The 187904-nt window shown below is 41.9% G+C and carries 173 protein-coding genes, 13 tRNA genes and 2 other annotated features; of the genes, 164 read left to right on the top strand and 22 right to left on the bottom strand.

Annotation, left to right across the window (positions count from 1 at the left end):
• Window positions 1–3: 3 nt before the first annotated feature.
• The 12 genes from EKM82_RS04520 (at window position 4) to EKM82_RS04465 (ending at window position 1089) form a co-directional block, all read left to right on the top strand.
• Window positions 4–75 (top strand) — tRNA-Gly (locus EKM82_RS04520).
• A 12-nt stretch (window positions 76–87) separates the two neighbouring features.
• Window positions 88–174 (top strand) — tRNA-Leu (locus EKM82_RS04515).
• Window positions 175–187: 13 nt separating this feature from the next.
• A tRNA-Arg gene (locus tag EKM82_RS04510) sits at window positions 188–261 on the top strand.
• 5 nt (window positions 262–266) lie between these two features.
• Window positions 267–340: transfer RNA gene (locus EKM82_RS04505), tRNA-Pro, on the top strand.
• A 52-nt stretch (window positions 341–392) separates the two neighbouring features.
• Window positions 393–466 (top strand) — tRNA-Met (locus tag EKM82_RS04500).
• A gap of 8 nt (window positions 467–474) precedes the next feature.
• A tRNA-Ile gene (locus tag EKM82_RS04495) sits at window positions 475–548 on the top strand.
• 34 nt (window positions 549–582) lie between these two features.
• Window positions 583–656, top strand: a tRNA-Met gene (locus tag EKM82_RS04490).
• Between the two features lie 2 nt (window positions 657–658).
• Window positions 659–732, top strand: a tRNA-Asp gene (locus tag EKM82_RS04485).
• An 11-nt stretch (window positions 733–743) separates the two neighbouring features.
• A tRNA-Phe gene (locus tag EKM82_RS04480) sits at window positions 744–816 on the top strand.
• Between the two features lie 26 nt (window positions 817–842).
• Window positions 843–913, top strand: a tRNA-Gly gene (locus EKM82_RS04475).
• A 10-nt stretch (window positions 914–923) separates the two neighbouring features.
• Window positions 924–997 (top strand) — tRNA-Ile (locus EKM82_RS04470).
• A gap of 4 nt (window positions 998–1001) precedes the next feature.
• A tRNA-Ser gene (locus EKM82_RS04465) sits at window positions 1002–1089 on the top strand.
• 147 nt (window positions 1090–1236) lie between these two features.
• On the opposite strand, the gene EKM82_RS04460 is transcribed toward EKM82_RS04465, so the two are convergent.
• Both EKM82_RS04460 and EKM82_RS04455 read right to left on the bottom strand, forming a co-directional pair.
• A complete protein-coding gene (locus tag EKM82_RS04460) occupies window positions 1237–1803 on the bottom strand; it encodes a hypothetical protein (RefSeq protein ID WP_125767112.1) in 567 nt (188 codons plus the stop codon).
• Between the two features lie 121 nt (window positions 1804–1924).
• A complete protein-coding gene (locus tag EKM82_RS04455) occupies window positions 1925–2818 on the bottom strand; it encodes a LysR family transcriptional regulator (RefSeq protein WP_125767111.1) in 894 nt (297 codons plus the stop codon).
• Window positions 2819–2950: 132 nt separating this feature from the next.
• Between EKM82_RS04455 and EKM82_RS04450 the strand changes: the two genes are divergently transcribed.
• From EKM82_RS04450 to EKM82_RS04410, 9 genes are all read left to right on the top strand, one after another.
• Window positions 2951–3340, top strand: a complete 390-nt coding sequence (locus EKM82_RS04450; protein ID WP_164508105.1) for a hypothetical protein — start codon at window positions 2951–2953, stop codon at window positions 3338–3340.
• Between the two features lie 12 nt (window positions 3341–3352).
• A complete protein-coding gene (locus EKM82_RS04445; RefSeq protein WP_125767109.1) occupies window positions 3353–4096 on the top strand; it encodes an SDR family oxidoreductase in 744 nt (247 codons plus the stop codon).
• Between the two features lie 9 nt (window positions 4097–4105).
• The gene (locus EKM82_RS04440) at window positions 4106–4744 is read left to right on the top strand and encodes an SDR family oxidoreductase (protein WP_125767108.1); all 639 of its coding nucleotides are present in this window, start codon (window positions 4106–4108) and stop codon (window positions 4742–4744) included.
• A 15-nt stretch (window positions 4745–4759) separates the two neighbouring features.
• Window positions 4760–5254, top strand: a complete 495-nt coding sequence (locus EKM82_RS04435) for a YbhB/YbcL family Raf kinase inhibitor-like protein (protein ID WP_125767107.1) — start codon at window positions 4760–4762, stop codon at window positions 5252–5254.
• Between the two features lie 108 nt (window positions 5255–5362).
• The gene (locus EKM82_RS04430; protein WP_125767106.1) at window positions 5363–5716 is read left to right on the top strand and encodes a cyclophilin-like fold protein; all 354 of its coding nucleotides are present in this window, start codon (window positions 5363–5365) and stop codon (window positions 5714–5716) included.
• Between the two features lie 11 nt (window positions 5717–5727).
• Window positions 5728–6483, top strand: a complete 756-nt coding sequence (locus tag EKM82_RS04425; RefSeq protein WP_125767105.1) for an SDR family NAD(P)-dependent oxidoreductase — start codon at window positions 5728–5730, stop codon at window positions 6481–6483.
• A 15-nt stretch (window positions 6484–6498) separates the two neighbouring features.
• The gene (locus tag EKM82_RS04420; protein ID WP_125767104.1) at window positions 6499–7158 is read left to right on the top strand and encodes an NAD(P)H-binding protein; all 660 of its coding nucleotides are present in this window, start codon (window positions 6499–6501) and stop codon (window positions 7156–7158) included.
• A 463-nt stretch (window positions 7159–7621) separates the two neighbouring features.
• Window positions 7622–8779, top strand: a complete 1158-nt coding sequence (locus tag EKM82_RS04415) for a low temperature requirement protein A (protein ID WP_125767103.1) — start codon at window positions 7622–7624, stop codon at window positions 8777–8779.
• A gap of 83 nt (window positions 8780–8862) precedes the next feature.
• Complete coding sequence (locus EKM82_RS04410) at window positions 8863–9462, top strand: GNAT family N-acetyltransferase (protein WP_125767102.1); 600 nt, start codon at window positions 8863–8865, stop codon at window positions 9460–9462.
• Between the two features lie 350 nt (window positions 9463–9812).
• On the opposite strand, the gene EKM82_RS04405 is transcribed toward EKM82_RS04410, so the two are convergent.
• On the bottom strand, window positions 9813–10634 hold the full coding sequence (locus tag EKM82_RS04405; protein WP_125767101.1) for a Cof-type HAD-IIB family hydrolase: 822 nt from the start codon (window positions 10632–10634) through the stop codon (window positions 9813–9815).
• A 207-nt stretch (window positions 10635–10841) separates the two neighbouring features.
• On the opposite strand from EKM82_RS04405, the gene EKM82_RS11325 reads away from it, so the two are divergent.
• From EKM82_RS11325 to zwf, 19 genes are all read left to right on the top strand, one after another.
• Window positions 10842–12848: a BspA family leucine-rich repeat surface protein gene (locus EKM82_RS11325; protein ID WP_164508104.1), complete on the top strand. Its 2007-nt coding sequence runs from the start codon at window positions 10842–10844 to the stop codon at window positions 12846–12848.
• 322 nt (window positions 12849–13170) lie between these two features.
• Window positions 13171–13833 carry a TetR/AcrR family transcriptional regulator gene (locus EKM82_RS04390; protein WP_125767100.1) on the top strand — a complete coding sequence of 221 codons (663 nt, stop codon included), beginning with the start codon at window positions 13171–13173 and terminating at the stop codon, window positions 13831–13833.
• A 6-nt stretch (window positions 13834–13839) separates the two neighbouring features.
• A complete protein-coding gene (locus tag EKM82_RS04385) occupies window positions 13840–14634 on the top strand; it encodes a lysophospholipid acyltransferase family protein (protein ID WP_125767099.1) in 795 nt (264 codons plus the stop codon).
• Window positions 14631–15461, top strand: coding sequence for a glycosyltransferase (locus EKM82_RS04380; protein WP_125767098.1), 831 nt, complete (start codon window positions 14631–14633; stop codon window positions 15459–15461). The genes EKM82_RS04385 and EKM82_RS04380 overlap by 4 nt, the downstream gene beginning before the upstream one ends.
• Window positions 15462–15491: 30 nt before the next feature.
• Window positions 15492–16451 carry a glycosyltransferase family 8 protein gene (locus EKM82_RS04375; protein WP_125767097.1) on the top strand — a complete coding sequence of 320 codons (960 nt, stop codon included), beginning with the start codon at window positions 15492–15494 and terminating at the stop codon, window positions 16449–16451.
• A gap of 47 nt (window positions 16452–16498) precedes the next feature.
• On the top strand, window positions 16499–17314 hold the full coding sequence (locus tag EKM82_RS04370; protein ID WP_225419657.1) for a lysophospholipid acyltransferase family protein: 816 nt from the start codon (window positions 16499–16501) through the stop codon (window positions 17312–17314).
• Window positions 17301–17516 (top strand): hypothetical protein, encoded by a 216-nt coding sequence (locus EKM82_RS11320; RefSeq protein WP_164508103.1) that lies wholly within the window; start codon window positions 17301–17303, stop codon window positions 17514–17516. Before EKM82_RS04370 ends, EKM82_RS11320 begins: the two co-directional genes overlap by 14 nt.
• Before the next feature lie 356 nt (window positions 17517–17872).
• Complete coding sequence (locus tag EKM82_RS11315) at window positions 17873–18127, top strand: hypothetical protein (protein WP_164508102.1); 255 nt, start codon at window positions 17873–17875, stop codon at window positions 18125–18127.
• 320 nt (window positions 18128–18447) lie between these two features.
• Window positions 18448–19248 carry a TIGR00282 family metallophosphoesterase gene (locus EKM82_RS04365; protein WP_125767095.1) on the top strand — a complete coding sequence of 267 codons (801 nt, stop codon included), beginning with the start codon at window positions 18448–18450 and terminating at the stop codon, window positions 19246–19248.
• Window positions 19249–19260: 12 nt separating this feature from the next.
• Complete coding sequence (gene mutS, locus EKM82_RS04360; protein WP_125767094.1) at window positions 19261–21864, top strand: DNA mismatch repair protein MutS; 2604 nt, start codon at window positions 19261–19263, stop codon at window positions 21862–21864.
• Window positions 21865–21876: 12 nt separating this feature from the next.
• Complete coding sequence (gene mutL, locus EKM82_RS04355; RefSeq protein ID WP_164508101.1) at window positions 21877–24027, top strand: DNA mismatch repair endonuclease MutL; 2151 nt, start codon at window positions 21877–21879, stop codon at window positions 24025–24027.
• Window positions 24028–24045: 18 nt separating this feature from the next.
• Window positions 24046–24639, top strand: a complete 594-nt coding sequence (gene ruvA, locus EKM82_RS11310; protein ID WP_164508100.1) for a Holliday junction branch migration protein RuvA — start codon at window positions 24046–24048, stop codon at window positions 24637–24639.
• A gap of 34 nt (window positions 24640–24673) precedes the next feature.
• On the top strand, window positions 24674–25684 hold the full coding sequence (ruvB, locus tag EKM82_RS04350; protein WP_125767093.1) for a Holliday junction branch migration DNA helicase RuvB: 1011 nt from the start codon (window positions 24674–24676) through the stop codon (window positions 25682–25684).
• A gap of 46 nt (window positions 25685–25730) precedes the next feature.
• Complete coding sequence (queA, locus tag EKM82_RS04345; protein ID WP_191988105.1) at window positions 25731–26765, top strand: tRNA preQ1(34) S-adenosylmethionine ribosyltransferase-isomerase QueA; 1035 nt, start codon at window positions 25731–25733, stop codon at window positions 26763–26765.
• 896 nt (window positions 26766–27661) lie between these two features.
• A complete protein-coding gene (gene tgt, locus EKM82_RS04340) occupies window positions 27662–28804 on the top strand; it encodes a tRNA guanosine(34) transglycosylase Tgt (protein WP_125767091.1) in 1143 nt (380 codons plus the stop codon).
• Between the two features lie 123 nt (window positions 28805–28927).
• Window positions 28928–29368: a preprotein translocase subunit YajC gene (yajC, locus tag EKM82_RS04335; protein WP_318531084.1), complete on the top strand. Its 441-nt coding sequence runs from the start codon at window positions 28928–28930 to the stop codon at window positions 29366–29368.
• 392 nt (window positions 29369–29760) lie between these two features.
• Window positions 29761–32373: a bifunctional acetaldehyde-CoA/alcohol dehydrogenase gene (gene adhE / locus EKM82_RS04330; RefSeq protein WP_125767090.1), complete on the top strand. Its 2613-nt coding sequence runs from the start codon at window positions 29761–29763 to the stop codon at window positions 32371–32373.
• A 1217-nt stretch (window positions 32374–33590) separates the two neighbouring features.
• On the top strand, window positions 33591–35897 hold the full coding sequence (locus tag EKM82_RS04325) for a glycoside hydrolase family 31 protein (RefSeq protein WP_125767089.1): 2307 nt from the start codon (window positions 33591–33593) through the stop codon (window positions 35895–35897).
• 475 nt (window positions 35898–36372) lie between these two features.
• Window positions 36373–37830, top strand: coding sequence for a glucose-6-phosphate dehydrogenase (gene zwf / locus EKM82_RS04320; protein ID WP_125767088.1), 1458 nt, complete (start codon window positions 36373–36375; stop codon window positions 37828–37830).
• A 137-nt stretch (window positions 37831–37967) separates the two neighbouring features.
• Here the strand turns inward: zwf and EKM82_RS11305 are convergent, their stop codons facing one another.
• Window positions 37968–38144 carry a hypothetical protein gene (locus EKM82_RS11305; RefSeq protein ID WP_164508099.1) on the bottom strand — a complete coding sequence of 59 codons (177 nt, stop codon included), beginning with the start codon at window positions 38142–38144 and terminating at the stop codon, window positions 37968–37970.
• 543 nt (window positions 38145–38687) lie between these two features.
• Here EKM82_RS11305 and dinB point away from each other — a divergent pair.
• From dinB to ahpF, 6 genes are all read left to right on the top strand, one after another.
• Window positions 38688–39806, top strand: coding sequence for a DNA polymerase IV (gene dinB, locus EKM82_RS04315; protein ID WP_125767087.1), 1119 nt, complete (start codon window positions 38688–38690; stop codon window positions 39804–39806).
• Window positions 39807–40070: 264 nt separating this feature from the next.
• Window positions 40071–41765, top strand: a complete 1695-nt coding sequence (gene argS, locus EKM82_RS04310; RefSeq protein WP_125767086.1) for an arginine--tRNA ligase — start codon at window positions 40071–40073, stop codon at window positions 41763–41765.
• 19 nt (window positions 41766–41784) lie between these two features.
• Window positions 41785–42246 carry an arginine repressor gene (locus tag EKM82_RS04305; protein WP_125767085.1) on the top strand — a complete coding sequence of 154 codons (462 nt, stop codon included), beginning with the start codon at window positions 41785–41787 and terminating at the stop codon, window positions 42244–42246.
• Window positions 42247–42282: 36 nt separating this feature from the next.
• A complete protein-coding gene (locus tag EKM82_RS04300; protein WP_125767084.1) occupies window positions 42283–42780 on the top strand; it encodes a PTS sugar transporter subunit IIA in 498 nt (165 codons plus the stop codon).
• A gap of 229 nt (window positions 42781–43009) precedes the next feature.
• Window positions 43010–43573 carry an alkyl hydroperoxide reductase subunit C gene (ahpC, locus tag EKM82_RS04295; RefSeq protein WP_125767083.1) on the top strand — a complete coding sequence of 188 codons (564 nt, stop codon included), beginning with the start codon at window positions 43010–43012 and terminating at the stop codon, window positions 43571–43573.
• A 12-nt stretch (window positions 43574–43585) separates the two neighbouring features.
• Window positions 43586–45130, top strand: a complete 1545-nt coding sequence (ahpF, locus tag EKM82_RS04290) for an alkyl hydroperoxide reductase subunit F (RefSeq protein WP_125767082.1) — start codon at window positions 43586–43588, stop codon at window positions 45128–45130.
• Between the two features lie 654 nt (window positions 45131–45784).
• On the opposite strand, the gene EKM82_RS04285 is transcribed toward ahpF, so the two are convergent.
• From EKM82_RS04285 to EKM82_RS04275, 3 genes are all read right to left on the bottom strand, one after another.
• Entirely contained in the window at window positions 45785–46684 is a 900-nt protein-coding gene (locus tag EKM82_RS04285; protein ID WP_125767081.1) for a peptidylprolyl isomerase, read from the bottom strand.
• 167 nt (window positions 46685–46851) lie between these two features.
• Complete coding sequence (locus EKM82_RS04280; protein ID WP_125767080.1) at window positions 46852–47208, bottom strand: YtxH domain-containing protein; 357 nt, start codon at window positions 47206–47208, stop codon at window positions 46852–46854.
• A 3-nt stretch (window positions 47209–47211) separates the two neighbouring features.
• Window positions 47212–47643, bottom strand: a complete 432-nt coding sequence (locus EKM82_RS04275) for an HIT family protein (protein ID WP_125767079.1) — start codon at window positions 47641–47643, stop codon at window positions 47212–47214.
• A gap of 203 nt (window positions 47644–47846) precedes the next feature.
• Between EKM82_RS04275 and EKM82_RS04270 the strand changes: the two genes are divergently transcribed.
• The 3 genes from EKM82_RS04270 to trmB are packed head-to-tail and all read left to right on the top strand — an operon-like array spanning window position 47847 to window position 50475.
• Complete coding sequence (locus EKM82_RS04270) at window positions 47847–48581, top strand: ABC transporter ATP-binding protein (protein ID WP_125767078.1); 735 nt, start codon at window positions 47847–47849, stop codon at window positions 48579–48581.
• The gene (locus EKM82_RS04265) at window positions 48574–49812 is read left to right on the top strand and encodes an ABC transporter permease (RefSeq protein WP_164508098.1); all 1239 of its coding nucleotides are present in this window, start codon (window positions 48574–48576) and stop codon (window positions 49810–49812) included. Before EKM82_RS04270 ends, EKM82_RS04265 begins: the two co-directional genes overlap by 8 nt.
• 3 nt (window positions 49813–49815) lie before the next feature.
• Window positions 49816–50475: a tRNA (guanosine(46)-N7)-methyltransferase TrmB gene (gene trmB, locus EKM82_RS04260; protein WP_125767076.1), complete on the top strand. Its 660-nt coding sequence runs from the start codon at window positions 49816–49818 to the stop codon at window positions 50473–50475.
• A 23-nt stretch (window positions 50476–50498) separates the two neighbouring features.
• On the opposite strand, the gene EKM82_RS04255 is transcribed toward trmB, so the two are convergent.
• Window positions 50499–50843, bottom strand: coding sequence for a peptidase (locus tag EKM82_RS04255; RefSeq protein WP_125767075.1), 345 nt, complete (start codon window positions 50841–50843; stop codon window positions 50499–50501).
• Between the two features lie 1125 nt (window positions 50844–51968).
• On the opposite strand from EKM82_RS04255, the gene EKM82_RS04250 reads away from it, so the two are divergent.
• The 21 genes from EKM82_RS04250 (at window position 51969) to EKM82_RS04150 (ending at window position 73900) form a co-directional block, all read left to right on the top strand.
• Window positions 51969–52322 (top strand): nuclear transport factor 2 family protein, encoded by a 354-nt coding sequence (locus EKM82_RS04250; protein WP_164508097.1) that lies wholly within the window; start codon window positions 51969–51971, stop codon window positions 52320–52322.
• 88 nt (window positions 52323–52410) lie between these two features.
• Entirely contained in the window at window positions 52411–52740 is a 330-nt protein-coding gene (locus EKM82_RS04245) for a thioredoxin family protein (RefSeq protein WP_125767073.1), read from the top strand.
• A gap of 257 nt (window positions 52741–52997) precedes the next feature.
• Complete coding sequence (ytpR, locus tag EKM82_RS04240) at window positions 52998–53624, top strand: YtpR family tRNA-binding protein (RefSeq protein ID WP_125767072.1); 627 nt, start codon at window positions 52998–53000, stop codon at window positions 53622–53624.
• A gap of 54 nt (window positions 53625–53678) precedes the next feature.
• Window positions 53679–54989: a UDP-N-acetylmuramate--L-alanine ligase gene (murC, locus tag EKM82_RS04235; RefSeq protein WP_125767071.1), complete on the top strand. Its 1311-nt coding sequence runs from the start codon at window positions 53679–53681 to the stop codon at window positions 54987–54989.
• Window positions 54990–55106: 117 nt separating this feature from the next.
• The gene (gene polA / locus EKM82_RS04230) at window positions 55107–57791 is read left to right on the top strand and encodes a DNA polymerase I (protein WP_125767070.1); all 2685 of its coding nucleotides are present in this window, start codon (window positions 55107–55109) and stop codon (window positions 57789–57791) included.
• A gap of 18 nt (window positions 57792–57809) precedes the next feature.
• Window positions 57810–58691 (top strand): DNA-formamidopyrimidine glycosylase, encoded by an 882-nt coding sequence (mutM, locus tag EKM82_RS04225; RefSeq protein ID WP_125767069.1) that lies wholly within the window; start codon window positions 57810–57812, stop codon window positions 58689–58691.
• Entirely contained in the window at window positions 58651–59340 is a 690-nt protein-coding gene (coaE, locus tag EKM82_RS04220; protein ID WP_125767068.1) for a dephospho-CoA kinase, read from the top strand. Before mutM ends, coaE begins: the two co-directional genes overlap by 41 nt.
• A 206-nt stretch (window positions 59341–59546) precedes the next feature.
• Window positions 59547–60044, top strand: coding sequence for a transcriptional regulator NrdR (gene nrdR / locus EKM82_RS04215; RefSeq protein WP_125767067.1), 498 nt, complete (start codon window positions 59547–59549; stop codon window positions 60042–60044).
• On the top strand, window positions 60016–61452 hold the full coding sequence (locus EKM82_RS04210; protein WP_125767066.1) for a DnaD domain protein: 1437 nt from the start codon (window positions 60016–60018) through the stop codon (window positions 61450–61452). Before nrdR ends, EKM82_RS04210 begins: the two co-directional genes overlap by 29 nt.
• Entirely contained in the window at window positions 61445–62377 is a 933-nt protein-coding gene (gene dnaI, locus EKM82_RS04205; protein WP_164508096.1) for a primosomal protein DnaI, read from the top strand. Before EKM82_RS04210 ends, dnaI begins: the two co-directional genes overlap by 8 nt.
• 1029 nt (window positions 62378–63406) lie before the next feature.
• Entirely contained in the window at window positions 63407–65389 is a 1983-nt protein-coding gene (gene thrS, locus EKM82_RS04200) for a threonine--tRNA ligase (protein ID WP_125767064.1), read from the top strand.
• 199 nt (window positions 65390–65588) lie between these two features.
• Window positions 65589–66104, top strand: coding sequence for a translation initiation factor IF-3 (gene infC / locus EKM82_RS04195; protein ID WP_125767063.1), 516 nt, complete (start codon window positions 65589–65591; stop codon window positions 66102–66104).
• A gap of 42 nt (window positions 66105–66146) precedes the next feature.
• Window positions 66147–66347: a 50S ribosomal protein L35 gene (gene rpmI / locus EKM82_RS04190; RefSeq protein WP_125647945.1), complete on the top strand. Its 201-nt coding sequence runs from the start codon at window positions 66147–66149 to the stop codon at window positions 66345–66347.
• 68 nt (window positions 66348–66415) lie between these two features.
• Window positions 66416–66775 carry a 50S ribosomal protein L20 gene (rplT, locus tag EKM82_RS04185; RefSeq protein WP_125767062.1) on the top strand — a complete coding sequence of 120 codons (360 nt, stop codon included), beginning with the start codon at window positions 66416–66418 and terminating at the stop codon, window positions 66773–66775.
• Between the two features lie 127 nt (window positions 66776–66902).
• Complete coding sequence (locus EKM82_RS04180; RefSeq protein WP_125767061.1) at window positions 66903–67364, top strand: GNAT family N-acetyltransferase; 462 nt, start codon at window positions 66903–66905, stop codon at window positions 67362–67364.
• A gap of 14 nt (window positions 67365–67378) precedes the next feature.
• On the top strand, window positions 67379–68512 hold the full coding sequence (locus EKM82_RS04175; protein WP_125767060.1) for a glycerate kinase family protein: 1134 nt from the start codon (window positions 67379–67381) through the stop codon (window positions 68510–68512).
• Between the two features lie 107 nt (window positions 68513–68619).
• The gene (locus EKM82_RS04170) at window positions 68620–69489 is read left to right on the top strand and encodes a glycosyltransferase (RefSeq protein ID WP_125767059.1); all 870 of its coding nucleotides are present in this window, start codon (window positions 68620–68622) and stop codon (window positions 69487–69489) included.
• A 270-nt stretch (window positions 69490–69759) separates the two neighbouring features.
• Window positions 69760–70623: a PRD domain-containing protein gene (locus EKM82_RS04165; RefSeq protein WP_125767058.1), complete on the top strand. Its 864-nt coding sequence runs from the start codon at window positions 69760–69762 to the stop codon at window positions 70621–70623.
• Window positions 70620–72650, top strand: coding sequence for an N-acetylglucosamine-specific PTS transporter subunit IIBC (gene nagE / locus EKM82_RS04160; RefSeq protein WP_125767057.1), 2031 nt, complete (start codon window positions 70620–70622; stop codon window positions 72648–72650). The genes EKM82_RS04165 and nagE overlap by 4 nt, the downstream gene beginning before the upstream one ends.
• A 245-nt stretch (window positions 72651–72895) precedes the next feature.
• On the top strand, window positions 72896–73234 hold the full coding sequence (locus EKM82_RS04155; RefSeq protein ID WP_125767056.1) for a hypothetical protein: 339 nt from the start codon (window positions 72896–72898) through the stop codon (window positions 73232–73234).
• Between the two features lie 138 nt (window positions 73235–73372).
• A complete protein-coding gene (locus EKM82_RS04150; protein WP_125767055.1) occupies window positions 73373–73900 on the top strand; it encodes a GNAT family N-acetyltransferase in 528 nt (175 codons plus the stop codon).
• 71 nt (window positions 73901–73971) lie between these two features.
• On the opposite strand, the gene EKM82_RS04145 is transcribed toward EKM82_RS04150, so the two are convergent.
• Window positions 73972–75390 (bottom strand): MFS transporter, encoded by a 1419-nt coding sequence (locus EKM82_RS04145; protein WP_125767054.1) that lies wholly within the window; start codon window positions 75388–75390, stop codon window positions 73972–73974.
• Between the two features lie 261 nt (window positions 75391–75651).
• Here EKM82_RS04145 and EKM82_RS04140 point away from each other — a divergent pair, with 261 nt between their 5' ends.
• Window positions 75652–76401: an alpha/beta hydrolase gene (locus EKM82_RS04140; RefSeq protein WP_164508095.1), complete on the top strand. Its 750-nt coding sequence runs from the start codon at window positions 75652–75654 to the stop codon at window positions 76399–76401.
• Between the two features lie 68 nt (window positions 76402–76469).
• Here EKM82_RS04140 and EKM82_RS04135 read toward each other — a convergent pair whose 3' ends face one another.
• A complete protein-coding gene (locus EKM82_RS04135) occupies window positions 76470–77405 on the bottom strand; it encodes an NADP-dependent oxidoreductase (protein WP_125767052.1) in 936 nt (311 codons plus the stop codon).
• A gap of 599 nt (window positions 77406–78004) precedes the next feature.
• On the opposite strand from EKM82_RS04135, the gene EKM82_RS11300 reads away from it, so the two are divergent.
• The 13 genes from EKM82_RS11300 to EKM82_RS04075 all read left to right on the top strand — a co-directional run bounded on the left by EKM82_RS11300 (window position 78005) and on the right by EKM82_RS04075 (window position 89245).
• The gene (locus EKM82_RS11300; RefSeq protein ID WP_164508094.1) at window positions 78005–78166 is read left to right on the top strand and encodes a hypothetical protein; all 162 of its coding nucleotides are present in this window, start codon (window positions 78005–78007) and stop codon (window positions 78164–78166) included.
• A gap of 332 nt (window positions 78167–78498) precedes the next feature.
• On the top strand, window positions 78499–79023 hold the full coding sequence (locus EKM82_RS04130) for a YqeG family HAD IIIA-type phosphatase (RefSeq protein ID WP_125767051.1): 525 nt from the start codon (window positions 78499–78501) through the stop codon (window positions 79021–79023).
• Window positions 79024–80145: a ribosome biogenesis GTPase YqeH gene (gene yqeH, locus EKM82_RS04125; protein WP_125767050.1), complete on the top strand. Its 1122-nt coding sequence runs from the start codon at window positions 79024–79026 to the stop codon at window positions 80143–80145.
• 12 nt (window positions 80146–80157) lie between these two features.
• Window positions 80158–80469: a ribosome assembly RNA-binding protein YhbY gene (gene yhbY / locus EKM82_RS04120; protein WP_125767049.1), complete on the top strand. Its 312-nt coding sequence runs from the start codon at window positions 80158–80160 to the stop codon at window positions 80467–80469.
• Window positions 80466–81098: a nicotinate-nucleotide adenylyltransferase gene (locus tag EKM82_RS04115; RefSeq protein ID WP_125767048.1), complete on the top strand. Its 633-nt coding sequence runs from the start codon at window positions 80466–80468 to the stop codon at window positions 81096–81098. The genes yhbY and EKM82_RS04115 overlap by 4 nt, the downstream gene beginning before the upstream one ends.
• Window positions 81091–81708 (top strand): bis(5'-nucleosyl)-tetraphosphatase (symmetrical) YqeK, encoded by a 618-nt coding sequence (yqeK, locus tag EKM82_RS04110; RefSeq protein WP_125767047.1) that lies wholly within the window; start codon window positions 81091–81093, stop codon window positions 81706–81708. The genes EKM82_RS04115 and yqeK overlap by 8 nt, the downstream gene beginning before the upstream one ends.
• A 2-nt stretch (window positions 81709–81710) precedes the next feature.
• Entirely contained in the window at window positions 81711–82073 is a 363-nt protein-coding gene (gene rsfS, locus EKM82_RS04105; protein WP_125767125.1) for a ribosome silencing factor, read from the top strand.
• Window positions 82074–82562: 489 nt separating this feature from the next.
• Window positions 82563–83312 (top strand): class I SAM-dependent DNA methyltransferase, encoded by a 750-nt coding sequence (locus EKM82_RS04100; protein ID WP_125767046.1) that lies wholly within the window; start codon window positions 82563–82565, stop codon window positions 83310–83312.
• Complete coding sequence (locus EKM82_RS04095) at window positions 83309–84478, top strand: nucleotidyltransferase (protein ID WP_225419656.1); 1170 nt, start codon at window positions 83309–83311, stop codon at window positions 84476–84478. Before EKM82_RS04100 ends, EKM82_RS04095 begins: the two co-directional genes overlap by 4 nt.
• Window positions 84475–85056: a DUF177 domain-containing protein gene (locus EKM82_RS04090; RefSeq protein ID WP_125767045.1), complete on the top strand. Its 582-nt coding sequence runs from the start codon at window positions 84475–84477 to the stop codon at window positions 85054–85056. Before EKM82_RS04095 ends, EKM82_RS04090 begins: the two co-directional genes overlap by 4 nt.
• A 98-nt stretch (window positions 85057–85154) precedes the next feature.
• Window positions 85155–86579: an NADP-dependent phosphogluconate dehydrogenase gene (gndA, locus tag EKM82_RS04085; RefSeq protein ID WP_125767044.1), complete on the top strand. Its 1425-nt coding sequence runs from the start codon at window positions 85155–85157 to the stop codon at window positions 86577–86579.
• 371 nt (window positions 86580–86950) lie between these two features.
• Window positions 86951–87655: a response regulator transcription factor gene (locus tag EKM82_RS04080; protein ID WP_125767043.1), complete on the top strand. Its 705-nt coding sequence runs from the start codon at window positions 86951–86953 to the stop codon at window positions 87653–87655.
• Window positions 87656–87667: 12 nt separating this feature from the next.
• Entirely contained in the window at window positions 87668–89245 is a 1578-nt protein-coding gene (locus EKM82_RS04075) for a HAMP domain-containing sensor histidine kinase (protein WP_125767042.1), read from the top strand.
• Window positions 89246–89434: 189 nt separating this feature from the next.
• Here EKM82_RS04075 and yidC read toward each other — a convergent pair whose 3' ends face one another.
• Window positions 89435–90412, bottom strand: a complete 978-nt coding sequence (yidC, locus tag EKM82_RS04070; protein WP_125767041.1) for a membrane protein insertase YidC — start codon at window positions 90410–90412, stop codon at window positions 89435–89437.
• Window positions 90413–90590: 178 nt separating this feature from the next.
• On the bottom strand, window positions 90591–90869 hold the full coding sequence (locus EKM82_RS04065; protein WP_125767040.1) for an acylphosphatase: 279 nt from the start codon (window positions 90867–90869) through the stop codon (window positions 90591–90593).
• Window positions 90870–91312: 443 nt separating this feature from the next.
• Here EKM82_RS04065 and EKM82_RS04060 point away from each other — a divergent pair, with 443 nt between their 5' ends.
• The 13 genes from EKM82_RS04060 to EKM82_RS04000 all read left to right on the top strand — a co-directional run bounded on the left by EKM82_RS04060 (window position 91313) and on the right by EKM82_RS04000 (window position 104920).
• Window positions 91313–92095: a TrmH family RNA methyltransferase gene (locus tag EKM82_RS04060; protein WP_125767039.1), complete on the top strand. Its 783-nt coding sequence runs from the start codon at window positions 91313–91315 to the stop codon at window positions 92093–92095.
• 102 nt (window positions 92096–92197) lie between these two features.
• The gene (locus EKM82_RS04055) at window positions 92198–92710 is read left to right on the top strand and encodes an HD domain-containing protein (protein WP_125767038.1); all 513 of its coding nucleotides are present in this window, start codon (window positions 92198–92200) and stop codon (window positions 92708–92710) included.
• A 40-nt stretch (window positions 92711–92750) separates the two neighbouring features.
• Window positions 92751–93104, top strand: coding sequence for a winged helix-turn-helix transcriptional regulator (locus EKM82_RS04050; protein WP_125767037.1), 354 nt, complete (start codon window positions 92751–92753; stop codon window positions 93102–93104).
• 1039 nt (window positions 93105–94143) lie between these two features.
• Window positions 94144–94366: a binding site (T-box leader), on the top strand.
• A 50-nt stretch (window positions 94367–94416) separates the two neighbouring features.
• Entirely contained in the window at window positions 94417–95466 is a 1050-nt protein-coding gene (pheS, locus tag EKM82_RS04045; protein ID WP_164508092.1) for a phenylalanine--tRNA ligase subunit alpha, read from the top strand.
• A gap of 2 nt (window positions 95467–95468) precedes the next feature.
• Entirely contained in the window at window positions 95469–97883 is a 2415-nt protein-coding gene (gene pheT / locus EKM82_RS04040; protein WP_125767036.1) for a phenylalanine--tRNA ligase subunit beta, read from the top strand.
• Between the two features lie 50 nt (window positions 97884–97933).
• Window positions 97934–98383 carry a GNAT family N-acetyltransferase gene (locus EKM82_RS04035; RefSeq protein WP_125767035.1) on the top strand — a complete coding sequence of 150 codons (450 nt, stop codon included), beginning with the start codon at window positions 97934–97936 and terminating at the stop codon, window positions 98381–98383.
• A 1118-nt stretch (window positions 98384–99501) separates the two neighbouring features.
• A complete protein-coding gene (mltG, locus tag EKM82_RS04030; protein ID WP_125767122.1) occupies window positions 99502–100599 on the top strand; it encodes an endolytic transglycosylase MltG in 1098 nt (365 codons plus the stop codon).
• Window positions 100600–100616: 17 nt separating this feature from the next.
• Complete coding sequence (gene udk, locus EKM82_RS04025) at window positions 100617–101249, top strand: uridine kinase (protein ID WP_125767034.1); 633 nt, start codon at window positions 100617–100619, stop codon at window positions 101247–101249.
• Between the two features lie 213 nt (window positions 101250–101462).
• Window positions 101463–101936 carry a transcription elongation factor GreA gene (gene greA / locus EKM82_RS04020; RefSeq protein ID WP_125767033.1) on the top strand — a complete coding sequence of 158 codons (474 nt, stop codon included), beginning with the start codon at window positions 101463–101465 and terminating at the stop codon, window positions 101934–101936.
• Window positions 101937–102162: 226 nt separating this feature from the next.
• Window positions 102163–102900, top strand: a complete 738-nt coding sequence (gene liaF, locus EKM82_RS04015) for a cell wall-active antibiotics response protein LiaF (RefSeq protein ID WP_125767032.1) — start codon at window positions 102163–102165, stop codon at window positions 102898–102900.
• A complete protein-coding gene (locus EKM82_RS04010) occupies window positions 102897–103961 on the top strand; it encodes a sensor histidine kinase (protein ID WP_125767031.1) in 1065 nt (354 codons plus the stop codon). Before liaF ends, EKM82_RS04010 begins: the two co-directional genes overlap by 4 nt.
• Window positions 103954–104586, top strand: a complete 633-nt coding sequence (locus EKM82_RS04005; RefSeq protein ID WP_125767030.1) for a response regulator transcription factor — start codon at window positions 103954–103956, stop codon at window positions 104584–104586. Before EKM82_RS04010 ends, EKM82_RS04005 begins: the two co-directional genes overlap by 8 nt.
• Window positions 104587–104617: 31 nt before the next feature.
• Window positions 104618–104920, top strand: coding sequence for a HesB/YadR/YfhF family protein (locus EKM82_RS04000; protein WP_125767029.1), 303 nt, complete (start codon window positions 104618–104620; stop codon window positions 104918–104920).
• 367 nt (window positions 104921–105287) lie between these two features.
• Here EKM82_RS04000 and EKM82_RS03995 read toward each other — a convergent pair whose 3' ends face one another.
• Window positions 105288–107987 (bottom strand): YfhO family protein, encoded by a 2700-nt coding sequence (locus EKM82_RS03995; protein WP_125767028.1) that lies wholly within the window; start codon window positions 107985–107987, stop codon window positions 105288–105290.
• 545 nt (window positions 107988–108532) lie between these two features.
• Between EKM82_RS03995 and EKM82_RS11295 the strand changes: the two genes are divergently transcribed.
• From EKM82_RS11295 to EKM82_RS03960, 8 genes are all read left to right on the top strand, one after another.
• The gene (locus tag EKM82_RS11295) at window positions 108533–108715 is read left to right on the top strand and encodes a hypothetical protein (protein WP_164508091.1); all 183 of its coding nucleotides are present in this window, start codon (window positions 108533–108535) and stop codon (window positions 108713–108715) included.
• Between the two features lie 166 nt (window positions 108716–108881).
• Complete coding sequence (locus EKM82_RS03990) at window positions 108882–110984, top strand: peptidoglycan D,D-transpeptidase FtsI family protein (protein WP_125767027.1); 2103 nt, start codon at window positions 108882–108884, stop codon at window positions 110982–110984.
• A 104-nt stretch (window positions 110985–111088) separates the two neighbouring features.
• Window positions 111089–111238, top strand: a complete 150-nt coding sequence (gene rpmG / locus EKM82_RS03985; protein ID WP_125601090.1) for a 50S ribosomal protein L33 — start codon at window positions 111089–111091, stop codon at window positions 111236–111238.
• Window positions 111239–111457: 219 nt separating this feature from the next.
• Window positions 111458–112000: a 5-formyltetrahydrofolate cyclo-ligase gene (locus EKM82_RS03980; RefSeq protein WP_125767026.1), complete on the top strand. Its 543-nt coding sequence runs from the start codon at window positions 111458–111460 to the stop codon at window positions 111998–112000.
• The gene (locus EKM82_RS03975) at window positions 111997–112680 is read left to right on the top strand and encodes a rhomboid family intramembrane serine protease (protein WP_125767025.1); all 684 of its coding nucleotides are present in this window, start codon (window positions 111997–111999) and stop codon (window positions 112678–112680) included. Before EKM82_RS03980 ends, EKM82_RS03975 begins: the two co-directional genes overlap by 4 nt.
• Window positions 112680–112922 carry a YqgQ family protein gene (locus EKM82_RS03970; protein ID WP_125767024.1) on the top strand — a complete coding sequence of 81 codons (243 nt, stop codon included), beginning with the start codon at window positions 112680–112682 and terminating at the stop codon, window positions 112920–112922. Before EKM82_RS03975 ends, EKM82_RS03970 begins: the two co-directional genes overlap by 1 nt.
• A gap of 5 nt (window positions 112923–112927) precedes the next feature.
• Window positions 112928–113899, top strand: a complete 972-nt coding sequence (locus EKM82_RS03965; RefSeq protein WP_125767023.1) for an ROK family glucokinase — start codon at window positions 112928–112930, stop codon at window positions 113897–113899.
• Between the two features lie 7 nt (window positions 113900–113906).
• Entirely contained in the window at window positions 113907–114326 is a 420-nt protein-coding gene (locus EKM82_RS03960) for a rhodanese-like domain-containing protein (protein WP_125767022.1), read from the top strand.
• 215 nt (window positions 114327–114541) lie between these two features.
• Here the strand turns inward: EKM82_RS03960 and EKM82_RS03955 are convergent, their stop codons facing one another.
• Window positions 114542–114721, bottom strand: a complete 180-nt coding sequence (locus tag EKM82_RS03955) for a DUF3042 family protein (protein ID WP_125767021.1) — start codon at window positions 114719–114721, stop codon at window positions 114542–114544.
• 128 nt (window positions 114722–114849) lie between these two features.
• On the opposite strand from EKM82_RS03955, the gene miaA reads away from it, so the two are divergent.
• Window positions 114850–115800, top strand: a complete 951-nt coding sequence (gene miaA / locus EKM82_RS03950) for a tRNA (adenosine(37)-N6)-dimethylallyltransferase MiaA (RefSeq protein ID WP_125767020.1) — start codon at window positions 114850–114852, stop codon at window positions 115798–115800.
• 180 nt (window positions 115801–115980) lie between these two features.
• Window positions 115981–117321 carry a type I glutamate--ammonia ligase gene (gene glnA, locus EKM82_RS03945; protein WP_125767019.1) on the top strand — a complete coding sequence of 447 codons (1341 nt, stop codon included), beginning with the start codon at window positions 115981–115983 and terminating at the stop codon, window positions 117319–117321.
• Window positions 117322–117334: 13 nt separating this feature from the next.
• On the opposite strand, the gene EKM82_RS11290 is transcribed toward glnA, so the two are convergent.
• The gene (locus EKM82_RS11290; RefSeq protein WP_164508090.1) at window positions 117335–117544 is read right to left on the bottom strand and encodes a hypothetical protein; all 210 of its coding nucleotides are present in this window, start codon (window positions 117542–117544) and stop codon (window positions 117335–117337) included.
• A gap of 661 nt (window positions 117545–118205) precedes the next feature.
• Window positions 118206–120608: a Xaa-Pro dipeptidyl-peptidase gene (locus EKM82_RS03940; RefSeq protein ID WP_125767018.1), complete on the bottom strand. Its 2403-nt coding sequence runs from the start codon at window positions 120606–120608 to the stop codon at window positions 118206–118208.
• A gap of 62 nt (window positions 120609–120670) precedes the next feature.
• Here EKM82_RS03940 and EKM82_RS03935 point away from each other — a divergent pair.
• From EKM82_RS03935 to EKM82_RS03855, 17 genes are all read left to right on the top strand, one after another.
• Window positions 120671–120744 (top strand) — tRNA-Arg (locus EKM82_RS03935).
• A gap of 91 nt (window positions 120745–120835) precedes the next feature.
• Window positions 120836–121693, top strand: a complete 858-nt coding sequence (gene abiGI, locus EKM82_RS03930; RefSeq protein WP_225419655.1) for an abortive phage resistance protein AbiGI — start codon at window positions 120836–120838, stop codon at window positions 121691–121693.
• A gap of 1 nt (window position 121694) precedes the next feature.
• Entirely contained in the window at window positions 121695–122891 is a 1197-nt protein-coding gene (locus EKM82_RS03925; RefSeq protein WP_164508089.1) for an abortive infection system toxin AbiGii family protein, read from the top strand.
• A gap of 89 nt (window positions 122892–122980) precedes the next feature.
• Window positions 122981–123051: a sequence feature (ribosomal protein L21 leader region), on the top strand.
• An 11-nt stretch (window positions 123052–123062) separates the two neighbouring features.
• Window positions 123063–123374: a 50S ribosomal protein L21 gene (rplU, locus tag EKM82_RS03920; protein ID WP_125767016.1), complete on the top strand. Its 312-nt coding sequence runs from the start codon at window positions 123063–123065 to the stop codon at window positions 123372–123374.
• 23 nt (window positions 123375–123397) lie between these two features.
• On the top strand, window positions 123398–123688 hold the full coding sequence (rpmA, locus tag EKM82_RS03915) for a 50S ribosomal protein L27 (RefSeq protein WP_125767015.1): 291 nt from the start codon (window positions 123398–123400) through the stop codon (window positions 123686–123688).
• A gap of 800 nt (window positions 123689–124488) precedes the next feature.
• Window positions 124489–125559 carry a M24 family metallopeptidase gene (locus EKM82_RS03910; RefSeq protein WP_125767120.1) on the top strand — a complete coding sequence of 357 codons (1071 nt, stop codon included), beginning with the start codon at window positions 124489–124491 and terminating at the stop codon, window positions 125557–125559.
• 153 nt (window positions 125560–125712) lie between these two features.
• Entirely contained in the window at window positions 125713–126276 is a 564-nt protein-coding gene (efp, locus tag EKM82_RS03905) for an elongation factor P (protein ID WP_125767014.1), read from the top strand.
• A 13-nt stretch (window positions 126277–126289) separates the two neighbouring features.
• On the top strand, window positions 126290–126754 hold the full coding sequence (locus EKM82_RS03900) for an Asp23/Gls24 family envelope stress response protein (protein WP_125767013.1): 465 nt from the start codon (window positions 126290–126292) through the stop codon (window positions 126752–126754).
• 3 nt (window positions 126755–126757) lie between these two features.
• Complete coding sequence (gene nusB / locus EKM82_RS03895) at window positions 126758–127210, top strand: transcription antitermination factor NusB (protein ID WP_125767012.1); 453 nt, start codon at window positions 126758–126760, stop codon at window positions 127208–127210.
• A gap of 1028 nt (window positions 127211–128238) precedes the next feature.
• Window positions 128239–129090 (top strand): bifunctional methylenetetrahydrofolate dehydrogenase/methenyltetrahydrofolate cyclohydrolase FolD, encoded by an 852-nt coding sequence (gene folD / locus EKM82_RS03890; protein ID WP_125767011.1) that lies wholly within the window; start codon window positions 128239–128241, stop codon window positions 129088–129090.
• Window positions 129083–130435 (top strand): exodeoxyribonuclease VII large subunit, encoded by a 1353-nt coding sequence (gene xseA / locus EKM82_RS03885; protein ID WP_125767010.1) that lies wholly within the window; start codon window positions 129083–129085, stop codon window positions 130433–130435. Before folD ends, xseA begins: the two co-directional genes overlap by 8 nt.
• Window positions 130422–130676 (top strand): exodeoxyribonuclease VII small subunit, encoded by a 255-nt coding sequence (locus tag EKM82_RS03880; RefSeq protein WP_125767009.1) that lies wholly within the window; start codon window positions 130422–130424, stop codon window positions 130674–130676. Before xseA ends, EKM82_RS03880 begins: the two co-directional genes overlap by 14 nt.
• A gap of 113 nt (window positions 130677–130789) precedes the next feature.
• Window positions 130790–131674 carry a polyprenyl synthetase family protein gene (locus EKM82_RS03875; RefSeq protein WP_125767008.1) on the top strand — a complete coding sequence of 295 codons (885 nt, stop codon included), beginning with the start codon at window positions 130790–130792 and terminating at the stop codon, window positions 131672–131674.
• The gene (locus EKM82_RS03870) at window positions 131671–132498 is read left to right on the top strand and encodes a TlyA family RNA methyltransferase (RefSeq protein WP_191988102.1); all 828 of its coding nucleotides are present in this window, start codon (window positions 131671–131673) and stop codon (window positions 132496–132498) included. The genes EKM82_RS03875 and EKM82_RS03870 overlap by 4 nt, the downstream gene beginning before the upstream one ends.
• A gap of 15 nt (window positions 132499–132513) precedes the next feature.
• On the top strand, window positions 132514–132966 hold the full coding sequence (locus EKM82_RS03865) for an arginine repressor (protein WP_125767007.1): 453 nt from the start codon (window positions 132514–132516) through the stop codon (window positions 132964–132966).
• 30 nt (window positions 132967–132996) lie between these two features.
• The gene (gene recN, locus EKM82_RS03860) at window positions 132997–134694 is read left to right on the top strand and encodes a DNA repair protein RecN (protein WP_125767006.1); all 1698 of its coding nucleotides are present in this window, start codon (window positions 132997–132999) and stop codon (window positions 134692–134694) included.
• A 24-nt stretch (window positions 134695–134718) separates the two neighbouring features.
• Window positions 134719–135195, top strand: coding sequence for an NUDIX hydrolase (locus EKM82_RS03855; protein WP_125767005.1), 477 nt, complete (start codon window positions 134719–134721; stop codon window positions 135193–135195).
• Window positions 135196–135300: 105 nt separating this feature from the next.
• Here EKM82_RS03855 and EKM82_RS03850 read toward each other — a convergent pair whose 3' ends face one another.
• On the bottom strand, window positions 135301–135645 hold the full coding sequence (locus EKM82_RS03850; protein WP_125767004.1) for a hypothetical protein: 345 nt from the start codon (window positions 135643–135645) through the stop codon (window positions 135301–135303).
• 533 nt (window positions 135646–136178) lie between these two features.
• Here EKM82_RS03850 and gmk point away from each other — a divergent pair.
• The 10 genes from gmk to EKM82_RS03800 all read left to right on the top strand — a co-directional run bounded on the left by gmk (window position 136179) and on the right by EKM82_RS03800 (window position 147570).
• Window positions 136179–136793 carry a guanylate kinase gene (gene gmk, locus EKM82_RS03845; RefSeq protein WP_125767003.1) on the top strand — a complete coding sequence of 205 codons (615 nt, stop codon included), beginning with the start codon at window positions 136179–136181 and terminating at the stop codon, window positions 136791–136793.
• A 1-nt stretch (window position 136794) separates the two neighbouring features.
• Window positions 136795–137091, top strand: coding sequence for a DNA-directed RNA polymerase subunit omega (gene rpoZ, locus EKM82_RS03840; protein ID WP_125767002.1), 297 nt, complete (start codon window positions 136795–136797; stop codon window positions 137089–137091).
• A 111-nt stretch (window positions 137092–137202) separates the two neighbouring features.
• Window positions 137203–138414 carry a bifunctional phosphopantothenoylcysteine decarboxylase/phosphopantothenate--cysteine ligase CoaBC gene (gene coaBC / locus EKM82_RS03835; RefSeq protein ID WP_125767001.1) on the top strand — a complete coding sequence of 404 codons (1212 nt, stop codon included), beginning with the start codon at window positions 137203–137205 and terminating at the stop codon, window positions 138412–138414.
• A gap of 39 nt (window positions 138415–138453) precedes the next feature.
• A complete protein-coding gene (gene priA, locus EKM82_RS03830) occupies window positions 138454–140856 on the top strand; it encodes a primosomal protein N' (protein WP_125767000.1) in 2403 nt (800 codons plus the stop codon).
• Between the two features lie 26 nt (window positions 140857–140882).
• Window positions 140883–141830, top strand: coding sequence for a methionyl-tRNA formyltransferase (gene fmt / locus EKM82_RS03825; RefSeq protein ID WP_125766999.1), 948 nt, complete (start codon window positions 140883–140885; stop codon window positions 141828–141830).
• Window positions 141830–143173: a 16S rRNA (cytosine(967)-C(5))-methyltransferase RsmB gene (gene rsmB / locus EKM82_RS03820; RefSeq protein ID WP_125766998.1), complete on the top strand. Its 1344-nt coding sequence runs from the start codon at window positions 141830–141832 to the stop codon at window positions 143171–143173. Before fmt ends, rsmB begins: the two co-directional genes overlap by 1 nt.
• Before the next feature lie 17 nt (window positions 143174–143190).
• A complete protein-coding gene (locus tag EKM82_RS03815; RefSeq protein ID WP_125766997.1) occupies window positions 143191–143943 on the top strand; it encodes a Stp1/IreP family PP2C-type Ser/Thr phosphatase in 753 nt (250 codons plus the stop codon).
• Window positions 143943–145967 (top strand): Stk1 family PASTA domain-containing Ser/Thr kinase, encoded by a 2025-nt coding sequence (gene pknB, locus EKM82_RS03810; RefSeq protein WP_125767118.1) that lies wholly within the window; start codon window positions 143943–143945, stop codon window positions 145965–145967. Before EKM82_RS03815 ends, pknB begins: the two co-directional genes overlap by 1 nt.
• Window positions 145968–146005: 38 nt before the next feature.
• On the top strand, window positions 146006–146881 hold the full coding sequence (gene rsgA / locus EKM82_RS03805) for a ribosome small subunit-dependent GTPase A (RefSeq protein WP_125767117.1): 876 nt from the start codon (window positions 146006–146008) through the stop codon (window positions 146879–146881).
• A gap of 38 nt (window positions 146882–146919) precedes the next feature.
• Complete coding sequence (locus EKM82_RS03800; RefSeq protein ID WP_225419653.1) at window positions 146920–147570, top strand: thiamine diphosphokinase; 651 nt, start codon at window positions 146920–146922, stop codon at window positions 147568–147570.
• A gap of 230 nt (window positions 147571–147800) precedes the next feature.
• On the opposite strand, the gene rpmB is transcribed toward EKM82_RS03800, so the two are convergent.
• Window positions 147801–147986 carry a 50S ribosomal protein L28 gene (gene rpmB / locus EKM82_RS03795; protein WP_125649127.1) on the bottom strand — a complete coding sequence of 62 codons (186 nt, stop codon included), beginning with the start codon at window positions 147984–147986 and terminating at the stop codon, window positions 147801–147803.
• Window positions 147987–148292: 306 nt separating this feature from the next.
• Here rpmB and EKM82_RS03790 point away from each other — a divergent pair, with 306 nt between their 5' ends.
• The 17 genes from EKM82_RS03790 to rplS all read left to right on the top strand — a co-directional run bounded on the left by EKM82_RS03790 (window position 148293) and on the right by rplS (window position 166489).
• A complete protein-coding gene (locus tag EKM82_RS03790) occupies window positions 148293–148661 on the top strand; it encodes an Asp23/Gls24 family envelope stress response protein (protein ID WP_125649125.1) in 369 nt (122 codons plus the stop codon).
• Between the two features lie 34 nt (window positions 148662–148695).
• Window positions 148696–150360, top strand: coding sequence for a DAK2 domain-containing protein (locus EKM82_RS03785; RefSeq protein ID WP_125766996.1), 1665 nt, complete (start codon window positions 148696–148698; stop codon window positions 150358–150360).
• Between the two features lie 99 nt (window positions 150361–150459).
• Window positions 150460–152490, top strand: coding sequence for an ATP-dependent DNA helicase RecG (gene recG / locus EKM82_RS03780; protein WP_125766995.1), 2031 nt, complete (start codon window positions 150460–150462; stop codon window positions 152488–152490).
• Between the two features lie 15 nt (window positions 152491–152505).
• On the top strand, window positions 152506–153507 hold the full coding sequence (gene plsX, locus EKM82_RS03775) for a phosphate acyltransferase PlsX (protein WP_125766994.1): 1002 nt from the start codon (window positions 152506–152508) through the stop codon (window positions 153505–153507).
• A 10-nt stretch (window positions 153508–153517) separates the two neighbouring features.
• Entirely contained in the window at window positions 153518–153763 is a 246-nt protein-coding gene (gene acpP, locus EKM82_RS03770) for an acyl carrier protein (protein ID WP_125766993.1), read from the top strand.
• A 173-nt stretch (window positions 153764–153936) separates the two neighbouring features.
• Complete coding sequence (locus EKM82_RS03765) at window positions 153937–155712, top strand: oligopeptide ABC transporter substrate-binding protein (RefSeq protein ID WP_125766992.1); 1776 nt, start codon at window positions 153937–153939, stop codon at window positions 155710–155712.
• A 76-nt stretch (window positions 155713–155788) separates the two neighbouring features.
• Window positions 155789–156496, top strand: a complete 708-nt coding sequence (rnc, locus tag EKM82_RS03760; RefSeq protein ID WP_125766991.1) for a ribonuclease III — start codon at window positions 155789–155791, stop codon at window positions 156494–156496.
• Window positions 156497–156508: 12 nt separating this feature from the next.
• A complete protein-coding gene (smc, locus tag EKM82_RS03755; protein WP_125766990.1) occupies window positions 156509–160075 on the top strand; it encodes a chromosome segregation protein SMC in 3567 nt (1188 codons plus the stop codon).
• A 24-nt stretch (window positions 160076–160099) separates the two neighbouring features.
• Complete coding sequence (gene ftsY, locus EKM82_RS03750) at window positions 160100–161587, top strand: signal recognition particle-docking protein FtsY (protein WP_125766989.1); 1488 nt, start codon at window positions 160100–160102, stop codon at window positions 161585–161587.
• Window positions 161587–161931: a putative DNA-binding protein gene (locus EKM82_RS03745; RefSeq protein WP_125766988.1), complete on the top strand. Its 345-nt coding sequence runs from the start codon at window positions 161587–161589 to the stop codon at window positions 161929–161931. Before ftsY ends, EKM82_RS03745 begins: the two co-directional genes overlap by 1 nt.
• A gap of 16 nt (window positions 161932–161947) precedes the next feature.
• On the top strand, window positions 161948–163387 hold the full coding sequence (gene ffh / locus EKM82_RS03740; RefSeq protein WP_125766987.1) for a signal recognition particle protein: 1440 nt from the start codon (window positions 161948–161950) through the stop codon (window positions 163385–163387).
• A gap of 58 nt (window positions 163388–163445) precedes the next feature.
• A complete protein-coding gene (locus EKM82_RS11285; RefSeq protein ID WP_164508088.1) occupies window positions 163446–163598 on the top strand; it encodes a hypothetical protein in 153 nt (50 codons plus the stop codon).
• 538 nt (window positions 163599–164136) lie between these two features.
• Entirely contained in the window at window positions 164137–164412 is a 276-nt protein-coding gene (gene rpsP, locus EKM82_RS03735) for a 30S ribosomal protein S16 (protein ID WP_125649096.1), read from the top strand.
• Between the two features lie 6 nt (window positions 164413–164418).
• Entirely contained in the window at window positions 164419–164667 is a 249-nt protein-coding gene (locus EKM82_RS03730) for a KH domain-containing protein (protein ID WP_125649093.1), read from the top strand.
• 86 nt (window positions 164668–164753) lie between these two features.
• Window positions 164754–165275 carry a ribosome maturation factor RimM gene (rimM, locus tag EKM82_RS03725; protein ID WP_125766986.1) on the top strand — a complete coding sequence of 174 codons (522 nt, stop codon included), beginning with the start codon at window positions 164754–164756 and terminating at the stop codon, window positions 165273–165275.
• A gap of 18 nt (window positions 165276–165293) precedes the next feature.
• Window positions 165294–166043 carry a tRNA (guanosine(37)-N1)-methyltransferase TrmD gene (gene trmD, locus EKM82_RS03720; protein ID WP_125766985.1) on the top strand — a complete coding sequence of 250 codons (750 nt, stop codon included), beginning with the start codon at window positions 165294–165296 and terminating at the stop codon, window positions 166041–166043.
• Between the two features lie 98 nt (window positions 166044–166141).
• Window positions 166142–166489, top strand: coding sequence for a 50S ribosomal protein L19 (gene rplS / locus EKM82_RS03715; protein WP_125766984.1), 348 nt, complete (start codon window positions 166142–166144; stop codon window positions 166487–166489).
• A 187-nt stretch (window positions 166490–166676) separates the two neighbouring features.
• On the opposite strand, the gene EKM82_RS03710 is transcribed toward rplS, so the two are convergent.
• The gene (locus tag EKM82_RS03710; RefSeq protein ID WP_125766983.1) at window positions 166677–167267 is read right to left on the bottom strand and encodes a TetR/AcrR family transcriptional regulator; all 591 of its coding nucleotides are present in this window, start codon (window positions 167265–167267) and stop codon (window positions 166677–166679) included.
• A 231-nt stretch (window positions 167268–167498) separates the two neighbouring features.
• Between EKM82_RS03710 and EKM82_RS03705 the strand changes: the two genes are divergently transcribed.
• Window positions 167499–168266 carry an SDR family NAD(P)-dependent oxidoreductase gene (locus EKM82_RS03705; protein WP_225419652.1) on the top strand — a complete coding sequence of 256 codons (768 nt, stop codon included), beginning with the start codon at window positions 167499–167501 and terminating at the stop codon, window positions 168264–168266.
• 109 nt (window positions 168267–168375) lie between these two features.
• Here EKM82_RS03705 and EKM82_RS03700 read toward each other — a convergent pair whose 3' ends face one another.
• The gene (locus tag EKM82_RS03700; protein WP_125766982.1) at window positions 168376–168696 is read right to left on the bottom strand and encodes a DMT family transporter; all 321 of its coding nucleotides are present in this window, start codon (window positions 168694–168696) and stop codon (window positions 168376–168378) included.
• A 259-nt stretch (window positions 168697–168955) separates the two neighbouring features.
• Between EKM82_RS03700 and EKM82_RS03695 the strand changes: the two genes are divergently transcribed.
• Together EKM82_RS03695 and EKM82_RS03690 are read left to right on the top strand one after the other, a co-directional pair.
• Window positions 168956–169813: a zinc ribbon domain-containing protein gene (locus EKM82_RS03695; protein ID WP_125766981.1), complete on the top strand. Its 858-nt coding sequence runs from the start codon at window positions 168956–168958 to the stop codon at window positions 169811–169813.
• An 80-nt stretch (window positions 169814–169893) separates the two neighbouring features.
• A complete protein-coding gene (locus EKM82_RS03690) occupies window positions 169894–170883 on the top strand; it encodes an aldo/keto reductase (RefSeq protein ID WP_125766980.1) in 990 nt (329 codons plus the stop codon).
• Between the two features lie 97 nt (window positions 170884–170980).
• On the opposite strand, the gene EKM82_RS03685 is transcribed toward EKM82_RS03690, so the two are convergent.
• Complete coding sequence (locus EKM82_RS03685) at window positions 170981–172198, bottom strand: MFS transporter (protein WP_125766979.1); 1218 nt, start codon at window positions 172196–172198, stop codon at window positions 170981–170983.
• Between the two features lie 336 nt (window positions 172199–172534).
• The gene (locus EKM82_RS03680) at window positions 172535–173407 is read right to left on the bottom strand and encodes a metallophosphoesterase (RefSeq protein ID WP_125766978.1); all 873 of its coding nucleotides are present in this window, start codon (window positions 173405–173407) and stop codon (window positions 172535–172537) included.
• A gap of 338 nt (window positions 173408–173745) precedes the next feature.
• On the opposite strand from EKM82_RS03680, the gene EKM82_RS03675 reads away from it, so the two are divergent.
• The 10 genes from EKM82_RS03675 to EKM82_RS03630 all read left to right on the top strand — a co-directional run bounded on the left by EKM82_RS03675 (window position 173746) and on the right by EKM82_RS03630 (window position 187217).
• Complete coding sequence (locus tag EKM82_RS03675; RefSeq protein ID WP_125766977.1) at window positions 173746–174993, top strand: ABC transporter substrate-binding protein; 1248 nt, start codon at window positions 173746–173748, stop codon at window positions 174991–174993.
• 75 nt (window positions 174994–175068) lie between these two features.
• Window positions 175069–176001, top strand: coding sequence for a carbohydrate ABC transporter permease (locus tag EKM82_RS03670; protein WP_225419651.1), 933 nt, complete (start codon window positions 175069–175071; stop codon window positions 175999–176001).
• Window positions 176001–176825 carry a carbohydrate ABC transporter permease gene (locus tag EKM82_RS03665; protein ID WP_125766976.1) on the top strand — a complete coding sequence of 275 codons (825 nt, stop codon included), beginning with the start codon at window positions 176001–176003 and terminating at the stop codon, window positions 176823–176825. Before EKM82_RS03670 ends, EKM82_RS03665 begins: the two co-directional genes overlap by 1 nt.
• Complete coding sequence (locus tag EKM82_RS03660; RefSeq protein WP_125766975.1) at window positions 176822–177433, top strand: hypothetical protein; 612 nt, start codon at window positions 176822–176824, stop codon at window positions 177431–177433. Before EKM82_RS03665 ends, EKM82_RS03660 begins: the two co-directional genes overlap by 4 nt.
• 4 nt (window positions 177434–177437) lie before the next feature.
• On the top strand, window positions 177438–179009 hold the full coding sequence (locus EKM82_RS03655; protein WP_125766974.1) for a BglG family transcription antiterminator: 1572 nt from the start codon (window positions 177438–177440) through the stop codon (window positions 179007–179009).
• A 296-nt stretch (window positions 179010–179305) separates the two neighbouring features.
• Complete coding sequence (locus EKM82_RS03650; protein ID WP_225419650.1) at window positions 179306–182395, top strand: alpha-mannosidase; 3090 nt, start codon at window positions 179306–179308, stop codon at window positions 182393–182395.
• Window positions 182396–182505: 110 nt separating this feature from the next.
• A complete protein-coding gene (locus EKM82_RS03645; protein ID WP_191988101.1) occupies window positions 182506–183258 on the top strand; it encodes an alpha/beta hydrolase in 753 nt (250 codons plus the stop codon).
• Between the two features lie 196 nt (window positions 183259–183454).
• Window positions 183455–185398: a heavy metal translocating P-type ATPase gene (locus tag EKM82_RS03640; protein WP_125766972.1), complete on the top strand. Its 1944-nt coding sequence runs from the start codon at window positions 183455–183457 to the stop codon at window positions 185396–185398.
• A 355-nt stretch (window positions 185399–185753) separates the two neighbouring features.
• Window positions 185754–186071 carry an ArsR/SmtB family transcription factor gene (locus EKM82_RS03635; RefSeq protein WP_125648755.1) on the top strand — a complete coding sequence of 106 codons (318 nt, stop codon included), beginning with the start codon at window positions 185754–185756 and terminating at the stop codon, window positions 186069–186071.
• A gap of 132 nt (window positions 186072–186203) precedes the next feature.
• Window positions 186204–187217, top strand: a complete 1014-nt coding sequence (locus EKM82_RS03630; RefSeq protein ID WP_125766971.1) for a DUF6574 domain-containing protein — start codon at window positions 186204–186206, stop codon at window positions 187215–187217.
• Window positions 187218–187904: the final 687 nt, after the last annotated feature.

The following is a 187904-nucleotide window of genomic DNA, read 5'->3' as shown; positions in this document are numbered from 1 at the left end:
TTTGCGGAAGTAGTTCAGTGGTAGAACATCACCTTGCCATGGTGGGGGTCGCGAGTTCGAATCTCGTCTTCCGCTTTTCATTATAACGCCGGGGTGGCGGAATTAGGCAGACGCACGGGACTTAAAATCCCGCGGAGAGTGATCTCCGTACCGGTTCGATCCCGGTCCTCGGCATATAATGAAAAATGCACCCATAGCGCAATTGGATAGAGTGTCTGACTACGAATCAGAAGGTTGTAGGTTCGACTCCTACTGGGTGCATTGTTCGGGAAGTAGCTCAGCTTGGTAGAGCACCTGGTTTGGGACCAGGGGGTCGCAGGTTCGAATCCTGTCTTCCCGATTTACAATGTAAGTGTTAATCATTGTAAAGTATTAGTATTTTAAGTTATTATGGCGGTGTAGCTCAGCTGGCTAGAGCGTCCGGTTCATACCCGGGAGGTCGGGGGTTCGATCCCCTTCGCCGCTATTATACTTGGACCTTTAGCTCAGTTGGTTAGAGCAGACGGCTCATAACCGTCCGGTCGTAGGTTCGAGTCCTACAAGGTCCATCATCATTGATGGATTTTGAAAGGTTTTTATTATCGCGGGATGGAGCAGTCTGGTAGCTCGTCGGGCTCATAACCCGAAGGTCACAAGTTCAAATCTTGTTCCCGCAATTGGTTCCATGGTCTAGTTGGTTAGGACGCCTGCCTGTCACGCAGGAGATCACGAGTTCGAGTCTCGTTGGAACCGTTAGCTTAAATGGCTCGGTAGCTCAGTTGGTAGAGCAATGGATTGAAGCTCCATGTGTCGGCGGTTCGATTCCGTCCCGCGCCATGTTTTCTGAAATTCATGTGTATGATGCGGGTGTAGTTTAGTGGTAAAACGACAGCCTTCCAAGCTGTAGTCGCGAGTCCGATTCTCGTCACCCGCTTTCACACAATGGGCCTATAGCTCAGTTGGTTAGAGCGCACGCCTGATAAGCGTGAGGTCGATGGTTCAAGTCCATTTAGGCCCATTTTGGAGAAGTACTCAAGTGGCTGAAGAGGCGCCCCTGCTAAGGGTGTAGGTCGGGTAACTGGCGCGAGAGTTCGAATCTCTCCTTCTCCGTTATGATTTTTACAATGAATAACAAAAATGGTACAAATGCTTACATATCAAGCATTTGTACCATTTTTGTTTTACAGGGATATGCATAGTTTTGACAAAATGTGCAGTCAAAATGCAGTCAACTTTGGACGGTGGGGGATGCGTTTTTTATTGTTCAGGTGTTTTTAGAGAGTCTGCATTACTGTCTTTATTTAGTTTATAAAAAACTGCTTTAAAACTCTTATCATCATAGCCTTTACGTGAAACACTTTTGGCGATTTCCGAATTGATGCCCGAAATAGAGTAGTAAACCAGGTAAATATCAGAACCTCCAGGCTTGACCTTTTTTAGTTCACTGATTGCCTCTTTAAGCATATAATTTGCAGGTATACCTTTGGTTAGCTTAAGGTATGGAGTTCTAATATTCATGATTTCCCTGTTTAACGTTCCTCTATCCTTGTTGTTATTGGAGAATGACGAAACAACGATTTTCTCCTTATTGATTAAGTCGGAAAGTTGTTCCTTTTGCTGTGCAGTGACTTTCACACCAGCATAGGTTGGTGCGGCTTTGTAGGAAATGAATCCAGTGACTGAAAAAAATATAAAAAAGATCATCATGACAATTGGCGTTTTAGCTTTTATTTTAGCCTGATGATTCTTACCCCACTTGATGGCGTAATATACCGCACCACAAAGACCGATGATTCCAATAAGGATTTTCATAAGTATTCCCATAAGATATATTCTCCTAAAAATATTAATCTAATTGCAAAGAGCAACTGTAGCGATAATCTTAAAGTTGTATTCATAGTCAGATTCAATTGGCTCGTACCGTCTTCAGAGGTGCGGGTCTTTTTTATTTGTGTAAAATTTTGGTTAACTGCAGTATGAAATTATCGACGTTGCTGCCAGGTAGCTTAGTTGTTAGAATACCATACGGCACATGGATATTTGTTTTCAAAGGTATTGAAACCAGATTTGGGTGGATTCTCTTCCAAGGAGTAACCGTAATTAGGGGAACGTTTTCCTCAACCGCCTGGTTAAAAGTATTCATATCATAACGTCCGGTGGTTTCGACAACTTTTATTTGGGGGTAGTCTTGAGCAATTATTTTTCGTAACTGATCGTTGGTATCACTGATTCCGGTAGGTACACTCAATAAAGATTGGTTCTTTAAATCAGCAAATGTAATCTCACTCAACTTAGCTAAAGGATTGTCGCTTCTCACGGCGATACCAAAATCATACTGTCCTAGCTGTAATGCCCTAAATGAGTGCTTAAGCGTTGCATTATCAAAAGTACCAACTATTAGGTCGCAAGTTTTACCTAACATTGCATATTCACGATTTTGAGACTGTAAGTCTTCTTGTAACTGCACGATGCGGATTTGGAACTCCGACATCTGTGTGGTTATTTTTTTCCAAATTTCCATAAATGGATCAGCAGGATGCAAGATCGAAGTCCCAACGGTGATGATACTCTGACTGGTTACAGCCGACCTCCTCGTTTCTTCAATCGCTGTGTCCAACATATTTAATATCTGTTGGGCATATGGTAGAAAGGTCTGGCCTTCAACTGTCAGTTTTGTGCCTGTCGCAGTTCGAACGAATAGTTGCAGGTTCAATTCGCTCTCTAAACGATTGATTTGTTTCATAACGGCTGTTCCTGAGATAAATCCCTGTTCGGCCGCCTTAGTGAAGCTTCCATATTCACTGACTCTAATAAAAGTTTGTAGTTGTGTGATATCCATAGTTTGATCTCCTTGTGATCAGTATAAACCATTAGTTAATGCAACATCAACTTTTAGATTCTTCAAATGATTTAAAATCTAGCTATAATAGTATTTGTAATCAAAAAGGAGTGACAACGAAAGGGAATGGGAATGAACAATAAGTTTAACTATTTAATTAGAACAATGTCGTTTGTTGGTATTCTGATACTGATTGGTTTTCGCTACGGCCTCACTGATCAAGCAGTTTCTGTTCAGGGCAGCCAGCAATTAACCGTTAGGCAAATAACTACAAAAGATGTTGTTGGCGTTTGGGTTAATCATCACGACAAAGATATTCACCAAAAAATTACTTGTACCAAAAATCATCAATGGCATGAGAATCAACATGGTGTTAAGAACATTTATTCTGGTTCGTGGCAAATAATTGGTAAAAGAACCATCAAATTAGCACCTTATGGCGAAAAGATTGTCTTCAACAAATATAATCGTCAACAAATGAATGTGGTTAGTTATCATCATATTTTAAATAAGAAAAAATAGGAGGACATCAATATGTCAGTCAAAAATAAAGTAGTTGTTATCACAGGAGCTTCATCAGGAATCGGTGAAGCAACCGCAAAAATGTTAGCTAAGAACGGAGCAGACGTTGTTTTAGGAGCAAGACGTGAATCACGTTTGCAAGAAATTTGTCAGAGCATCAGCGAAAATGGTGGCCAAGCCATATATCGCGTAACTGATGTTACTGACCCAGAAGATTTAGAAGCTTTAGTGGCATTAGCCAAAGATAAATTTGGTGCAATTGATGTTATTTATAACAATGCCGGTATTATGCCAACTTCGCCAATCAGTGCTTTAAAGGTAAAAGAATGGAATGCCATGATCGATGTTAACTTGAAAGGCGTTTTAAACGGAGTCGCTGCCGTTATGCCTGATTTTACAAGTCAAAAACATGGTCAGATCATTACGACTTCATCGGTTGCCGGGTTGAAGAGTTTTATCGGTTCAGGTGTTTACGGGGCTACTAAATTTGCAGTTAGAAATTTAATGGAAGTTATTCGAATGGAAAGTGCCAAAGAACAAACCAATATTAGAACCGCTACTATTTATCCTGCAGCGATCAATACTGAATTGTTGCAACACATTACTGATACAAGTTCTAAGCAGGGAATGGACCAACTATATCAATCTGTTGGGATTACACCAGATGCGATTGCCCGCGTCGTTAATTTCGCAATCGATCAGCCAGAAGATGTCAACATCAATGAATTTACTGTTTATCCAACAAAACAAGGTTAGGAGCGAACAATGTTAAAAGTTATTTTATTAGGTGCTACCAGTAATATTTCGAAGTATTTGCTGCCCATGTTGTTGACTGAAACTAATGCAGAAATAACTCTTTTCGCCAGACATGCCCGACAAAGATTGACCCAGTATCAAGGTAACCCCCGGATCACCGTTGTTGCTGGCGATTGGAATAATTTAAATGATTTACAAGGTGCCATAAAAGGGCAGGATATTGTCTACTTAGCCACAGGTCATTTCATTGATGCTAATAAAAATGTTGTTGCCGCTATGAAACAGGTTCACGTGCAACGTTTGATTGTCGCCGGTGGTTTGGGAATTTATGACGAAGTAGCCGGAAAGTTTGGTCAGTGGAATGCTCGGATGATGGGGGATTATACGGCAATTAAAAAAGCTGCAGCAGTAATTGATGACAGTGGATTGCAGTATACCTTCTTAAGAATGAGTTGGTTATATAACCAAGATAATAATTATCAATATGAAGTAATTCCTCAAGGTCAGCCAATGAAGGGGACTCAAGTGACACGCCAAGCAGTTGCCAAGTTAATTGTCGATATCGTTAAGAATCCTAGTTTATATGTCGCCGAAAGTATCGGCGTGGTGGAACCAAATACGGAGTGGGATAAGCCATCCTTCTATTAGAAAGAGGTTGTTACTATGAGAATCGAAGTACATTTAGAACAAGGGTATTTACCAGATAGATATACGAAATACTCCCAAACAAAACAAAGTGATCAGCCAGTAATATCTTTTCCAATTATCTTGAACGACCTACCTGAAAACACAAAGTATTTAGCAATTTCATTAATTGATTATGATGCTGTGCCAAGAACTGGTTTTCCATTTATTCACTGGCTAGTCGCTGATATTCCGGTAGTTAATGAAATTTCAGAGGATTTTAGTCGTCAATTTAAGGGCCCACAAGGTAGAAATACTTGGAATTCACGGTTCTATGAAGTAAATGATGACGATCTTACCAGTCATTATGCAGGGCCAACGCCACCAGATAAGCCGCACGACTATACATTAACAATTTATGCTTTAAACAAACCAACGAATTTAAAAAATGGTTTTTTCTATAATGAGTTCCGAAAAAAATTACAGCATAAAGTTATTGAGCGAGCAGAAATCGAGTTAACCGCAAGAAATTAAGAACGATGGATATTTTGAATTTAAGTGAAGCCAAAGTGAAAATAACTCATTAACGGTTGATCAAGTGAATTTAAAGTTACCAAGCTATTTCAAAGGAGAATGAAGCAGATGACTAAAGTAAGAATCAGTTTAAATGATCAAGACTTGATCGCGGATTTTAATGACAGTGACACCGCCAAGGACTTGCTGAATAAGTTGCCGATGGCTGTTAAAATGAGAAATCTCTATTCACGAGAGATGACATATCGCTTTAAAGAGGCATTGCCCGCTAAGAAAGCCACAACTAGTGGGTATGAAGTTGGCGATATTGGTTACTGGAAGCCACTACACAGTTTAGTGATTTTTTATAAACAAACTGGAGAAATCATCGATCAACTACAGATTGTTGGTCATCTTGAAAATGAGGTTAGTTTCTTTAATTCAATCGGTGACTCGATCATCGATTTTAAGTTAGAAAATTAGGAGGTAAGCAGATGAATGATTTTGATGGCAAAGTAGTTATAATAACTGGCGCTAGGACTGGTATCGGCTTAAGTGCCGCAACTCTTTTTGCTAAATCTGGCGCCACCGTGGTTTTGGTCGGGCGACATGAGCCTAAAAAGGAAGCTGATAATTTGACCAGACAAGGCTATCAGGCAGTATCCTTTGAAGCCGATGTTTCACAGGAAGCAGATACGAAAGCAATGGTCGATTTTACAGTTAAAAAGTTTGGTCATTTAGACTTTGCTTATAATAACGCCGGGATTCAGAGCCCAGTTACTAAAACGGAGGATTTATCTTTAGCAGAATATGACCAGGTCTTAAATATTAATTTAAAGGGTATCTTCTTATCCATGAAATATGAGTTAAAGCAAATGAGCCGACAAGCAACTAAAGGGGCCATTGTTAATTGCTCATCAATGGGTGGCTTAGTCGGAATTGCTGGCCGTAGTGCTTATCACGCTTCTAAGCATGGTGTTTTAGGATTAACCAAGAGCAGTGCCTTAGAATATGCCCAAGCCGGCATTCGAATCAATGCTGTTTGTCCTGGCATTATCGAAACACCAATGGTGGCGAGAATGGATCAAACAGAGAAGTCTGAGATGGACGGGCTTATTAAAGAGATTCCCATTGGCCGGTTAGCTCATCCAGAGGAGGTCGCGCAGGTAGTTTTATTCCTTTGTAGCGATGCTGCCAGTTATATTATTGGTCAAGCAATTCCAGTCGATGGTGGTTATACAATTCATTAATGATTAGGAGTTAAAATGAAAAGAATATTAATCCTAGGCGCAAATGGTAAAATTGCCCGGTTAGTTGAAAAGCGTTTATTAAATAACAAAAATTATCAACTAACCTTAGTTTTGAGAAATAGGCAAAGGTTAGCCAAGCTAAAATCTGCGAATAATATTGAATTGGTTCAGGGAGACGTCAACGACCGAGCGTTACTTTCAGCCGTTATGAAGGGACAGGATTTTGTTTATGCTAACCTAAGTGGAAATATGGCAGGATTCGCCAAGAATATTGTTGACGTCATGCAAAATAGTCACGTAAAAAATTTGATCTGGATCACGGGATCGGGTTTATATCATGAAACGCCTGACCCCTTTGGTAGTAGGGTCGAGAATTATGTCGGTCATGAATCGAAAGAAAATACCCGCCGCGCAGCAAAACTGATTGAAGCAAGTAACTTAAGTTATACTATTATTCGTGCGGCTTATATGACCAATGATGATGAAATTGATTATGAGCTGACTAAGAAAGGCGAAGTATTTAAGGGGACCATGATCTCCCGGCAAAGTATTGCTGATTTGGTGATCAAAATAATTGACCAACCTGACAAATATTATCAGCAGAGTTTAGGCATCAGCAAACCAGGGACGGATAATATGTTAAACGAAATTAGAAAAATTGAACATGATTTTTAGGTGGCGGCTCAATAAGTTGGTTTAAAAACTTATTGGGACGCTTTTAAATTTGGAAAAAAGCTGTTGGAAAAGGTTGCTTTATAGCCTTTTATCAGATTAGTCTTACTGTTTTGTTGATGAAGATTTCAGACCTAACGACAAACAGCACAGTTATCTCTTTGAATGGTATCAGCAAAATGAATAAGAGTTAATCAATAATTGGCATTATTTATTGATTTGGTTTTGTGCTACGCTAAAACGGAAATATAACTCAATAATCGTTTAATTTGGTCGGTCAGCTATGACTCAGTTAATTATTATTCACTGGGTCTAATTAGCCCCAGCTTAAATGCAGGCAACAATAAAAAAACAGCCGTATTTTGTCATTACTAATTGAAATACAGGATCTCGACTTACCTGAACCAAATTTTAGGTATAATAAATTAAGTAAGTGGGCTTAGATAAGAATTTCAGGAGATGCCAGATGCAGAAAAAACACGATTGGTGGGGGACACCGCGACAAATTACACACGTGATCAGTGATCGGAAAATTTCTTGGTTGGAATTGTTTTCCGACTTGGTTTTTATTATTGCGATTCATTATTTGATCAGTGGCTTGAGTGAGGATATCAGCCGATTAAATATTGGTCGGTTTGTATTGGTATTTTTATTGGTTTTTGATATTTGGAATAATTTTGTGCTTTATTTTGATTTGCATGGCAATAGTTCGGTCAGGAATACCTTTTTGACCATTGTGTTGGTGGCAGAAGTAGCGTTATTAGCGGCAACAATCACGACTTTCTTTGCCGGTAATTATCAGCCATTTATTGGGATGTATTTGTTACTTCAGGTGTTTATGATTTATTTGTGGTGGCGGGTGGTTCATTTTGATCCGGCCCATATGTTGACGATTCGACCCTACTTGATTAGTGCGATGGTTCAATTATTACTGTTAGTCGCAACGTTTTTTATTAAAAATATTGCAGTTCAAACTATTTTAATTGTCATCGTTGTTTTATTAAAATCGGTTATTTTGATTTCGGAACGACATAATTTTGATTTAGAATTTCGTCAACGGAAAATACCCTTTGAAATTAGTGATGCTTTACAGGAGCGCTATGGGACTTTTACGATGATTATTCTTGGAGAGGCTGTCGCGACAATTGTCGAACAGGTAGCAGCTCGGCTCACGCTGACAACGATTTTCCAATTCTTGTTGCTCATGATCAGTGTGGTTAGTATTTTCTGGCTTTATTATGCTTTAATTGATTCCGTTCACGTTAAAGGCAAAAATTATTTGAAACTAGTTTCTTTTCGTGGGGTTCACATTACTTTTCTATTAATGCTCAGTTTGGAAACCTTTTTTGCGGTTAATTTATTTAAACAGGATACTTTATTCGTGCGCTTGGGCTTTGTGACCAGTTTGATTTTAACGATTAGTCTGATTTTTATTTTGAAGGCTTTCTCGACGCTGAGCTGGACTGAAAAGCGTGATTTTTGGTGGGGTGGCAGTCTAATGCTGTTACTCTATGGCTTTACTTTTGTAAATGCAGGCATCTTGGTGTTGGTCAGTGATCTTTATTTAGTAACGTTAATTATCCTTCACGAGCGCGCACTTTTTCTACGAAACCAGCTGATTTAATGACAGCAGGTTGCTCATCTGATAGTGGTGGTCACCAGTGTCCAATGGGCAACAATATTTTAGATAAAGACGAGGCGTAATAAATGAGTAATACACCAAAATTAACGACGCAACGATTAATTTTGCGTCGGTTTACGGAAGCGGATATTCCAGCACTTTTTACAATTTTGCAAGATGAAGCTGTCAATAAATTCTTACCTTGGTTCCCTTTGACGACTGAGGCCGCGGCAAGAACGGTTTATGAACAGCAATATTTGTCGGTTTATCAGCAAGAGCGGGGGTATCAATATGCGATTTGTTTAAAATCAAATAATATACCGATCGGCTACCTTAAAATTGATCTAGATGACAGTTATGATTTGGGTTATGGACTTCGGAAAGAGTTCTGGCACCAAGGAATTGTCACTGAGGCTGGGCAGGCCATAGTCCAACAAGCTAAACTTGATGGACTGCCATATTTGACGGCGACTCACGATGTCAACAATCCTCGCAGCGGGGCCGTGATGCGTAAATTAGGGATGAATTACCAATATTCATATGAAGAACTTTGGCAGCCGAAGAATTTTCTGGTCACGTTTCGCTTATATTTGCTTAATCTTGATGGTCAGACGCAACGGACTTACCAGAAGTATTGGCAGCAATCGACCGTTCATTTTGTCGAGAAGAATTTAGATGGCGACTAAATTCTGAGTACCCTAAAGCGGTAATTGAGCGGTCCTTAATAACACAAAAACAACGAACAATTTAATATTGTTCGTTGTTTTTTATTAAACGGAATCAACGCTCTCTTCAGAACATATTTAGATAATTGATGTTTAGTTTATTAGCTAAATAGATTTACGTCACGGTCTATTTCACGTTAAGGATTATTGGGTGAGGTGTTCTTTGTCAAACTTATTTGATCACTGTTAGCGTCAGAAATAGCAAGCTCAAAGTATTATTCTTTTTTGCTGTAAAACGGGCAGTGAAACAAAGCACCATTAAATATTCACTACGTCATTCATTTCCTAGCTTGAAACCGACTCGTTAGCCGTTAAATCAGTTCTGACATGACGTTCAACACACCCTCGTCATTATTAGATACGGCCAAATTCTGAGCGGCGGCTTTTATTTTCGGGCCGGCATTGGTCATCGCGTAGCCGTGTGGTGTGATTGTTAACATACTTAAATCATTTTCATCGTCACCAAAAGTCATGATTTCATCATTGGCAATTTGATATTTCTCTTGTAGCTGTTGTAAGCCACGGGCCTTATTAACGGATTGTTCGCTAATCAGTTGGGTGTTAAAGCCGGCAGTTTGACTGGCCAGGCCATTAGGTAAGAGTTCCTGCAGCGTTTTAACTTTATCTGTGAAATTAACGTGATCGCCGAAAGTAATCCCAATACTAGTAATTTGATCTTGGAGTCGTTCTGGTGTCACGGTCACCAAACTGGGCACTCGTTTTAAATGGTTGTAGTAGTGATAAGTCAAATCGTAAGCCGCCTGGGAAATTTGTTGATCGACGTAAGCCGATTTGACACCAACCACCAAATGCTCAGCAATATCAGTCGCCGCAAATTGTTGTTGGATTGCTAATAAAGTTTTGCTGACGGCTTCTTTAGGCATGGCTTGAATCAATAAGGGCTGGCCTTGACTGTAGACGACCGCGCCGTTTTGGGTGACAAAGTCCATTTGGTTTTGAAATTCAGCAAATTGATCTTGCAGTCTTTGGTATTGGGATCCACTGGCGGAGACCACGCGAATGCCTTTAGCTCGCAACTTTGTCAAAATGGTGCCAAAGCGCTGATGATTATAAGTATTCTGGTCATTTAAAAAGGTGCCATCCATATCAAAGGCTACTAATTTAATTGTCATATTATGTCCCCAATCTATTCAGTCATCTATCGGTTTGATTACTCATTATCATAACACTTATCAACAATTGATAGTGACGTGATGATAGGTAATTATTTATCAACAATATCGTATAAAAATGCTTGTATATTATTTAATTAGGTCTATAATAAATTTGTTTAAATAAATTATTGGCTGATAAAATTATTCTGGGGAGAATGATTAAATATGAATACGAAAGTACGGTTTAAGATGTATAAAGCCGGCAAACGTTGGATGGTAATGGGGATTGCCACTGCAACGCTAGCTTTAGTTCCGGGTGGTTTGGCTCAGGCAGCTACTAATACAGGCAGCGATGCCAATGCAGTTGTAACTAATCCACAAACAAAGCAAGCCACACCAGTTACTGAGGTAGCCACAACAATTGTAGCGTCAGGTCAACTGGGAACAGCTGCTGACGCAGCAAAGTGGGATCTTAATGACCAAGGGACATTAACAATTCATGCTGGTGTCCTCCATCGCAGTCAACCAGGAGCATTTTATTGGAAGCAATCTGCTTCAAAAATTAAGACGATTGTTTTTGAACCAACCGTGACTGTTGCAGCTGGTGATGGCGATTTGGATAAATACTTTGATGATTTACCAAATTTGACCACGGTTCAAGGCGCAAGCAATTTTGACGTTGCGAACGTCACTAATATGGAGCAATTATTTTGGGATGATACCTCTTTAACCTCGATCGATGTGGCCAATTGGGATGTTAGCCAAGTTACTTCGATGAGACAGATGTTTAAAAATGATGGGGCTTTGACGAGTCTCGATGTGGCCAACTGGAACACGGCTAGTCTGAATAGTTTGGATGGTACTTTTGAAAGTACTGGTATTACAAATTTAGCCGTTGCCAATTGGAATACCAGTCACGTTACGGCCTTGGATAATACCTTTGAAGACATGCCGATTACTCAGATCGATGTTTCTAAATGGGACACCAGCAATGTTGAAGATTTCGGCTATCTGTTTGCTTATGATACTGCTTTAGAACAAGTGGATGTTAGTCATTTTGATACGAGCAAGAGTGCCTATTTCTGGGGGATGTTCCTCGATGATGCCAGTTTAACAAGTCTTGATTTAAGCAATTTTGATACGAGTGCTGGGACCTTAAATGATGATGCTTTAGCTGGTTTATCCAGCCTTGAAAAAATCACGATCGGTCCGAAAGTAGTTAATTTTGCAGCCACTAATTTAGGCGATCCAGCTGCTAATGCCAGTGATCCTAATAATGCTAATACTGGCAAATGGCAAACAGTTGAACCATCTTTAGGTGGGACTGAGGCAGATCCTAAGGGTAGTACCATGACTGGTGCGCAAATTGTTAGTACCCCGGTAACTACTGCAACAACTTACGTGGCCCAAAAGAAAGTGACCGCGACAATTCGTTTTGTTGATAGTCAGGGCAATGAATTATTCCCAGCAACAACCGTTACCGGGGTCGCTGGTGCTCAATTACCAGCAATAACGATTCCTGCCAAAGCAAACTATCATGTTGTTAGTGATGGCACTCAAAATGCAAGTTTTGTCGCCGCGCAAAACAATGTTTATGATGTGGTTTATGGTGATGATGTCGCCACTAGCACTGAAACTAAGCAAGTTAACCGGACAATCAACTATGTAGTCAAAGGTGGCTTGGTCAAGGCACCAGCTGCACGACAACAGACAGTTAACTTTACCCGAACTAAGACGACTGACTTAGTTGACGGTGCAGTTTCCTACAGTGATTGGCAAGCCGACGGGACCTTTGCTGCAGTTACGAGTCCAGTAGTGGCTGGTTATCAAGCTGATCCAGCTGAGATTACCGCAGCTACACCACAAGCAACTGATCAGGACAGTACGTTGACAGTTACTTATCAAGTTGTCGGTGGTCAAACCACGACTACCACACCAACGAATACTGGTAAGACTGAGTCAACCTCAACAACGACTTCAGAGCTAACAACTGGTATTTTATTACCAAAAACGGGTCGCGCACTTAAACCAACCGTTGCTAAAACGGTTCAATCAGCAACAACTGCTAATTCAAGTGAACCTACGACCTTACCAACGCTAAATAACGAGGCGGCTGGAGTGCTCTTGCCTAAGACAAATGAAAAGAAGCAGGGCACCTTCCTGACCATTGCCGGCTTAGCTTTAGTTGGTTTTCTAGCAATTGCCTTAACACCAAAGAAAAAACATATTTAGCTTAAAATTTCAGCCTGATTCGTGTCAACGAAATCAAGTAGCTGATGATAAAAAGTAGGCTGTGACATAAGTCCTTTCTTCAAAAATAAAACGAACATTAGCTGCTGAAACGTGTTCTCAAAAGGCAGCCGGTTCCGCTTAACGACAAAATAACGATCAATTCTGACGAATTGGTCGTTATTTTACGTTAATGCTCACCGGCTAACCGCCTTTTGTTACACTCTGCTTTTTAATGGCGTGATTTTGGGAGAATTGTATTTGCCTAGTCCTTTTGCTAAAATGAGTGAGTGGTTACTCACTAACTATTAAGGAGGAATTATTTTTGACAGAAAAAATTGTGACTGATTTGGAGCACTGGTATGACATCGCCAAAATGCCCTTAAGTCAGCGCAAGGTTTTATCAGCAGCGATTCATTTGTTTGCCCGGGATGGCTTCTCCCGCACCAGTACTAAGATGATTGCTGAAGAAGCTGGCGTTAGTCAGGCAGTTTTATTTAAATATTTCCATAGTAAGGATGAATTGCTCCACCAAATTACGACTCCCATTGCTGAGAATTTGATTCCAAATTATGCCAGCGATTTTCTGCAGCATTTAGATTTGCAACGCTTCGCAACTGATCAGCTGCAACAGACGTTAAATGAAGTTGCTCAGGAACGGTTTCAATTTATGTATCAGAATAAAGAAGTCATTTTGATTCTGTTTTCCGAGTTTTTGGCCGATGCGAAGTTTAAAAAACAAGTTTTACAGGCCTTTCAGCTACAGCAAAACCAATTGATCAAGCGGGTTTGGCAGCGACTGAAACCAGAAAATCAAAGTCATGACTGGCGCTTTTTACGTAACGTAGTGCAATCATTCGTTAGTCAATTGTTGGGTTATTTTATTTTAGTGACGAATATCGCACCAGAACGACAATATGATTTTACAGCAGATTTGGCCCAGATTGCTGAGAATGTTTATCGCAGTATTGCCTATGAGCCAGAGTAGGCAATCATGAAGACAAAACAGCCAACTGTTTATTATTATCATAGTTTTCAGGATGATTTCGTGACTAGTCCCCAGCAACAAACGACTATGCCGGCCGACTTTGATTATCAGCGTACCCAATTTGGTGCCCGGCTACGCAGTTGGTTGCTGCGACCGTGGTTGCGAATTTTTGCTTGGGGTTATCAACATTTAGGGCTACATTTGCAAGTCAAAAATCGTGAAATTTTGCGGCCATATCAGCATCAGGGGATTTATTTATACAGTAATCACACGCAAATTATGGGCGATGCGTTTTTGCCATTTATGGTCTTAGGTCAACAGCGACCGTGGATTATTGCCAGTCCGGCTAATTGGGGTCTACCTGGCTTGCGGCGGATTTTAGCCGCTGGTGGGGCAGTGCCACTACCTGTTGGTCGGCAGCAATTTGTCCATTTTCAGGCTGGACTGCGGACTGCCATTCAGCAAGCCAAGGCAGTAGTGATCTATCCTGAGGCTCATGTTTGGCCCTATTATACAAAAATCCGACCCTTACCAGTGGCAACCTTTCATTATCCAGCCACTACTAAGGCACCCGTTTTTGCGATGACGGTAACTTATCAACGACGTCGCTGGAGCCGCCGACCACGCCGAACTGTTTTTTTAGATGGGCCTTTTTTCGCTGATGATCAGTTAAGTCGGGTTGCCCAGCAAACGCAATTGCGTGATCAAGTCGCCCAGGCAATGGCGCGACGCACTCAGGCTAATCATTACGATGAGTATCAATATCGAGCAGCTACAAATCGGAAAGAAGGTGGATCATGAATATTTTATACTGCGGCGATAACAAAATGGCGACTGGTTTAGAGTTGTCAGTCTTGTCATTAATGGCGCAAACTCAGGAACCACTGCATATTTATGTTCTGACCGCCACAATTACCACGGCTAGTCACCAATTTCAACCACTAGCTGAACAGCCGATTGCTTTATTGCAAGCCAAACTACAGGCTCGTCATGATACAAGTGAGATTATTAAAATCGACATTAGTGATTTATTCGCCGCAACGCCACCAACTGCCAATCTAGCCACGTCATTTACACCTAATTGCATGTTGCGGCTTTATGCGGATCAAGTGACGTTATTACCGGAGCGGCTCTTGTATTTGGATACTGATGTGCTCTGCTGCCAAGATTTTCAAGCGTTTTATCAGCAGGATTTTGCCGGGAATGATCTGGTTGGTGTTTTAGATCATTATGGTCGCTGGTTCTTCCATCAAAGTTGGACCCATTTAGATTATTTAAATTCAGGGGTGTTGTTACTGAATTTAGGACAAATTCGGCAGAACGGATTATTTGCGGCCTGTCGCCAACGTTGTCGTGAACAACGAATGTTTATGCCTGATCAGTCTGCCTTAAATAAATTGGCGCGTTACAAGAAAATAGCGCCAGTCAAATTTAATGAACAACATCGGCGGCAAGCAGACACGGTTTTTCAACACTTTACGACTAGTTTTCGATTCTTTCCCTGGTTTCATACGGTAACGATTAAACCTTGGCAGATGACGGCTGTTCAGGAGCAGCTAGGGTTGCACGATTACGATGATTTATTTCAGAGTTACCACGAGCTGACCGCTAGTACCACGAAGTTTTAATTAATTTATGAAAAAAATTGGAGGCACTTGATGATGAAAACAGCAGTTATTCCTATTTTTTATGGTATCAATGATCAATATGCCCCATACTTAGCCGCTTCTTTGCAATCATTGCTAACTCATTTAAATCCAGAGCAAAAATACCAAGTGATTGTTTTGTATCAAAAGTTAACGTTAGCTAATCAGCAGCGCTTAGGTAAAATGGCCACTGATAATTGTCCAATTACGTTCTATCAACTGACCCCAGATCTATTGACTCAATTCGGTGGTGATGACAACACTTTACGAGCTGATTATTTCACCTTGACGATTTATTATCGCTTATTTATTGCTGACCTATTCCCGGAATATGATCAAGGCGTTTATTTAGATGCTGATACGATTATTACGACGGACATTGCGCAATTGGCCCAACAGGATTTAGGCAGTCATTTGATTGGTGCGATTCCTGATGCCTTTATTTGTAGCGATCCGCGCACTCGGCGCTATGCCGAATTGGCCGTGGGCGTTGATCCTGATCATTATATTAATTCCGGGGTGCTTTTACTTAATCTAAAAGCTTTACGCGCCGAAAAATTTAGTCAGCATTTTCTGAAGCTGCTCAATCAATATCACTTTCAACTGATTGCCCCTGATCAGGATTATCTCAATGGTATTTGTTACGGCCGGACCACTTATTTAGGACCGACTTGGAATTTGCAAACGGAGCACGCTTTACCGGTTGCCGGTCAGCCAGCAATCGTCCATTACAATTTATTTGGGAAACCTTGGTGTTATGCTGAGGTGCCATACGCCGATTTATTCTGGCAATTTGCCGATCAGACTGATTATCAAGACGAATTGCGGGCCCAGTTAGCCCAGTATTCGCCAAGTCAAACCGCTGCTGATGCGGAACATAAAGATTTATTAATGCAACGAATTATTGCTTTTCCTGATGAGACATTCACGTTTAAGCAGGCACGAGCACAAGGTGAACAGGTGCAGTTATGATTATCGGCGGGAGTAAAAAAGCGGTTGTTGCCAATATTGAGCACTCGGTGGCAACGAAACAATTCAATGCCAAAGTCGAAATTGGCGATCCTGAATTAACAACCCATGAAGAACAGGCGTTATTACAAAATCATTTAGCGGCGACTCAGCGTTTAAATTATCATTTTAAAAATGTTGTTGCCCGCAGCATGATGCGCTTATCCACCGATTATTTAAATCGGCATACGAAAATTGTCGGTATTGAAAATTTGCGGCATTTTAAGGGTGGTGCGATTATTACCAGCAATCATTTCAATCCTTTAGAAAATACCGCGATTCGCAAAATGGTGCAGAAAGTTCGACACCGGCGATTATATATTGTCAGTCAGCCGACAAATCTGAAAATGACTGGCTTTATTGGCTTCATGATGAATTATGATGATATTTTACCAATTGGTCATGGCATGAATTATATGGGCAGGACTTTTCCGAATTTATTGGCGAGTAAATTGCAACAGGGAAATTTTGTTTTGATTTATCCAGAGCAGGAAATGTGGTTTAATTATCGGAAACCGCGGCCGCCGAAACGTGGCGCTTATTATTATGCGGCTAAACTGAAACAGCCGATTTTGTCCTGTTTCGTGACGATGACCGCGGAACCAAAGATGGATAATGATGAATTTCAGCAGATTCAATATACGGTTCATATTCTGCCAGTGATTTACCCCGATCCGGCTAAAAGTGTAGCGGCAAATAGTGAAGCGATGATGGCCCAGGATTATCGGCAGAAAGTTCGGGCTTACGAGCAGGCCTATGGTGTTAAAATGACAGCTGATTTCCAGCCGGAAGATATTGCGGGCTGGCGTGGAAGTGACCAATCCTGATCACTTCCTAGTTGAGAGAGGCCGGGGTCTAGCGATTTTTATGGCGTGGAGCGCTAGGACCGTCGATTTAAAACTAAAATTAGTTTTAGGCAGAAAAGCGGACAACTCCGTTGCGGTCGGCGGGTTGTGGAACGTTACCGGGATTGATTTGAGCTTATTGCGTTGCAACAATCTCAAATACAACCCTTCTTCTAACCGCTAAAGCGGCAAGAAGAATTTGGCGACTGACAACCCGGCGGCCTCCACTGCGTTTTGAGCTAGCGTGGTCCACTTTAGATTTAGTCGATATCAAGGCAATACTAGTGAAGCTGGATGTCAATCGCCCAGCAACCAGCTGTGGAAACTAACAAAATTCAGTACCACTAATTAGAAAAGCAGAATGGAGTAAAGTACTGATTCTGTTTGACAAGATTTCTGGATAAAACCAGAAACTGTTAATCTCACTTTTTTGGTGCTGTTGTTCAATTGTGGCAACAATTCGGATTTAGTTGATTAGTCCCACTGAAATTAATTTAAGTATCAAAAAAACTGAAGTGCGCCACCTTAACTCCAGACGGAATGGAGGGATCTTGGGGTCAGCCGCCAAATTATTGTTGGTGCTTTAGCACTTACAATAAGACTTGCATCTGTGACAATTCGGTTTGTAATTGGCTCAGATCAACGTCGGCCGCGTTCCACGCCAAGCAGCCCGCAATGGAGTCAGAACTAATTCTGTTTCAACACCATAATCATGGTTTAACGGTTTTGAATTTTAGTCTTCAATTGGTTCAAATCGATGCTGGCCGCGTTCCACAACCAGCAAGCCCGCAATAGAGTCAGACTCAATTCTGTTTGATCATCTTCACTAAATATTTAAAAAGAAATTATTTAACACAGTTATTTTATTCAAACAAATTTGACAAGCATGCTATTATTTAGTTAGGAAGTTTAATTAATTCAGATTGAACCATTTTATTTGCACAATCATAATTCTGTGACGACGAGCTAATTGTCGCGGAATTATTTTTTTACCCTTAATCCGCTTAAATATCAGACCGTAAAATGGCGCTTTTAACAGTGGCGTTTGCCAGAAGTCGCTCTGAATTGTCGGCCTAATTATGGTAAAATTAATTGATTATGGAAAGAGGAAAATTATGCGGGTTATTTTTATTGGCGACGTCATGGGTGAAATCGGTCAAACGATGTTAACCACTTATTTACCAAAGTTAAAAACAAAATATCGGCCACAACTAACGATTGTTAATGGCGAAAATATTGCCAGTGGTAAGGGCATTACTCGGTCACTTTATAAGCTGATTTTGCAGGCTGGGGCCGATGTGGTTACCATGGGCAATCACACCTTTGATAAGCAAGAAATTTTTGAGTTTATTGATGAGGCCAAGAAGTTGGTGCGGCCAGCCAATTATCCAGCGGCGACCACACCAGGGCAAGGTTATACGTTGGTCAAAATCAATCAAACGGTTGTTGGCGTGATCAATCTTCAAGGTCGCGTGTTTATTAATCCGATTGATGATCCTTTCGCTAAGGCCGATGAATTAGTGGCTGAATTGCAGGACAAGTGTGATTTGATTTTTGTTGATTTTCATGCGGAAACGACTAGCGAAAAATTAGCGATGGCTTGGTACTTGGATGGTCGCGTGGCAGCGGTAATTGGCACTCATACTCATGTGCAAACCAATGATGCCCGGATTTTACCAAAAGGCACCGCTTATTTGACTGATGCCGGGATGACTGGCCCTTACAACGAAATCCTGGGAATGAATAAAGATCGGGTAATCGAGAAATTCCGGACGAATTTACCGGTTCGCTTTGAAACACCGAAGAGTGGTCCCGGTCAACTGAATGGTTGTTATTTTGAATTAGACGAAAAAACCGGTCAGGCTCGTAAGCTGCAACCATTTAGCATTAATCCTGATCGGCCGTTTTTAGAATAGTAGGAGAGTTAGATGCCACAGAAGACGAAAGATACGCCGATGATGCAACAATACTTGGCGATTAAGAAAGATTACCAAGATACTTTTCTTTTTTACCGAATTGGCGATTTTTATGAACTTTTTTATGATGACGCCATTAAGGGTTCGCAAATTCTTGAACTGACTTTAACTGCGCGGAATAAAAGTGCTACTGACCCGATTCCGATGTGTGGTGTACCGCACCACGCGGCCCAAAACTATATTGATATTTTGGTGGACAAGGGTTATAAAGTTGCGATTTGTGAACAAATGGAAGATCCTAAATTGGCTCAAGGTATGGTCAAGCGGGAAGTTATTCAATTGATTACGCCAGGAACGATGATGGATCAAGACCCTAGCGCCGCGAAACAAAATAATTATTTAACCGCCTTACAAGTGGCAAAGAACAACTATGCCTTGGCTTATGCTGATTTAACCACTGGTGAAGTTAAGGTGACGTCACTGCATTCATTTGGCGAAGTGATGAATGAGTTGCTGAACTTAAATACTAAAGAAGTTGTGATCACCAACGAGTTACCTAAAGACCAGCAAAAAACACTGATCAAACTGGGTTTAATGTTGTCCAAAAATAAGCAATTGGCGGAATCCAGTGAATTCAGTTTCACCGCTCAACGAATTACTGATCAGGATCAACGGCAAGCTTTACAGATTTTAATTAGTTATTTGTTGGCAACGCAAAAGCGCTCCTTAGGCCATTTGCAACTGGCTGAGGCCTACCAAATTGATCAGTACTTACGGATGGATCATACGGTTAAGGCCAATTTGGAAGTTTTCAATTCGCTGCGGACGGGTAAGCGCGATGGCACCTTGTTGTGGTTGTTAGATAAAACCAAAACGGCGATGGGTGGTCGTTTATTGAAGCAATGGCTTGATCGGCCGTTATTGGATCAGGCCGAATTAAATCGGCGTCAAGATGTGGTGACGACCTTAATTGCCCATTACTTTGAACGCCTAGATTTACAGAAGGCTTTACAGAAAGTCTATGATCTGGAGCGGCTAGCAGGCCGGATTGCGTTTGGCAGTGCGAATGGTCGCGATCTAATTCAGCTGTTAAATTCCTTAAATCAGGTACCATTAATTAAAGCCACTTTAGCAAAAATGAGTGGCAGTGCTTTGGATTCTTATCAGGAACAACTAGATGAACTAACGGATGTGCGGGCTTTGATCAGTGCCGCCATTTCGGAAGATGCGCCAATTTCGATTACTGAAGGCCACGTGATCAAGCCCCAATATAATGAACAGCTTGATCAATATCGGGATGCCATGGAAAACGGTAAGGGCTGGCTCGCAGCTTTGGAAGCCAAAGAGCGCAAACTTACTGGCATTAGCACCTTGAAGGTCGGTTATACACGGGTGTTTGGTTATTACATCGAAGTGACGAACGCTAATAAAGCGCTGGTGCCGGAAGACCGTTATTCTCGCAAGCAAACCTTGACCAACGCGGAACGCTATATTACCCCGGAATTAAAAGAACATGAAGCCTTGATTTTGCAGGCGCAAGATCGTTCGACTGAATTGGAATATCAAATTTTCGTTCAAGTTCGTGATCAAGTCAAAGCGGAAACGAAGCGGATTCAACAATTAGCCAAAGTTATTTCGGCACTGGATGTTTTACAAAGTTTCGCCGTTGTCAGCGAACAGGAACATTATGTTCGTCCCGAATTAAGTACCACTAGTCAAGATATTAAAGTGATCAAAGGGCGGCATCCCGTGGTTGAACGCGTGTTAGCAGCCAACGAATTTATCCCCAACTCAATTGAAATGGATGCCCAAACAAATATTCTCCTGATTACTGGTCCGAATATGTCTGGTAAAAGTACTTATATGCGCCAACTTGGTTTGATTGTGATTCTGGCGCAAATTGGCTGTTTTGTTCCCGCTGAATCAGCGGTGTTGCCAATTTTTGATCAGATTTTTACCCGCATTGGGGCCGCCGATGATTTGATTTCTGGCGAAAGTACCTTTATGGTGGAAATGAAAGAGGCTAATCAGGCCTTAACTCAAGCAACTTCGCGTAGCTTGTTGTTGTTTGATGAATTAGGTCGCGGGACGGCAACTTATGATGGGATTGCTTTGGCTGACGCGATTATTGAGTATATTCATGATCATCTGGGGGCAAAGACGCTTTTTTCGACCCATTATCACGAATTGACCCAATTAGCCGAACGCTTGCCAAAATTACGTAACGTGCATGTCGGCGCCACTGAGGAACACGGTCACTTGATTTTCCTGCATCAAGTTTTACCTGGTCCCGCCGATAAATCTTACGGGATTCATGTGGCTCAACTTGCTGGTTTGCCAAATGCTGTCATTAAACGCGCTGGTAAAGTTTTACGAGTTTTGGAAGCTGAGGGCAATGATTTGGCTGATGGTGATGCTGAGCTAACTGAACAGATTCCTCTGTTTAATTTGGCAGTCGAACCGGAGCCATTACCAACTGTGGCTGAAGAGCAACCAGTTGATCCAGCCTTGCAGAACTTGGCTGGCGAAGTTAAGGCTGCTGATTTAAATCAAATGACGCCAATGCAAGCTTTAAATTTAATTCAACATTGGCAATCTTTATTACAAGAAAGTTAGGAGTGACACTCAATGGGCAAGATTCATCAATTATCAACATTATTAAGTAATCAAATTGCCGCTGGGGAAGTGATCGAACGACCAGCTTCAGTGGTGAAAGAGTTGGTGGAGAATGCCGTTGATGCTGGCGCCACTAAAGTTCAAGTTTTCTTAACTGATGCAGGTTTGAAACAAGTTCAGGTGATTGATAATGGTTCCGGTTTTGCGCCGGATGATTTGGAAATTGCTTTTCGTCGTCATACCACTAGTAAAATTAATTCGCGGGAAGATTTGTTTCGCGTCCACTCACTAGGTTTTCGCGGTGAAGCCTTAGCCAGTATTGCTTCAGTGGCTAAGGTGCAGTTGAAAACCAGCACTGGTGGTGTCAACACCGGCCGTGAAATGAACATTACTGCTGATGAAACGCCGACAATTAAATTAGCCAGTCATCCCCAAGGAACCACAATTACGGTGAACGATTTGTTTTATAATACCCCGGCTCGTTTGAAATATATGAAGTCGCAAACCACGGAGTTACGTCATAGTGCCGATTTCATGAATCGGGTAGTTTTAAGCTATCCTAAAGTTGCATTTACCTTGATCAATAATGGCCACCAGCTCGTTTTGTCAGCAGGCAATGGTAATTTGCAACAAGCTATTGCCGGTATTTACGGGGCTAGCGTGGCCCAAGAATTGCTGCCGATCAGCAATGATGATCTTGATTTTAAGGTCAATGGCTTCATTTCGCGGCCAGCCGTCACCCGTTCCAGCAATAACTACATCTCTTTCTTGATCAATGGTCGTTATATTAAGAATTACGCCTTGACGAAGGCTTTGATTCAAGGTTATGGCACTAAGCTAATGGTGGGCCGCTATCCAGTCGCGATTATTCAATTGACGATGGATCCGTTGCTCGTCGATGTGAATGTCCATCCTACTAAAAAAGAGGTCCGTCTGAGCAAAGAACCCGAGTTGACTGAGTTAGTGGAAACGACTGTCCGCCAAGCCTTGGCTGCTCAGAATTTGATTCCAGACGCTCTTACGAATTTAGCTAGCCATCAGCCCAAAGTTGATTTCAACAAATTATCGACTGATTTGGCCCAGGCGAGTCACCAAGCGCAACAACCAGTGCCACCAGCCGCTACAACTACGCACGTTAACGCGCCAGCAAACTCAGTGATCGATTATACAACTGCTGCTAATCCAGAAAACAGCGCTACTAATTCAACGCCAGCCGCTGATACCATTGCTGAGAACAGTTCTCCGGAAAAGTCAGCTAATCCTGAGGCAACTGATCCGGCAGCAACCAGCGCTGTAGCAACTAATGCGTCTGATAATGCCGACGAACTAACGGCCTTAACTGAGGCGCCGCTAGTCGAAAATCCGTTCAAAGATCAGCCGGTTTTACAAGCTTGGGATCAGTGGTTGGCTCAAGATGCTAAACCGCGTCCCTTTAATCAACCCAAGCCAGTGGAAAAGCCGGCACCGGAAGTCGCAACTAAGACAGAACAGACGGGCTTGTTTGAAAACGAGACTAGCGCACCTGGCACTACCGCTGCGCCAGTCCGCTTTCCCGAATTACGTTATTTAGGTCAAATTCATGGCACTTATTTAATTGCCGAAAGTGACGATGGTTTTTATTTATTGGATCAGCATGCGGCCCAAGAACGGGTGAAATATGAGCAATTGCGGGTGACTATTGGCCAAGTGACCGCGGATCAGCAGAACTTGTTAGTACCGTTAGTGCTAACTTATTCCGTTAGTGATTACTTGATAATTAAAGAACATCTGCCATTGTTGGCCGATGTGGGCCTGCAGTTGGAAGAATTTGGCGATAATACTTTTATTCTCCATAGTCATCCCACTTGGTTTAAAGCTGGTCAGGAAGAAGCAATGGTTCGGGAAATGATCGATTATTTCTTAACTGATGGCAAAATTTCTGTGGCTAAATTCCGGGAAAAAACCGCAATTATGGCTGCATGTAAGGGCTCAATCAAGGCCAATCATCACATGGAGCCAGAGCAGGCTAAGCAGTTGCTTCATGATTTAGCGCAGACTGAGAATCCTTTTAATTGCCCGCATGGTCGGCCCGTTTTGGTTCATTATAGTAATCAAGATTTGGAACGAATGTTTAAACGAATTCAAGATTCTCATCATTCTTGGCAAGGTGAGTCCTATCAATAAAATAAAGTGGGGGTTCATATGTTTGAATTTTTAACTGGCAAGGTCGTGGCCATTCAGCCCGATTATTTAGTACTATCTGTGGGGCCAATTGGTTTTCGGCTGTTGTTAGGTAATCCCTATCAATATCACGAAGGCGACACGGTGACAATTTATGTGGAACAGATCATTCGTGAAACTGAACAAGTTTTGTATGGCTTCCGTGATCAAGCCGAGAAAGCACTGTTCGATCAATTAACCAGTGTTTCTGGTATCGGGCCAAAAAGTGCGTTAGCGATTTTGGCGACCGATGATCATCATGGTTTGTTAACCGCGATTCGGACTGAGGATGTCCGTTTCTTAACCAAGTTTCCTGGGGTGGGGAAAAAGACTGCCCAACAGATTATTCTTGATTTGAAGGATAAACTTGGTCAAAGCGAAACGGCAACATTATTTACACCAGAGTCAGTGGGTCCTGCTTCCGCTAATCCGATTTTGGCAGATGGGCTAGCAGCTTTAGCGGCGCTGGGCTATAGTCAACGAGAGTTAGATAAGATTGAACCACAACTAGCAGCTTTAGATTTAAGCAGCGCTGACGCTTATGTTCGTGCTGGTTTAAAACAACTGAGTCATTAAATGCTAAAAATAAAATAGGAAAGAAGGTGGCAAAATGGCAACAGATCGCATTATCAATAGTGAGTCGGAAAATGAACAAGAGGCTGATAACGAAAAGTCGTTGCGACCAAAGTTTCTCAAGGAATATATTGGTCAAGCAGCGCTGAAACAGGAATTGTCAGTTTATATTAAAGCCGCTAAGCAACGTGAAGAAGCGTTGGATCACGTGTTATTGTATGGACCGCCTGGCTTAGGTAAGACGACCTTAGCGTTTGTGATTGCCAACGAGTTACAAGTCAATATTCGCACGACTTCCGGACCAGCAATCGAAAAATCCGGTGATTTATTATCAGTCTTAAACGATCTCCAACCTGGAGATGTCTTGTTTATTGACGAAATTCATCGTTTGCCGCGGGTTGTTGAGGAAACGTTATATTCAGCGATGGAAGATTTCTTCGTTGATATTATTGTTGGTCAAGGACCGACTGCTCATCCAATTCATTTTCCTTTACCGCCATTTACACTAATTGGCGCCACGACGCGAGCTGGTTTATTATCGGCGCCATTGCGTGATCGTTTCGGTATCCTGGCATCTTTAAACTATTATGAAGAGTCTGATTTACAGGACATCGTGCAACGTTCGGCAACGGTCTTACATACTAAAGTGACCGAATCAGCCGCTCAAGAAATTGCGCTGCGTTCGCGCGGGACGCCCCGAGTTGCCAACCGCTTATTGAAACGAGTTCGTGATTTTGCCGAGGTGGCGCAACAAACCACCATTGATCGGGACCTGGCAAAACAAGCCTTAGATCAATTGCAAGTCGACCAAGCAGGACTTGATCAAGTTGATCGCCGTTTATTAACGATGATGATCGATTTGTATGAAGGTGGCCCTGTTGGCTTGAAGACGATTGCCGCCAATATTGGTGAAGATGTGGAAACAGTTGAGACAATGTACGAACCATTTTTGTTGCAACAAGGGTTCTTGAAACGGACTAGTCGCGGGCGAATGGTGACTAAGAAGGCCTATACCCATTTACATCGCGCACTGCCAACAACCGATTAAAGTAGTAGAATATAAACTAGATTTTGGAAAAAATAATAGAGGCGAAATTATGTTAACAACTGAAGATTTTGATTACGATTTACCCCATGAACTAATTGCCCAAACCCCAATTGAAAAGCGGGACACATCACGCTTATTAATTCTCGATCACAAAACTGGTGAGATGCAAGATAAACATTTCTACGACATCATTGATCAATTAAATCCTGGCGATGCAGTGGTTATGAATGACAGTCGGGTGATGCCCGCTCGTTTATACGGCGTTAAGCCGGAAACTGGTGGTCACGAAGAAGTCCTGTTATTGCGGAACACTGAAGGTGATGAGTGGGAAACTTTGATGAAGCCTGCTCGTCGGGCCACTGTTGGCACAAAAGTTGTCTTTGGTGATGGCGAACTGACAGCTACTGTGACTAAGGAATTGGAACATGGCGGTCGAATGATTAAATTTGATTATGATGGTATTTTCTTGGAAATCCTCGAAAAACTTGGCGAAATGCCGTTACCACCATATATCAAAGAAAAGCTTGAGGATCCTGAACGCTACCAAACCGTTTATGCCAAAGAATTAGGTTCGGCTGCAGCACCAACAGCTGGTTTACACTGGACCAAAGAGTTACTAGAAAAGGTTCAAGCTAAAGGCGTTAAATTGGTTTACATTACCTTGCATGTTGGCCTCGGGACTTTCCGCCCGGTATCTGAAACGAATGTTGAAGACCACAAAATGCATAGCGAATTTTACCAATTATCTGAAGAGGCGGCGGCAACTTTGAATGAAGTGAAAGCCAATGGTGGTCGGATTATTGCTACAGGGACGACCTCAATTCGGACTTTGGAAACAGTGGCCACTAAATTTAATGGTGAAATCAAAGCTGACAGTGGTTGGACGGACATCTTTATTAAGCCCGGTTACCAATGGAAAGCCGTTGATGCCTTCATTACCAATTTCCATTTACCTAAATCAACGTTAGTCATGTTAGTGGCTTCGTTTACTGGTCGTGACACCATTTTAGATGCCTACAAACACGCTGTTGCTGAGAAGTATCGTTTCTTCAGCTTTGGCGATGCTATGTTTATCAAATAAATTAATGAAGTCGGATAATGAGCTTAATCTTGGATAACCAAGGTTAAGTTTTTTTTAGTTATTTAGGCTAGTATCAACACATTTTTGCTAAAAAATTGCGGGTTGAGTAGAAGAGTGTTTAGTCTTCCCCAATTGGAAAAGGTGGTTGCTGGGCGATTGAATGGGCGTGGAACGCTGTGGCCGTCGATTTGAACCAATTGCAAACCAAATTGTTTCAAATTCGAGGCTTATTCTAAGCGATAAATCGCTAAGAATAATTTCACAGCTGACGCCAATCGCCCAGCAACCACCTGTGGAAACTAACAGAATGCAGCACCACTATTTAGAAAAGCAGTTTGAGGTAAACTAATGAATCTGTTTGACAAGCTTTCTTGATTAAATCAGATAACTATCAAACAGACTTTTTTACTACATTCAATTGTGATAATAATTCGAATTAGGTTGATTAGTCCCACCACAATTGTTTTAAGCGCTATCTAAGTTGAAGTGCACTAAATCAACTTCGGACGGCGTGGAGGGATCTTGGCGTCAGCCGCCAAATTGTTCTTAGTGGCTGGTCCACTTAGAACAAGGCTTGTATTTGAGATTGTTGCGCCAGCAATAAGCTCAAATCAATGCCGGCCGCGTTCCACGCCAAGCAGCCCGAAACAGAGTCAAACGCCATTCTGTTTCAACATTATCACTAGATTCTAAAGGCCTTGACCTTGATTTGTAACTAGCTCAAATCAACAAGCCGGTAGTCGCATCAAAGCACTTTTCCCTAATTAGCATTGTGGCGATATTTTTTATGCTATATAATAGTAAAGTTGACATTGATTCAATTTCGACGATTAGCGTCGCATTGAGATTTTTTAGGATGATTTTAATCCAGACGGTTATTGAATAAAGGAGTAATTATGACACAACCGATTCGTTATCACTTAATTAAGAAAGAAAAGCACACTGGCGCGCGTTTAGGCGAACTGATCACACCTCATGGCACATTTCCCACGCCGATGTTTATGCCAGTTGGCACCCAGGCTTCAGTGAAATCATTATCGCCAGAAGAACTTGATGAAATGGGTGCTGGGGTTATTTTAGCCAACACTTATCATTTATGGCTTCGTCCTGGTCGCGAGATTGTTCGTGAAGCAGGTGGCTTGCATAAATTTATGAATTGGGACAAAGGTATCTTAACCGATTCCGGTGGCTTCCAAGTATTTTCGTTAGCTAATATTCGTGACATTACTGAAGAGGGCGTTCATTTCCGTAGTCATTTAAATGGTGAGAAGCTGTTCCTTTCACCAGAAAAAGCAATTGGCATTGAAAATGATTTAGGTCCAGATATTATGATGAGCTTAGATGAATGTCCGCCATTTTATGAAAGTCATGATTACGTTAAGAAGTCGATTGAGCGGACCACACGTTGGGCTGAACGGGGCTTAAAAGCACATCAGAATCCTGACACTCAGGGGCTTTTCGGTATCGTTCAAGGCGCTGGTTTTAAAGACCTGCGTCAACAAAGTGCTGCTGATCTGACTTCGATGGACTTTGCTGGTTATTCAATTGGCGGCTTGTCAGTGGGCGAGTCCAAACCAGAAATGAATGAAATGCTGGAATTCACCACGCCATTGTTACCTGAAAACAAACCCCGTTATTTAATGGGTGTTGGCTCACCAGATTCTTTAATTGATGGTGTGATTCGTGGCGTCGATATGTTTGATTGTGTCTTACCAACGCGAATTGCCCGTAATGGTACCTGCATGACGTCTCATGGTCGCTTAGTCGTCAAAAATGCCGCCTATGCTCATGATTTCCGACCAATTGATGATGAGTGCCAATGCTATACTTGTCGTAATTTCAGTCGGGCTTATGTCCGTCATTTGATCAAGGCCGACGAGACTTTCGGCTTACGCTTGACTTCATATCATAATTTATACTTCTTGTTGCATTTAATGCGCCAAGTTCGCCAAGCAATTCAGGATGATACCTTGCTTGATTTTCGGGCTGAATTATTTGAAAAGTATGGCTTCAATGAAGCCAATGCTCGGAATTTCTAGGCGGCTAAGTCAGCCTAGAGACTGAAATTGTCAGAAATTTTAAGCTTTAACGATGAAAGCGCTGGAACTTATGGCATAGCTTTGGTACAGTATATAGTAGATTTAAAAAAATGAGGTGTAAATTTGAGTAATTTAATTTTAGCTGCACAAACAAATGCAGGCATGGGTGGTAATTTCTCTTTCTTGATTATTATCATTCTGATGTTCGTCGTCATGTATTTCACGATGATTCGTCCTGGTAAAAAACAACAGAATCAACGTAAGACCATGTTAGATGGCATGAAGAAGGGCGACCGGATCGTAACTATTGGTGGTTTGCATGGTGTGATCGATTCAATCGATACTACTGCTGGTACCGTTGTTGTCGATGCTGATGGTATCTTCTTAACATTTAATCGAACAGCTATTCGTGACGTTCATCCAGCTGAAGCAGCATCAGAAACACCTGTTGCTGAACCTAAAGAAGAAACTCATGATGCTTCTTCTGAAACAACAGTTGGTCAAGAACCAGCCTCTGATGACAAAAAATCTGACGATGCTGACCAGAAAGATGATCAAAAATAATAATTAATGCTTTTAAAAAATAACCTTATTCTAACTGGATAAGGTTATTTTTTTGGCCTAAATTTGGAATATTGTTCAGTGAATTTCTAGAAACGCTTGCATTAGGAAATTGACGATTTTTTAGCAGTAAATTAAAGCGGTTGCTAACCAACTTACTTAATGTAAATACAGTCACTAAAAACGCTTTATTTTGTTTTGCTCATATGTTAAATAATATTATTTTTAATCGGATTAATACTGTTATATCAAGGATATAATTGTGAAGATAAGGCAATTTTCAAATCGGTGAACAGATTCACAGAAAAGTGTTTACATTTAGAAATAAATGGGGTATGATATTCTTGTGAAAGAGATAACGGAATATTGCTAAATTAATCTAGGAGGCATTCCCCATGTTAAAAACAGAAACAAAACCCAATGAAGTAGAAGAAATGGTTACTGGCTTAGTTGAAGAAGCCAATAAAGCCCTTAAAATTTTAAAAACTTTTGATCAAGAAAAAATTGATCATATTGTCCACCAAATGGCCATCGCTGGTTTGGATGAACATATGAAATTAGCTAAAATGGCCGTTGAAGAAACTGGCCGTGGTGTTTACGAAGATAAAGCCATTAAGAATATGTACGCTACCGAAGAAATTTGGCACGCTATCCAAAACGATAAAACTGTCGGCATCATCGAACGTGATGAAGAACATTCTTTAGTTAAAATTGCTGAACCTCTTGGTGTTATTGCTGGGGTGACACCTGTTACAAACCCAACTTCAACAGCAATGTTCAAATCATTGATCGCCATTAAGACACGGAACCCAATCGTCTTTGCTTTCCATCCTGGCGCTCAAAAGAGTTCTGCTGCTGCTTTGGATTGCATTAAGAAAGCTGCCGTTGAAGCTGGTTTACCAGCTGGTGCTTTAAGTTATATTCCTAAGCCAAGTATTGAAGCAACTCAAACATTGATGAATCATCCTGGCGTTGCCTCTGTTTTAGCAACAGGTGGTCCCGGCATGGTTAAGGCTGCTTATTCAACTGGTAAGCCAGCTTTAGGTGTAGGTTCTGGTAACGTTCCTTCATACATTGAAAAGTCAGCCAACATTAAGCAAGCTGTTAATGACGTTTTACTTTCAAAAGCTTTTGATAATGGGATGATTTGTGCTTCTGAACAAGCAATCATCGTTGACAAAGAAATTTACAATGATGTTGTTAAAGAATTGAAGGCACAACATGCTTATGTTGCTACTCCTGCCGAAGTTAATCGCTTAAGTGATGTGGTTATCGACAAAGAGAAACATGCTGTTAATGGTAAAATCGTTGGTCATTCAGCAATTGAAATTGCCGGCTTAGCTAAGATCAAAGTGCCAGATTACACCACAGTTTTGGTTGCCCCAATTGATGGTGTCGGTGATGAATACCCATTATCACGAGAGAAATTATCACCAGTCTTAGCTTTATTGAAAGCTAACGACCATGAAAATGGTTTTGCTTTAGCAGAAGCCATGCTTGATTTAGGTGGTAGTGGTCACTCTGCAGCAATTCATACTGCTGATGAAGATTTAGCCGTTGAATATGGCGTTGCTATGGAAGCTTGCCGGATTTTAGTAAACCAACCAACTTCTGTCGGTGGTTTAGGTGACCTATACAACAATATGATCCCTTCATTGACTTTAGGCTGTGGTTCATACGGTCATAACTCAATTTCGCATAACGTTGGGACTTTTGATTTATTAAATATCAAAACAGTGGCAATGCGCCGGAATAACTTACAATGGGTAAAGTTGCCTCCCAAAATCTATTTTGAAAAGAACTCCATCAACTATCTAGAAAAGATGGAAGGCTTGAAGCGGGTTTTTATCGTCGGTGATCAAGGCATGGACAAATTAGGCTACGTTGACATCGTCGCTAATGCACTTGCTAACCGCCCAGAACCTGTCACTGTTCAACGTTTCGTTGATGTTGAACCAGATCCTTCAACCAACACTGTTTATAAAGGGACTGAAATGATGCGCTCATTCAAGCCTGACACAATCATTGCCGTTGGTGGTGGTTCTGTAATGGATGCTGCTAAAGGGATGTGGTTATTCTACACCGCACCTGATGCCTCATTCTGGGGCGCTAAACAAAAATTCTTGGATATCCGGAAACGGACTTACAAGTTCCCTAACTTAGATAAAGTTAAATTGGTTTGTGTGCCAACAACTTCTGGTACTGGCTCTGAAGTAACACCATTCGCCGTTATTACTGATAGCGAAACAAATATCAAGTACCCATTAGCTGACTATGCTTTGACACCTGATGTGGCAATTGTTGATAGCCAATTTATCGAAAGTGTGCCGCAACGAGTTGTGGCTGACTCTGGTCTTGACGTTTTATGCCATGCCCTTGAAAGTTACGTTTCAACAATGGCTTCACATTACACTCGTGGTTTAAGTTTACAAGCTGCTAAACTTGTCTTTGATAACTTGAAGAAGAGCTATGACGGCGACAAACAAGCACGGGCCAACATGCATGATGCTTCAACAATGGCCGGAATGGCTTTCGCTAACGCTTTGTTAGGGATCAACCACTCAATCGCTCATAAACTTGGTGGCGAATTCCATTTGCCTCACGGACGCGTGATCACTTTGACCATGCCTCATGTCATTCGTTACAATTCTTTAGTACCTACTAAACGGGCACTTTGGGCTAAATATGGCTACTTCCGCGCTGACGAAGATTATGCTGAAGTTGCCCGCTATGTTGGCTTGAAAGGTAACACAACTGAAGAATTAGTTGATGCTTTGATTCAAGGTATTGTCGACCTAGCTGAAAGTGTTGGCGTGAAGATGTCCTTGAAGGAACAGGGCATTACTAAGAAACAAGTGACTGATTCAGTTGATCGTTTAGCAGAATTAGCTTACGAAGATAACTGTACAATCACGAACCCTAAGGAACCTTTGATTGCTGATATGAAGCAAATCATCTTAGATGAATACGAAGGTCCTAAATCAAGTTTCGATCCTAAGAAAAAATAATCATTAACTTGACTAAGTTGGCTTAATTGTTAGTTTGAAAATATCGCCGAGAGCTTTCGATTTGAAAGTTCCCAGGCGATATTTTTTTGTGGCGGTGATTGATTAAGAACAGCTGATTCAAACCCAAAATGGTTTTAGGCGAAATGGCGCACAACTCCGTTACGGCCGGCGGGTTGTGGAGCGTTGCCGGGATTGATTTGAGCTTATTGCTTTGCAACAATCTCAAATACAACCCTTCTTCTAACCGCTAAAGCGGCAAGAAGAATTTGGCGACTGACAACCCGGCGGCCTCCACTTCGTTTTGAACTAATGTGGTCTACTGCAGATTTATTTGATATCAAGTTAATACAAGCAAAGTTAGAGGCTAATCGCCTAGCAATCAGCAGATAAAACTAACAGAATTGAGCATCACTATTTAGAAAAACAGATTAACGTATAATAATAAGTTTGTTTGACAAACTTTCTGGATGAAACCAGAGGAGGGTCAAAAAGACTTTTTGGTAATACTGTTCAGTTATGACAATGATTTGAAATAAGGTGATTAGTCCCACTGCAATTGCCCAAGTTTCTAACAAAGCTAGAGAAAACTACTTCAACTCCAGACGGCGTGGAGGGATCTTGTCGTCAGCCGCCAAATTATTGTTAGTGCTTTCAGCACTTACAATAAGACTTGTATCTGAAACTTTGTGCAACAAAGGCTCAGATCAATGTCGGCCGCGTTCCACGACAAGCAGCCCGGAACAGAGTCAGACGCAATTTTGTTTATTCATCTTCATAGGGTTTTAACTCTTTTGAACTTTGGCTTTTAATTGATTCAGTTCAATGCCGGCAGCGTCCCACAACCAGCAAGCCCGGAATGCAGTCAAAACCAGCTCTGTTTTACCGTCTTCATCATGTTTTAATGTCTTTGAATTTTGAACTGTAATTGCTTCAAATATTATCGAAATGTTTCTGTTACCGCTATCAAATTTTGCCGAATGACCCTGCAGTTAAATGGACTTAGGCCAACTTATTAAGTCGGCTAATCCTTGTCAAACCGTGCTTAAATCGGTACTGGGATAGAAAATAGCGATTAAACAATTGTTAAAATAGTACTGGTTTTTTCAGGGGATATGACATTGACACTGTTTTTTGACCGTGATAGGCTTCTGTAAGTAAACGTTACCAGTCTTTGCAGATTAGGTAGTCGCTATCATTTAAGAGGAGTTTTAACCAACATGACAAATAAGCGTTTAGATTATCAAATTAATGATCAGACTGTGACCGTCCATTATCAACAAGGTCTATTACAGCTAACTGTTTTAACTGCTGAAATTGTGCGCGTGCTGAAAGATGCAACTAAGGGCGCTATTTCATACGCAATTGAAGGTAATAAGCAGCAGACCACCGATTTTTCGGTGGACGAACAAGCGAATCAATTAATTTTAACAACGGCAGCATTACGGATTGAAATTAACGATGATCAATTGATCGATGTGTTTAACCAAGCGGGGCAACCTTTGATTCTGGATTATCGTGGTCAACGAACACCATTAGATCGTGATATGGACGAAGCTCAGGCCAAATTGGCTAGTGCTGAAGGTCATGAAACCGATGCGAATGCAGCAGCAGGTGTTGGTTATCAGGAAGTTGTTAAGGAGTTAGCTTCCGATGAAGTTTTTTATGGGTTAGGCGATAAAAGTGGCTTCAACAACAAGCGTGGTTATGAGTATGATAACTGGAACACTGATGACCCAGCACCACAAATGGAAAATTTCAAGAGTCTTTATAAATCAGTGCCATTTTTGCTAGGCTTAAAGAATAATGTTCCTTATGGTCTTTTCTTTGATAACGCTTTCCGCAGCCATTTTGATCTTGGTAAGGAAAATGAACATTACTATTTCTATTCAGTCGTTAATGGTTTCTTGGATTACTATATTATGGCTGGTAAGACTTTGCGGGAAGTCATTAAGAATTACACGTATTTAACTGGTCGGACACCGCTGCCGCAAAAATGGACTTTAGGTTATCAACAGTCGCGTTGGGGTTATAAGAATGCCAAGGAGATCGGTGAAATTGCTGCCAAAATGCGTGAGTATCATTTGCCTTGCGATGTCATCCATTTGGACATTGATTATATGGATGATTTTCGGGTCTTCACTTGGGACCAGAAGAAATATCCGCAAATGAAACAATTCCTGGCTGATTTAAAAGCCAAGGGCATTAAGATTGTGACGATTATCGATCCCGGTGTCAAACAAGATCCTGGTTACGATATTTATGATACTGGCGTTCGTAATAATTTCTTTGCTAAAACACCGGAAGATTACAATTACGTTAACCGAGTTTGGCCTGGAGATTCCGTTTATCCTGATTTTGGTAAGACACGGGTCCAAAAATGGTGGGCAGAAAATCATCAGCGTTTGACGGACATTGGCGTCTCTGGTATTTGGAATGATATGAACGAACCGGCTTCATTTATCGGCGAAATTCCCGACGAAATTATTTTCTCTGATCATGATCAACCAGCTACTCACGGCCAAATTCATAATGTTTACGGTCATAATATGTCCAAGGCAACCTATACTGGCTTAAAAGAACAGCAACAACGGCGTCCATTCGTGATTACTCGGGCGGCTTTCGCTGGCACCCAGAAGTATTCAACGGTTTGGACGGGTGATAATCATTCCCTATGGGCTCATTTACAAATGATGATTCCCCAACTATGTAATTTGGGGATGAGTGGTTTTGCCTTTGCGGGTACTGATATTGGTGGCTTTGGCTCCGACGCGACGCCAGAATTATTGACCCGTTGGATCGAAGCAGCTATTTTCAGTCCTTTGCTACGGAATCATAGTGCTATGGGGACGCGTCATCAGGAGCCTTGGGCTTTTGGTGAACCTACTTTAAGCATTTACCGCAAATATTTGCAGTTGCGTTATCACTTGCTGCCATATCTTTATGATTTATTTGCTGAGGGTGAAAAAACCGGCCTACCAATTTTGCGGGCGATGGTTTTGTATGATGAACAAGATGCGCACTTGCGTAATATTAATGACCAATTTATGGTCGGTGATCGTTTATTAGTGGCACCAATCGTCAATATCGGTCAGACGAAGCGGTTAGTTTATTTACCTGCTGGTGATTGGCTCGACTTCTGGACGGGGACAGCATATCACGGTCAACAAGATATTGTGGTCGACGCACCATTAGATCATTTACCATTATTTGTTCGTAAAAATTCCTTGCTGCCATGGCATGCGGAAAATCGCGACTATGTTCAAGAAGCCCCTGAAACAAAAATCACTTTCCGTTTGTTTGGCGATCATGGTAGCTATCAACATTATCAAGATAATGGTTTGGATTTTGCTTATCAACAAGGCGAATATAATCTTTACCAAATTGAAATTGATGGTTTACAACAACGGATTGAATTACTACAACATGGTTATCAACCAGTTTATGAAGAAATCACTTTAGAAATGGCTGCTGACAAAAAAGTTTTCCATTTTGATGCGGAATTAGGTCAGTATGTGCTGTCATAAAGGCATGAAGTAATGAAGTAATGACGGTGACAATTGAATAGCAACACAAGTAACCTGCTTATTGGTCTCTAGTTGATGCTAGAAATTGGTGAGTAGGTTTTTCTTGTTGGGTTGCTTATTTCTTAATCAACGGGGTTTAATTCTTTTAGTGCCGATAATCCGCTTTTTAATATGGATGTGGTTTAGTTCAACTTGATAGTCTGGGCGGTGGTTTTATGCCAAGAATCCTGGAACAGCGTCAGACAACATTCTGTCTGCTGTTTAAGAGGCAGGTTCAGCTGGTTGGGCCAATGTTTTGCACCACTTTATTCATTTACCAATCAAGAAACTAATGAGCAGGTTTTGAACAGTTTTTGGACGCAATGGGCGAGCTAATTTTCAGTAACTAATTAAAAGTGGAAACATTTAAGCTTTTAGTCGACTTAGTGTAGAATAGAGGTACTAAGTAATCGATAAAAGAGGTTAGTGGCCAGTTATGAGTAAAGAAAATCCGGTGTTATTTGTTATTTTTGGTGGGTCAGGTGATTTAGCTCATCGGAAGCTTTATCCAGCACTTTTTCAGTTGTTTCAAAAAGGTCAGCTAGATCAGCATTTCGCAGTTATTGGGACTGCCCGCCGGCCGTGGACTCATGAATATTTCCGTCAAACTGTTCAGGATAATTTGCACGAAGGTACGCCTGAGCAGCAAGCGGCATTTGCGGCACATTTTTATTATCAATCGCATGACGTTCAGGACGCGGCTCATTATGTCATTCTAAAGAAATTAATTGATGAATTAGATCAGAAATATCAATTACAAGGCAATCGTATTTTTTATATGGCGATGGCACCAGCTTTGTTTGGCACAATTGCCCAGTATTTGCGCAGTGAGGATTTGTTGAGCCATGATGGCTTTAGTCGTTTGATCATTGAAAAGCCATTTGGCCATGATTATGATTCTGCGAAGGAATTAAACGATGCAATCGTCAATACTTTTGATAGTGATCAAGTTTTCCGGATCGATCATTATTTGGGTAAAGAAATGGTGCAAACTTTGCCATATCTGCGGTTTGCTAATCCAATGATCAATGCCAGCTGGAATCATGACTATATTGATAATGTTCAAATTACCTTAGCAGAATCACTGGGCGTTGAAGAACGTGGTGGCTATTATGAAACAGCTGGTGCTTTGCGTGATATGGTGCAAAATCATATTATGCAGGTCATTGCCATGCTGACTTTCCCAGAACCAGATACGTTGTGTGACCAAACTGTTGAAGCGGCACGGGAACAAGTCTTTACCCATTTACATCAATTGAGCGAAGAAGAAGTGCAGGCGAATTTTGTCCGTGGTCAATATGGTCCAAGTGCAGATGGCAAGCAAATTGGCTATCGTCAAGAAGAAAAAATTAATCCTCAGTCGAATGTGGAAACCTTTGTGGCCGGCGAAATTAAATTAGATTTGCCACAATGGCAAGGGGTTCCATTCTATGTCCGGACGGGGAAACGTTTGCCTGAGAAGAAAACACGGATCGATGTGGTCTTTAAGAAAGCAACCTCTAACTTGTTTGGTGGTGAAAGTTTAGCTGCCCCAGTGCTGACGATTGAAGTTGAACCAGAATCTGGCTTTGTTTTCTCAATTAATGGGAAACAAGTTGGGACTGGTACTGAAGCAGTTTTACATGATTTGCGATACCAATTAAGTGATGCGGATCAACAATTGGTTCCCGACGCCTATGAACGACTTTTATTAGAAGTTGTGCGAGGTCATCAGAGTAACTTTGTTCAGTGGCAAGATATGGCCGGTGCTTGGCATTTCGTTGATAAAATCCGCCAAGCTTGGGAGCAATGTGATTGCCCTGATTTTCCTAATTATGCGTCAGGTTCAATGGGACCTAAAGCGGCTGATGAACTATTGGCTAAAACTGGTCGTCACTGGATCTATCAAGGCTAGAATTGTTGAATTAAAGTTTTGAACTTTTGAATAATTAATAAAAATACGTCTGTGATAATGTTAGAATTGATAGTTATCACGGACGTATTTGCATTGTAAATTATTTGCAGGCATATCATCGTATGTGGACTTAAGTTTCAATTAGATAGATGATAAAACAGAATGGCGTCTGACTCCATTGCGGGCTTGCTGGTTGTGGAACGCGGCCGGCATCGATTTGAACCAATTGAAGACCAAATTGTTTCAAATACGAGCCTTATACTAAGCGATAAATCGCTAAGTATAATTTGGCGGCTGACAACCACGCCCTCCATTCCGTCTGGAATTGAGTTGGTGCACTTTACTGTTGTTAGTGCTTAAGACAAATGCCGTGGGATAGCTTAACCCAGTTAGACAGCAATTAATTCTTACTAATCCGTTCTTCTACCAGATTTAAACTATTTCGCAGTCAAGAACAAGTGCTTGGCGTCAGCTGTAAAATTTGAGGCCTTGATATAAGTCAGATATTTGCTGCAATCTTACACTGACTGCATTGATTACTGGCAAAGATAAAGTGAAGTGAATTAACTCCAGACGGCGTGGAGGGATCTTGGCGTCAGCCGCCAAATTATTGTTAGTGCTTTAGCACTTACAATAAGACCTGTATCTGAGACAATTTGGTTTGTAATTGGCTCAGATCAGTGTCGGCAGCGTTCCACGCCAAGCAGCCCGGAACAGAGTCCGACGCCATTCCGTTTAAAAACCACATCATTGAATTTTCTGTTTTAAGTCTATTCAATGAAAAGCACCGATTTAGCTTAGTAACTATTTTGCTAGTCTTGATTACAATTGAAGTCAATCATAAGGAGGTGATCACCATGGCTGGTTGGTTAGAGATTCCCTTGCAATATCATGTCCAACGGCGGATTATTCATGTGGACATGGATGCTTTTTATGCGTCAGTCGAGATTCATGATCAACCGCATTTGCGGACCAAGGCTGTGGTGGTTGCGCCAGATCCGCGGCAAACTCATGGCCATGGTGTGGTGACGACGGCCAATTATGTGGCGCGCAAGTACGGCGTTCATTCGGCAATGCCAGCGGCCCAAGCTTTAAAACTCATTCCGGACCAAGAGCTGGTTTTTGTACCACCACGTTTTGATCGTTATCGAGAAGTGTCCAGTCAAGTGCATCAATTATTTCACGAACTAACGGACATTATCGAACCAATTTCGTTGGATGAGGCCTTTCTTGATGTGACGGTCAATAAATGGCAGGAACCGAATACGATTAAAATGGCTAGCTGGTTGCAACAACAAATTCTGATCAAAACTGGTTTGACTTGTTCGTTGGGCATTTCTTATAATAAGTTTCTGGCCAAAGTTGCTTCAGATCACAACAAACCTATGGGGCGGACGATTGTGCGGCCAGAGATGGCCCAAGCGTTTCTCAGCGAGTTGTCGATTGATAAATTCTTTGGTGTTGGTAAAAAGATGCAGGCCAGTTTACACGAGCTTGGTGTTTTTACCGGTGCTGATTTATTAAAGATCCCGCAAGACGAATTAATTCGTCGTTACAAAAAAATGGGCTATGTGCTTTATCGTCATGCTCGCGGGGTGGATGACAATCCAGTTTCTGAACAACGTGATCGCAAATCGATTGGTAAAGAAAGTACTTATGGTCAAACGATTACGACCAATGAGCGGGTCCGCCGCGAGCTAACGGAGTTAAGTGCTAGTGTGGCTCGTGCCCTGGCTAAAAAACAAGTTCATGGTAAAGTTTTAGTTCTAAAAATGCGTGATCGTGATTTTAACACGACGACCAAGCGTCGTTCACTAGATGGTTACTTAGCAACGGCGCCAGAAATTTTCGCCGAGGCCTGGCATTTGTGGCAACAGTACGGTAATTTAGACGATGGGATTCGGCTTTTAGGGATTACGTTGACTGATTTGTATCCCTTAGATTATGAAAATATTACTTTACCGCTACTTTTTTGAAAAGACGATAGCTTTTTTAACTGAGGAACTGTATACTTAGTGTATAATATTTGTAGCAGATCATTAGAAAAAAGAAATACTTGGCAGGCACAGCGACCTTGTGACAGTGGAAGACAAGGCATTCCAATTTCTGGCGCACTAATGATTAAAAGTGAACACTTACTAAAAAGTGGCCATTATTGGCAAACAGAGTGGTACCGCGGAATTTCCGTCTCTAATCCTTAGGGGCGGTTTTTCTTTGGTTGAAAAAATAGGAGGATTTTAATGAACGCAAAAGATAACGTCATTGCCAGCTTAGTTGCCGTTTTAGGCACTGAATTACCAGCTGACAAAATTGCTGAATTACTGGAAGTACCGAAATCATCAAAATTAGGTGATTATGCTTTTCCAACGTTTAGTTTGGCTAAAGTTCGGCGGCAAGCACCACCATTAATTGCTCAAAGTTTGGTTGCCGCAATTGACCAAACTGGTTATGAACAAGTCGTCGCAACTGGTGCGTATGTTAACTTTTTCTTAGATAAGTCAGCTTTTGCCCAAGATATTTTGACGACCGTTTTAACTGCAGGCGAGCATTATGGTGATAGTGATTTAGGTGCCGGTGGCAATGTGCCCATCGATATGTCATCACCTAACATTGCTAAGCCAATGTCAATGGGCCATTTGCGCTCAACCGTCATTGGTAATTCTTTAGCGAAGATTTATAGCAAAATCGGTTACCACCCTTATAAAATCAATTATTTAGGTGACTGGGGCACTCAATTTGGTAAATTGATCGTGGCTTATCACAAATGGGGCAGCGAAGCCGAAATCAAAGCTGATCCAATTGGCAATTTACTGAAGTATTATGTTCGTTTCCATAAAGAGGCCGAAACTGATCCAGCGTTAGATGATGAAGGTCGTTTATGGTTCAAAAAACTGGAAGACGGTGATCCTGAAGCAACTCATTTATGGGAATGGTTCCGCGGCCTTTCGTTAGCAGAATTCAACAAGATTTATCAACGTTTAGGCGTCGAATTCGATTCTGACAATGGCGAAGCTTATTACAATGATAAGATGGACCCAGTCGTGCAAGAATTAACTGACAAACATTTGCTTCAAGAAAGCCAAGGCGCCCAGATCGTTGATTTAACTGCTGAAGGTTTGACACCAGCTTTGATCAAACGTTCTGATGGTGCCACCCTTTATATTACCCGTGATTTAGCAGCCGCAATTGATCGTTACAATAAATTCCACTTTGCCAAGTCACTTTATGTGGTTGGTAGTGAGCAGACTGAACATTTCAAGCAATTAAAAGCTGTTCTTGAAAAAATGGGTCATACTTGGGCCCAAGATATTGTTCACGTACCGTTTGGTTTGATTACCAAGGACGGTAAAAAGTTGTCAACCCGTAAAGGTAATGTCGTCTTACTAGATAAGGTTTTGGATGATGCTGTTGATTTGGCTAAGGCACAAATCGCCGCTAAAAATCCTGACTTGGCCAATGCTGATCAAGTGGCGCATCAAGTTGGCGTGGGCGCGGTTATTTTCCATGACTTGAAGAATGATCGCTTAGATAGTTTTGATTTCAGTTTGCAAGAAGTTGTTCGTTTTGAAGGCGAAACTGGACCTTATGTGCAATACACTAATGCGCGGGCGCAAAGTATTCTGCGCAAGGCGGGAACTAAGCTTGATTTAACAACTAGCAAGCTGGCTTTGACTGATCCACAAGCATGGGATGTGTTGAAGTATTTGGCCGATTTCCCGAATATCATCAAACGGGCGGCAACTGAATATGAACCATCTGTAGTAGCTAAATTTGCTTTACGCTTGGCGAAGGCTTTCAACAAATACTATGCGAATTCTAAGATTTTAGTTGCTGATGATGAATTGAATGCACGTTTGGCTTTGGTCAGCGCGGTAAGTCAAGTCTTGCAAGCAGCTTTAGATTTATTAGGTGTTCAAGCACCAGCAGAAATGTAGATGTAGGAGCGATTATTTTATGAAGAAAAAAGAACGACAAGCTATTTTACAAAAAATTGTCCATGAACACTTAGTCCATACACAAGAAGAATTACAAGACTACTTGCATGAATACGGAGTACGAACTACCCAGGCCACCTTATCTCGCGATTTACGTGAGTTGAAGGTTACGAAAATGCGTGATGAGTATGGCAAGTCACGCTATATCAAATTAACCACCGAGACCCAAGGCGATGCCGAACAACGATTACAGTCAGCCTTAAAAACAGTTACCAAATCAGTTGATGTGGTCGGTTTCTTGGTGATTATTCACACCAGTCCTAGTTATGGTAATTTCTTAGCAGCCGCGTTAGATGATTTACGTGATACACCACCGGCTGATATTTTAGGAACAATTGCCGGCCATGATACGGTCGTGGCTTTTTGCAAAGATAATGATCAGGCTCAAGTTGTGTCTGATTATTTATCCACGCATATTTAAACAGATGTTAATGGAATAGAAAGTCGAAGGGCGCCTATGTTTCAATTATTCCACCACCATTCGGTTGCTAAAGTGAGTAATCAGATTTACGCACCTGTGGATGGTGAAGTGATCGATTTGATCAAAGTAAAAGATCCAGTTTTTGCCCAGCACACGCTAGGTCAAGGTTTCGGGGTGATTCCTAGTGATGGCTTTATTTATGCACCAGTTAGTGGGCAAGTCACGTTGGTGGCCAGCACCAAACATGCCATTTATTTTAAAATGGCCAACGGTTTAGATGTTTTATTGCATATGGGATTGAATACTGCTGATTTACACGGTCAGCCGTTTAGAATCCACGTCACGGATGGTCAGCAAGTTAACGGCGGTCAGCGAATTGCTAGTATGAATCGCTTGCAAATCAAAGCTGCGGGGATGTCTGATACCGTCGTGGTCGTGATTACTAATTCCGCCGAAAAATTAGATCATTTGGCAATTAATTACGGGCCCATTTTTGGTGGTCATCGGTTAGGAACAGCGACGGTCAAGGGCTGACCTCAGTAATTTTAACGACCGATTAAATGGCTTTCAGGACATCGTTAATCAATTATTCAACTTAAACAAATCGCTCAAACGACTATTCTAACAAGGAATAGTCGTTTTTTTTGCTTTTTATTTGTAATGAAAAAGTTATTGGTGGGGAATTGGATGCCTTTACATTATAACGATTATAAATTATAATGTAGCTGTTATCATTACATCATAATTTTTGGGAGGCTATATCATGTCATTAGTTGGTAAAGAAATCGGTACTTTTCAAGCAAAGGCTTATCGTCAAGGAAAATTCATTGATGTTTCTGAGCAAGATTTAAAAGGTCACTGGAGTGTTGTGATGTTTTACCCAGCTGACTTCTCATTTGTTTGCCCAACTGAATTACAAGATTTACAGGAACAATATGCCACACTGCAAGCTCTAGGAACTGAAGTTTATTCAGTCTCAACAGATACTCATTTTGTTCATAAGGCATGGCATGACCATTCTGATGCTGTCGGAACGATTGAATACACCATGATTGGTGATCCCTCACAGAAAATTTCACGTTTGTTTGATGTTTTAGACGAGGATCAAGGTTTGGCACAACGGGGGACCTTTATCATTGATCCTGAAGGGATTGTCCAATCAATGGAAGTTAATGCTGATGGTATTGGTCGTAACGCTAGTGAATATATTGACCGGATTAAAGCAGGCCAATATGTTGCTGCTCATCCTGGTGAAGTTTGCCCTGCCAAATGGAAAGAAGGCAGTGAAACTTTAACACCAGGTTTGGATTTAGTTGGCAAGATTTAAGGAGGATCACCAATGGTTCTCAATCAAACATTAAAAGCACAATTAAACCAATATTTACAACTACTTGATCAAGAGGTGATTTTGACAGCGAGCTTAGGAACTGACCAAGCTTCCACTGAAGTTCAGGAATTTCTCAACGAAGTGGTGGGCTTATCAGCAAAATTAAGCCTCGTGACAGCGAAGTTACCACGGACACCGAGTTTTACCTTAAGCACCGCTAAAGCGCCTCAAGGCCGGATTACGTTCGCTGGCGTGCCTTTGGGCCACGAGTTCGAGTCGTTTGTTTTGGCCTTGTTGCAAGTTTCAGGGCACGAGCCTAAAATTTCGGCGGCGGTTAAACAACAAATTATGGCGATTGACCAGGATTTGCATTTTGAGACTTATGCCAGTTTGACTTGCACGAACTGTCCTGATGTTGTTCAGGCACTTAACATTATGAGTGTGTTGAATCCTAAAATCAGTCATACGATGATCGAGGGCGGCATGTATCAGGAAGAAGTGACTGCCAAGAATATTTTGGCAGTGCCCACAGTTTATTTAAATGGTGCCGAATGGGCCAGTGGTCGAATGACTGTTGCAGAAATTGTTCAAAAACTGGCTAGTAAAGAAGTGGTCTTCCACGTCGCGTCTGCTGATGCCATCGCCTATGATGTGTTAGTCGTTGGTGGCGGACCGGCAGCGGCAACTGCAGCAATTTATGCCGTTCGTAAAGGCTTAACCGTGGGATTAGTCGCTGAACGTTTTGGCGGTCAACCACTGGAAACGTTAGGTATCGAGAATTTTATCGGGACGCCTTATATTGAAGGCGAGCAACTGATGAAGAACGTTCGCGTCCATGTTGAGAAATACCCGATTCACTTAATTGAGGGTTTTCAAGCAACAGGCCTTCAGAAGTTAGGGGATAAGCAATTTCAGTTGACCCTGAGTTCTGGTGACCAATTGCAAAGTCAAAGTGTGGTTATTGCCACTGGCGCTCACTGGCGGGAATTAGGAATTCCTGGTGAGGCTGCTCTTAAAACGAAGGGTGTGGCTTATTGCCCTCATTGTGACGGCCCCCTGTATCGTGACAAAGATGTTGCCGTGATCGGCGGCGGTAATTCAGGTGTGGAAGCTGCCATTGATTTGGCCGGAACTAGTCGGCAAGTCACGCTGATTGAATTTATGCCTAAATTAGCGGCTGATGAGGTTTTACAGCAGAAGTTGGATTCCTTGAAGAATGTGACTGTGGTGACGAATGCAGCCACGCAACAAATTAACGGTACTAATCAAGTGACTGGTTTGACCTATCAAGACCGAACTAGCGGTCAAGAACAAACTGTCGATCTGGCTGGTGTTTTCGTTCAAGTAGGTTTATTACCTAATACGGATTGGCTAGGGGATACCATTGCCTTAAGTGCCCATCACGAAATCGAAGTGGATGATCATAATGCCACTAATGTTGCTGGTGTTTTCGCGGCTGGTGATTGCACCACCGTTCCTTACAAACAGATTGCGATTGCCATTGGTGCCGGTGCAACGGCAAGTTTAAGTGCTTTTGATTATTTGATTCGGCATTAATTGCCGTGATCGGAAAAGCAAGTTGTGGTGTTGGCTGACTCGATCCTCAAATAAATTTTTCAAAGCATTCAAAAAAGCTCGTTATCAGTTTTAAAACTGATAACGAGCTTTTTAGTGGCTGCTAATTAGTCATATTCTTGGTATATTTTTTCTAAAATGATGACTAACAGCACTTGAAATAAAAGGCTTTCATAAATTTATGCATTTTTCTAGCTGAAATTGTTCGTGAAAACAACTCGTAACTAAGATGAACTTTACGTGAAGAACTTACAATTTACTTAAGCAAATGGTTCAGTAAAATATTTATTTATACAATAAGACAGCGTCACAACTGAGGTTAGACGCTGCCAAGTCAAGATTAGACGAATGATGGATAATTGACGGAAAAACCTTGACATCTACTTTATACCACATTTGAGCAAGTTTTTGTTACTTTTTTTTCATTATTTTTGAAATAAAAGTTTAAGAATGAAAAGTGTATAAAAGTAATTACTCTAGTAAGCGCTTTATAAAATAGCGATTACATTTTAATTGAGAAAAAATTTTTCAAATTTTTGAAGATTTTTAAATCTGCTGAGCGAAGGCAAGGCATGGTTTAAAAATTTGACTATAAAAAAAGCAGTCGCCATAACGACTGCTTTTAGTGAAAACTATTTATTTTGAGCTAGAGCTTGAAGTGCTGACGTAGCTTGAAAGGACGTTTTGTAAATCTTTGTCCTTGATGCTGACGTTAGCTTTCTTGATGACCTTAGCTAAGACTTTTTGCATAACGCTAGAGTCTTGTAACCATGAATCATAAAGTTGCTTCGTTAATTCTTTCTTGTGGTCAGCCATCTTGCCCTTACCAGGGTTCTTGATCATCTTGATGATGTGGTAACCATAAGTTGTCTTAACAGGAGTCTTAGTGTATTCGCCTTGCTTCAACTTGAATGCAGCTGCCTTAAAGTCTGAGTCTAAGCTAGTATCAGTATTGTCAAAGGCTGATAATTTACCACCATTTGATTTAGTAGCTGTATCAGTTGAATACTTCTTAGCTAACTTAGTGAAGTCGCCACCTTCATCTAATTGCTTGATGATATCTTTAGCGGTATCTTCTTTAGCAACTAAGATGTGAGCAACAGTGACTTTAGGTTCGTAGCTCTTCCATTGTGTTTCAAGGTTCTTCTCGGTAACTTTCTTGTTAGCCTTTAAAGCGGCTTCAGTCAAGTAGTTAGTCCGAATATTTTCCTTCAAATCTGCTTTAGTCATGCCATTGCTTGATAAAACAGATGAAAGGGAAGAACCGTAAGTCTTCTTAAATTTGTTGTATTGCGCGTCAACTTTCTTGCTAGAAACTTTGCTACCATATTGGTCTTCGAGGGCCTTAGTGATAATCATTGTTTGCAAGGTTGATTGACCAGAAGTGGTTTTCTTCATCTTCTCGTAATACTCGCTCTCAGTGATTTTGCCACCCTTCATTGAGACAACAGTTTTACTATTGCTACATCCGGCTAGTGCTAGAACAGCGACAACGCCTGCTGCAGCTAAGACCAGCTTCTTAAATGATTTCTTCATAATTCTGAATCCACATCCTATTCAAATTCCGATTTAAAACGCGACACTTCTTGTAATATACCATATTTATCCGCCAAATAAAATAAAGACACCAAATTTAACGGAATGTTCAACTCTTAAGAATAAAAAATTCGCAACTGTCATAGAAAATTCATATATTGATTGGTTTATTCTTGCAAGTCATCAGTTGGTTGCAGATCGTTAAGTTTATCTTGCAGTTTGGTGGCATCTTCAGTTAATTGCTCGACACGTGGTTGCATTTGGAATTGGTAATCTTCAATGTCTTTCTGTAAAGCCGCAATTGTTGGAGCAGCCGTACCCTTAAATTCCTTCTGTAAGCTGCCTAGGGCATTTTTGAAGTGCTGGACACTTTGAGTCAGGTTCTTAGTTGAAGTGGTCAAATCGTCGAAATATTGACGAATATGGTGTTGCCGTTGCAAGCCTGTCTTTTTGGTCGTTAACAAGATATAAGCAGTTCCAGCAATTGCCCCACTAATTAGTCCCTTGCGAAAAGAATGTTTCATTGTTTAGGCCTCCTTCAGTTGTGCTTTGATTTGATCGGCGATTTTAGCGAGTTTTTCTGGGGTGTATTGGTCGGTATTATTAGCCCATTTCATTGAAAAACCATCATTAGTTGTATAACGCGGCACAAAATGAATATGAGAATGAAAAACAGATTGATAAGCTAATTCGCCGTTATTGTTACAAATGTTTAACCCTTTAGCCTCAGGGAAGGCTGCTTTAATGGCCCGGGCGATTTGGGGAACATGTTGAAAGACCCGGGTAGCTAAATCAGTATCATAAGCATAAATATCTGGCACATGTTTCTTCGGCACCAACAGAGTGTGGCCTGGTGTCACTTGAGAAATATCGAGAAATGCTAACACATCCTCGTCTTCATAGACTTTAACACTAGGAATTTCACCACGAATAATTTTACAGAAAACACAATCATCCATTTGTTTCACCTTCAATTAATTTATCGATACTCATTACTAGCTCTTTCATGCTATCATATTAATGATTAACACGACTAGTTATTCAAGTTCCATTATGACACGAAAACCTAATTGGATGCTAGCCAACTGCAATGTTTATTTAGAAATTGCACAGAGATGCTGCGATTCTTGAAATTGCGGCACCGAAGAAGGGAACGATTAGCATGTTAACGGTAGAACATCTTAGTGGTGGCTATCAGCACTTACAGATTTTAAAGGATGTTAGTTTTACAGTGAACGATGGCGAAGTTGTTGGGTTGATTGGTTTAAATGGTGCTGGGAAATCAACCACGATCAAACATATTTTGGGACTACTGCAAGCAACTTCAGGCACAGTCAAAATTAATGACGTCAGTTTACAATCCGATTTACAGGCCTATCGCCAACAAATTGCCTTTGTGCCGGAAACACCGATTTTGTATCCGGAATTAACTTTACGTGAGCATTTGGAAATGACGATCATGGCTTATCAATTAGATTCAGCAGCCACTTGGTCAGTTGCTGAGAAATTGTTGAAGCTGTTTCGCCTGGATCAAATGTTGGATTGGTTTCCAACGCATTTTTCTAAGGGGATGCAACAGAAGGTAATGATCGTGAATGCTTTTATGACGCCAGCCAATCTCTTAATTATTGACGAACCATTTACAGGCCTCGATCCTTTGGCTGTTCATAATTTACTGGATTTAATTGCCACTAAAAAGGCGGCTGGTAAGTCAGTGCTGATGACGACTCATATTCTCGCCACTGCTAAAGCGCAGGCCGACCGTTTTATTTTGCTTAATCAAGGAACCATTCGCGCTGCGGGAACGGTTTCTGAATTAGCAGCCGAATTTAAGGTTGCTCCGAATCAGTTGGATGATATTTATTTACAGATGGCAAAGGAGAATGGTGATGTTTGATTTTCAAACTTTGTGGTCCCACCGTTTAAAGCAACACCTGCGCCAGCAAAATAAATATTTACGTTACGTCTTTAATGATCATTTGATTTTAGCAGTGGTCTTCGTTGTTGGCGCCTTGGCCTTCTGGTACAGCAATGCACTGCAGCAAATTACGCAGCCGCTGTGGTGGGCCGGGCCAGTGGTCATCATTATTTTAGCGCTGGTGCTACTAATCGGTCGCTTGGCAATTTTACTGGTCAAGGCTGATCAGATTTTCCTATTACCACGAGAAGCCCAACTAGGTCGCTATTTAAAACAGGCCCAACATTATAGTTTGGCTTTACCAACTTTTGTGATGATTTTTGCGGGCCTAGTTTTGACACCGTTTGTCTTGCGAGCGACCAGTCTTGCCGGCTGGAGTTGGCTGAGCATTGTTTTATCATTATTTGTTTATAAAGACTTGGATTTAAGCTTAATGGCCAATCAGCTCTTGCGTCAGCCAGCTGACCACAAAATGAACTTTAATCGTCGCTGGTTGGTGTTGGCTGCCGTGCTTAGCTGGATTCTGGGCTTTTATGTGTTTGGTGGCCTGGCCTTGATCGTGGCAGTGCTGGCCAATGTTGCTTGGTGTTGGACGCAAAAGACGGTTTTTCAAACGACTCAGCTTAATTGGCGCTTGGCAATTGAGCAGGAATCAAGTCGACAATTTCGGTTGCTCCGCTTTTACAATCTATTTGTTGATGTGCCTGAAGTTGGTGGCCACGTCGTTAGCAACAAATTGATTAATGTTTGTCTGAACTGGTGGCGTCAGCGCCAGCCAGGAACTTTTAGTTATCTTTATCAAAGTGCTTTTTTACGGCGGACTGATTATTTAAATATTTGGTTGCGCTTTTTAGTGATTGGCATGGTGTTGCTAGCCTTGATTCAACAGCCGATCGTGGTCGTTATTTTATTTCTTTTATTCATTTATTTAGCCGGTTATCAACTGATTCCCTTGTTTCACCATTTTGATCACAATCCAATGACCCAACTTTATCCGACGACCAGCAGTGAGCGGCAACACGATTTTGAACGGATGCTACAACCATTATTATTCATACAATGGCTAGGCTATAGCATCGTCGTTGCATTAAACGGCCAACAATTAGGTTGGTGGTTAGTGCTTGGTTTGATTGGCGGCGGGCTGGTCATGATTATTTTATTCTTACGACTTTATTTACCAGGTCGTTTAACCAAGAAAAAAAGGAGTTAATTTATGCGTTTACGAAATAAACCATGGGTGCCTGATTTAATTGCGGCTAACCCAGCGTTAATTGTCACAGCTGACAGCCAACAAGATTTAGCCGGCAAGTGGGGCGCACGTTTTGCCAACCCTGATTTGCCCATTCAATTGGAAATTGGTTCTGGCAAGGGCCAATTCATTATTGGCATGGCCCAGAAATACCCAGAGTTGAACTTCATTGGGATGGAGTTGCAGTCTTCAGCAATCGGTATGATTTTACAAAAGCAAATCGAGTTACAATTACCCAATTTGCAATTGTTCTTAGGTGATGGGGCCGATTTAACTGAATTTTTCGCCCCAGAAGAAGTGGCCAATGTCTACCTTAATTTCTCTGATCCTTGGCCAAAAACGAAGCATGCAAAAAGACGATTGACTTATGCAAGTTTCCTTGCTCAGTATCAAATCGTCTTAGCGAAAAATGGCCAATTAAAATTAAAAACGGATAATAGCGGCTTATTTGAATATTCAATTATGAGTCTCAATCAAGCTGGTTGGCTGTTTGACTTTATCTCAGTTGATTTGCATCACACTGAACGCCAGGCCGAGAATGTTGAGACCGAATACGAACAAAAATTTGCGGCGCGCGGTCAAGTTATTTATGCCCTTGATGCCATGCCACCAATTAAAAAATAATTCTTTTTAAGAAGCGGGAACAACTAATCTAGTTGACCAGCTTCTTTTTTTAAATCTAATAATTCGCGTGTCCGCGCGTCAAACATGAACTGATATTGGGCCAGTCCATCTTGTTCTTCGCGAGTAATGCCACCGAAGTAAACTTGATGACGCTGATTATGCCAAACGGTTGTCCGTGGTCGTGATTCAATCCAAGCACCAGCAATTGGGCCTTCTTTGAGGAATAGACTCTTGATCTCAGCTAATAAGCTATCGGGCAATTCACGAGCTTGTAAGTTCCAAGCAACGGCGCCAACTAAGCCAGCCATCACACCATTAGCAAAGCCATAGAGTGTATACTTGAGTAACTTTTTTTCGTCTTCTGTCATTATGAACCCCTTCTTCATGACGATAATTAGGTACTATGTCACTAGAATACCCTGTTTCTGCAAGTGGGGCAAGTCCTGACGCTCACTTTAAATAAAATTCAGGATGTTGATTTAGGACTAGTTCAAAATCGTCGAAACATGGCGGAGGCGGTAAAACAGAGTTGGTTCTGACTGCATTCCGGGCTTGCTGGTTGCGGAACGTTGTCGACATCGATTTGAACTAATAAAGTTCAAACCCCTTAGAACTTGATGATAGTGTGAAACAGAACTGAGTTTGACTGCATTGCGGGCTGCTTGGCGTGGAACGCGGCCGACATTGATTTGAGCTTATTGCTACGCAACAATCTCAAATACAAGTCTTGTTCTAAGTGGCAGAGCCACTAAGAACAATTTGGCGGCTGACGCCAAGATCCCTCCATTCCGTCTGGAGTTGATGCGGTTCACTTCACCATTGTTAGTGTTTAAGGCAATTGCAGCGGGACAGCTTAATTCAATTTGAATTGCGGTGAGAACTGAACAGGAAATCAAAATCTTGTTTGAGATTTCTCTGGTTTTATCCAAAAAAATTGTCAAACGGTTCTATTAGCTAATCTCAATTTGCTTTTCCAAATAGTGGTAATCAATTCTGTTAGTTTCATCTGGTGGTTGTTGGGCGATTGTCATCTGACTTTACGAATCTCGCCTTGAAATCTAATAAAGGTAAAGTGGACTAGCCTAACTCAAAACGTAGTGGAGGCCGCCGGGTTGTCAGTCGCCAAATTCTTCTTGATGGCGTAGAAGAAGACCTGTACTGAAGACTTTCTTAGAAAGGCTTCAATCAGCGTCGGCAACGTTCCACAACCCGGCGGCCGCAACGAAGTTGTCCACAATTCTGCCTAAAACCAACAATAGATTTATAGATCCAAATCATGGCCACGGCAGTCCACACTCTTAAAAATCGCCCGGCAACCATCGATCTATTCAAAGGAAAACTTGGCACTTTTTAAAACAAGTCTTTTGTAATTTAGCGATGAAACAGTATAATAAAAAACGATCGTCACCGCGCTAGAACGAAAATTCTAGTCCGCGATGAGTAGGCGATGAAAAGTAATGCGAATGAATAACAACGAATTAGGGAGTGATTTGATGGAAACATTGACTGAATATTTTACGTTATCAGATTCTGCCTGTGATAATGGCGACAGTTTGAAAAAATTATTAACTTTATTTGCTGACGAGGCGGTAGTGACCGACAATCGGGGCTATGTTTATCGTGGTCGCGCCCAAGTTGACCAATTTTTTAATAACTTCTTTACTGAAAATGTTAAATTGAAACATATTTTTGAAGTGCACAAACAAGAAAATCGGGTGGAAGTCAACTGGGGTGTCGTTGGTCAGAAAGAAAATAGTCAAAAGATTTTTGCGTTGACCGGCACGGATTTGGCAATGTTAAATGATCAAGGCAAAATTATTAACTTACGAGTGACGACTGATCATTAAAACTGCTTAAAAAACGAATCATTTTTGATTGACACTTACTAAAAGATAGCTTATTCTTAAAGTGTACTAATTGATGGAGGTTTAAATCATGAAAACTTTAAATGAATTACCAGCTAAAGATTTAAAGTCAATTACAGCTAAGGGCAAGACCATGTTATTCTTCACGGCCACTTGGTGCGGTGATTGCCGTTTCATTAAGCCAAGTATGCCAGCAATTGATGCTGAATATCCTGATTTGAATTTCGTTGAAGTTGACCGCGATCAATTCATGGATTTAGCACAAGAGTTAGGTATTATGGGAATTCCAAGTTTTGTTGCTTATGAAGATGGTCAAGAAGTTGGCCGTTTCGTTAGTGCTGATCGGAAAACCCGCGCCGAAATTGAAAATTTCATTAATAATTTAGCTTTTACTAACTAAGACTTTAAAAACAATTAAATCTAGCTTACAATAATAAGCGTGCAACCAAGGTCAGTTAACTCCGCTAGCAAAGTGACGGAATTGCTGGTTTTGTGTGCGACACGCTTTTTTTGTACAAATAAAATTAAAAAATCGAGTTGTGCTCAAGAATATTTCGGGGCAACTTTCTGAAAATAGACGACATTTAAGTTAAGATTAAAGACCCTGATTGGGCACACTTAGAAAATAAAATAAACTAATGATGGGAAGTTATTCGATTGCTGATTTCAAGCTATAATAAAGACGCTTTAGGCGATGTATTGATTGTCACAACAGGTCAGGCCACGGCAAGCGAACAAGCTGTTACTCAAGCCGGTGATGTGGTCGCAATTTTCCGTCAAGATAATCAAGAATTAGTAGGTGTGAACTTATTCCATGCCCAAGATAATTTGACTGATTTAACTGGTGATGGCCAAGTATTTTTAAATGAAAATCAAATTGATGAATTTAATGGCTTGTTGCAAAAAGCTGGGGTTAATTCCCAACTTGTGGCTGATTTAAAGCCGAAATTCGTTGTTGGTCAAGTATTGACCTTAAAGGAACATCCTAATTCTGATCATTTGCACATTGCCCAAGTTGATGTTGGTGCGGATGAGCCACTACAAATTGTTTGTGGTGCGCCTAATATTGGCGAACATCAAAAAGTTGTGGTCGCTTTAGTCGGTGCGATGATGCCTGATGGCAAGATCATCTGGCCAGGTGAGTTACGTGGTGTGAAGAGTTTGGGCATGATTTGTAGTGCTCGGGAATTAGGCTTAAAAAATGCGCCAGCTAAGCGGGGTATTTTAGTTTTGGATCACAATAGTGAAGTTGGTTCCGCGTTTGATTTTAATTACGCACTTTAATTCGTAATGATTTAATGAGTTTTACAAGACTGAACAAGTAATGAGGACGAAAATATGACAACTAAGAAATATTTTTTTATTGGGATTAAGGGTTCTGGAATGAGTGCTTTGGCTTTAGTCGTGCATGACTTAGGCTACCAAGTTGCTGGTTCTGATATTGATCAATATACTTTCACGCAAAAAGGCTTAGAGGCGGCTGGAATTCCAATTTACGCCTTTGATCCAGAGAACATTCAACCAGATTGGATTTATATCGCTGGGAATGCCTTTACTGATGATCATCCAGAAATTAAAGCTGCTCATGAGCGTGGCTACGAAGTGATTCGCTACCATGATTTCTTAGGTCAGTTAATGCAAGACTACACCAGTATTGGCGTAGCCGGGACTCATGGTAAGACTAGTACCACTGGTTTATTGGCCCATGTTTTAAGTGGCGTTGCCAAGACAGCTTACCTAATTGGTGATGGGACTGGCAAAGGCGAAGCTGATGCCAAGTTCTTTGTTTTTGAAGCTGATGAATATCGTCGTCACTTCATTGCTTATCATCCTGATTATGTCATTATGACTAATGTTGATTTTGATCATCCTGATTACTATCACGACTTAGAAGATGTGTTCAGTGCCTTTGAACAAGAAGCTAAACAAACGAAGAAGGGCATCTTTGCTTGGGGCGACGATCCTAATTTGCGCCGCCTGCAAACTGACACCCCAATTTATTACTATGGTTTGAAAGATAGCGATGATTTCCAGGCCGTCAATGTGCAACGGACTGATACTGGTTCATCCTTTGATGTCTTGCATCATGGCGAAGAGTTAGGTCATTTTGTGATCCATTTATTTGGTGAACACAATATTTTAAATAGTTTGGCAGTCATTGGGGTCAGCTACCTTGAAGGCTTGTCAATGACTGAAGTTGCGGCTGAACTCTTAACCTTTAAGGGCGTTAAGCGGCGTTTCAGCGAACAAAAATTTGGCGATTTAACCGTGATTGACGATTACGCTCATCATCCTTCAGAAATTAAGGCGACGATTGACGCTGCTCGACAAAAATATCCAGATCAAGAATTAGTAGTGGTTTTCCAACCTCATACTTATACGCGGACGAAAGCGTTAATGCCACAATTTGCCACTGCATTAGATCGTGCTGACCAAGTTTATTTAACGAATATCTTTGGCTCAGTTCGGGAACATCAGGGCAGTGTTTCAAGTGCCGATTTAGGTGCAGAAATCAAGCATGGTGGCGAAGTATTGACCTTGGATGAAATGAACGTCTTAACTAAATATCAAAAAGCAGTCATTATTTTCATGGGTGCTGGTGATATTCAGAAATATGAAAAAGCTTTTGAAGATTTACTGAATAAATAATTGATTGAATAATGGCGAACCTAAGATGAATAATCAAAAGTGGCAAGCCATTATTCTTGTTTTAACAACAAATTTTTCTGATATATGGTAGTTAATCAACTTTTATTGGAGGTTTATATGGCAGCGGATGCAGATGCAAAGCAAAATAAGTTACTTTTATTAGACGGCAATAGCTTGGCCTTCCGAGCTTTTTTCGCCTTACACAATTCTTTAGACCGTTTTACTAACAGTGAAGGCCTGCACACCAATGCACTCTACACTTTTAGCAATATGTTAGAGACGATTCTGGCGGCAGAACACCCAACTCATATGTTGGTGGCTTTTGATGCCGGCAAAACGACATTTCGGACCAAGATGTTCGATGACTATAAAGGCAATCGTTCCAAAACACCCACTGAATTGTCTGAACAATTACCATACTTTGGCAATTATTTAGACGCCTTGGGCATTGCTCATTATCAATTGGTAGATTATGAGGCTGATGACATTATTGGTACCTTGGCTGCTGAAGCTCAAGGTCAAATGCCGGTGACGATTATTACTGGTGATCGTGATTTAACTCAGTTAACCACGGCTAACACCACTGTTAAGGTGACAGTTAAAGGCGTTAACGAATTAGAGACTTACACGCCGGCTCATGTTCAAGAAAAGCTGGGAATCACGCCAAAACAAATCATTGATATGAAGGGCTTAATGGGTGATACATCGGATAATTATCCTGGGGTCACTAAAGTTGGCGAGAAGACAGCCCTGAAGTTAGTCAAGGAATATGGCAGTATTGAAGGCCTTTACGAGCACGTGGCTGACATGAAAAAAAGCAAGTTAAAAGAAAACTTGGAAAATGATCATGAGCAGGCCTTATTGTCGAAAAAACTAGCGACAATTAATACCGCAGCGCCATTAGCGATTGGTTTGGCTGATCTTAAGCGGCAACCTGAAGATCAAGAAAAGTTAATTGCTTTTTACGAAGAAATGGACTTTAAGTCTAAATTATCAAAATTACAAATCAGTAAATCAACTTTACAAGCTAGTACAGCCACCCAGCCAGCAATCAATGCTGAAGAATTAACGGCTGATAAATTACCAGCAATTTTTGCGAAGCAGCAACCACTGGCTTTGGAAATTGATATTTTAGGCGATAATTATCATGTGGAAATGCCGATTGGTTTTGCCATTGGTGCCGAGGATAACTGGTACTATAGTCAAGATTTAAGTTTATTAACCACCCCTGAGTTTAAAGCCTGGTTGGCTGATCAGCAGCAAGAAAAGTATGTCTTTGATAGTAAAAAGACTGAGGTGCTATTGACGCGTTTAGGCGTGCCGATTGCGGGAATGAGTTTTGATTTACTATTGGTTTCTTACTTGTTAAATACTTTTGATAACAGCAACGATTTAGGCGTCTTGGCCCACTTGCATGGTTATCAAGATGTTCAAACTGATTTGGAAGTTTATGGTAAGGGCACTAAACGGGCAGTACCAATGGATGCTGAAATTTTAGGGACGCATTTGGCTCGGAAGGCACAAGCAATTTATAAATTGCGGGCGCCATTACTACAACAACTTAAAGACAATGATCAAGATCAGCTTTACGATGAAATTGAAGCACCCTTGGCTTTAGTGCTGGCGCAAATGGAATTAAATGGGATTACCGTTGATAGTCAACGTCTACAAGCCATGCGGTTAGATTTCGAAAAGCGACTGACTGATATTCAGGCGTTGATTTATGAAGACGCTGGTCATGAATTCAATATTAATTCGCCGAAGCAGTTAGGGACGGTGTTATTTGACGAGCTTAAGTTACCAGTGATCAAGAAGAACAAAACTGGTTATTCGACCTCCGTTGAAGTGCTGGAACAATTACAAGGCGACAATCCGATTATTGATCGAATTTTGACTTATCGGCAAATTTCAAAGTTACAATCAACGTACATCACGGGCTTACTAAAGGTGATTCATCCCGACCATAAAGTGCATACCCGTTATTTACAAACGTTAACGCAAACTGGTCGCTTATCATCAGTTGATCCTAATTTGCAAAATATTCCCGTTCGCTTGCCAGAAGGGCGCAAAATTCGTCAGGCCTTTGTGCCCAGTCATCCTGGTTGGGAAATCTTCTCTAGCGACTATTCTCAAGTAGAATTGCGGGTCTTGGCTCATGTTTCTGGGGATGCTAATATGCAGGCGGCTTTCAGAAATAAAATTGATATTCATGCGAATACCGCGATGAAGATTTTCCACTTAGATGATCCTAGTGAAGTTACTCCAGATATGCGGCGGCAAGCAAAGGCGACTAATTTCGGAATTGTTTATGGGATTAGTGATTATGGCTTAGCGCGAAATATTGGTATTTCTAGAACCCAAGCCGCTAATTTTATTGCTGCTTATTTCGAACAGTATCCTGATGTGGAGAAATACGTCAAAGATATTGTGGAGGTCGCTCGTAAACAAGGTTACGTGGAAACCATTATGCATCGCCGTCGTTATTTACCAGATATTCATGCTAAGAATTTCAATTTACGGTCTTTTGCTGAACGGACAGCCATGAATACACCGATTCAAGGTAGTGCCGCCGATATTATTAAAGTCGCCATGATTAACATGCAGCAACGCTTGGCAGCGGAGCAGTTACAGGCTAAAATGTTATTGCAGGTTCATGATGAGTTGATTTTCGAAGCACCAGCTGAAGAAATTCCAATTTTGGAAAAATTAGTGCCAAGTGTAATGGATTCAGCCGTCAAATTAGATGTGCCCTTAGTTGTGGATAGTGCTCATGGCACAACTTGGTATGATGCGAAAGGTTAAAAAAGGAGGAGACTAACTGTGCCAGAATTACCAGAAGTAGAAACAGTTCGCCGTTCCTTGATTCCTTTAATCGCTGGCAAAAAAATCGCGAAAGTGGCGCTTTATTATCCCAAAATTGTTAATGGCGATAGTAAATTATTCCAAGCTATTTTAGCCGGCCGAACTTTTGCAACCATTGATCGTCGTGGTAAATATTTACTGTTCCGCTTTGATGAAAACTTGACGATGATCAGTCATTTGCGCATGGAAGGCAAATATTATCTCGAACCCAACACCGTGCCGCATAATAAACATGTGCACGTGGTGTTTGAGTTAACTGATGGCACTAGTTTGCAGTACCAAGATGTGCGTAAATTCGGGCGGATGCAGCTCGTTGATACGGGCACTGAGGCTCAAGTTTCCGGGATTAAACTTTTGGGCCCCGAACCATTAAGTCCAGATTTTACCGTGGCTGCATTCTATCAGGGTCTACAACGGCATCATAAAGCAATCAAGCCCGTACTGCTGGATCAAAAAGTAGTGACTGGTTTGGGCAATATTTATGTGGATGAAGTGCTTTGGTTGAGCAAAATTAATCCGTTGACGCCCGCCAATCAAATAACCATGGCTCAGGCGACAACACTGCATCAGCAAATTATTGCTGAATTGACTAAAGCGGTGGCTGCTGGCGGCACGACGATTCGGAGTTATGTTGATGCTAGTGGTCATACGGGTCATTTTCAATTTGATCTGCATGTTTATGGCGAAGAGGGTAAACCTTGCTCACGTTGTCAAACCACGATTGTTAAAATTAAAGTTGGTGGTCGTGGGACTCATTTTTGCCCTCATTGCCAGCCGCTACCAGCGGGGATGTCCTTAAATGAAGCTGGTAATGCGGTTGCAGGTGATACTCATGCTTAACGCCCCAATCCTCGGCCTAACTGGTGGCATTGCCTCGGGGAAATCGGCAGTGGCGAAGCTCTTTGTCCAAAAGGGTGCCAGCTTAATTGATGCTGATCAAATTGCCCATCAGTTAATGGCACCCGGTGAGTTAGGTGCGCAACAAATCAAGCAGGTTTTTGGTGCTGGATATTTTGACGACAACGGGCAATTGAATCGAGCTAAGCTGGGAGCATTGGTCTTTAATGATCCGGCGGCTTTGCAGCAGCTAAATGATTTAACGCAAACCCTGATTCGTCAGCGCATCGTTCAAGAACTTGACCGGGCCCGGCAACAAGATTATCCGTTAATCGTTGCTGAAATTCCGTTATTATTTGAACAGCATTACCAGGATTTGTGTGACGCGATTTTAGTGGTGACCATTGACCAGGAGTTACAGGTGACGCGTTTACAACAGCGTAATCAATTATCAACGGCGGCTGCTGAACAACGCATCGCGGCCCAGGTCATGCCAGAGGTACGTTTAGCTGGCGCCGACTTTATCCTAGATGGTTCTCATGATTTACCTGCTTTGGCGGCACAGTTTACCAAACTGTGGCAATCGGCTTCTTTTCGGAAGTTTCTGCAACGGCCAGTGCGGACAAATTTAAATGAGCTAAAAAATAATTAATAAAATAATTTCAAAAAACAAGTTGCCGATTTTTTTTAAGGCAACTTATTTTTTAGGTGTTAAATTGGCCAAGTGCATTGGGGCAGCTGCTCCTCAAAGTGCGGGATTCCTCAGCCACCGCTCTTGTTGTTAGTCCTAAATTTAGGTTATAATATAACCAATTAACAGTAATTTTTTGCAGAAATCTAGGAGACTGAGGTAGTAGTATGCAATGTCCGCGTTGTCATCATAATTCATTAAAAGTTGTTGATAGTCGACCAGCTGATGAGGGGCGGGCAATTCGCCGGCGTCGTGAATGCGAGAATTGTGGTTATCGTTTTACCACATTTGAGCGAATTGAACAGACACCATTATTAGTGATTAAGAAAAACGGTACCCGTGAAGAATTTAATCGCGAAAAAATTATGCGTGGTTTAGTGCGTGCTGCTGAAAAGCGGCCGATTACTATGGATCAAATGACGACCGTCGTTGATAGCGTCGAACATGATATTCGGCAAAATGGCGAAAATGAAATTAAATCGAACGACATTGGCGAATTGGTCATGAAATATTTGGCGAAGCTTGATGATGTCGCCTATATTCGTTTTGCCAGTGTTTATCGACAATTTAAAGATATGAATGTGTTTATGCAAGAGGTGCAAGAGCTGATTGCAAAGGAGAAGAAGTCTTACCAAGATGAAAGTAAACGAGAACAAGACCATTAGTTCAAATTTAGACCCACAATTGGGTTATTTTTTGGCGCGGGCTAGTATTTGGACTGACCAAGATCAAGTTGTCCTGACCAAACTTTATCAGCCGTTGTTAAGCACAGCTGCTTACACCATGTATTTAACGCTTTGGTCGGAAGTTAATGATCAGCAATTGGTTTCGCAGCGTCAGCATCATTTTCAGTTATTTGATTTGCTTGACCTTGATGCGGGGATGTTTCTGACGGCCCGCCGCCAATTAGAAGCGTTAGGTTTGGTGCGCACGTATCAGAAGCAGGATCAACTCGGCACTTATTTAATTTATCAATTATTTACGCCCTTAGCGCCAGAGAAATTCTTCCAAGAAGAACTACTGGCGACTTTTTTATTAGAACAAGTATCACGTCCACGGTTTATGGCTTTGCGGGCCTTCTTTGCATTGCCAAAGGTTGATTTAACAGCAACGCAAGAACTTACCGCCGGTTTCTTAGATGTTTTCCATGTGGCCAGTACCAGTTTGCTGGTGCCGCCCACTGAGGTCCAGCAAAGCGCCCATTATTTTAAAAATGATCAGCAAAAGCGGGCGATTGGCGAAATTAGTCCCGCCGAGCTAGCCAGTTTCGATTGGGAAACATTGATTGCCCTAGTTGGCCGGCAACAAATTGAGCCAACGGAAATTAACCAGCATCAAAGTGAAATTTATGGCTTGAAAGCTTTTTATGATTTTACGTTGACTGATATTGCTCGTTTAATTGCGCGGAGCATTGATCGACAAACGAATAAAATTAACTTCAATTTATTGGAGCAAAAGGCACTGGCTGCTTATCAACAATTGCATCCTAGCGCCAGTGAACACCAGACTAATTCAGTGACAACAACCGCTCCAACTAACGCTCAAACCACTGGGACAACCAAGCAACGACTGGCGCCAGCAGAGCAACAGTTAATTGAACAAGCTCAGAAAATGCTGCCGTTGGACTTTTTGCGTTGGGAAAAAGATCGGGTGCATTCTTATGTTGGTGAACAGGAAATTCGCAACTTAAAGAAATTACAGCAACGGGGTGTGTTTGAGAACGCCACCTTAAATATGCTGATTCATACGATCTTGCAAGATAGTACGACGCTGACTGTGGCTTTATTGGATAAGGTTGCCCAAGATTGGTTGAAACATGGTGTTAACAGTCCGACAGCGGCCTTGGCTTATTTACAAGCACAACAAAATAAGCCGCAACGACAATATAATCGGCGCGGCAAAACCACCGCTAATCAGACGAAAGGCCCAGTGCCAAGTTGGCTGAATAATAATGGGGAAGATAAGAAAAAAAATCATCAGGCCGCAGCGTCGTCAGTCACGGCCAACGATATTCGTCAAAAATTGGCTCGCTTAGAAAAAACACGTCAGGAAAGAGATGGTCGCAATGCATAATATCAATGAATACTTAAAGAAGTATTTGGCTGATCGTGGATTAAACGATAATTATCGCCAACTGATGGCCGCAGCTTTGCAGGACAGCGATGTGCGCTCGTTTCTGGCAGCTAATCAGGACAAGATTGACCGAGCAAGTGTTGAAAAGTCAGCGGCGGCTATTTATGAATTTTATCAAACGAAGCAAGGTTTAAATCCAAACCAGCCCTTGCTGAAAGCTGGATATGAACCCTATTTGCGCGTTGCTAATGGCGGTATCGAGGTGGCTTATCAGTTGAATCAAACTGGGGTGGCCTTAGCGAAAACCAGAAGCGAAAAAAATAAAATCACGGTGTTGAATTTACCCGATAATTTAAAAAATATTACCTTTGCTGATTATCGCGACATTGATGGCCGTAATGAGGCTTATGGTGCCACGATTGATTTGTTGGCCCAATATCTTGCTAAGCAGCCTAATCAATATGTTCGCGGCCTGTATTTAAGTGGACCTTTTGGCATTGGCAAAACTTATTTAATGGGTGCCTTGGCTAACGAGTTGGCCAAAAATAATGTTGCGAGTACCTTGGTTCATTTTCCCACCTTCGCAGTGCAAATGAAGCAAGCAATTAATGAACACAAAGTTTGGGATCGGTTACAGAAAATTGAAAAAACACCAGTCTTGATCTTGGACGATATTGGTGCCGACGCGCTAAGTCCGTGGGTGCGTGATGAAGTGTTAGGTGTGATTCTGCAGTATCGGATGCAGGAGCAATTAACGACTTGCTTTACCTCTAATTTTAATTTGGCGGAATTAGAACAATATTTAAGTGAAACTAGTCAGGGTACCGAAGTGGTGAAATCACAACGAATTATGGAACGAGTTCGTTTCTTAGCCCAAGAATATGAAATGACTGGCCCAAATATTCGCCAAGAAGCTTTTAAATAACTGAAGTTGGAGTTGTCTAAAACATGTTTCAGGCAGAATAGCGGACAACTCCGTTGCGGCCGCCGGAGTGTGGAACGCTGCCGACACTGATTTGAGCTTATTGCTACGCAACAATCTCAAATACAGGTCTTCTTCTAACCGCTAAAGCGGCAAGAAGAATTTGGCGGCTGACACTCCGGCGGCTTCCACTACGTTTTGAGTTAGGTCGGTCTACTTTATGTTTGGTCGATACCAAGGCAGTACTAGTAAAGCTAGACGCCAATCGCCCAGCAACCACCTGTGGAAACTTACAGAACTGATTACCACTATTTAGAAAAACAGATTGGTATAAACTAATAGGTCTGTTTGACAAGATTTCTGGAATTAAACCAGACAGAATCTGTCGGGCAGACTTTTTCGATACTATCATTGTAATTGGGAAAACAATTTAAGATAGAGTTAATCTGACTCACTACAATTGCCTTAACCACTAACCAAGATAAAGTGAACCACCTCAACTCCAGACGACGTGGAGGGATCTTGGCGTCAGCCGCCAAATTGTTCTTAGTGGCTGGGCCGCTTAGAACAAGGCTTGTATTTGAGATTGTTGCGGAGCAATAAGCTCAAATCAACGCCGGCCGCGTTCCACGCCAAGCAGCCCGGAACAGAGTCAGACGCTATTCTGTTTTAGACACTGTATCAGGTTCTTGGTTTTGAATTGTTTTGTAATTTGGCTGATGATCACTCAGTTATTTTCATAAATTTTCTCACAATACTTGTATCTTTTTCATTTTTATGTTTTAATAACGCATGAAGATACCACAAATAATCAGTGAGCTGTTAAGAGAGAAAAGATCCTAGTCTGCAAGTCTTTTCCGGTTTCAGTATTTGCGACCACTTCGAATGAACTTGGGTGATTCCAATAATGATCATTTTGAGCGGAGATAAGTGCACTTATCTCAATTCGGGTGGAACCGCGTTAAATAACGTCCCCAATAATCTTAACGGATTATTGGGGATTTTTTTGTGGCAGTTCAAGGAGGAAGAATTATGGCAAAGATTTCATTAACATTTCCCGATCAAAGTCAACACGAATTTGATGCTGGGGTAACCACTTTAGCTGTTGCGAAAAGTATTGCTAGTAGCTTAGCTAAAAAAGCTGTTGCTGGTAATTTAAACGGCACCTTGGTTGATTTGGACCAACCTTTGAACCAAGATGGCGATTTACAAATTATTACCAACACTGATCCTGAAGGTGTGTTAGTTTTACGGGATACGGCAGCATTTGTTTTAGGCGCGGCTTTGAAACAATTACATCCTGATTTACATTTTGGCGAACACAAGGCTGATGACGATGGTTTCTATTTAGATACTGATCGTGCTGACGGCCAAGTTGCTGTTAGCGAATTGCCTGACATTAAGAAAGCTATGCAAAAAATTATTTCAGCTAATCAACCAGTTGAGCGTAAAGTTGTTGATAAAGCTGATTTGTTAAAAAAATTTGCTGACGATCCTTACCAAACATTGTTATTAAATGCCATGGATGCTGTTCAAGTTCACGTTTATCAATTAGGTGATTATACAAGCTTCGGCAGCCGAGCTTTATTGAAGAGCTTAGCACCACTAAAGCATGTTGAATTATTATCGGTCGCTGGTGCTTACTGGCAAGGTAAATCAAGTAATCCAATGTTACAACGGATTTATGGAACGGCTTTCTTCAAGGCTGATGAATTAGATGCTGATTTGAAACGTCGGGCTGAAATCAAAGAACGTGATCACCGGACAATCGGTCGTGATTTGGACATTTTCTTCGTTGATCCTGAAGTTGGTGCTGGCTTACCATATTGGATGCCAAATGGTGCGACGATTCGTCGAGTCATCGAACGTTATATCATCGACAAGGAAGTCGCTGATGGTTACGAACATGTTTACACACCAGTTTTAGCTAACTTGAATTTATACAAGACTTCTGGTCACTGGGCTCATTATCGTGAAGATATGTTCCCACCAATGGATATGGGCGATGGCGAGTTCTTGGAATTACGGCCAATGAACTGCCCATCACATATTCAAATTTACAACCACCACAACCGCTCATATCGGGAATTACCAGTGCGGATCGCCGAATTAGGCATGATGCATCGTTATGAAAAATCTGGTGCCTTATCAGGTTTGCAACGGGTTCGGGAAATGACTTTGAATGATGGTCATACTTTCTTAGCACCAGAACAAATCCAAAGCGAATTCAAACGAGTATTGCGTTTGATGATGGATGTTTATGATGATTTCAATATTACTGACTATACTTTCCGCTTGAGTTATCGTGACCCTGCTAATACTGAGAAGTATTTCGATGATGACGAAATGTGGAACAAGTCCCAAGCTATGTTGAAGGGTGCCATGGATGATCTTGGCCTTGACTACTATGAAGCAGAAGGTGAAGCAGCCTTCTACGGTCCTAAGTTGGATGTCCAAACGAAGACGGCTTTAGGTAATGACGAAACTATGTCAACCATTCAATTAGACTTCATGATGCCAGAGAAGTTCCAATTAACTTATGTTGGTGCTGATGGTAAGGATCATCGTCCGGTCATGATGCATCGTGGCATTGTTGGTACGATGGAACGATTCATTGCTTACTTAATGGAAATTTACAAAGGTGCATTCCCAACTTGGTTGGCACCAGTGCAAGTTGAAATTATTCCAGTTAACCTTGATTTGCATACTGAATATGCCCAAGAGTTACAAAAGCAATTAGCTAGCCAAGGTATTCGAGTTAAAGTTGATTTACGTAATGAAAAGATGGGCTACAAGATTCGTGAAGCTCAGACCCAAAAAGTGCCATACACGTTAGTTGTTGGTGATGAAGAATTACGTGATCAAACTGTTTCAGTTCGTCGTTATGGTGAGAAAGATGCCAATGACGAAGCAATTAAGATGTTCACTGACATGATCTTAGACGATATCCACAATTACAGTCGGACTGGTTCTGAGAAAGTTAACAGTAACGTCGAAACAAAACTTGACAAGTAAATCGTCAGTCGGTATACTAGTAAAGTTGAATTAAGCAGAAGTTCCCGCTTCTCACCCATGTTTTCAGACCTCTGGGTATAAAACGTTTTGTTTGCCGAAAGAATTTTAATTTCGCTGCGGGTGCTTTTGCATCCCGCAGCTTTTTTGCGTGGGTCTGGCGAGAAATACTCGTCGACAATTTATTTGGAGGTGACTTCCCATAGCAAAAGATTTATTTATTAATGATAGCATTCGAGCCCGTGAAGTTCGTTTAATCGCTGGCGATGGTGAGCAGTTAGGTGTGAAATCAAGAATTGATGCCTTAAAGTTGGCTGAACAATCCAACATGGATCTCGTCTTAGTTTCACCAAATGCCAAACCACCAGTTGCCAAGATTATGGACTACGGCAAGTATCGCTTCGAACTGCAGAAGAAAGATCGTGAAGCACGTAAGAAGCAGAAGATTGTTAACGTCAAAGAAGTACGCTTAAGCCCAGGTATTGGTGAGAACGACTTTAACACGAAGCTTAACAATGCTCGTAAGTTCTTAGGCAAAGGCGACAAAGTTAAAGTGTCAATTCGCTTTAAAGGTCGGGCAATCACCCATAAAGAAGTAGGACGTAAGGTTCTTGAGCAACTCGCTGAACAAACTGGCGATATTGCTAATGTTGAATCACATCCACGGATGGATGGGCGTAGCATGTTTCTCATGCTAGCACCAAAAGCGGACAAATAAGTCTTAATCGACATTTTTAAATTACTTTAGGAGGATATTATCATGCCAAAGCAAAAAACACATCGCGCTTCAGCAAAGCGTTTCAAAAAAACCGCTAGTGGTAAATTAAAGCGGGGTCATGCTTATACAAGTCACCGTTTCCACGGTAAGACTAAGAAACAACGGCGTCAATTAAGCAAGCCAGGTTTGGTTTCTAATAGTGATATGCGTCGAATCCGGCAAATGCTTTCTCAAGTTCGTTAATTCTTTAAAGCAGAGCCCAGTTCCCAGAATTTTTTAAGTGAAAGTTATTTCTCAAGGAGGAAATTAATATGCCACGTGTAAAAGGCGGTACAGTTACGCGCAAACGTCGTAAGAAAGTTTTAAAATTAGCAAAAGGATATCGCGGTGCTAAGCATTTACTCTTCAAATCAGCAAATACTCAGGTCATGGTTTCTTATCGCTATGCTTTCCGCGATCGTCGTCAAGTTAAGCGCGAATTCCGGAAGTTATGGATTGCCCGGATCAATGCGGCAGCTCGTATGAACGACATCAACTACAGTCAATTAATGCACGGTTTGAAATTATCTAACGTAGATATCAACCGTAAGATGTTAGCTGATCTTGCTTATACAGATGCTGATGCATTTAAAGCAATTGCTGACCAAGCAAAAGCTGCTTTGGCTAAGTAATTTAGAACAGTCAATTAATCACACAGTTCAAATTGAACTGTGTTTTTTTGTGGCTTAAAATAAGGTTAACCGTCTTGGTTTTTGTCAAATTGGATTGGTGAAGAAATTTTGAAGGAGCAAACGCAGCATGAACTTTCAATTACGAGAATATCGCAGCACTGATTTAACTGAGCTTACTCAATTATTTTATCAGACGGTTCATCAAGTAAATTGTCGTGATTATTCAGTTGATCAGCTGAATGCTTGGGCCGATGGGCAATTGGATTTGCCCGCTTGGAATGCATCTTTTTTGGATCATGAAACAATTGTGGCAGTTAATTTAACCGGGCAGTTAGTTGGTTTTGGTGATCTGGCCGCGACAGGTTATTTGGATCGTTTGTATGTTCATGCCGCCTATCAGCATCAAGGGATTGCCACAACAATTTGTGATCGGCTGGAGCATGATTATTCCGGGCCGGCAATCACGACCGCTGCCTCAATCACGGCGCGGCCTTTCTTTCAGCAACGTGGTTATCAGATTCAGCGCCAACAACAAGTCATTCGCCATGGTGTGGCGCTAACTAATTTTGTCATGGTGAAATATTTTTAATGGGAGGGTTCGTCATGAAAGTTGTTGCCGCAATAGATTCATTTAAGGGCAGTGCCACGTCGGCGGAGTTAAACCAGGCCTTTTTTCAGCAAATAAGTTCGCCTGAATTGTCGTTGATCTCAGTGCCAATTGCCGATGGTGGTGAAGGCACTATGGCCGCCATCAAAGCGGCTCGTGGTGGCCATTATCAAAAGGTGACCACCATTGATTTGCTAGGGCGCCCGCTGACCACTGAGTATTTAGTGACCAAGATTGCTGGTGTCACAACGGCGGTGATTGAGTCAGCCAAAATTATCGGTTTGGACTTGATTGTACCCAGTGCAACGACGATTCAGCAGGCCTCAAGTTATGGCTTGGGGTTAGTTTTACGCCAAGTGATTACCAGTGGTTGTCAGCAAATTTATCTCTCATTAGGTGGTAGTGGCACTTCTGATGGTGGCCTAGGTCTACTAGCTGGATTAGGTGCAAAAATAAACGGTCAGTCGCTAAATAAGGACAATCTCTTAAATGATTTTCGAGAACTTGATTTAACACCAATTCAGTCGTTGCTCCGTCAGGTGAAATTAACGGCTTTAGTTGATGTTGATAATCCTTATGCGGGGCCGAAAGGATTTGCACCTGTTTTTGGTCCGCAAAAAGGTGGCACCGCGACAATTCTACAATCGCAAAATCAGCAGGCAGCGCAAGTATTAACCGTCATTAAACAGCAATATCAGCTTGATTTAAATCAACTACCAGGTGCTGGGGCGGCTGGTGGTTTAGGTGGCGCCTTAGCCTTGATTGGCGCTAAGCTGGCACCAGGTTTTGCGACTATTAGTCAGTTAGTTCAGTTGCCGACGATTTGTCAGGATGCTGATTTAATAATTACGGGTGAGGGCCGGATTGATGGCCAAACTGATGGCGGCAAAGTGCCACTGGGCGTTGCTGAATTAGGCCAGCAATTAAAGATTCCAGTAGTAGCAATTTGTGGTAGCCGCGCTGAAAAAATTGGTCGTCTAGAAAAGCTAGTATTAGGTGTTTATTGCATCCAGTCAGGACCAGTTAGTTTAGCAACAGCGGTGGACCACCAGCAAACCTTAATGAACGTCAGTCAACTTGGCGTTAGTTTGTTGCAAACATTTTATAGAAAGTCTTTGCGAACCAGCTAATTGGTAGCTTGCGAGAAAAAACGCTAAACTGAAAGAAATTGCGGTATTGCTCACAATATGCCATAATTATTTTGTAACCGCTTTATTAATGACAAGGAGATGGGTCAATGCCTGAACTTTCAGTTTTGATCTCGGTATATAATCGCAATCAGTTATTGACGGAAACATTAATTTCATTATGCCAGCAAACACTGCCAAGGACTGAATTTGAAGTGATTATTGGTGATGATGGCTCCAGTAGTGATACTTTAGCAGTGGTGCGCCAATTTGAAAACCAACTTGAGCTTAAATATCTCTATCAGACAGATTTAGGTTTTCGAGCAGGCACTGTGCGCAACTTAAGTGCCCAAGTTGCTCGGGGCAAATATCTGGTGATTTTAGATGCTGGCATTGTTTTAAGTGAGGATGCCTTGCAACAGCATCTGACTCGCCAGCAAATGAGTACGAAACCAACCACTTTCTTGGGAAATATTTATGGCTTTGATCGCTTGAATGAGAATCGACCAGTTTTGGATTCATTACAGATTAGTGGTCACAACGTTAATCAAGCCATTCAAAAATTACAAACTTTGGCCATTTGTGACGCTCGCCGACCGATCTTTGAACGCTATGGCACGGATTTAACGACGTGGCGCGCACCGTGGCTGATTTTCTGGGTGGGCCATTCTTCATTACCCCGTCAAGAATTTTTGGATTTAGGTGGCTTTGATGAATCTTTCAATGGTTGGGGCTATGAAGATATTGATTTGGGTATTCGTTGGTTTAAGGCTGACTACGATATTCAGTTTGCCGGAGAAATTGGCAGCGTTCATTTGCCGCATGAGAAATTCAAGGAACAGCTGGCCGTCAATGAGCGAGTTCAATATAGTTGCCAGCGCAAGCAAAAATTGCTTGATAAGCATCAATTGGCGGAAATTCAAGATTGGTTGACCCTGGAGACGATTGAAATTGATCAACATCGAACGGACAAAAACTAGTGATTACCAAATAAGTTGAATTAGGAAATTTACAAGTGACGATTACTTTTTCCTAACTAAATGTGAGTTAGAACTTTTTTTCTAATTTTGGTTGCAAAAGTAATTTTTGTGTGCTAAATTTGGAAACGTTAACAATAATTATTTCATGTGACTAGATAATACTAGGCATGGAAAGACCACTAGAGTGTAAAACTCAAGTGGACTTTTCCATGCCTTTTTTGGTATTATATAGCAACGCAAATAACACATCTGCAGATGAGGGTTAACAACATGAAAATCAAAAAGGTTTTAAATCAAAATGCGGTTTTAGTGCTTGATGACGATCAGGAAAAAGTCGCAATTGGTAAGGGCATTGGTTTCAATAAGAAAAGAAATGATCGGATTTTTCGGCGTCAAATTGAGCGATTGTTCATTTTAGAGCCGGAAGGTCAGATCAAGCTGCAGGATTTACTGAATCAAATTGATGAGAAGTATCTTTTTGCAGCGGAGCATATTATTGACCATGCCGAAACGGTGTTAATGGAACATTTGAATGAGCACTTGTTGATTGCCTTAACGGATCATTTGGCTTTCTCAGCAAGTAACATTCAAAACGGAATTTTTATTCGGAATAAGCTTTTGCGTGAAATTGAAGTTCTTTATGATGAAGAATTTGCAATTGCACAATGGGCAGTGGATTATTTAAACAAGTCACTGGGTATTCCTTATAGTTATGACGAGGCCGGCTACATTGCCATTCACTTACATAGTGGACGCAATAATCAGTCAACTCGAAGTCGGAGTATCCGCGAGGTCACGATTGTTTCTGACGTGATTCATTTGATCGAGCAAGAATTGGATATTGATATTCACTCAGATGCCATGGCGCTGAATTACTCACGATTGGCCAATCATCTACGACAATTATTGCAACGTTATCATAACCAGCAGTATGCAGTGTTAGATGGCGAGATTGTTGATTTAGTGAAACAGAAATATCCAGAAAGTTATTTGATTGCGAAGAAAATTCGCGTGCTTTTAACGAAAAGTTATCAAATGTCCACCACCACAGAAGAGTTAGGCTATATTGCGATTCACATTGAACGCCTACGTATGGCCAAAGAAAGTATGAAAGCGGAGGAAGAAAAGAAATGAAAGCATACATGCAACGAATGGGACGGTCCTTAATGTTACCAGTGGCCGTATTACCTGCTGCATCATTACTAGTCGGGATTGCCAACTGGATCGTTGGGACAGCTGGGGCTAATTCACTGACCACATTCTTAATGAATGCTGGTTTAGCAATTTTAAATCACTTGGCACTATTGTTTGCCGTTGGTTTAGCTTTAGGAATGTCAAAAGATAAAGATGGCGCCGCAGCGTTATCTGGCTTAGTAGCTTACTTAGTACCAATGACCGTGTTGGCACCTGAGTCTGTTCAAGGATTGTTGGGCTTAAAGAAATTAACGGATGTTAACCCAGCTTTCAGTACCATGGGCAATAACGTTTTCGTCGGGATTGTTGCTGGTTTAATTGCTGCCGCAATGTACAATCGTTTCAGCCACGTACAATTGCCAATGGCGTTGTCTTTCTTTAGTGGTAAACGGTTAGTGCCAATCATGTCAGCGATTGCCATGCTAGTTGTTTCTGGCGCTTTGCTCTTCATCTGGCCTGGCGTGTACTCAGTCTTAGTTGGCTTTGGTAAAATGATTTCTAACTTAGGCTTCATCGGTGCCGGTCTTTATGGCTTCTTCAACCGATTATTGATTCCAACGGGCTTACATCACGCCCTGAACTCGGTATTCTGGTTTGACGTTGCTGGGATCAATGATATTGGTAACTTCTTAGCTGGCCAAAGCGCTATTGATAAAGGTCTAGCAATTGTTGGTAAAACCGGGATGTACCAAGCTGGTTTCTTCCCAATTATGATGTTTGGTTTACCAGCCGGTGCTTTAGCAATTTACCAAGCTGCTCGTCCTGAGAAGAAAAAGGTGACTGCTTCCCTGATGTTAGCTGGCGCCTTTGCTTCATTCTTTACTGGTGTTTCTGAACCACTTGAATTCTCATTCATGTTCGTGGCTTGGCCACTTTATGTGTTGCACGCAATCTTCACTGGTTTGTCCTTAGCCGTTAGTGCATTCTTCCACTGGACTTCTGGTTTTGCGTTTAGTGCTGGTTTCGTTGATTATGTGCTGTCACTTAAGAACCCCGTGGCGCATCAACCATTGATGTTATTAGTCCAAGGTTTGGCTTTTGCTGCGATTTACTACTTTGGTTTCCGCTTTGCGATTAAGAAATTTAACTTAATGACACCTGGCCGTGAAAAAGGCGAAGATGAAGCTTCTGAAAGTATCGATCCATTCACTAAAGGTAGCGACAAGTATGCTGTTTTAGCAGACGAAATTTACAATGCTTTAGGTGGCGCTGCTAATGTCACTTCAATCGATAACTGTACCACACGTTTACGTTTGCAAGTTGCTGATACGGGCACCGTTGATCAAGCTAAGATCAAAGCAACCGGCGTTCCTGGTGTTAAAGTCATTGACGGTAAGAACATTCAAGTCATCGTTGGGACCGATGTGCAATTCGTCGCTGACGAAATGACTAAACTTCACCAAGGTGGACCACGGCCAACTGCTGCAGCTAAAGAAGCTGCTACTGAAGCGCCTGCCGCAGAAGCAACCGCACCTGTCGCTGAAGCAACAACAGCAGAACCAGTTTCGAAGACGTCTGAACTTTACGCCGTTGCCACTGGTAAGTTGATTCCAATTACTGAAGTTGCTGATGATGTCTTCTCAACTAAGATGATGGGTGATGGCTTCGCGGTTATTCCTGAAAATGGTGAGATTTTTGCACCAATTGCTGGGACCATTAGCAGCATTTTCCCAACTAAGCATGCCCTGGGCATTAAAACTGCTTCTGGCTTAGAAGTCTTGTTGCACATGGGTCTGGATACGGTTAGCTTGAAGGGTGAACCATTTACAATCATGGTTAAAGAAGGTCAAGAAATTAACCGCGGTCAATTAATTGCCAACGTTGATTTAGACGCCATTAAAGCGGCCGGCTTGAAGACTGACATGATTGTTGCCGTAACGAATGGCGATCAAATGAAAGCTATTTCTGTTGAAGCTGGTCAAGAAGTTAAGGCTAATGCTGAAATCGGGACCGTTGAAAGTAAATAGTTCAAAATAATTTTAAGTAACGCTGAAGACCACGCTGACGATTTAAACAGTCAGGGTGGTTTTTTATGTGTGGTAATTATTTAGTTGATGAGCGGGCACTTTTTTAACTCACTGGATTAATTCACAATTTTCAACGTTAATGATTGCTATAAACAGGAATTGAGCTTTTATTTTAGTAAGTACTAGTAACTGTGCTCATAACCGATTAAAATGACGGTAGATCACAATAATGGAGTTGATGGGACATGAAAAAAGCAGTCTTAGTATTTAATAGTGAACCAATTTTAGGCAATTTAATGGCGTCGCAAATCAGATTTGATGGTAATGTCAAACGCTACTTGAAGGCCTTGCAAGCGGGAATCAGCCAGTTGAATTTACCGTGGCAGGTTTCATTGGACCAATCTTTTGGTGATGTGGCAACGTTATTAGCTGCAGATAACCAACTATTGATTTGCGCTCCCGGACTCGAAGAACAATTAGTCTACAAAGATACTGACCAAGATAAATTGCTGTTTCTAACAAGTTTAGAATTTCATGGCAATGATGTTCAGCGGGTGTTGGCAATGATGCAACGAATCTCTTGATCGGCCTTTAATTTTAAGCAAACCTCGCTTAAAATAGAGACTACGAGATAAAAAATCACTGCACTTTAGCTAAAGTGCAATGATTTCGGAATATTAGCAAGTTGATATTTCCGGTCGATTATTTTTAGGAGGTACGAAATGACAACACCTGTTTTAAAACAAGTTCAACTTGCTGATTTAACCACGCTACAGCAGATCAGCCGAGAAACTTTTGCTGATACATTTGGTAGTGAAAATTCGGCTAGTGATTTGGCGGAATATCTGGAGACTGCTTATAGCAATGAGCAATTAACTAGTGAGCTGGCCAATCCTGAATCGGCTTTTTACTTTGTCCAACTGGCAGATCAAGTGGCCGGCTATTTGAAAGTTAACTGGGGTCAAGCCCAATCAGAAAAATTAGGCGCAACTGGTTTTGAAATCGAACGCATTTATATTCGGCCGCAATTCAAGCGTCATGGCTTAGGTCGCTTGCTTTATCAGCATGCCGTGGACCAAGCCGAGCAAGCTGATAAAGAATTTATTTGGCTGGGTGTTTGGGAACGTAACTATCCAGCCCAAGCTTTTTATAAAAAGTTAGGGTTCTACCAAGTTGGTCAGCATACCTTTACTTTAGGCGAAGATCCCCAGACGGACTTATTGATGCGCCGCGATTTAAACAATCATTAAAGTCAAAAAATCAAAAAAAGTTTCTGAACCGCTTAATTGCTCGCGGTTCAGAAACTTTTTTTGTGCGTTCGTTAATCTTTTTCAGGTTGACTGGCCTGAGTATTTTTCAGACAAACGGCGAAGATAAAGCCGATCACGGCCACAACCAAGAAGGTTACGAAGACGGCGTGATAACCGGCTAAATCAGCGGCGACTTTGCCCAGCGTCTGGTGATGAGCGGTGCTAATGGCCAAGACCAGCGTTGCCGCAGCGACACCAGCAGAACCGAGAATCTGGCGGACGGTGGTAATGACGGCCGTTCCGTGTGAAATCAGTTGATCAGGCAGCGAATTCGCGCCTAACGTAACCGCCGGCATCATCACGAAGGCATTACCACCTTCAATTAACGCCGCAATTAAGATCATGGTGATTAGCGATTGCTGACCAGGGATGAAGACTAGTAGGGCCCAGCCCAGTACAATCATGCCCATGCCGATTAGCATGGTGGCTTTAAAGCCAATTTTATCAGCGAGATGCCCAGTCACTGGATTGAGAATACTTAAAACCACGGCGCCAGGAACTAAAGCCATTCCTGAAGCGAAGGGTGACAATCCCAGGACGGTTTGGTAATAAAGCGGGAAGATAATGGTGACCACAATCAAGGCAATGTAAGATGCCCCAGTTAGTAAAACAGCTAAATCATAGTTTAAGTTTTGGAGCACCCGTAAGTCTAATAGCGGATGAGCCACGTGGAATTGCCGCCAAACAAAGTAGACGACGGCCAGGATACTAGCAATCAGCAGTGCCGTCATGGCCGCCCAATTGACATTTTTAGTGCCGATTTGATTAACCACATATAGCATCCCGATAAAGCCGAGACTACCAAAAACAGATTGATAATCAAGCGGCGATTTCTTCTGAGGCATGACGTCTTTAATGGTCTTAAACGAGAGCAACAGAACCAAAGTGATAATGACCATAAAGACCACGAATAATCCTTGCCAAGTCGTGTACTTTAAAATAATGCCAGAAATAATCGGCCCAATCGCTAAGGCTGAACCCATTACTAAACCGGCAAAGCCCATGACTGCGCCTCGTTTTTCTTCCGGGGTGATCCGTAACATGACCGTTTGATAGGAAGGAAACATGATGCCAACTGCCATGGCTTCCATGACTCGGCCCAGCATCATTAAAGGAAAGTTCGGTGCCAAGAAAATGATCAGGGTGCCGATGTCGAAGAGCGCCAACATGCTGATAAATAAAGTTGGAAAGCGTAAATTATTTAACAACCAAGGACTGACGGGCATCATCACAACCATCACTAACATAAAACCAGTTGTTAACCATTGAATGGTCGAGGCTGGGACATTAAAGTATTTCATCAAAGTTGGATAGGCCGTTGATAGTGACGACTGACTAATTGACATGGTGAATGTGCCAGCCAGCAGGGTCCAAATAAAGGCCATCCGTTGGTAGGCTTTACCATGTAAATCTATTGCTTGTTTTGCCATAATAATCGACTCCCATTTAATATTTAATCTAATTATAAACTGACACCAAAAAATCAGAAATAATACGCTCGTTAAGATTATAGTTCTTAGGAGAACCTAATTCAATCTTTAGCTACTAAGAAAATAAGCTGACAAAAATAATGATTGCCATGATGGGTTTGATCTAAAATTAGTTTGAAGTAGATTAGCAGCCAATTTGACTGTGTTTTGTACAGGGCTGCTGCTAGTTATGCTATACTTACTGTGGATTGGAGTGATATGATGTCGATTGCCACATTTACCATACTCTCAACGAGTTTAAATAAACAAACTCAAGTTAAGATTCTTTTACCTAAAAAACGACTTGAAAAGCAACCAGTACTGTTCTTATTACATGGTTTATCAGATGATGCTTCAGCTTGGTTAACGATGAGTTCTTTAGCACGTTACGCCGAAGACTTGCCTTTTGCAATTGTTATGCCTGATGCTGGCCGTAGTTTCTATCATGATTTACCTGCAGGTGAGCGTTACTGGCAATATTTAACTACTGAATTGCCACAATTCTTGCGAACTTGGTTTAATTGGCCGCTGACACGGACAACGACTTTTGCCGCTGGTTTATCAATGGGTGGTTACGGTGCCCTTAAACTGGCCCTAACTTACCCTGAGCGCTACGGTGCTGCAGTCAGTTTGTCTGGCTGCTTGGATTTGAATCAATCGTGGTCAGAGGAGTCAGCTTTGTTGGATCATGTTTTTGGTAGTCAGGCTAAATTCCAGAACAGTTCAGCCAATTTACTAAATTTGTTGGCAAATCAAGAAGTTTCGCATTTGCCGTTATTACAATTTATTGGCACCAATGATTCTTTATTAGCCGATAATCGTAGTTTCCATACTTTTGGGCGGCAATATTTAGATAAACTTGATTATCGTGAACAAACGGGCACCCATAATTGGGAATTCTGGGATACGTATTTGCCAGTAGCTTTACAGTGGTTGAATCAACGTTATCAGCAGTTAAACCCCAGCAAATAGCAATTTGTTAAAAATAAAAGTCTTGCGACCAGGCTCTTTCGAGTAGGTCCAAGACTTTTTATTTAAACTTAGTCAGCCCAGGTCAAAACTTGCTTGCCAAAATGAGGCTTGGTTAAGCTGGCGTGAGCATCGCGGACATTGGCCAAAGTGGCTGGTCGAACTTGGTCAATGGCGATTTGTAAGCTTCGTTCGGCTAAATATTTAGTCCAAAATTCAAAGGTTTCATGATCAGTTGCCGCGCCGCGATAATGAATCGTAATTTTCTCAGCAGCAGGTGCAGTCAATTGAATATCATTGTCATTAAAACAAATCAGTTGACTCTTCGGCGCCAATAATTGGTTCGCTAAGCCATGATCATGACCACCAAGGAGCGTGTTGAAGACAACGGTTTGTTGGTGCTGCCAGCTAGTGTCGCTAGGGAGCTGATCATAGGCGAGAAAGTTTTGCACGCCTAATTCATGGGCGACTTTTTCGTGGCGATGATTAGCAATCCCCAGCACTTGTTGGTGATTATAGAGGGCGATTTGGGCCAGCAATGAGCCCACACCGCCAGTAACACCAATGATGGCAATTTGATCAGTCGGTTTAATGTTGGCAAAATGGTACCAAGCATTGTACGCTGCAATTCCTGTTGTTGGCAGACTAGCCGCAATTGGCACTGGCAGAGTTAGTGGCCGTCGCATAATTTTATTCGTACTGGCCGTCACATATTGACTATAACCACTTTTGGCCCGATGATTAATGACCCAATCACCGACCTGATAATCAGTGACACTAGGATCAACCGCCACAATTTGTCCCACTAAATCAGATCCTAAATAAAAAGGTGCGGTTAGCGGCTGGCCATTGCTAAATTGCCCTTGGCGCAAATAACCTTCATAAGGATTAATGGCGAAAGCCGCTACTTTGATCAATACTTGATTGGTTTTCGGCGTGGGGATGTCCCGTTCAAATTCTTGAATCACGTCGGGACCACCATAATTTGTAAATCCAAAACTCTTCATCAGACAACGATCCTTTCACTAGTGATTATTAATTAATGCTAGATTATCATAGTCTACTTTAATTATAGGCGACTAGTGCTAAAAAAACTGGTTTGAGTACTTTGACTGATGACTTGATTTGAAGCTTTGATATCAGTTAAAAACAGAATGGCGTTTGACCCTGTTCCGGGCTGCTTGGCGTGGAACGCTGCCGGCATTGATTTGAGCTTATTGCTTTGCAACAATCTCAAATACAAGCCTTGTTCTAAGTGGCAGAGCCACTAAGAACAATTTGGCGGCTGACGCCAAGATCCCTCCACGTCGTCTGGAGTTGAGATGGTGCGCTTTATTTTTGCCAGTAATCAAGGCAGTCATTGTAAGATTGCGGAACCACCTGAATAATCGAATGGAATTGAGCGCTGCTATTTAGAAAAGCAGATTGATATCAATTAATCATCCTGTTTGACAAGTTTTCGGTAATTGGATTGAGGACAATGTCAGACAGATTTTTGCCAGGTACTGTTCAGTTGTGTCGACAATCCAAATCAATCTGCACAGTCCTGCAACAATTGCCTTAACCACTAACAACAGGTAAACGCTCTAACTCAACTCCAGACGGAATGGAGGGCGTGGTTGTCAGCCGCCAAATTATACTTAGCGATTTATCGCTTAGTATAAGGCTCGTATTTGAAACAATTTGGTCTTTAATTGGTTCAAATCGATGCCGGCCGCGTTCCACAACCAGCAAGCCCGGAATGGAGTCAGAACCAGTTCTGTTTTAAGACCACACCTGGTTCGACTATTTGCAGTGCTGAAACGTGTTCGAAGCTGCAGCTGGCTATGATTAACTTAATTATTTGCTCGATCGGTTATCACCGCTCCTGCAAATATTTGAAATTGTACTACGCCAAAAAACCACCGCCCCCACACTCTAGATGAAACGTGTTCGGGATGCCAAATGGCTATGGTTAATTTAAATAATTGCTCGATCGGCTGTGCCGCTCAATCAATTATTTGAAATTACCCTACGCCAAAGGACCGGCATCCCTCACACTCTGCTTGTGGTTTACGGCACTGGGCTTTATAATGGAAAGAGATAAAAATGAGGTGAACTATGGCTTTCTTTAAACCAGATTGGTTGTTAACTAGTATTTATGCGTTACAGCCAGTTGACTTAAAACGTCATCAAATTAATACAATATTGACAGATTTGGATAATACTTTGATTGCTTGGCATGAGCCGCAATCTTCCAATCAGTTGCGGCAGTGGCTGGATTTAATGGCTCAGAGTCACATTCAAGTAATTGTTGTTTCCAATAATAATCAGCGTCGTGTGGCCCGAGCTGTGGCTGATTTGCAAATTCCTTTTATTCATAGCGCTAAGAAGCCATTACCTTTTGGCATTAAGCAGGCGTTGAAGAAATTCGACTTAAATCCACAGCAAACAATTATGGTTGGCGATCAGTTGTTGACTGATATTCAAGCTGGACATTTGGCTGGGGTGCGAACAGTTATGGTGAAGCCACTGGTTGAAACTGACAGTCGCATTACGCATTTTAGCCGCTTCATGGAAGGCATTATTATGAAACAATATTATCGTAAGAACCCAAATTTGCAATGGCAGGAGAAAATGAACTAAATGACGAATACGAATAACGAAGCACTTTACTGTATTGGCTGCGGTGCCAAATTGCAAAGTGATGATTCCCAGCAAGCTGGTTATATTCCTGCTGCTTCACTGAAGAAACAATTGGCTGACGATAATGCTGCTTTTTATTGCCAACGTTGTTTCCGGTTGCGGCACTATAACGAAATTGCTGACATTGCCATTGACGACGATGAATTTACCCGTTTGCTTAACGGCTTAGGTCGTAAAAAAGCCTTAATTGTCAATGTAGTTGATTTGTTTGATTTTGATGGCAGTGTAATTCCCGGTTTGCATCGGTATGTTGGTGAAAATCCCATTTTATTAGTTGGGAATAAGGCTGATTTATTGCCGAAGAGTGTCCATCGCTCGCGAGTGCGTAACTGGTTAGAGCAGCAGGCTGCCCAACAAGGACTACATCCAGTCGCGACAATCTTAACGAGTGCTAAGAAAAACTACCAATTAGATGAATTATTGGCCACAATTGAGAAATATCGTCAGCATCGAGATGTTTATGTGGTCGGCACAACGAATGTTGGTAAATCAACGTTAATTAATGCCATTATTAAAAGTACCGCCGGTGCTGGTGATTTAATTACGACCTCACAATTTCCGGGGACAACGCTGGACCAAATTCAGATTCCCTTAGCTGATGGTCAGAGTATCATCGACACGCCGGGGATCATCAATGGCACCCAAATGGCTCATTTTTTGGCGAAGGATGAATTGCATTACATTAGTCCCCAAACTGAAATTCGGCCCAAGGTATTTCAATTAACACCGCCACAAACACTTTTCTTAGGGGCTTTGGCGCGCTTAGATTATCTTTCTGGTAAGCGCAGTAGTTTAGTGGTTTACGTGGAGAACCAGCTGTTAGTACATCGCACAAAAACTGCCACGGCTGATGATTTCTATCAACGTCATGCCGGTGAGTTACTCACGCCACCAGCTGACCCGAAGAATTTGCCAGATTTTCGCCGGCATGAATTCCAGACCCATCAACCTCAAGATTTAGTTATTTCAGGTTTGGGCTGGATTCGCATACCAGCTAATAGTCACTATGCCTTGTATTTGCCAGCGGGTGTTGGTTATAGTTTACGGGCACCAATCGTTTAGGAGAGTTAATTCATGTTATCAAGTAAACAGAAGAAATTTTTGAAAAGTAAGGCCAATCGGTTGCGGCCCATGGCCCAAATCGGTAAAAATGGCGTTAATGAAGCCGTGATTGAAGATTTGAAACAAGCCTTGGCTACGCGCGAGTTGATCAAAGTCAGTTTGTTGCAAAACGCTGACGTGACAGTCACTGAAGTTGTTGACGCTTTAGCAGAGTTACCGAAAATTGAAGTGATTCAGCATTTAGGCCGCGTAATTACGATTTATCGGCCAAATAATAAAGAGAAATATCAACGACTTTCAACCGAAGTGAACAAAATTAAATGAACCAACAAAAAATTTTAACGCCAGAACCAAAGGTAAAAGTGGCAACGCATCCTTTGACGCGCCACGCTGTTGGCATTGTCGGCGGTACTTTTAATCCAGTTCATCTGGGGCATTTGGTCATGGCTGACCAAGTCATGTGTCAGCTAAAATTGGAACGGATTTTATTTATTCCTGATGCTGAGCCGCCGCATGTTGATCACAAAGAGACCATTGCTGCCAAAGATCGAGTTGCGATGTTGGAGTTGGCAATTGCGAATCATCCTGGCTTTGAACTAGATTTATTAGAAATTGCCCGTGGTGGTAAGAGTTACACCTACGACACGATTGTCGAATTGAAGAAACGTCATCCAATGAATGATTATTATTTGATTCTCGGTGCGGACATGATCAATTATTTGAAAAAGTGGCACCGAATTAACGATTTAGCCAAATTAGTAACTTTTGTTGGCGTGAAACGTCCTGGCTATCCTGCACAGTCACAATATCCCGTGATTTGGGTAGATGCGCCGGAGTTAGCAATTAGCTCAACAAGGATTCGCGGTTTGGTCAAGAATCATTGTTCAATTCGTTATTTAGTGCCAGCAGCGGTCGAGAAATACATTGCTGAAAAGGGGCTTTATCATGACTGAGTATGCTGAATCAAGTGAATTTAGACAATTAGTACCAATGTCGCATCAAGAATTAGTGGCCAAGTTACGGGCCCAGCTAAGCGATTATCGCTTTAACCATTGCTTGCGCGTTGAACAAACGGCAATGACGATTGCTGAAGCTAATCATGCTGATGTGGTTCGCGCTGGGATTGCTGGACTTTTGCACGATTATGCGAAAGAAAAAAGTGATCAAGATTTTAAAAATATGATTGCTCAGCAGCACTTACCAGCAGAATTATTAGACTATGGCAATGGTGTTTGGCACGGCTTAGTCGGTCAATACTTTATTAAAGCTGAGTTAGGCATTACCGACCCGGCGATTTTAACCAGTATTGCGCACCACACTGCTGGCAGTGCCCAAATGTCAGTTTTGGACAAAATAGTTTTTGTAGCTGATTATGTTGAGCCTGGTCGCGACTTTCCTAAGGTTGACGTTGCACGGCAGGCTTTGGCAACTAGTCTTGACGCAGCTGTCTCAGTTGAATTGCGCCAAGTGATCGAACATTTGGTGAGTCGACAACAGAAGATTTATCCAGTCATGCTTGACGCTTATAATGTTTATGGAATTAAACAGGAGGAACAACATTAGTGATCAATAGTGAAGAAATTTTAAAAGCAGTCGTTAAAGCGGCTGATGACAAACGGGCCGAACAAATCGTGGCCTTAGATATGCGGAAAGTGAGTTTATTAGCTGACTATTTCGTGGTAATGCATGCTGGCTCTGAACGCCAGGTTGAAGCCATTAAAGAAGCAATCGTCGATCGGGTCAATCAATTAGGCAATATTGAAAACCGCGTCGAAGGTGGCAAGGATTCACAATGGGTCTTGATCGACTTTAAAGATGTGGTTGTCCATATTTTTGTTGAAGAGACTCGTCATTTCTATAATTTAGAAAAATTATGGGCCGATGCACCAGAAGTTAATTTAAGTGAATGGGTTACTGAAGAAAAGTAAAGCCGATTGCTTGCTAATAGGTAATAGCTGTTGAATAACTTACTGAATTTAGCTAGGTTGCACTTTAATTTAAAACAATAGGGGCCTAGATTAAACTAACAGAATTAAGTATGACTAATTAGCAGGCAGACTGGCATATAATAATCAGGTCTGATTGACAAGCTATCTAGCTAAACTAGAAATTGTCAATCAGACTTTTTTGTTTATTATTCAAAGATGGCAACACTTAAAATTTAGCTAAAAGTTCTCGCGATAATTGTCTTAAGCTCTAATAATAATCTAGTTAGACGCGATTCTGTTTAATCGCTTTCATCAGTATTTTTTGATTTGCTTTCAGACGACTCCTTGTCAGATTAATCGTCGCAGCCTGAATTGCTAGAACGAGCTTGAACAATCGTGATAACTCCATTAGAATAAAAGCACAATAGTAAATCCAACTGGCGGTGAAGAATGCTGCTCACCGCGTTGTTGGTCGAACGAGGAGAATAAATGTATCAAACATTTGCCTATTATTATGATCAATTAATGGATAAAGATCTTTACCAACAATGGCTTGATTTCACTAATCAGCAGTTTGGTTCGCTAAAGCAGCAACAGGTCCTGGATTTGGCCTGTGGTACTGGCGATTTGGCGTTATTATATGCGCAGCAAGGTGCCGATGTTTTTGGCGTCGATCTCTCTTTAGAGATGCTTACTTTAGCTGCTGATCGTTTAAACAAAGCTAACGCTGATGCAACGTTAATGCAGGGGGATTTTCGACAATTAACTGACTTGGAATTACCACAGCTTGATTTGGTGACTTGCTATGATGATTCTTTGTGCTATCTAACGAATTTGGCTGATTTGCAGACGACCTTTGAGCAAGTGCGTCAATCATTAAAGCCGGGTGGCACCTTCTTATTTGATATGCATTCCCTTTATCAGGTCAATGAAGTTTTTCCAGGTTATATGTATAATTATCATGAAGAGGATTGGGCATTTATGTGGTCGAGTTTCGCCGATGATCCTAGCAACAGTGTGCTTCATGACCTGACTTTCTTTGTTTGGCGTGATGATTTAGGTGGCTATGATGCCTTGAATGAAATTCATCATGAGCGGACTTATCCCATTATTAAAGTTAAACAGGCCTTGGCTGCCAGTGGCTTTACGGAAATTGAAACTTTCGGTGGTTTTGCCGGTGAGGCGATTACCCCAACGACTGAACGGTGGTTTTTCAAGGCTAAGGCCCCGCAAGCATGATGCAAGCCTGTGGGATTATTGCTGAGTATAATCCATTTCACCGCGGACATCAGTATCAACTGCAACAAGCACGGGAAAAGTCTCAGGCTGATTGTTTAATTGTCGTGATGTCCGGAAATTTCGTGCAACGTGGCGAGCCGGCGATTGTTGACAAATGGCAACGTGTCAAGCAGGCCTTGACTTACGGGGCGGACTTGGTGATTGAATTGCCCTTTGCATTGGCTTGTCAGCCAGCTGATTTATTTGCCCAAGGATCCTTGGCAATTTTAGCAGCATTGCAGTGTCAGTCCTTGGCTTTTGGAACTGAGGATGCTAACTTTGATTATCAACAGTTTGTCCAGAAGTTATTACCACAATTAGATCAGCAACAATTTACGGTCGACTATCAAAAGACCTACGCTACCCAATGGAATGATTTTCTAACGACCGTCATGGGTGAGCGGGTGACCGCGCCTAATCAGCTTTTGGCCTTAAGTTATGCGCTTGCTAATGCACATTTGGCAACACCTTTAAAGTTATTGCCAATTCAACGCCAAGGTGCTGATCATGATCAATTGCAAGTTGATTCAGCAGCAACCTCTGCCAGTGCTTCAGCCATTCGCCAATTACTACTACAACAGTCACCGACAGAGATTCAACCGTTTATTCCGTACCCAGTGGCGGAGCTACAACCGCCATATGTTGAGATGGCGCAGCTGTGGCCTTACTTACATTTTCGCTTGAACACCACTTGGCCTACTGAGTTGGCTAGTGTTTATCAAATGTCTGAAGGTTTAGAATATCGGTTTAGTGAACAAAATCAGGTCAGTACAAGTTGGGCGGATTTTCTGCAACGCGTTAAATCAAAGCGTTATACTTATGCACGTCTGCGGCGACTGGCGTTATATACGGCTTTAAATATTACGGTAGCAGATATTGTCCAAGCCCAGTCATTTGGACCACAATTGCGGGTGCTAGGCTTTAATCAGGTCGGTCAAGCATATTTACACCAACAGCGGTCGCAATTGCCAGTGCCATTACTGACTAAAGTTGATGCAAAGACTGGTGCGGCCAAGGGTCAGTTAGGTTTGCAAGTCCGAGTGGATCGTTTTTATCAGCAGTTGTCAGGTCGCGAACAGAACTTTACGCGCCGGGTTATCATGACGAATAAGGAGTTTAAAAAATGAAATTAGTTTTTCCAGTTGAACAATTACAAAAGTCCAATCGCCAAGCAATTAAGATTGAGACTAAAATGAATCTATTAACAGCCTTGCAGCAGCGTTCAAGTGATATTTTGGATGCCAGTGAGTTTACAATTACTGGGACGTTAGGCAGTGGCGATTTAGGCTGGCGGAGTCGTCTCCATGTGGTTGGCTCATTGGTGGTGCCTTCAACCAGAAGCTTACTACCAGTTGATTTACCGATTGATTTAGAAATTGACGAACAGTACGTGCTTGAAGATCCGGCTCCTCAGGATGACGAAGACGATGAAGCTGGCAGTGACGATTTATTGATTGTCATTGAGAATAATCAAGTTGATTTGTTAGCGGCGATTGAGGACCACATCTTGTTAGCAATACCAACGCAAATTTTCACGCCTGAAGAAGCAGCTGATGATGAGATGCCAACTGGCCAAGGCTGGGAAGTGATCAGTGAACAGACTTATGCTGCTAATGCAGCTGAACGGGAAGAACAACCTAATCCCGAATTTGCTAAGTTGAAGGCACTTTTGCCTGACCAAGACGATGATTCGCAAACAAAGTAACAATTATTTCATTATTTGAGCATTAAAAAACGATTTTACTTTAAAAAAGGGTCGTTTTTTGCTAGGATAAAGGTATTAATAAATGGAGGCAATGATTCATGGATAAACCACAAATTGGCGTTATCGGCATGGCCGTAATGGGTAAGAACTTAGCCCTAAACATTGAAAGCCGCGGTTATACTGTTGCAATTTACAACCGGACTGGTAGTAAAACAAAGGCAGTTGCGACTGAGCATGCTGACAAGAAATTAGTTCCAAGTTACACTGTTGAAGATTTTGTTGCTTCACTAGAGAAACCACGGCGGATTTTGATGATGGTCAAAGCCGGTGCTGGTACTGATGCTGTTATTAAAGAATTATTACCATTACTCGACAAGGGTGATGTCTTAATCGATGGCGGGAACACCTTCTTTAAAGATACCATGCGGCGGAATGCTGAACTAGACAAGTCTGGCATTAACTTTATTGGCATGGGTGTTTCTGGTGGTGAATTAGGTGCCTTACAAGGTCCATCATTAATGCCAGGCGGCCAGAAGGAAGCTTACGACCTCGTTGCCCCAGTTTTGGAACAAATTGCGGCTAAAGCTGAAGACGGCGCACCATGTGTTACTTATATCGGCGAAAATGGTGCTGGTCACTACGTTAAGATGGTCCATAACGGGATCGAATATGGTGACATGGAATTAATCGCGGAAAGTTACAATCTTTTACGTCAGGTTCTTGGTTTATCAGTTGATGAAATTGCTGACATTTTCAAAGATTGGGATCAAGGCGAGTTGAAGAGCTACTTGATCGAAATTACGGCGGAAATTTTAACTCGTAAAGACGATCTTGGCAGTGGCAAGCCAATTGTTGATGTTATCTTAGACGAAGCTGGCAATAAAGGAACGGGTAAGTGGAGTTCACAAGATGCCCTTGAAATCGGCATGCCCCAATCATTGATCACTGAAGCCGTTTATGCTCGTTACATTTCTGCTTTGAAACCAGAGCGGATGGAAGCAAGCAAGGTTTTAAGTGGTCCTAAACCAGTTGAAATTTCTGCAGCTGACCGCAAAGAAATCATCGAAAAAATTCGTCAAGCTTTATACTTCAGCAAGATCATGAGTTATGCTCAAGGTTTCGAACAAATGAAGATGGCTGCTGACCATTATGGTTGGGAATTAGATTTCAGTAAGATTGCCCCAATTTGGCGGGCCGGCTGTATCATTCGCGCTCAATTCTTACAAGAAATTACCAGTGCTTATGAGAAGGATCCTAAGTTGCAAAACTTATTATTGAATCCATACTTCACTGATATTGCGATTAAGTATCAAGACGCGGTTCGTGACGTTGTTGCTTTGGCAGTTAAGAATGGTGTGCCAACACCAGTCTTCAGCTCAGCAATCAATTATTATGACTCATACCGTGCTCAAGTCTTACCAGCAAATATTATCCAAGCGCAACGTGATTACTTCGGTGCTCATACCTACAAACGGAATGACCGCGAAGGCATTTACCATTACACTTGGTATACTGAGCAATAAAAAAAACAATGAACAAAATTGAAGCTTATCCCACGTTTAGAGCCATTTCTAAACTTCGGGATAAGCTTTTTTTGTGTAATCTTCATTAGCATTGTGGTATTTATTGTGGGACGTGGAGTCTTGTACCACAAATTTAATTAAAACGATGATATTTAGTTTGGAGACATGACAATATCAGATCGGTCGAGGTTAACAGAAAATAAAAATCTGCCAGTTCGGTCAATAATGGTTCAGGCAACTTCTAAAACGAGGTTGACATTTTGATGAGATTCTAATATATTAGAAGAATATGAGAATTTCTCCTGACTGTTTTTTGAAACAGTGGCTAAATTATGCCGGAGCAGCGCGTAACTTAGCAAATACTACTGGGGGTGTCTAAATTAGACGCGAGTAAAAAGATTTTAATTATTGAAGATGAGAAAAATTTAGCCCGATTTTTAGACTTAGAATTATCTCATGAAGGATATGAAACCACGGTCGAGGGCAATGGCCGGGCAGGGTTAGATTTAGCATTGGCTCAAGATTGGGATGTCATTTTATTAGACTTGATGTTACCAGATTTGAACGGCTTTGAAGTTTGTCGGCGAGTTCGTAAAGAAAAGTCAACACCGATCATTATGGTCACCGCAAAAGATTCAGTGCTTGACAGGGTTGCCGGCTTGGATGACGGGGCTGATGATTATTTAGTGAAGCCATTTGCGATTGAAGAATTGTTGGCTCGTTTACGAGCTTTAATTCGGCGCTCAGATATGGAACGTCAATCACGGGCAGCTCACCAAAAGCAAATTGTTTTCCGTGATTTAATTATTGAACCACAAACACGGACGGTTATTCGCGGCAGTGAAATCATCCAATTATCAAAGCGTGAGTCATCATTATTATTGATCTTGGTGGAAAACGCCAATACCGTTGTGCCTCGTGACGAGCTATTACGGCAAGTTTGGGGTTACAATGAACAAGTCGCGACTAACGTGGTTGATGTTTATGTGCGTTACTTGCGGAACAAAATTGATCGGCCTAATCGGCGCAGTTATATTCAAACTGTCCGTGGTACTGGGTATGTCATGCATTCTTAAGGGTGTGCCACAATGACGAAAAAAACAACTGCAACTAAAAAGAAAAGTTTACGTTTAACATTACGGGTAAAATGGTCCGCCGCTGTTGGTCTGACCATTTTTTTTACTTTTGTTATTTTCGCAAGCATTATTTATGCGACCTTTAATAACAATTTATTAGCCCAAGAAAAGAAAACTACTGCTGAAACGGCTAAATTGGTGGTTGATCGCTTAGGCAACGTCAAGCAAAACCTGACGATTGCCAAAGTGGTACCGTTAATGACGCCGGAATATTATCAAAGTGATAATCAGCTCGACAGCAGTGATTCGCAAAATAATTCGGATCCCTTCTATCAGGATTCGGTTTTTAATCAATTGTCGCGCTCCGATTTGTCAGTTAGTATTTATAATCGTCAGTTGGAACAAGTTTTCACATCAAGAGATACCACGGTTAAATTCAAGCCGGTTTCTAGTCAGACTCAGAAAATCGTTCAAGAAAATGGCCGTCGGGTCGTGGTAACCACGATGCCAGTTTACGAACAGCCAAACTATCGACTGACTGGTTATGTGATTGTCGTCAATCGGATGGACAGTCTTTATCGTTCAACTCAGCAATTACGTTGGCAAATGACGTTGTTGATTGTGGTGGCCGTTTTATTTAGTGGCTTTATTGGTTACCTAATTGTTCATCGCTTATTGAAACGAATTAATTTGATTGCGGACACGATTCATAAAATTGATCAATCGCCCGAATCGACAGCGCGGATTCCCCAACTTTCAGGTAATGATGAAATTAGTGATTTGGCCCGTCAGTTTAATGGCATGTTGGATCAAATTCAACAGTATATTGAGCAGCAGAAACAGTTTGTTGGTGATGTTTCTCATGAGTTACGAACACCGATTGCCGTCATTCAAGGGCATTTACAATTGCTGAATCGCTGGGGCAAGGATGATCCTGAAGTGTTGTCGGAATCTTTAGCAGCGGCGACCCAGGAAACGGCGCGAATGAATAATTTAATTGAGGAAATGTTGCAATTAACCCGAGCTGAACAAGTTGAAATTAAAACAGTGCATGATCAAACTAATGTTCAGGCGGTAATTTCTCAATGTGTCGACAATATTCAAATGTTACATCAAGACTTTACGATTCAAACCGATGTTGAGTTAGCACCGCAAACTTTTGTGCGAATGAATCGCAATCATTTAGAACAGATTATTATTATTTTGTTGGATAATGCGGTCAAGTACTCGGCCAGCCGCAAGGAAGTCTTGCTAAGTGCCGACAGTGATCAGCAACACGTGAACATTGTGGTCCAGGACTTTGGTTTGGGTATTTCCGCTAAAGACCAACAACGCATTTTTGACCGCTTCTATCGGGTCGATAAGGCCCGCTCTCGAGAACGTGGTGGTAATGGTTTAGGACTTTCAATTGCGTTTCGGCTAGTTAAGGCCTATGGTGGGACTTTATCAGTCGAGAGTGTGGTCGATTCGGGCTCACAATTCAAAGTCAGCCTGCCGCGAGATAATGGGCCGGTGTTACCGGAGAACCAGCCTCAAGCCAATAACTCGCTTGATGAAGACTTACCGAGTGGCGTCACGCGCCTGCATTAGCCAATTTTAAAGCATAAAAATAGAGTGTGACAAAAGGCGGTTAACCGGAACCCGGCTGCCCTTTGAGAACACGTTTCAGCGGCTAATGTTTGTTTTATTTTTGAAGAAAAGTCCTATGTCACAGCCTGATATAAAAAATCCTCGCTATCTTAATGATAGCGGGGATTTTTATTAGTTGCTGATTAAATGTTATTTGGGCCGGCGTTGTTGCTTACCGGCGTTACGTGAACGATTACTTTGTTGTGTTGCCTGACTTTCAACGCCTTTAACACTACCGTTATTATTAGCAGTAGTTGTAGATGATTGAGTCATTTTGGCTAACATTTCTTCGTCGATCACGGTAACAATCGGTGTTTCTTTCAGTTCGCGGTCAACATCAACCTTGATCTTCGGCATAATCACATAAGTGGTAATTACTTGTTGAACCAAGGCCATCAACCCACTTGCCAAGAAGTAAAGGGCGAGGGCAGCTGGTGCGACTAAACTGATAAATAATGTCATCCCGGGACCAACAACCATCATGGTCATCATTTGTTTCCGTTGTTCTGGCGGAATGCCCACCATTGATAACACAGATTGGCCCACGTAGAACAAGGTGGCAATAATGGCAATCACAATACTTGGTTTGCCTAAAGGAATTCCGAAGAATGCTTGTTTAGCAATTTGTGGTGAGTACTGAACTGCTTGATACAAACCAGCAAAAATTGGTAATTGGAGTAGTAGTGGTAAACAGCCAATGCCGCCGGTCATGCTTAAATTATTCTTCTTGTAAACATCCATCGTCATCTGACTCAATTGTGCGGCTTGGGCAGCTGGTGCGTTAGCCCGAGCTTTTTGAATCATATCGATTTGGGGCTTAACAGCCTTCATCTTTTCAGTTTGGCGCGTTGATTTTTGAGTTTGATGAAGCATCAATGGTAATAAAATCAAACGGACAATCAAGGTGATGAAAATGACACCCCAGCCAAACCCGTTTGAGCCGCCAACTAATTGACCAAACCAGACAATTAATTTTTGAATAGGAATAGCTAAGTATTTATAAATTGATCCATAGAAGAATCCAGTTGGAACTTTAGGATTTTGATATTGGTTGGCACAACCACTGAGCACCAACATCATGACCGCTGCTAACCCTAGAAGCAAAAGTATTTTCTTTTTATTACGCATTTGCTGCAAAAACTCCTTCATTATTGTTTCTTAAAATTTGCATCAGCTGACTTGAATCTGATACCGGTTCTAAAAAGTATTCACAGAAAACACTATACCTAATCTGGGTCCTGATTTCTAGTCTTTATCAAAAAAGACCGCGACTGAAAGGCAATAATCAGTCTGCGGTCTGAGAAAATTAACCAGTTACTCGAAACTTGCCCAGGGCGGGGGCAGCAGGAATTGTTTTTTCATCCAATTGATCGACCCGACCACTAGGGGTAGGCGAAGCTTTAACGGCGGCAATAAACTCGGTTAAATTGGCTTCTTCGCCACTTGCTTCAATATAAACAGAACCATCATCATTATTGGCCACTTCACCAACGATTTGTAACTGATCGGCAACCATTTTAGTCATCCAACGAAAGCCCACGCCTTGAACGCGGCCATGAACAGTTAACGCAACACCACGACGCATCGTCATCACCTCTAATGTTAGTATAATGAAGCAATTTGCACTGGTCAATTGAAAAGAGCAGGGCGTAGCTTGAAATTGGCGACGCTCCCCAGTTGATAGCGGCAGTGGCCCGATGATTTAAAGGGTGCGGCATGCCGTGGTCGTCAATTTAAGCTTATTGATGGCATAAATCTGAAACAGAATGGTGTCTGATTCAATTTTATTTAAATCAGGGGTGGCCTTTTACTCATTATCACCAAATATTTCTTAAAATTTAGTCAAAGCAATAATCTGGGACTTGTTTTTGACTTACTTTTTGTGTACACTTAGGAAAATTTCAGTTGCTAGTCAATGACGTGATTTGTTTTCCCAAGGAGCAAATTGAGATATATTTCTGGATTTTTTCTTATTTTAATTAAAAGTTTGCTATGATAGAGGTAATTAGAAGATAAAGGTCGATTTAAATGCAGAAAATTGAATCTCCAAAAAATGAGCAAATTAAGCAAATTAAAAAGTTACAACAAAAAAAATATCGTCAGCAGCAGGGACGCTATTTACTGGAAGGTTGGCATTCAATTAAAGAGGCGTTGAATAATCAACCCGAGAAAATTAAGCTATTATTGGTTGAAGCAGATTATTTGGCAACGGTGGCGCCGTTAGCTGAGCAGGCTACTGGGGCACAATTAATCGAAATTACCCCACGAGTAACTGAGGTTTTAAGTGAAACAGTTCATCCTGAAGGCGTCTTTGCCGTGATTGACAATCAGGCAACGGTGGTTGAGCAAAATGATCAGCCGCGGCCTTGGTTAGTTCTGGATCGAGTTCAGGATCCCGGCAATGCAGGAACCATGGTGCGAACTGCTGATGCGGCTGGCTTTGCTGGGGTTGTTTTCAGTGAGGGTGGCATTGATCCTTGGAATAGCAAAGTCGTTCGTTCCATGCAGGGTAGTCAATTCCATTTACAAGTTTTGCAAGTACCTGATTTAAAAACTTGGTTATTAGCCCAACGGACAGCCGGCTATCAGTTGTTGGGGACTTTAGTTGATCCTAATGCGACTGATATGCGTGCTTTTCAGCCAGCTTCTGGTGCTTATGCCTTAGTGTTGGGTAATGAAGCTCATGGCATGGCGCCAGAATTAGCCGCCGAAATGGACGTTAATCTATACGTGCCGATTTTCGGTCATGCTGAATCATTAAATGTGGCGATTGCCGCAGCAATTTTGATGTATCAGCTACAACTGAACTAGACAACTTATCATTTGTAAGTCGCTTGAGTTTATTTTTTCAAAAAAAGTTGGTAAAATTGGTTTAATCGATGGTCAGTTAACACATAGTAAGGGAGCTTTTGCATGGTAGATTTTTCTTCTTGGCATAACGACCAAGAATATCTCAGTATTGTTCAAGATTTATTGGACCGGCCGGAAGTTCAAAAATTAGCTGAGTATACTCAGCATCATTATACGAATCGTTTGGATCATAGTTTGCGGGTATCTTATTTGAGTTATTTAATCTGTAAGAAACATCATTTGGATTATCATGCGGCGGCACGAGCTGGTTTATTGCATGATTTGTTTTACTATGATTGGCGTCAGGTCAAATTCGATACTGGGACACATGCTTATATTCATCCGCGAATTGCGTTACGCAATGCTGAACGGTTGACTGAGTTATCAGCGAAAGAAAAGGATATTATTATCAAGCATATGTTTGGTGCCACTTTAGCTTTACCAAAATATCGGGAAAGTTGGATTGTTTCACTGGTTGACGATCAAGTTGCCGTGCAAGAAGTTGCCCGTCCTTGGCGTTTTCTGATGAAGGCACGTTTACGGAAACCTTTGGCTTATTTACGGACATTATTGTAGTTGACCATGTTGGTCGCATTATAAATGGAGGAGAAGTACTATGACTACGCATGTTTTTGCAACGAACGTTGTTGCTGATGAACCTTGTCAAATTTGCCCACGCTTTGAACGGACATTTGAATTCTTAGGGAAAAAATGGAATGGCTTAATTCTCAGTGTTTTATGTGAGAATGAATCGCTGCGTTTTAAAGATTTGGCTAAGGCCATTTCCCGTTGCTCAGACCGGGTTTTGGTGGAACGGTTAAAAGAATTGGAATCAGCAGGGTTGATTGATCGCTTCTCCGAGTCAGAGGGCCACCAAGTTACTTATAAATTGACCGAAAAAGGCAAGGCGTTATTGCCAGTCATGGATGCGGTTCATGATTGGGCCGATCAATGGGAATTATCCAATTAATTTAGTAATCGTCAAGCATGGTGTTTGTAATCAGCACCATGCTTTTTTCTATGGTTAATAAGGTTGAATCTAAATTGATTTTATGCAGGATGGTGGAAAACTCCGTTGCGGTCGGCGGGTTGTGGAACGTTGCCGGCATTGATTTGAGCTTATTGCTGCGCAACAATCTCAAATACAAACCTTCTTCTAACCGCTGAAGAGGCAAGAAGAATTTTGGCGACTGACAACCCGCCGGCCTCCACTACGTTTTGAGCTAGGCTGGTCCAATTTAGATTTGTTGGATTAAACGGCAGTGTTAGTGAAAATTGACTAGTACTCAGCGGCTACCTGAATTAGGAACTAATATTTAGAAAAAGCAGATTATGTAGATTAATGAATCTATTTCAACAGACTTATTAGATTTAGAGGAAGTTAGAAATTGTCGAGCTAGTTTATTTTGAACATTATTCAATTACAACTACAATTTGAATTGAGTTGATTGATCTTGCTACAGCTGTCTTAACATCTGAAATGAATGAAGTGCTCTGGATCAACTCCAGACGGAATGGAGTAATCTTGTCGTCAGCCGCCAAATTATTATTGGTGCTTTAGCACTTACTATAAGGTTTGTATTTGAGATTTTGTGTAACAAAAGCTCAAATCAATACCGGCCGCGTTCCACGACAAGCAGCCCGCAATGGAGTCAGAACTGATTCTGTTTAAAAACCATATCAGTTTCTACTTTTTGTAGTGCTGAAACGTGTTTGGGGCGACAAATGGCTATGCCTAATTTGATAATTTGCTCGATCGGTTACACCGCTCAATCAAATTATCGAAATTAGGCTACGCCAAAAGAACGTCGCCCCTCACACTCTGGTAAACGTGTTCGGGTCGGTAAATGGCTAGGTACAATTTAAATATTCACACGATCGGTTGCACCGCTCATGCAAATATTTGAAATTGTACTACGCCAAAAGCCCACCGCTCCTCACACTCTGATCTGGTACTTGACTTCATTTTTTGCTAAAGGTAAGATATGGATAAGTAAGTCAACTGAATAATTAGTTCGATGATGAAAGCAAGTAGTTAGGCCATGTGGTTTTAGAGAGACAATCAATTGCTGCAAGATTGTTAGCCACCCAGTTTGGCGAATTCCTTTCTGAGTTGATTTTTGAATACGAATGTTAGTAGAAAATCACGCTAGTCAGCGTTACGACTTAAGTGCAAGTTGATTGTTATGATTGGCTTGAATTAGGGTGGTACCGCGTTGCCTCGTCCCTTTGTTGGGGCGGGCTTTTTTTATTGGCCGAAATATTTGAAGGAGGTTGGTTTCATGAGTTTGAAACAACGATTAGAAGAGTTGAAAGATCAGGGCTTGCAAGATATTCAAGCTGCTGATAATCAACAAAAGCTTAACGATATCCGGGTTAAGTTGCTAGGTAAAAAAGGACCGATCACCGAAGTTTTACGTGGTTTAAAGGATTTAAGCAATGAAGAGCGGCCACAGGTTGGTTCGTTTGCTAATAAAATTAAAGGTGACTTGAGCAGTGCCATTGACGATCAATTAAAAGTTCTTGATCAGAAGACTTTGCAACGTCGTTTGGCGCATGAAACCATTGATGTGACATTGCCAGGTCGACCAGCACCAGTAGGGACGCCGCATATTTTGAACCAAACGATTGATAATCTAGAAGAATTGTTCATCGGTTTGGGTTACGAAGTGATTGACGGTCCTGAAGTTGAAACTGATCATTATAATTTCGAAATGATGAATATTCCTCGGAATCATCCTGCTCGTGATATGCAGGATACATTCTATATTACCCATGATTTATTAATGCGGACCCATACGTCACCTAATCAAGCTCGGACGCTGGAGAAACATGATTTTTCTAAGGGACCATTAAAAATGATTAGCCCCGGCCGCGTTTATCGTCGTGATAATGATGATGCCACCCATTCACATCAATTTAACCAATTGGAAGGTTTAGTGATTGATAAGCATGTGACGATGGCTGATTTGAAGGGAACTTTGGAAGTTGTTGCCCGTCACGTCTTTGGTGAAGAACGGGAAATTCGCTTACGGCCAAGTTATTTCCCATTCACAGAACCTTCGATTGAAGTTGATATTTCTTGTTTTGCTTGCGGTGGCAAAGGCTGCCGGGTTTGCAAGTACACTGGTTGGATCGAAGTTCTTGGCGCTGGGATGGTTCATCCGAATGTCCTTTCTCGTGCCGGCGTTGATCCCCAAGTTTATGGTGGCTTTGCTTTTGGCTTGGGACCAGATCGTTTCGCCATGTTGAAATATGGTGTCAACGATATTCGCGAATTTTACCAAAACGATTTACGTTTCTTACATCAATTTCAACGGGAGGTTAAATAATTATGAAAATTTCATACCAATGGTTAAGTCAATTCGTTGATTTAAAGAAAATCGAACCGCAAAAATTAGCCGACCAAGTTTCCGTTACTGGGATTGAAGTGGCGAGTGTGATTGCTCCTGATGCCGGCTTGAAAAAGATTGTTGTCGGCCATATTTTAGCAACCCGGCCACATCCTAACTCAGATCATTTGACCTTATGTCAAGTTGATATTGGTGCTGAAGAACCAGTCCAAATCGTTTGCGGCGCCCCAAATGTGGCTGCTGATCAATACGTCATCGTGGCTTTGCCAGGTTCACGGATTGCTAATAATGAAAAAATCAAGCGTGGTAAGATGCGTGGTGAAGCTTCTGAAGGCATGATTTGTGCACTTCAAGAAATTGGTTTCAGCGATAGTGTCGTTCCTAAAGAATATTTACATGGTATTTATGTTTTCCCTGAGGCTAAACCAGTCGGCGAGCCGGTCTTTTCATTCTTAGGCATGGATGATCGTTTGCTTGACTTTGATATCACGCCTAATCGGGCTGATACTTTGGGTATGCATGGTGCTGCTTATGAAGTTGGCGCGATGCTGCATGAAAAGCCTCGATTCCCAGAAGTTAATTTAAATGAAAGTGGTGCCAAATCCGCTGATTTAATTCATGTTAATGTTGAATGCCCTGACTTAGTACCACAATATTTACTGAAAGTGGTTGAAAATATTACCATTAAGCCAAGTCCATTGTGGTTACAGATTCGTTTATGGAATAATGGTATTCGCCCAATCAATAATGTGGTTGATGTCACAAATTATGTCATGCTGGAATACGGCCAGCCCTTACATGCTTATGATTATGCACAATTGCCAAACCATCAAATCACCGTTCGCCAAGCCAAAACGAATGAACCATTCGTTACCCTTGATAGCGAAGAATGGCATTTACGCGAGTCTGATTTGGTAATCACTGATGGTGAACAACCAGTTGGTGTTGCTGGCGTAATGGGTGGTTTGAATAGTGAAGTCACTGATCAAACCAAGACGGTTGTTTTGGAAGCGGCAGTTTTCAATCCAACGTCAATTCGGAAAACGGCCCAATGGACTAATTTGCATACGGAAGCGTCAACTCGTTTTGAAAAGGGGATTAATACAGCTGATGTTGAGACGGCCTTGCTACGCGCGAGCCAATTATTAGCTGATCTGGCTAATGGTCAGGTTTGCGAAGGGATTGCCGTTGGTAACCAACAAGTGCGCAAACCAATTCAAGTCTTGCTTGACCCAGCACGAGTTAACCATGTTTTAGGCACGGAAATTAGCCGCGCTGAAATGACTGATATTTTAACTGATTTGCAATTCGATTATCAAGATCAAGCTGATAAAATTCTAGTGACGGTGCCATTACGCCGTTGGGATATTAGCATTGAAGCCGATTTGATTGAAGAAATTGCCCGCCTTTATGGTTATGATAAATTGCCAAGTACGTTACCAACTGGCATTCAAACTAAGGGGAGTTTCAATCGGCGGCAGCAATTAATCAGAACGGTTCGGAAAAACTTGTTGGCCCATGGCTTGGATGAAGTGATTAGTTATTCGCTATTAACCGAGCCACAAGCGGTTGCTTTCACGCATACGCCTAAACCAGCCATTAAATTAGCTTGGCCGATGACCAAAGATCATGCTTACTTACGGCAGAACTTGGTCAGTGGGTTGTTACTAGACTTGCAATATAATTTGGCCCATAAGCAAAATGACGTGGCCATCTTTGAACAAGGCAATGTTTTCCAAACAATTGACGATCAGAATCAACCTAAAGAAGTCCCAATGGTCGCTGCGCTATGGAGTGGTCAAGTTAAGCCAACTAGCTGGTTAACCAAGTCACGGCAGTACGATTTCTATGATGCCAAAGGCGAAGTAGTTAATCTATTAACGATTTTAGGCGTGATTGATCAAGTCCAATTTATCGCCGATGATTCAATTGCCGCTTTACATCCTGGTCGGACTGCTAAAATTGTTTTGGCCGATCAAGTTATTGGTTTCGTTGGCGAAATTCATCCTAACGAACAACAAGCTTTGGACTTACCAATTACTTATGTGATGCAATTAGATCTTTTGGCAATTTTAAACACTGAATTGCCAACGATTGTTTCTGAATCAGCCGCTAAATATCCGGCTGTTGAACGGGACTTAGCACTGATTCTTGATCAGAACATTAGTAATGCCCAAGTTGTTCAGTTGATTAAGGAAAATGGTGGTAAATACTTGACTGACGTCAGCATTTTTGATGTTTTTGCTGGCGAGAAGATTGGTCACCACAAACGTTCATTGGCCTATCGCTTACATTTCCAAGATCCAGAAGCAACTTTGCAAGATGAACAAATTAATAAGGTTATGACGAAAGTAACCACTGCTTTGACTGAAAATCTTAAGGCACAAGTTCGATAATTTTCACCAATTTTCTGAAAATTGGCATCGTTTGTTGATGGAGGTTATTAATGATCACTATTCGTGAAGCAACACCGCAGGATGCTGCAACTTTAGTCAAATTAATGCGTCTTTACTATGATGACAGTCCGGTACCACACCAGTTCGCGGCGGCGGACATGCAAGCCCATTTGACGCGATTGAGCCAAGTGAATTCGGTGGGCAGTTTAATGGTCGCTGTGCAAGCGGACCAAATTGTGGGGTTTGCGCTGAACTATTTTGGCTTTGACACCCGGGCTTTACAGAAAACCTTGACCTTAAATGATCTGTTTGTGCTGAAAAGTGCCCGCCGTCAGGGAATTGCACGGCAATTAATCACGGCGACATTTGACTGGGCCCAGGTCCATCACTGTGTTAGTGTCGACTGGGTAACACGAACAAGTAACGTCGGTGCGCAACAGTTGTACGACCAATTAGCCGATCGTGAAACTGGTTGGTATCATTATCAACACCAGCTTTGAAATGCGGTATGACTTTTTACGATAAGGAAAAGTATTTCGTCTTCCCCAATTTGGGCGGTGGTCGCTGGGCGATTTAGAGGGCGTGGAACGCTGTGGCCGTCGATTTGAGCTTATTGCTAGCGCAACAATCTCAAATTCGAGGCTTATTCTAAGCGATAAATCGCTAAGAATAATTTCACAGCTGACGCCAATCGCCCAGCAACCACCTGTATTAACTAACAGAACTGAGCACCACTAATTAGAAAAGCAGATTGATGTAAACTACTAAGCCTGTTTGACAAGCTTTCTGGATAAAACCAGAAACTGTCAGACAGACTTTTTTGGTATTACTTTTTAGGTGTGATAACAATTTGAATCATTCAGTGGAACTATTCCACTATGATTGACTTAATCACTAACGACGATAAAGGGTGCTAACTCAGCTCCAGACGGAATGGAGGGATCTTGTCGTCAGCCGCCAAATTGTTTTTAGAGTGTGATGAGCAGCGGGCTTTCGGCGTAGAGTAACTGCAAATAATTGATTGAGCTGGTGTAACCAGATCGAGCAATTATTTCAGTTAATCATAGCCGTTTGCTGCTCTGAACACGTTTTGTGCTTTAGCACCTACAATAAGACCTGTATTGATGACAATTTGGTTTGTAATTGGCATCAATCAGTGTCGGCCGCGTTCCACGACAAGCAGCCCGCAATGCAGTCAAACCCAATTTTGTTTTTACACCTTTACTGGGTTTTAATGGTTTCAGCACTTGGTCTTTAATTGATTCGATCGATACCAGCAGCGTTCTACAACCAGCAGACCCAAAATGCAGTCATACACCACTCGGTTTCAATACTTTCACCAGGTTTTAAAGATTTTGATTTTCACCAGTAATCAGCCAAATTATTCCCACAATTGTCCAATCATTTAAAACAGCTTGGCTAAACAAGTCGTTAATTCTAATAATTTTGCCGCCAAAACCGCTTCAACTATTGCAGTTTAGTTAATTTTTAGGAAAATAGAGGTGTTTCGAGAATCTTTTTGGTATAATAATGCGAGAGTATTTTAAGAGGAGGGCTTTTTACTTTGGCAGATCATCAGTCTCCAGATCAAAAGACACAGACTAAGATTGCTGATGAGATGGAGGAAAAGCACGCACGTCACAATGCGGAAAAAAAGGCAGCCAGTAGAATTGTTTATTGGATTGTTGGTATCATCTCCATTTTAATCGTTGTAATTGGGTTTATGACTTATCGCTATGTCCATTCATCACTAGAACCCTATGATTCTAGTGACAAAACTAAAGTTGAGGTTAAAATTCCAATTGGGTCCAGCAATAAAGAAATTGCCGCTCAATTGCAGAATCGCAAAATTATTAAAAGCGCATCCGTCTTCAACTATTATATTAAGACGCACAACTACACTAATTTTCAGGCCGGCGACTATTATTTAAGTCCAGCCATGACTTTGGATCAAATCGTGACTCAGTTGCAGAAGGGTTACTCTGATCGCAAGGTTACTGGTAAAGTGCTCGTTAAAGAAGGGGTCACCGTTGAAGAAATTGGTGATGTTGTCGCTAAAAATACAAAATGGTCGAAGAAACAATTCTTAGCTTTAATGAAGAATGAAAGTTTCATGAAATCATTGGCTAAAAAGTATCCAGAATTGTTAACATCAGCAATGGCGGCAAAAGACGTTCGTTATCGTCTAGAAGGTTATCTATTCCCACTGACTTATAGTGTTTATGATGGCGATACTTTGAAAGATTTAGTGACGAGCATGGTTAAGGCCACTGATGAAAAATTAAGCGGTTCTTACAGCACGATTAAAGATCAGAAGTTAACGGTCCAACAGGTCTTAACTTTGGCTTCATTAGTTGAACGTGAAGGGGTTAAGGAAAGCGATCGTAAGAAGATTGCTGGTGTTTTCTTTAACCGTTTAGCAATCGACATGCCGTTGCAATCTGATATTTCGGTTATGTACGCTTTAAACACACACAAAGAAAGCTTGACCAATAAGGATACGGCCGTTAAATCGCCATATAACTTGTATAAGAACCCTGGTTATGGCCCTGGTCCATTTAACTCGCCAAGTATGCAATCAATTCTGGCCGTTCTTGAACCTAGTGATCGTGATCAGAACTATCTCTACTTTGTTGCTAACTTGAAGACTGGTAAGGTTTACTATTCACACACTTATGATGAACATTTAGCAACTAATGCAAGCTTAGATCAGTAAAGCGGAGGCCTCACATTTTGCAAAAGCCTATTATAATCGGTGTTACCGGTGGCTCCGGTAGTGGAAAAACAACAGTCAGTCAACGTATTTTTGAAAGTGTCTCGGGACATTCCGTGGCAATGTTACAACAAGATGCCTATTACAAATATTCACCATTACCCTTAGCGGAACGGCAACAAATTAATTTCGACCATCCGCTAGCCTTTGATAATGATTTGTTATTAGCGCACTTAAAGGCCTTGTTGCAGCATCAAGCAATTGATGTGCCGCTATATGATTATGAGATTTATAATCCCTCAACTCAGACCCGCCATCAAGAACCACGTGATGTGATCATTGTCGAAGGCATTCTAATTCTCGATGATCCGCGGATTCGCGATTTAATGGATATTAAGGTTTATGTGGATACTGACGACGATATTCGCTTATTGCGCCGAGTTCAGCGCGATATTCATGAGCGTGGTCGCAGTGTTGATAGTGTTTTTGCCCAGTATATCAAAACCGTGAAACCAACTTATCATCAATTCGTCGAACCAACAAAGCGCTATGCTGATGTGATTATTCCTGAAGGTGGCCAAAATAGTGTGGCAATTGATTTACTTGTCACAAAGGTCCGCTCGGTTTTAAAGCAAGCCGCGGCAAATAAATAGCTAAATTCGTGAATGGAAATCCGTAGAAGTGACCTATATTCTGCGGATTTTTGATATTTATTCCATTAATGACTTGCGCAGTCCGTTTTTTTCAGAAAATATTTCGTAGAAGTTTTTAATGGTCAATGATTGACAAACCAAAACATAAAACATATTATATTGTCTTGTATACAAAAATATTAGTGAAATAATGAATCAGGAGTGTTAGATATTATGGCCGACAAATCTTTTCCAATGACCGCCGAAGGTCAACAAAAATTACAAGCAGAATTAGAACAATTAAAAACAGTTAAGCGTCAAGAAGTGATTGCCCGCATTAAAGTTGCTCGTGGCTTTGGTGATTTATCTGAAAATTCAGAGTATGAATCTGCTAAGGACGAACAAAGTGTTGTGGAAACACGGATCAGTCAAATCGAAGAAATGTTACGTTACGCTGATGTTGTGGATGCTAGCAACACTGATCCTGACGAAGTGACGATTGGCAAAACTGTTTCCTTCAAAGAAGACGGTGAAGATGATGAAGAATCATATACCATCGTTGGTGCTGCTGAATCCGACCCAAGCGTTGGTAAAATCAGCAATGACTCACCAATTGCTAAAGCTTTAATTGGCCACAAAAAAGGTGACAGCGTTGAAATTGAAACACCTGGTGGCTCATTTAGCGTTGTGATCGTCTCAGTCGCTTAAATAAGCAGTGTTTAATAAGTTGTAAACTTTAAAGTCTGTTCAAGATACTGTCGCTTCAGCGTAAACGGAAGCTCATTATCGGGAACAGATTTTTTTATTTATTTAACAGATAGTTGGTTTAAAATAGTTGGTTCAAAAAATTTAGCCAGTTCAGTCTTGAGACAGATGGCGCTGCCAGTTACTTTTGTTATAATGAACTTAAATTATGAGATAAGTGAGGGTTACTATGCGTAAATTTCTTCCCTTCTTCGGTATTGTTCTGATTGGCTGCCTGATCTTGTTAGGGTGGCAGGTTTTCAGTACGCCGGCCGCATTAATCTTTTTTATATTAGGTATTTTAATGTTACTGCTACAGAATCGCCGTCATCAGCAAGGTCGAAAAGTCAGTAACTTTATGCGCTTGGTTGCCGTGCTGGCGATTGTCATTTCCCTAGCCAGTCAAGGCTCATTTTGGCTGTTTCTATTTGTTGTCTTATTAGGATTAGTCTTGTTTGCGCCAACTTCAATTGGTCATGGTGGCCATTTCTTCTGGCAGAAGAAGAAATACTTGGCTCCTCAAGTGACGACCGCTGCTGAAAACAATCTCAATGTCCAAGTTGAGAAAAATCAGTGGTGGGGCGACCAAACGATTGGCAATCAAGTTTACCAATGGCAAGACATTAACCTCAAGGAACTGGGTGGCGACACTATTATTGATTTAGGTAATACGCTGTTACCAGTTGATCGCGAGAATGTGGTTATTTTACAAAAAGGTTTTGGCGATACGCGAATTTTAGTGCCATTTGGGACGGGCGTGTATTTGGAACATGCGACTTTTCTTGGCGAAGTGCGGATTTCTGGTCAACGACATGAATTAAAAAATCAGACTTTTCGTTTGAAAAGTCCTGAGTACTTGAAGAGTGAACGGCGAATTCGAATCGTGACCAGCTGCTTGCTAGGCGATTTGGAGGTGGTTTATGTATGAGCCGCTTCCGTAATCTTTGGATTTTTGCCTTAACGATGCTAGGGGCGCTCTTGTTTGCGCTGGTGCCATTATTAATGGTGGCCTACACCAGTGGCAATTGGGCCAGCCTCAGTACTATGTTATTTCAGTCTTACTGGTCGATTTCATTAATTGGTTATTTGGTCATTGGCGCTGCGCTGTTTGGAATTTTAATGATGAGCTTAGTCAATTATATTAGCCGCCGCACTGAACGTCGGCATTTACAAGTACTTGATAGTATCTTGCAAGGCCATTATGTTGAGCAACAATGGCAACTTGGCAACGAAGACACGCGCTCGCAGGCAATCAATCATCGCCTAACCCAGATTAATGAGAAAATCGCCAGTTTACAGCAAGAATTACAAACCTTCTCTAATCAGCCACTACGTTTTGAAGGCGAAACGCGTGAGCAAATTCTAGAAGGTGAGCGACATCGACTGGCACGGGAACTGCATGATTCTGTGTCGCAACAATTATTTGCGGCGATGATGATGCTATCGGCTTTAAGTGAGACGGCTCAACAAACCAATCTTGACCCAAATTACCAGAAAATGATCACGCGGATTGAGAAGGTTATTAACGAGGCCCAATCAGAAATGCGGGCGCTGCTATTACATCTTCGGCCAACCAATCTTGAAGGTCGCTCGTTAAAAGAAGGCATCATCCAATTGTTGCAAGAATTGCAAACCAAGATTAAAATTAAGATTACTTGGGAAATGGATGATGTTCGTTTAAAGTCAGGCGTTGAGGACAATCTTTTCCGAATTGTTCAAGAATTACTGTCCAATACTTTGCGTCATGCCCACGCTGATCAAATGCAAGTTTATCTGAAACAAGTTGATCAGGTCGTTGTTTTGCGGGTTGTTGATAATGGGGTTGGCTTTGATATGAAGCAACAAGAAAAAGCTGGTAGTTATGGTCTTTCAAACATTCGTGAACGGGCCGAAGCCATCGGTGGCACGCTACGCACTATTAGTTTTAAAAATGAAGGGACAAGTGTAGAAATACGCGTGCCAATTGTAACGGAGGAAGAACATGATTAAAGTTTTAATTGTTGATGATCACGAAATGGTTCGTTTAGGCATTTCATCATACTTGTCAGTCCAACCAGATATGGAAGTTGTTGCCGAAGCTGAAAATGGTGCAGAAGGCGTGACTAAGGCGCTGGAGGTGCGGCCGGACGCTATTTTAATGGATGTGGTCATGCCCGTGATGGATGGCATTCAAGCAACCAAAGAAATTTTAAAAAAATGGCCTCAAGCAAAGATTATTATTTTAACCAGTTTTATTGATGATGAGAAAGTCTATCCAGCGATTGAAGCTGGCGCCGCTAGTTATATTTTGAAAACATCGACTGCCGCCGAAATTGCCCAAGCAATTCGGGCCACGACTAAGGGCGAATCGGTTTTAGAGCCAGAAGTGACGACCAAGATGATGAATCGCATGGCCGAAAAAAACCAACCGCAATTATATGAAGATTTAACGGCTCGTGAACGCGAAGTGTTGTCGCTAATTGCCCAAGGAAAAAGCAATAAAGAAATCGCTGATGAGCTTTTCATTACTTTGAAGACTGTTAAGACCCACGTTTCCAATATTTTGGCAAAATTACAGGTTGAAGATCGTACTCAGGCCGCAATCTACGCCTTTCAACATCATTTAGCCAAATAATATTTGGTCTGTGAATACTGGAGGATTTCTGATGAAAATAACGATTTCACCAGCAGCAACCGCTTGGTTTAAACAAGAATTTAATTTAACACCGCAACAAGGCATTCATTTATTTGGTAAAGTTTATGGCAGTACCCCAGTGCATGATGGTTTCTCGGTCGGTATTGAGTTGGCGCCGATCCCTGAGGCAACACTAGGGTTAAGTCAGCAAAATGAGTTGACTTTTTTCACGACGAAAGATGATGACTGGTTCTTTAATGGTTACGATTTAAAAATCGATTTCGATGAAGAATTGGCGGAACCAACGTATAATTTCTTGGCGACCGCGAATTAAGCGAATTGCTAAATAATAAGTGTTCACAAAAAGAGCCATTTTAGTATTAAGTTACTAATTTGGTTTTTTTATTTACGCTGATTTAGGCTTGCGACCGTTGAGCTTGCAGCAATGGCAAATTAGTATTAACATAGCGCCATGTCGGCCGCGTTCCCCGCCAAGCAGCCCAGAACAGAGGCTAAACCAGTTCTGTTTTAAACGTTTGTCATTATCTTCTGACCTTGGTAACGACAAAGCCTGATTGACAGTTATCTAGACAAACTATGCTAGAGACTGCCAATCAGGCTTCTTTTAATTGTTATTCGGTTGAAATATGGTACTAAAAACTTAGGATTTAACAACTGAGCCACAATCCTGCTCAACCAGATTACTGTTGTTTAGTTCGCCGTCGCAAGTGGTTAGTGGTGAATAAGTGTGGCCGAAATTTTTGTTGGAGCGATAATGTTGCAATAATTAGGACGCTGATCAAAGTAATCAGCCAACCGGTGAGCCAGCCAACTGGTCGGAATTTAAACTCGAATTGATGTTTACCAGCGCTTACTTTAGCACCTAAGAAAGTCTTGAGGACCTTTTTAGTGGCTTGTTCCTGACCGTCAATATACAGATGCCAGCCGGCATTGGCCGGGATGGTGGTCATCAGCATTTCTTGTTTAGACAATTTAATGGTGCCAGCCAGACGATCACCTTTAACCGTTGTTAATTTGGCGTTGCCTTTTTGTAGCTGCTTGAAACGTTGATTAACAGTGGCTTGATCGAGCTGATATAAATTAATATTTTGGAGATAAACTTGATTCTTTTTCAGTGAAATGGTGATATTAATTTTCTTACCAATTTCACGGCGGGCCACATTCAGTAAAATAGTGCCGCGGAAGTTTTCGTTAATTGGGACGTTCTCGTCGTTGGCGGTAATACTGATCTGATCACTATCCAGGGCACTGCCTAAACTCAAGTAATAAGAATTATTAGTTGTTGGTGTAAATGTAAACGTCACGCTCCCAGGCAAAGCACTCATTTTGCGCGTATAAACCGCTGACGGTGTTGGGGTGTCGCGCGTCAGATTGGTTAATTTAACCTGATCGAAATTAACCAGGGAATAAAGTGGTTGGTAAACATTAGTCCCTGTTAATCCGGCAACAATGCGTTCCTGATTGGTCACAGGTTGATTATCTAATAATTGCGTTTTGGTAATTTGTTGATTGGCTGCAAAAACATAATTTAAAGCGTTAGGATTCTGATAAATCGTAACAGCACCGGCGTTTTTAACCAGTTCATAACTGGTCACATCAGGTCGGAAGGAAGTTGTGGTTAGACCGGCGTTTAAATCTGGCAGTTCAGGTAATTCCTGATTCACGGCGGTATTGGTTGTTAACCAAGTCTGATAACCCAACAAACTGTCAGTAATTTGGGTGCCGTATTTATAATTAACAAAATTATCGCCAGCCGCTTGACCAATTTTGTCATAAAATTTGCCAGTAATTGGATCTAACATGGAATTAAAAGTCTGACCACCGGCATAACCAAACTGAAAAGGATCATCATTAGTGCGATTAAAAGTCTTTTCAAGCCGGTGTTGCTGAACGTCTTGGGCATTTACTTTTTTCAGGGCAGTGTTCAATAAGCCGGTGTAACTCCAGTACTCCGATTGCCGCGTGTAAGAAATCTGTTGCAGTGAGGCCTGATAATTAACTAACATTTCGCTCATTAAAACAATCGCTAAGGCAAATCGCAGTAATCCTCGTGGTGAGGTGCTGAAATAGAACATGATCAAAAAGAATGAGACAATTGCAAAGAAGCAAGTAAAGGCTAAGTTAATCGGCTTCAAGTAATCAATTTGATTTTGATTAAAGAATAAATAACCTAACCAGGCGACTAATAGGCCACCAAGCACACCGACTTGCCAGAGTTTTAAATTCTGACGGTGGGTTAAGCTAGTCACCGCTAAAACAATCAACCAGGCACTGAAGACGAAACTAAAACGTGATGGGTACCAAACGGGAAATTGGCCGCCGTGCCACAACAAATCTAATGGTTCTAAACAAAATGATAGCAGCAGGAATAAGGTGATCACCCCAGCTGTAATTTTTTGGCGGTGGGGAATCGTTCGTAATAAGAAAAAGAGAATGGCTAAAAATAAAACAATGGTGCCAGTGAAAATGTTGGCCTGACCAGAAGACATTTGATCAAAGCTGTAACTTCCCAACATCAATTTCGAAATTAGTTTTAAGGGATTGTACTCGAAGCGCCAAACCATTTTACTAGCATTGTAAGTCGCTTTGCTAGCACGTAATTCTAATAAATTAGGGACTAGTAGCCAAGCGTTTAAGCAGCCTGCTAATAAGGAACTTAAACTGAACCGGGCAATTATTCGACTGAGCCGCTGATGGGGCCAGTTAATCATTAATAAGTAAATAAAATATAAGACGCTGAATAAACAAAGCATATAACCGATATAATAATTGGTGAGAATTGCCAGTGAAAGTGACCAAAGATAAGTCCAAAACTTGCCTTTGGTCACCAAATATTCTAGTCCGAGCATGATAATCGGTAATAAAATGACGCCATCTAGCCACATAATATTTAATTGATAAGCGGTGGTGTAGCCACATAGCGCATAAGCCAAACTCAAAGCCAATTGCCACTCATTATTCAGGCGCGTTGCTTGCGGGCGTCGATCCAGAAAGTAGAACATGGTAAAACCAGTCAGTCCTAGTTTGATTGCCGTCATCAACCAAACGCCAACAGTGATCCATTTACCAGGCGTCAGCAGCAAGATTAAATTAAGCGGACTTAATAGGTAATAGGCCCAAGTACCTAACATCGGGCCACCGAGACTGCTGCTAAATGAATAGAAGAATTGATCGGGATGGCCGAGCAAGACCCGCCGATAATATTGGTAAAAATCAATATATTCCTGGCCAAGATCGGTTGTGAGCAGTGAGCTGTTGCCAAAAGGAAAACTATGAGCCAAGGCGAAATAAAGAAAAACGGCAAGTAAGGGAATACTGAAACTAAGTAAATAAAACCATTTTTTTGAAATTGGGGCGGTTAACAATCTTTTTTTGATCATGGGAACTCCTTAAACGAACATTATTTAAAACTTGCTGGATTATTAAATGGATCTTACCAAGATTTAGTGCTGATCAAACAGAATTGGTTCTGACTGCATTCCGGGCTGCTTGGCGCGGAACGCGGCCGGCATTGATTTGAGCTTATTGCTAGCGCAACAATCTCAAATACAAGCCTTGTTCTAAGTGGCACAGCCACTAAGAACAATTTGGCGGCTGACGCCAAGCTCCCTCCATTCCGTCTGGAGTTAATTTGGCTCATTTCAGATTTGAATGATATCAAGGCAGTATTAGTGAAATTGAAAACCAATCGCATGACAATCACCAGATTAAGCTGATAAAATTGAGCAGCACTATTTAGCAAAACAAATTTTTAGAAACTTACACAGTCTGGTTAACATCTTTCTGAATAGACATTTCAGAGACTGTTAAATTGGTTTTTAATGCAGCTCAGTGTTTACAACAATTCATTTCCAGTTGATTTGACCCACTAAAGTTGCCTTAACTTCTAACTAAAGTTGGGTGTTCAAGTTCAACTCCGGACGGAATGGAGGGCGTGGTTGTCAGCCGCCAAATTCTTCTTAGCGATTTATCGCTTAGAAGAAGGCTCGCATTTGAAACAATTTGGTCTCCAATTGGTTCAAATCGATGCCGGCAGCGTTCCACAACCAGCAAGCCCGTAATGGAGTCCAAACCGGCTCTGTTTTCCCATCTTAATTTCAGTGGTTAATATTTAGCAAAATTCCGGCAACTAGTGATCAGTTGCTTTATGAAATCAATGACTGACTCATTCAAATCTAAAGTATAAAAAAATAAAAAGTTTCGTGAGAAATTTTGTCAGTTGACGGTTTTTTTGCTAGAATGAGCTAGTATGACAGAAAGGGGGACGCACATCCATGATGCGTCGTCAACGCAAGACCAAGAGAAAAACATCTTCACTCAGGTTTCGCCTGAATTTACTATTTTTTATTGCTTTTCTTTTATTGGCTATTTTAGTCGCCCAATTAGGCTATTTGCAAATTGTTTTCGGCGACAAGTTCGAGTCGGAAGTTGAACGAACTGATAAAACCGTTGTTTCTGGCAATGTCCCCCGAGGCGTTATTTATGATGCTAAAGGTCGGGTGCTTGTCGGTAATCAAGCAGAAAATGCGATTACTTATACTAAGAGTATCAACGTTAAAAGCAGTGAAATGCTAGCAACCGCTAAAAAATTAACTAAATATTTAAAGGTTGATGTGACCAAGTTACAGAAATCAGACTTAGCTGATTATTATTTAGCTGATGCTGATCACTATGCGGCAATTATTAAGAAGTTGCCGAAGTCACAACTTTATGACAGCACAGGTAATAGTTTATCAGAAAGCAAACGATACCACTATGCCAATGCTTATGTCATTAAAAACGTTGACTTATCGCTAAGTGACGCTGAACAACAAGTGGCGACGATTTATACGAAAATGGCCTCAGCTTATCAATTATCAACGGTTTATTTGAAGGATAATAATGTCACTGCTGATGAAGTTGCTGAAATTGGTGAACATTTATCAGAATTGCCTGGGGTGGCAGTTGGTAATAACTGGACGCGTAATTATCCAAATGGTGATTCAATTAGTAGTATTTTAGGTAATGTCACCACCGAACAACAAGGGTTACCAGAAGATAGTCTCAATCAAATGTTGACTACTGGCTATTCACGGAACGATCGTGTTGGGAATAGTTATCTTGAGAAGCAATATGAATCAATTCTGCGCGGTACTAAATCGCAGACTCAAGTTGAAGTTAGCAGCAGTAATCAAATCCTGAACACTTTGACTGAGTATTCGGGGACGAAGGGCAGCAATTTGAATCTAACCATTGATTCTGCTTATCAGGCTAAAGTTGAAGCTGATTTACAAACGGTTTATAATTCCGCTAAAAGTGCTGGTGCTACTAAATATTCTGATGGTGCCTACGCAATTGCCATGAATCCCAATACTGGTGCCATTTATGCGATGGCAGGGATTAAGAATAATCCTCAAACAAATCAAATGACCGACGATGCCTTAGGGGTCATTAATCGAACCTTTGTGATGGGTTCTGCAGTCAAGGGTGCGACCGTCCTCGGTGCTATGATGGACGGTGTTATTACGCCAACCAATAATACGTTGTCTGATGATGCCATTTACTTACCAGCCACGCCGGTTAAAAAATCTGTTTATCCAATTGGTACTTTCAGTAGTATGAATGCAGTTACCGCGCTTGAAGTTTCTTCTAACATTTACATGATGCGGTTAGCGATGTTGGAAGGCAAAGCGGCTTACTCACCACATACGTCAATTAAGATGGATGATAATATTTTCCAAACCGAACGTAATTATTTCCAACAATTCGGTTTAGGTTATAAAACTGGGATTGATTTGCCTGGTGAAGTTGATGGTTACATCGGTTCGACTTTAAATGAAAATAATCAGTTAAAAGTTGGTAGTGCCCTTGACTTGAGTTACGGTAACTACGATGGTTACACGTTAATGCAAATGGGCCAATATATTTCGACCATTGCTAATGGTGGTTATCGGATGCAGCCATACTTAGTTAATTCGATTCAGAAGACTAGCAACTCTGGTGAAAAAGATGCGGTTATTTATCAGAAACAACCAGTTACTTTGAATCGGGTTGGATTTACTAATGATCAATTGGCTGTGGTCAAACAAGGGATGTACAATGTTGTTCACGGGACTCAGGCTTGGGGGACTGCTCATGCCTTGAAGGATGTTAAACCATCCATTTCCGCTAAAACAGGTACGGCCCAATCGTTCTATTACAATCCAGATGATCCGAATAACACCAATCCACCAGAAACATTAACGTCAAGCTTTGTGGGTTATGCGCCATCTGACAACCCAACCTTGGCGATTGCAATCGTCTTTCCTAACTTGGATGTTAATGCTGAAGGTAGTTACAATACTACTTTAGCTAAAATGATGGTTGAAGATTATTTCAAACTAGAAGGCAATAATTAATCAGTCAGAATTTATCGTGAAAAAGTATAGCGGAATCAACGACTTTCTGCTATACTGGATAAAGTCGTGAATAACGTAGATTAACCAGAATGGAGGGTTATCACATGCGTGTCAACATTACTTTAGAATGTACTGAATGTCATGAACGGACTTACTTATCAAATAAAAACAAGCGTAACAATCCCGATCGCTTGGAATTAAAGAAGTATTGCCCTCGTGATCACAAAGTTACCTTACATCGGGAAACAAAATAGTTAAAACTGAATGAATAAGCGATTGAGCAAGAGTGAGTCGAAATCTTTAGCAGACTTGCACGAGATTTACTGGCTTGGTTTGTTTGATTAATATTCAAGGCTGGGCAGAACATTTATTGTTTTGTGCCGGCTTTTTCTTTTGCTAAAGATGGCAATAAGAAGCAGATTTTAATGAACCGTTGCTGAATTTCCCGGTTTCTCTCAGTGAGGAGTGAAATCATGAAGAAAAAAGAATTACGTCAACAACAAATTGCCCAGTTGCAACAGTTAGATCCACTACTGAAACGTCAAGAAGAGGCCTCACTTTATCAACAGTTGTGGCAGTTACCGCTTTATCAACAAGCACAGTCAATTGGTGTGACCGTTAGTTCACCGTTGGAAGTAGCCACACAACCAATTATTGAGCGGGCTTGGCAAGACCAGAAGCAAGTTTACTTACCGCGAACTTATCCGGAGACTCATGGGATGCATTTTTTTGAGTATCAAAGCGATGATGAGCTTATTAAGTCTGATTTTGGTATTCCGGAACCTGCGGAAAGTAAGACGCAGCTGGATCAATTAGATCTGTTATTGGTGCCCGGCTTGATTTATACTGCCGATGGTTGGCGCGTTGGTTTTGGTGGTGGTTATTATGATCGCTTTTTAGCGGATTATCCGCAGACGACGGTGATTTTAGCCTTAAACGCGATGGTTGTCTCTGAACCTGTTTGGCAAGTTGGTCGTTATGATCAACAAATTGAATTGGTGGTGACGCCACGATGAGACGATCAATTCAACGGCTGCAACAACGGAGCTGGGTCACCGAATTATTAGTGATTGTCACGATTCTAGTTTATCTAGGTGAGGTAATTGCTGGTGGTAGTGAATCGAGCCAAGTCTTAGTTGAGTTTGGCGCTAAGTTTTCGCCATTAATTATCGCTGGACAATGGTGGCGCCTGATCACGCCAGTCTTTATTCACATTGGGATTACTCATATCGTGGTCAATATGGCGACCTTATACTATATTGGCGGTTCGGTTGAACGAATGATCGGTCATTGGCGCTATGCGGTGATTTATTTCTTAAGTGCGATTAGTGGTAATTTAATGAGCTTTGCTTTTGGTGCCACGAATGGTTTAGCTGCTGGCGCTAGTACGGCTCTGTTTGGTTTGTTCGGTGTTTACATGGCTTTAGGTGTGGTCTTTAAAGACAATCTGTATTTGCGTCAAACTGGCCGGCAATTTGCGGCTTTAGCTGTTTTTAATTTTGTCTTTGATTTATTTGCTAGTGGGATAGATATTTGGGGCCATCTTGGCGGTTTGATTGGTGGTTTTCTGTTAATTATCGGCTTGGCTTTACCAGGACAGCGGGAACGTTCAGGCCGTTTGTTACAGATTTGTGCCATTATTGCATACTTGCTAATTTGTGCTTTCCTATATCGGTTAGGAATGGTACGCTTATAATGTCTGATTTTGAACCTGAACTTCATAATTATTATGATATTGAGCAATTATTAAAACGCTTTGGGATTTACGTTTATTTGGGTAAACGGTTATGGGATATTGAAATGACCAGTGCTGAGTTGCAGAAGTTGCACCAAGCAAATCTGATCAATGACCATCTCTATGCCCGCGCTAAAATTGTTTTGCGTCATGAGCATGAAGCGGAATTAAAACGGATGGAAAACAATGAAGAAGGAGACTAATCACGATGGAAAATAAAAAGTTGATTGGCGTTGACCTTGGCGGTACGTCAATTAAATTTGCCATTATGACCATAGATGGTGAGATTCAACAACGCTGGAGTGAAGAAACAAATATTCTTGACGAAGGTAGTCACATCATCCCTGATATTATCGATTCAATTAATCATCATTTGAAGTTATACGCCATGACAACTGACCAGTTTGCCGGCATTGGCATGGGCTCACCTGGTAGTGTTGATCGTGAGAATGGGACTGTTATTGGTGCCTATAACTTAAATTGGAAGAGCTTGGTTTATCCTAAGCGCGAAATCGAAAAAGCCACAGGAATTCCTTTCTTTATTGATAACGATGCCAACGTCGCTGCTTTAGGCGAACGCTGGAAGGGCGCTGGTGACAACCAAGACGATGTTGCCTTCATTACTTTAGGCACTGGTATTGGTGGTGGCATCATCGCTAACGGCCAATTATTACATGGTGTTTCTGGCTCTGCTGGTGAAGTTGGCCATATTACAGTCGATCCTAAGGGTTATTTATGTACTTGTGGTAAGCATGGTTGTTTAGAGACAATCGCTTCAGCAACTGGGATTGTCCGGGTTGCCCGCGATATGGCAGAAGAATATGCCGGTGATTCTGAATTGAAGCGTCATCTTGATGATGGTGATGAAATTTCAGCTAAAATCGTCTTCGACTATGCCAAGACAAATGATACTTTGGCCTTGTTAGTAGTTGACCGCATTACTTACTTCCTTGGCTTAGCTTTAGCTAATATTGGCAATACTTTAAACCCTAGCTTCATCGTTATTGGCGGTGGCGTTAGTGCTGCTGGCGATTTCTTGTTAAGTCGGGTTCAAAAGTATTTTGCTGAATTCACTTTCCCTAATGTGCGTGACAATACGAAATTACGCTTAGCAACTTTAGGCAACGTTGCCGGAGTTGTTGGTGCGGCTTCTTTAGTCTTAGAAAACACAAAGGATTAGGGTGAACATGATGTTGTTAGCAATCAGTGGTTGGAATATTTTAAATATTATTTTAATTGCGATTCTGTTATACATGGTTGGTAACTGGGGCTATTATAAATTACGTGGCCGCATGCTTGGCGGTGCTATTGATAATGAAACTTTCGAGCAGACCATGCGGAAAGCGCAGTTAATCGATTTGCGTGATAAGAAGGACTTCAATGCCGGTCATATCTTAGGCGCTCGTAATATGCCATATACTCAGTACAAGAGTTGGCAAAATGAATTGCGGAAAGACTTGCCAGTTTATCTTTATGAAACTGGTCAGAATATCTCAATTCGAATTGCCATTCACTTGAAAAAAGCCGGTTTCACCGATGTTAAATGGTTGAAAGATGGTTACAGTAGCTGGGAAGGCAAGAAGAAAAAAGTTGAGAAGAAATATTAATCTGCGGATTAATTAGGATGCGAGAGGTTGTTGAATCGTGTTCAAGTCGGTAAATGGCTAGGCCCAACTCAAATATTCACTCGATCTGGTTGCACCAGCTCAAGTAAATATTTGAAGTTAGGCTACGCCAAAAAACCACCGACTTTCACAACTAAAAAAAGAGGTGGCTGACTTTTTGTCAACGACCTCTTTCTTTTTAGCAAATTAGTATTGGTTTAGCCTTGATGAGCGGCATGGCTCTTACGGTTAGCCCGACGCCGATTTTCTTCAATCTTATTATCGTATTCTTCTTGTGGTTCAATCACCGTCTTCTTGAATGCAAAAACGGAGCCAGCGACTGCACCTAATGCAGTCAAACTACCTAAGATGAACCCCTTAACAAAATGTTTTGTCATAATGAAAACCCTCCTTGCTATTCAGCTTTCTATCCCCTCTATTATTACTTATTTGCGAGGGAAGAACAAGTCAAAGTACTTATTGTTCTGGAAAAATTACGAAGATTTGCCAGTTAAAGGAGTTATTAATGAAACCTAAAATTTTAGCAATTGTTGGGCCAACTGCGGTCGGAAAAAGTGATCTGAGTTTGCAATTGGCTCAAAAATATCACGGCGAGATTATTTCTGGGGATGCCTTACAAATTTATCGGCAACTTGATATTGGTACAGCTAAAGTTGATCAAGCAACGCAACAATTGGTACCTCATCATTTAATTGACATTCGCAATGTGGATCAGAATTATTCCGCCTTTCAATTTCAGCAAGACGCCCAACGATTAATTGCTGAGATTACCGCGCGGGGTCATTTGCCAATTATCGCAGGCGGTACGGGCTTTTATTTGCGCGGCTTATTGGAAAACCTGGCTCTAGGCGGCGCCGTTGCTGGGACTGGCACCAGCCAAGCTGATCAAATCGCCTTACGTGAAAAATGGCAAGTTAAATTGGATCAAGTTGGTGCCGCGGCTTTATGGCAAGAGTTAGCCGCCATCGATCCAGCCGCTGCTGCTAAAATTCCTCAAAATAATCCGCGCCGGGTGATGCGGGCATTGACAGTGATCACTGAAACCGGGCAACTCTTTTCGCAACAAGTTCAGGCCCAGCCGCAATATGACGCCTTTGTTTTAGGACTTAATTGTCCTCGGCCATTATTGTATCAGCGAATCAATTTACGCGTGACGCAAATGATGAATGCCGGTTTGTTAGCGGAAGCCAAGTGGTTGGCCAGCCAAGTACCTGCCTCGGCGCAGGCGGCGAAGGGGATTGGCTATCGCGAATTTTATCCTTATTTTGCTGGTGAGCGAACGTTGGCGGAAGTCGCTGAACAAATTCAAATTGATTCCCGTCATTACGCTAAGCGGCAACTTACTTATTTTCGGCATCAATTACCAACTCGCTGGTATGACATTTTAACCCAAGCAGATACGGATTTGCCGCGAATTAGTAGTGATCTAGCCGACTGGTTAAAAAAGGTTAATTAATTTGGCAATATTCTTGCATGTCAACGTAACAATTGGTATGATTATTTTTGTTAAAAAAATCAATATAAATTCGTGAGTTAACACAGCTTGTCTAAATAACTAATTAAATTGGTATAGCTTAAATATACCAATTATTAGCTCAATTAGTCAGTCGCGCGCCCACAGAAAAAGAGGGACAACATGGTAAAAAGAAATTTGACGGCAGCGGAGATCAAGCAAATTACTGCTGAAGAGAATGTTCAATTTTTACGACTAATGTTCACAGATATTAATGGCATCATTAAAAATGTGGAAGTACCAATTAGCCAAATTGACAAGGTACTTGCTAATAAAGTGATGTTTGACGGTTCCTCAATTGATGGCTTTGTGCGAATTGAAGAAAGTGATATGCTTTTAATTCCTGATTTATCAACATTTCTGATTTTCCCTTGGGAAGCAGAACATGGCAAGGTTGCACGCTTGATTTGCGACATTCATACGCCAGACGGTGAACCTTTCATTGGCGACCCACGGAACAACTTGCGGCGCATGATGCGCGAAATGCAAGCAGCTGGTTTCAGTCGCTTTAACATTGGGCCCGAGCCAGAATTTTTCCTCTTTAAACTTGATGAGAATAAACAACCAACGCTTGATCTTAATGATGAAGGCGGCTATTTTGATTTTGCCCCAGTTGATTTAGGTGAAAATTGTCGGCGGGATATTGTTTTGGAATTGGAAAAAATGGGCTTTGAAGTCGAGGCTAGTCACCATGAAGTTGGTGCTGGTCAGCATGAAATTGACTTTAAATATACGGATGCGCTGGAAGCGGCTGACAATATTCAGACTTTCAAGCTGGTTGTTAAAACAATCGCCCGCAAATATAATCTGCATGCTACCTTTATGCCTAAGCCTTTAGCCAATATTGCTGGTTCTGGGATGCACATTAACATGTCCTTAAGTAATGCTGAAGGCAACGCTTTTTATGATGCCAATGGGAATGAACAATTGTCTAGTACCGCTGAGCATTTCTTAGCTGGTATTATGGAACACGCGCGGGCTTTAACGGCGATTAATAATCCGATTGTTAATTCTTACAAGCGTTTGGTGCCCGGTTTTGAAGCACCTGTTTATATTGCTTGGTCTGGTCATAACCGTTCACCATTGATCCGAGTGCCACAAGCGCGTGGTTTGGCAACTCGTTTGGAATTGCGTAGTGTTGATCCTAGCGCTAATCCATATTTGGCCATTGCATCTATTCTTGGTGCCGGTTTAGCAGGTTTAGCTGAAAAAGCGAACCCAGTTGATCCAATTGACTGCAACATCTATGATTTAACACCAGAACAACGTCGGGCCGCTCATATTGACGACTTACCATCAACTTTGCATAATGCTTTGAAAGCTTTAGAGGGCGATGAAGTGGTTAAATCTGCTTTAGGACCACATTTGTATCAAAGCTTCATGGAATCGAAGCGGCAAGAATGGTCTGCTTATCGTCAAACCGTTTCTGGCTGGGAACGCAAGCAATACATGATGCTGTATTAATTTAGTGATTGGTTTATGGAGCACTGTTGTTATTGATCAAAAGTTTTAAAACGTGGTCTAGGTGTTGAAACAGAACTGGTTCTGACGCCATTGCGGGCTTGCTGGTTGTGGAACGCGGCCGGCATCGATTGATGCCAATTTTGCAAATTGTCATCAATACGAGCCTTTGTCTAACCGCTGAAGCGGCAAGACAAATTTGGCGGCTTACAACCACGCCCTCCATTCTGTCTGGAGTTAAGGTGGTTCACTTCATCTTTGTTAGTGTTTGCGGCAATTTTAGTAGGATTGATCAACTCGATTTCAATTTATTATCACAACTGAACAGTAGTATCCAAAAAGTCTGTTTGACAGTTTCTGGTTTAATTCCAGATGAACTTGTCAAACAGACCTTTTAGTTTACGTCACTCTATTTTTCTAATTAGTGGTGATCAACTCTGTTAGTTTCATCAAGGTGGTTGCTGGGCGATTGGCAGCTAAATTTACTAGTACTGCCTTGATATCAACCAAATCTAAAGTGGCTTAGATTAACTCAAAACGCAGTGGAGGCCGCCGGGTTGTCAGTCGCCAAATTCTTCTTGCCGCTTCAGCGGTTAGAAGAAGGCTTGTATTTGAGATTGTTGCGCAGCAATAAGCTCAAATCAACGCCGGCAACGTTCCACAACCCGCCGGCCGCAACGGAGTTGTCTGCTATTCTGTCCGAGACTAGTTCCGTTTCAAATCGACGGCCACAGCGTTCCACGCCCATTCAATCGCCCAGCAACCACCAACAAAATTGGGGAAGTCTTGGCCCAATTTTTGACTTAAATCAATTCTGATAAGATGCTACAACCGGCGGCTGTAACGGAGTTGTCCGCTATTCTGCTCAAAACTAAATCAAAATTTACTTATTTTCGATACAAACTTAAGGATGAATTAGCCAGATCAACCGTATATTGCAATTCGTTTTGGCCACGCATGGTCATGCTCATATCAGTGGCGTAAATAATTAAACCTAACTGATGACCAGGTGCCAAGTGGAAGTAAGTCGGTTGCAAGCGTAGGTCGACATCTTGAAATTCGTTAGCCGACCAAGCTTCGTTTTGATAACTGTGATGAGGATTTTGTAAATTCAGATGACCTTTACAAATTAACTTAGCTGACGTGGTAGCTGGATTAACCGCAAATTCCATGGTTGTCTCTAGTGGGGCACCGTAGCCAAATTGCCTGGCGTCAAAAGCAACAGTTTGTGGACGAGTGGCCAAACGATGACTGACGCCGTAATCAACTAGCATCGCACTGATTAGGCCATAATCGGCATTGTCTTTTAGCCGTAAATGAACCACAGGGCGACCACTGAGAAGTTGCTCCTGATTGAGTTTAGCGGTTTTGAGCACGATTTGATTATTGCTGAAGCGGGCATCTTGATTGATAAAGGCTTGTTCCCAAGCCAAATCACCAAGGCCACTTTGCTTAAAGGCAGCAGTGCCATTGTCGGTGAAACTTTCAGTCGGGGCGTCGGCGGCAAATTCAGTCGTTAAGGCTTGTGTTTGTTGGTCACCATTAGTCCAAGAAGCTGGGGTGGTCCAATTAAATTGATCTAGATTGCTTTGAACTAAATAGTCAGGGAAAATTTCATCCGCATGATTGTTGACATCGAGTAATTTATTGGTCAACCAAAGATTGATCAAGTCGTAGAAATCAAGACTGGGGAAGTTATTGATATAAATATGTTGACCTTGATGCAAAATAACTTTGTGAGTTTTACCAAGTTGATGTAGTTCTTGATTTAATTTATAAACATTCTTCGGTTTGACGTTCCAATCGTTTAAACCATGAACGCTGACGATAGGACATTTTACTTGGTCCAGGTTATTACGATAATTACGAACATCCCAGAAGTGATTGTAACTACCAGTCATCCGATCCTGGGCTTGCTTCATTTGTGCCAATTTTTCTTGATAGAAATCGTGGACCTTGTCGTAGCTGCCAGCATCTTTTTGACGGCTGAAACATTCGTTGGCCAAAACATCAGCATCTTCACCTTGGAAAGTTTCTGGGGCAACGACTAAACCATGCTCACGGTAATAATCGTACCAGCTGGAAATTGCCGCTTCGGAAATAACTGTTTCCAAGCCAGCCACACCAGTAGCAGCGGCGGCAATTGCTAAAGTACCTAAGTAAGATTTACCAGTCATTGCCACGCGGCCGTTGCACCAAGTGGCCTTGATCTCGTGCTGTCGTGAATGATCAGTGTAAGCGCGGCGATCACCGTGGAGCCATTCAATGATCGCCGTTACCGAATCAGTTTCTTCAGGGGAGCCACAAGTGCCAATCCCATCAGAACCACGACTACCAATCCCGGCAGCGTAAACTGAAGCAAAGCCGCGAGCCAAGAAGAAATCATTTAAAACGACGGAACTAACGGTGGTTGCTTGAACGGTGCTTTCATTTTGGCTAAAAGGATCAGCTAGTTGTTCAGCAGTTGGTCGTTCAGTTTTGAAACTGACAAACTGGTCAAATTCCGCGCCATTTTCCCGCGCATCGCCTAACGGTTTTTTAGTCAGGGGCAGATCAACGGGATTCATTGGCGTGTCAGTTGTCCCTAAAAAGTAAGGATTAGCTGTGTAAAGAACGGGTACCTTCAGGAACGCTTGGCTTAATTTAGGCCGAATAATCGTTGCGGCTAATAAGTCACGTTGGCCGTCATTGTCGGTATCTAGATCGGACTCAACATAGACAATTTCGCGAATGACGTTGTTGAAATCGTAAGTTGCCTGAACCTTGCCATTAAAAATTAACGGCTTTTCCCGTTCAGCCGCACTTAGATTTAGTTGATAATAGCCACGACTAGCCAAATTATCTAGGAAAGTGAGCCCATTTTTACTCCGGGTGTTCATTAATTGGTAAATCGCCTGGGTGAAATGAGTGAAGTCTAATTGTTTTTCACTGACAAAAGGTAAATTAAGCGCAGCCATGGTGGTTAGTGGTTCGCGGAGATCGAAATCTTCGTCAACAAAGAAGCCCAGTAATTGTAAGGCAGCGTTATAAAAATTCAATTGATCAACTTGATCAGTCACTGTGGTTAAGGCCGTCGCTAAATCCTGGTGTGGAGCAACTAGAATATTGGCTAGTTGTTCATTTTGAGTTTCAGGTGAACGAAACTCTGGAAAGAATTGACGAAAAACATGGTTCACGAGTTCCGCAAAGGGATATTGGGCCAGGTCAGTGGGGTAAATAGCGATTTTTTGCAGTTCTAAGATTTGGTCTTTAGTACTGGGAATTGTCGCTGCAAATTGATTATATTTCATAAATTTCCTCCTTGTGTGATTGACAACCAGGTTAACAGTTGCTTATAATTACTAGTTGTTATGGCGCAGTAGCTCAGCAGGATAGAGCAACGGTCTTCTAAACCGTAGGTCGTGGGTTCGAGTCTCACCTGCGTCATTGATAAGTTACAGTTTATATTATACTGATAAAAAGCCTAAGATAGTAGGCTTTTTTGTTTATTTAATAATTCTAATTAGGTGGCTATTTTTTGGAAACCGTTAATTTAAAAGTTACAGAAATGAGAGATACTGATTCATCCATTTCGAAAACAAGTGCCAATGCACTATTTAATTTTATGGGTAAATATGATTTTTTAGAAATGGCACTTTTGCATATGTGCTTTTTTCCCAGATATTATCCAGAAAACATTAAATATCTCAATTTAAAAGTTGATGGTCAAGAAATTGATGAGTGGTACATCCCAATGACTTGTTTTTGTGATATTCCATTGCATCAAATTGCTCATCATGCTGTTGGAAATGGAAAAAATGGGTATGGAAAGTTTGGAATAGCACTTCAAAAAGATTTTGGCATTAAAAATAACATCATGCCTGTACACTATTTAAACACAGATGATAATGAGACAGCTGATTTAAGATTAGCTATTGATACGGCAGTCAATATGTTAGGTACAGAGAATGGAAACGAAAAAATGTTAAACCTAGCTAACTATTTGTTTGATTATATATGCATGGTTAAACCACTCAAGGGTATTATGCAAAAAGACGGTAAGAATATTAACAAAAATTTTTATGAGGAACACGAATGGAGGTATGTACCTTCATTAATGGGTGGAGACTTACCTACAATTTTATATAAGCATGATGAGATCACAATGGAAACAAGCAATCACTTATATACAAATAGTCTGGCATTTTCAAAAAATGGTCCACTAAATTTTGACGTTGATGACATTAGATATTTATTCGTGGATACCCTCGAAAATAGAGACAGAATTATTAGGTTTATTAGGGAAAAACAACGGGGGAAGAGATTGAGTAAGATGAAAAAGGATGTTTTGATTTCGAAAATACTGGTTTACGATGAATTACGAGAGGATTGGTAACTTGACGAGAAATAAATTTGGAGAAGCTTTTTCAAAGTCTAACTCCGAAATGAGAGCGATTCCTAAACCGCTTGTGAAATATATTAAACAGCAAGCACCGACCGATTATACATATAACCAGGTTGGAAAAACAGATCTGTTTACTCTAAATCGTAAAGAAGCAATATCAAAAGATACTGTCAGCTTTGATGTGAAAATTCAATTTCCTTTTTCTTTTGAGGGACTTAACGTTACTAGTATGGATGAGCTCCTCAATGCAATGTATCGTGTGCAGAAGCCCTATAAGCTTGATCAAAAAATTCAGCAGACATTAGGTGTTCCAAACGTTAAATCTGTTTATTCAAAAATTGAGAATCAACTGATTTATCCAATGGAATTTCCTGAGATGCCACCAATAGTAATAAAGGCCTACAATCATTCGATGAAGATACCGGTTAAAAGAGTGCCATATGCTGACTATGAAAAAATTAAGATCGAGTCCACTGGAAGTACAATTTTTAATATCAATTTAATTCTAAATGAAAATATAAATAAATTTAATTTGGTAATTGATATCAATTTTGGAAAGTTAAGAACTATTGATGATTATTTTAGATTTCGAAATTTCATCAAAGCTTTATATTGGGGTGATTTATACGTTTGGGGAATTCAAGTTAAATCCAAAAGGGATGTAGCCAAAAAGAAAAAAATATTTCAAGAAAACGATAAATTATATTCTGCACTAAAATTAATTCAAAATAAAATCAATATGAAAATTGATTTTCCTCAAAAAATCCTCGTTGAGGATGTTGATGTAATTAAAGTCCTTTTTGAGTCTTTAATAAATGAGCGGTCCATTAAGGGGAAACCCTCTGGACTCATCACGCTGAATTATGGTAAACAAGCAAAAGTAAATGACATCATAGAAAAAAAAGACAAAGACAGAATGAACTTTTTTATTTACGCAAACAAGAAAAAAATTTTATTTACCAAAATTTTAAATATAATGGAGTACAAATTAGTAACAGATGTGGCTTTGGCAGCAATTGATCAGAGTAATAGAAAAATGACGATAAGATCAAATTCAAAAAGTGAAATATACTTTTATTGGCAACTTGAGAGTGCAAATACTCAATTTACAGATAAAGATATGGTAGAGAAATGTAAAGATGCGATTTCATTTGATGATTGTGATTTTGAAATTCTTGGAAATAGATAAGGTGGCATGGCACAAAAGTTAAAGTAGTAATTTTTGCTATTGCAACACCCGGGTATTTTTGGTAGAATGTATGAGTTGTAATTGTGTCACCACAGCTGCAACCGCACAATCAGAGGTTTAAAAGATAATCTTGCCTCTTTTGGCGAGTCTAAGATATAGGAGGTGCACAGGATGTACGCAATTATTAAAACTGGTGGTAAACAATATAAGGTTGAAGCAGGTCAAGCTGTCTTCGTTGAAAAACTCGACGTTGAAGCTGGCAAGCAAGTAACTTTTGAAGAAGTCTTGTTAATCGGTGGCGAAGGTGAAACTAAAATCGGCGCTCCAGTAGTTGACGGTGCTAGCGTTGTTGGTACTGTTGAAAAGCAAGGTCGCGAAAAGAAAGTTGTTACTTACAAGTACAAACCAAAGAAACATCAACATCAAAAGAAGGGTCATCGTCAACCATATACTAAGGTTGTCATTGACACTATCAACGCTTAATTAACAGACGGAGGTGCATCGTAATGGAAATGCATAATTTACAATTCTTCTCTCACCATAAAGGTGGCGGTTCCAGTGCTAACGGTCGTAACTCTGCTGGTCGTCGTTTAGGCTCAAAGCGGGCTGACGGTCAAACTGTTACAGCTGGTTCAATTCTTTATCGTCAACGTGGTACTAAGATTCATCCAGGTACTAACGTTGGTCGCGGTGGCGATGATACTTTATTCGCTTTAACTGACGGCGTTGTTAAGTTCGAACGTCTTGGTAAAGATCGCAAACAAGTTTCTGTTGTTGCAGCAGTTGCTGAAAACTAAGAAATTGTTTAAGCTCGGGTTTCCCGAGCTTTTTTTGTGCCAAAAAATAGGCATCAAATCATTATTCGGAATTGAATCATGATTACGTCGCTCCTTAGTTAGTAACGGCAGCGGCCGAGCGATTAAGAGGGCGTGGACATGGTGGCCATCAGTCTGTGACATAAGTCTAAAACAGAATGGCGTTTGACTCTGTTCCGGGCTGCTTGGCGTGGAACGCTGCCGACATTGATCTGAGCCAATTAGAAACCAAATTGTCTCAGATACAAGTCTTGTTCTAAGTGGCACAGCCACTAAGAACAATTTGGCGGCTGACGCCAAGATCCCTCCACGCCGTCTGGAGTTGAGGTGGTACACTTAATCTCTGCCAGCATTCAAGGCAATAATTGTGGAATTGGGACAAAATCTAACTTATGTCACTCCCTTAATTTCACCATTGATGCCAATCGCTCGGCCATTGTCTGTGTTAACTAACGGAATGGGGCGCCACTATTTAGAAAGGAAGATTGCAGATACTAACTTAAGCATGAGTTAACAATCTTTCTGGATAGAATTGGAGACTGTTAGCTCGGCTTATTTTTGTGTACTATTCAATTGTTTCTACAATTCGAATCAAGTTGATTAGTCTCACTACAATTGGTTCAAATCGATGCCGGCAGCGTTCCACAACCAGCAAGCCCGGAATGCAGTCAGAATCAATTCTGTTTTTAACACCCTCATCAACAACACGTATTATCAGAAAAGACTGAATAAATTAGCTAATTTAAGTAAAAAGTGAGAAAATATTTTTTGAGGTGACCATGATGTCAAGATTACAACGATTAAGAGAAAAAATGGCAGTTGCCGAATTGCCAGCTTTATTAATTACGAATGAAAAGAACGTGACTTATTTGAGTGGCTTTACTGGTGACGAAAGTGCTTTGCTAGTCACTGCTGACCAAGCGGCTTTAATTACTGATTCACGTTATGTGGCCCAGGCCAAACAACAAGTGACCGAATTCGAATTGGTCATGCAGACTAAGGGGATTTTTGCCAGTGTTGCTGAACTCTTGGCTAAGACCGATCTAAATAGTTTAGGTTTTGAAGCCGATCAATTAAACTATACTGAATATTTACAACTGCAAAAAGTGTTAGCAAAAATCAAATTACAGCCAACGACAGAAATGGTGGCACAATTGCGGGAAATTAAGGATGCCCATGAAATTGCCCTCTTAAAGCAAGCCATTGCGATTACAGATGCTTGCTTTGATCATCTATTGGAGTTCGTGCATGCTGGTCAGACCGAATTAGAAGTTGCCGCTGAAATGGAATATTTTATGCGTAAGAATGGCGCCAGCAGTTCCTCATTTGCGACCATTGTTGCTTCAGGAATCCGCTCAGCTTGGCCTCATGGTATTGCCAGTGATAAAAAAATTGCTGAACATGAATTAGTGACTTTTGATTTTGGCTGCTATTATCAGGGTTATACATCGGATATTACCCGGACGATTGCCGTGGGAAGCGTGACTCAAGAATTACAAGACATTTATCAACTTGTGCTTGATACCAATCAAGCGGTGGTTAAAGCAACTAAACCTGGGGTAACTGGTGGTGAGATCAATCAACTGGCTCATGGGATGATTGATCGTGCCGGTTATGGTGCTAACTTTGGTCATGGTACTGGCCACGGCATTGGCTTGGACATTCATGAAGGCCCTGGTGCTTGGGGTAAATACAATCAACAAGCTTTGGTCAGCGGCAATGTGGTGACTGATGAACCAGGAATTTACTTAGAAGGTCTTGGTGGTGTTAGAATTGAAGATGACCTGTTAGTGACGACCACTGGTTGCGAGGTTTTGACTCAGGCACCCAAAGCAGAATTGTTAGTTATTTAAGAGTTCAAAAAGACGGTTCTTTCGCCTGAGTTGTTTAGCGAAAGTCCACATCATTTTAACGCGGTTCCAGCAATAAATAACTGATTTTTGTTGCCAAGACCGGGGTTAGATTGATATAGTAAGAGTATTGAATAAATAAGCGAGGCATAATTTATGATTTCAGTTAACGAATTTAAAAATGGTTTAACTATCCAAGTTGATGGTGGCCTATGGCGTATTGTCGAGTTCCAACATGTTAAACCTGGTAAGGGCAGTGCCTTTGTTCGGAGTAAGTTAAAGAACTTACGGACTGGCGCGGTTCAAGAAAAAACTTTCCGTTCCACTGAAAAAGTTGAAAAAGCACAAATCGAAAGTAAGCAAATGCAGTATCTTTATGCAGATGGTGATAACTATGTCTTCATGGATATGTCAACTTACGAACAATTAGAATTACCTGGCGAAGAAATTACTTACGAATTGAAATTTTTGAAAGAAAATATGCAGGTCGGTGTAATGATGCATGGTGCCGAAACCTTGGGTGTTGATTTGCCAAATACGGTTGATTTAACAGTCACTGAAACTGAACCTGGGATTCGTGGCGATACATCTTCCGGTGGTACGAAACCAGCAACGATGGAAACTGGCTTGGTTGTTCAAGTGCCATTCTTCATTAATGCCGGTGATGTGTTAACGATTAATACAACTGATGGTAGTTATATCTCAAGAGCGAATAGCTAGGGGGTAACAAACAATGGCAGACGAGAAGAATATTGTTTTAGCTGAACGTGATGATCAACAGGGCACGATTCAAATCGCGCCGCAAGTACTAGAAATTATTTTAGGCATTGCTGCTAAACAAGTGAAGGGCGTTTATGAAATGCGTGGTAACTTGGCCAGCAGTATTAACACTATCTTGGGCCGTCAAGATCATGGCCGCGGTGTGGAATTAAGTGTCAATGGCGATCAAGTCGCTGCTGATGTTTATGTCTACCTGGACTATGGTGTTTCTGTGCCTAAAGTTGCCTTAGCTATGCAACAAACCTTAAAAGAACAATTATTCTATATGACTGATCTTCACTTAGCTGAAGTCAATGTTCATGTGGAAGGAATTATTCCGGAAAAAGAAGAAAAAGTCGATCCAAGTGCCTTTTTCGCTGATGCAATCAATCAAGATCAAGCCAGCAAAGAAAGTGCCGATCAACCTACGGGAGAATAGAAAATGTTAGATCGTCATCAGACACGTAAACTTGCTTTTCAGGCTTTATTTATGTTGGCTAGTAATCCCGACTTAAGTATTCCGCGAGCCTTACAAATTGTCTTAGCGATTCAAGAAAATCATCAAGATGATGATCAAACACCAGTAGTGCTTGATAAGTCTGATCCAAATCAAGTTTATTTGGAAACATTAGTTACGGAAGTTTCTGCTAAACAGACTGAACTCGATCAGGCCTTAACGCCTAAATTGAAGAAGGGTTGGACTTTAGCACGTTTATCGCGAACTGATTTAATTTTGTTGCGGCTTGGTTTAGATGAAATTCAAAACCAGCCGACAATTCCCAATGCGGTCGCAATTAACGAGGCAATTCAGCTGGCCAAGGAATTTAGTGATGCTAATGCTGAGAAATTTATTAATGGGGTCTTAGCTAGCTTTTTACCAGCGCCGGCGAAGTAATAAGCCCAACTAACTGGTTCGTCAGTGATTTCAAAAAGAAATAAGTTTTATTAAGAGTCAGTCAATTTGATAGTTTAAAAAGCGATCCTGTGATAACTGTTAAAGTATCACAGGATTGTTTGCATTAAGGCGGGTAATGCAGAACGGCGGCTGACTCTGTTCCGACTTACTGATTGAATCTTGTAACAAATGTCCAAAACAGAATTGGTTCTGACTGCATTGCGGGCTTGCTGGTTGTGGAACGCGGCCGGCATCGATTTGAACCAATTGAAAAACCGCAATTGTTTCAAATACGAGCCTTTGTCTAACCGCTAAAGCGGCAAGACAAATTTGGCTGCTTCTCGCAAGCTCCTACGCAAATAAAACCCGATTGGCTGACAACCACGCCCTCCATTCCGTCTGGAGTTAAGGTAGTGCACTTCACTTTTTATTCGCGATTAAGGCAAATGTCGCGAGATAATTCAACTTGATTTGATTTGAACTATCAACTAGATAATCAACAAAAACCACTCGATAATAGTTTCTGGATTATCTTAGAAAAATTGTCAATCAAATTTTGTTAGACTCGGCAATCTGATTTTCCGATTAGTGATGCTCAATTTAATTTCCTAGTCTAAATAAAGAATTATCAATTGTCGCTATTTACAATCGCTGCATCGAATTTTAACAAAGATAACGTGAACTGAATTAACTCCAGACGGCGTGGAGGGATCTTGGCGTCAGCCGCCAAATTGTTCTTAGTGGCTGGGCCACTTAGAACAAGGCTTGTATTTGAGATTGTTGCGCTAGCAATAAGCTCAAATCAATGCCGGCAGCGTTCCACGCCAAGCAGCCCGAAACAGAGTCAGACGCCATTCTGTTTAATCATCTTTACTAATATTTGAAATTTACTAAAGCACATTTCACAAGAATAGCTCGTTTGGTTGACTATTCGCTAAGTTAATCTTAATGCTGACTAAACGCGCTAGGAAAAAGCTAGAAAACAAGTTAAAATAAGAACGAGTATTTTTTATGAAGGGGGAATTAATTTGGCAATTATTTTAGATGGCAAAGCAACAGCGCGTGATTGGCGTGCTGAAACTGCACATCGCGTTGCACAATTGGCAACGGCCCAAATCATTCCTGGTTTGGCGGTAGTGCTTGTTGGTCATGATCCCGCCAGTGAAATTTATGTACGAATGAAAGCACGACAGGCAGAAAAAGTGGGGATTCGTTCGATTGTCCGCCGCTTGCCAGAAACAGTGACTCAAAGTGAATTATTACAGGTGATTGCTGAGTTAAATCACGATGCTGCAATTGATGGCATTTTGGTGCAGTTACCACTGCCAGTGCAAATTGATGAAGCGACGGTTTTGTTGGCAGTTGATCCAGCTAAGGACGTTGATGGTTTCCACCCTTATAATCTGGGCCAATTATGGTCAGGCCGCAGTGACTTGGTGCCCGCGACCGCTGCCGGAATTATGAAGCTGTTGCAGCAGTACCAGATTAATGTGGCTGGCAAAAATGCGGTAGTTTTAGGTCGCAGCTTAATTGTCGGCCGCCCAATTGCTGGTTTATTATTGGCTGCTGATGCGACGGTCACCATCGTCCATTCCCATTCTCAAAATGTGGCTGCCTTGACCCAAGCGGCTGATATTGTGGTAGCAGCTTTAGGACAGCCTAATTATGTCACCGCCGATTTTGTTAAACCTGGCGCGGTGGTGATTGACGTCGGGACTAATCGCGTGAATGGTAAGTTAATTGGTGATGTTGATTATCAGGCTGTGGCCCCAATTGCCAGTTATATCACACCAGTGCCTGGTGGCGTCGGTCCCATGACGGTGGCAGCTTTATTAAGTCAAACAACTGATCTCGCTGAGAAACGAGCACAACGTGGCTGAGCAGGATTATTTAACCGTTACCCAGTTGACGACTTATTTGAAGCGTAAATTTGATTTTGATCCCTACTTACAGCGAGTTTATTTAACGGGTGAATTATCGAATTTCCGGCTGCGACCAAATAGTCATCAGTATTTTTCTTTAAAAGATGATCACGCGAAAATTAGTGCGATCATGTTTAAGTCCGCCTTTCAAAAATTAAAATTTGTGCCCGAAACTGGTATGAAAGTACAATTAGTCGGTCGCATTGGTTTATATGAAGCCAGCGGCAGTTACCAAATTTATGTGGAGCGCATGGAGCCTGACGGTGTTGGCGCCCTTTACCAAGCTTATGAGCAGTTGAAAGAGAAGCTGGCTGGGGAAGGGTTATTTCAGCAGAATAAACGCGAGTTGCCGAAATATCCACAAAGAATTGCAGTTATTACCAGTCAATCTGGGGCAGTCATTCGCGACATTATTACCACAAGTCAGCGCCGTGATCCTAAAGTGCAGTTAGTTTTGTTTCCGGCTGTGGTTCAAGGTGATCAGGCAGCTAATTCGTTAGTCCAACGCTTAGAGCAAGTTTACCAGCAAAATGATTTTGATACGATCATCATAGGTCGTGGCGGCGGTTCATTAGAAGATCTCTGGCCTTTCAATGAAGAAATCGTTGCCCGGACGATGGCGCGCAGCCCAATCCCAATTATTTCATCAGTTGGCCATGAGACTGATACGACCATTGCTGATTTAGTAGCCGACGTGCGAGCAGCAACGCCTACAGCCGCAGCTGAATTAGCAACCCCACAATTAAGTGAAGTCTTAACCGAAATTGCCCAAGATCGGGTGCGATTACAACGCAGTTTTCAAAAGATTCTCCGGATTGCGCAGCAGCAATTACAACGGCAACAACAGAGTTTCTTGTTTCAACATCCGGAACGTTTGTATCAAGGCTATACGCAGCAGTTGGATTTATTACAACAGCGTTTTTTGCGAGCGGGCCAAACGTACTTACAACAAAAGCAAGGGCAAGTCCAACAAACTGGTCAAAGATTGCAACAATTGAATCCCAAGACTAGATTAGCCACGAATCAAGTGCAAGTGACTAATTTGCAACAACGTTTGATTCGGGCGATGGCTACTACCTTGCAACAGCGCCGTCAGCAAGTGCAGACGCAAATGGGTAACCTTGATCAATTAAGTCCGTTACGTACCTTAAATCGCGGTTATAGCTACAATACGACGACTACTGGCCAACCTTTACGCCAAGTTGCTGATTTTCAAATTGATCAGCAATTTGAGGTGCATTTAACAGATGGGATTGTGCGAGCGAAAGTTTTAAAGAAGGAGCAAGCAAATGACAACAAGTAAAACAAAACAGCCCACTTTTGAAGAGAATTTAACGGCCTTAACGACAATCGTCAATGAATTGGAACAAGGCGATGTGCCTTTAGAGACAGCCTTAGCCAAATTTCAAACTGGGATCAAACTTTCACGTTCATTGGAGAAAACTTTAACTGATGCCGAAAACACTTTAACGCAAATTGTCAATGAGCAAGGCGAAGTTGGCTTACTTGATCCGCAGCAAACCACTGATCAAGCCCAAAAATAAGGATTTACTGGTTAATTGGCGTTCAGTCAACGCGGCCAGATAATCGTTATTTTTGTGCTAGTATTGATGAGATTATTGCAAACTGTTCTCGAAGGTGAAAGCGAGGTAACATCATGACAGCATCGGCAGCAGCGTTTTCAGCGGCGGATTGGCGGGAGACGTTAAATACTTATTTACGTGACGAAATTGGTAAGGTGGATCAACAGCCGCAATTACAAGCGAGCATGGCTTATTCGTTATTAGCTGGTGGCAAACGGATCCGCCCCTTGCTTTATTTAGCAACGGTAGCCGCTTATCAAGAAATTGTTCCTGAAGTTGATTTGGCAATTGCTGGTAGCATCGAATTGGTTCACACTTATTCTTTGATTCACGATGATTTACCAGCGATGGATAATGATGATTATCGTCGTGGTCGGCCAACTAATCATCGGCAGTTCGGTGAAGCCATGGCGATTCTGGCCGGTGATGGTTTGCTAACGTTGGCCTTTCAGTGGTTGGGTCGGTTATCATTACCCCAGGCTGGACAATTATGTGGGATTCTGGCAACGGCTAGCGGCCCTCAAGGAATGGTTGCTGGACAGGCGATTGATATTCACCAGACTGGCACCAGCTTAGATAGTTTAGCGGCGGTTGCACAACTAGATGCTCTGAAGACCGGAGCGTTGTTGACAGCACCATTTCAGCTGGCTGCGTGTCGGTTGAACTTGTCCTTACCAACTAGTGCTAGTTTAGTTGATTTTGGCCATCATTTCGGAGTGGCTTTTCAAATCTTTGATGATTTACAGGATATTCATAGTACTGCGGCCAAAATGGGCAAAGCCGTGCATAAAGACCAAGAAGAGGGCAAAAATACTTATCCGGCCCAGCTCGGAGTTGTTGGTGCCCAACAGGCCTTAGCCGCACAAGTCGCTGCCGCGCAAACGGCTTTAGCAGCCTTGCCTGAAAATTGGCAAGGTTTGCAGCAGTTTTTACGTTATTTTGATGGAGAAATTAAATGATTAAAAAAGAACGTGTCGATATTTTATTAGTACAGCAAGGCTTATTTTCTTCACGGGAACAAGCTAAACGGGCGGTCATGGCTGGGCAAGTGGTTAATGACCATGAAGAACGCCTCGACAAGCCTGGTGAGAAGATTCCAATTGAAACAGCCTTAAGAGTGAAGGGCCAAGTCAACCCTTATGTTTCCCGCGGTGGCTTTAAATTGGCCAAGGCCTTAAAAGTATTTAAGATTGACGTGCAAGATAAAACGGTCTTGGATATTGGTTCTTCAACTGGTGGTTTTACTGACGTTTCCCTACAAAACGGTGCCAAACTCGTCTACGCTTTGGATGTCGGTTATAATCAATTGGCTTGGAAATTACGGGAAGATCCCCGAGTGACCGTTATGGAACGAGTTAATTTCCGTTACAGTAAGCCCGAAGATTTCACTTCTGGCCAGCCCGAATTTGCGGTGACGGACGTGTCATTTATTTCTTTGGAATTAATTTTGCCACCATTGACGAAAATTTTAGTGCCTGGTGGTGGGTTAGTCGCGCTGATCAAGCCGCAATTTGAAGCGGGACGTGAACATGTTGGCAAGCATGGGATTGTTCGTGATGCCAAGGTACATATTGCCGTTCTGGAGAAAATCCTAAATTTCGCCCAGACTCAAGGCTTCTCTGTTGCTGGTCTTGATTTCTCACCAATTACTGGTGGTTCAGGTAATATTGAGTTTTTAGCGTATTTCAAATTAACTGACTCAGTGGAAACTGCCACCGTTAAGAATTATGATTCAGAAATAAAGCAGGTTGTAGCGCAAGCTTGGGCAGTTCTGCACGGCTAGTCTGAGGGGATAAAAATGAAGAAGCAATTACGGCAACAACTCATTATACAAGCAATTCAAACAGGCACGATCCAAAGCCAAGCGGACCTAGTGCAATATTTGGCGCAACAGGGCTACCAAGTGACTCAGGCCACAATTTCGCGCGATATCAATGAGCTTAATTTAATTAAGGTTGCCACCAATCATGGCTTGGTTTACCGAGTGGCCGAACAAAAGCAGCCCGCCACTGATGATCAAACCTTACGTGACTTATTTGAAAATGCCCATGTGCAATTAGCACAACAGGACAATTTGATTAGTCTTCAGACCGCTCCTGGCAGTGGCCCAATGGTGGCCGCGGCTTTAAAACAATTACATTGGTCTGAAGTGTTCATGGTCATGGACAATGATGATGGGGTTTTATTGATTTTGAAGTCGGAACCAGCAGCCATTAACCGGATTTGGGAACGTTTAACACAACTGATTTAGAAATGATTAGCTAATGAAAGGGTAGTTGGTATGTTAGCAAATTTAATTATCCGTGATTTTGCAATTATTGAACATTTAGAAGTCGATTTTGAAACGGGGATGACTGTTTTAACCGGTGAAACTGGTGCTGGTAAATCGATTATTATTGACGCGTTAGGCCTGTTGGTCGGTGGTCGTGGCTCCAGCGATTTTATTCGCAGTAAAGCTAAGAAAACTGACGTTCAAGGCCTGTTTGTGGTTAAGCTAGGCGATAAATTGCAGGCGTTGTTCGCCGAGAATGATTTGCCACTAGATGGTCAAAACATTCTGTTGGAGCGGGAACTGAGCCGCAATGGCCGTAACGTTTGTCGAATTAATAATAAGATTGTGACCACCACTGTTTTGCGACAAATTGGTGAACAATTAGTTGATATCCATGGTCAAAATGAACATCAGGAATTAATGAATCCAGAACAACATTTAGCCATTTTGGATCAATACGGGCATCAGAAAATTGCCAAGATCAAAGCAGATTATCAAGCAGTCTATGGCAAATATCGGCGTTTAAAACAGCAGTTAGATGATCGTAACCGGAATGAACAAGCATATGCGCAACGACTGGATATGTTGCAATTTCAATTACAAGAAATCGATCAGGCAAAGTTGCAGGCAAATGAGGACGACCAATTAACCCAAGAGCGTGATCGCTTAACGAATTTTCAACGGGTTAATTTTGCGCTACAACAAAGTTTGGCGGTGCTCACCAATGAGGATCAAAACGCCATGGATTTAACGGCAGTCGCTCGAGGTCAACTCGCTGACATTGCCCAGTTAAGTCCTGAATATCAGGAACTTTCCGATCATATTAATAGTATTTATTATGATCTGCAGGATGTTAGTACTAGCGTTCAAAACGAGTTAGATAATTTAGAGTTTGATGAAGATCGGCTCAATGAAATTGAACAGCGGCTTGAAGTGATCAATAATCTGAAACGTAAATATGGTCCCGATTTAAGTGATGTTCAGCAATACCAGGCCAAAATTAAAACTGAGTATCAGCAAATGCAAAAAGTGACCAATGATGGTGATCAAATTGCGGCTGAATTTAAAGAAATCCAGGGCCAATTAGCTGACTTGGCCAACCAATTAACGAAGGCGCGGCAACAAGTTGCTAAAAAATTGGCCGCCGATATTCATCGGCAGTTAAGCTCACTTTACATGGAAAAAGCCGTGTTCTCGGTACACTTTACGACTAATCAAGGTGAATATTTGAGTAGTGGTCAGGATCATGCCGAATTTTATTTGCGGACCAATCCGGGCGAAGATTTAAAGCCGTTAGTCAAAATTGCGTCTGGTGGTGAGTTGTCACGAATTATGTTGGCGATTAAAACAATTATTGCTCATAATGAGGGCGTAACCAGCATTATTTTCGATGAGGTTGATACTGGTGTAAGTGGTCGAGTGGCTCAAGCAATTGCCGACAAAATTAATCTGTTAGCCCAATATTCGCAAGTATTATGTATCACGCATTTACCACAAGTAGCGGCGATGAGTGACCACCAGTACTTAATTGAGAAAAAGGTGCAACACGGTGAAACGACGACAACTTTGCAGCCAGTAACTGGCGATCAACGGGTTTTGGTTTTAGCTAAAATGACTGCTGGTACCAAGGTAACTACGCTGGCTGAGGAACACGCGGCTGAATTATTACGACAGGCCGATGATTTGAAACAGCATCGGAAAAAATAAGTTCTTTAATTGGAGATGGCAGTGATGGAAATTCGCCAGCATTTTGGTGTTTATGCCGTTTGTCGACGTGATGATCAGTTGCTTTGTATCCGTAAGAATGCCGTTCCTTATGAAAATCGCTCTGACTTGCCTGGTGGTAGTCAACAACCGGGTGAAGATCTCGTGACCACTTTGCGGCGTGAGTTTAAAGAAGAGACGGGCCATGAGGTACTTAGTTTTAGTCACAATCGGGTTTACGATACTTTTGTTCAAGAGCAGGGGCAAGATTATACTGTCCATCATATTTTTGCTTTATTTGACGTTCAATTTGCGACACCTCAAGCAGCGCTACCGCAGCAGGTTGCCGATGGTCGGAATGATTCTAATGGCGGTTCTTGGCAACCAATGGCAACACTCTCGCTGGATAATGCCTCACCATTAGTCTTACGGGCTGTGGCAGAACTAACCAATACGCATCCTGATCCGAGCGCTAGTCGGTTTATAAACTGGCCGCATCTTTAATTTTAAATTTTAAGTCAAAAAAAAAGAAGTTATGCCGGCTCGGTAAGTGAGTCGTCATAACTTCTTTTCGGTTTTAGGTGAAACAAAAGGGGTAAACAGAATTAATTAAGCTGCAATTCGAATAATTTGGTCAAAACGAACCAATTGAATTAAGTTGCTATGACTAATGCGAAAAACAGCGGTATTGTTTTGCCAATTAACGGTGCGAAATTGGCCAACTAGAAACTGAGTCTGTCGTTGGTTAGGCTGATCAGTTTTGATTTGTAAAGCAACTGTCTGTGGTTTGGTCACCAACGCAGTCATTTGCTCCTGCAATAGTTGCGGATTCATAATAGGCACTTGCATTGCTGCAGGTGTAACTGGGGCATCGATTGTGGTATCATCATCCAAGTCGAAAAAGAAATTTAAAGTATGCTTAACTTGTTGTTTGATCTGTTTTAAAGTTGCCATGTTATTTTCCTCCGAACATTTGTTTGCATCTCTTATTATACGAACATTTGTTCTAAAAGCAAGCTCTTTTTGGAAAATTATTGCTGGCGACTAGGGTGGTAATGTCAAAAAGCGCGCGGTTATTGAGGATGCTGTTTGAAAAAATTTTAAAGTCAGTGAATTTGTTTTGAAATGACAAATGCGAACACTCTTTTGTGCTTAATGATTGCTGCTGAGTCACGAAATTGACTGGGTCATAAGTTTCAAATAGAATGGCGTCTGACTCTGTTCCGGGCTGCTTGGCGGAATAACTTAATTATTCTATACAAACTCCCGCGGCTCCTCACAACTTGTTGGAATTGTGTTCGGGTTGGTAAATAGCTAGGCATAATTTAAATATTCACACGATCAGCGTTGCTGCTCATGTAAATATTTGAAATTATACTACGCTAAAAGAACACCAACCCTCACAACTTGTTTTAAAAGTACTTGAAAAATGTTGAAAAAAAGGTCATTATATAAGTATTAATCATTTTTGGCTTAGGAGCTTTTGCATGACTAAAAAAGGTATGTTAATTGTTTTATCGGGACCATCTGGCGTTGGTAAGGGAACTGTGCGGCAAGCAATGGTGGCCAAGTACGGTCAACAGTTTCGTTATTCGATTTCGATGACCACTCGTCAACCACGTCCAGGCGAGGTTGATGGCGTTGATTATTATTTTAGAACTAAAGCTGAATTTGAGGATGAAATTGCTCAAGGTGGTATGCTTGAGTATGCCCAGTATGTTGGCAACTATTATGGCACGCCGTTGCGCTATGTTAATCAAATGTTGAACGACGGTCAAGATGTTTTATTGGAAATTGAAGTTCGCGGGGCGATGCAGGTCCGCAGTAAGGTGAGTGATGGTGTCTTTATTTTTCTAACACCACCTGATTTGCATATTTTGCAGCAACGGATTGAGAAACGTGGGACTGATGATAGTGCCACGATTGCCCGTCGGATGCAAAAGGCTCGTGAAGAAATCAATTTAATGACAAACTATGATTATGCAGTTGTCAATGATCAAGTTGACAAGGCTGTGGATCGGATTGAACACATTATTGCTAGTGAACATCTCCGAGTTGCTCGGGTGTTGGACACATATCAGAATATGTTAGGAGAAGATTAATATGATTTCATATCCACCAATTGACAAGTTATTGGAAAAAGTTGATTCACGTTATTCATTAGCTATTTTAGCGGCTAAGCGTGCGCATGAATTAGAATCTGGTTCGTTTGAAATGCTTGATAAATATAAATCCGGCAAAACTGTTGGTATGGCTTTTGAAGAAATTGCTGATGGTAAGGTTGAGATTGATCCTAATTCTGACTTAAAAGAACAAGATGCTGAGGCAATTGATCAAGCCGAACAATTTAAGCAAGCTGAACAAGCTGATGAAAAGAAAACTGATCAACAAGATAATTAATAGATTATAACCTTCTGAACTCCCGAGAGTTTTAAGAAGGTTTCTTTTTTATTTATTAAGTCATTATTTTTCTGAAAAAATGGTAGCAATCATTTGGTGAGGTGGTCCAGCGTGAATCTTCGGGATAAACACATTCTTTTAATTATTACTGGTGGCATTGCCGCCTATAAAATGCCTTTATTAGTGCGCTTGTTTATTAAAGCTGGTGCTGAAGTGAAAGTAGTGGTTACTGCTGCAGCTCAAGAATTCGTGGCGGTTAAATCACTAGCAATCGTCAGTCAACATCCAGTTTATACGGATCAATATTTGCAGACCAATGATGCTGATTTGGCTCATCTTGATTTGACGTTGTGGGCTGATTTGATTGTGGTCGCACCAGCTACGGCCAATACGATTGCTAAAGCCGCTCAAGGATTAGCAGACAATTTAGCGACGACTGCGATTTTGGCCACGACTAAGCCAGTTTATTTCTTTCCGGCAATGAATGATCAAATGTACCAGCAACCAGCGACTCAGCGTAATTTGCATCAACTCATTGCTGATGGTCGCCAAGTTTTCGAACCAGAAACTGGTTTTTTGGCTGAAGGTTATCAGGCAAAGGGACGTTTGCCAGAACCAGCGACGATTTTCAACTTGGTTGTGCAAACTTATTGGCGACAAACGCAACCACAACCATTAGCTGGTAAGCGGGTTTTGGTGACAGCTGGCGGCACTCGTGAGGCAATTGACCCAGTGCGCTACGTCAGCAATCATTCCTCTGGTAAAATGGGCTATGCCCTAGCAACGGCGGCTTACGCGGCTGGTGCTGAGGTCACGCTGATTAGTAGTGTCGCTCGTCCTTTGACTATTCCTGCCAAGGTTATTTCAGTGACTAGTGCTGCTGAATTAATGGCGCAAATCCAGGCTGAGTTTTCACAGCAAGATTTATTGTTGATGGCAGCAGCGCCAGCAGATTTTCGCAGCGCCCAACCAGCAACTCAGAAAATCAAAAAGCAAGCTGGTCAAACTGACTTAACCTTGACCCTGACTAAGAATCCAGATATATTGGCTAGTTTACCAGTAGCCCATCCTGATCAGTTTGTCGCTGGCTTTGCGGCTGAAACTGAAAATTTATTGACTAATGCTCAAACCAAATTAACCAAAAAACATTTGGATTTAATTATTGCTAATCCAGTCGGCCGTCAGGATAGTGGCTTTAATGTTGATCAAAATCAGGGCACCTTACTGTTTCGTGATGGTCACCAAGTTACCTTGCCCTTAATGACCAAGGACTTGATGGCCACTGAAATTATTAAACAGATTTGTGCGTACTTAAAATTATAGACAATTGTTATTCGTGATTAATCGGGGAGGAACGCTGGTATGATCGCACAAATTATTATTGATATTCCCGCGCAACAAACCAATCGGCCGTTTGATTATGCGATTCCAGCAGAACTTGATCATTTGGCCCAGCCAGGAATGCGAGTCTTAGTGCCTTTTGGCCGCCAAGGTCATTTGCGCCAAGGCTTCATCTGGCAGTTAGCGACCACGTCTGAATTTAATGGCAAGCTAAAACCAATTCGTAAAATTTTAGATTTAGAACCAGTCTTGAACCAAGAAGCGTTTGACATGGCAGCTTGGTTAGCACAAGATACTTTTTCATTTCTGATTAGTTGTTTACAAACCATGCTGCCCAATGCCTTACGGGCTAACTATCAGCGCTTTTTTACATTAAGTGCACCGTTGCCTCCTGATTCGCCATTAACAACTTTTTTAGATGGTCCCTTACATGGTAAGATCCCGGCTCAGCTGGATCCTAAGTTAATGCAGAAGCTGAAACTTTTGGAACAACAAGGTGCCTTAACGATAGAGTATCAAGTCAGCCAACGTTTGGGCGTTAAACAAGTGCTGGTTTATCACAATTTATTATCGGCCACTGCCATTGCTGATCAGTTGGCGGCAACTCGGGCCAATGCCCATCAGCAACTACTTTTATTGAACTTTTTAAAAGATAATGTTACTTTCACTGGTGCTTGGCCTGACTGGCAAGCACAGTTGCCCGCATTAGCCCGTGGTACGCTGACCAGTGCGGTTAAAAAGCACTGGCTTGCTAGTCAAGAAGTTGAATCATATCGGCGGCCATCCAGCATGGCAGTGACTGAAGCGCAACATCAATTGACGGATGAACAGCAGACTGCATTGGCCGCAATCAATCCCAAAATTGTCGCTCAGCAGCAACAAGTCTTCTTATTAGAAGGAATTACTGGCAGTGGCAAGACTGAAGTGTATTTGCAGGCGCTAGCTGAGGCTTTAAAAAAAGGACGCACAGCTTTAATGCTGGTGCCGGAAATTGCCTTGACACCACAAATGGTTAATCGAGTTCGCCAACGTTTCCAAAAACAGGTGGCAGTTTTACACAGTGGCCTTTCTGCAGGTGAGCGTTTTGATGAGTGGCGCCGAATCGAGCGTGGGGAAGCTAAAGTTGTTGTTGGTGCACGTTCAGCAGTTTTTGCACCATTGAAAAACATTGGCGTCATCGTCATCGATGAGGAACACGAAGCCAGTTATAAGCAGTCAGATATGCCGCGTTACCATGCTCGCGATGTTGCTCTTTACCGCAGTTCAATTCACCATTGTCCAGTCATTCTCGGCAGTGCTACGCCTTCGTTAGAATCCCGGGCCCGCGCGCAGAAGGGCGTTTATCAATTATTGCGCCTGACAAAACGACCACAAGCGGCCCAGCTGCCAACCGTCAATATTCTCGACATGCGCCAAGCTGATAAGATCCTGGGCAAGACAAGTTTGTCCGTCACATTAATGAATGCGCTGCAGAAAAGGTTAGCAGCTGGCGAACAAAGTATCCTTTTGCTTAATCGGCGCGGGTATGCTAATTTTATTATGTGTCGTGATTGTGGTCAGGTGATTAAATGTCCTAATTGTGATATTTCATTAACGCTCCACCAAGATATTCACGCGCTGAAGTGTCATTATTGTGGTCATCAAGAACCAATTCCTCAAGAATGTCCTCATTGTCATAGTCGACAAATTCGTAGTTTTGGTGTTGGTACTCAACGAATCGAGCAAGATTTGCAAGAATTATTACCAACGGCGCGTATTTTGCGGATGGATGTGGATACCACTTCTAAAAAGGGTGGCCATGCCAGAATCATTAAAAAATTTGGCCAACATCAAGCCGATATTTTGCTAGGAACACAAATGATTGCCAAAGGTTTGGATTTCCCTGATGTGACTTTAGTTGGGGTGATCAATGCTGATACGTCCTTGAGCTTGCCTGATTTTCGGGCCAGTGAACGGACTTTCCAATTATTGACCCAAGTGAGTGGTCGGGCCGGCCGAGCCAATAAAGCTGGTGAAGTGATCGTCCAAACGTATAATCCTGATAACTATGCGATTCAGTTAGCAGCTAAACAGGATTATGAGGCTTTTTATCAGCAGGAAATGCATTTGCGTCACTTAGGTGGCTATCCACCGTACTATTACACAATTCTGGTGTCGGTGAGCCATCCTCAAGAGGATTTAACTGCTCAGAAAATTTTCCAAATTCAACGTCAATTATTACCGATTTTGTCACCGCAAGCAGTTGTTTTAGGCCCAGTGCCGCAAATGATTGCCCGGATCAATAATCGCTATTACTATCAATTAATTATTAAATATAAGCAAGAACCTAAGTTATTTGCAGCTTTGCAACAGTTGACTCAAGACATGCAAAAAGAGTCGGGCTTCCAGTTGCGGATCGATCGTGAACCATTGCAATTCTCTTAGTGGCCTTCTTGATAAGGAGCAAAAGTATGACATCAATCGTTTTCATGGGTACACCTGAGTTTGCCGTGCCAATTTTGCAAGCTTTAGCGGCTCAACCTGAATACCAAATTTTAGCCGTTGTCACCCAACCAGATAAACCAGTGGGGCGCAAACATATACTGACCCCATCGCCAGTTAAAGTTGCGGCGACGGCGTTAGGTATTAAAATATATCAGCCAGCCCGCTTGACTAAAAGTCCTGAACTGGCTGAGCTGATTGCCTTACAACCTGATTTATTAATTACCGCGGCTTTTGGCCAATTTCTGCCGAAGTCATTATTAGCAGCGGCTAAAATTTTACCTTTAAATGTCCATGGCTCATTGTTACCTAAATATCGTGGTGGTGCCCCAATTCAACGGGCAATTATGAATGGTGATACTGAAACCGGGGTTACCATCATGGAAATGGTTGCCAAAATGGATGCTGGTGACATGATCAGCCAAGTTAAAGTACCCATTGCTGCGACTGACGATAATGCGGCGGTCTTCCAGAACTTGAGTTTAGCTGGCCGTGACCTATTAATGACCACCTTACCGAAAATTATTGCTGGTACCATGATCAAGGTGCCGCAAGACCCTGATCAAGTAACCTTTGCACCGAATATTAAGCCTGAAGAAGAACAGTTAAATTTGCAGCAAACTGCTAAACAATTAGTTGATAAAGTTCGCGGTTTACGACCAGATCCAATCGCTTATTTAGAGTTGGCTGGGCAACGGGTTAAAATTTGGGATAGTGCCGTGGCTGATTTGTCAACGAGCTTGGCACCAGGATTCGTTGTTAAGGCTGACAAAAAGCAACTTTGGTTATCAGCAGGAACTGGTTCGGTTTGGGCAATCAAGACAATTCAACCAGCCGGTAAGAAACCGATGCCAATTAGTAATTTTATGAATGGCTATCTTGACGAATTCGTCGCGGGCCAACAGGTGGTTGAATAATGGCAAAACAAACAACACGCGCTTTAACAGTTCATTTATTAGAAAATATTATTAATAAGCAACAGTATGCTAACTTGGAATTAAATCAGGTTTTAAATCGGGAACGATTAAGTTTAGTTGATCAGAAATTGGTCACCCGGTTACTTTACGGTACGATTCAGTGGCAGTTGCGGTTGGATTATAATTGGCAACGTTTTGCTAAACATCCTGAACAATTACCATTATGGGTCCAAGTCGATTTACGCGTGGCCCTATATCAGTTCCTCTTTCTGGATAAAATTCCCGCCCATGCTATTTTTAACGAAGCGACTGCAATTGCTAAAAAACGGGATGGTGGCCGTTATGCCAACTTAGTCAATGCTATTTTGCGGCAAGTTCAGCGTCATGGCGAAGCAGATTATACTGAAATAAGTGACCCAGTGCAACGGCTTAGTGTTACGGGTAGTGTGCCTTTGTGGTTGACCAAACGTTTAGTTGATCAATATGGTCTGGCCCGTTGTGAACAACTTTTTGCTGTGATCAATCAACCGCCATTTGCCTCAATTCGGGTGAATACGGTTAAAACAGATCGCGCCACCTTACTGGCTGATTTGCTACCTGATCATCCAACCCTAACTGACAGTCCATTAAGTGCTGCGGGCTTACGCGCTGAAGGTGGTAATTTTGCTCAAGAACCTGCGTTTGCAGCTGGTGAATTCACGGTTCAAGATGAAAGTTCAATGTTAGTTGCCCCTAGTTTACAAGTGAAGCCAAATCAAGTTGTCCTTGATGCTTGTGCTGCACCTGGTGGTAAAACCACGCATATTGCCGAATACTTGGATCCTCATTCGGGCGGTCATGTGGTGGCGTTAGATATTCATCAACACAAGTTAGACTTGATTCGACGTAATGCAGAACGTTTAGGGGTTAGCAATCGCATTCAAACGAAATTATTAGATGCGCGCCAAGTTGATTCAGCTTATCCAGATGCGAATTTTGACCGTATTTTAGTTGATGCGCCGTGTTCTGGGTTAGGTTTGTTGCGGCGTAAACCAGAAATTCGCTATGCCAAAACAGCTGAGCAAATTGCCGGCCTACCTAAAATTCAAGCAGCTATTTTAGCTGCAGTGGCGCCTAAATTAAAAGTTGGTGGCTTATTAGTTTATAGTACTTGTACAATTATTTCGGCTGAAAACCAGGATGTGGTGCAACAATTCTTGGCCACTCATTCGAATTTTGAAGCGGTGCCAGTTTTAGCTGCTCAAGAGCTTAACTGGACTGGTGATCAGAAGAACTTTCAATTATTAATGGACGACGAGAATAGCGATGGTTTCTTCATCGCTTGTCTGAAACGAATTCAATAACATGAGATGGTGAAAAAATGGATGTCACTTATTTAACGGATATTGGCAAAAAACGAGCTAATAACCAAGATTACGTTGCCGCTTTTCAAAACAAGGCTGGTGTGCTTTTTGCAATCGTTGCGGACGGCATGGGTGGTCATTTAGGTGGCGATGTGGCTTCTGAGATGGCAGTTTCACAAATTGGCCATGATTTTCAATTAACCGAACTTCAAGGCAGTCAGCAATTAAGTGATTGGCTGCAGAATGAATTAACTGATGAGAATGATCGAATCATTAACGCTTCCAGTCGTTTTGCTGATCTAAACGGCATGGGCACTACTTTCGTGGCAATCATGATTTGGCATCACCATTATTTGATTACTAATATTGGTGATAGTCGTGGCTATTTGTGGCGCGACCAAAAGCTGACCCAGATCACCGAAGACCATTCACTGGTTAACGAATTAGTGAAGTATGGGAAAATCAGCCCTGAAGAAGCCAAGCATCATCCCCAAAAGAATGTCATCACGCGAACTTTAGGCGTTTCCAAAGATGTGCAACCAGATTTTCGTGAAGGCGAATGGCAGGATGATGATTTATTCTTACTTTGCAGCGATGGCTTGACGAATATGGTGCCTGACGATTTGATGACTGATATTTTACAAGCAGAAGTGTCATTAAAGGAACGGGCACAGCGCCTGATCGTTCAAGCAAATGCGAATGGTGGCTTGGACAATATTACCGTCTTAATGGTGCAACCCGGCACTAATCAGGCGGAGGTGCAACCGTGATGATGGAACGAGGGTATTTAGTTTCGGGACGTTATGAAATTCTAGATACACTTGGTGAAGGTGGCATGGCCAATGTTTATTTGGCCGAAGACACGATTTTACACCGCCAGGTTGCCGTTAAAGTCCTGCGAATGGATCTGCAACATGATCAAGCGACCATCCGCCGTTTTCAACGTGAGGCCAAGGCAACTAGTGAGTTATCACATCCTAATATCGTTGGGGTTTATGATGTAGGCACTGATAATGGCATGCAATATATTGTCATGGAATATGTGGCCGGTGATAATCTGAAAACATTTATCGATCAGCATTATCCATTGCCGTTGCCAGAAGTCATTGAAATGATGACCCAAGTTTTGTCAGCCGTTCAGTTGGCCCATAGTCAGGGCATTATTCATCGTGATTTGAAGCCGCAGAATATTTTAGTGACTGCGAGTGGTCAGGTAAAAATTGCTGATTTCGGAATTGCCGTGGCTTTAAATGACAAATCAGTTACCCAAACCAATTCTTTATTGGGGTCGGTCCATTACATTTCGCCTGAGCAGGCTCGTGGTGGGATGGCCACGCCACAATCGGACATTTACGCGTTAGGGATCATCCTTTACGAACTCCTAATGGGGAAAGTGCCTTTTTCCGGCGATTCAGCAGTTACGATTGCTTTAAAGCATTTCCATGATGAAATTCCCTCATTACGACAATTTAATCATCAAATTCCCCAAGCATTAGAAAATGTTGTTCTGCGGGCAACCGCCAAAGATCCGGAACAACGTTATCAAAGTGCTGCGGCGATGGCGGCTGATTTACAGACTTCATTAGATCCAGAGCGGGCTAATGAACCTCGTTTTGTTCCGGTGGTTGCTGATAGTAATTTGGCGGAAACTAAGGTCCTGTCCGATTTACCCAATGAAGTTCGTGAAAGTGAATTAGCTTCGCCAGATCAAGCAGCAACGGCTACTAATACCGAACCTGATCCGGTTGCGCCGAATGTTAAACGGCGTTTGCCAAAATGGTCCTGGTGGCTGATTGGTGGCGCTGGCGCGGTTATTTTAATCGTGGCGCTAGTATTACTGTTAGGCAAAAAAGATGTGACGGTTCCTGATTTATCAGGAATGTCGGTTAACGAAGCAAAACTAACTTTGCAAGATAAAAATTTAAAAATTGGTCAAACTGATTATGAACATAGTAATCAGGTGGCGAAAGATTTAGTTATTCGCAGTGATCCTAGCGTTAAAACATCAGTGAAATCAGGCTCGACGGTTAACTTAGTTTTAAGTTCTGGCGCGAAAACTTATACCATTGGTGATTATCGTGATCAGGATTATGACACGGTCAAGTCGAAACTGCAACGAGCTGGTTTTACGGTTAAGCGGAAAAATAAAAATTCAGAAACAGTTGCTGCTGGTCAAATTATCAGTCAAAGTGTTAAGGCTAAGAAAAAAGTTGTGCCGAAGCAAACGACGATCACTTTAACGGTTAGTCAAGGGCCAGCGCTGGTTAGCTTACGTGATTTGTCAATGTACACCAAACAAGAAGCACAAGAATATGCCGAAAATGTTGGACTGAAGGTAACTTTTGGGACGAGTGAATATAGTGCTGATTTTGCTAGTGGCACCGTCATGAGTCAGAATCCGGCGGCGGGAACTAGTGTTGCGTCAGGCAGTACGATTACTTTAGTTTTGTCAAAAGGGGCGGAGCCTGCTAGTAGCAGTTCGGCAGCCGATTCTTCTTCAGAAAATCAGCAAACTGAAGAAACGACAACTTTTGATAAGACCATTACTATAGAACCAGCTACTGCTAGCAATGACTCCGAAAGTGCCAGTGGCTCTTCAACAACTGCTGGTAGTACGTTCTTAATTTATATTGGTGATGCGAAAAACAGTTTAAGTACTGTCTACAAGAAGATTGAAAATGTCACCGCCACACAAAAGTTGACCTTAAGTTTTGAAGTGAAGGATGACAATAGTGCTACCTATCGCATCGTTCGCGATGGAGTCGACTACGCTAATGAAACAATTAAACCGTAACTAGAAGAGCAGTAAATTTGAAAAGGATGGTGGCGTCAATCGAATCGGGAAAAATCATTAAATCAATTAGTGGTTTCTATGATGTTTTAACACCTGAAGGTACAGTGGTTCGCACTCGGGCCCGCGGTAACTTTCGTAAGCAAGGCATTAAGCCAATCGTCGGTGATCTGGTGGATTTTGCTGATGCCTATATTTTGAAAGTTGAGCCTCGGCAAAATCAGTCGGTCCGGCCACCAGTCGCTAATCTTGATGTGGCCGTCGTGGTCATCAGTGCAGCGGAACCAGCCTTTTCAACTAATTTACTCGATCGTTATTTGGTTTATTTAGCGGCCCAGAACATCAAGGCAATTATTTATGTCAGTAAAACTGATTTGTTAAGTGCGGCGGAACTGGCTGAATTAACACCAATTTGGGCTAGTTATCGCGAAATTGGCTATGATTTATTGATTGGCCAGCAGGAACAAGCAACGCAGTTTACCCAATTGTTGCAGTTAATTGCTGAACAACAGGTGATGGTCATGGGACAATCTGGTGCTGGCAAGTCAACGTTGCTGAATCATTTATTTCCCCAATTGCAGTTACCAACGGCCGCAATTTCCCAGAGTCTGAATCGGGGACGCCACACCACACGAACGGTGACCTTATATCCCTTTGGCAAAAAAGGCTTAATTGCTGATACACCAGGATTTTCTTCGTTAGAATTAACGGTGTTAGCAGCTGATCAGTTAGCGAATTGCTTTCCCGAGTTTGTTGCGTTAGCTGATCAATGTCGGTTTCGTGGTTGTTTGCACTTACAGGAACCCGGTTGTGCAGTTAAAGCAGCGCTAGAACAGCAAAAAATTGCGAATTTCCGTTATCGGGACTATCAGCAAATGTATCAGGAAATTGCTGCTCAGAAACCGGTTTATCGTTAACCAGCAGTCGATTAATTTAGACAGTGAGGTGAGTCTTCATGAAGCGAGTCAATATTATGTTAGGCGGTCCGCAAAATTTAGTACCGCCAGTAATTTATCAGCAACGTTTTTCTGAACCATGGCTTGGTGTGGATCATGGCATTGTTGCGCTGCTACAGCAACGGATTACACCAGTGATTGGCTTGGGCGATTTTGATTCGTTATCGGATTTTGAACGGTTGCTAGTTGATCAGCAAGTGAAAGACTTACGATTTGCCCAGCCACAGAAGGATTTCACTGACTCCCAATGGGCCTTACAAACGGCTTTTACTGATTTAAAAGCAACGGCTGTTGATTTGTTTGCTGGGACTGGTGGCCGGCTGGATCATGAACTTGTCAATTTATTTATGATGACCATGCCTAGTTATCGCCCTTGGTTAGGTCGCGTGCGCTTGATCGACACCAAGAATGAAGTTCAATTTTTTAAGCCAGGGACTTACCAATTGCCTTATCAAACTGATTATCGGTATTTATCGTTTGTTAATTTAATGCCAGTCCAGGGATTAACGTTGCGCCAGGTGAAGTATCCACTAACAGACTATCAGGCCGATTTTCCGACTTCCTGGTCAAGTAATGAATTCTTACCGAATCAAGCCGCCACGTTTAGTTTCAAAACTGGTGTGGTGGCGGTTATTTTAAGCCGCGACTAAAAAATTAAGCGTCCATAAAAATGTTAAATACGCACATTAGAATGGATTAACGTAAAAAATAGTGAACAATTCAAACGAATTGTTCACTATTTTTTGACGTTGAGGGGGAGTTCTTTGTACTGAAAATAATTAATTTGGCCACGAAAAAAGGCTAAGATTTCTAATTGCATAGAAATCCTAGCCATAAGGTTTATATCGTATCATTAAAATCGAAATTGAAATTTCAAAAATTAGACACGAGTTACTTTACCTGATTTAAGTGCACGAGCAGAAACCCAAACGCGTTTAGGCTTGCCGTCAACTAAAATACGAACCTTTTGAAGGTTTGGCTTCCAAGAGCGACGTGAAGAGTTCAACGCATGTGAACGCTTGTTGCCGAAACTTGTTTTACGTCCTGTAATAAAATCTTTAGCCATTTTCGAACCTCCTTCATTGGTTATTCTGCTTTAAAAAGCTCACTGATTTAATTTATCATAAAACCTACCTCGGCGCAAGTGGTCATCGCACTTTTTACGTCAAAGTCGACCGAATAATTAATTTGAAGATCGATATCAGAGAACCAAATACATTATTTAGTTAGTTTACCATAAAAAATAACGTCAAGCAGTCAGCAAAATGCTTGATTTTGAAATGATAGCTGATTATGCTAAAATACATTGAGAAATGCTATAATAATCATTATATGAATCAACTAAAAGTAAATCATTTTGAGGAGGCGCCACATGGCAGTCAAAATCAAATCAAAATATGGCGAAATTGACATTGCTAACAACGTGATTGCTACCGTTGTTGGCGGTGCAGCAACAGATATTTATGGAATTGTGGGGATGGCAAGTAAGAACCAGATCCGCGATAATCTCAATGAAATTCTCCGTCGAGAAAACTATTCTCGCGGCGTCGTCGTGCGTCAACAAGACGATGAAGTAGCGATTGATGTTTATATTATTATCGCTTATGGCACTAAAATTTCTGAAGTTTGTCGCAATGTTCAAGATAAGGTGAAGTATAATCTTGAGTCAATGTTAGGTATGGCTGCAAATTCAGTCAACGTCTTCGTACAGGGCGTCAAAGTACTAGGCGAATTAGACTAGTTGAATCAGATTTTCGTCATCAGGAGGAACAATTGTGAAAGTATTAGAGATAAAAGATAAAGAATTTCAAGATATGGTCCGAGTTGCTGCTCATCGATTGGGTGTCAACGCTGAATTTGTTAATTCACTGAATGTTTTTCCAGTACCTGATGGTGATACCGGAACAAACATGAATTTGACGGTTAAATCAGGCGCTAAGGCGGTTAATGAATCTTCAGCAACTGATGTGGGTACTTTGGCTCAAGCGTTTGCTAAGGGCTTGCTAATGGGCGCTCGGGGCAATTCTGGCGTGATTACATCCCAGATTTTCCGCGGTTTCGCGAAAAGTATGGCAGGCAAAACAACTTTAAACTCTCAAGATTTGGTTGATGCTTTAACTGGTGGTGTCCAAACGGCTTATCAAGCGGTCATGAAGCCAGTTGAAGGTACGATTTTAACAGTGGCGCGCGAAGCTGCTAAAGCTGCTTTGATCAAAGCGAATAGTACTGATGATATTGTCGAAATTCTGCAGGCACTAGTTGCTGAATCGAAAAAATCATTAGCCAATACGCCTAACTTGTTACCAGTTCTAAAAGAAGTCGGGGTGGTTGATTCTGGTGGTCAAGGCTTGGTCTTCATTTATGAAGGCTTCTTAGAAGGCCTGACTGGCGACACTTCTGACGCTGATGCTTATGTGCCTGATGAAACTGAAATGAACGAGATGGTCAACGCCACTCATCATCAATCAGCTCAAAGTCAATTATCAACGGCTGATATTCAGTACGGATACTGTACGGAAATGATGGTTGAGTTAGGCCAAGGTGAGCAACCAACTGAACCATTTGAGATTAATCATTTCCGCGAATATCTCAGCAAGATTGGTGACTCATTATTAGTGGTTGCTGATGATGAAGTGGTTAAAGTCCACGTTCATACGGAAAATCCTGGTCAAGTTTTAGACTATGGTCAGCATTTCGGTACTTTAGCAAAAATTAAAATTGATAATATGCGGATTCAACATGAAAGTATTATTGAATCTGATGAAAAAGAAACGCAAGGTCCTCAAGAGTGGGGGATTGTGACGATTGCTGCTGGTGAAGGGGTGTCTGATCTCTTCCGCAGTTTAGGTGCCACTTATGTTTTAAGTGGTGGTCAAACTATGAACCCAAGTACCCAGGATATCGTTGATGCTATTAATGCGACTAATGCCGAAAAAGTTTTAGTTTTACCAAACAATGGCAATATTTTACTGGCCGCCCAACAAGCTGCTGAAGTTGTTAAGGCAAAAGTGGCGATTGTCCCAAGTAAGTCAATTTCTCAAGGGATGACGGCTTTACTATCCTTCAGTCCAGACGCTAGCTTAGATGATAATCAATCAGAAATGACTGATTCATTAGCGACCGTTAAGAGCGGCTCGATTACTGAAGCCATTCGTGATACCGAAATCGATGGTTTGGCAATTCATAAAGGTCACTACATGGGCATTGTTGATGGTAAAATTTTGGTCGATGATCCTAATCGTCAAAGTGCTGCCATTGAAATGGTTACCAAGATGCTGGATGCTGATAGTGAAATTGTCACGATTATTATTGGTCAGTCTGGTAATAAGGATGAAGCCCAAGCGATTTCTGATGCGGTCAGTGCGCAAGATGATGAAATCGAAGTTGAAATTCATCAAGGCGATCAACCTGTTTATCCATATTTAATTTCAGTTGAATAATTAAGTTTTTCATTGTGGTAAAGAAGGTGTGCAGACCAGTTTATGGCAACCTTTTTTACCACTTTTGTCATGTGATCATTCGTGAAGGGAGGTAGTCAGATGCAATTAACCGATCCAATTACAGTTTTAAGCGGCGTCGGTCCCAAAACGGCGACCGCTTTGGCTGATTTGAAAATCACCACAATTAAATCGCTGCTGTTCTACTTCCCTTTTCGTTATGATGACTTGAAATCACGGCCCTTAGCTGAGCTCGTTGATCAGGAGAAGGCTTTATTTAAAGGAACAGTCATTAGTCCGCCAGTAGTTAGTCGCTTTGGTCCGCACAAAATTCGCTTAAGTGTCCGTTTACTAATTGATCAAGTAGCCGTGATCGTCAGTTTCTTCAATCAGCCCTGGTTAAAAGATAAATTTATTCCAGATGAAGAAGTGGCTGTTTATGGCAAGTGGAATTTAACGAAAAAAAGTGTGGTGGGCTTAAAAGTAATTACCGCCGCCACTAAAAATGAGTTAGACCCGATTTATTCAGTTAATAAAAGTATTCGCCAAAAGAAATTGGTGAGTTTGATTCAAGAAGCTTATGAGCAATATCATGAGTTGCTGCAAGATGTGATTCCCGAAGCAGTTCGGAGTCACTATCGCTTACTAACTGACCAAGAATTAGTGCGGCAAATGCATTTTCCTAAGAATCAAACTGAATCTCTGCAGGCTCGGCGCACCGCAATTTTCCGTGAGTTTTTCTTATTTGAATTACAAATTGAATCATTGCGGGTGCAAAACCATAATAGCGATTCCGGCTTACAATTGAATTATGACTTGGGTGCGCTTAAGGAGTTTATTCAAACGCTGCCCTTTGCATTGACCACGGCTCAGAAACGAGTTGTCAATGAGATTTGCGCTGATTTAAAAGCCCCGCACCATATGAATCGGCTGTTGCAAGGGGATGTTGGTTCCGGTAAAACCGTCGTGGCTGCTATTGCAATGTTTGCCGCGGTTACGGCGGGATTCCAGGCGGCGTTAATGGTGCCGACCGAAATTTTGGCAGAACAACATTATCAGAAATTAACGAAATTATTTGCACCAATGCATGTTCGCGTCAGTCTCTTGACCGGCTCGCTGAAAACGGCCGCTCGCAATCAAGTTTTGACTGAAGTAGCAACGGGTCGAACCAATATCATTATTGGCACTCAAGCATTAATTCAAACTGGCATCAAGTATAAGAATCTTGGTTTTGCAGTAATTGATGAGCAGCATCGCTTTGGTGTTAATCAACGGCGGGCTTTACGGGAAAAAGGGCCAAATCCAGATATTCTGGCGATGACAGCCACGCCGATTCCACGAACATTGGCGATTACGTCTTATGGTGAAATGGATATTTCCACAATTGATGAATTGCCAGCAGGGCGCCGGCCAATTCAAACGAACTGGCTAAAAATCAATCAGGCAAATGAAGCATTTGCATTTACTCAGCGACAGTTGGCCGCTGGTGACCAGGCCTTTGTGATTGCGCCATTAGTCAGTGAATCAGATCAAGTTAGTTTGAAGAATGCTGAGGACCTTTATGAGCGGTTAAAGAAATACTTTGGTCCCCAAACACCGGTGGCTTTACTACATGGTCAAATGCCCGCTGCCGAAAAAGAAACGACAATGGCCGCTTTTAGTCAAGGCGAAATTCGAGTTTTAGTGGCGACGACTGTTGTTGAAGTTGGGGTTGACGTGCCTGAAGCCAATGTGATGATCATTTATAATGCCGATCGCTTTGGTTTAGCAACCTTACATCAGTTGCGCGGCCGGGTTGGTCGTGGTCAGCGCCAAGCTTTCTGTTTCTTGATTGCCGATCCGCAAAATGAAGTCGCGGTGAAACGAATGGAAATTATGACGCAAACAAATGATGGCTTTGTTTTGGCCGAAGCTGACTTGAAATTACGTGGTCAAGGTGATATTTTTGGAGATAAGCAGTCTGGATTGCCAGAATTTCGGTTAGGTGATCCCGTTGCTAATAATAATATTTTATTAACAGCTCGCTTAGAAGTTCAAACTATTTTTAAAGCAGATCCAGAATTGAAACAAGCAGCGCATCATGCGTTAGCTCAGTATTTGCAGCAGCAACAAGCGGCAGATAACTTTGACTAAGCGGGGATGAAAATAATGAAAATAGCAGTAGATGCCATGGGTGGCGATCATGCGCCAGAGGTCGTGATCAAGGGAGTCGAACAGGCTCGCGATCAATGGCCTGATCTTGAATTTGTTTTATTTGGTGATTTAGCTAGGGTGAAACCGCTCGTTCAAAGTGGCACGCGGTTAACTTTTGTTCAAGCTGATAGTCAAATTACTAATGAAGACGAACCAGTTAAAGCAGTTCGAACTAAAAAAGATTCCTCGATGGTCATGGCAGCGCAAGCGGTGAAACAAGGTGATGCCGATGCACTGTTCTCCATGGGCAATACCGGTGCGCTTCTGGCAACAGGGATTTTTATCATTGGTCGGATCAAAGGTGTTGAACGGCCAGCGTTAATGCCAACACTGCCAACAACTGATGTTAGCAATGTCGTCAATTTATTAGATGCTGGGGCTAACGCTGAAAGTAAGGCTAGTTACCTGGAACAATGGGCCATTATGGGATCAATTTATGCTCGTGATATTCGTAAAATTGCGCAACCACGAATTGGTCTCTTAAATAATGGGACTGAGTTTGATAAGGGCGACAGTCTGCATCAAGAAGTTTATCAACGATTACAAGCCAATACGGCTCTGAATTTTGTGGGGAATATTGAGGCAGGTAATTTGTTGACCAATAAGGCTGATGTCATTGTGACTGATGGCTTTACGGGTAATGCCGTCTTGAAAGCAACTGAAGGGATGGCCAGCTTGCTGATGAAGCAAATTAAATTAGCCTTGCTTAATAGTGGGACCAGGGCTAAACTAGGGGCCCTAATGATTAAGCCAGCCCTGGGTCAAATCAAGACCAAATTTAGTACTTCGGCTAATGGTGGTGCGGTTTTACTCGGGGTCAATGCGCCAGTTATTAAGACTCACGGTGGTTCCGACGAGGGCGCAGTGGTCTCAACCATTGGTCAGATTCGAGAAATGTTACAGCAACAAACGATTCATCAGATGATTGCTTTTCTAAAAGCAAATCCGATCAAATAGGAGGACCATCATGTCTAAAGAAGAAATTTTACAAAAAATCAGCCAATTAATCGCTGACCGCTTTGAAGTTGATCCAGAATCAATTACTGCAGCAACCAATATCAAAAGTGATTTGGCTGCAGATTCAATTGACTTAGTTGAATTTGTGTTGGAATTAGAGGATACTTTCGGTGGCGAAATTCCTGATGACGATGCTGAGAAATTAGAAACTGTTGGCGATGCTGTTGACTATGTGTTTGCTCACCAAACCAAATAATTGCCTGCAAAGCGAATTGGCTACTCGCTAATGTTGCCAGTAGTTTTTAGACGAGCAAGTCGCTGACACGGCACGACAATAACGAGCAATTCTTCGCGAATTGTTCGTTATTTTATGTTATTAACTTGAAGGACGAGACGTTTTTTGAGATTTGAATTGGTAAGGGGCTTTAAATGATGAAATGGAAGACTGGGTGGCTCGGCTGCTTAGCTGCTGTCTGTGTAGGAACAATTTTGTTAGCTGGTTGCCAGAACCATGACAATTCAGCTAAGACCACGAATCAGTATCAGGGCGCGACTTTGGCAAAACTGCCAATCGGAGTTCATAATGGACAACCTGCAATTAAGGGCGGTCATTTTAAGTATGCTTTGGTGTCTTGGTCACCGTTTAAGGGCATCTTCAATGAGGCTTTTGTCACTGATAAAAATGATGAAGTCGTGGCTGATCCCGGCAATGAACCTTTATTTAAATTTGATGATAATTACCGCATCATTGATGGTGGCGCCGCTAATTTAAGATTAAATATCGACGCTAAAACTGTGACGATCACCATTAATCCAAATGTGCGCTGGTCCGACGGTCAATCATTGGTAGCTGAAGATGTGCTGTATTCTTATTTGTTGATTGCCAATCCTAAAAGTCAAAGTCAGCGTTACACTAATTCACTGGCACAAATTGTGGGAATGACAGCTTATCATACTGGTCAAGCTGATCATATTTCTGGGATTGACCTGCCCAATGGTGCTCAAGGTAATCAAGTAGTGATTCATTACTTGGCGATGAAGCCGGGGATGACGCAAAGTGGTAATGGTTATTTCTGGGAGTATGCTAGTCCCAGTCATCAGCTTAAGCAGATCCCCTTTGATCAAGTGCTGGCCAGTGATCAGATTCGCAAGACGCCTTTGTATTATGGCCCTTATCAAGTCAAACACGTCGAAAGCGGCCAATTAGTAACCTGGGTACCTAATCCATATTATTATGGCCGTAAGCCGCAGTTAGCGTCGATTACTTTTAATGTTGTCTCACCTAATTCGGTGGCCCAAGTGATGCAAAAGCATCAATATGATGTGGCCACCGTCGCCGGAGATCAATTTACTGATTTACAAAATGATGCGCATATTAAATTCATTGGCGATAAATCATTGAGTTACCGTTACTTAGCCTTTAAAATGGGCCGCTATCGTGATGGCAAAAATGTGATGAATACTAAGAGTAAACTACAATCAAAAGCTTTACGGCAAGCAATTATTTATAGTATGGATGTTGACGGTGTTGCCCGAAAGTATACCAACGGCTGGCAATTTAAAATCAATACTTTAATTCCTCGGGCCTTCAAGCAGTATTACAACGATCAAGCCGCCAGCTATGACTATGATCCTGCCAAGGCCGCAAAATTATTGGATCAAGCCGGTTACCGTAAATCAGGTAAGTGGCGCGTGCAGCCTAATGGCAAACCGTTAGTCCTTCATTTTGCAGTGAAACAAGATAGTACGCATAAAGAAGAAATGGTCCAGACTTATTTGGCTGAGTGGCATAAACTTGGCTTGAATGTGAAATTAACTGCCGGGCGCTTATTAGAGGCCAATAGTTTTTATGATAAGTTAATGAATGATGACGCCGATATTGATTTCTTTGAGGCTGGTTGGGATCTTTCAACTGAACCATCACCAGCCGATTTATATTCAGAAACCGCCAATTTTAATTTTGGGCGCTTTGTGACGAAAAAGAATAATCAATTATTAGCCGAAATTGACGACGTCAGTGCTTTTGATTCCACCAAACGTATTGAAGCGTTTCGGGCTTGGCAAACTTATATGAATCAAGCGGCTTATGTGGTACCAACAACTGGTAGCTACGATGTTCGAGCTGTTAATCGCCGTGTTAAGGGATTTTCACTGGCCCCAACTGTCCGTTGGGAAAACGTCAGTGTAACCTCACAAAAACGTTAATTTAAGGTATAATTGAAATAGTTAGCGTCAGGATTTGACGATAATTCTGATGTCATCAATTAAGGAGTGAGGTTTTATGGTAGCTGCCGAATTTACGACGGCTTTACGAGCAAAATATGGTGTGGAGTTTAAAGACTTATCTTTATTAGATGCTGCCTTTACGCACGCCTCTTTTGCTAATGAAAATAAAGAGCTAGGTTATGGTAATTACGAGCGATTGGAGTTTTTAGGCGACGCCGTGATGGAGTTAGCCGTTTCTGATTATTTGTTTGAGAATTATCAGCATTTACCTGAAGGCAAATTGACCCGAATGCGGGCAGCAATTGTCAAGTCTTCAAGTTTTTGTAGTTTAGCTTTGGAAGCCGGTTTTAAACCGTATATTAATTTAGGTGTTGGCGAAGAACGAATGGGTTCACGGGAACGGCCAAGCCTTTTGGAAGATGTTTGGGAAGCCTTCAATGGTGCGCTGTATCTTGATCAAGGGATGCCAGCTGTGGTTGCTTTCTTGAAACAAATCCTATTTCCTAAAATTGACGCTGGACAATATTCCTCTGATGTGGACTTTAAAACCAGATTGCAGGAATATCTGCAGCGTGATGGCGAACGCCAAATTGAATACGTTGTGTTAGATACCGTTGGTGATGAAAATGATAAGCAGTTTATTGTCGAGCTACAAGTCGACGGTAAGTTGGTCACTAAAGGTGAAGGTAAGAATAAGAAAACAGCTGAGAAGGCTGCTGCTAAGAGTGCATTATTGAAGTATCATGTTATTAACGAGGAATAGGTTGGATGATTCATGCCACTAAAATCACTAATTATTAATGGATTTAAATCGTTTGCTGATAAGACCACGATTGAATTTACAACTGGCGTTACTGGTATTGTCGGGCCCAATGGTAGTGGCAAAAGTAATATTACTGAAGCCATTCGCTGGGTGATGGGCGAACAATCGGCGAAAAGTTTACGGGGCAGTCATATGCCTGATGTTATTTTCGCTGGTAGTGCCTTACGCGAGCCCTTAAATCGCGCCGAAGTTACCTTAGTCTTTGATAATCATGACCACGAACTAGCTACGGAGCAATCGACAGTGTCGGTTACTCGGCGGCTTTTTCGTGACGGTACCAGTGAATTCTATTTAAATCAGAAAAGTTGTCGCTTACGTGATATTAGTGATTTATTTCTCGATGCGGGCATGGGCAAGGCCTCTTTTTCAATTATTTCCCAAGGACGAGTCGAAGAAATCTTCAATAGTAAGCCAGAAGAGCGGCGAATGATTATTGAAGAAGTCGCTGGGGTTTATAAATATAAGCAACAAAAGCAACAGGCAGAGTCAGAGTTGGCCACCACCAATGAAAATCTCAATCGGGTTGCGGATATTTATGCCGAGTTAAAAGGGCGGATTGAACCTTTACGGCAACAAGCCAGCCTTGCGACTGATTATCAGCGGCAAAAAAAGCAGTATGATCAATTAGATCAACAAATATTAGCTTTAGAATTAGCAGATTTACAACAGCAACAAACAGCTAAACAGACTCGCCAAGCGGAATTGCAACAAATTTCCGATAAAATTGACCAGCAAGCGCAACAAGCTAATCAAAATGTCACAGAATTGCGGCAACGCTTGGCCACCATTAATCAACAAATTGAGACTCAACAACAGACCTTGTTAGAGAAAACGCGTCAGCAGGAACAGCTAAAAGGTCAGGTTTCGTTAACGACTGAACGCTCAAGCTATCATGATACAAGTTTGACGACGACCCAGCAGCAGTTAGCTGAATTGGCCACCAGTTTGACACAACAAACGGCTAATTTAACGGCCACTCAGGCGAATGTGGTCGCTGCCACCAAACAACAGCAGTCGCTACAAGAACAATTAAAGCAATTGCAAACCCAGTTAAATGAAAATCAGGATGACTTGGCCACCCGCTTGAGTCAACGTCGTGGCGATTACATTGAGCTTTTGCAACAACAGACGACTAATCGTAACGAATTGGTTCATTTGCAAGACCAGCAGACACGCTTGACCAATCAGCTGGCTCAACAAACCACTGCCCAAACCGATCAAGCTGATCAGTTAACGAAACAAGAGCAAGTTTGTCAACAGTTACAACAACAACTTGCCGACTTACAGGCCGCGTTGGACCAACAAGTGACGCAATTACAAACCGCCAAAACAGCATTTAAACAGTTGGAAGCGGCGACAAATAATGAGCAACAAGCTTGGTACCAGCAACTGGAACAATTTCAGCAATTAAAAGCGCGCTACCAAAGCTTGCAAGAAGTGACCAATGATCACAGCGGCTTCTATCTTGGTGTTCGCGCAGTTTTAAATCCGCAAAATCAATTGCCAGGACTTAAAGGGGCAGTGGCTGATCTCTTGTCAGTACCCAGTCGTTATCAAGTGGCCATTGAACAGGTATTAGGCGCTCAATTACAGCAAGTGGTTTGTGTGGATACCCAAAGTGCCAGTGCTGCGATTCGTTTTCTTAAAGAACGACGATTGGGACGCGCTACCTTTCTGCCCTTAACCACTATTCAAAGCCGGTCAATTGCGACGACCACCTTACACACGGCGCAACAGTTACCAGGTTTTCTAGGCGTTGGCGCCGAATTAATTAAAATTGCGCCTGGCTTGGAAAAAATTCTTCAACATTTGTTAGGTAACGTCATTGTTGCCACTGATTTGGCTGAAGCCACTGTGATTGCCAAGGCAATTCATTTTCAAACGCGAATTGTTACTTTGGAAGGCGATATTTTATCACCAGGTGGGGCAATGACTGGTGGCCGGATCAAACAGCAAGGTCAGGGCCTGCTGAATCGGCAGCAAGAATTACAGCAACAACAACAGCAATTAAAGAACTTGCAGCAGGAATTGAATCAGAAAAAAGATCACCTGGCAATTACGAAACAGCAACAACTAGCAGCCAGTGAAGCAATTACCGTGGCAGAACAGGCTCAGCAGAAGCAACAATTGGCATTAAGCCATGTTCAAGATCAGAGTCATCAAGAACAAGAACAGTTGGCACGTTTGCAGCGTGAACAACAAGTAGGCCAATTGACGGCTAAGCGGTTAACTGATGAACAGACTGATTTAACCAAGCAAATTGCCACTGCCAAGGATCAGCAGGTGCGTTTGGCCCAACAAGTGACCCAAATGCAGACGCAAATTGATCAGTTACAAGAACGGTTGACTAACTTTAATAGTCAAAAGGAAACGCTGACTGGTGAAATTAGTGAACTTAAGACGCAGCTAGCAGTTGTCAATACGACTTTAAAAAACCAGCAGGACTTGGCTCATCGTCAAGAACAAACGGTGCAACAACAAACTGAGCGCCAACAGCAATTGCAACAATCCCTAGCTGATTTAACGGCAACCGCCTCGCAAAGTAAACTAGATATTGATGCCATTAAACAGCAATTGGCTGATTTAACCACGGAAATTGCCACTAACCAGGCTACTTTAGAAAAGAGTCAAGCTGAACGAACTGCGGCTAATCAAGAATTGACGCAATTGGAACCAGAAGCGGAACGTTGCTATCAATTGCAAAAACAAACTGCTAAAGAACAAGAGCAAGTGGCAGTTGCCGTCAACTCATTGAAAACAGCCATGACCCAACGGTTGACCCACTTAAGCGAAGATTACCAACTTAGTTTTGAAGCGGCGTATCAGCAAGCGCAAGAGCAGGAACTGACCTTGCCTGAATTACAACGGCAGCTAAAGTTAGTGAAGTTAGCTTTAGCGGACATTGGCCAGGTCAATCTAGATGCTATTGCCGAATTTGCTGAAGTTAATGAGCGTTATCAATTTTTAGCAAAGCAACAAGCTGACTTAATTGCGGCACGGCAACAATTATTGGCCACAATGGCTGAAATGGATCAAGAGGTTAGTCGACGGTTCCAAACAACCTTTACTGCGGTTAACCAAGCTTTTCAGGATATTTTCCCGAAGATGTTTGGTGGCGGCAAGGCTGAACTGGAACTGACGGATGAAAATGATCCGTTGACCACTGGGATTGAAATTAACGCCGAGCCACCTGGCAAGAAGTTGCAGCATTTAAGTCTGTTATCAGGTGGCGAGCGGGCTTTAACGGCGATTACTTTGTTATTCGCGATTTTGAAAGTTCGGCCAGCGCCATTTAGTATTCTCGATGAGGTGGAGGCTTCCTTGGATGAAGCTAATGTTGATCGTTTTGCCAATTATTTGCAGCACTACGAGCAACAAACGCAATTTATTGTGATTACGCATCGAAAAGGAACCATGGTCAAGGTTGACCGCCTTTATGGGGTCACGATGCAAGAGTCTGGCGTCTCAAAGATTATTAGTGTTTCACTGACGGACATTGAGCAACAAATTGCTCAATAACGATTTGATTTTAGGAGGAGCCTAATGGGATTTTTTGATCGGGTAAAGAAAGCATTTGGTGGCGGTAAAGCCGAAGAAACACCGACAGCTAAGAAAGATAGTGAAGGTGTTCAATCTCAAGCAAGTGATGAACCAGCTGCTGCCACAACTGATAGCCAAAACCAAGTAACAACTGAACAAAATGCGGCAAGTGATCAACAACAGCCAGCCGCAACTTCTGAAACACCGACAACAGCCACAGAAGCAACGCCGGAAACTGACTCAAAAGCTGACTCAATTACAACAACTACTACTAAAACAGCAGCTGATCAGTCTGAATCGGTTGCTGATCAGGTTGAGCAGGCCCAAGCAACTGCTGCAACCACGGTTGATTTCCAGTCAACATCCGAAGCACAGCCGGCAGAATCAGCGCCAAACACGGCCTCGGACAGTGGTTCCACAGATGAGGCCCAAGCAACTCCGACTAGCAGTTCGCAACAGTCTGAACCGGCTGAACCCGTGACATCGACCGCAGCAGAAACAGCTTCGTCAGAGACGGCCGCAACAGTGGCCACAAGCACGTCAGCTGCAACTGATTATGATCGTGGTTTAGCGAAAAGTCGTCATGGCTTTGCTGCTCGGTTAAATGAGTTCTTAGCTGGCTTCCGTTCGGTTGATGAAGATTTCTTCGAAAATCTGGAAGAAATGTTGATTGAGGCCGATGTTGGTTTTGAAACTGCAATGACGATCAGTAATCAATTGCGAGACGAAGTTAAATTACAAAATGCCAAAACCAAGAAGCAAGTTGGCTTGGTCATTGTTGAAAAAATGGTCGATTTATACGGCGATGCTGGCGCCGAAGAAGACAATCAATTACATTTTGCAGCGCCAGCAGCTGGCCCAACGGTTTTCCTATTTGTTGGTGTTAATGGTGCTGGTAAGACGACCACTGTTGGCAAGTTGTCAGCCCAATTAAAAGCTGAAGGAAAAAAAGTGCTGTTAGCTGCTTGTGACACTTTCCGGGCGGGGGCCATTGAGCAGTTAGCAGAGTGGGCCCGCCGTGTTGATGTTGATATTGTTAAATCAGAACCTGGCGCTGACCCAGCTTCAGTTGTGTTCGAAGCTGTTAAGAAAGCCAAAGCCGAAGATTATGACGTGTTATTAGTCGATACGGCTGGTCGCTTACAAAATAAAGTCAACTTAATGAATGAGTTGGCTAAAATGAAGCGAGTGATTGTCCGCGAATTGCCAGAAGCTCCTCAAGAAGTGCTGTTAGTTTTGGATGCATCGACGGGGCAAAACGCCTTGAGTCAGGCAAAGCAATTCCAAGAAACAACCGATGTGACTGGAATCGTCCTGACTAAATTAGATGGTAGTTCCAAAGGTGGCATCGTCATTGCCATTCGTAATGAATTGCATTTACCAGTGAAATTAGTGGGCTTAGGTGAACATGTCGGTGATTTACAGGCCTTTGATGCTGAAAAATTTGTTTATGGCTTATTCAAGGGTTTAATTGATGGAGCGGATAATTAATGAATCTGGTACCTAATGAACATGTCAACGAGCTCTATGATTTTTATCAACCATTGCTGACACCCAAGCAAGCGACTTATCTTGATTTATATTATGGTCAAGATTATTCGTTAGGCGAAATTGCCGCGGAATTTGAGGTGAGTCGGCAAGCAGTTTATGATAATATCAAGAGGACCGAAAAAATTCTCCAAAGTTATGAGGAACGGCTGCATTTAATGGCGCATTTCCAACAACAAGTGACTTTGGTGAATAAATTAAATACAGTGGTGACGCAACGTTATCAAACTGATGCCGAGTTAAAGTCATTACTCAAAGAATTTGAACACTTAATTGATTCTCAGTAAGGATGGTTGAATAAGAATGGCTTTTGAAGGATTAACAGAACGATTACAGAATGCCTTTAGTGGGTTACGCCGTAAAGGTAAAATTAATGAAAATGATATTCGCGAAGCCATGCGCGAAGTTCGGCTAGCATTACTGGAAGCCGATGTTAACTTTGACGTGGTTAAGGATTTTGTTAAAACGGTTCGCACGCAAGCCCTTGGTAAGGAAGTGCTGGACAGTTTAACTCCAGCCCAACAAGTCATCAAGATTGTTCATGACGAATTAGTTAAGGTCATGGGCGAGGCCGCCGTGCCACTAAATAAGTCACCACATATTCCCACAATCATTATGATGGTCGGGTTGCAAGGTGCCGGTAAAACTACGACGGCTGGTAAATTGGCTAACCGTTTAAAAAAACAAGAAAATGCGCGCCCATTAATGATTGCTGCCGACGTTTATCGACCAGCCGCGGTTGATCAGTTAGTGACAGTCGGTCAACAATTGGACGTCCCAGTTTTTGAAATGGGAACTGATCATGATCCCGTTGATATCGTCAAGCAGGGTTTAGCTGAAGCCGACAAAAATAAAAATGATTATGTGATCATTGATACGGCCGGTCGTCTGGAAATTGATGAACAATTAATGGATGAATTGGCCCGCATCAAAACGTTGGCGCAACCAAATGAAATTCTTTTGGTAGTCGATGCGATGACTGGACAAGTCGCCACTCAAGTTGCCGATGGTTTCAACAAACAGCTTGATGTTACTGGCGTTGTTTTGACCAAGTTAGATGGTGATACCCGTGGTGGTGCGGCTTTATCAATTCGGGCCGTGACTGGTAAACCAATCAAATTTATTGGTCAAGGTGAGAAGCTTGATCAATTAGACGTCTTCTATCCTGATCGAATGGCTGACCGAATTCTTGGCATGGGCGATATGATGAGCCTGATCGAGAAGGCACAACAAGATTACGACACTGATCAAGCCGAAAAGATGGCCCAAAAGATTCAGGAAAATAGTTTTGACTTTAATGATTTCGTTGATCAAATGAGTCAATTACAAAATATGGGGCCACTGGATGAAATCATGAAAATGATTCCTGGGATGGCCAATAATCCAGCTTTGAAGAATGTGAAGATGGATCCGAAAGATATTGACCATTTGAAGGCAATTGTTTATTCAATGACGCCTAAAGAGCGGGAAAATCCTGACTTATTGAACCCAAGTCGGCGCCGACGCATCGCAGCTGGTTCTGGTCGTAATGTTCAAGAAGTTAATCGGATGATCAAGCAATTCAAGCAGTCTCGCGATATGATGACCAAAATGTCAAAAGGCAACTTCTCAGGTATGGAGGGGATGCTTGGTGATGGTATTCAAGGCCGCATGGGCAAGATGGCGATGAATTCCATGGTGCGCAAGCAAAAGAAGAACAAGAAGAAGCGCTTGAAAAAGGTTAAACGATTTAAGTCTAAGTAATGGTTGATTGGCAGTGTTTGTAGAATTCTGCCGAGACTTCCCCAATTGAGGAAGGTGGTTGCTGGGCGATTTAGAGGGCGTGGAACGCCGTGGCCGTCGATTTGAACCAATTGAAAATCAAATTGTTTCAAATTCGAGGCTTATTCTAAGCGATAAATCGCTAAGAATAATTTCACAGCTGACGCCAATCGCCCAGCAACCACCTGAATAAACTAACAGAATTGAGCACCACTAATTAGAAAAGCAGATTGATGTAAATTACTAAGCCTGTTTGACAAGATTTAAATAATCAGAATTGTCGAACAGACTTTTTGATTTGCTATTCAGTTATTGTTGCAATTCAAATCAAGTTGATCAGTCTCACTACAATTGCCCTAACCAACCAACAAAGTTGAAGTAAACTATCTCAACTCCAGACGGAATGGAGGGATCTTGGCGTCAGCCGCCAAATTATCGTTGGTGCTTTAGCACTTACGATAAGGCTTGTATTTGAGATTGTTGCGCAGCAGTAAGCTCAAATCAATGCCGGCCGCGTTCCACGCCAAGCAGCCCGCAATGGAGTCAGAACCTGTTCTGTTTTTACAACTTCACAAGTCCTACTTGTTTTGAATGTTATTGGCCTGATAATTTGGCATATTTAAGTGTTTTCCATGTCAAGTATTTTTAGATGTAAAGAAAAAACACTTTACATCGGTTCCTGAATTTGGTATATTATTTGATGTTAGTTATTTTTAGGAGGAAATTAAATTATGACTGTTAAAATTCGTATGCGCCGCATGGGCTCAAAACGTAAACCTTTCTATCGCTTAGTTGTTGCTGATTCACGTGCACCTCGTGATGGCCGCTTCATCCAAGAAGTTGGTTACTACAACCCAATCTCAGAACCCGTTCAATTGAAATTAGACGAAGATGTTATCTTAGACTGGTTACAAAAGGGTGCTCAACCTTCAGATACTGTTCGTAACTTGTTATCAACACAAGGTATCATGAAGAAGTATCACGAAGCTCGTTTCGAAAAGAAGTAGTAGCAGATGACCACGGAAGCAGTTAAAAATTTGATCAGCGCTATTGTTACACCGTTAATCATGGTACCTGATGAATTATCAATTGCAACTACGGCAGATAGTCATTTTGTGACCTACAATTTAGCGGTTAACCGCAAAGATATCGGTCGAATTATTGGTAAACAGGGTCGGGTTGCTCAAGCAATTCGGACGTTAATTTATGGCATTCGTTTAGATAATGGTAAACGAATTCGCTTAAATATTCTTGATAATTAGGACGATCGGGCTGGGATAAAACTTTCTTTTATCCTGGCTTTTTTTGAATCGAAAATAGTACCGACAACTCAATCTTGGAGGCAACAATGGCGACAGAAAATTATTATCAAGTTGGTCGTATCGTGAATACGCATGGTGTTCGTGGTGAAGTGAAAGTCATGGCAACCACTGATTTTCCAGAGAAGCGCTTTAAAGTTGGCCAACCGTTATTTGTCCAATTAGGCAGCCGTTATCAGGAATTGACCATTAAAAGTCATCGCCGTCAGCAACAAATGCATTTACTGACTTTTACTGGTTATGATAATTTGGATCAAGTGCTACCCTTAAAAACTCATTTAATTTATGTAACTGAGGCGGAACAACATCATTTGGCACCAGGCGAGTATTATTATCGGGATATTGTTGGTTTAACAGTGGTTGAGCAGACGACTGGTGCCGAGATTGGTGTCGTGAAAGAAATTTTAGCACCAGGCGCCAACGATGTTTGGGTGATTCAGCGGCCCAAGCAGGCGGACTTATTATTACCTTACTTGAAATCGGTGGTTCTAAAAATCGACTTGGCCGCAAAACGGGCCTACGTCGAAGTGCCGGCCGGGCTAGATGATTGATGATTAAGGAGTTCAAACATGCAAATTGATATTTTAAGTTTATTCCCGGAAATGTTTGGTGCTTTACAGTCATCGTTAATTGGTCGAGCGCAAGAAAATGGTATTTTAAAAATTGATGTGACGAACTTCCGCGATTTTACCACCAACAAGCAACATCATGTCGATGATACGCCCTATGGTGGTGGCGCCGGCATGTTATTGCAAGTTCAGCCAATTGCTGATGCTTTGAACGATGTGACCGCTAAACATGGGCCATCAGATCGAACCATTATTTTAGATCCCGGTGGTCGGCAGTTTGATCATGCTTACGCAGTTGAATTAGCCCAATGTCAGCATCTAACATTTATTTGTGGACATTACGAGGGCTTTGATCAGCGAGTTTATGATTTGGCTACAGATCAAGTTTCATTAGGTGATTATGTGGTGACTGGTGGCGAGTTGCCAGCGATGGTGATGATCGATGCTTTGGCCCGGCAAATTCCCGGTGTGTTAGGCAAGCAGGAGTCAGCTGAAACCGATTCTTTTGCCCAAGGTCTACTGGAGTATCCCCAATATACGCGGCCTGCGGATTATCAAGGTCAAGAAGTGCCATTTGTCTTAACCAATGGCAATCATCCTTTAATTGCTGAATGGCGGTTGAAGGCCGCAGTTTGGCGGACTTTGCAACAACGGCCCGATTTATTAGCCAAGATCGATGATCCGACCATTAAAAAATTAGTCCGCCAATTAAATCAGCGTGACGACTTGTCAAGCTTCAATGATTTGTGATAGTATTAAACATTGTGGTAGGACCACATAACAACAATATTCCGCTGTCTTGGTGTAGAAACAAGGTATGAATGTTGGATGAAGAGGAGAAATATAGTATGAATCAATTAATTTCTGATATTACTAAGAGTCAATTGCGGGACGATATTCCTGATTTCCGTCCTGGGGACACAGTTCGTGTTCATGCCAAAATCGTCGAAGGTACTCGCGAACGTATCCAGTTATTCGAAGGCGTTGTTATCAAACGTCATGGTACTGGTATTAGCGAAACTTATTCTGTTCGTAAGATCAGTAACGGTGTTGGTGTTGAACGGACATTCCCATTACACACACCTCGTGTTGAAAAGATTGAAGTTATCCGTCATGGTCGTGTACGTCGTGCTAAATTGTACTACTTACGCGCATTACGTGGTAAGGCTGCTCGTATTCCAGAACGTAAACGTTAAGATTCAGCAGCAAAAAAGCCGTCAATTATTGACGGCTTTTTTTAATTGGCGCTATTTTTAACGTGCTTAAATATGATCAATCAGGCCTGTTTACCGAAATGAAAGTAGCCGTCAAATAGCGTCCCGAGTGAACGATCATCAAGATGTTTGGTTGTCGACTGTTAGTTTTAGCTGTTGGGCCCCAAAATCATTTGATTCCTAGTGGTTGTAATAAGAGGACTAAAGACTGGTAAGCCTGCTCTTTAGTAAGTGGATGTTCTCGCAAAAAAATCCAGTCCAAAATTAAAATTAGGGTATTCGTCACTTGCTCGACCTGCAACGGCAAAGGAATTTTCGGATTACTAAGTTGAGGGTTATTTAATAAGCAGTTATTAAGTAGTTCCAAAACTTCTCCCTTTAAGTAGGCAATCAAGCTTTGCATTAAACTGCCTTGATAAGAATTGTGTTTCATAATTTGATTGATAAAAGTGCCTTGATCAACAAATAAATCATAAAGTTGGCTAAAATACGCTTTAAGTAAGTATTCTTGGTCAGCGTTTTGTAATTCATTGACTTTAATTTGTTGAGCCAAGACAGACCAAGCATAGTTTAGTAAGTCGTACTTATCATCAAAATAATTATAGAAAGTGGCCCGTGGGTAGTTGCTGCTTAGGCAGATTTCGTTCACGCTAATCTCGGCAAAATCCTTTTCGGCAATGCTGTTAAATAGTGTCTTTGTAAAAGCCGCCAATGTCCTTTGGGCACCACGCGTCGGTTTTTTTGATAAGTCGTATTTCAATTATATTTGGCTCCTTGATAATTGAATTCATTGACACTATTGACAAAGTGTCTAAATTTGGACTGAGGACTCATTCTGTCACTGGTTCTGAAGTTGTAGGTAATATATCATTATTATTTGAAGTTGGCAACTGTCTAAAATTTTTCATCAGTCAAATTTATTTAAAGTTAACTACTTTTTGGAAAATTGTGCAACGGTTGCTCGGCCATAAAATTTAATGATTTTGAGAGGATGAGTAGGATATCTGTAGCTATTATTACTGGTGCTACCTCAGGTTTAGGGACTGCGTATATTGATGCAGTCATAAAAGAATGTCCAGATGTTGATCAAATTTGGTTAGTCGCAAGAAGAAAACAAGTAATGGCAGCGATTGCCGCGAAACATCCAAAAATGACATTTAAAATAGTCCCATTGGATCTTTCTGAAAGGACTAGTTATCTCGAACTTAACCAATTACTCGCGCAAGAACAGCCACAGATATCTGCTTTAATCGCTAATGCAGGTCTGGCCTATAATGGTTCAGTTGATCAAATGCAAATTGAAAAAATTCAAAAAATGATTGATTTAAATGTAAATGGTACGACTTCATTTATTCGAACGTGTTTGCCGTATTTAACTCAAGACAGTTTTATCCTTTTGGTTTCATCAGCCTCATCTTTTGTCCCTAATCCAAATTTGGCGGTATATAGTGCGACTAAGGCATATTTGACAAGTTTTGGTTTAGCCTTACGCGAGGAGCTTAAGCCGCGACAAATCAAGGTCTGTACTGTGATGCCTGGTCGAATGAAAACTGAAATGGATCAGGCCTTAAACCAAGCTGGTCGCAGTGGTGCTTTTAACTTACTACCTAGTTTAAATATTCCTAAGTTTGCCCGCAAAACGATTCAAGTGGCCCAGGCAGGCTGTGCCAGCTATACCATGATGATCTTCTATAAGGCTTTTCGGGTGGTCGCTAAATTGGTGCCACAAAAATTACTGGTCCCGTTGACCAAGATTTAAATTTTGGTGAGGTAGGGACTTAATATTGATTTGATGACTAATTAAATTAAAGGGCTCGTCGTTTGCTGGCACTCAGTTCTCAATAACTGAGTGCCTTTTTGCTCAATTTTTAGCGGCCGCTGGTCACTTTAATGCCAATGATGCCTACTAAAAGTACGATCACAAAGAACCAAGTCAGTGGACTTAATTGATCTTTAAAAAGGATCACGCCGATAATAATTGAGCCAACTGCCCCAATTCCGGTCCAAATTGGGTAGGCGAGACTCATTGGTAACTTTTTGATGACTTGAGCCAATAAGAGAAAACTGGCAATCATGCCGACAATCGTGGCTAAAGTAAAAGATAGCTTGCTAAATCCATGGGACAACTTCATCGTCGTTGCCCAAACAACCTCAAATAAACCTGCTAAAACTAAAGATAACCATGCCATAATGCAGACCTCCTGATTGCCGACCAAACAAAAAGAGAGCGTCCCATTCCAACATGACCTAATGGAATGAGCACTCTCTCGCCCGGCGGCAAATATATTTATTTTGATAATGAATTCTTGAAGCTAGCATAGCAAATCTTTAATTTTTAAGCAAGTTTTCTTAAAAAAACAGACAAATAACTTATTTTGTGTAGAATTAGAAAGTAAATGATCAGTCATTTAATGATTGATTTAGAAAGACTTTCAGGAGTAAAAAATAATGCAGAGAAAATTTGAACAATGGCAAGAAAATTCTGGACAAGGTGCGAACCAACAACGGTCAACTGACGCGCGTTTTTGTCCGCGTTGTGGCCAAGTTGTGACGCCCGATGACTTATTCTGTGCCCATTGTGGTTATGCTCTTAAAGCGGCCACCACACCTGATCCTGAGGCAACGCGCCAATTTACCATTCATTCTGGTGATGCGGCTAACCAAGCAAGTTCCGCTGAGCAGGCTCCTTTATCACGCTCACAACGCACTGGGCAAACTAAAACGACCACGGAAGTTCACGTGCAGCCAACCAAGCGCCGCCAACATCAAGGTCATTTCTTCAGCAAGGTGAAGCAAGTGTTTAGCAAGTTGCATTTACCGAAATTGGCTCACCTGGGCTTTACGGGATGGCTGATGGTAATTGCCGCCATTATTAGCTTGTTAGGTGTTTATGGTCACGGTTTTATTCAAAGTCAGGGTACCGCCAGCTTAGCGCATTTATTGTTGGCCAGTGGCGGTCAGCAGTTAGGCAGTAATTTTGTGGTGTCAGCGACGTTGTTGAAATTGGTCGGTCAATTATTAATTCTGTTACCCATCGTGATTGCCATTTTTAGTTTGACCAATTCGAAATTATTACGTAACTTAGCTTATCGTTTTGCGGGCCTTAATTTGATTTTGCTAGTCCTAGCTAGTGCTTTATTTGCTAGTCAACTGTTTGCCAGTGCTGGGAGTAGTTTGGCAGCAGGAACGGGGACGCAACTGCTGAGCCGGGCGCTGATTTTTCTGCTAATTGGTGACATTGCTTTGCTCGTCGTGAGTGCTAAGCGCCGTTTCAAGAAACAAACGGTCTTTGGTCAGCAACGCTAGTTCAGATTTGTCTTGAAATCGCTTTTATTAAGCTGAAACTTCAATTATAATAAGGGTAGTCTTAAGATTGAGGTGGAATCATGTATCAAGCAGATGAAAAACGCTATGACAGTATGCCTTATCGTCATGTGGGCAAATCAGGCTTAAAGTTACCAGCAATTTCGCTGGGGCTCTGGCATAATTTTGGTGATGTTGACCGTTTCAGTAATCAAAAAGAGATTCTTTGCGGCGCCTTTGATCGTGGGGTGACCCATTTTGATTTGGCCAATAATTATGGTCCGCCAGCAGGTTCGGCTGAACGTAATTTCGGTCGTATTTTGCGGGAAGAGTTGGGAGAATATCGTGATGAACTCGTGATTTCTTCCAAGGCTGGTTATTATATGTGGCCTGGTCCTTATGGTGAATGGGGTTCAAAGAAGAATATCATTGCCAGTTGTGACCAAAGTTTGCAACGAATGGGCTTAGATTATGTGGATATTTTCTATCACCATCGGCCAGATCCAGATACGCCAATTGAGGAAACAGCGGCGGCGTTGGATTTATTAGTTCGTCAAGGGAAAGCCCTCTATATTGGTGTCTCCAATTATTCGGCCGAACAAACGAAAGCCATTGCTCAAGAATTTAAAAAATTGGGTACGCCCTTTATTATTCATCAACCACGTTACAACATGTTTGATCGTTGGATTGAGAATGGTTTGACTGACGTTTTAGCTGAAGAAAAATTAGGCGCGATTACGTTCAGTCCTTTAGCGCAAGGTTTATTGACCAATCGCTATTTAAATGGCATTCCCGCTGATTCGCGTGCTGGGCGTTCTTCAAGTCCCTTCTTATCACCAGAGAATGTTGAAGCGACCTTAAGCAAAGTCCAACAATTAAATAAAATTGCAGCTAGTCGTGATCAAAGTTTAGCCGAAATGGCTTTAGCTTGGAACTTACGACAACCAACCGTTACCAGTGTCTTAGTTGGGGCTTCGCGTTTAAGTCAATTAGAAGATAGTCTGCGGGCCTTAAATCATTTGGACTTTTCCCCAGAAGAATTAGCACAAATCGATGCGATCGTTGGTCACTAATTGCTAGTCAATTTATCGCGATAGTACTGATTGAAATCAATCAAAAAGGACAATTCTACTCAGAATTGTCCTTTTTTGATATTCAAATAAGATTTAATTAGCGATATATAGTTGCGTGATGATAGCTGATCAGGCCAGTGACTAGTAATAAAATTGCTAGCAGAATGGCGATTAATAAAACAATTTGCCAACCAACCGTTTGACCGAGCATCCCGAATAATACTGGGCCGATGGCTGCTAATAAATAACCAGCTGATTGCGCCATCCCCGATAAGTCCGCCGTTTCGGCACCAGTAGTCGTTTTTTGCGTGAAAAAGACAATCGCAAGATTAAAGGCGGCGCCAGCACCAAGTCCCAATAAAATAGCAAAAAGATAGTTAAGTGTTAGGCCAGTACCTGGCAGCATAAAACCGGCGGTACCACCAATAAACCCGATCCCGATAATTGTTAATAAACTGCTAACACCATGACGACGTTCAGAGATGAGTGGGGCAATAAAAGCCATTGGTAAGTTAGCTAACTGCATGACAGTGACCAAGTTACTAGCATTAACATCACTAAAACCATGCTGCATTAAAATAGTTGGTAACCAAGTCAGTAAAGCATAATAAACTAAAGCCTGTAAGCCGAAGAAAGCGGTGACGACCCAAGCAAGTGGTGTTTTCCAGACGCTGGCGTGAGTCGTATCTGTGCTTTTAAGGGCGGTGGTTACTTGGCGGTCGGTCTGGTCGGTCTGGTCAGTCTGAGGTTGTTTCAAGTTTGGTAGCCAAATAATCAGGTTGATCAGACTAATGATTGATAACAGGGCCATCGTAGGAGCCACGGCAAGCTGGCTGACTAGTAAACCAGAAATCCCAGTTCCTAATGCGCCGACGAGGAGCATGGAGACCGTATATTGGCTAGTCGTTAGCGCTAGTTTATCAGCAAAACGATCTTTGATGATTGCGGGAAGCAAAACATTACCGCCATCAATACCAATCGCTAAAATTAAAGTGCCACTGAAAAGCCAAGCAATCGTGGGTAGGATTCGTAAATAACTGCCAATTGCGACTAAAATCAATAAAGCATAAATCGTGCGTTCATTACCAAACCGGCGGGCTACCCAGGCAATAACCGGCGACATAACTGCGAACACAAATAAAGGAATTGTCGTGACTAATCCGGCCAATGAGCTGGGCAAACCAATTTCCTTTTGTAAAGCTGCCATTAAGCTAGGCATCATGGTAATTGGTAGACGCATATTTGCCGCGACGAAAATAATCCCCCAGGTTAACACCTGGCGATGGTGAGTCTTTGTTACTGTTGTTTGATCCATTCAAGATCCTCCTAAAATAATAATCGTGTGAATTTGATCGGCGGTTAGCCACAATCAAGCGAAACATTTCATGCTGATAAGTTGAATTGATTACTCAACTTAATAATTAGTCTAAATTTATGTAGTCCATCAGTATACGAAATTAATGGCAAAATGACAAGCTTTTTTATTATTTGCAATTTAATTACGCTAGTTTCATTAGTAACAAATTGGCAAAAAAAATATAAAAATACCACGTTACCAACTGCGAAAAGTTGCTGGTAACGTGGTATTTTAGCGTGATTCATTTTTCTCGTGTAGTCAGATGTCGTCTAATGGTTAACTAATCATGACTGTTTAATCTTCGTAAGGGATGATTGCGGTGGTGAAATGGTTCGGCCGGAGATTGATCAGCCGATAACCGCGGGGCAAGTCGCCATAGCAGTTATAACCAGAAACATTGCCATAAATCAGTTGCTTGCCAAGATAGGTGCCGACAAAATTATTATCGTGGTCATGACCACAGAAAACGGCTTTTAATTGGGAATCGTGTTCGAATTCGGAGAACAAACCGGCATTTAATTGGCCACAAGAAACTCGGGGATTTGTTTCCCAAAAATAACCGGCTAATTGGTGTTCACCAGCTTGGAGGTATTCTGGCAAGGGGATGTGAATAAAAGCCAAGTCCAAAGTTGATTGGGTCTTTTTGGCTTGATATTGGGCTTGAATCTGGTGCCACCAAGCCACTTGTTGGGTCGAAGGGTAATCATAGGCCGTGTCGCTGCCAGGGGCGTGATTGCCAGTGTCGATCACGTACAACACGTGGGCCAAACCATGCTGGTCGTTGATTTCGAGGGTGTAGGATTCCTTATCGCGGTCGTCAACAAAAGCATTTTGTTTCGGCACGCGGTATTTGAACCCAGCTTCTAACTGACGCAGGTGAGTGCGGGTCATCGTGTCTTCAGCGTCATGATTGCCATAAGTAACGGCAATTGGGTAAGGCAATTGGTTGAACAATTCCACCAAAGCCTGGTAGCCGCGTTCGGGCTGATCAACGCCGTCTGACCAAATTAAGTCACCGGTCACCATGATCAGGTCAGGTTTAACGGCTAAGACTGCTTTTTTGATGGCAGCCAAAGTCTGTAAATCTTCAGTAACAAAGGGAAATGAACCAATGTGAATGTCCGTTAATTGCATTATGCGAAAAGCTTGATCTTGATAGTGCATCATTAAGCGCAACCTCCAAATTTTCAAATAACCGAATCTGCTGTTGAAAAAAGCACGCAAACATCTTTTTTAACACCATTGCTTTAAACATAGTCATTTTCTGAAAATAAGACAATGATTGACGTCACTTTTTATTCATTTATTCACCGGAAATAATGTTATTCAAACAATTGAATTGCCTTTTTTTGGCGTGTTACACTTCAACTTGTACCAGTTGCAGCACATAAATACAGGAAGGGGATTCAGTTTTTCAGTTATCTTGACGTCAAGACCGTATATTTTAATTGATAATGCACGACTACTTTTTAACTTAAATTTATAAGTGAATAGGGAGAGTAATTATGAAATTCAAACGGGGCTTATTTTTCATCGGACTTACAGCAATGGTGGCTGTTTTAGCTGCTGGTTGTGGTCGTTCAGCACAAGGTGCGAGCGACAAACAAGTAACATTGGCAATTAACTATTATAACGGCGCAATTAGTAAGGCCGCGATTGCTAATACGAAAGCTCAATTTCCAAAATATAAATTACAATTTAAACAAGTACCGTCGAATGAAGATTTCGATACGAAATTGAAAGCAAGCTTAGGTGCGAAATCAGCACCAGATATTACGGCAATCAATGATAATATTGATGACTACCTACCTTACAAAGACAAATTTGTGAACTTGCAAGATTATGGCACTAAGGATTTGGCGAAAGATTATGTTGACTGGAAATGGCAATCAACGATGGGCGCCAAGGGCTACCAAATTGCCATGCCAATCGATATTGGCCCGACAGCTTTAATGTATAATGTCGCTGCCTTCCAAAAAGCTGGTTTGCCAACTGATCCTGAACAAGTATCAGCCATGATCAAGACTGATGCTGATTATATGAAAGCTGCTGATCAAGTTAAGACCAATGCGAAAATGCCAATGTTCCTGTCAACCGTTGCTTTGTTTGAAGATCGGGAACAAAAAGTCACCAAAGACTTATTCAAGAATGGCAAATTAAGTTTAGCTGATGGTCAATTAAAAGAAGCTTGGGACTTCGCCATTGCTGCTCATGAAAAAGGTTATACCTTGGACGTGAAGAATAGTGGTTCTGATTCAGTCAATGCCCAACAAAAAGGTTTATTCGGCGCCATGATCAAACCTTCATGGTCAGTTGAAGACTTGAAAGAAAATGGCGTTAAGCCTGGCGAATGGTTAGTGGCTGCTGCTCCTGGCGCTGCTTCAAATGCTGGTGGTTCTTACTTAGCTGCTTTGAAGACAACGGCTCATCCTAAGGAAGCTGCTGAAGTTATCAAATATTTGACTAACGAAAAGAATCAACGGGCTAACTTCAAAGAATTAAGCTTATTCCCATCAAATAAAAAAGCTTATGACGATAAATTCAAAGCAACAACGAATGAATTATTTGGTAATGAACAATACAACAAGTACTTCATTGAATCTGCTAACAAACGTAAATACTTCCGCGCTGATCCACGATCAAGTGCCGTTCAACGAATCTTTGAGGACCAAATGCAATTGATCCAAGATCAAAACAAAAAACCAGCACAAGCTTGGAAAGATGCGGTTAAGAAAGCCCAACAGGTCGATTAGACCAGCAATCAATTTCAAGTTGCTTGTGTCAGACAGGATTAACTAAATTGTTTTTTACATGAAGGGGTGGCACGTTTGGTTTTAAATGAAGTTGAGGCAAACCCAGTAAAGAAAAATCGCAAACACACCTTTAATTGGGATAAGGTGATGCCTTATCTGTCAATTGCGCCTTTCTATTTACTGTTTTTGGTTTTTGGTTTGTTTCCTTTAGTTTTCTCAGCCTATTTAGCACTTGGTAAATGGGACGGGATTGGGGCAATTCAATATACTGGCTTAACCAATTTCTCGCGCTTATTACAAGATCAGGATTTCTGGTTATCCATTAAAAACACCTTGATTATTTGGAGCGTGGGGACTTTCCCCATGTTATTCGCCGCATTAATTTTGGCTTTCTTGCTTAATTTACAATTCATTAAACATCGTGAATTCCTGAAATCAGTTTTATTCTTACCGAATATTACTTCGGTAGTGGCGATTACCATTTTATTTGGCTTGATTTTCTCGAATATGGATGGTTTGGCTAATGGCCTTTTACAAATGGTCGGTTTGCCGAAAATCAATTGGTTGACTAGTCCCCAATGGGTGCGCGTCGTCATTGCCTCGGTGAATATCTGGCAATATTTGGGTTACAACATGATTATTTATTTAACCGGGATCGCGCGGATTCCCAAGGATTATTATGAAGCCGCCGCTGTTGATGGCGCCAGTCAGCACCAAGTGTTCTGGCACATCACCATTCCCCAGTTAAAACCAATTATTCTGTTCACGATTATCATGTCGACCATTGGTGGGCTACAAGTCTTCTCCGAAGCACAAGTGTTGGTACCATCTGGGGCAACTGCTCAAGGTGGGGCGATGACAATTGTTTACTATCTCTACAAAACGGCCTTTACTAACCATCAATTTGGCTATGGTTCGGCGATTGCTTGGGGCTTAGTGGCGTTGATTGTCTTGTGTTCCGTTATTAACTGGTTGATCACCAACAGTCGGATCAAGGGGGTCAATTAATGAGTAGGCATTTCTCCAGATTGATTGTCCGAATTGTTTTATTTGCCGCCGTGGTTTTCTCGATTTTTCCATTTTATTGGATGTTTGTCATGGCCAGCAAACCAAACTCGGAGATTTATCAAACACCACCATCTTTGCTATTGGGTAATGAACTGTTTATGCATATTCAAAAAGTAATCACCCAGACCAATTTCTTTGGGGCGATGTGGAATACTATTTTTATTGCGGTGACGTCCACATTATTAGTGTTATTTTTTGATTCATTAGCCGGATTTGCTTTCGCAAAATTAAATTTTCGCGGAAAAACCTTTCTCTTTACTTTCTTAATTGGTACAATGATGATTCCAGGACAATTGAATATTATTCCTTCTTTCTACTTGATGGATAAGCTAGATTGGGTTGGATCGTATAAAGCACTGATTATTCCTGGTATGGCAAATGCCTTTGGGATTTTCTGGATTCGCCAATATTGTCGGGATTCTATTCCTGATAGTTTGTTGGAAGCGGCCAAGTTAGATGGCTGTTCTTTATTCCGCAGCTATCGATCTGTGGCATTACCAATTATGCGACCAGCACTAGCTTTTCTAGCATTATATTCATTTATGGGTTCCTGGAACGATTATATGTGGCCATTGATTATTCTTAATGATGAGAACAAATACACTTTAATGTTGGCCTTGACCCAATTAAAAGGGATCTTTACCGTCGACTATCCATTAGTGATTACCGGTGCCTTATTGGCGACTTTACCGTTATTAGTCTTGTTTGCGTTTTTCAGTAAACAATTAATTGCCGGGATTACCGATGGCGCGGTTAAAGAATGAGAAAATTTTTACGGCGCGCTAATTTAGGTTTCGTTGCGAGTCAACGTTGGTTAATTGATGTAATAATTGCCAGTCTAATATTTCTAGTCAGTTTGTTAGGCGTGGTCACGATTGGTTATGGGCTGATCATCACTTTTTGGTGGTTAGCGGGCTCAGGTCGTCATAGTTGGCGGCAACTACTGACTTGGCGGGTGGCTGGTCAAAGTTTACTGATTCAATTGGGGTTGATCAGTGGCTTGGTACTGCTAGGCTTACCCTTACTAGTCACGGGGCAATTATTAGCACAATCAGCATTGCTCAGCAGCATGCTCATTGTCAGCTCGTTATTTTGGGGTAGCCTATTCGTTAGTGGGGCGCTTTGGGCGAGCTGGCGCTTAGGACAAACCAACCAATTGCAAGGGCAGGATTTTCGCATCTTTGGGCAGTTATGGTGTCATTTTTGGTGGCTACTGTTAATCGGGTTAGTGCTGTTAGTCAGTGGTTGTTTCTCGATCTGGCTATGGCCTGCCAGCTGTGTTTTGGTATTGGGAACGTTATTATATCTGGAAAATTTTGGATTCAATTACAGTCAACAGCGACTGTTGGGGATTAAAGAAAGAGTGGGTTAAATTTATGGCCACTGGGAAAAAGTATACAGCCACAAAATTGACACAGCGGGAAATCGATTTACTGAGTCACTTATTGAAAAATGGCGCCACCGCATCATTATCTAATTTAGCGCAAACCATGACTTTGACTGAGAATCAATTGCGCTATGCCATTACCAAAATCAATCGTTTCTTAACTGAGCAGAGTTTACGTTGGGTGACGTTGACTCATGATCAAATTTCGGTGCCGCAACCGCAAGAAACACAAACGGCCTTAAATTATTTCGTGTCGCATACGACCCCGGATAAGTTTCGCTATTCGGAAGTTCAAAAGCGCCGGTTTATTTTATTGAAATTATTGTTGGCCGATCAGCCGATCCCAACCAGTTATTTCATGGAGGCTCTTTACAGTTCGCGGACGACGATTGTTAAGACTTTGGAGGCAATTCGCAGTGATTGTCAGTTAATGGGCTTGGAATTGCAACATGTTCGTCGTGCCGGTTATTTGATTAAGCGGTCCGGCTTTCAGAAGATTTTGCATTTTTATCGCTTATTAACGCAGACGATTAATTTACGTGAGATTTACAGCTTTTATTACCAAGCAAATGTGTATTCAAAAATGGGCGAGTTGGTGTTGTTTAATGTATTTAACTTGGATAATTTGGTCGTGGCACTGGAGAAGACCAGCCGCTACGCCCCAAAGGATAAACCGTTAGACGACAGTGATTTCTTCTTATTGGCGATTTTAAATTATAAAATTATCATTTTGAATGAACTTGGTCATACGGCGGATCAACAACAGTTATTAGCGATTGCTGAATTAGCTGAACAACTATTTACAAACACGCAAAACGAGGATTTAACTATTGAAACGGACTTGGTTGCGAAAATGAACCAAGCCGTCAGCGAAACTTTCCCAGGGCGGTTTACTTTAAGCGAAGAGTTTAGTCGGAGCTTGGTGCATCATTTGCGCCATGTCTTCTTCCGTCATGAGAATGGCTTGGTGTTGCCAGAAAGTAGCTTGAATAATCAAAGCGACCAGGCAGTGCTGTTGCAAGATACGATTGGTCAGATTCTCCATGCCACTGGCAATCGCCAATTCGCGCAAATTTCGGCAGGGGAAGTTGAATTAATTGCCGCTTATTATTTAAGCGAAGTTGAGAAAATTAATCATCAAGAACGGCCACAACCACGATTTTTAGTGGTTTGTCTGGAAGGTCAGATGATGGCGCAAGTTTTGCGGAACAAGTTGTTGGCCTTGACGCCCCGGCAAAATATTGATTTTGCCGCGGTTTATCAAGTGAACGCAACGCAGGCAAACACTTATGATTTGGTCATTAGTACCGTGAAGTTACCAAGTATTGATCAGCAAAAATTGGTTTATCTTGCCAATGGCTTATCGGAAAACGTGGTCGCTGAAATTGCCCAACGTTTGGCAATTTTGCCTCAGGCTAAGCCGAAACTAGCAGATGAAGAGCGGCGCCATGCGATTCACGGTATTTTAGCTGATGCTGATTTGCCGGCGGCTGTTTATCAGAAGTTGCGCCAACAAATTGATATTTTATTTGAGTCAGCAGCGACTGATTCTGTGCGTTAAGGACAGTTGAAGGCAGTTTTCCAATCAGTCAAAACGATTTTTGAGGCCGAATTAATAGTGAAAGCTACCGCACCGAATGACAAAATCCCGAGTAATTCTTAATGAATTGCTCGGGATTTTCTGCCAAAAATAGGCGATTGATATTGTTGATCGCTGTTCAGTGTTTACCGGAAATTTTGGCACTAATCATCGTTGCAAAAACATAATGCTTAAGCTTAGGTTCATTATCTGACAACGCCGCTGGAAAACATTATTTTCTAGTAAGCAGCAATTAAATCAAGTGGGGGAAGGTCATCATGAGTATGTTTTATTTAGAGAAAAAAGGACAGGCACGCTGGCGTGAATTAGCGAAATATCGGTTTGACTGTTTAACCGAATTGACGACTTGGCAATGTCAGGCTGGGGAAATCAGCCAATATCCGCCAAAAGATTGGCCCCAGGAACAAACCATTAAGTTAGGTGAAACTTGGTCCGGTCGTGATCGTTATTTGTGGGTCATGACCGAGCTAACTTTGCCTGATCAACCAGAATTATTTTTATATTTTGATTTTGGCAAGACTGATGGTGGTACTAACAATGGTTTTGAGTCGTTATTGTTTATTAATCAGCATCCCTATCAAGGTGTTGATGGTAATCATCGTGAAGTGGCTGTCAGTGATTTTCGAGGCCAACGGATTCAAATTGCCTTGCGCTTATGGTCGGGCTTGGAAGGCGGTGGTCAACCACGGGTGCAGCACCATTTGCTGAAAACGGCCGAGTTGCGGCAGCGACGGGTAGCTGTGGATCAACTTTATTATGATGGCAGCTTATTAAATAAGACGATTGCGGTGTTAGGCGCTGATGATCCCATCCGCTATCAACTTGAGCAAACTTTGGATTTAACGCTCGCTAAATTGGACTGGCAAGAGCCAGGCAGTGCGACCTTCTTCGCTTCGGTCCAAGTGGCGGCTGATTATTTGCATGATGCCTATCAACATTTCAATAAGACGTCACCGGTCACAGTCACTGCCGTTGGCCATACCCACATTGATGTGGCCTGGCTGTGGCGGACGAAGCATACTCGGGAAAAAGCAGCGCGGAGTTTTTCCACAGTTTTGCGCTTGATGAAAGAGTATCCGGACTATGTCTTCTTACAAACGCAGCCACAGTTGTACCAATTTATTAAAGAAGACTATCCGGAAATTTTCGCGCAAATTAAAGACCGTGTTCGTGAGGGACGCTGGGAAGCAGATGGTTCCATGTGGCTGGAAGCTGATTGCAATATTCCCAGTGGCGAATCGCTAACCCGGCAAATCTTGCAAGGTAAGCAGTTTTTTAAGCAAGAATTTCAGCAGGATATTCATTATTTGTGGCTACCAGATGTGTTCGGTTATTCTTGGGCCTTGCCACAAATTCTGAAGAAAAGTGGCATTGATACCTTTATGACCACCAAAATTAGTTGGAACCAGTATAATCGAATGCCCCACGATACCTTTAATTGGCGGGGACTTGATGGTTCTGAAGTGTTGACGCATTTTATTACCACGCCGGAACCTGAGGAAGATGAGAATATCGAGGGCCAGTGGTATTACACGTACAATGGTGATTTAGAACCGGCGGCGCTCCTAGGCCTTTATCAGCACTATCAAGATAAAGCCATCAATCAAAATTTGCTCTTGGCTTATGGCTTCGGCGATGGTGGTGGCGGTGTCACCCGTGATATGTTAGAGAAAAGTCAGAGGTTAGCCGCATTACCCGGCTTGCCTCAAGTAAAATTGGGAACGGCGCGGGAATATTTTGAGCAACTCCATCAAACCATTGCACAGACGCCAGGTTATGTTCAAACTTGGGATGGCGAATTATATTTAGAATATCATCGCGGCACGTATACCACCCATGCTGCTGTTAAAAAGACAAATCGTAAGACCGAATTGCTATTGCGGCGCTTAGAAATTCTGTTCAGTCTCTTGCAGATGTCCGCGACTGCCAAGGCGACCTATCCCGGCCAAGTGTTGCATGATTTGTGGCGAATTCTGTTACGCAATCAATTCCATGATATTGTGCCCGGCTCAGCCATTCATGAAGTATACCAAGATTACCAAACTGAATTTGACAGTTTGCAACAACAAGTTGACCAGTTATTAGCCAGTTTACCGCAGCCAAAATCGTTACAAGTCTTTAATTATGCGGCTTGGCCTGTGACTGATTTAGTCTTTTTACCAGAAGTAGATTCAGCAGCTACTCAAATTAGTGATCAAACGGGACACCAATTGCCAATGGTAAAAAGTGCGGGCCAAACCGCTGTCTTAGTGACAGTGCCATCATTTGCAGCGGCGACTTTAACGACAGCTAAGACCGCGGTTGTCAGCGACCCGGCCAAACCGGTGGCGACCATCCTTGAGTCGGGTCTGAAAACCGCCCGTTATCAAGTGATTTGGAATGAACGGGGTCAACTGACCAGTCTTTATCAAGTGCGGCAGCAGCGGGAAGTTTTGGCCGCACCAAGTAACGTCTTGCAACTGTTTGAAGATAAACCGATTAATTTTGACGCTTGGAATATTGATATTTTTTATCAACAGAAGTGTCAGGAATTGAGTGCGGACAGAATTGAGGTCATTGAGAATAATCAATTATTTGTGACGGTTCAGTTTACTTATCATTTCGACAAATCAACGATTATTCAGCAAATGCGTTTGTATCAACACACTGATCGAATTGATTTCATCACTAAGGTTGATTGGCAACAACGGCAGCAGTTATTGAAAGCTAAGTTTGCCGTGAACGTTCGCGCGACTGAAGCTACTTATGATATCCAATACGGCAATGTGAAGCGACCGACTCATTGGAATACTAGCTGGGACTATGCCAAGTTTGAAACAGTCGGACATCAGTGGGCTGATTTATCACAACAAGATTTTGGCGTTAGTTTATTAAATGATTGTAAATATGGTTACGATATTAAAGACAATTGTCTGCGGTTAAGTTTATTGAAAGGGGCGATTTTCCCAGATCCAACGGCGGATCTTGGTGAGCATCAATTCACTTACAGTCTGTTGCCTCATGATGGTGATTTTGTGGCTGGTGGCACGATTGCCGCTGCTTGGCAACTAAATGATCCGCTGCAAATTGCGTCAGTGGCGTTACCAGACTTACCTCAGGTGATGATTGACTCTAAAACGAACGTGATGATCGATGCCTTGAAACAAGCTGAATCAGGGACCGGCTGGATTCTGCGCCTCCACGAAACTATTGGCAGTGAACAAGTCATTGACCTAAAAGTTGCGGGCATTAAACAATGGCAAGAAACCAATTTGATGGAAGAACCGCTGGCAACCAAACCAGTGACTGGCGAGACGTTGCACTTAAAGTTGACACCATATGAAATAAAGACATTCTTATTGCGGTAAGATAATAAGTCCGAATCAATCAGCTGAAAATTTCAATGCTAAATCACTTACAAAATGAATCCAAACTCTTATGTTATAGTTATAGTAGATTAACTGAGGAAGTGTTCAAATTGGATTTTGATTTTAAACGAGATGGCTTGAAATTACATGGTCGTTACGAGAACCCAGCCAAGGATTGTCAGAATTTAGTGATTTTGATGCATGGCTTTACTGGGAACCTCGGTTATCACCCCACAGATTTGTTGGCGCAGTTGGCCGGTCGGCTCAATGAGCAAGGTCTAGCAACTTTACGGTTTGATTTTAATGGCCATGGCCGTAGTGAGGGTGATTTCAGTCAGATGACCGTTTTAAATGAAATAGCTGATGCTCAGGCTGCGTTAAGCTATGCTTTCAAAACTTGGCAGCCCAAAAAAGTATCACTACTGGGCCACTCCCAAGGCGGGGTAGTTGCCAGTATGTTAGCCGGTTATTACGCCGATCTGATTGACCGTCTGGTGCTAATGGCACCAGCAGCCACTCTAAAAAGCGACGCCCAAGCTGGCAAAACCCGGGGGTTGATTTATGATCCCCATCATATCCCTGATCAATTACCAATTTGGTCAGGGCTAGATCTCGGCGGCTTTTATTTGCGGACGGCCCAAACTTTGCCAATCTATGAGGTGGCTCAGCAATTTACCGGCCCAGTTTGTCTGATTCATGGCCGCGGGGATGTGGTCGTTAACAAACGCGCCTCAGAACAATATCATGAGGTGTATGCTAACAGTGAGTTGCATTTATTACCAGACGCCGATCATGGTTTTGGCGGTAGTGCGCGCCAGCCGGCTGTTGATTTGGCAACGCATTTTTTAAGCCAGAATAAATAAACATTTTGAAAATTGATTCAGTTATTTAAGCATCACTGACGCTACATGAGGTCAGTGATGCTTTTTGAATACCAAAAAATTAAAGCTAAAAGGTTAAAAAAAGTGCTAAAAGGTGATTGACTTTTCAATTTGATATGCAATAATGTTCATATGAAGTAGTAATCATGTAAACGCTATAAATTAGAGAGGTGTCGTAATGGCTAGTCATCGTTTAGCATCAAGTCAAGCTGTCACTAAATCGAAAAAAATAACGTTTAATCACGAAAAATTAGCGCAACGGCTATTTTATTTGGGATTATTCTTGTATTTAGTGGCCTTATTAGTTCCTGGTTTGCCGCAAGTTCTTCGGAATTCGGCGTATTTAATCGCCACTTTTACCGCCGGTTATCACGTGATGATCGAAGGTTTTGGCGATACCATCAAACAAACCCAATTTAAACATCGGTTTACACCGAACATTCATATTTTAATGACCCTTGCTGCGGTTGGTGCCATTTTAATTGGCAATTTCTCCGAAGCGGCGCTCTTGATTCTGATTTTCGCAGCGGCTCATTTCTTAGAGGAATATGCTGAAGGCAAGAGTAAACGCGAAATTACCAAACTGATGAATTTGAATCCGACGGAAGCCCGCTTGTGTCAAGCCAATGGTGAGTGGCAGTTAGTGCCAGTTGGTCAATTAAAGATTGGCGATCAAGTGCGGGTTTTAAATGGTGATCAAATTCCCACCGATGGTAAAATTTCGGTTGGTCAAGCAGTGATCAACGAAGCAGCGATCACTGGGGAAAGTATGCCGAAAACCAAAACGGTTGACGACGAAGTTTTTGGCGGCACGATCAATGGTAGTCAAAGTTTTACCATGGTCGTCACCAAGGATAGTCAAGATACGGTTTTTGCGAAGATTCTACAACTGGTTGAACAGTCGCAAAACGATCTCAGTCACACGGCTACTAAAATTAAACGTATCGAACCTGTTTATGTGAAGGTTGTCTTGGGTCTATTCCCAATCTTTATTTTGCTAGGACCGATTGCCTGGGGTTGGACTTGGGCCACCAGTTTGTATCGTGGCATGGTCTTTCTGATCGCCGCTTCACCTTGTGCCTTGGCGGCCAGTGCGGTGCCAGCAACTTTGGCGGCCATTTCGAACTTGGCCAAACGCGGCGTGCTTTTCAAAGGCGGTTCTTACTTAACCAATTTAAATGAACTGAAGGCCATTGCCTTTGACAAAACTGGGACCTTAACAGCTGGCCAACCCACGGTCACTGACTATCAATTTGTGAACGCGTCAGCCGAACAAACAACGGCTTGGTTGACGATCATGACCAATATGGAACGGCAAAGTAATCATCCTTTGGCGACGGCAATTGTCAATCGGTTTAATCAACAAGCGCCAACTATCTCTGCTGCTGAAATGACTGTGACCAATCAAGTTGGCCAAGGCTTAAGTGCTAGTTATCAAGGACAACAATATCAAATTGCGAAACCTAGCATTTTTACCGTCATCCCAGAACCACTGCAACAAGCACAGCAGACTTGGAGTCAAGCCGGCAAAACGGTGATTTATTTTGCAGAAAATGGTCAAGTTGTTGGCGCGCTCGGTTTAATGGATGTGCCGAATCAGCAAGCCGCTGCGGCAATTGCTTATTTTCAGCAGCAGGGGATTGTGACGACGATGATTACTGGCGATGATTTGAAGACCGGTCAAGCCATTGCCCAGCAGCTAAAAATCGATCACGTCGTTGCCAATGTGTTACCAGCTGATAAAGCAACCGTGGTCACTGATCAGCAAGCCAAATATGGCCTAGTTGCCATGGTTGGTGATGGCATTAATGATGCACCAGCGTTGGTCAAAGCGAATATTGGTGTGGCCATGGGCGATGGCACTGATGTAGCCATGGATGTGGCTGATGTGGTCCTGATGCAAAATGATCTGGGTAAGCTCACTTACGCTCATCGCATGTCGCGCCGTTTAAGTAAAATTGTCTGGCAAAACATTATTTTTTCAATGTTGGTCGTTTTACTATTGGTAACACTGAACCTAATTGGTCGCATGGACTTAACAATTGGTGTGTTAGCCCATGAAGGTAGTACCTTGCTGGTTATTCTCAACGGCCTACGTTTGTTATTACCATTGCGAAAATAACAGTGGCACTAACTAAGTTGCCACTGTTCTCAAATTAAGTACACGCACATAGCCTGATTGGCAGTCGCTGGGTTTCCAGAGATCTTGCCAATCAGGTTATTTATTTAGGCCGTTTTCATGTTCTCAAAATCGTTCATTTTTTTAATTTATGCAGCAGGTTGCGAATCCATATTTGTTGGTTTGATTTTCCTAAAAAGTGGCAATTATTTTTTTGTCCGGCATTCTTTACCAGAAAAACTTATTGATCAATTACCTGAACTTTTACCTGAACTTTGCAGTCCAGTCAAGTCTTGAGTATAATATCAAAAGGTAAGTAAACTGTAATTGGGTTTGCCAGTGAAGGGAACGAACAATAATGACTGAAGAAATCGATTGGTCACACGATGATGACCTGATTGAAAATGTCCAACGAATTTTTCATATTCTAAGTAACGAAACACGCTTGAGAATTATTTTAACGTTGGATCAAAATGAACGTAATGTGCAACAATTGCAAGAAGCAGTAGGATTGTCGCAGTCGGCAATTTCTCATCAGCTGGCTATTTTGCGTGAATGCAATTTAGTCAATTCCGAGCGAATCGGTAAAACCCGGGTTTATCGGTTGTCTGATGACCATGTTAAGGGCATGATCAATACGCTCTTGATCCATAGTCGGGAACATCCTCAGGATTAGAAAATAAGTGTTAATGTAAATGATTGCATTTTAAAGGCGCAATTGTCATACTTAAGTTGTTTTAAGCGTTATTATTTGTTTTATTCAGAAATGATAATCAGTTCATAATAAAGTTTTTAGGGGGAATTTTTCATGGAAACTTGTCCAAATTGTGGTCATGAATTAGCAGATCCAAGTGTTGAATTTTGTCCAAATTGCGGCTTTCGTTTAACTAACTCAGTGCAGCAGACTACTGCCGCTGACGACCAATCAAGCACAGATTCAGCTGAGGCAAACGAGGCAACGAATGCTGCTAGTCAAGACACAACCTCTGACGATTCTCAGGCAAGATCAGATGATCATGATCAAGCAGACGACGAAGCAGCAAGTCAAGCAGATCAGTCAGCACAACCAAAGGCTGCTGATGAGCAGTCAGCTGACAACGACGATGACGAAGACGATTATGATGATGACGATTACGATGAACCACGGGAACCGTCAGCATTTGAAGTTTATTGCAAGAATTACTTTAAAGAATTAAATCAAAATATTCGTCATCCCCAAATTCGTCATGAATCTAGCAATTATCATGGCCTGATCAATCTAGGCCTGATTGCATTGTTGATGAGTTTTGCCATTGCCCGCTTCTTCGGCAAGACTCTTGGCACTTTATTAAGTGGCTTAAGTTCAGCTGGACTGAACTTAAATACTGAAGCTAGTAGTTCGCCATTACCATTGTGGGGATATGTATTTATTGGAATTTTGCTAGCGTTTGCGATTCGCGTGTTCGCCTTATTCCTGTATCAGCGCGTAGTCCTGCATGAATCAATCAGCTTCTTAAGCGCAATTAATGAATTATTTATTCCCACTGGCTTAGCAGTTTATCTGTCAGTGCTAGCGTTGATCTTAAGCTTGATCCTGGCGCCAAGCATGACCCTGATCGTAATTTTCTGCTTGCCATTCTTGCTGGTCAACATCGCTTTTGTTGGGAGCTTATGGATCTTCAGTGAAAATCATCCTGATCAACAGCGTTTTTACTTTGTAGTCGTTACTTTGGTATTAACTTCCTTAGTCATGTTGATTTTTGGTCGCTTATTAATGAGTAATGTGATCAGTCAATTAAATCTTCCTAGCATGATGTCGCGGATGTTTGGTGGCAGTTTCTAGTTACTAAACTTTAGACTAAGAAGAAAGTCAACTTTTCCTAAGTTAGTGTGGTGTGGCTGTCGATTTGAAACTGAACTGGTTTGAGGCAAGGTAGTGGACAACTACGTTGCGACCGGCGGAGTGTGGAACGCGGCCGGGATTGATTTGAGCTTATTGCTTTGCAACAATCTCAAATACAACCCTTATCCTAAGCGCTAAAGCGCCAAGGATAATTTGGCGGCTGACACTCCGGCGGCCTCCACTTCGTTTTGAACTGATCTGGCTCACTCCAGATTTTGTCGATATCAAGACAGTACTGGTAAGGTTAGACGCTAATCGACAGCAACTAATTGATGTCACTGACTTAATTTAGAAATACTAATTAGAAATTGCCTGATGTAAAGTAATAAATCCTATTTGATAATCTTTCTGGATAAACCAGAAACTGTCAGATAGGTTTTTTTGGTATTGTTATTCAGCTGTGACAACAATCTAAATCGAGTTGAGCTGTCCTACTATAGTTGCCTTAAGCTCTAACCAAGTTGAAGTGAACTACCTCAACTCCAGACGGAATGGAGGGCGTGGTTGTCAGCCAATCGGTTTTTATTTGCGTAGGAGCTTGCGAGAAGCAGCCAAATTTGTCTTATTGCTTTAGCAATTAGACAAAGGCTCGTATTGATGACAATTTGAAAAATTGGCATCAATCGA

The organism is Lapidilactobacillus wuchangensis (genome assembly GCF_003946645.1).
GTDB lineage: Bacteria > Bacillota > Bacilli > Lactobacillales > Lactobacillaceae > Lapidilactobacillus > Lapidilactobacillus wuchangensis.
The sequence above is the reverse complement of the archived record's forward strand: the minus strand, read 5'-3'. Positions and strand labels throughout refer to the sequence as shown.

Excerpts from the sequence above, each read along its gene's own strand:
- EKM82_RS04460 (WP_125767112.1), bottom strand. The coding sequence starts at position 1,803 with ATGGGAATACTTATGAAAATCCTTATTGGAATCATCGGTCTTTGTGGT.
- EKM82_RS04455 (WP_125767111.1), bottom strand. The coding sequence starts at position 2,818 with ATGGATATCACACAACTACAAACTTTTATTAGAGTCAGTGAATATGGA.
- EKM82_RS04450 (WP_164508105.1), top strand. The coding sequence starts at position 2,951 with ATGAACAATAAGTTTAACTATTTAATTAGAACAATGTCGTTTGTTGGT.
- EKM82_RS04445 (WP_125767109.1), top strand. The coding sequence starts at position 3,353 with ATGTCAGTCAAAAATAAAGTAGTTGTTATCACAGGAGCTTCATCAGGA.
- EKM82_RS04440 (WP_125767108.1), top strand. The coding sequence starts at position 4,106 with ATGTTAAAAGTTATTTTATTAGGTGCTACCAGTAATATTTCGAAGTAT.
- EKM82_RS04435 (WP_125767107.1), top strand. The coding sequence starts at position 4,760 with ATGAGAATCGAAGTACATTTAGAACAAGGGTATTTACCAGATAGATAT.
- EKM82_RS04430 (WP_125767106.1), top strand. The coding sequence starts at position 5,363 with ATGACTAAAGTAAGAATCAGTTTAAATGATCAAGACTTGATCGCGGAT.
- EKM82_RS04425 (WP_125767105.1), top strand. The coding sequence starts at position 5,728 with ATGAATGATTTTGATGGCAAAGTAGTTATAATAACTGGCGCTAGGACT.
- EKM82_RS04420 (WP_125767104.1), top strand. The coding sequence starts at position 6,499 with ATGAAAAGAATATTAATCCTAGGCGCAAATGGTAAAATTGCCCGGTTA.
- EKM82_RS04415 (WP_125767103.1), top strand. The coding sequence starts at position 7,622 with ATGCAGAAAAAACACGATTGGTGGGGGACACCGCGACAAATTACACAC.
- EKM82_RS04410 (WP_125767102.1), top strand. The coding sequence starts at position 8,863 with ATGAGTAATACACCAAAATTAACGACGCAACGATTAATTTTGCGTCGG.
- EKM82_RS04405 (WP_125767101.1), bottom strand. The coding sequence starts at position 10,634 with ATGACAATTAAATTAGTAGCCTTTGATATGGATGGCACCTTTTTAAAT.
- EKM82_RS11325 (WP_164508104.1), top strand. The coding sequence starts at position 10,842 with ATGAATACGAAAGTACGGTTTAAGATGTATAAAGCCGGCAAACGTTGG.
- EKM82_RS04385 (WP_125767099.1), top strand. The coding sequence starts at position 13,840 with ATGAAGACAAAACAGCCAACTGTTTATTATTATCATAGTTTTCAGGAT.
- EKM82_RS04380 (WP_125767098.1), top strand. The coding sequence starts at position 14,631 with ATGAATATTTTATACTGCGGCGATAACAAAATGGCGACTGGTTTAGAG.
- EKM82_RS04375 (WP_125767097.1), top strand. The coding sequence starts at position 15,492 with ATGATGAAAACAGCAGTTATTCCTATTTTTTATGGTATCAATGATCAA.
- EKM82_RS11315 (WP_164508102.1), top strand. The coding sequence starts at position 17,873 with ATGGAGGGATCTTGGGGTCAGCCGCCAAATTATTGTTGGTGCTTTAGC.
- EKM82_RS04365 (WP_125767095.1), top strand. The coding sequence starts at position 18,448 with ATGCGGGTTATTTTTATTGGCGACGTCATGGGTGAAATCGGTCAAACG.
- mutS (WP_125767094.1), top strand. The coding sequence starts at position 19,261 with ATGCCACAGAAGACGAAAGATACGCCGATGATGCAACAATACTTGGCG.
- mutL (WP_164508101.1), top strand. The coding sequence starts at position 21,877 with ATGGGCAAGATTCATCAATTATCAACATTATTAAGTAATCAAATTGCC.
- ruvA (WP_164508100.1), top strand. The coding sequence starts at position 24,046 with ATGTTTGAATTTTTAACTGGCAAGGTCGTGGCCATTCAGCCCGATTAT.
- ruvB (WP_125767093.1), top strand. The coding sequence starts at position 24,674 with ATGGCAACAGATCGCATTATCAATAGTGAGTCGGAAAATGAACAAGAG.
- tgt (WP_125767091.1), top strand. The coding sequence starts at position 27,662 with ATGACACAACCGATTCGTTATCACTTAATTAAGAAAGAAAAGCACACT.
- adhE (WP_125767090.1), top strand. The coding sequence starts at position 29,761 with ATGTTAAAAACAGAAACAAAACCCAATGAAGTAGAAGAAATGGTTACT.
- EKM82_RS04325 (WP_125767089.1), top strand. The coding sequence starts at position 33,591 with ATGACAAATAAGCGTTTAGATTATCAAATTAATGATCAGACTGTGACC.
- zwf (WP_125767088.1), top strand. The coding sequence starts at position 36,373 with ATGAGTAAAGAAAATCCGGTGTTATTTGTTATTTTTGGTGGGTCAGGT.
- EKM82_RS11305 (WP_164508099.1), bottom strand. The coding sequence starts at position 38,144 with ATGGAGGGCGTGGTTGTCAGCCGCCAAATTATACTTAGCGATTTATCG.
- dinB (WP_125767087.1), top strand. The coding sequence starts at position 38,688 with ATGGCTGGTTGGTTAGAGATTCCCTTGCAATATCATGTCCAACGGCGG.
- argS (WP_125767086.1), top strand. The coding sequence starts at position 40,071 with ATGAACGCAAAAGATAACGTCATTGCCAGCTTAGTTGCCGTTTTAGGC.
- EKM82_RS04305 (WP_125767085.1), top strand. The coding sequence starts at position 41,785 with ATGAAGAAAAAAGAACGACAAGCTATTTTACAAAAAATTGTCCATGAA.
- EKM82_RS04300 (WP_125767084.1), top strand. The coding sequence starts at position 42,283 with ATGTTTCAATTATTCCACCACCATTCGGTTGCTAAAGTGAGTAATCAG.
- ahpC (WP_125767083.1), top strand. The coding sequence starts at position 43,010 with ATGTCATTAGTTGGTAAAGAAATCGGTACTTTTCAAGCAAAGGCTTAT.
- ahpF (WP_125767082.1), top strand. The coding sequence starts at position 43,586 with ATGGTTCTCAATCAAACATTAAAAGCACAATTAAACCAATATTTACAA.
- EKM82_RS04285 (WP_125767081.1), bottom strand. The coding sequence starts at position 46,684 with ATGAAGAAATCATTTAAGAAGCTGGTCTTAGCTGCAGCAGGCGTTGTC.
- EKM82_RS04280 (WP_125767080.1), bottom strand. The coding sequence starts at position 47,208 with ATGAAACATTCTTTTCGCAAGGGACTAATTAGTGGGGCAATTGCTGGA.
- EKM82_RS04275 (WP_125767079.1), bottom strand. The coding sequence starts at position 47,643 with ATGGATGATTGTGTTTTCTGTAAAATTATTCGTGGTGAAATTCCTAGT.
- EKM82_RS04270 (WP_125767078.1), top strand. The coding sequence starts at position 47,847 with ATGTTAACGGTAGAACATCTTAGTGGTGGCTATCAGCACTTACAGATT.
- EKM82_RS04265 (WP_164508098.1), top strand. The coding sequence starts at position 48,574 with ATGTTTGATTTTCAAACTTTGTGGTCCCACCGTTTAAAGCAACACCTG.
- trmB (WP_125767076.1), top strand. The coding sequence starts at position 49,816 with ATGCGTTTACGAAATAAACCATGGGTGCCTGATTTAATTGCGGCTAAC.
- EKM82_RS04255 (WP_125767075.1), bottom strand. The coding sequence starts at position 50,843 with ATGACAGAAGACGAAAAAAAGTTACTCAAGTATACACTCTATGGCTTT.
- EKM82_RS04250 (WP_164508097.1), top strand. The coding sequence starts at position 51,969 with ATGGAAACATTGACTGAATATTTTACGTTATCAGATTCTGCCTGTGAT.
- EKM82_RS04245 (WP_125767073.1), top strand. The coding sequence starts at position 52,411 with ATGAAAACTTTAAATGAATTACCAGCTAAAGATTTAAAGTCAATTACA.
- murC (WP_125767071.1), top strand. The coding sequence starts at position 53,679 with ATGACAACTAAGAAATATTTTTTTATTGGGATTAAGGGTTCTGGAATG.
- polA (WP_125767070.1), top strand. The coding sequence starts at position 55,107 with ATGGCAGCGGATGCAGATGCAAAGCAAAATAAGTTACTTTTATTAGAC.
- coaE (WP_125767068.1), top strand. The coding sequence starts at position 58,651 with ATGAAGCTGGTAATGCGGTTGCAGGTGATACTCATGCTTAACGCCCCA.
- nrdR (WP_125767067.1), top strand. The coding sequence starts at position 59,547 with ATGCAATGTCCGCGTTGTCATCATAATTCATTAAAAGTTGTTGATAGT.
- EKM82_RS04210 (WP_125767066.1), top strand. The coding sequence starts at position 60,016 with ATGAAAGTAAACGAGAACAAGACCATTAGTTCAAATTTAGACCCACAA.
- dnaI (WP_164508096.1), top strand. The coding sequence starts at position 61,445 with ATGCATAATATCAATGAATACTTAAAGAAGTATTTGGCTGATCGTGGA.
- thrS (WP_125767064.1), top strand. The coding sequence starts at position 63,407 with ATGGCAAAGATTTCATTAACATTTCCCGATCAAAGTCAACACGAATTT.
- rpmI (WP_125647945.1), top strand. The coding sequence starts at position 66,147 with ATGCCAAAGCAAAAAACACATCGCGCTTCAGCAAAGCGTTTCAAAAAA.
- rplT (WP_125767062.1), top strand. The coding sequence starts at position 66,416 with ATGCCACGTGTAAAAGGCGGTACAGTTACGCGCAAACGTCGTAAGAAA.
- EKM82_RS04180 (WP_125767061.1), top strand. The coding sequence starts at position 66,903 with ATGAACTTTCAATTACGAGAATATCGCAGCACTGATTTAACTGAGCTT.
- EKM82_RS04175 (WP_125767060.1), top strand. The coding sequence starts at position 67,379 with ATGAAAGTTGTTGCCGCAATAGATTCATTTAAGGGCAGTGCCACGTCG.
- EKM82_RS04170 (WP_125767059.1), top strand. The coding sequence starts at position 68,620 with ATGCCTGAACTTTCAGTTTTGATCTCGGTATATAATCGCAATCAGTTA.
- EKM82_RS04165 (WP_125767058.1), top strand. The coding sequence starts at position 69,760 with ATGAAAATCAAAAAGGTTTTAAATCAAAATGCGGTTTTAGTGCTTGAT.
- nagE (WP_125767057.1), top strand. The coding sequence starts at position 70,620 with ATGAAAGCATACATGCAACGAATGGGACGGTCCTTAATGTTACCAGTG.
- EKM82_RS04155 (WP_125767056.1), top strand. The coding sequence starts at position 72,896 with ATGAAAAAAGCAGTCTTAGTATTTAATAGTGAACCAATTTTAGGCAAT.
- EKM82_RS04150 (WP_125767055.1), top strand. The coding sequence starts at position 73,373 with ATGACAACACCTGTTTTAAAACAAGTTCAACTTGCTGATTTAACCACG.
- EKM82_RS04145 (WP_125767054.1), bottom strand. The coding sequence starts at position 75,390 with ATGGCAAAACAAGCAATAGATTTACATGGTAAAGCCTACCAACGGATG.
- EKM82_RS04140 (WP_164508095.1), top strand. The coding sequence starts at position 75,652 with ATGTCGATTGCCACATTTACCATACTCTCAACGAGTTTAAATAAACAA.
- EKM82_RS04135 (WP_125767052.1), bottom strand. The coding sequence starts at position 77,405 with ATGAAGAGTTTTGGATTTACAAATTATGGTGGTCCCGACGTGATTCAA.
- EKM82_RS11300 (WP_164508094.1), top strand. The coding sequence starts at position 78,005 with ATGGAGGGCGTGGTTGTCAGCCGCCAAATTATACTTAGCGATTTATCG.
- EKM82_RS04130 (WP_125767051.1), top strand. The coding sequence starts at position 78,499 with ATGGCTTTCTTTAAACCAGATTGGTTGTTAACTAGTATTTATGCGTTA.
- yqeH (WP_125767050.1), top strand. The coding sequence starts at position 79,024 with ATGACGAATACGAATAACGAAGCACTTTACTGTATTGGCTGCGGTGCC.
- yhbY (WP_125767049.1), top strand. The coding sequence starts at position 80,158 with ATGTTATCAAGTAAACAGAAGAAATTTTTGAAAAGTAAGGCCAATCGG.
- EKM82_RS04115 (WP_125767048.1), top strand. The coding sequence starts at position 80,466 with ATGAACCAACAAAAAATTTTAACGCCAGAACCAAAGGTAAAAGTGGCA.
- yqeK (WP_125767047.1), top strand. The coding sequence starts at position 81,091 with ATGACTGAGTATGCTGAATCAAGTGAATTTAGACAATTAGTACCAATG.
- EKM82_RS04100 (WP_125767046.1), top strand. The coding sequence starts at position 82,563 with ATGTATCAAACATTTGCCTATTATTATGATCAATTAATGGATAAAGAT.
- EKM82_RS04095 (WP_225419656.1), top strand. The coding sequence starts at position 83,309 with ATGATGCAAGCCTGTGGGATTATTGCTGAGTATAATCCATTTCACCGC.
- EKM82_RS04090 (WP_125767045.1), top strand. The coding sequence starts at position 84,475 with ATGAAATTAGTTTTTCCAGTTGAACAATTACAAAAGTCCAATCGCCAA.
- gndA (WP_125767044.1), top strand. The coding sequence starts at position 85,155 with ATGGATAAACCACAAATTGGCGTTATCGGCATGGCCGTAATGGGTAAG.
- EKM82_RS04075 (WP_125767042.1), top strand. The coding sequence starts at position 87,668 with ATGACGAAAAAAACAACTGCAACTAAAAAGAAAAGTTTACGTTTAACA.
- yidC (WP_125767041.1), bottom strand. The coding sequence starts at position 90,412 with ATGCGTAATAAAAAGAAAATACTTTTGCTTCTAGGGTTAGCAGCGGTC.
- EKM82_RS04065 (WP_125767040.1), bottom strand. The coding sequence starts at position 90,869 with ATGCGTCGTGGTGTTGCGTTAACTGTTCATGGCCGCGTTCAAGGCGTG.
- EKM82_RS04060 (WP_125767039.1), top strand. The coding sequence starts at position 91,313 with ATGCAGAAAATTGAATCTCCAAAAAATGAGCAAATTAAGCAAATTAAA.
- EKM82_RS04055 (WP_125767038.1), top strand. The coding sequence starts at position 92,198 with ATGGTAGATTTTTCTTCTTGGCATAACGACCAAGAATATCTCAGTATT.
- EKM82_RS04050 (WP_125767037.1), top strand. The coding sequence starts at position 92,751 with ATGACTACGCATGTTTTTGCAACGAACGTTGTTGCTGATGAACCTTGT.
- pheS (WP_164508092.1), top strand. The coding sequence starts at position 94,417 with ATGAGTTTGAAACAACGATTAGAAGAGTTGAAAGATCAGGGCTTGCAA.
- pheT (WP_125767036.1), top strand. The coding sequence starts at position 95,469 with ATGAAAATTTCATACCAATGGTTAAGTCAATTCGTTGATTTAAAGAAA.
- EKM82_RS04035 (WP_125767035.1), top strand. The coding sequence starts at position 97,934 with ATGATCACTATTCGTGAAGCAACACCGCAGGATGCTGCAACTTTAGTC.
- mltG (WP_125767122.1), top strand. The coding sequence starts at position 99,502 with ATGGAGGAAAAGCACGCACGTCACAATGCGGAAAAAAAGGCAGCCAGT.
- greA (WP_125767033.1), top strand. The coding sequence starts at position 101,463 with ATGGCCGACAAATCTTTTCCAATGACCGCCGAAGGTCAACAAAAATTA.
- liaF (WP_125767032.1), top strand. The coding sequence starts at position 102,163 with ATGCGTAAATTTCTTCCCTTCTTCGGTATTGTTCTGATTGGCTGCCTG.
- EKM82_RS04010 (WP_125767031.1), top strand. The coding sequence starts at position 102,897 with ATGAGCCGCTTCCGTAATCTTTGGATTTTTGCCTTAACGATGCTAGGG.
- EKM82_RS04005 (WP_125767030.1), top strand. The coding sequence starts at position 103,954 with ATGATTAAAGTTTTAATTGTTGATGATCACGAAATGGTTCGTTTAGGC.
- EKM82_RS04000 (WP_125767029.1), top strand. The coding sequence starts at position 104,618 with ATGAAAATAACGATTTCACCAGCAGCAACCGCTTGGTTTAAACAAGAA.
- EKM82_RS03995 (WP_125767028.1), bottom strand. The coding sequence starts at position 107,987 with ATGATCAAAAAAAGATTGTTAACCGCCCCAATTTCAAAAAAATGGTTT.
- EKM82_RS11295 (WP_164508091.1), top strand. The coding sequence starts at position 108,533 with ATGGAGGGCGTGGTTGTCAGCCGCCAAATTCTTCTTAGCGATTTATCG.
- EKM82_RS03990 (WP_125767027.1), top strand. The coding sequence starts at position 108,882 with ATGATGCGTCGTCAACGCAAGACCAAGAGAAAAACATCTTCACTCAGG.
- rpmG (WP_125601090.1), top strand. The coding sequence starts at position 111,089 with ATGCGTGTCAACATTACTTTAGAATGTACTGAATGTCATGAACGGACT.
- EKM82_RS03980 (WP_125767026.1), top strand. The coding sequence starts at position 111,458 with ATGAAGAAAAAAGAATTACGTCAACAACAAATTGCCCAGTTGCAACAG.
- EKM82_RS03975 (WP_125767025.1), top strand. The coding sequence starts at position 111,997 with ATGAGACGATCAATTCAACGGCTGCAACAACGGAGCTGGGTCACCGAA.
- EKM82_RS03970 (WP_125767024.1), top strand. The coding sequence starts at position 112,680 with ATGTCTGATTTTGAACCTGAACTTCATAATTATTATGATATTGAGCAA.
- EKM82_RS03965 (WP_125767023.1), top strand. The coding sequence starts at position 112,928 with ATGGAAAATAAAAAGTTGATTGGCGTTGACCTTGGCGGTACGTCAATT.
- EKM82_RS03960 (WP_125767022.1), top strand. The coding sequence starts at position 113,907 with ATGATGTTGTTAGCAATCAGTGGTTGGAATATTTTAAATATTATTTTA.
- EKM82_RS03955 (WP_125767021.1), bottom strand. The coding sequence starts at position 114,721 with ATGACAAAACATTTTGTTAAGGGGTTCATCTTAGGTAGTTTGACTGCA.
- miaA (WP_125767020.1), top strand. The coding sequence starts at position 114,850 with ATGAAACCTAAAATTTTAGCAATTGTTGGGCCAACTGCGGTCGGAAAA.
- glnA (WP_125767019.1), top strand. The coding sequence starts at position 115,981 with ATGGTAAAAAGAAATTTGACGGCAGCGGAGATCAAGCAAATTACTGCT.
- EKM82_RS11290 (WP_164508090.1), bottom strand. The coding sequence starts at position 117,544 with ATGGAGGGCGTGGTTGTAAGCCGCCAAATTTGTCTTGCCGCTTCAGCG.
- EKM82_RS03940 (WP_125767018.1), bottom strand. The coding sequence starts at position 120,608 with ATGAAATATAATCAATTTGCAGCGACAATTCCCAGTACTAAAGACCAA.
- rplU (WP_125767016.1), top strand. The coding sequence starts at position 123,063 with ATGTACGCAATTATTAAAACTGGTGGTAAACAATATAAGGTTGAAGCA.
- rpmA (WP_125767015.1), top strand. The coding sequence starts at position 123,398 with ATGGAAATGCATAATTTACAATTCTTCTCTCACCATAAAGGTGGCGGT.
- EKM82_RS03910 (WP_125767120.1), top strand. The coding sequence starts at position 124,489 with ATGTCAAGATTACAACGATTAAGAGAAAAAATGGCAGTTGCCGAATTG.
- efp (WP_125767014.1), top strand. The coding sequence starts at position 125,713 with ATGATTTCAGTTAACGAATTTAAAAATGGTTTAACTATCCAAGTTGAT.
- EKM82_RS03900 (WP_125767013.1), top strand. The coding sequence starts at position 126,290 with ATGGCAGACGAGAAGAATATTGTTTTAGCTGAACGTGATGATCAACAG.
- nusB (WP_125767012.1), top strand. The coding sequence starts at position 126,758 with ATGTTAGATCGTCATCAGACACGTAAACTTGCTTTTCAGGCTTTATTT.
- EKM82_RS03880 (WP_125767009.1), top strand. The coding sequence starts at position 130,422 with ATGACAACAAGTAAAACAAAACAGCCCACTTTTGAAGAGAATTTAACG.
- EKM82_RS03875 (WP_125767008.1), top strand. The coding sequence starts at position 130,790 with ATGACAGCATCGGCAGCAGCGTTTTCAGCGGCGGATTGGCGGGAGACG.
- EKM82_RS03870 (WP_191988102.1), top strand. The coding sequence starts at position 131,671 with ATGATTAAAAAAGAACGTGTCGATATTTTATTAGTACAGCAAGGCTTA.
- EKM82_RS03865 (WP_125767007.1), top strand. The coding sequence starts at position 132,514 with ATGAAGAAGCAATTACGGCAACAACTCATTATACAAGCAATTCAAACA.
- recN (WP_125767006.1), top strand. The coding sequence starts at position 132,997 with ATGTTAGCAAATTTAATTATCCGTGATTTTGCAATTATTGAACATTTA.
- EKM82_RS03855 (WP_125767005.1), top strand. The coding sequence starts at position 134,719 with ATGGAAATTCGCCAGCATTTTGGTGTTTATGCCGTTTGTCGACGTGAT.
- EKM82_RS03850 (WP_125767004.1), bottom strand. The coding sequence starts at position 135,645 with ATGGCAACTTTAAAACAGATCAAACAACAAGTTAAGCATACTTTAAAT.
- gmk (WP_125767003.1), top strand. The coding sequence starts at position 136,179 with ATGACTAAAAAAGGTATGTTAATTGTTTTATCGGGACCATCTGGCGTT.
- rpoZ (WP_125767002.1), top strand. The coding sequence starts at position 136,795 with ATGATTTCATATCCACCAATTGACAAGTTATTGGAAAAAGTTGATTCA.
- priA (WP_125767000.1), top strand. The coding sequence starts at position 138,454 with ATGATCGCACAAATTATTATTGATATTCCCGCGCAACAAACCAATCGG.
- fmt (WP_125766999.1), top strand. The coding sequence starts at position 140,883 with ATGACATCAATCGTTTTCATGGGTACACCTGAGTTTGCCGTGCCAATT.
- rsmB (WP_125766998.1), top strand. The coding sequence starts at position 141,830 with ATGGCAAAACAAACAACACGCGCTTTAACAGTTCATTTATTAGAAAAT.
- EKM82_RS03815 (WP_125766997.1), top strand. The coding sequence starts at position 143,191 with ATGGATGTCACTTATTTAACGGATATTGGCAAAAAACGAGCTAATAAC.
- pknB (WP_125767118.1), top strand. The coding sequence starts at position 143,943 with ATGATGGAACGAGGGTATTTAGTTTCGGGACGTTATGAAATTCTAGAT.
- EKM82_RS03800 (WP_225419653.1), top strand. The coding sequence starts at position 146,920 with ATGAAGCGAGTCAATATTATGTTAGGCGGTCCGCAAAATTTAGTACCG.
- rpmB (WP_125649127.1), bottom strand. The coding sequence starts at position 147,986 with ATGGCTAAAGATTTTATTACAGGACGTAAAACAAGTTTCGGCAACAAG.
- EKM82_RS03790 (WP_125649125.1), top strand. The coding sequence starts at position 148,293 with ATGGCAGTCAAAATCAAATCAAAATATGGCGAAATTGACATTGCTAAC.
- recG (WP_125766995.1), top strand. The coding sequence starts at position 150,460 with ATGCAATTAACCGATCCAATTACAGTTTTAAGCGGCGTCGGTCCCAAA.
- plsX (WP_125766994.1), top strand. The coding sequence starts at position 152,506 with ATGAAAATAGCAGTAGATGCCATGGGTGGCGATCATGCGCCAGAGGTC.
- acpP (WP_125766993.1), top strand. The coding sequence starts at position 153,518 with ATGTCTAAAGAAGAAATTTTACAAAAAATCAGCCAATTAATCGCTGAC.
- EKM82_RS03765 (WP_125766992.1), top strand. The coding sequence starts at position 153,937 with ATGATGAAATGGAAGACTGGGTGGCTCGGCTGCTTAGCTGCTGTCTGT.
- rnc (WP_125766991.1), top strand. The coding sequence starts at position 155,789 with ATGGTAGCTGCCGAATTTACGACGGCTTTACGAGCAAAATATGGTGTG.
- smc (WP_125766990.1), top strand. The coding sequence starts at position 156,509 with ATGCCACTAAAATCACTAATTATTAATGGATTTAAATCGTTTGCTGAT.
- ftsY (WP_125766989.1), top strand. The coding sequence starts at position 160,100 with ATGGGATTTTTTGATCGGGTAAAGAAAGCATTTGGTGGCGGTAAAGCC.
- EKM82_RS03745 (WP_125766988.1), top strand. The coding sequence starts at position 161,587 with ATGAATCTGGTACCTAATGAACATGTCAACGAGCTCTATGATTTTTAT.
- ffh (WP_125766987.1), top strand. The coding sequence starts at position 161,948 with ATGGCTTTTGAAGGATTAACAGAACGATTACAGAATGCCTTTAGTGGG.
- rpsP (WP_125649096.1), top strand. The coding sequence starts at position 164,137 with ATGACTGTTAAAATTCGTATGCGCCGCATGGGCTCAAAACGTAAACCT.
- EKM82_RS03730 (WP_125649093.1), top strand. The coding sequence starts at position 164,419 with ATGACCACGGAAGCAGTTAAAAATTTGATCAGCGCTATTGTTACACCG.
- rimM (WP_125766986.1), top strand. The coding sequence starts at position 164,754 with ATGGCGACAGAAAATTATTATCAAGTTGGTCGTATCGTGAATACGCAT.
- trmD (WP_125766985.1), top strand. The coding sequence starts at position 165,294 with ATGCAAATTGATATTTTAAGTTTATTCCCGGAAATGTTTGGTGCTTTA.
- rplS (WP_125766984.1), top strand. The coding sequence starts at position 166,142 with ATGAATCAATTAATTTCTGATATTACTAAGAGTCAATTGCGGGACGAT.
- EKM82_RS03705 (WP_225419652.1), top strand. The coding sequence starts at position 167,499 with ATGAGTAGGATATCTGTAGCTATTATTACTGGTGCTACCTCAGGTTTA.
- EKM82_RS03700 (WP_125766982.1), bottom strand. The coding sequence starts at position 168,696 with ATGGCATGGTTATCTTTAGTTTTAGCAGGTTTATTTGAGGTTGTTTGG.
- EKM82_RS03695 (WP_125766981.1), top strand. The coding sequence starts at position 168,956 with ATGCAGAGAAAATTTGAACAATGGCAAGAAAATTCTGGACAAGGTGCG.
- EKM82_RS03690 (WP_125766980.1), top strand. The coding sequence starts at position 169,894 with ATGTATCAAGCAGATGAAAAACGCTATGACAGTATGCCTTATCGTCAT.
- EKM82_RS03685 (WP_125766979.1), bottom strand. The coding sequence starts at position 172,198 with ATGGATCAAACAACAGTAACAAAGACTCACCATCGCCAGGTGTTAACC.
- EKM82_RS03680 (WP_125766978.1), bottom strand. The coding sequence starts at position 173,407 with ATGATGCACTATCAAGATCAAGCTTTTCGCATAATGCAATTAACGGAC.
- EKM82_RS03675 (WP_125766977.1), top strand. The coding sequence starts at position 173,746 with ATGAAATTCAAACGGGGCTTATTTTTCATCGGACTTACAGCAATGGTG.
- EKM82_RS03665 (WP_125766976.1), top strand. The coding sequence starts at position 176,001 with ATGAGTAGGCATTTCTCCAGATTGATTGTCCGAATTGTTTTATTTGCC.
- EKM82_RS03660 (WP_125766975.1), top strand. The coding sequence starts at position 176,822 with ATGAGAAAATTTTTACGGCGCGCTAATTTAGGTTTCGTTGCGAGTCAA.
- EKM82_RS03655 (WP_125766974.1), top strand. The coding sequence starts at position 177,438 with ATGGCCACTGGGAAAAAGTATACAGCCACAAAATTGACACAGCGGGAA.
- EKM82_RS03650 (WP_225419650.1), top strand. The coding sequence starts at position 179,306 with ATGAGTATGTTTTATTTAGAGAAAAAAGGACAGGCACGCTGGCGTGAA.
- EKM82_RS03640 (WP_125766972.1), top strand. The coding sequence starts at position 183,455 with ATGGCTAGTCATCGTTTAGCATCAAGTCAAGCTGTCACTAAATCGAAA.
- EKM82_RS03635 (WP_125648755.1), top strand. The coding sequence starts at position 185,754 with ATGACTGAAGAAATCGATTGGTCACACGATGATGACCTGATTGAAAAT.
- EKM82_RS03630 (WP_125766971.1), top strand. The coding sequence starts at position 186,204 with ATGGAAACTTGTCCAAATTGTGGTCATGAATTAGCAGATCCAAGTGTT.